The sequence below is a fragment of the Paenibacillus sp. JCM 18996 genome (assembly GCF_055392555.1).
Genome location: NZ_AP043884.1, coordinates 2,098,874 through 2,329,559, shown reverse-complemented (window position 1 = coordinate 2,329,559; position 230,686 = coordinate 2,098,874). Strand labels below are relative to the sequence as shown.

At 51.1% G+C, this 230,686-nt stretch carries 195 protein-coding genes, 2 tRNA genes, 6 pseudogenes and 2 riboswitches (2 of these 205 cut by a window edge); of the genes and pseudogenes, 146 read left to right on the top strand and 57 right to left on the bottom strand.

Features of this window, described 5'->3' with window-relative positions; genetic code table 11:
• The 4 genes in view from ACZ5N7_RS11425 to ACZ5N7_RS11410 are tightly spaced (at most 41 nt apart) and all read left to right on the top strand, a layout consistent with a single transcriptional unit that may run on beyond the window.
• Positions 1-1,241, top strand: partial view of a bifunctional aldolase/short-chain dehydrogenase gene (locus ACZ5N7_RS11425; protein ID WP_464654299.1) — the 3' portion only. It extends 829 nt beyond the left edge of the window; only the last 1,241 of its 2,070 coding nucleotides appear in the window; its start codon lies beyond the left edge, outside the window; the stop codon is at positions 1,239-1,241.
• Between the two features lie 41 nt (positions 1,242-1,282).
• A complete protein-coding gene (rhaI, locus tag ACZ5N7_RS11420) occupies positions 1,283-2,503 on the top strand; it encodes an L-rhamnose isomerase (protein WP_464654298.1) in 1,221 nt (406 codons plus the stop codon).
• Positions 2,500-3,966, top strand: coding sequence for a rhamnulokinase (rhaB, locus tag ACZ5N7_RS11415; RefSeq protein WP_464654297.1), 1,467 nt, complete (start codon positions 2,500-2,502; stop codon positions 3,964-3,966). Before rhaI ends, rhaB begins: the two co-directional genes overlap by 4 nt.
• A gap of 17 nt (positions 3,967-3,983) precedes the next feature.
• The gene (locus ACZ5N7_RS11410; protein ID WP_464654296.1) at positions 3,984-4,748 is read left to right on the top strand and encodes a DeoR/GlpR family DNA-binding transcription regulator; all 765 of its coding nucleotides are present in this window, start codon (positions 3,984-3,986) and stop codon (positions 4,746-4,748) included.
• Between the two features lie 163 nt (positions 4,749-4,911).
• Here the strand turns inward: ACZ5N7_RS11410 and ACZ5N7_RS11405 are convergent, their stop codons facing one another.
• The 3 genes from ACZ5N7_RS11405 to ACZ5N7_RS11395 are packed head-to-tail and all read right to left on the bottom strand — an operon-like array spanning position 4,912 to position 8,625.
• The gene (locus ACZ5N7_RS11405; protein WP_464654295.1) at positions 4,912-6,018 is read right to left on the bottom strand and encodes a Ger(x)C family spore germination protein; all 1,107 of its coding nucleotides are present in this window, start codon (positions 6,016-6,018) and stop codon (positions 4,912-4,914) included.
• Positions 6,015-7,136, bottom strand: coding sequence for a GerAB/ArcD/ProY family transporter (locus ACZ5N7_RS11400; RefSeq protein ID WP_464654294.1), 1,122 nt, complete (start codon positions 7,134-7,136; stop codon positions 6,015-6,017). Before ACZ5N7_RS11400 ends, ACZ5N7_RS11405 begins: the two co-directional genes overlap by 4 nt.
• A gap of 4 nt (positions 7,137-7,140) precedes the next feature.
• Positions 7,141-8,625, bottom strand: coding sequence for a spore germination protein (locus tag ACZ5N7_RS11395; protein ID WP_464654293.1), 1,485 nt, complete (start codon positions 8,623-8,625; stop codon positions 7,141-7,143).
• Positions 8,626-8,910: 285 nt separating this feature from the next.
• Between ACZ5N7_RS11395 and mgrA the strand changes: the two genes are divergently transcribed.
• Positions 8,911-9,900 (top strand): L-glyceraldehyde 3-phosphate reductase, encoded by a 990-nt coding sequence (mgrA, locus tag ACZ5N7_RS11390; RefSeq protein WP_464654292.1) that lies wholly within the window; start codon positions 8,911-8,913, stop codon positions 9,898-9,900.
• 177 nt (positions 9,901-10,077) lie between these two features.
• Here mgrA and ppsA read toward each other — a convergent pair whose 3' ends face one another.
• The gene (gene ppsA, locus ACZ5N7_RS11385; RefSeq protein WP_464654291.1) at positions 10,078-12,678 is read right to left on the bottom strand and encodes a phosphoenolpyruvate synthase; all 2,601 of its coding nucleotides are present in this window, start codon (positions 12,676-12,678) and stop codon (positions 10,078-10,080) included.
• 1,139 nt (positions 12,679-13,817) lie between these two features.
• Positions 13,818-15,698: a PAS domain S-box protein gene (locus ACZ5N7_RS11380; RefSeq protein WP_464654290.1), complete on the bottom strand. Its 1,881-nt coding sequence runs from the start codon at positions 15,696-15,698 to the stop codon at positions 13,818-13,820.
• 131 nt (positions 15,699-15,829) lie between these two features.
• Here ACZ5N7_RS11380 and ACZ5N7_RS11375 point away from each other — a divergent pair, with 131 nt between their 5' ends.
• Positions 15,830-18,469: a PAS domain S-box protein gene (locus ACZ5N7_RS11375; protein ID WP_464654289.1), complete on the top strand. Its 2,640-nt coding sequence runs from the start codon at positions 15,830-15,832 to the stop codon at positions 18,467-18,469.
• A gap of 84 nt (positions 18,470-18,553) precedes the next feature.
• On the opposite strand, the gene ACZ5N7_RS11370 is transcribed toward ACZ5N7_RS11375, so the two are convergent.
• Positions 18,554-21,154: a beta-propeller fold lactonase family protein gene (locus tag ACZ5N7_RS11370; protein WP_464654288.1), complete on the bottom strand. Its 2,601-nt coding sequence runs from the start codon at positions 21,152-21,154 to the stop codon at positions 18,554-18,556.
• Between the two features lie 309 nt (positions 21,155-21,463).
• Positions 21,464-21,793 carry a hypothetical protein gene (locus ACZ5N7_RS11365; RefSeq protein WP_464654287.1) on the bottom strand — a complete coding sequence of 110 codons (330 nt, stop codon included), beginning with the start codon at positions 21,791-21,793 and terminating at the stop codon, positions 21,464-21,466.
• Between the two features lie 299 nt (positions 21,794-22,092).
• On the opposite strand from ACZ5N7_RS11365, the gene ACZ5N7_RS11360 reads away from it, so the two are divergent.
• From ACZ5N7_RS11360 to ACZ5N7_RS11315, 10 genes are all read left to right on the top strand, one after another.
• The gene (locus ACZ5N7_RS11360; protein ID WP_464654286.1) at positions 22,093-23,394 is read left to right on the top strand and encodes a PASTA domain-containing protein; all 1,302 of its coding nucleotides are present in this window, start codon (positions 22,093-22,095) and stop codon (positions 23,392-23,394) included.
• Between the two features lie 585 nt (positions 23,395-23,979).
• On the top strand, positions 23,980-24,963 hold the full coding sequence (locus tag ACZ5N7_RS11355; protein WP_464654285.1) for an ArsR/SmtB family transcription factor: 984 nt from the start codon (positions 23,980-23,982) through the stop codon (positions 24,961-24,963).
• A gap of 5 nt (positions 24,964-24,968) precedes the next feature.
• Positions 24,969-26,240, top strand: a complete 1,272-nt coding sequence (locus ACZ5N7_RS11350; RefSeq protein ID WP_464654284.1) for an ABC transporter substrate-binding protein — start codon at positions 24,969-24,971, stop codon at positions 26,238-26,240.
• A gap of 81 nt (positions 26,241-26,321) precedes the next feature.
• Positions 26,322-27,215 carry a carbohydrate ABC transporter permease gene (locus tag ACZ5N7_RS11345; protein WP_464654283.1) on the top strand — a complete coding sequence of 298 codons (894 nt, stop codon included), beginning with the start codon at positions 26,322-26,324 and terminating at the stop codon, positions 27,213-27,215.
• A gap of 13 nt (positions 27,216-27,228) precedes the next feature.
• Positions 27,229-28,065 carry a carbohydrate ABC transporter permease gene (locus ACZ5N7_RS11340; protein WP_464654282.1) on the top strand — a complete coding sequence of 279 codons (837 nt, stop codon included), beginning with the start codon at positions 27,229-27,231 and terminating at the stop codon, positions 28,063-28,065.
• A 30-nt stretch (positions 28,066-28,095) separates the two neighbouring features.
• On the top strand, positions 28,096-29,916 hold the full coding sequence (locus tag ACZ5N7_RS11335) for a glycoside hydrolase family 2 protein (protein WP_464654281.1): 1,821 nt from the start codon (positions 28,096-28,098) through the stop codon (positions 29,914-29,916).
• A 10-nt stretch (positions 29,917-29,926) separates the two neighbouring features.
• Positions 29,927-30,865 (top strand): glycoside hydrolase family 43 protein, encoded by a 939-nt coding sequence (locus ACZ5N7_RS11330; protein ID WP_464654280.1) that lies wholly within the window; start codon positions 29,927-29,929, stop codon positions 30,863-30,865.
• A 332-nt stretch (positions 30,866-31,197) separates the two neighbouring features.
• Positions 31,198-32,622 carry an NAD-dependent malic enzyme gene (locus tag ACZ5N7_RS11325; RefSeq protein WP_464654279.1) on the top strand — a complete coding sequence of 475 codons (1,425 nt, stop codon included), beginning with the start codon at positions 31,198-31,200 and terminating at the stop codon, positions 32,620-32,622.
• A 220-nt stretch (positions 32,623-32,842) separates the two neighbouring features.
• Positions 32,843-33,631, top strand: a complete 789-nt coding sequence (locus ACZ5N7_RS11320; RefSeq protein ID WP_464654278.1) for an arylamine N-acetyltransferase family protein — start codon at positions 32,843-32,845, stop codon at positions 33,629-33,631.
• Positions 33,632-33,791: 160 nt separating this feature from the next.
• The gene (locus ACZ5N7_RS11315) at positions 33,792-34,190 is read left to right on the top strand and encodes a transposase (protein ID WP_464654277.1); all 399 of its coding nucleotides are present in this window, start codon (positions 33,792-33,794) and stop codon (positions 34,188-34,190) included.
• Positions 34,191-34,826: 636 nt separating this feature from the next.
• On the opposite strand, the gene ACZ5N7_RS11310 is transcribed toward ACZ5N7_RS11315, so the two are convergent.
• The 3 genes from ACZ5N7_RS11310 to ACZ5N7_RS11300 form a co-directional block, all read right to left on the bottom strand.
• The gene (locus ACZ5N7_RS11310; protein ID WP_464654276.1) at positions 34,827-36,059 is read right to left on the bottom strand and encodes an aminopeptidase; all 1,233 of its coding nucleotides are present in this window, start codon (positions 36,057-36,059) and stop codon (positions 34,827-34,829) included.
• Between the two features lie 73 nt (positions 36,060-36,132).
• Complete coding sequence (locus ACZ5N7_RS11305) at positions 36,133-37,203, bottom strand: AI-2E family transporter (RefSeq protein WP_464654275.1); 1,071 nt, start codon at positions 37,201-37,203, stop codon at positions 36,133-36,135.
• 219 nt (positions 37,204-37,422) lie between these two features.
• Positions 37,423-38,808 (bottom strand): stalk domain-containing protein, encoded by a 1,386-nt coding sequence (locus ACZ5N7_RS11300; protein ID WP_464654274.1) that lies wholly within the window; start codon positions 38,806-38,808, stop codon positions 37,423-37,425.
• A gap of 633 nt (positions 38,809-39,441) precedes the next feature.
• On the opposite strand from ACZ5N7_RS11300, the gene ACZ5N7_RS11295 reads away from it, so the two are divergent.
• From ACZ5N7_RS11295 to ACZ5N7_RS11285, 3 genes are all read left to right on the top strand, one after another.
• Positions 39,442-39,741: a CD3324 family protein gene (locus tag ACZ5N7_RS11295; protein ID WP_464654273.1), complete on the top strand. Its 300-nt coding sequence runs from the start codon at positions 39,442-39,444 to the stop codon at positions 39,739-39,741.
• A gap of 4 nt (positions 39,742-39,745) precedes the next feature.
• Positions 39,746-39,904 carry a hypothetical protein gene (locus tag ACZ5N7_RS11290; protein ID WP_464654272.1) on the top strand — a complete coding sequence of 53 codons (159 nt, stop codon included), beginning with the start codon at positions 39,746-39,748 and terminating at the stop codon, positions 39,902-39,904.
• A gap of 156 nt (positions 39,905-40,060) precedes the next feature.
• A complete protein-coding gene (locus tag ACZ5N7_RS11285; protein WP_464654271.1) occupies positions 40,061-40,264 on the top strand; it encodes an ArsR/SmtB family transcription factor in 204 nt (67 codons plus the stop codon).
• Positions 40,265-40,647: 383 nt separating this feature from the next.
• Here the strand turns inward: ACZ5N7_RS11285 and ACZ5N7_RS11280 are convergent.
• The 3 genes and pseudogenes from ACZ5N7_RS11280 to ACZ5N7_RS11270 all read right to left on the bottom strand — a co-directional run.
• Positions 40,648-40,773: pseudogene (locus ACZ5N7_RS11280) on the bottom strand (PhzF family phenazine biosynthesis protein); the annotation flags it as partial.
• A 12-nt stretch (positions 40,774-40,785) separates the two neighbouring features.
• Complete coding sequence (locus tag ACZ5N7_RS11275) at positions 40,786-41,823, bottom strand: ribonucleotide-diphosphate reductase subunit beta (protein WP_464654270.1); 1,038 nt, start codon at positions 41,821-41,823, stop codon at positions 40,786-40,788.
• Positions 41,824-41,946: 123 nt separating this feature from the next.
• Entirely contained in the window at positions 41,947-44,172 is a 2,226-nt protein-coding gene (locus tag ACZ5N7_RS11270) for a ribonucleoside-diphosphate reductase subunit alpha (RefSeq protein WP_464654269.1), read from the bottom strand.
• Positions 44,173-44,335: 163 nt separating this feature from the next.
• A riboswitch (cobalamin riboswitch) is annotated at positions 44,336-44,551 on the bottom strand.
• Positions 44,552-44,771: 220 nt separating this feature from the next.
• On the opposite strand from ACZ5N7_RS11270, the gene ACZ5N7_RS11265 reads away from it, so the two are divergent.
• On the top strand, positions 44,772-45,185 hold the full coding sequence (locus ACZ5N7_RS11265; protein WP_464654268.1) for a DUF2203 domain-containing protein: 414 nt from the start codon (positions 44,772-44,774) through the stop codon (positions 45,183-45,185).
• 61 nt (positions 45,186-45,246) lie between these two features.
• On the opposite strand, the gene ACZ5N7_RS11260 is transcribed toward ACZ5N7_RS11265, so the two are convergent.
• Positions 45,247-45,630 carry a winged helix-turn-helix transcriptional regulator gene (locus ACZ5N7_RS11260; protein WP_464654267.1) on the bottom strand — a complete coding sequence of 128 codons (384 nt, stop codon included), beginning with the start codon at positions 45,628-45,630 and terminating at the stop codon, positions 45,247-45,249.
• 180 nt (positions 45,631-45,810) lie between these two features.
• Here ACZ5N7_RS11260 and ACZ5N7_RS11255 point away from each other — a divergent pair, with 180 nt between their 5' ends.
• Positions 45,811-46,446, top strand: coding sequence for an FMN-dependent NADH-azoreductase (locus tag ACZ5N7_RS11255; RefSeq protein WP_464654266.1), 636 nt, complete (start codon positions 45,811-45,813; stop codon positions 46,444-46,446).
• A 134-nt stretch (positions 46,447-46,580) separates the two neighbouring features.
• Here the strand turns inward: ACZ5N7_RS11255 and ACZ5N7_RS11250 are convergent, their stop codons facing one another.
• Positions 46,581-47,516, bottom strand: a complete 936-nt coding sequence (locus ACZ5N7_RS11250) for an aldo/keto reductase (RefSeq protein WP_464654265.1) — start codon at positions 47,514-47,516, stop codon at positions 46,581-46,583.
• 184 nt (positions 47,517-47,700) lie between these two features.
• Here ACZ5N7_RS11250 and lepB point away from each other — a divergent pair, with 184 nt between their 5' ends.
• From lepB to ACZ5N7_RS11235, 3 genes are all read left to right on the top strand, one after another.
• Positions 47,701-48,234: a signal peptidase I gene (lepB, locus tag ACZ5N7_RS11245; RefSeq protein ID WP_464654264.1), complete on the top strand. Its 534-nt coding sequence runs from the start codon at positions 47,701-47,703 to the stop codon at positions 48,232-48,234.
• A 76-nt stretch (positions 48,235-48,310) separates the two neighbouring features.
• Positions 48,311-48,387, top strand: a tRNA-Pro gene (locus ACZ5N7_RS11240).
• A gap of 9 nt (positions 48,388-48,396) precedes the next feature.
• Positions 48,397-48,470 (top strand) — tRNA-Gly (locus ACZ5N7_RS11235).
• 1,129 nt (positions 48,471-49,599) lie between these two features.
• On the opposite strand, the gene ACZ5N7_RS11230 is transcribed toward ACZ5N7_RS11235, so the two are convergent.
• Entirely contained in the window at positions 49,600-49,860 is a 261-nt protein-coding gene (locus ACZ5N7_RS11230; protein WP_464654263.1) for a hypothetical protein, read from the bottom strand.
• A gap of 273 nt (positions 49,861-50,133) precedes the next feature.
• On the opposite strand from ACZ5N7_RS11230, the gene ACZ5N7_RS11225 reads away from it, so the two are divergent.
• Together ACZ5N7_RS11225 and ACZ5N7_RS11220 are read left to right on the top strand one after the other, a co-directional pair.
• Positions 50,134-51,270 (top strand): NADH-dependent flavin oxidoreductase, encoded by a 1,137-nt coding sequence (locus tag ACZ5N7_RS11225; protein ID WP_464654262.1) that lies wholly within the window; start codon positions 50,134-50,136, stop codon positions 51,268-51,270.
• Between the two features lie 606 nt (positions 51,271-51,876).
• Positions 51,877-52,401 carry a CBO0543 family protein gene (locus ACZ5N7_RS11220; RefSeq protein WP_464654261.1) on the top strand — a complete coding sequence of 175 codons (525 nt, stop codon included), beginning with the start codon at positions 51,877-51,879 and terminating at the stop codon, positions 52,399-52,401.
• A 64-nt stretch (positions 52,402-52,465) separates the two neighbouring features.
• Here ACZ5N7_RS11220 and ACZ5N7_RS11215 read toward each other — a convergent pair whose 3' ends face one another.
• On the bottom strand, positions 52,466-53,008 hold the full coding sequence (locus tag ACZ5N7_RS11215; RefSeq protein ID WP_464654260.1) for a DUF3231 family protein: 543 nt from the start codon (positions 53,006-53,008) through the stop codon (positions 52,466-52,468).
• Positions 53,009-53,158: 150 nt separating this feature from the next.
• Between ACZ5N7_RS11215 and ptsG the strand changes: the two are divergent.
• Positions 53,159-54,781, top strand: a pseudogene (gene ptsG / locus ACZ5N7_RS11210) (glucose-specific PTS transporter subunit IIBC); the annotation flags it as partial.
• A 188-nt stretch (positions 54,782-54,969) separates the two neighbouring features.
• Here the strand turns inward: ptsG and ACZ5N7_RS11205 are convergent.
• From ACZ5N7_RS11205 to ACZ5N7_RS11195, 3 genes are all read right to left on the bottom strand, one after another.
• On the bottom strand, positions 54,970-55,764 hold the full coding sequence (locus ACZ5N7_RS11205) for an ABC transporter ATP-binding protein (protein WP_464654259.1): 795 nt from the start codon (positions 55,762-55,764) through the stop codon (positions 54,970-54,972).
• Positions 55,764-56,675: an ABC transporter permease gene (locus ACZ5N7_RS11200; RefSeq protein ID WP_464654258.1), complete on the bottom strand. Its 912-nt coding sequence runs from the start codon at positions 56,673-56,675 to the stop codon at positions 55,764-55,766. The genes ACZ5N7_RS11205 and ACZ5N7_RS11200 overlap by 1 nt, the downstream gene beginning before the upstream one ends.
• A gap of 92 nt (positions 56,676-56,767) precedes the next feature.
• On the bottom strand, positions 56,768-57,814 hold the full coding sequence (locus ACZ5N7_RS11195) for an ABC transporter substrate-binding protein (RefSeq protein ID WP_464654257.1): 1,047 nt from the start codon (positions 57,812-57,814) through the stop codon (positions 56,768-56,770).
• Positions 57,815-58,452: 638 nt separating this feature from the next.
• Here ACZ5N7_RS11195 and pheS point away from each other — a divergent pair.
• The 4 genes from pheS to ACZ5N7_RS11175 all read left to right on the top strand — a co-directional run bounded on the left by pheS (position 58,453) and on the right by ACZ5N7_RS11175 (position 64,891).
• Positions 58,453-59,487, top strand: coding sequence for a phenylalanine--tRNA ligase subunit alpha (gene pheS, locus ACZ5N7_RS11190; RefSeq protein ID WP_464654256.1), 1,035 nt, complete (start codon positions 58,453-58,455; stop codon positions 59,485-59,487).
• A gap of 20 nt (positions 59,488-59,507) precedes the next feature.
• Positions 59,508-61,949 (top strand): phenylalanine--tRNA ligase subunit beta, encoded by a 2,442-nt coding sequence (pheT, locus tag ACZ5N7_RS11185; protein ID WP_464654255.1) that lies wholly within the window; start codon positions 59,508-59,510, stop codon positions 61,947-61,949.
• A 129-nt stretch (positions 61,950-62,078) separates the two neighbouring features.
• A complete protein-coding gene (gene zapA / locus ACZ5N7_RS11180) occupies positions 62,079-64,292 on the top strand; it encodes a cell division protein ZapA (protein WP_464654254.1) in 2,214 nt (737 codons plus the stop codon).
• The gene (locus ACZ5N7_RS11175) at positions 64,292-64,891 is read left to right on the top strand and encodes a CvpA family protein (protein WP_464654253.1); all 600 of its coding nucleotides are present in this window, start codon (positions 64,292-64,294) and stop codon (positions 64,889-64,891) included. The genes zapA and ACZ5N7_RS11175 overlap by 1 nt, the downstream gene beginning before the upstream one ends.
• Positions 64,892-65,386: 495 nt before the next feature.
• Here ACZ5N7_RS11175 and ACZ5N7_RS11170 read toward each other — a convergent pair whose 3' ends face one another.
• Together ACZ5N7_RS11170 and ACZ5N7_RS11165 are read right to left on the bottom strand one after the other, a co-directional pair.
• Positions 65,387-65,755, bottom strand: a complete 369-nt coding sequence (locus tag ACZ5N7_RS11170) for a cupredoxin domain-containing protein (protein ID WP_464654252.1) — start codon at positions 65,753-65,755, stop codon at positions 65,387-65,389.
• 251 nt (positions 65,756-66,006) lie between these two features.
• Entirely contained in the window at positions 66,007-66,360 is a 354-nt protein-coding gene (locus tag ACZ5N7_RS11165; RefSeq protein ID WP_464654251.1) for a phage holin family protein, read from the bottom strand.
• A 375-nt stretch (positions 66,361-66,735) separates the two neighbouring features.
• Here ACZ5N7_RS11165 and ACZ5N7_RS11160 point away from each other — a divergent pair, with 375 nt between their 5' ends.
• From ACZ5N7_RS11160 to ACZ5N7_RS11070, 19 genes are all read left to right on the top strand, one after another.
• Entirely contained in the window at positions 66,736-69,096 is a 2,361-nt protein-coding gene (locus tag ACZ5N7_RS11160) for an endonuclease MutS2 (protein ID WP_464654250.1), read from the top strand.
• 102 nt (positions 69,097-69,198) lie between these two features.
• Positions 69,199-69,876 (top strand): PspA/IM30 family protein, encoded by a 678-nt coding sequence (locus ACZ5N7_RS11155; protein ID WP_464654249.1) that lies wholly within the window; start codon positions 69,199-69,201, stop codon positions 69,874-69,876.
• Positions 69,877-69,991: 115 nt separating this feature from the next.
• The gene (locus ACZ5N7_RS11150; RefSeq protein ID WP_464654248.1) at positions 69,992-70,420 is read left to right on the top strand and encodes a DUF350 domain-containing protein; all 429 of its coding nucleotides are present in this window, start codon (positions 69,992-69,994) and stop codon (positions 70,418-70,420) included.
• A gap of 184 nt (positions 70,421-70,604) precedes the next feature.
• Complete coding sequence (locus ACZ5N7_RS11145) at positions 70,605-71,120, top strand: hypothetical protein (protein ID WP_464654247.1); 516 nt, start codon at positions 70,605-70,607, stop codon at positions 71,118-71,120.
• Positions 71,121-71,235: 115 nt separating this feature from the next.
• Positions 71,236-72,582, top strand: coding sequence for an MFS transporter (locus ACZ5N7_RS11140; RefSeq protein WP_464654246.1), 1,347 nt, complete (start codon positions 71,236-71,238; stop codon positions 72,580-72,582).
• A gap of 237 nt (positions 72,583-72,819) precedes the next feature.
• On the top strand, positions 72,820-73,728 hold the full coding sequence (gene cysK / locus ACZ5N7_RS11135) for a cysteine synthase A (RefSeq protein WP_464654245.1): 909 nt from the start codon (positions 72,820-72,822) through the stop codon (positions 73,726-73,728).
• A 164-nt stretch (positions 73,729-73,892) separates the two neighbouring features.
• Complete coding sequence (locus ACZ5N7_RS11130) at positions 73,893-74,183, top strand: hypothetical protein (RefSeq protein WP_464654244.1); 291 nt, start codon at positions 73,893-73,895, stop codon at positions 74,181-74,183.
• A gap of 238 nt (positions 74,184-74,421) precedes the next feature.
• On the top strand, positions 74,422-74,913 hold the full coding sequence (locus ACZ5N7_RS11125; RefSeq protein WP_464654243.1) for an Lrp/AsnC family transcriptional regulator: 492 nt from the start codon (positions 74,422-74,424) through the stop codon (positions 74,911-74,913).
• Positions 74,914-74,926: 13 nt separating this feature from the next.
• Positions 74,927-76,138, top strand: a complete 1,212-nt coding sequence (locus ACZ5N7_RS11120) for an aminotransferase class I/II-fold pyridoxal phosphate-dependent enzyme (RefSeq protein WP_464654242.1) — start codon at positions 74,927-74,929, stop codon at positions 76,136-76,138.
• 87 nt (positions 76,139-76,225) lie between these two features.
• Entirely contained in the window at positions 76,226-76,756 is a 531-nt protein-coding gene (locus tag ACZ5N7_RS11115) for a hypothetical protein (RefSeq protein WP_464654241.1), read from the top strand.
• Positions 76,757-76,784: 28 nt separating this feature from the next.
• Positions 76,785-77,360: a cob(I)yrinic acid a,c-diamide adenosyltransferase gene (locus ACZ5N7_RS11110; protein ID WP_464654240.1), complete on the top strand. Its 576-nt coding sequence runs from the start codon at positions 76,785-76,787 to the stop codon at positions 77,358-77,360.
• The gene (locus tag ACZ5N7_RS11105) at positions 77,347-78,279 is read left to right on the top strand and encodes an RluA family pseudouridine synthase (protein WP_464654239.1); all 933 of its coding nucleotides are present in this window, start codon (positions 77,347-77,349) and stop codon (positions 78,277-78,279) included. Before ACZ5N7_RS11110 ends, ACZ5N7_RS11105 begins: the two co-directional genes overlap by 14 nt.
• A 119-nt stretch (positions 78,280-78,398) precedes the next feature.
• A complete protein-coding gene (locus ACZ5N7_RS11100; protein ID WP_464654238.1) occupies positions 78,399-78,755 on the top strand; it encodes an arsenate reductase family protein in 357 nt (118 codons plus the stop codon).
• Positions 78,756-78,922: 167 nt separating this feature from the next.
• Positions 78,923-79,987, top strand: coding sequence for a site-2 protease family protein (locus ACZ5N7_RS11095; protein WP_464654237.1), 1,065 nt, complete (start codon positions 78,923-78,925; stop codon positions 79,985-79,987).
• Positions 79,988-80,025: 38 nt separating this feature from the next.
• Positions 80,026-81,207, top strand: a complete 1,182-nt coding sequence (locus tag ACZ5N7_RS11090) for an aminotransferase class I/II-fold pyridoxal phosphate-dependent enzyme (RefSeq protein ID WP_464654236.1) — start codon at positions 80,026-80,028, stop codon at positions 81,205-81,207.
• A gap of 316 nt (positions 81,208-81,523) precedes the next feature.
• The gene (locus tag ACZ5N7_RS11085) at positions 81,524-82,534 is read left to right on the top strand and encodes a Gfo/Idh/MocA family protein (RefSeq protein ID WP_464654235.1); all 1,011 of its coding nucleotides are present in this window, start codon (positions 81,524-81,526) and stop codon (positions 82,532-82,534) included.
• 34 nt (positions 82,535-82,568) lie between these two features.
• The gene (locus tag ACZ5N7_RS11080; protein WP_464654234.1) at positions 82,569-83,552 is read left to right on the top strand and encodes a helix-turn-helix domain-containing protein; all 984 of its coding nucleotides are present in this window, start codon (positions 82,569-82,571) and stop codon (positions 83,550-83,552) included.
• 243 nt (positions 83,553-83,795) lie between these two features.
• The gene (locus ACZ5N7_RS11075; protein ID WP_464659237.1) at positions 83,796-84,647 is read left to right on the top strand and encodes a 5'-3' exonuclease; all 852 of its coding nucleotides are present in this window, start codon (positions 83,796-83,798) and stop codon (positions 84,645-84,647) included.
• Between the two features lie 391 nt (positions 84,648-85,038).
• Positions 85,039-86,418: a PAS domain S-box protein gene (locus ACZ5N7_RS11070; RefSeq protein WP_464654233.1), complete on the top strand. Its 1,380-nt coding sequence runs from the start codon at positions 85,039-85,041 to the stop codon at positions 86,416-86,418.
• Between the two features lie 27 nt (positions 86,419-86,445).
• Here ACZ5N7_RS11070 and ACZ5N7_RS11065 read toward each other — a convergent pair whose 3' ends face one another.
• The 3 genes from ACZ5N7_RS11065 to ACZ5N7_RS11055 form a co-directional block, all read right to left on the bottom strand.
• On the bottom strand, positions 86,446-87,363 hold the full coding sequence (locus tag ACZ5N7_RS11065; protein WP_464654232.1) for an aminoglycoside phosphotransferase family protein: 918 nt from the start codon (positions 87,361-87,363) through the stop codon (positions 86,446-86,448).
• Between the two features lie 352 nt (positions 87,364-87,715).
• On the bottom strand, positions 87,716-88,147 hold the full coding sequence (locus tag ACZ5N7_RS11060) for an SRPBCC family protein (protein ID WP_464654231.1): 432 nt from the start codon (positions 88,145-88,147) through the stop codon (positions 87,716-87,718).
• A 69-nt stretch (positions 88,148-88,216) separates the two neighbouring features.
• Complete coding sequence (locus ACZ5N7_RS11055; RefSeq protein WP_464654230.1) at positions 88,217-89,185, bottom strand: sigma-70 family RNA polymerase sigma factor; 969 nt, start codon at positions 89,183-89,185, stop codon at positions 88,217-88,219.
• A 214-nt stretch (positions 89,186-89,399) separates the two neighbouring features.
• Here ACZ5N7_RS11055 and ACZ5N7_RS11050 point away from each other — a divergent pair, with 214 nt between their 5' ends.
• From ACZ5N7_RS11050 to ilvD, 4 genes and pseudogenes are all read left to right on the top strand, one after another.
• The gene (locus tag ACZ5N7_RS11050; RefSeq protein WP_464654229.1) at positions 89,400-89,807 is read left to right on the top strand and encodes a hypothetical protein; all 408 of its coding nucleotides are present in this window, start codon (positions 89,400-89,402) and stop codon (positions 89,805-89,807) included.
• Between the two features lie 221 nt (positions 89,808-90,028).
• Positions 90,029-90,109 (top strand): annotated as a pseudogene (locus tag ACZ5N7_RS11045) (hypothetical protein); the annotation flags it as partial.
• A 106-nt stretch (positions 90,110-90,215) separates the two neighbouring features.
• Positions 90,216-91,889, top strand: a complete 1,674-nt coding sequence (locus ACZ5N7_RS11040) for a glutamine--tRNA ligase/YqeY domain fusion protein (protein WP_464654228.1) — start codon at positions 90,216-90,218, stop codon at positions 91,887-91,889.
• Between the two features lie 214 nt (positions 91,890-92,103).
• Positions 92,104-93,789, top strand: a complete 1,686-nt coding sequence (gene ilvD / locus ACZ5N7_RS11035; protein ID WP_464654227.1) for a dihydroxy-acid dehydratase — start codon at positions 92,104-92,106, stop codon at positions 93,787-93,789.
• A gap of 398 nt (positions 93,790-94,187) precedes the next feature.
• Here ilvD and ACZ5N7_RS11030 read toward each other — a convergent pair whose 3' ends face one another.
• A complete protein-coding gene (locus ACZ5N7_RS11030) occupies positions 94,188-94,442 on the bottom strand; it encodes a hypothetical protein (RefSeq protein ID WP_464654226.1) in 255 nt (84 codons plus the stop codon).
• 52 nt (positions 94,443-94,494) lie between these two features.
• A complete protein-coding gene (locus tag ACZ5N7_RS11025) occupies positions 94,495-94,788 on the bottom strand; it encodes a DUF3055 domain-containing protein (RefSeq protein ID WP_464654225.1) in 294 nt (97 codons plus the stop codon).
• 224 nt (positions 94,789-95,012) lie between these two features.
• Here ACZ5N7_RS11025 and ACZ5N7_RS11020 point away from each other — a divergent pair, with 224 nt between their 5' ends.
• From ACZ5N7_RS11020 to ACZ5N7_RS11010, 3 genes are all read left to right on the top strand, one after another.
• Positions 95,013-96,023, top strand: a complete 1,011-nt coding sequence (locus tag ACZ5N7_RS11020; RefSeq protein ID WP_464654224.1) for an HRDC domain-containing protein — start codon at positions 95,013-95,015, stop codon at positions 96,021-96,023.
• Positions 96,024-96,386: 363 nt separating this feature from the next.
• A complete protein-coding gene (locus ACZ5N7_RS11015) occupies positions 96,387-98,108 on the top strand; it encodes an ABC transporter ATP-binding protein (protein ID WP_464654223.1) in 1,722 nt (573 codons plus the stop codon).
• Positions 98,105-99,895 carry an ABC transporter ATP-binding protein gene (locus ACZ5N7_RS11010; RefSeq protein WP_464654222.1) on the top strand — a complete coding sequence of 597 codons (1,791 nt, stop codon included), beginning with the start codon at positions 98,105-98,107 and terminating at the stop codon, positions 99,893-99,895. Before ACZ5N7_RS11015 ends, ACZ5N7_RS11010 begins: the two co-directional genes overlap by 4 nt.
• A gap of 71 nt (positions 99,896-99,966) precedes the next feature.
• Here ACZ5N7_RS11010 and corA read toward each other — a convergent pair whose 3' ends face one another.
• Complete coding sequence (gene corA / locus ACZ5N7_RS11005; protein WP_464659236.1) at positions 99,967-100,902, bottom strand: magnesium/cobalt transporter CorA; 936 nt, start codon at positions 100,900-100,902, stop codon at positions 99,967-99,969.
• 519 nt (positions 100,903-101,421) lie between these two features.
• Positions 101,422-101,527: riboswitch (SAM riboswitch) on the top strand.
• A gap of 164 nt (positions 101,528-101,691) precedes the next feature.
• Between corA and metA the strand changes: the two genes are divergently transcribed.
• The 22 genes from metA (at position 101,692) to serC (ending at position 127,160) form a co-directional block, all read left to right on the top strand.
• Positions 101,692-102,627, top strand: coding sequence for a homoserine O-acetyltransferase MetA (gene metA, locus ACZ5N7_RS11000; protein ID WP_464654221.1), 936 nt, complete (start codon positions 101,692-101,694; stop codon positions 102,625-102,627).
• 13 nt (positions 102,628-102,640) lie between these two features.
• Positions 102,641-103,813: a PLP-dependent transferase gene (locus ACZ5N7_RS10995; protein ID WP_464654220.1), complete on the top strand. Its 1,173-nt coding sequence runs from the start codon at positions 102,641-102,643 to the stop codon at positions 103,811-103,813.
• Positions 103,806-104,963, top strand: coding sequence for a trans-sulfuration enzyme family protein (locus ACZ5N7_RS10990; protein ID WP_464654219.1), 1,158 nt, complete (start codon positions 103,806-103,808; stop codon positions 104,961-104,963). Before ACZ5N7_RS10995 ends, ACZ5N7_RS10990 begins: the two co-directional genes overlap by 8 nt.
• A gap of 172 nt (positions 104,964-105,135) precedes the next feature.
• Positions 105,136-106,272 carry a cyclic dehypoxanthinyl futalosine synthase gene (gene mqnC / locus ACZ5N7_RS10985; RefSeq protein WP_464654218.1) on the top strand — a complete coding sequence of 379 codons (1,137 nt, stop codon included), beginning with the start codon at positions 105,136-105,138 and terminating at the stop codon, positions 106,270-106,272.
• A 272-nt stretch (positions 106,273-106,544) separates the two neighbouring features.
• The gene (locus ACZ5N7_RS10980; protein ID WP_464654217.1) at positions 106,545-107,063 is read left to right on the top strand and encodes a GNAT family N-acetyltransferase; all 519 of its coding nucleotides are present in this window, start codon (positions 106,545-106,547) and stop codon (positions 107,061-107,063) included.
• A 59-nt stretch (positions 107,064-107,122) separates the two neighbouring features.
• Complete coding sequence (locus tag ACZ5N7_RS10975; RefSeq protein WP_464654216.1) at positions 107,123-107,539, top strand: Rrf2 family transcriptional regulator; 417 nt, start codon at positions 107,123-107,125, stop codon at positions 107,537-107,539.
• 98 nt (positions 107,540-107,637) lie between these two features.
• Positions 107,638-108,501, top strand: a complete 864-nt coding sequence (locus tag ACZ5N7_RS10970) for an SDR family oxidoreductase (protein WP_464654215.1) — start codon at positions 107,638-107,640, stop codon at positions 108,499-108,501.
• 147 nt (positions 108,502-108,648) lie between these two features.
• Positions 108,649-109,578: a sporulation protein YtxC gene (gene ytxC / locus ACZ5N7_RS10965; protein ID WP_464654214.1), complete on the top strand. Its 930-nt coding sequence runs from the start codon at positions 108,649-108,651 to the stop codon at positions 109,576-109,578.
• 329 nt (positions 109,579-109,907) lie between these two features.
• The gene (thrS, locus tag ACZ5N7_RS10960; protein ID WP_464654213.1) at positions 109,908-111,842 is read left to right on the top strand and encodes a threonine--tRNA ligase; all 1,935 of its coding nucleotides are present in this window, start codon (positions 109,908-109,910) and stop codon (positions 111,840-111,842) included.
• A gap of 103 nt (positions 111,843-111,945) precedes the next feature.
• Entirely contained in the window at positions 111,946-112,560 is a 615-nt protein-coding gene (locus tag ACZ5N7_RS10955) for a 3D domain-containing protein (RefSeq protein WP_464654212.1), read from the top strand.
• A gap of 69 nt (positions 112,561-112,629) precedes the next feature.
• Positions 112,630-112,791 carry a hypothetical protein gene (locus ACZ5N7_RS10950; protein ID WP_464654211.1) on the top strand — a complete coding sequence of 54 codons (162 nt, stop codon included), beginning with the start codon at positions 112,630-112,632 and terminating at the stop codon, positions 112,789-112,791.
• Positions 112,792-112,973: 182 nt separating this feature from the next.
• On the top strand, positions 112,974-114,455 hold the full coding sequence (locus ACZ5N7_RS10945) for a S1C family serine protease (RefSeq protein ID WP_464654210.1): 1,482 nt from the start codon (positions 112,974-112,976) through the stop codon (positions 114,453-114,455).
• A 170-nt stretch (positions 114,456-114,625) separates the two neighbouring features.
• Positions 114,626-115,315 carry a response regulator transcription factor gene (locus tag ACZ5N7_RS10940; protein WP_464654209.1) on the top strand — a complete coding sequence of 230 codons (690 nt, stop codon included), beginning with the start codon at positions 114,626-114,628 and terminating at the stop codon, positions 115,313-115,315.
• A gap of 1 nt (position 115,316) precedes the next feature.
• Positions 115,317-116,774, top strand: a complete 1,458-nt coding sequence (locus ACZ5N7_RS10935) for a sensor histidine kinase (protein WP_464654208.1) — start codon at positions 115,317-115,319, stop codon at positions 116,772-116,774.
• A 42-nt stretch (positions 116,775-116,816) separates the two neighbouring features.
• Positions 116,817-117,773, top strand: a complete 957-nt coding sequence (locus ACZ5N7_RS10930; RefSeq protein WP_464654207.1) for a 4-hydroxy-3-methylbut-2-enyl diphosphate reductase — start codon at positions 116,817-116,819, stop codon at positions 117,771-117,773.
• A 67-nt stretch (positions 117,774-117,840) separates the two neighbouring features.
• Positions 117,841-118,398: a DUF2062 domain-containing protein gene (locus ACZ5N7_RS10925; RefSeq protein ID WP_464654206.1), complete on the top strand. Its 558-nt coding sequence runs from the start codon at positions 117,841-117,843 to the stop codon at positions 118,396-118,398.
• A gap of 494 nt (positions 118,399-118,892) precedes the next feature.
• A complete protein-coding gene (aroF, locus tag ACZ5N7_RS10920; protein WP_464654205.1) occupies positions 118,893-119,936 on the top strand; it encodes a 3-deoxy-7-phosphoheptulonate synthase in 1,044 nt (347 codons plus the stop codon).
• A gap of 288 nt (positions 119,937-120,224) precedes the next feature.
• The gene (gene glnA / locus ACZ5N7_RS10915) at positions 120,225-121,649 is read left to right on the top strand and encodes a type I glutamate--ammonia ligase (RefSeq protein ID WP_464654204.1); all 1,425 of its coding nucleotides are present in this window, start codon (positions 120,225-120,227) and stop codon (positions 121,647-121,649) included.
• A gap of 182 nt (positions 121,650-121,831) precedes the next feature.
• Positions 121,832-123,151 (top strand): DUF1800 domain-containing protein, encoded by a 1,320-nt coding sequence (locus tag ACZ5N7_RS10910; protein WP_464654203.1) that lies wholly within the window; start codon positions 121,832-121,834, stop codon positions 123,149-123,151.
• A gap of 31 nt (positions 123,152-123,182) precedes the next feature.
• Positions 123,183-124,415: a DUF1501 domain-containing protein gene (locus tag ACZ5N7_RS10905; protein ID WP_464654202.1), complete on the top strand. Its 1,233-nt coding sequence runs from the start codon at positions 123,183-123,185 to the stop codon at positions 124,413-124,415.
• Between the two features lie 102 nt (positions 124,416-124,517).
• Positions 124,518-125,924, top strand: a complete 1,407-nt coding sequence (locus ACZ5N7_RS10900; protein ID WP_464654201.1) for an MDR family MFS transporter — start codon at positions 124,518-124,520, stop codon at positions 125,922-125,924.
• Between the two features lie 147 nt (positions 125,925-126,071).
• Positions 126,072-127,160, top strand: a complete 1,089-nt coding sequence (gene serC / locus ACZ5N7_RS10895; protein WP_464654200.1) for a 3-phosphoserine/phosphohydroxythreonine transaminase — start codon at positions 126,072-126,074, stop codon at positions 127,158-127,160.
• A 251-nt stretch (positions 127,161-127,411) separates the two neighbouring features.
• Here the strand turns inward: serC and ACZ5N7_RS10890 are convergent, their stop codons facing one another.
• Positions 127,412-128,125: a response regulator gene (locus ACZ5N7_RS10890; RefSeq protein WP_464654199.1), complete on the bottom strand. Its 714-nt coding sequence runs from the start codon at positions 128,123-128,125 to the stop codon at positions 127,412-127,414.
• 155 nt (positions 128,126-128,280) lie between these two features.
• Here ACZ5N7_RS10890 and trmL point away from each other — a divergent pair, with 155 nt between their 5' ends.
• On the top strand, positions 128,281-128,745 hold the full coding sequence (trmL, locus tag ACZ5N7_RS10885) for a tRNA (uridine(34)/cytosine(34)/5-carboxymethylaminomethyluridine(34)-2'-O)-methyltransferase TrmL (RefSeq protein WP_464654198.1): 465 nt from the start codon (positions 128,281-128,283) through the stop codon (positions 128,743-128,745).
• A gap of 281 nt (positions 128,746-129,026) precedes the next feature.
• Here trmL and ACZ5N7_RS10880 read toward each other — a convergent pair whose 3' ends face one another.
• Both ACZ5N7_RS10880 and ACZ5N7_RS10875 read right to left on the bottom strand, forming a co-directional pair.
• On the bottom strand, positions 129,027-130,094 hold the full coding sequence (locus tag ACZ5N7_RS10880; protein WP_464654197.1) for a phosphodiester glycosidase family protein: 1,068 nt from the start codon (positions 130,092-130,094) through the stop codon (positions 129,027-129,029).
• Positions 130,091-130,528 (bottom strand): hypothetical protein, encoded by a 438-nt coding sequence (locus ACZ5N7_RS10875; protein ID WP_464654196.1) that lies wholly within the window; start codon positions 130,526-130,528, stop codon positions 130,091-130,093. The genes ACZ5N7_RS10880 and ACZ5N7_RS10875 overlap by 4 nt, the downstream gene beginning before the upstream one ends.
• Positions 130,529-130,680: 152 nt before the next feature.
• Here ACZ5N7_RS10875 and ACZ5N7_RS10870 point away from each other — a divergent pair, with 152 nt between their 5' ends.
• Together ACZ5N7_RS10870 and ACZ5N7_RS10865 are read left to right on the top strand one after the other, a co-directional pair.
• The gene (locus ACZ5N7_RS10870; protein ID WP_464654195.1) at positions 130,681-131,949 is read left to right on the top strand and encodes an MFS transporter; all 1,269 of its coding nucleotides are present in this window, start codon (positions 130,681-130,683) and stop codon (positions 131,947-131,949) included.
• A 42-nt stretch (positions 131,950-131,991) separates the two neighbouring features.
• Positions 131,992-132,903 (top strand): NAD(P)/FAD-dependent oxidoreductase, encoded by a 912-nt coding sequence (locus ACZ5N7_RS10865; RefSeq protein WP_464654194.1) that lies wholly within the window; start codon positions 131,992-131,994, stop codon positions 132,901-132,903.
• Positions 132,904-133,107: 204 nt separating this feature from the next.
• On the opposite strand, the gene ACZ5N7_RS10860 is transcribed toward ACZ5N7_RS10865, so the two are convergent.
• The 4 genes from ACZ5N7_RS10860 to ACZ5N7_RS10845 form a co-directional block, all read right to left on the bottom strand.
• Positions 133,108-135,297: a YhgE/Pip family protein gene (locus tag ACZ5N7_RS10860; RefSeq protein ID WP_464654193.1), complete on the bottom strand. Its 2,190-nt coding sequence runs from the start codon at positions 135,295-135,297 to the stop codon at positions 133,108-133,110.
• 189 nt (positions 135,298-135,486) lie between these two features.
• Positions 135,487-136,062, bottom strand: coding sequence for a TetR/AcrR family transcriptional regulator (locus ACZ5N7_RS10855; RefSeq protein ID WP_464654192.1), 576 nt, complete (start codon positions 136,060-136,062; stop codon positions 135,487-135,489).
• Between the two features lie 167 nt (positions 136,063-136,229).
• Entirely contained in the window at positions 136,230-136,943 is a 714-nt protein-coding gene (locus ACZ5N7_RS10850; protein ID WP_464654191.1) for a DUF2161 domain-containing phosphodiesterase, read from the bottom strand.
• Between the two features lie 12 nt (positions 136,944-136,955).
• Positions 136,956-137,534, bottom strand: coding sequence for a sugar O-acetyltransferase (locus tag ACZ5N7_RS10845; protein ID WP_464654190.1), 579 nt, complete (start codon positions 137,532-137,534; stop codon positions 136,956-136,958).
• 299 nt (positions 137,535-137,833) lie between these two features.
• On the opposite strand from ACZ5N7_RS10845, the gene ACZ5N7_RS10840 reads away from it, so the two are divergent.
• Together ACZ5N7_RS10840 and ACZ5N7_RS10835 are read left to right on the top strand one after the other, a co-directional pair.
• Positions 137,834-139,729 (top strand): PrkA family serine protein kinase, encoded by a 1,896-nt coding sequence (locus ACZ5N7_RS10840; RefSeq protein WP_464654189.1) that lies wholly within the window; start codon positions 137,834-137,836, stop codon positions 139,727-139,729.
• Positions 139,730-140,327: 598 nt separating this feature from the next.
• Positions 140,328-140,660 carry a hypothetical protein gene (locus ACZ5N7_RS10835; protein WP_464654188.1) on the top strand — a complete coding sequence of 111 codons (333 nt, stop codon included), beginning with the start codon at positions 140,328-140,330 and terminating at the stop codon, positions 140,658-140,660.
• A 103-nt stretch (positions 140,661-140,763) separates the two neighbouring features.
• On the opposite strand, the gene ACZ5N7_RS10830 is transcribed toward ACZ5N7_RS10835, so the two are convergent.
• Complete coding sequence (locus ACZ5N7_RS10830; protein ID WP_464654187.1) at positions 140,764-141,186, bottom strand: hypothetical protein; 423 nt, start codon at positions 141,184-141,186, stop codon at positions 140,764-140,766.
• Entirely contained in the window at positions 141,168-142,049 is an 882-nt protein-coding gene (locus ACZ5N7_RS10825) for an NAD(P)-dependent oxidoreductase (protein ID WP_464654186.1), read from the bottom strand. The genes ACZ5N7_RS10830 and ACZ5N7_RS10825 overlap by 19 nt, the downstream gene beginning before the upstream one ends.
• 192 nt (positions 142,050-142,241) lie before the next feature.
• On the opposite strand from ACZ5N7_RS10825, the gene ACZ5N7_RS10820 reads away from it, so the two are divergent.
• Positions 142,242-142,508 carry a hypothetical protein gene (locus ACZ5N7_RS10820; protein WP_464654185.1) on the top strand — a complete coding sequence of 89 codons (267 nt, stop codon included), beginning with the start codon at positions 142,242-142,244 and terminating at the stop codon, positions 142,506-142,508.
• Between the two features lie 934 nt (positions 142,509-143,442).
• Here ACZ5N7_RS10820 and ACZ5N7_RS10815 read toward each other — a convergent pair.
• A complete protein-coding gene (locus ACZ5N7_RS10815) occupies positions 143,443-144,468 on the bottom strand; it encodes a M15 family metallopeptidase (RefSeq protein WP_464654184.1) in 1,026 nt (341 codons plus the stop codon).
• A 182-nt stretch (positions 144,469-144,650) separates the two neighbouring features.
• Here ACZ5N7_RS10815 and ACZ5N7_RS10810 point away from each other — a divergent pair, with 182 nt between their 5' ends.
• Positions 144,651-146,570 carry a DUF2334 domain-containing protein gene (locus ACZ5N7_RS10810; RefSeq protein WP_464654183.1) on the top strand — a complete coding sequence of 640 codons (1,920 nt, stop codon included), beginning with the start codon at positions 144,651-144,653 and terminating at the stop codon, positions 146,568-146,570.
• Positions 146,571-146,655: 85 nt separating this feature from the next.
• Here ACZ5N7_RS10810 and ACZ5N7_RS10805 read toward each other — a convergent pair whose 3' ends face one another.
• On the bottom strand, positions 146,656-146,820 hold the full coding sequence (locus ACZ5N7_RS10805) for a DUF1328 domain-containing protein (RefSeq protein WP_464654182.1): 165 nt from the start codon (positions 146,818-146,820) through the stop codon (positions 146,656-146,658).
• A gap of 59 nt (positions 146,821-146,879) precedes the next feature.
• Positions 146,880-147,323 carry a YflT domain-containing protein gene (locus tag ACZ5N7_RS10800; RefSeq protein WP_464654181.1) on the bottom strand — a complete coding sequence of 148 codons (444 nt, stop codon included), beginning with the start codon at positions 147,321-147,323 and terminating at the stop codon, positions 146,880-146,882.
• Positions 147,324-147,616: 293 nt separating this feature from the next.
• Between ACZ5N7_RS10800 and ACZ5N7_RS10795 the strand changes: the two genes are divergently transcribed.
• From ACZ5N7_RS10795 to ACZ5N7_RS10760, 8 genes are all read left to right on the top strand, one after another.
• Positions 147,617-148,753, top strand: coding sequence for a PP2C family protein-serine/threonine phosphatase (locus ACZ5N7_RS10795; RefSeq protein ID WP_464654180.1), 1,137 nt, complete (start codon positions 147,617-147,619; stop codon positions 148,751-148,753).
• Between the two features lie 27 nt (positions 148,754-148,780).
• The gene (locus ACZ5N7_RS10790; protein ID WP_464654179.1) at positions 148,781-152,446 is read left to right on the top strand and encodes a response regulator; all 3,666 of its coding nucleotides are present in this window, start codon (positions 148,781-148,783) and stop codon (positions 152,444-152,446) included.
• An 82-nt stretch (positions 152,447-152,528) separates the two neighbouring features.
• Positions 152,529-153,383 (top strand): CheR family methyltransferase, encoded by an 855-nt coding sequence (locus ACZ5N7_RS10785; protein WP_464659235.1) that lies wholly within the window; start codon positions 152,529-152,531, stop codon positions 153,381-153,383.
• Between the two features lie 32 nt (positions 153,384-153,415).
• A complete protein-coding gene (locus ACZ5N7_RS10780; protein WP_464654178.1) occupies positions 153,416-154,600 on the top strand; it encodes a response regulator in 1,185 nt (394 codons plus the stop codon).
• 201 nt (positions 154,601-154,801) lie between these two features.
• Positions 154,802-156,820 carry a 1,4-alpha-glucan branching protein GlgB gene (gene glgB / locus ACZ5N7_RS10775; RefSeq protein WP_464654177.1) on the top strand — a complete coding sequence of 673 codons (2,019 nt, stop codon included), beginning with the start codon at positions 154,802-154,804 and terminating at the stop codon, positions 156,818-156,820.
• On the top strand, positions 156,762-157,901 hold the full coding sequence (locus ACZ5N7_RS10770; RefSeq protein ID WP_464654176.1) for a glucose-1-phosphate adenylyltransferase: 1,140 nt from the start codon (positions 156,762-156,764) through the stop codon (positions 157,899-157,901). The genes glgB and ACZ5N7_RS10770 overlap by 59 nt, the downstream gene beginning before the upstream one ends.
• A gap of 39 nt (positions 157,902-157,940) precedes the next feature.
• On the top strand, positions 157,941-158,336 hold the full coding sequence (locus ACZ5N7_RS10765; protein WP_464654175.1) for a general stress protein: 396 nt from the start codon (positions 157,941-157,943) through the stop codon (positions 158,334-158,336).
• A gap of 17 nt (positions 158,337-158,353) precedes the next feature.
• Positions 158,354-158,935 (top strand): hypothetical protein, encoded by a 582-nt coding sequence (locus tag ACZ5N7_RS10760; RefSeq protein WP_464654174.1) that lies wholly within the window; start codon positions 158,354-158,356, stop codon positions 158,933-158,935.
• A gap of 279 nt (positions 158,936-159,214) precedes the next feature.
• Here ACZ5N7_RS10760 and ACZ5N7_RS10755 read toward each other — a convergent pair whose 3' ends face one another.
• Both ACZ5N7_RS10755 and ACZ5N7_RS10750 read right to left on the bottom strand, forming a co-directional pair.
• Positions 159,215-159,373 (bottom strand): hypothetical protein, encoded by a 159-nt coding sequence (locus ACZ5N7_RS10755; protein ID WP_464654173.1) that lies wholly within the window; start codon positions 159,371-159,373, stop codon positions 159,215-159,217.
• Between the two features lie 194 nt (positions 159,374-159,567).
• Positions 159,568-160,026, bottom strand: a complete 459-nt coding sequence (locus ACZ5N7_RS10750) for a Dps family protein (protein ID WP_464654172.1) — start codon at positions 160,024-160,026, stop codon at positions 159,568-159,570.
• Between the two features lie 148 nt (positions 160,027-160,174).
• On the opposite strand from ACZ5N7_RS10750, the gene ACZ5N7_RS10745 reads away from it, so the two are divergent.
• From ACZ5N7_RS10745 to ACZ5N7_RS10700, 10 genes are all read left to right on the top strand, one after another.
• Complete coding sequence (locus ACZ5N7_RS10745; RefSeq protein WP_464654171.1) at positions 160,175-160,579, top strand: DUF948 domain-containing protein; 405 nt, start codon at positions 160,175-160,177, stop codon at positions 160,577-160,579.
• Positions 160,580-160,670: 91 nt separating this feature from the next.
• On the top strand, positions 160,671-161,006 hold the full coding sequence (locus ACZ5N7_RS10740; RefSeq protein WP_464654170.1) for an STAS domain-containing protein: 336 nt from the start codon (positions 160,671-160,673) through the stop codon (positions 161,004-161,006).
• 15 nt (positions 161,007-161,021) lie between these two features.
• Positions 161,022-161,471 (top strand): anti-sigma B factor RsbW, encoded by a 450-nt coding sequence (gene rsbW, locus ACZ5N7_RS10735; protein ID WP_464654169.1) that lies wholly within the window; start codon positions 161,022-161,024, stop codon positions 161,469-161,471.
• On the top strand, positions 161,468-162,244 hold the full coding sequence (locus tag ACZ5N7_RS10730; protein ID WP_464654168.1) for a sigma-70 family RNA polymerase sigma factor: 777 nt from the start codon (positions 161,468-161,470) through the stop codon (positions 162,242-162,244). Before rsbW ends, ACZ5N7_RS10730 begins: the two co-directional genes overlap by 4 nt.
• Positions 162,245-162,691: 447 nt before the next feature.
• On the top strand, positions 162,692-163,390 hold the full coding sequence (rluF, locus tag ACZ5N7_RS10725; RefSeq protein WP_464654167.1) for a 23S rRNA pseudouridine(2604) synthase RluF: 699 nt from the start codon (positions 162,692-162,694) through the stop codon (positions 163,388-163,390).
• Positions 163,391-163,487: 97 nt separating this feature from the next.
• Entirely contained in the window at positions 163,488-164,024 is a 537-nt protein-coding gene (locus ACZ5N7_RS10720; RefSeq protein WP_464654166.1) for a hypothetical protein, read from the top strand.
• 369 nt (positions 164,025-164,393) lie between these two features.
• The gene (locus ACZ5N7_RS10715; RefSeq protein WP_464654165.1) at positions 164,394-165,059 is read left to right on the top strand and encodes a DNA-binding response regulator; all 666 of its coding nucleotides are present in this window, start codon (positions 164,394-164,396) and stop codon (positions 165,057-165,059) included.
• Between the two features lie 739 nt (positions 165,060-165,798).
• Positions 165,799-167,232, top strand: coding sequence for a hypothetical protein (locus ACZ5N7_RS10710; protein ID WP_464654164.1), 1,434 nt, complete (start codon positions 165,799-165,801; stop codon positions 167,230-167,232).
• Between the two features lie 205 nt (positions 167,233-167,437).
• Positions 167,438-167,665 (top strand): 3-dehydroquinate dehydratase, encoded by a 228-nt coding sequence (locus ACZ5N7_RS10705; RefSeq protein WP_464659233.1) that lies wholly within the window; start codon positions 167,438-167,440, stop codon positions 167,663-167,665.
• Positions 167,666-168,248: 583 nt separating this feature from the next.
• Complete coding sequence (locus tag ACZ5N7_RS10700) at positions 168,249-170,171, top strand: LTA synthase family protein (RefSeq protein WP_464654163.1); 1,923 nt, start codon at positions 168,249-168,251, stop codon at positions 170,169-170,171.
• A 121-nt stretch (positions 170,172-170,292) separates the two neighbouring features.
• Here ACZ5N7_RS10700 and ACZ5N7_RS10695 read toward each other — a convergent pair whose 3' ends face one another.
• On the bottom strand, positions 170,293-170,511 hold the full coding sequence (locus ACZ5N7_RS10695) for a hypothetical protein (protein WP_464654162.1): 219 nt from the start codon (positions 170,509-170,511) through the stop codon (positions 170,293-170,295).
• Positions 170,512-170,694: 183 nt separating this feature from the next.
• Entirely contained in the window at positions 170,695-171,645 is a 951-nt protein-coding gene (locus tag ACZ5N7_RS10690) for an L-lactate dehydrogenase (RefSeq protein ID WP_464654161.1), read from the bottom strand.
• Positions 171,646-171,972: 327 nt separating this feature from the next.
• Between ACZ5N7_RS10690 and ACZ5N7_RS10685 the strand changes: the two genes are divergently transcribed.
• Entirely contained in the window at positions 171,973-173,007 is a 1,035-nt protein-coding gene (locus ACZ5N7_RS10685; protein ID WP_464654160.1) for a Leu/Phe/Val dehydrogenase, read from the top strand.
• 295 nt (positions 173,008-173,302) lie between these two features.
• Complete coding sequence (locus tag ACZ5N7_RS10680; RefSeq protein WP_464654159.1) at positions 173,303-173,746, top strand: hypothetical protein; 444 nt, start codon at positions 173,303-173,305, stop codon at positions 173,744-173,746.
• A 114-nt stretch (positions 173,747-173,860) separates the two neighbouring features.
• On the opposite strand, the gene ACZ5N7_RS10675 is transcribed toward ACZ5N7_RS10680, so the two are convergent.
• Positions 173,861-175,291, bottom strand: coding sequence for a SpoVR family protein (locus tag ACZ5N7_RS10675; protein WP_464654158.1), 1,431 nt, complete (start codon positions 175,289-175,291; stop codon positions 173,861-173,863).
• Positions 175,288-176,448: a sporulation protein YhbH gene (yhbH, locus tag ACZ5N7_RS10670; protein ID WP_464654157.1), complete on the bottom strand. Its 1,161-nt coding sequence runs from the start codon at positions 176,446-176,448 to the stop codon at positions 175,288-175,290. The genes ACZ5N7_RS10675 and yhbH overlap by 4 nt, the downstream gene beginning before the upstream one ends.
• 246 nt (positions 176,449-176,694) lie before the next feature.
• Here yhbH and ACZ5N7_RS10665 point away from each other — a divergent pair, with 246 nt between their 5' ends.
• A complete protein-coding gene (locus ACZ5N7_RS10665) occupies positions 176,695-177,324 on the top strand; it encodes a restriction endonuclease subunit S (RefSeq protein ID WP_464654156.1) in 630 nt (209 codons plus the stop codon).
• A 36-nt stretch (positions 177,325-177,360) separates the two neighbouring features.
• Here ACZ5N7_RS10665 and ACZ5N7_RS10660 read toward each other — a convergent pair whose 3' ends face one another.
• Both ACZ5N7_RS10660 and ACZ5N7_RS10655 read right to left on the bottom strand, forming a co-directional pair.
• On the bottom strand, positions 177,361-177,618 hold the full coding sequence (locus tag ACZ5N7_RS10660) for a hypothetical protein (RefSeq protein WP_464654155.1): 258 nt from the start codon (positions 177,616-177,618) through the stop codon (positions 177,361-177,363).
• A 26-nt stretch (positions 177,619-177,644) separates the two neighbouring features.
• Positions 177,645-178,418, bottom strand: a complete 774-nt coding sequence (locus ACZ5N7_RS10655) for an MBL fold metallo-hydrolase (protein WP_464654154.1) — start codon at positions 178,416-178,418, stop codon at positions 177,645-177,647.
• 255 nt (positions 178,419-178,673) lie between these two features.
• On the opposite strand from ACZ5N7_RS10655, the gene ACZ5N7_RS10650 reads away from it, so the two are divergent.
• The 6 genes from ACZ5N7_RS10650 (at position 178,674) to ACZ5N7_RS10625 (ending at position 184,720) form a co-directional block, all read left to right on the top strand.
• Positions 178,674-179,459: a class I SAM-dependent methyltransferase gene (locus tag ACZ5N7_RS10650; protein ID WP_464654153.1), complete on the top strand. Its 786-nt coding sequence runs from the start codon at positions 178,674-178,676 to the stop codon at positions 179,457-179,459.
• 106 nt (positions 179,460-179,565) lie between these two features.
• A complete protein-coding gene (locus ACZ5N7_RS10645; protein WP_464654152.1) occupies positions 179,566-180,774 on the top strand; it encodes a GTP-binding protein in 1,209 nt (402 codons plus the stop codon).
• A 199-nt stretch (positions 180,775-180,973) separates the two neighbouring features.
• The gene (locus tag ACZ5N7_RS10640) at positions 180,974-181,795 is read left to right on the top strand and encodes a methyl-accepting chemotaxis protein (protein WP_464654151.1); all 822 of its coding nucleotides are present in this window, start codon (positions 180,974-180,976) and stop codon (positions 181,793-181,795) included.
• A 93-nt stretch (positions 181,796-181,888) separates the two neighbouring features.
• The gene (locus ACZ5N7_RS10635; RefSeq protein ID WP_464654150.1) at positions 181,889-182,263 is read left to right on the top strand and encodes a hypothetical protein; all 375 of its coding nucleotides are present in this window, start codon (positions 181,889-181,891) and stop codon (positions 182,261-182,263) included.
• A gap of 196 nt (positions 182,264-182,459) precedes the next feature.
• Positions 182,460-184,520 (top strand): carbon starvation CstA family protein, encoded by a 2,061-nt coding sequence (locus ACZ5N7_RS10630; RefSeq protein WP_464654149.1) that lies wholly within the window; start codon positions 182,460-182,462, stop codon positions 184,518-184,520.
• Positions 184,521-184,525: 5 nt separating this feature from the next.
• Positions 184,526-184,720 (top strand): CstA-like transporter-associated (seleno)protein, encoded by a 195-nt coding sequence (locus ACZ5N7_RS10625; protein WP_464654148.1) that lies wholly within the window; start codon positions 184,526-184,528, stop codon positions 184,718-184,720.
• Between the two features lie 197 nt (positions 184,721-184,917).
• On the opposite strand, the gene ACZ5N7_RS10620 is transcribed toward ACZ5N7_RS10625, so the two are convergent.
• Positions 184,918-185,394, bottom strand: coding sequence for a MarR family winged helix-turn-helix transcriptional regulator (locus tag ACZ5N7_RS10620; protein WP_464654147.1), 477 nt, complete (start codon positions 185,392-185,394; stop codon positions 184,918-184,920).
• 166 nt (positions 185,395-185,560) lie between these two features.
• Here ACZ5N7_RS10620 and ACZ5N7_RS10615 point away from each other — a divergent pair, with 166 nt between their 5' ends.
• The 4 genes from ACZ5N7_RS10615 to ACZ5N7_RS10600 are packed head-to-tail and all read left to right on the top strand — an operon-like array spanning position 185,561 to position 189,248.
• Complete coding sequence (locus ACZ5N7_RS10615; protein WP_464654146.1) at positions 185,561-186,196, top strand: HlyD family secretion protein; 636 nt, start codon at positions 185,561-185,563, stop codon at positions 186,194-186,196.
• Between the two features lie 26 nt (positions 186,197-186,222).
• Positions 186,223-187,866, top strand: coding sequence for a DHA2 family efflux MFS transporter permease subunit (locus ACZ5N7_RS10610; RefSeq protein ID WP_464654145.1), 1,644 nt, complete (start codon positions 186,223-186,225; stop codon positions 187,864-187,866).
• Positions 187,867-187,898: 32 nt separating this feature from the next.
• The gene (locus ACZ5N7_RS10605) at positions 187,899-188,426 is read left to right on the top strand and encodes an NAD(P)H-dependent oxidoreductase (RefSeq protein WP_464654144.1); all 528 of its coding nucleotides are present in this window, start codon (positions 187,899-187,901) and stop codon (positions 188,424-188,426) included.
• A 36-nt stretch (positions 188,427-188,462) separates the two neighbouring features.
• Entirely contained in the window at positions 188,463-189,248 is a 786-nt protein-coding gene (locus ACZ5N7_RS10600; RefSeq protein ID WP_464654143.1) for a hypothetical protein, read from the top strand.
• Positions 189,249-189,468: 220 nt separating this feature from the next.
• Here ACZ5N7_RS10600 and ACZ5N7_RS10595 read toward each other — a convergent pair whose 3' ends face one another.
• Positions 189,469-190,608, bottom strand: coding sequence for a GNAT family N-acetyltransferase (locus ACZ5N7_RS10595; protein ID WP_464654142.1), 1,140 nt, complete (start codon positions 190,606-190,608; stop codon positions 189,469-189,471).
• A gap of 191 nt (positions 190,609-190,799) precedes the next feature.
• Between ACZ5N7_RS10595 and rbsK the strand changes: the two genes are divergently transcribed.
• Entirely contained in the window at positions 190,800-191,735 is a 936-nt protein-coding gene (gene rbsK, locus ACZ5N7_RS10590; protein ID WP_464654141.1) for a ribokinase, read from the top strand.
• A gap of 134 nt (positions 191,736-191,869) precedes the next feature.
• On the opposite strand, the gene clpP is transcribed toward rbsK, so the two are convergent.
• Genes clpP through ACZ5N7_RS10575 form a run of 3 tightly spaced genes read right to left on the bottom strand, consistent with a single transcriptional unit; the run spans position 191,870 to position 193,350 of the window.
• Positions 191,870-192,454: an ATP-dependent Clp endopeptidase proteolytic subunit ClpP gene (gene clpP, locus ACZ5N7_RS10585; protein WP_464654140.1), complete on the bottom strand. Its 585-nt coding sequence runs from the start codon at positions 192,452-192,454 to the stop codon at positions 191,870-191,872.
• A 34-nt stretch (positions 192,455-192,488) separates the two neighbouring features.
• Positions 192,489-192,743 carry a hypothetical protein gene (locus tag ACZ5N7_RS10580; RefSeq protein WP_464654139.1) on the bottom strand — a complete coding sequence of 85 codons (255 nt, stop codon included), beginning with the start codon at positions 192,741-192,743 and terminating at the stop codon, positions 192,489-192,491.
• Positions 192,736-193,350, bottom strand: a complete 615-nt coding sequence (locus ACZ5N7_RS10575; protein WP_464654138.1) for a winged helix-turn-helix domain-containing protein — start codon at positions 193,348-193,350, stop codon at positions 192,736-192,738. Before ACZ5N7_RS10575 ends, ACZ5N7_RS10580 begins: the two co-directional genes overlap by 8 nt.
• A 236-nt stretch (positions 193,351-193,586) precedes the next feature.
• On the opposite strand from ACZ5N7_RS10575, the gene ACZ5N7_RS10570 reads away from it, so the two are divergent.
• A complete protein-coding gene (locus ACZ5N7_RS10570) occupies positions 193,587-194,504 on the top strand; it encodes an NAD(P)-dependent alcohol dehydrogenase (protein ID WP_464654137.1) in 918 nt (305 codons plus the stop codon).
• A gap of 1,055 nt (positions 194,505-195,559) precedes the next feature.
• Here ACZ5N7_RS10570 and ACZ5N7_RS10565 read toward each other — a convergent pair.
• The 3 genes from ACZ5N7_RS10565 to ACZ5N7_RS10555 form a co-directional block, all read right to left on the bottom strand.
• Positions 195,560-195,748 carry a hypothetical protein gene (locus tag ACZ5N7_RS10565; protein WP_464654136.1) on the bottom strand — a complete coding sequence of 63 codons (189 nt, stop codon included), beginning with the start codon at positions 195,746-195,748 and terminating at the stop codon, positions 195,560-195,562.
• Between the two features lie 251 nt (positions 195,749-195,999).
• Positions 196,000-199,167, bottom strand: a complete 3,168-nt coding sequence (locus tag ACZ5N7_RS10560; protein ID WP_464654135.1) for an efflux RND transporter permease subunit — start codon at positions 199,165-199,167, stop codon at positions 196,000-196,002.
• Between the two features lie 103 nt (positions 199,168-199,270).
• Positions 199,271-202,090 (bottom strand): alkaline phosphatase family protein, encoded by a 2,820-nt coding sequence (locus ACZ5N7_RS10555; protein WP_464654134.1) that lies wholly within the window; start codon positions 202,088-202,090, stop codon positions 199,271-199,273.
• Positions 202,091-202,519: 429 nt separating this feature from the next.
• Between ACZ5N7_RS10555 and ACZ5N7_RS10550 the strand changes: the two are divergent.
• The 24 genes and pseudogenes from ACZ5N7_RS10550 to ACZ5N7_RS10435 form a co-directional block, all read left to right on the top strand.
• Positions 202,520-202,731, top strand: a pseudogene (locus tag ACZ5N7_RS10550) (DUF1259 domain-containing protein); the annotation flags it as partial.
• 234 nt (positions 202,732-202,965) lie between these two features.
• Positions 202,966-203,430: a hypothetical protein gene (locus ACZ5N7_RS10545; RefSeq protein WP_464654133.1), complete on the top strand. Its 465-nt coding sequence runs from the start codon at positions 202,966-202,968 to the stop codon at positions 203,428-203,430.
• A gap of 120 nt (positions 203,431-203,550) precedes the next feature.
• Positions 203,551-203,847, top strand: coding sequence for a hypothetical protein (locus ACZ5N7_RS10540; RefSeq protein WP_464654132.1), 297 nt, complete (start codon positions 203,551-203,553; stop codon positions 203,845-203,847).
• A 651-nt stretch (positions 203,848-204,498) separates the two neighbouring features.
• A complete protein-coding gene (locus tag ACZ5N7_RS10535; RefSeq protein ID WP_464654131.1) occupies positions 204,499-205,821 on the top strand; it encodes an ABC transporter substrate-binding protein in 1,323 nt (440 codons plus the stop codon).
• 132 nt (positions 205,822-205,953) lie between these two features.
• Positions 205,954-206,889 carry a carbohydrate ABC transporter permease gene (locus tag ACZ5N7_RS10530; RefSeq protein ID WP_464659231.1) on the top strand — a complete coding sequence of 312 codons (936 nt, stop codon included), beginning with the start codon at positions 205,954-205,956 and terminating at the stop codon, positions 206,887-206,889.
• Positions 206,886-207,788 (top strand): carbohydrate ABC transporter permease, encoded by a 903-nt coding sequence (locus ACZ5N7_RS10525; protein ID WP_464654130.1) that lies wholly within the window; start codon positions 206,886-206,888, stop codon positions 207,786-207,788. The genes ACZ5N7_RS10530 and ACZ5N7_RS10525 overlap by 4 nt, the downstream gene beginning before the upstream one ends.
• Positions 207,789-207,848: 60 nt before the next feature.
• On the top strand, positions 207,849-208,769 hold the full coding sequence (locus tag ACZ5N7_RS10520; protein WP_464654129.1) for a class II fructose-bisphosphate aldolase: 921 nt from the start codon (positions 207,849-207,851) through the stop codon (positions 208,767-208,769).
• Positions 208,770-208,823: 54 nt separating this feature from the next.
• Entirely contained in the window at positions 208,824-209,549 is a 726-nt protein-coding gene (locus ACZ5N7_RS10515) for an MBL fold metallo-hydrolase (RefSeq protein WP_464654128.1), read from the top strand.
• Between the two features lie 26 nt (positions 209,550-209,575).
• A complete protein-coding gene (locus tag ACZ5N7_RS10510; protein ID WP_464654127.1) occupies positions 209,576-212,014 on the top strand; it encodes an alpha-mannosidase in 2,439 nt (812 codons plus the stop codon).
• A gap of 91 nt (positions 212,015-212,105) precedes the next feature.
• Complete coding sequence (locus tag ACZ5N7_RS10505) at positions 212,106-214,706, top strand: glycoside hydrolase family 2 protein (RefSeq protein ID WP_464654126.1); 2,601 nt, start codon at positions 212,106-212,108, stop codon at positions 214,704-214,706.
• 77 nt (positions 214,707-214,783) lie between these two features.
• Positions 214,784-215,584 carry a DeoR/GlpR family DNA-binding transcription regulator gene (locus ACZ5N7_RS10500; protein WP_464654125.1) on the top strand — a complete coding sequence of 267 codons (801 nt, stop codon included), beginning with the start codon at positions 214,784-214,786 and terminating at the stop codon, positions 215,582-215,584.
• 64 nt (positions 215,585-215,648) lie between these two features.
• Positions 215,649-216,194: a D-lyxose/D-mannose family sugar isomerase gene (locus tag ACZ5N7_RS10495; RefSeq protein WP_464654124.1), complete on the top strand. Its 546-nt coding sequence runs from the start codon at positions 215,649-215,651 to the stop codon at positions 216,192-216,194.
• 246 nt (positions 216,195-216,440) lie between these two features.
• The gene (locus ACZ5N7_RS10490; protein ID WP_464659229.1) at positions 216,441-216,944 is read left to right on the top strand and encodes a substrate-binding domain-containing protein; all 504 of its coding nucleotides are present in this window, start codon (positions 216,441-216,443) and stop codon (positions 216,942-216,944) included.
• Positions 216,945-216,967: 23 nt separating this feature from the next.
• Positions 216,968-217,048: pseudogene (locus tag ACZ5N7_RS10485) on the top strand (hypothetical protein); the annotation flags it as partial.
• 10 nt (positions 217,049-217,058) lie between these two features.
• On the top strand, positions 217,059-217,280 hold the full coding sequence (locus tag ACZ5N7_RS10480; RefSeq protein WP_464659378.1) for a hypothetical protein: 222 nt from the start codon (positions 217,059-217,061) through the stop codon (positions 217,278-217,280).
• Positions 217,281-217,386: 106 nt separating this feature from the next.
• Positions 217,387-218,814 (top strand): sedoheptulokinase, encoded by a 1,428-nt coding sequence (locus ACZ5N7_RS10475; RefSeq protein WP_464654123.1) that lies wholly within the window; start codon positions 217,387-217,389, stop codon positions 218,812-218,814.
• A gap of 5 nt (positions 218,815-218,819) precedes the next feature.
• Positions 218,820-219,488, top strand: coding sequence for an aspartate/glutamate racemase family protein (locus ACZ5N7_RS10470; RefSeq protein WP_464654122.1), 669 nt, complete (start codon positions 218,820-218,822; stop codon positions 219,486-219,488).
• A 155-nt stretch (positions 219,489-219,643) separates the two neighbouring features.
• Positions 219,644-220,162, top strand: coding sequence for a glycoside hydrolase family 38 N-terminal domain-containing protein (locus tag ACZ5N7_RS10465; RefSeq protein WP_464654121.1), 519 nt, complete (start codon positions 219,644-219,646; stop codon positions 220,160-220,162).
• Positions 220,163-220,164: 2 nt separating this feature from the next.
• The gene (locus ACZ5N7_RS10460; RefSeq protein WP_464654120.1) at positions 220,165-220,830 is read left to right on the top strand and encodes a class II aldolase/adducin family protein; all 666 of its coding nucleotides are present in this window, start codon (positions 220,165-220,167) and stop codon (positions 220,828-220,830) included.
• Positions 220,827-222,227: a four-carbon acid sugar kinase family protein gene (locus ACZ5N7_RS10455; RefSeq protein ID WP_464654119.1), complete on the top strand. Its 1,401-nt coding sequence runs from the start codon at positions 220,827-220,829 to the stop codon at positions 222,225-222,227. The genes ACZ5N7_RS10460 and ACZ5N7_RS10455 overlap by 4 nt, the downstream gene beginning before the upstream one ends.
• Positions 222,224-222,856 carry a D-sedoheptulose-7-phosphate isomerase gene (locus ACZ5N7_RS10450; RefSeq protein WP_464654118.1) on the top strand — a complete coding sequence of 211 codons (633 nt, stop codon included), beginning with the start codon at positions 222,224-222,226 and terminating at the stop codon, positions 222,854-222,856. The genes ACZ5N7_RS10455 and ACZ5N7_RS10450 overlap by 4 nt, the downstream gene beginning before the upstream one ends.
• Positions 222,853-223,857, top strand: coding sequence for an ROK family protein (locus ACZ5N7_RS10445; RefSeq protein WP_464654117.1), 1,005 nt, complete (start codon positions 222,853-222,855; stop codon positions 223,855-223,857). Before ACZ5N7_RS10450 ends, ACZ5N7_RS10445 begins: the two co-directional genes overlap by 4 nt.
• Positions 223,850-225,997, top strand: a complete 2,148-nt coding sequence (locus ACZ5N7_RS10440) for a Sip1-related alpha-galactosidase (RefSeq protein WP_464654116.1) — start codon at positions 223,850-223,852, stop codon at positions 225,995-225,997. Before ACZ5N7_RS10445 ends, ACZ5N7_RS10440 begins: the two co-directional genes overlap by 8 nt.
• A 30-nt stretch (positions 225,998-226,027) precedes the next feature.
• On the top strand, positions 226,028-227,545 hold the full coding sequence (locus ACZ5N7_RS10435; protein WP_464654115.1) for an FGGY-family carbohydrate kinase: 1,518 nt from the start codon (positions 226,028-226,030) through the stop codon (positions 227,543-227,545).
• A gap of 33 nt (positions 227,546-227,578) precedes the next feature.
• On the opposite strand, the pseudogene ACZ5N7_RS10430 reads toward ACZ5N7_RS10435, so the two are convergent.
• Positions 227,579-227,845: pseudogene (locus ACZ5N7_RS10430) on the bottom strand (type II toxin-antitoxin system PemK/MazF family toxin); the annotation flags it as partial.
• A gap of 106 nt (positions 227,846-227,951) precedes the next feature.
• Here ACZ5N7_RS10430 and ACZ5N7_RS10425 point away from each other — a divergent pair.
• The 3 genes from ACZ5N7_RS10425 to ACZ5N7_RS10415 all read left to right on the top strand — a co-directional run.
• The gene (locus tag ACZ5N7_RS10425) at positions 227,952-229,037 is read left to right on the top strand and encodes a substrate-binding domain-containing protein (RefSeq protein ID WP_464654114.1); all 1,086 of its coding nucleotides are present in this window, start codon (positions 227,952-227,954) and stop codon (positions 229,035-229,037) included.
• Between the two features lie 127 nt (positions 229,038-229,164).
• A complete protein-coding gene (araD, locus tag ACZ5N7_RS10420; RefSeq protein ID WP_464654113.1) occupies positions 229,165-229,863 on the top strand; it encodes an L-ribulose-5-phosphate 4-epimerase in 699 nt (232 codons plus the stop codon).
• Positions 229,864-229,878: 15 nt separating this feature from the next.
• Positions 229,879-230,686: the 5' end (the start) of a ribulokinase gene (locus ACZ5N7_RS10415; protein ID WP_464654112.1), read on the top strand. The gene runs 863 nt beyond the window's last position; 808 of the gene's 1,671 nt are visible here — the first part of the coding sequence; its start codon is at positions 229,879-229,881; its stop codon lies off the right edge, out of view.

Here is a 230,686-nt window from a genome sequence, read left to right as displayed (position 1 = left end):
CAAACAGCTCTGACGCGGCCAGGCTCTCCCAGGTCGGAGCGGCCTGCCCGGACCACCTGGTGCACACAAAAATGACGCCGCTCTACGTCGAATGGGATCCGGCTTCCGGCGACATCGAAGGCTTGAAGCAAGCTTTGACTGAAGGCATTGCCCGGTTCAAGGAAGAGTACAGGGAGTACTTCGAGCGCAACAGCAATCCCGGCGATGTGATAGGCGACACGGCGCCGCGAGTCATTCTTATCCCGGGCGTCGGAATGATCAATACGGGCAAAAGCAAGTTCATGTCGTTAATCAGCGGGGCTTTGTACCACCGGGCGATTGCCGTAATGCGAGGTGCCGCCGCGCTGGGCCAATTCGTCTCCCTGAGCGAGAACGAGTCGTACAACGTGGAATATTGGCCGCTTGAGCTGTATAAGCTAACGCTCGCTCCCGCGGAGGCCGAGTTCTCGCGCAAGGTGGCTCTTGTAACCGGCGGAGCGGGCGGCATCGGCAGTGCTACGATTAAGAGGCTGGTTGCGGAAGGAGCGCATGCGGTCATAGCCGACCTAAACCTTGAGGGCGCGCAAAACCTGGCGGCCGAAATCAATGCTTCCTATGGCGAGGGCCGGGCGATTGCGGTACAAATGGACGTCACGAAGGAAGACGAAGTGATTGGCGCGTTCAAACAGGCGGCAATCGCCTATGGAGGCGTGGACATCGTGGTGAACAATGCGGGTTTGGCTACCTCGAGCCCTTTTGACCAAACTTCTTTGAACGAGTGGAACCTCAATATGAGCGTCCTGGCGACAGGGTATTTCCTCGTAGCCCGCGAAGCTTTCAAATTGATGAAAGTCCAAGGGACAGGAGGCAGCATGGTGTTCGTCGGCTCCAAAAATTCCGTCTACGCGGGCCGAAGCGCATCGGCTTACAGCACGGCCAAAGCGGCCGAAATCCACCTCGCCCGCTGTATCGCGGCGGAAGGCGGCGAGTACGGTATCCGCGTCAACTCCGTGCTGCCGGATGCGGTGCTTCAGGGCTCTGCAATCTGGAGTTCCAACTGGCGAAACGAGCGTGCGGCGGCTTACGGAATTGAGCCGGATCAGCTAGAAGAGTATTATCGCAAAAGAACGACGCTGCTCGTCAACATCTATCCTGCGGATATCGCGGAATCGATTGCCTTTTTCGCTTCATCCAAAGCGGATAAAACGACCGGGTGCATGATCACCGTAGACGGCGGCGTTCCAGCCGCATTCACAAGATAGCAAGAGGCAGACGAAAAAATCGAACAGAAGAGGTGCCCGTTATGAGCGATCGCGCATATTCGTTGTTTGAAGAGCAGCAAAAGAACCGCGGAGTGAACCTGGAGCAAGTAAAAGAACGGCTCAAAGCTTTGAAGATTGAAACTCCTTCCTGGGGCTACGGGGATTCGGGAACGAGATTCAAAGTGTTCAAAAAAGCAGGCGTACCGCGGGATCCCTACGAAAAATTCGAAGACGCCGCCGTGGTGCACAGGCTGACAGGGGCTTGTCCGTCCGTCGCCATCCATATCCCTTGGGATAAGGTGGACGATTACGCCAAGTTGAAAAGTCACGCCGAAGAGCTCGGAGTCGGCATCGGGGCGATTAACCCGAACCTTTTCCAGGAGGATGAGTATATGTTCGGCAGCGTCACCAATTCGGATGCGGATATCCGTCGGAAAGCCACGAATCATCTTCTGGAGTGCGTGGAAATCGCCAAAACCGTCGGCTCCCGCGATCTCAGCCTCTGGTTTGCCGACGGTACTAATTACCCGGGCCAGGCCAATATCCGCAAACGGATCCAGTGGATGTACGAAAGCCTGAGCGAAATGTATGGTGCCATGACTCCGGACATGCGGATGCTGATCGAGTACAAGTTTTTTGAACCGGCATTTTATCATACCGATCTGGCGGATTGGGGCATGGCTTTTAACATGGCTAATAAATTGGGGGATCAGGCGCAGGTACTGGTAGACACCGGCCACCATGCGCAGGGCGCCAACATTGAGCATATCGTCGCCTATCTCATCAACGAGGGCAAATTGGGCGGGTTCCACTTCAACTCCCGGAAATACGCGGACGACGACATGATTGTCGGTACCGCCAACCCTTATGAGCTGTTCCTTATTTTCTATCAGATTCTCGAAGCCGCCCAGGACAGCAGTGCCAATGTTCGCAGAACCGCCGAAGGGATCGCTTACATGATTGACCAAAGCCATAATATCGAGCCCAAAATCCCGGCCATGATCCGCTCCGTGCTCAATGTGCAGACTCAATATGCCAAAGCGCTGCTGATCAGCCATGACGAAGTGAGAGAAGTGCAGGAGAAGCAGGATGTAATGGCGGCTGAGGACGCAGTGCGAAAAGCTTTCGAATTCGATGTCACTCCTCTGCTGGCCGTGGTAAGGGAAGAGCTTGGCGTGCCGGCCGATCCGATGAAAGCCTTCCTTGAAAGCGGATACACCGAAAAAATCGCCTCCCGCGGCGTAGGCGGTGCTTCCTGGTGAGCGAAGCGGTTCTGGCCATCGATCTCGGCGCAAGCAGCGGCAGAGGCATCGTGGGACAGCTGCAGAACGGCGGACTGACACTGGATGAAATCCATCGTTTTGCCAATGACCCGGTGCAGGTGGGCGACCGTCTGCATTGGGATATCCTCAGGCTGTACCACGAAATCAAGCAGGCCATTCTCATCGCGAAGCAAAAAGGGTACACTATAGTAAGCATGGCCATCGATTCCTGGGCTGTGGATTTCGGCTTGATCGGCCCTTCCGGCGAGCTGCTCGGCAATCCGTACCATTACAGGGATCACCATACGGACGGCATTATGAGCGAAGTGTTCGCGAAGATTCCTCAGGAAGAGATTTTTTCCCGGACCGGTATCCAGTTTCTTCAGTTCAATACTTTATTTCAGCTCTATGCCTTGAAAAAAGCAGGCTCTCCGCTGCTTGGTCAGGCTGACGCTCTCTTGATGATTCCCGATTTGCTGAGATATTTTCTGACCGGCGAGAAAATCACGGAGTACACGAACGCGACAACGACCCAGCTGCTGAACGCAAGTACTAAGGACTGGGATACGGCGCTGTTAAACGGGCTTGGTCTGCCGACGCATCTGCTGCTGCCGCCCTCCCCTCCGGGCCAAATCTTCGGCACCCTTCAGCCGTCGGTCTGCGAGGAACTGAACGTCGAGCCTTTTCCGGTGATAGGCATCGGCGAACATGACACGGCTTCCGCTGTAGCGGCGGTTCCTGCAGACGGAGAGTCATTTGCCTACATCTGCTGCGGCACGTGGTCCTTGCTCGGCACCGAGCTGAGAGAGCCCGTGCTCACGAGGCAGGCTATGGAATGGAATTTTACGAACGAAGGCGGAGTGGAGGGGACTTACCGTCTGTTGAAGAATATTATGGGTCTGTGGCTCATACAAGAGTCCGCCAGGAACTGGATAAAGGAAGGCAGGCAGCGCACGTTTGCCGAGCTGGTCGGGCTGGCACTGGAAGCGCGGCCTTTCCGCAGCCTGGTCGACCCGGACGATGCTTCCTTCCTGAATCCGCCCCATATGCCGGAGGCGATAAGGCGGTACTGCGCAGCCTCAGGCCAGCCTGTGCCCGAGACCGAAGGCGAAATCATCCGCTGTGCGATGGAAAGCCTGGCTCTCAAGTACCGCTATACCCTTGAAAAAGCCGAATTGCTCGCCGGAGCTTCTTTCAACGCAGTGCACATGGTGGGCGGCGGAATCAACAACACGGCGTTATGCCAATTTACGGCGAACGCTACCGGCAAGAGGGTCATTGCGGGACCGGCGGAGGCGAGCGCGATCGGCAATCTGCTGATGCAGTACAGAACCCTTGGGAAGCTGCGGTCTCTGCAGGAAGCTCGGGCGCTGATCAGGCAGTCCTTCCCTGTCACAGTTTACGAGCCTCAGGAGCGGGAAATATGGAGCGGAGTGTATTCGGAGTTTGAGAAGCTTTTATAAATAGTGGGTGAGTCTTTATGCTGGTAGCAGAACGTCTTCAGAAGATCGTCGACACCGTCAACGAAAAAGGTAGCATACGCGTCACAGACCTCAGCGCATTGTGCAATGTGACCGAGGAAACGATCCGCAGGGATCTCGACAAGCTCGAAAAGGAGGGCAAGCTTCTCCGCAGCCACGGAGGGGCGGTCTCCATCAAGGAAACGTTGGCCGAGACTCCCTATACGATCAGGGAAGTCACCAACATGCGGGAAAAGCAGGCGATAGCTGTAGAAGCGGTGAAGCATATCCTTCCCATGGACACTATCGCGCTCGACGCCAGCTCCACGGCATGGTATATGGCTAAATTGCTGCCTGATATTCCGGTCACTGTGCTGACCAATTCCGTCAAAGTCGCTTTGGAGCTTAGCCCCAAAGAGAACATCAAGGTCATCTCCACCGGCGGCGTACTCAGTGCCAAATCGCTGTCTTACGTCGGCCCCTTGGCCGAGCGGGCGCTGGACAGCTACCATGTGCACAAAGCCTTCATCTCCGGCAAGGGCGCCCATCCGCAGCGCGGAATCAGCGAAACGAACGAGCTGCAGGCGGCTTTGAAGCGCAAAATGCTGTCCATTGCAGATGAAACCTACCTGCTGCTGGATTCAAGCAAATTCGGAATGCAGGCTTTGGCGCAGGCCGCTTCCTGGGAGGCCATCCACCATGTCATCACAGATGCCGGCACAGGGCCTGAATGGATCCGGCAGCTGCAGGAAAATAATGTGTCCGTCACAGTCGCCGGGGATTGAACGGCGCCGGCTCATACACGGTCTTCGCTCAAGCGGAGGCCGTGTTGGTTTCTTTTGCGCTAATTCAGCCCGGCCATGGACACAACGTTATGTGACCTGCAATGATAGACTTAACGACGAATGAGGTGTCTGAGAATGGAAGAGCAGCGCCGGCGATGATTTTTCATTCGCCTGGCAGCGGCTTAATGTTGGGAGTCGTCGCCAATGGCCTCAAATTCAGCTGATAGGCGACGTCGATCATCATCCCGCTCCATTTGCGCGACCATTCTTCTTTATCCGTCGGTTTGGAAAAAGCGGTCAATGACCGGTCCCCCAGCTTGAACGGATCCGCCCCCCAGCGCTGCAATTTTTGCAGCAGCTTCACCGTCTGCTCTTTCAGATAGGCCTGGATCTTGTTATCCATATCCGCGATTTCACTGGCATCCTCCAGATTTTTATCCCCCCGGTATTCCTCGATTCTCCCTTTCAACTCCACTCTAATGGCAAGCGACGAATTTTTTTTGTCCAAGGTAATATGGGGGTTCGCGTGGATATGGCCCAAACCGACGGATAATTCCGGTATAGGGAAATTTTTAAGATAGTGGAGGTTGTCGACGAGCTGGAATATTTGATCTTCCATACCGCGGAGAACTCCAACCAATTTGTCGCGCCTGAACACACCCGTCCCTTCGTACTTGAAACGGTCTTTGTCCACTCTGAACACTGGCATAACAGGGTCCGAAACCGGGGAGTACAGCCTTTTCACAAATTGATGCAAATTGACTACGGTGAGTTCCCCTTGATTTTTTTCCTCGTAATGTTTGAACATGCGGTAAAGAAAATAATCGACATTGGGCTGGCTGTCCAGCTCGTTGCGGATATACTCTTCGAAATTTCCTTTGAAGATCACAAGATAGAGACGCTGGGAAATATTAGGATCGGCCATAACCGTATTGATCAGCGTACTGACGCCTTTTCTCGCAAGCCCTTCGCTGATGAACAGCATGCGCAGCTGTCCGGTTTTCACTTCACGGTAATAGGATAAATTGAAAGCCTTGTGTGCCTCCCTCTGCAGATCGACCTTGTGGGTGAGCATTTGCTTATTTTCTTTAATCAAAGGAGGGATCAGGGTGCTCACTTTTAAGCGTCCGTCTCCGGCTTCTTCGATCGACCAGAAAATGACCGGAGCGATTTCTTCAATCCTGTTGTTTTCCACAAGCGGGCCGCATCCCGAAATAAGCATAACCCCGCATAAAATGATCGACAGCGCAGCTGCTTTGAACCGGTTCATTCCGCATCATGCCCCTTCCGTTTGATCGCCGCAAATAGGATTGCCGGTACGAGAGAATAGGTGAGCGCCCCAAGGATAACCTGCACGGACGGCCAGATATTTTGGTTCGGTGCTGCTTTCCAGAAGGTTTGATTGACGATTATGGTACACACAAGGATGATGGTGAAGCTTGCCGCAAAACCGGCCCGTGTGGCTGGTTTATCCCTTTTTTTAAACAGGATGCGGATCGCCCCGTAAAAGAACAGCAGGAACAGGCCAATGGCCCAGGCATAATAAAATAACTGGACTGAGATCATGATGATATCGATCCGGTCCAGAATCGGCGACTGCAGATAACGGACCATATTCACCACCGGATAGCTGCTTTGGTTCAAGTAATTGGAACCGAAGAACAGGATCGACGCTATGAACAAAAGCAAATATTCAAAAACAGACATCGCATTGGCAATCGTCAAATATTTCAGCAGCTTCTTCTGCGGGGCCAGCCAGCTGCCCAAAACGATCAAATATTCAGGTCCCGACAAGGATGCCCATACCAGGAGCATACCCTGCCAGGATGACCGCGCCCATTCTGTCGGTACGAGCGGGTATAAGTCATGCAGATGGGCGTCCGGCGGTAAGAAAAATCGAAAATAAAACGCAATGACCCAAAATCCGCCTAAAAACGCGATTACGACAAACCGCATTGTTTTTTCCATTCCTTTGGAAGCCATGTAGCCGCTGATCAGTAAAGTGTACAGAACCAACGAGTTTCTGTTCATCCAGGGAAAGATAAATTGATGGACAATTTCCACGTAACCGAGGGTAATCACGCTGATTTTAACAAGAATCAGAGCGATACCGGCCATGGCGGCAAAACGTACCGTCCGTTCACCGAAAAGCTTCACAAAGCCCTCATATCCCTGAGAGGCATATTCCGTGCTAAACCACTTGGACAGCATCCACAGATTGACCTGAGACAAGATCCCGAGCGCAATAATTCCCCAAACCATGTAAGAATGGACGAGGTATGCGGGCAGGACCAGAACAAAAAAAAGCAGCTGCAGCCGGTTTACCATCAGCATGGCGTATACGCCGCCAAAAGTAGCCGTTCTATCAAATAACGGGAATGCTTTCACGCTGTCATCTCCTTCGGCTGTATCTCCACTTCTTTAGAGGGCGCAAAAATTCCGGCCGGTTTTTCATGTTGGTCAAAGGGGCCCTTATGAAAAGGTCTTTCCAATCGTGGATGTGAAGCGGCGTCACGGGCACGAAGTAAGGCTGCTTCAGGGAAGAAAGGCCGTTCAAATGGATGAGGACCGCCACGAACCCCAGGAAGATTCCCAGCATTCCCAGAAGGGATGATAGTACCAGGAGAAAAAACTGGACCAACGTGTTCGCTCTCGTCATCATATAATTGGGCACCAGGAATGAGGCAATGGCGGCAATGCCGACAAGGACAATCAGCACTTTGCTCGCGAAACCGGCTGCGACCGCGGCCTGCCCTATAACGATACCGCCGATGACCCCGAGGGTTTGCCCGGATTTGGTCGGCATGCGAAGGCTTGCTTCTTTGATGATTTCCAGGGTGATCAGCATCAGCGCGGCTTCCCAGAACGGAGAAAAGGGCAGTCTGCTTCGGGACTCCAAAAGAACAAAAAGATGCTGCAGCGGGATCATTTGATAATGATGCGACGTGAGCGCCACATAAAGAGGGATGAGTGTCATCGAAATAAAAAAACCGAGATATCGGATAATCCGTAAGGCACTGGCGACGATCCATCGGTTAATGTAATCCTCCGGCGAAACGAAAAGGTCGAAAAAGGTGGTGGGAGCGACCAGCGCGAACGGCGTATTGTCCACCAGGATCGTAAGCTTGCCGATACCGAGGTAATAAGCGACGGCGTCAGGCCGATCGGTTTGTTGAAACTGAGGAAAGACGCTATGGGTATGCTCCTCTAAAAAAGCGGCAAGCTGGGAGGATTCGAGAATGAGGTCAAAGTCTACTTCGGCAATCTTGTTCCTAGCAATTTCCACGATATCCGGATTGGTCAATCCCTCGATGTACATTAAGACAACCGATGTTTTGGTAAGGGTACCCGCCGTAAACTTTTCGGTTTTGAGCGCAGCCAAAGGAAGCCGCCTGCGCAGCAGAGTGATGTTCTTGTCTATTTGCTCGCTGAAGCTGTCCTTCGGTCCGTACAGGATCGTCTCCGTTTCGGATGATTCGATGGCGCGGCCCAAGGGGTTCTCAAGAGGGATGGCCCACCACTGGCTGCGTGCCGTGTCGTTCAGGACTACGGATCCCTGCAGCAGCTCGGTGATGGCCTGCTCCAATGTCGTGATCTCCGATATTTTGGACGTGAGCAAGCTTTCATACACCGTGTCCCGGGACAGACGGCTCAGCGGTTCGATAATGAATTGGTCCAGGCGCTTCCGGTCGATCAGCGAGCTGATGTACAGCAGTGTAACCTTTTGCTCATTGTATGTGGGCCGTTCAATGATCTCCGCATCCTGCATGCCCGCTGTAAAATGTTTCAGGGCCTCCAGCGTGATAGGCGATTGCAGCGAATATTGAGACTCTTTGTGCTCACGGTCGATCCCGTTTCTGACCTTTTTCCACAGCATGGCATTCATCACCTGAAATGATTATTTGGATGTACAGGGAGTTATTATGAACCATTTGTGCCGATATCAACCAAATTTTTAGGGCTGATAATTGTAAAATGTCAGGAGTGGACGCTCCCATATTGTGGATGGGCTCTGACCACCCGCGGTGCAGCACCGCAACGGTGGAGGATCGCGGCTTGTACGACGTGTCTAACTTAACCCGAGGTAACTATCTTGCGGAGCAACTTGCTGTGTTGTAGGATTTATTTGTTCATACTTTTCTATAATACAAGGAGGTTCACCATGCCTTATCAAGCGGACAAGTCCCGTTACAGTACGATGAAGTACAATCGCTGCGGCCGTTCGGGCGTCAAGCTGCCGGCGATTTCATTGGGGTTGTGGCATAATTTCGGAGGTGTGGATACATACGAGAACGGCAGGGCGATGCTGCTCAAAGCTTTTGACCTGGGAATTACGCATTTTGACTTGGCCAATAACTACGGTCCGCCTGCGGGTTCCGCGGAAGAGATGTTCGGACGTATGATGAAGACGGATTTGGCCGCTTACCGGGACGAACTTATCATTTCCTCCAAAGCCGGCTACTACATGTGGCAAGGGCCTTACGGCGAATGGGGTTCCCGCAAAAATCTGATGGCGAGCTGCGACCAGAGCTTGAAGCGGATGGGGGTGGACTATGTCGATATTTTCTATTCGCACCGATTTGACCCGGAGACGCCTTTGGAAGAAACGATGGGGGCGCTGGATTCAATCGTGCGTCAAGGGAAAGCGCTTTATGTCGGCATCTCCAGCTATAACGCGGAGCAAACGGCTGAAGCCGTGCGGATTCTGAAGGAGCTTGGAACGCCGCTTTTGATTCATCAGCCTTCTTATTCCATGCTCAACCGTTGGGTGGAAGACGGCCTGCAGGATGTCCTGGCGGAAAATGGCGTGGGAAGCATCGCTTTCTGTCCGCTGGCTCAGGGGCTGCTCACGGGCAAATATCTGAAGGGCATCCCCGAGGATTCCAGAGCGGCAAGCTCGACCGGCTTCCTGAAAGAGAAGGATGTGACGGAAGAAAAGGTCGCGAAGGTTCGCCAGCTGAACGAAATCGCATCCGAACGCGGCCAAAGCCTGGCGCAAATGGCTCTGGCCTGGGTGCTGCGCGAGGGCCGCATCACTTCCGCCCTTATCGGCGCAAGCCGCGTCAGCCAGATCGAAGAGAATGTAGCGGCGCTTAGCAACCTCGATTTTAGCAGGGCAGAGCTGGATCGGATCGATGAGATTTTGAGATAGCGGTACGTCGGTACGTTAGTATTGGCGGCGCGAGATGATAGCGGAACGGGAGTACGCTATTCTTCTCCCCGCTGGAATTAGATGAGCTCTGTGAAGGGTAACTGTCCTTTTATCCATGACAGATTGCATTTAATGCCGTCCATTATGACAGCGGTTCTTACTTGACGTATTCAGCCATTACAATATTTCAATATACCCTTCTGTTCCATGCACGCGAATTCGTTGACCGTCTTTGATCAGATTGGTAGCATTTTCCACCCCGACAACTGCTGGTAAGCCATATTCACGCGCGATAACTGCTCCATGGGTCATCAGTCCACCAACTTCGGTGACTAGCCCTTTTATGGATACAAACAATGGTGTCCAGCTAGGGTCAGTAAAGGAGGTGACTAATATATCTCCATCTTCTAGATCAGCATCTTCCATGTTTAAGATGACACGTGCTCGTCCCTCTATAACCCCGGAAGACACAGGTAGACCAACAATAGCTTCGGCTGGGAGATTTTCTCGTTTGTACTCACCGGCAATGATTTCACCATCAGTGGTGATAACGCGTGGGGGAGTTAGTTTTTCATATAATTTGTACTTGTCTTTTCTGTTGCTAATGATCTGATAATCCAGTTTATTTGTACGTACGACTTCGCGAAGTTCTTCAAAAGTGAGATAGTATATATCTTCTGTTTCATGAATAACATTGGCTTGTACGAGTTGTTCGGCTTCTTTCAGTAAAGCCTGTTTATAAACGAAGTAGCGATTAACCATGCCATATTTTGGATATTCACGATAACCGATGAAATTCCGGATCAGGCTGATCATTCGTTTTGTCTCTTTGGCTTTTTGTTCACCATCCGGTAATTGCTTCAATCGATCTAATAACTCTTGTTCTTTTTTCAAAGCTTCCTGTCGCCCTTGCTCAAATTTCCGATTGCTAGCATTAGGCTCAAAGTTTTTGATGTTACTGAGAATTATGGGGACAAGTGTAGTTGGTTTTTCGCTCCAACGAGTTTTTGTAATATCGATTTCTCCGGCACATCGCATTCCGTATTTGTTGAGATAAGCATAGATAGCGTCTTGGGCTTTCTGTCCGCCATCAAACTTAACCAGTTCATCCAAAAAGTTATCATCTTTTACATGCTGTATATAATCAATTACTTCCCGATAAGGGCGAATCACATCTGCGACATCCAATAGCGCCAGACCCATCTCCGAAGTAATATTGTTAGGTACTGATTGAGAAAGCGTATCGGCTACGTTTTTTTCACCTAACCACATCTCCATTTTTTCATTGATCCACGCCGAAGCATTTATGGCAGCCATAAACACAGCCGAACTTTGTGGATCAAATAAAATCTTCTTTAATTGTTGGATATCTTCTAGAATAAAATCGAATAAATCCGATCCTGATTTCGTTTGGATGTTATGTTTTAACTGTTCTATCGATACTTGACTTCTCTTAATCAAATCGGAAACGATTGACGGATCGTTTTCAATTTGTGCCAGCATATCTGTATTGCTTCTGCTGGGACTCGGTGCTTTCTTATCAATTGGTAACGATTTTATAAAATCTCCTCGCTCTATTATGGTCGTAAGCGCATCTTTCATGAGCGGATCGTGTTGTCCCATGGCATTTAATAAAATTACTCTGCCGTCAGGCGAAACCAGACTATGGGTGACATCAACAAACAACCTTCCACCGGCTTTACGCATGGGTGCAGGAGTTATTAACAGGAAAAAAGACAATCCCAGCGGCTTCATGGCATCAGTCATCATTTGTTGATGACCAACAGATATATAGACGTGATTTTCTTGATCATTCGCTTCAGGGATGGGGTATAAAGTCGTGATTGGACGACTCTGGACAATGTAAAAAGTATTATCAACCAAACACCATTCGATATCTTGTGGGCAACCAAAATAAGCTTCGATCTGTCTTCCGATGCGTGCCAATTGTAAAATTTGTTGTTCAGTAAGTGTTTGAGTTTTTTGCCGATCGGGATCGATCTGCTGTGTTTCTGTTCCGCCTTCTTTTCGTCCATAGACAGCCAATTTTTTGGTTGCTATCCTCTTATCGACGATTTGCCCTTCTTGTACTTTATAACAATCGGCAGATACCAAGCCGGAGACCAGCGCTTCTCCAAGTCCAAAACCGGCATCGATGGATAGCAGCTTTCGGTTGGAGGTAATAGGATCGGCGGTGAATAAAATCCCTGAAGCCTGCGGGAAAACCATCCTTTGAACGATAACGGCTAAATAAACGTGACTGTGGTCAAATCCGTTTTGCATACGGTAGATGACCGCACGGTCCGTAAACAGGGAAGCCCAACATTTGCTCATATGCTGCAAGATTGCTTCTTTGCCGATGATATTTAAATAGGTGTCTTGTTGACCGGCGAAAGAAGCATGCGGCAAATCTTCAGCAGTCGCACTGGAACGCACTGCATAAGCATGTTCCTCGCCAAACTGGGAGAGATAGTGAGCAACTGCTTTCACAACATCGGAAGGAATTTCTACTTCCATAATGATTTGTCGAATCTTCCTGCTGATTTCACCAATTTGATCTCGATCTTCTACTTTCAGCATGGTTAGTCGATTCAACAAAGCATGATACGTTTCGTTTTGTTCGATGGCTTTTTGATATCCTACTGTTGTAACACAAAATCCTTCTGGTACTTGTATTCCTTGAATTTTTGATAATTCCCCTAAATTAAACCCTTTTCCGCCAACGAGCAAAAGCTGCGTTTTTTCCATTTCCTGAAAACCGAGAACCAGAGAACTCATTCAATATCTCTCCTAACCATTAAATTAAGAAAAAACATTTGACAAGAGTTTACCCGGCATGGTACAATTTAAGTGTAAGATGCAATAGTTATAACTGTAGAACTTGGTGTAGTCGTAATCTGATTATATCATCGTGTCTGTTTATGTGCAATATAAAATAAACCTGGTAAAACTGACCAGGTTCTTTTTTGATTTTCCACTGCCATTAGTCACATCGAAAAACCTAGTTCAGACCGACTCCGTCACTGCATAGTCACCTTGCGGTTCTATGCAGCCTAAGGAAATCCTGAAGTTGCGTTGGGTTCTTATTGAACTCCCTCGGTACGATTCATTTTTCTCACGCAATGCTCACTTATTCGCAGGATTTCACCCATGTTAAGTGGGAAGGAATATGTGAACAGAGACTCAGACATAGACCCTTGGCAACATGAAGGCGCACTGAAATAGAGGGGGATGTTAATGACCCATATATTTCCATATACTGCACGTATTCTCCACGTCACCCTTGGAGGTTTTCACTCCCATGTCTCAACGGGTCTTCGCCCTCTCATTCCTTCGTTACACCTTTCCAAGGGGTGGAGGCCGGTCTTGCTATCTTTACGGGTCGGTGCCCTTTAGTTCAATACACCCGGTACTCCGTGCTTTCTTTGAAATCCTGCGAAGAAAGCCAAGGAAAATGCTTACACCCACCACCCGATAATGCTTCCGTGGAACACTGCCAAAGCAGAAAAAGAGGAATTGTAAGAATCAGACAGAGAAATGGGCGAAAAGTTGATATATTACCAATCTTTGGGCTCTATCCAACCCCATTCAACCTTGAAAAATGACTATAATCTTTATTACACTAGTGATAGATAAGAAGACTTGAGTTTGCCGGGTGGAGCCATCAAAAGATGGTCAAGACCACGCTGCTGCCTGATTAGACTGAGAGGAGTGTGACTCGGAATATGAAAAGGAGAGCGTACAGCCGTAAGATTCGTCGTCTTATCCGTTCCGGAATCTATTTAAGGCCTGCCCTCAATTGGCGTCCGCGAGCTTCATGACTGGCGATAGACACGGCAATGATAGACACAATAGAAAAGAGGCTATCTTTCAAGCAGATTTGTTGTGCGGAAAGAGCAGCCTCTTTTTTTCAGATTTCACACAAATTTACTGATTATTTTCTGCAGCTGATCTCGTTTAATGGGCTTGCTGATGTAATCGTCCATGCCGGCGGACAGGTATTCTTCCCTGTCGCTTTCAAAAGCGTTTGCGGTGACGGCGATAATTTTGGGACGCGTATCTTCCGGTATCGTCTCGCGGATGATTCTGGTTGCTTCCATCCCGTCCATCACGGGCATTTGAATATCCATGAAGATCAGGTCATATGGCTTCCGTTTCAAACACTCTAAAACTTCGATCCCCGTGCCCGCGATATCGGCGGTATAACCGGATTTCTCCAGCATTTTCAGCAGCACCTTCTGGTTGATCTCGTTATCTTCCCCAATCAATATACGAACGGAACAAGCCCCTCTATCCTCCTGTACGGCGGTCGAATTCCCGGCATGACTGCTGTGGGCAAGGTCGGCCGTAACCATGATAGTGAAAGCGAAATCAGCCCCTTCCCGTCCGGAATTCTCAAGCCATATCTCTCCGCCCATGAGCTGAACGAGTTTTTTGCAGATGGCCAGCCCCAGTCCGGTCCCGCCGTATTTGCGTGTATTGGATGAATCCAGTTGGGAAAAAGGCTCGAACAGCTGACCCAGCTTCTCTTTGGGGATGCCGATTCCGGTGTCTCTGACATTAAATTTCAGCTTTAGCCCATCTTCCTTCTGATCCAGCAGCCCGATCGACACCCTTACGCTGCCTGAAGGAGTGAATTTGATCGCGTTTCCCACCAAATTCATCAGCACCTGCCTTAACCGCGTATGGTCGCCAACAACGACAGCAGGTATTTGCGGATCGACGGAGGAGCTTATGTCCAGCTTTTTTTTCTGGGCGGAAACCGAGTGGACATCGAAGGTTTCCTCTATGCATGCTTTTAAGTCAAAAGGCTCAGCTTCCAATTCGACTTTGCCCGACTCGATTTTGGAAAAATCCAGAATATCGTTGATGATGGAAAGCAGTGCATTCTCACTTTTCACGATATAATCGACATATTCTTTTTGCTCGGAAGTTAGATTGGTGTCTTTAAGCACATGGGTGAGACCGACAATGCCGTTCAGCGGCGTCCGGATTTCATGGCTCATCATGGCGAGAAAGTCGCTTTTCGCTCTGGTGGCGGCCTCCGCTTTTTCCTTGGCATCGATCAATTCCTGTTCGGCATTCTTACGTTCTGTTATATTTCTCACGAAAGCGCTGAATATATAGCCGTCGCCCCATTGAATGGGAGTTACAGTCAATTCAACCGGAAAAACATGGCCATCCCGATGAAGCGCTGACAGTTCAAGCCGTTTGTTCAGTATCTTTCCCTGCCCGGTCGCCATAAAACGCTGCAGTCCGAGTTTGTGCGGCCCGCGGTAGCTTGGCGGAATGATCAAATCGGCCAGATCTCTGCCGACCGCTTCACTTTTCGGCCAACCGAATTCGATTTCCGCCCGGGGATTCCATTCCGTCACTCTTCCTGTGGAGTCCATTACAATCACTGCGTCGAGCGCATGGTCCGTTACAGCCAGGTACCTCTTCTGCATGTCTCGCAGGGTCGTCTGCGATTGATTGCGTCCTTCGATATCCTGCAGCAGAAGCCAAAAGCCGACGACGCTGTTCCGGTTGTCGCGGATGGCTGATGCTGAGACGGATAACGGGACGGATTCCCCGTAACGGTTGATCAATTGAGTATCCGAGTAAGGTAAATAGTCGGCGCCGCGGGCGGTCAACGGCTCCAAATTGTAATTCGGCAAAATAAGTTGCAGCGGCTCGCCTATCAGCTCTTCCTCCGTGTATTGCAAAAAGTTGAAAATGGATTTATTGACATTGCGGATGACAAGCTCAGGCGAGAGGAAAATGGTGATATCTCCCAGGAAATTGATGCTGCCGCTCAATTTGCTCACTCTTTCTGTGATTGGACATTGTTTCTATTATACAGCTAATTTATCTTGGGAAAAAGGACTTCAATCATGTATACTTTATTTAACCTGAACTTGTCAATAAAAGTAGAGAGAGAGGATGTTCCATGCATTACAAACCAATAGATCATCACTCTTTATTTGAGCACGCGTACACATTTTCTCCTGCCGGTATAGCTTTAGTGTCAATGGACGGCAGCTGGCTTAAGGTCAATCCGGCGTTATGCAAAATATTAGGCTATTCGCAAGAGGAATTAACTGGGTTAAGATTTCAGGATGTGACTCATCCGGACGATTTGACGGCAAGCAATCAGAACCTTGAGAAATTGCTGGACGGACATTCTTCGACTTATGAAACGGAAAAGCGTTATATCCGCAAAAACGGCGACAACATTTGGGTGGCGCTTCATTGTTCTTTAGTCCGTGACGAGGCGAGCGGTGACCCGCTTTATTATATTTCCAATATAATCGATATTAGCGAAAAAAAAGCCGCCGAACAAAAATTGTTGGAAATTGAAAGTTTATATAAACTGATTTCGGAAAATGCCCAGGATATTATCTCTTACAGCTCGCCCGATGGAATCACTCTATTTTGCTCCCCGTCTGTGCGGAATTTGTTAGGCTATGAGCCGGAAGAGGTCATCGGAAAACCGTCCTATGAATATTACCATCCGGATGATTTGCGGGAGCTCCAATCCATGCACTTGTCGGATAATGATGTCGTTACCTATCGTGTCCGGCACAAAAACGGCAGCTACATCTGGGTTGAGACCACTTTCCAGGTGATCCGGGACGATGATGGCAATGTTGAATATATCATGGGCATCGGACGAGATATTACGGAAAGAAAGAGAAGCGAAGATATCCTTGAGGAAGCGCAAAAGATCGCCTTGCTGGGAAGCTGGGAATGGGACCTGGCCGAAGATGAGCTTTGGTTCTCACGGCAAGTGTACTCGCTCTGCAATGTCGACAACAATAAAGGCGAGGTACCGCCGCAAGAGCTTTTAAACGTAGTGCATCCAAGCGATAAACAGTGTGTATTGGAAGGTTTCGCCAGTGCGAAAAGGGGCCATGATATGAACCTGGAAATTCGCATACAAACAGACGATTCGATCAGGTTCCTCCATATTCGAGGCTTGGTGTCCCGTGACAAAAACGGATTACCCTTGAAAATCAACGGCACGGTCCAGGATATCACGGAAAGAAAAAATGTGGAACTGAAGCTGCAGGAAAGCGTACAAAGATACACTTCGTTAAAAAAGTACAACCATGACGCGGTTTTTTCGATAGACCCGGAAGGCAATATCATTAATACCAATGTTATGGGCGAGAAGCTGACCGGATATGATGTGAAAGATCTCATCGGCGTGAATTTCTCAAGATTTCTCGGAGCGGACAACCTGCAAAGGAAAATTTCAGAAAGCGCCATTGACACCCACTCCGATAACAGCATTGACAAAATCCGGCACAAGGAAGGCCATATCATTGAAGTGCTGACCACAATGGCCCCTATCATTATCAATAACGAAAACGTCGGATACTATATTATCGCCAAGGATATCACCGAGCAGCGCAGGCTTCTTATCGCGAAGGAAGCGGCAGAGAGCACCAATAAAGCAAAGAGCGAGTTCCTGACCATGATGAGCCATGAAATCCGCACTCCGATGAACGGGGTCATAGGCATGACCGATCTGCTGCTGGATACGACCGATCTGGATTCGCAGCAAAAAGAATACATTGAAATCATCCGTAAAAGCGGCGACACGCTGCTTAACATTATCAACGACATACTGGATTTTTCCAAAATAGAGTCGGGCAAGACCGAGCTGCTCGAAGAACCTTTTGATGTAAGGGAATGCATCGCGGAAACGCTTGACGTCTTGTCGCCCAAATCTTCTGAAAAGGTGCTGAATATGACGTTCTACGTTGCTCCTGATGTGCCCGATACGCTCATAGGCGATTCCGGCCGGCTCAGGCAGGTATTGATCAACCTGGTGGGCAACTCGATAAAATTCACCTATACCGGCGGTGTGTATGTGTCGGTGAGAAAGCTTTCGCAGCAATGCAATAAAGTTGAGCTTGAATTTGTCGTGAAAGACACCGGGATAGGCATTCCCGCCGATAAAATGGAAAAGCTGTTTGAACCGTTCTATCAACTGGACAACTTTATGACCCGTAAGTCAGGGACGGGCACCGGATTAGGCCTCGCGATCAGCAAGAAGCTTGTGGAGCTGATGGGCGGGGCAATCTATGCCCAACCGACGGAGGGACCTGGAGCAACCTTTGTGTTTACGGTAAGCCTGAAAACCGAAACCTATGCGGAGGTTCCGCGATTTGAACAGCTGCCGCCTGGTTCAGCCGACCAAAAGCCTCTGAAAATACTCATAGCCGAGGATAACGAGATCAATCAGCTGGTTTTAACGAAGATGCTTGAGAAGATAGGTCATAAAGCCACCGTAGTCGATAATGGACAGGAGGTTCTGAATGCCGTCGCAGGCGATGCGTACGACATGATTTTTATGGACATCCAGATGCCTGTCATGAACGGTTTGGAAGCTATGCAGATCATCAAACAGGTTACTCCTCCGGAGAATCGTCCGTTCATTGTTGCCGTAACAGCGAATGCGCTCAAAGGCGACCGGGAGAAATTTCTGGCGGCCGGAATGGACGAATACATCAGCAAACCGCTGAAAAGCGAGCACGTAGCGCTAATGATTGATAAAGCCTTTCATAGGCTGAATAGGTAAATTTGGGGTCCCCGGGAACTTCCGGGGACCCCAAGCTGTCAACGCTCAAGTCTTGTATGAGGAGATGTCACGATGCCGAGGGTCCTACCAATGTACTTGGTTCTGTTTGTTCGTTGCTTTGTCGTCGTTGTCTTCACCCATTACATGGTGTTTAGGTGCGGGCATCGGAACATTCGGCCCCTTGATTTCCTTCCATAGCTCTTCGTTCAGCTTCTGGGAGTCTGCCTGGTCAGGCCGGCCAGACATGTTCTCAGGCGTCATAACCGATTGTGTGTTTGACGCCGAAGCGGCTGACGGTGCAGCGGTGTTTGCCGTTGCCGGCGATTTCGCTGTTAATCCCGGCGTAATCGCCTGATAAGGCGAGAAGTTCGGCTTATCGGTAAAAGACCAGATCATTGGAAGCGCGGCAGCGTCATACTGGGACATAGGCTCGACACCCAGGAAGAGTTCCATCGTACGCAGCATCGACACCTGGCTGTAGAAATGCGAATCGACCTTTCCAATCTGCGTGTACGGGCTGATCACCTGTGCAATCGTACGGTGGGCATCTACGTGATCCGGCCCATTCTGGGCGTCGTCCTCTACCACAAAAATCGCTGTGTCCTTCCAATACTGCGAGTGCGATACCGCATCGACGATCCTGCCAAGGGCAAGGTCGTTGTCGGCAACCAATTCTTTAGCCGTCTGTGCTCCCGCTGTATGATCGCGCGGCAGGTCGATAAACTGCATCGCAGGCAGGTTGTTATTCGCTACGAATGACTGAAAGTCCTTGTACCAAATGTCAAATCGAGTCTGATCGGAAATAGCCATGTCAAACCATGGGTAGTCGTGGTTTGTATTGGCGTCCAGGATCGGGTCGTGGGCATAGTACTTTCCAGCCTCAGCTTTGATTGGCTCACCGGGCTTGATCCAGTCACTCGGCACTACAAATTGGCCGTAGTTGCGGAACGAGGTGCCGCGCAGTGCCAGCTTGTCCCACAAATAAGCATGGGCAGGATCAGCGCTGCCTGCAGCAACTTCAGGGTGATAGCCTTCGGAATCGTAATCTGATCCGTTGCCTGCGTAGCCTTGGGCAGTTGCGGTCTCGTTATAGAGGTTGGAGCTCGCCTGAGTCACCCACTGCCAGCCGTTTTGGCTTACTTCTCCGTTGACGTAGAAGTTGTCCAGGGTGACGAACTGCTGGGCCAGCTTATGCTGGTTCGGTGTTGTATCTTGACCGAAGAGCGTCAGCGACGGATCGCCGTTGCCGCGCTTGCTGCCGTCCGGGTTCTTCAGGTCGCCAAGAACCTGGTCGTAGGTGCGGTTCTCCTTGACGATATAGATGACGTGCTTGATCGGGGAAGCTCCACCTAGGCGGCGGGGTACGATCGTATTTTGCGTATCTTCATTGAAACCGCGCACATTGTTCTTCTGTTCAATTCCGTTGTTCTTGCGCACCTGCTCGGTGTACTTCTCGAGTTGGTCGTCATTCGGGGCAGGTACAACCGACAGGTAGCCCAGAAGCTGACTTTCAATATACTTGTAGCCGCTCAGGTTAGAAGGATCGGTTCCTTTGTTCGGTCCAGTGCCCAGGCCCTTGGCGCTCGTAATAAGAAGCCGCTTGCCATCAGGCGTTATCTGCACCCCGGTTGGATACCAGCCTGTGGGGATAAGTCCCTTGACACGGCCGAACTCTTCATTGTGTTCGCCTTTGCTGCCACCTTCACCGGATAAATCAACAACCGCAACGTCGTTATTACCGCCGTTAGTGACATAGAGCGTGCGCTGATCAGGCGAGATGGCGAGGTTGGTAGGCTGAGATCCGGCATGCGCACCGGCAAAAGGAGCCAGTGAAATAGTGCCCTTGACCGTGTTGCTTACGGTATCGACTATGGAAACCGTATCGCTGTCACCGTTGGCTACAAACATCCGTTGCTGCTTTGCGTCGATCAGCATGTTATTAGGATGGGTACCGACAGTAATCTTGCTTTTGGGAGCAATGGTAAGCCCGTCCACAGAGAACACAGAAAGCGTGTTTTCGCCCTGGTTGCTGACATAAGCGGTACGGCCGTCAGCTGACAGCACTACGCCGAACGGGTAGGCCCCGGCTGCAGCCTGCTTACTTTTGCCCGAGGCGATGTCGACTGCAATAAGAGTCCGGGCGTATTGACCTGTCACATAGATCGTTTTGTCGTCCGACGAAACGGCTACCCCCTGTGGATAGGATCCCTTCGGAAGCGCAAGTGTCTTTTGGATCGCCAATTTATGTGCAGCTCCGTCCCAGCCGAAGACGACAACTGTGTCCATGTTTGCCGTTGTCAAGTAAACATTGCTGCCGTCATGGCTAAACGCCAGACCGGCCGCTGTACCTTGGCCTGCATTTTTGTCGAGTTCCACCACCTGCATAACACGGCCGTCCTTGGCGTCCATCACCTGTAAGGTTTGTTTGGAATTTCCGTCCTTGATAATATTAGGAATGAGCACCGCCGCGCCGTCTGGAGAGAGAACAGCATTGGCGGGGAAGAAGCCGGCAGGCTTTTGTGCGCCCGCGGGCGTTACCCGCCATCCGGCAGGTGTATATGCTGTGCCGTCTCCTTGAGGCCCAGCCTTCAAAAAGGAGGAAGCAAGCGCCGAACCTGAACCAATGATCGCAGAAGCTACAACGATGCCGGTTATTAATTTTTTCATCTTTTTCTTCTTTTTCATAATCAGTTCACCTCTCAAAAATCATTATTTCAAGACTACTTTTCTACGTTCCAAAGATCGATAGATACATAGACAAAATACGATAACGTTTTGAGAATAGCTCCTCCTTCCTCCTCTTTTTTAGCTCCAAATGATTATCTTCGCTATTAAAAAATAAAACAAAACCGTTAAATGCATGTTAACTGGACGTGTAGTTTTTGTGATTTCGCCGATTTGAATTTGTTCGCGGCTAAGCGCGTATACAAATTCAAAAGGCATTCAGACCCCGGCTATACAGGGAAACGGAATGCCTTGTTTTGCTTTTGCAGCTTAATCTGCCTGAATCGTATAATGGCCTCTGTCTGTCGTTAGCTTGATCCCCGACGAAAGCTCTTCCACTTCCGTTATGCTGGCCAAAGGAATTTCATATACGTCTCCGGGAATAGCGGCCGGCTCTTGGTCCGTTATTATCATGCCTTCCCCGTGCAGGAGCAGCCTTTTTCCCGAAGTATAATCGTCCAGGCCGTCCACGTCCTTCATCTCTATTTCTGATACCTTAATTGCCACCTGATCGATATCTCCGTCCTCTTCTTTGCGGATCGCAAGGGAGCCCATAGCATGGGATTCGAACCAACGCGCCACTTGCTCGGTTTTATCCATAATTCTTCACCTCGTTTACAGTCTATGGGATAAATTACCCACAATGGGCGCATTCGATTCTTTGGAAGACAAATATTTAACAATTGCCCGTAAAATGGCTTTGTATCGCCTCCGCTGATGTTTAAAACGTTTCAATGGAGATTTTGTTCTCATTTATGGCAATACCTGATCTTGAAGCTTGCGGAGGCTGTGTTATGATAAGTAGTGGATAGGGAAAGCCCAAAATCGGAGCAGGTTTGCGAAATGATATATAAGGATAATAAAGCCGGTATAATTCCGATTGGCAAGGAGGCAATTTAATGGGGAGTATTGGAAAGCGGTATTTGCTTGATAAACCGATATCGCCGCTGCCTAATGGCATGATTTATGCGGGAGTGGATTTGATATTGAATCGGAGCGTCATCCTTTATGCGATCGACAGCCCGGACGAATCCTATGCCGAAAACTATATACAGTTACTCAGAAAGGCCTCCCATTATTCGGAGGAAAGGTTCATGCATATGCTGGATGTCGGTTTCGATTCGGCCTCCAACCGCTTGTATGCCGTTCTCAAAAGGTCCGGCGGCGCACCTTTGGCTCAGGAGATGAGCCGGCATGGCATGTCCTTAACGGGCTGCGTCAGGCTCGTGCACGAGCTGGGTGCGGCAATGCAAAAGGCTGAAGGTGAAGGGATCAGCGGATTTTCGGTTGCAGCCGACAATATCTGGCTGAACGATGAGAATCAGCCGGTCGTACTGAATTACTGGGAGAGGGCATCCGGCACGCGGCAGGGCGTGAAAGGGCTGTGCGGGCTGCTGTACCAGCTGGTGACGGGCGCTTCTTCGTTGCCGGAGGAGCGCCCGGAAAGGGAGGCGGCGCTTCAGGGCTCACTGCGGGGACTCACTCACCGGCAGACGGAAGCCGTGCTGGAGCTGATGAACAAGGCGGCATCGGAGGATATGCCTTTGCCGGAGCTTCTGGCTTCCCTGCAGAATCTGAAGGAGCTCGTGGACGGGGGAGACACTCTTTCGGCCATGACTCTGATACGTCGCCAGGAGGAACGCTTCAAAGCGGAGCTTCCCATGGAGGCGGATGAATTCCGAGAGCGACGTTTGATAGATCGCGTCGAGGAGATCCCCTCACGCGACGCGATGGGGGAGTCGGAGGAGGAGTCTGCCGGCGGCATCCGCAATTCCTTTGGCTGGATATTTAAGCGCTTGTTAATCGCGGGGGGAACCTTTGCTGTTGTCGCGATTCTGGCCGGGGCGATCCTGATCTGGCTTCTGGACAGCCACAAGCCCAACACGGTCGCTCAGGATCCGTTTGCGGGCCCGACGTCTGCATCGCAGCATATGCTTCAGCAGGATGCGCCGAAAGAGACGCTTACGTCCCAACCCCAGCCGGCGGGAGGCCAATCTTCCAAGGGAGCGCCGAACCTCGTCGGCCTGTCGCGGGAGGAAGCTGAGAAAGCCGCTTTGGCGGCCGGGCTTCATTATCAGTTTTTCCTCGAAGCCAATGAGCAGGCGTCGAATACGGTGTTCAGGCAGGAGCCCATGGCGGACACCACGGTTGCCCCGGGCGGCAGCATTAAATTTTGGGTGAGCAAGGGGAAGCAGCAGTGAACGGAGCGGGACCGGCGGACGAACGGGTCAGGTTGGAGCTGGATATGGGAAGGTGAGCGAGCAGAGGATCGGGGCAGAGAATAGTGATGCCCGCTAGGATGGATATCCGGGAGAAGCGAATGGAGCATGGGGCCGGCGGAGAATGAGGCTAGCGGCGAATGAGGTCAAGTCGTTCCGCTATTTCCATCGATGAAGTCAAAGATCGAAGAATAACGGAATAATATGCCTCTATTATCCCTTGGTTCGCATGTGGCGTCCGCATCAATAGCAAAGATACTTGGTACGTTTTTTTCACCACGCTTCCAACCAACAACCTACGGCGACTTTCTACACAATCTAACAGGTCTCTGACGAGATCTGATTTTTTTTGTCCGGATGCTGCTCCAGTTCTTCAATAGTTGGCCTTTGTTTACCGCAACTATTTTTGTTTGAAAAGGGATTTATTCAGGAAAAAAATTCATTATTGCAATTTTAATTGTTTTTAACTATAATAAAAGCGATTACAAACAACAAAATATATTTGAAACCGGTTAATCTGCAATAATTATTGAATGAATTAGCAGCCCAAGGAAAGGGGGGAACCATATGAGAATTGAACGAGATGATTCGAACCAGGAGAAGTTGAACCGGATATTGACGACCAATATCGATGATTTTATCCATATTGCGAAGGCGCTTTCAACCGATCTGCGTACCGAGATATTTAAAACGCTGCTGCACCGCTCGATGAACGTTGTCGAAATTTCGGAGAAGTTTGGCATTCCCGCATCGACCGCGGCCATCAACATTAAAAAGCTTGAGGATGCCGGCCTGATCCAAACCGAGATGATTCCCGGCACACGCGGCACCCAGAAGCTTTGCTCCGCCGTGTACAGCAGAATCGTGGTCGATTTCTCCCACTTTCGGCCGGCTCCGTCGGAAAGCTCAGCAGTGGTGGTTGTGCCGATCGGGCAGTTCGTCGATATGCAGGTCTCGGCTCCATGCGGGATTCTGAGCGAACATTCGATTATCGGCGAAATGGACGAGCCTCGTTCTTTCTTCGAACCGGAGCGTGTGGGCGCGCAGTTGATCTGGTTTCGCAGGGGTTACCTTGAATACCGGTTTCCCAATCGCGTTCCACGAGGTTCCTCCATTCGAAATTTGGAGCTTTCCATGGAACTTTGCTCGGAAGCGCCGCTCCATAACTTGGACTGGCCTTCAGATATAAGCTTATGGATTAACGGAAAGGAGCTCGGAACATGGACAAGTCCCGGTGATTTCGGAGGGGAGAGGGGTCTTCTTACTCCGCAGTGGTGGGGGAGCGAGAATACGCAGTACGGACTTCTGAAGACGTGGCGCATTAATTCTGAAGGATCTTTTATCGACGGAAGAAGAATTTCAAACGTCAAGCTGGACGAGCTGGAGCTGGATGACAAGCCTTACGTCACCGTGCGGATCGGAATCAAGCCTGACGCCAGGAACGACGGCGGATTGAACCTGTTTGGCAGCAAATTCGGCAATTATGAAACGGATATGAGGATGAAACTCGATTATGTAAGCCGAAACGACAAAACTGACGTGGAAGGATGATTGACATGAAAAATATGAAATGGTTAAGCGTTGCACTGGTATGTACCCTCGCATTGGTCGGCTGTTCGAAAGGCGGAGGCTCGGCCGCTCAAAGCAAAGACGGTAAAATTACGATTAATTTCATTAACGGCTTTACAGGCGGAGACGGCGGTTATATGAAGCAAATTACCGAAGGCTTCAACAAGTCCCAGGATAAATATGTGGTAAAAGAAATCCAGGACAAGGACCATTACACAAAGTTTAAATCCGGAAATTACGATCTGGTCGTCATTCATGCGAATAACCTTCAAACCTACAAGCAGGACGGATTGATTCAGGATATCTCGACGGTAATGGATAAAGCGGGGCTAAAAGAAAGCGATTTCCATCCGGCAGGCATCAACCTGACTAAGCTGGACGGTAAAATGTATGCGCTGCCGCTCGATATTCACCCGCTCACGATGTTCTACGACAAATCTTTGACACCTCAGGCACCTGCTACTTACGAGGATTTGGTCAAGCTGCAGGCGAACCTTCAGGCAAAGGACAAAAATTTGTATTCGCTCGGAGTTCCTTCCAGCGGATTGGTTGAGTTCTATACATTGACGATGGCCGCACAGAATGGAATCGATTTGAAGAAGGACAACTATCTGAACTTCAGCCAGCCGGAACTGGCGGATGCGCTGCTTACTTTTAACCAGATGATTTACAAGGATCACATTTCTCCTGCAGGCCTCGGATTGGACGGGGAGTTCCAGTCGTTCATGAAACAAGCTAAAGACGCGAATGCCTCGGTGAAAACCGCGGTTGCCATGACAGGCCCTTGGTTCTACAGCGCAGCCAAAGAGAAATACGGCGACCAGCTCGGAGTCGCTCCGGTGCCGAAGCTCGGCAACAAACAGGCGGTATACGGCAACGCGCACACGATCGCATTATCCTCCAAGGTAAAGGACGAGAAAGTGCTCGCCGGTGTTGAGGAGTACCTGAAATACATGTACACTCCAGAGAACTTGATCCATTGGGCGGAAGCCGGACAAGCCCCCGTTCATAAAGGGACGATGGACCTGATCGCGAAAAACAAAGACAAATATCCGCTGCCTTACACGAACGAACAGCAGTTTGACACTTACGTGAAAGCGCCCCAAGTTTACCAGTTCGGGGAGCAAATCCGCTACATGAACGAAACCGTGTTCGGCAAGATCGTGTCCACCCAGAATATCACGAAAGAGCAGATTATGAAGGAACTCGATACCGCTACGCAGAAAGCGAAGCAAATTTCCGCTACGCAAAAGAAATAACACAAGCTATCAGGCGGCACTGTGAAATTAATTGTCGGCCAATCACAGAGCCGCCTCCATTTCTTCGAGAAGGTGGTGCCTATGACAAGCAGTAAACAATCCGTAAAATGGGCTCTGATGCTTATCTCTCCTTTTGTTCTGGCTTTTGTTTTGTTCTGGCTGCTGCCCCTTGTATACGGAATCGTCGTCAGTTTATTCGACTGGAACGTGGCAAGCGGGGACCATGAATTCGTCGGATTCGGTAACTATAAAGCGCTGCTCACGCCCGGAACCCTGTATAACGACCTGTTCACCCACACATTGAAAAATACGCTGTGGTTCGTGCTAATCAGCGTTCCGCCGCTCGTGTTCATCAGCCTGGGGCTGGCACTCATGATCGATAAGCTGCCGCCAAGATTGAAAGCCGTCTACCGGACCGTTTTCTTTATTTCATATTCGATTTCAGTTACAGCTGTATCCGCGGTGTTCCGCTGGCTGTTCAACGAGAATGGCGGATATATCAACAACACTCTGTCCTCTCTCGGCCTGGGCGGGCCCATCCAATGGCTGAACTCGCAGCCTTATGCATGGATAACCATCCTAATCGCCACAGTCTGGTGGACCATCGGCTTTAATATGATATTATTTTTAAATGCGATTGACGAAGTGGACGGGACGGTGTACGAAGCGGCCGATTTGGATGGCGCAGGCGGGTTTGCCAAGTTCGTTCACATCACATTTCCGGAAATCCGCAATGTAGGGATTTTCATTATGATCACGACGGTGATCGCTTCCTTTAACCTGTTCGGCCAGGCCAGACTGATTACCTCCGGCGGTCCGCAGGAATCGACAAACACGCTGATCATGGGGATTCAAAGAAGCGTATTTGACATGAACCAGCTTGGGATGGGTTCGGCGATGGCTATCCTTATGGGCTTTATCATGATGATCGTGACCGGACTTCAGTACTGGATTTCGTATAAGGAACAAACGTAAAGGAGGGACACATATGCGAACGAAAACCCGAAGCCTGTCTTCCATCCTCAACATCGCCGCCGCAACGGTGCTGGGATTGCTTTTTCTGGTGCCGATCCTTTGGATGATCTTCACATCCTTCAAGACGCTGAGCGAAGCCATGTCCAGTTCCTCGCTGCTGCCGCAGAGCTGGACGTTGGAGAACTACTCGCAGCTGTTTACCGAAACCGGGGACGCGCCCATCGGGCAGTGGATTGTCAACACGGGCATCGTGACGGTTGTCGGCACTCTTTTGGTTGTATTTGTGGATGTGCTCGCCGCTTATTCGCTAGCCCGGTTGAATTTTCCCGGCAAAAAGCTTGTTTTGACTTTCATTGTGGCTGCTTTGACGATTCCGGGTATCGTAACTCTTTTTCCCGCTTTTTACTTGTTTAAATGGCTGGGCTTGACCGATACGTTCGTCCCGCTTATCCTTCCGTATTCCGCCGGCACAATGGGCGTGTTTCTCGTGTACAATTTCCTGCTGTCCTTTCCGAAGGAGCTGGAAGAAGCGGCTCACATCGACGGGGCGTCGCAGTGGAGAATTTTGGTTTCCGTCGTCTTTCCATCGGTTAGACCAGCAGTTCTGACGCTGACCGTCATTACCTTCTTGAATATATACAACGATTATTTGTGGCCTTTGCTGGTAGTCAATTCTCCGGAAATGAAAACCGTCACGACCGGGCTCGCCAGCTTGATTCAAGGCGCCAACTTCGTCAATCCCGCGAAAATGATGGCCTCCACAGTGATCGCCACGCTTCCCGCGTTAATTATTTTTCTGTTCTCCAACCGTTATTTTGTCAAAGGAGTAACGGGTTCGGGCATTAAGTAAACATTTTACAGACCAGACAGGAGTGTTGTTATGACATTGCGCGCAGAATACCCGAGACCGCAGTTCGAGAGAGAAGCATGGCAGAATTTAAACGGAAGCTGGCAGTTCGAGTTCGATGATGAGAATACGGGATTAGCGGAACAATGGTTTGATGCCGGCCGCAGTTTTTCCCGGACTATAGAGGTGCCTTTTGCTTACCAGACGCCGCTGAGCGGTATTCACGATACATCTTTTCACGATTGGGTTTGGTATAAAAGGAACTTCAGCGTTGACGGGGGCTGGAAAGGAAAAAGGGTGTTGCTCCATTTCGGGGCTGTGGACTATCGCGCCTGGGTATATGTGAACGGCAAATACGTGGGCATGCATGAAGGCGGGAATACGCCCTTTCATTTTGATGTGACGGAAACGTTGACCTGGCAGGAAGAACAGGTGGTCGTGCGGGTCGAGGACCCTTCCACGGATGAAACGATACCGAGAGGCAAGCAGTATTGGATTGAGCAGCCGGCTTCCATCTGGTACACGAGAACGACCGGCATATGGCAGACGGTATGGCTTGAGGCGGTCCATCCGACCCACTTGTCAAAAGTGAAGTTTGAGCCGGATCTGGACCGCGGAGATGTCATTGTGTCGTTCGAGACGGCGGGTGATTACAAGGGTTCGTCCCTGGAGGTCAATATCTCGTTCAAAGGGCAGAAGGTGGTCTCCGATAAGATTGATGTCCATGAACGGTATACCAAACGGTCTTATAATTTGCTGAATTTGAATATTTTCAGGACGCCGTTCCATCATGACGGCTGGACGTGGACGCCTGAGAACCCGAATTTGTTCGACGTTGTAATTACGCTGAAGCAGGGCGGAAAGGCGGCCGATGAGGTGCGGTCCTACTTCGGGCTGCGCAAAATCCATGCCGAGCAGGGAATGGTGTACTTAAACAACAAGCCGTACTACCAGAAGCTGGTGTTGGATCAGGGCTATTGGCCGGAAGGGCTGCTGACGGCTCCGAGCGACGAAGCTTTGCGCAAAGACATCGAGCTGGCCAAGGAAATGGGCTTTAACGGCTGCCGCAAGCATCAAAAGGTGGAGGATCCCCGGTTTCTATACTGGGCTGACCGGTTGGGCTTTCTTGTCTGGGGAGAGTGCGCAGCTTCCCCCTCCTATTCAGAGGATGCGGCGGCGCGCCTGACACGTGAGTGGGTGGAGATTATCGAGCGCGATTTCAACCATCCCTGCATTGCCGCGTGGGTGCCGCTCAATGAGAGCTGGGGAATTCCCGCGGTGCGCAGCTCAGGTCAGCAGCAGCACCACAGCCTGGCGATGTACCACCTGATCCATTCCCTGGATCCGACACGCCTTGTCATTTCCAATGACGGCTGGGAGCTGACGGTGTCCGATATTTGCGCTGTCCATAACTATAATCACGGCCAGCCGGACGAGACGGCCAAGTATGATTATTTCAAATTGTCTCTGTCCACAAAAGAGCACATTTTCCAATCGCAGCCCGCGCACCGCGCCATTTATGCCAACGGCTTTGCCCACAGGGGCGAGCCGATCCTGCTGACGGAATTCGGAGGCATCGCCTACCGCATCGGGGCGGGCTCGCAGCAAGGTTGGGGATACACGTCGGTCAATGGCGAAGAGGATTTCCTGCGGGAGTACCGGAGAGTGCTGGAGGCGGTATACAGCTCCACAGCGATCCACGGATTCTGCTACACACAGCTAACTGATGTGGAGCAGGAAGTGAACGGGTTATTGACGTACGACCGCAAGCCGAAATGCGATTTGAAAGAGATCAGAAACATCAATTCCATGTGGCATCTTTCTACGATTACAGACCCGGTACGGGGAGAGTGAGGGCGACAGGATGGAAAAAGGTTTTCGTACGATAAAAACGGTGGCTGGCAGCGACATCCATATGCGCGATCCCTTCGTGTTTCCTTATGAGAAAGAAGGGAAATATTATCTGTTCGGCACCACCTTCGCCGACGGGTGCGGAGATCAGGATCCGATCTTTGAAGTCTACGTGAGCGAAGATTTGGCAAGCTGGACCGGACCCTACGCGGCTTTCCAACCGCCGAAAGGATTCTGGGGGGTGCGGCATTACTGGGCTCCTGAAGTGTTCGAGGTGGACGGGAAGTTCTATATGTTTGCGTCGTTCAAAGGCGGAATCGGCGAAAACAGGGGAACGGGCATCCTGGCTGCCGATCATCCCGCAGGCCCTTATCGCGTTCACAGCGAAGGCCCGGTCACCTTGAAGGGCAGCGAATGCCTGGACGGCACGTTCTACGAGGATGAGGAGGGACAGCGTTGGATCGTGTTCTGCCATGAATGGACCGAGCTGTATGAAGGAAAGATCAAGGCGCTTCGGTTGACGAAGGACCTGAAAGCTTCCTGCGGTGAAGCCGTAACGATACTGAATGCGGCGGATATGCAGTGGATTCGGCTGTTCGGAGATCCGAGAATCGAAAAGCAGGGATACCTTACGGACGCACCGTTCTTGTATAGGGCCCGCAACGGGGAGCTTCTCCTGCTGTGGTCGAGCTACTCCATCCCCAATTATGGAGATGAGGGACTTGGCGGCTACACGGTTGCGATCGCCCGTTCCGCGGACGGCAGGATCAAGGGACCCTGGACGCACGACGAGAAGCTGTTTATGGACCGCAACGCGGGGCATTCGAGCTTGTTTCGCGATTTACACGGACAGCTCATGATCTGCACGCATTATCCCGATACGCCGCATGGAGAGGAGCGCCCTCTGTTCCTGAAGGTTGAGGAGACGGAGAATGGGCTCGCGCTCAAGTAAGTATGTACGATCGTTGCGTCGAATCGCGTAAAGAAGTTCGGGCAAAGGGCCCGCTGTCTGTGAGAAGGCAGCGGGCCTTTGCTTTTTTACAGCCGGAAAATGTAGAAAGATCAAAGTCGCTTCGCCAAATCGTTATATGGAGAGAGTTAGCCTGAAAAGCATGAGCGCCTGGTGATAAGTCCTTTTAACAGGTGCACTAAAATTATTCTATCATGGCGTCTATTGATTAATTGATCAAAATGAACAAAAATAACAATATGGACAAATCCTTCACAGCAGATGTTGAAAGCGATAACATGAAGCAAAGTAAGCATTCTAGGAGGTATATTCGTATGGCAATGCCGGCAGGCGCAGGAACGAGCGTAGTAATCCGTTTGGAGCTGGATAAGGAACTGGGGTCCTTTGGCCAGATTGCGACAGCCATTGGAGAATCGGGCGGAGATATCGTGGCCGTCGATATGACCAGACCGGGCAAGAAGACGACTGTACAGGACGTGACTGTGAACGTAGCCGATACGACACAGGGGGATTTGATTGTCACCGCTTTGAACAAGCTTTCCGGAGTCAATGTCCTGCAGGTATCGGACCAGACATTCCTGCTGCACTTAGGCGGCAAGATTGAAGTCACACCGAAGATGCCGATCAAAAACCGGGATGATCTTTCCCGTGTGTACACTCCTGGCGTAGCCAGGGTATGTATGGCGATCCATGAGAAGCCTTCCCGCGCCCATACTTTGACCATCAAAAGAAACACGGTAGCCGTCATCTCGGACGGAAGCGCGGTGCTGGGCCTGGGAAATATCGGGCCGCTTGGGGCGATGCCGGTGATGGAAGGAAAGGCCATGCTGTTCAAGCAGCTGGCGGGCGTCGATGCGTTTCCCGTCTGTCTCGACACACAGGATACGGAAGAAATTATCCGTACCATCAAAGCGATTGCCCCGACTTTTGGAGGGATTAATCTGGAGGACATTTCCTCTCCGCGCTGCTTTGAAATCGAGCGGAGGCTGGTGGAGGAGCTGGACATCCCGGTGTTCCACGACGACCAGCACGGCACGGCGGTTGTCCTGCTCGCCGGGTTGCTGAATGCGACCAAGCTCGTCGGCAAAAAACTGGAGAACTGCAAGGTCGTTCTTTGCGGTATTGGAGCGGCGGGCATCGCCTGCACCAAAATTCTGCTAGCTGCCGGAGTAAAGAATATAATCGGGGTTGACCGTGAGGGGGCGCTGGTCGGCGGACATGATTATCCGCACGAAGCTTGGCAGTGGTATGCCAACAATACGAACCCGAACAAGGAAGAGGGCATGCTGTCCGATGTGATCGAGGGCGCCGACATTTTTATCGGCGTATCGGGACCGGGAGTACTCAAGGTGGACGCGGTCAAGAAAATGGCCGAGGACGCCATAGTATTCGCGATGGCTAATCCCAATCCGGAGATCTCGCCGGAGGATGCGGAAGGCTATGTCCGCGTAATGGCAACAGGCCGGTCCGATTATCCGAACCAGATCAACAACGTGCTGTGCTTCCCTGGCTTGTTCCGCGGGGTTCTCGACTGCCGGGCGTCCCGCGTGACGGAATCGATGAAGCTTGCGGCGGCAAAAGCCATCGCGTCTGTTGTAACCGACGATGAGCTGAACGAGCAGTACATTATTCCGAGCGTATTCAACCAGACGGTGAGCGAGAAGGTAAGACGAGCGGTCATGAAAGCCGCCCATGCCGATGGAGTCGCAAGACGCCGCGAAGTGCCCGAGGAGAAGTAGTATACTGCAAGAGACTTGACCAATAGAAAAAGCACAACGGGAGAAAGGTTATCCTGTTGTGCTTTTTCTATTTAAGGAAAGATTAGCGGAACGTCATACCTCATGCTTGCCTCATATTACATTTAACGCCGATTGTTTCAAATCACGTTCTGTCTCTAACAAAAAAAGGGAATTGGAAAGCGCTTCACGAATACATTTACTTTATTGTAAAGGAGTGGGTATGATGAAGGATTCGCATAAAGATCTAAAACCCGAGGTATGCGCTTATCTGGAGCGTATAGGTTATGAAGGCCCGCTGGACGGCAGTGCCGAAGCGCTTGCCCGGCTGCAGGAACGACATCTTCACATCGTGCCCTATGAGAACCTGGATATTCTTCGCAGGGATCCGCTTTCGCTTGAGATTCCGCACCTCCACGAAAAAATCGTTGTCCGCCGCCGAGGAGGCTACTGCTTCGAACTGAACGCCCTGTTTGGCTGGCTGCTGCGGGAGCTTGGCTATCCCGTGACGGATTTGATGGCCCGCTTTTGGCGTGACGAGCCCAATCCTCCGCCCAAAAGGCGCCATCAGGTCTTAAAGGTCAAGGCCGGGGACGCTTATTACTTGGCGGATGTTGGTGTAGGCGGCATAGTCCCGCGCAGGCCGATCCGAATGGTCGAGGGGCTGGAGCATCAGCAGGGAGACGAGTGTTATCGTTTGGAGCGCGACCCTGACTTCGGCTGGATGCTGTGTGAGCTGAGGCATGGGGAGTGGAGCCGGCTTTACTCCTTTACCGAAGAGCCGCAGCTGCCAAAGGACTTTATTATGGCCACCTATTGGTGTGAGAACTCGCCGGACTCCATTTTTGCCAAAGCTGCCATGGCCGCCATCCGCACTCAAGACGGGCGCTGCTCTTTGGCAGGTAGGGAATTTCGCATTTTCACCCCCGATGGTGTACAAACCTTTGTCCCGCAGACGGAAGAGGAGTACCAGGAGGCGCTAAACAGTTATTTCGGTATAATAATCAATTAAACAGCTGTCTCCATAGAAACGTACTTTTGTACATTGTTCCGGGTAAGGTAAGTGCAAAATGCAGCTAGAATAAAAAGTGGACACAACGTTAAGTGACCCAGGATAATATACTTAACAACGAAAGAGGTGTCCATGATGGGAGAGCAGCGCCAGCGATACAATGAGGAATTATCTGCATGATCGGATGGCCACACCTCTAGTTCAAGACGACCTAGAAGCCGCCTACGATGGGAAGAAGCCGGGTAAGGGGCTGATCCATCACTCCGACCGCGGCTCACAGTATGCGTCCAAAGATTACCGGGATAAGTTAGAAGTTTACTGCATGAAGGCCAGTATGAGCCGTAAAGGGAACTGTTACGACAACGCATGCATTGAATCATGGCACAGCATCTTGAAGAAAGAGCTCATCTACTGCACGAAATTTAAGACCAAGCAACAGGCTTACAATGCCATCTATCGGTATATTGAATTTTTCTACAACCGCAAACGAATCCACAGTGCGATCGGCTATTTATCACCAGTTCATTTTGCTGCATGCTTTAAGAAGAAGACAGCTTAGCTTTTTTGTCCACTATCTTGACAGAGGTCCAAAACGATTCTAAATTTGAAAAACCTATCAGAGTAATAACGGATTTACAGGGTGCTATTTCCTCTTGCACTTAACACTTGGGAGCAATAGCGGATTTCCAAGTATCTATTCGGGTGTTTGGACTCCCTGGTAGGAGATCACTGAGCGAATAAGAACTCCAAACGGCGTTAACAGGTGAAATGGCACAGAAGGAAACAAAATAGCGCCGTAAAAATCCCTTATAGCAATCAATAGACCATATAGCGAGGGCGGGGGCAGCAGCAGGGAAGCAAAAACTAACAAACTACAGTATCAAACTGCTGTGCGTCAACGGACAAATAAACACCTTCCCGCAACGCAAGCAGCGACGCCGTGGAGGTGTTGCAGTTTCTGCAACGCAAGCAGCGACGCCGTGGAGGTGTTGCAGTTTCTGCAACGCAAACAGCGACGCCGTGGAGGTGTTGCTGTTTCTGCAACGCAAACAGCGACGCTGTGGAGGTGTTGTAGTTCCTGCAACGCAAGCAACGACGCTGTGGAGGTGTTGTAGTTCCTGCAACGCAAGCAGCGACGCCAAGAAGCTGTTGCACCTCCCAGCAACGCAAGCAGCGTACACGCGAGGCGTCCCGTTTAAAATGCCCAGTTCCCTTTGCGGAATACAGGCTCGCTTTGGCCGTCTTCGCGGATTCCATCGATGTCCATTTCCGCGGATCCGATCATAAAATCGACATGCGTCAGACTTTCGTTCAGTCCATGCTCGGACAGCTCCTCCCGGCTCATCGTTTTACCGCCTTCCAGGCAGAACGCGTAGGAGTTACCGATGGCAAGGTGGTTGGAGGCATTCTCATCGAACAGCGTATTGAAAAAAATAAGATTGGTGTCCGAGATGGGCGATTTGTGCGGCACGAGGGCAGCTTCGCCTAAATAATGCGAGCCTTCATCCGTTTCCACAAGGCTTTTCAGGTTTTCGTATCCCTTCTCGGCTTGAAAGTCAACGATGCGTCCGTCTTTAAAGGTGAAAGAGAAGTTCTCTATCAGATTTCCGCGGTAACTCAGCGGTTTAGTGCTGGCCACGGTACCGTTGACGCCTGTTTTCAGCGGAGTGGTGAACACTTCTTCCGTCGGCATATTCGCTACAAACGGCGCTCCCTGCGCATTGACGCTTCCTCCGCTCACCCAGATGTGGCCCTTGGGCAGCTCAACCTTCAAGTCCGTGCCCGGGGCGCGGTAGTGCAGAAGCTTGTACCTTCTTTCATTGAGGCGGTCGGCCTTGCTGTCCAGAGTATTCGTGTGCTCCTTCCAGGCCTCGACCGGATTCTCCAAATCTGCACGGATCGCGCGGAAAATCGCATCCCAAAGCGCGCCGACGCGCAGCTTTTCTTCCACTTCAGGGAACACTTTATCCGCCCATTCTTTCGAGGGCACCGCTACAATCGACCAGCTGACTTTGTCTGACATGGTATAGCTTCGAAACTGCTGCATCGCGGTGCTCGAAGCTTTGCTTGCGTCGGCTATGCGCTGCGGCTCAATTCCTTTCAGAAGGTCCGGATTGTCCGCGATAATCCATAAAAACGCCGCATTATTGGCCGCCATCTCCTCCCAGCCTTTTGCCCGCCACATCGGGTATTCCTTAAAAGCTTCGCTCGGAGCCAGTTCAAATTTGATGCGCGTGACCTCGTCGTCAAACCAATCCACAAGTACAGTCTTTGCGCCGGCTTCATACGCTTTCTTAACGGTCTTTCGCACAAAATCTGCCGCCAGAAGCGGGGCCGTCACGACTAAAGTCTGTCCAGGCTGGACATTTACGCCGACTTCAATGGCCAGAGCCGCGTATTTATCCATTTTTTCATTAAAATTATTCATAGGTTCCTCCTGAAATGGTTGATAACCTTATTTTACCGCTTTTTAACAATATAAGACCAGGGATTTATTGTTATCAATCATACCGAAAAATAAACAACCGGTTCACGTGCAGAATAATGATTTTTAAAACCATATAGACCGGGATTACAAGAATGATGCCCATAATACCGGCCACATCGCCGGCAGCCAGCAGCAGCAGAATGATCGTCAACGGATGGATATCCATTCGCTTTCCGTAAATGTGCGGGGACAGGAAATTTCCGTCAATTTGCTGGGCGGCGAGAATGACGATAAGCACCCACATCACCATCGAGGGAGACTGGGTAAAGGCCACGATAAGGCTGGGGATAGCGCCGATAATCGGACCGATAAACGGGATCAGGTTCAAGATCATGAGCACCACGGCGAGGAGCAGGGAATACGGGAGGTGGATCAGCATGAAGCCGACGTAAACCATAACCCCAAGCAAAAAACAAATCGCGATCCTGCTGATAATATAGGCGCTTAACGCATCATCGATCTCATCCAGCATCTCCTTCGCCACCTGCTTGTATTTCCCAGGGAACCACTTGAGGATCGAAGCGGCGAATTTATTGGAGTCCGTGAGCATGTAGTAGACGATAATCGGAACCGTAGTAACGATAATGACAATCCCGGTCACCACAGAAAAGAGGCGCGAGACATAATCCGTAGCCGCGTTGATGCCCTTGTTCAAGTAATCGGACATTTTGGAGGGGACGTCAAGCCCGTTCTTGGCGATATAAGCGGAAACAAACCGGTTCGTCTGCACGATTTCCAGCTGTGTGTTAAAGCCTTCTATCATTTGCGGAATATTTTTAATAAAAGCCTGGACTTGCGTCTGCAGCATGGGTCCGAACACGATAGAAAACACAGTCCAGATACCGCCCACCACAAAATAAATCAGCAGGATCGCGTACGACCTCTTCAGATTTTTCCCGGCAAGGTAGTTGACAAGCGGCCTCAGCAGATAAAAAAAGAACCCTGACAGCATGAGAGGAACGAGCAGTACTTTGATCATCATGACGAAGGGTTGCAGCAGAAAACTGATCTTGGTGGTCAAATAAACCATCAGCAGGAACAAAATAATGCCGTAGCTTATTCTGTAGTATTTGCCTTGGGGCATAAGCGATCAACTCCCTAGGGCTCAATAATATATATGTATGGATTGTTACTAACCTTTTTGTATTGTGGATGAAACACCTTACAAACATACATTTAACATTAATGCGGTCCGGAGCGCGGCAACAAAAAAACGGCACCCCATCAAAGGAGCGCCGCCAGTACGGTTTTTAACCTCTAATTCGCGGTCGCTCATCCTTGAATGGCTTCGATAGAGGTTTTCTTACAAATTAAAAAAGCGGACGGAATAATTTATTTTTACCGGATTGGTTTCAATATCGTAAATTCCGGTTAATGTTACTGTATAAGAGTCATTATCCTTGAGAGCGGGCAGATTCTGCGGACGAAAGATGATGCAGTACGGCACGCCGTACCCGTCGTTATTGACGTTAAAGTAGTTGCCGTTCTGGCTGACGGTGCTGTCCTGCGAGCTTAGGGACCAGACCCTTTTGTCGGAATCCCGTGTGATCTGCACCTGAACATTGGAGGCCACCGGCTTCTTGTATTTCTTCGGGTTAAGCGAGATCGACCAAGGATCCTCCGAGGCAAAATGCTGCAAAGGGAAGAATCCTTTATTCGGCCAAGCGATATAATCGAAATCAACCGTCTCGGCACGGCTCTTGTCAAAAACCTGCATAGCGGAATAATAGCTCGGATAATTGCTGTATGTTCCCGCGGAGAAGCCGAATCCAACGTTCTTCAACTGCGGATTCAGAATCCAGCGGCGGTGGCCGACGCGGTCGATATTGGACTGGTCTTCATCCTTCATATACATCTTGACGGTGTCCTCCGCTTTTGCTCCGCCAAAGGCGATGTTGCTGCTGGATGTGGACTTGTAGCCGATTTTATAGAAAGCGTCGTTCATTCCGGCTGGCTTCGAAGGAGTGTGCGACAGCCTGCCAAAAGCGGATAATAACACCGCGCCGTATTGGGCTTGTTCGTTCAGCGAGCTGTCCTGCTGAAGGTCAGCGGGCAATCCGGCCAGGTAACGCATATAGTTCGCCATCTTCACACCGTCGTTGACAAAGTCGGGATTGATCACTCCCGGAGAGGCCGATGAAACCGAAGGCTCGGTGATAAAGGTTCCTCCCGTGTTAGTGGGGGCGAACTCCATGCTCTTCTGCCTGATTTCTTCTTTCGTTCTGCCTTCCAGAATCTCATCTTTCGAAATATATACGGATCGGCTGTCGTTGTTCCAGCCTACATACATGCCTAAGGATTCGCTCACAAATCGCAGTGGGACCATCGTGCTGGAATTAATCAGCTGGGCTTCCTGCTCCAGACTGACATTGCCGCCGCCTACCATGGCCAGCTTGGAGCCGATCTGCAGTTTCACCTGCTTGCCGTTCCTGGTTCCGGTGACGGTGCGCGTTGAGTCGTTCCAGTCCACCTTGGCACCTAGCGCTTCGAATAAAGCGCGAAAGGGAACCATGGTAGATCCGTTCACAATAACAGGCTTCTGGTCAAAATACTGCTCTTCTCCGTTGAGAAACACGGTGATCGGTTTCAGGGCGGGGGCTGCAGAAGCTTTGTTCACGGGGAGCAAGGGGGGACAAGAGGCTGCGAAAATCAGCAGGGCCGCAACAGAGGATATTACTTTTTTATTCAACAACAACGCTCCTAAACTATTTTATTTTGTTATTCCATATTATGCTATTCCACACAAAGGATTCGTATCCTTCTTTCTTTTTGTGGGGGACGTGAGAAAATTTTTGGACAGAATGATTATAACGATTCTTTCACTTGAGGCGGTACCCCGCAATATGAGTTAATATAAGCAAGCCGGCCGGCCCAGTTCAAGGAAAGGAGCTGATCTGTAAAATGATTTCATACGTTGAGGTGGTGGCTGCTTAAAGGCAGCCTAAGTCGGGGGTCTTCGGATCCCCGATCTATAAATCATTGAATTGCCTCGTGAATGTGTAGTATACTGGAAAAGTAATGGAAAATAAATCCGGGTGAAAGGAGTGTTTTACAATGCAAATTGTTACCGCACAAAACTTCAATGAGGTGCTTAATCTTTAACTGAATAGCATTTGTAAAACCCACCGGAACCTGTTTATACATAGTAGAACGCGCAGGCACGATGTGGATTCGTGTTTTTTTTGCTGCTTTATGGCGGCTGCCGGGTCCGTGCGTGAACTGAGAGTGCTTTTACAAGTGGCTACGAGGTACTAAGATGAAAGCGCCCAAGGAATCGTTAGAACTAGAGAATGCCCAAACGAGCCTTAGGAGGTTTTCATCCATGAGTTATAAGAATGGGAAAGATATTCTCCCTCCGAATTTGCTGAAGCAGCTTCAGAACTACATCCAGGGAGAGATTATCTATGTACCCAAGAAAGAGCAGAAACGCGCAGGCTGGGGCGAGAATAACGGGACGCGCGTTTTGATCGAACGAAGAAATAAAGAGATTTATCGATTATACAGCAATGGGGCCAGTGTACGTGAGCTTATGCAGCATTTCCATCTGTCCGAGGACAGCATCCGCAAAATCATAGTGAAGACGAGAACCAGCGAGAAAGTGGCGCAGGAAATCGGGAGATAAAACAGTGACCATCGTCGCTGTTTTTTCTTTGATAAAAGCTATGTTAAACTTTGTTGTTGGTTCATTGAACGGGCAGAATAGCTATAATCGTTTATTAAAGTTTGAAATACATACGGTTACTCATCAAGTAACAGGAAAAGCTGACTCTAATCTGATTTCATAGATGTACATATCAGATTTAACTGGAATTTGTCCATATGATTCGGCACGTTGACCATGCAGGAGACATTTTCCGCAACATTAACTGGAGCTTTTTCCAGCAAAAGGATCCTAAAGAGCACATCCGGGCAAGATTAGCAGGATCTTTTCCTTTTCTTCATTGAGTCAGCCAGGCGTTTCTAAGCATCTTCGAATATTGCGCGAAGCTGGCTTAGTCAGGATTAGCAAGGAGTCACAGAAGCACATTTACCATCTGCATGCAGAGCCGCTAGCAGAAATTGATCATTGGCTAGAGTGGTCGTTCTATGGACTTTCCAAGAGGTGGAATGGCAAAGATGGCATGAGCAGTATGTTGAAGCAGTGAAACAGATACAAAACTAGTAACGGTGAAACAGGATCAGAAAAGTTTTTATCAGAAATTCTTAATAAAGACTTATTCCTGACCTATGCTCCTAATATGAAGATTACCACTGGGGTTATCAAAAGATAAGAATGGATCACGGGCATCCTGCAGTACCACCGAATGATGGTAAATAACTTGATGCCCGCATGCCCAGGTGCGGGGTGGAAGTACACCGGCCGCCTTTGATTATGCGATGTTATTTCACCGATCGTCTACAACAGGAAGCCTTCTGACACGGGAACGACTTTCCCTCCGACACGGACGTCAATGCCCTCCGCCGATTCCTCGGCTTGCAGCTCAAGCAGCGAGGGCCGGTTGATTTCGTACCCCTGCTCCACTTTCAGCCGGATATGATGCTGGCCGAGGAGGGTCGGATGGCTCGCAAATGGCAGCTCATTCTGCGGAGTGAATATACGGACGTCGTACCCGCCGTCCCGCTTTTTATCCGACAGAATAAAAGTCGTCTCCGAGCGCACGGCGAATTAAAGGTCGTCCCAGTCCAGGTTGGAGGATTTGCTGTAGTTGGTTACCTTTTGCTCGAAAAAATCGGTCTTGATCCCGTTCATGTTGCTGAAGCTTTCCACCCACCGCATCGGATGCTCCACCACCTCAGGATAGAGCACTTCAAGCCCGAGCTTGCGCAGACGTTCATTGGACAAATATTTGATGTACAGGTCGATGATTTCATTGCTTAGCCCATTGATCGCGTTGCGGGTAATATACTGCCCCCATTCGATTTCGTGCTCGACCGCGGTTTTCATCATCCCCCGCAAATCCTCGATCAGATCATCGGTGAACAGCTCGGGGTTCTCCTTGCGGATCTCCCGGAATATGTTTTGGAAGAGTGCCAGATGGGTAAGTTCGTCCCGCTGGATATACTTGATTTCTGACACGGTGCCGAGCATTTTGCCCTGACGGCCCAAGGCGTAGAAGAAGGAGAAGCCGCTGTAGAAATACACGCCTTCCAATATGTAGTTCGCCATGATCGTGCGGATCAGGTTGGAAACGGAAGAATCCTCAATGAACCGCTCGTACAGATCGGTGATGAAACGGTTGCGCTTCAACAGATGCCGGTCGTTGCGCCATTCGTTGTATATCCTGTCGCGCATCTCCGCAGAGCAGACACTGTCGAGAATGTAGGAGTAGCTTTGGCTGTGTACCGCCTCTTGGAACGTCTGCACCGTCAAGCACAAATTTACTTCCGGAGCGGTGATGAATTCGTTGATATTCGGCAGGTTCGCGGTCTGCAGGGAGTCCAGAAAGATGAGAAACGAGATGATTTTATCATAGCTTTGGCGTTCCTCCTCCGACAGCAGCCTGTAATCCTTGGCGTCCTGCGCCAGCGGGATTTCCTCTGGAATCCAGAAGTTGTTCATCATCGTGCGGTACATTTTGGTGGCCCATTCGTATTTCACATTGTTAAGCTCGATCAAATTCGTCGTATTCCCGCCGATCATCCGGCGTTTGCCCCAATCCCGGTCGCCGTCCTCATTAAAAAGCTTCTTTTTCTGCAGTTCCATGTATTGATCATTCCTTCCTTGTGTAAAATAGCAGGCTGTTATCCGATTAGCTGAGCGTAATTTTTAACACGTGAAGTCGCGGGAGCAACCGAGCGCAGCGCCGGCGGCCCGCCCTCAGTGTGGCTATGCCGAGCAGCTGACGCAGTCTTCGACTTCAAGACTTTTGTTCCGGCAGTAGTACACGGTCTTCAAGCCGTTTTCCCACGCCGACATGTACAGCTCCAGAAATTCCTTGGCGGTGATTTCCGGCGTAATGTACAGGTTGAACGACTGCGACTGGTCGATATGCTTCTGCCGCTTGCCGGCCGCAAGGATGCTCCACTGCTGGTCGATGCGGTGCGCCTCCTTGTAGTACCACGTGGTGTCTTCGTTCAAATTCGGCGCCGTCTGCGGAATGACCGCATTTTTCTTTTCTTCCACAAAGAATTTGTTGAAGATGGGGTCGATCCCCGCCGTGGAACCCGCAATCAGCGAAGTAGAGGCAGTAGGGGCGATGGCAAACATCCAGGCGTTGCGCACGCCGTGCCTTGCGACCTGTTCCTTCAGCTCCAGCCACTCGGGACTGTCGTAGCCTCTGCGCTCGAAGAACGCCCCCGTCTGCCATTCGCTGCCTTCGAACTCGGGATATGCGCCTTTTTCCCCGGCTATTTCCATAGAAGCTTGAATCGCGCAGTAGGCGATCCATTCGTATGTTTCATCCGCATGCTCCAGATGCTGCCCAGATTCCCACAGGATCCTGTGCGTAGCCAGCATTTGATGATAGCCGCTCGTTCCGAGGCCGACAGCCCGGTATTTTTTATTCGTAATTTCCGCCTGCGGGATCGGGTAATAATTGAGATCGATGACATTGTCCATCATCCGCATCTGAATGCGTACGACCCGCGCTATATCCTCTTTGGTCAAGGTCCGCCCGAGATTTGTCGAGGAGAGATTGCATACGACGTAATCGCCGCTTTTTATCTTGGTCGTAATGATTCCGTCCTCGTGCACGCTTTGGATCAACTCGGTGGGGCTCATGTTCTGGCAAATTTCCGTGCACAGGTTGGAGCAGTAGATCATGCCCGCGTGCTTGTTCGGATTGTCCCGGTTGACGGTGTCGCGGAAGAACAGGAACGGCGAACCCGTCTCAAAAGCCGAGGACATAATCTTCTTCATGATGTCGATGGCGGGAATTTCGTCTTTTGACAGGGAAGGGTCTTCCACGCATTCTTCGTACCGGCGTTCGAACTCGTCCCCCCAGCTGTCCTCGATGGAATAGCCTTTCACGCTGCGCGCCTCATGCGGGTCGAACAGGTGCCAAACGCCGCGCTCGCGCACTTTACGCATAAACAGATCCGGTATGCACACGCCGGGGAAAATATCGTGCGCTTTCATCCGGTCGTCGCCGTTGTTCGTTTTCAGATTCAGGAAATCCATAATGTCCTTGTGCCACACATCGAGGTAAACGGCAGCAGCGCCTGAACGAACCCCAAGCTGATCTACGGCCAGGGCCGTGTTGTTGTAGTTTTTGATCCACGGGACGACACCGCCGGCGACATTTTTGTAGCCCCGGATGCTGGAGCCTCTGCTGCGCACTTTGCCCACGTAAATGCCCATCCCGCCTCCATGCTTGGACACCTGCGCGAAGCTCTGGTCTACATGGTAGATGCCCCAGAGATTGTCCGGCACGGTATCGATAAAGCACGAAGACAGCTGGTGGTGCGGCTTGCGGGCGTTGGACAGCGTAGGTGTCGCCACGGTCATTTCCAGCCGGCTCATTACGTCATAGAACTGCTTGGCCCAGCGGACCGGCTCCCGTTCCATCATCGCCAAATGCATGGCCGCCCCCATGAACAGTTCCTGCGGAAGCTCCATAATCTCCTTGTTCGCTCCCTTGATCAAGTATCGGTCGCCGAGCGTCTTCACACCGATGTAATTGAACAGGCAATCCCGCTCCGGCCGGATGTAATCTCCAAGCTCCCGGATTTGCTCTTCGGTGTAATGCTTCAGAATATACGTCCCGTAAAGATTGGTCCCCGTGAGTCGGACGATCAGCTCATAAAAGTCACCATAGCCAAAATGCTCGTACCCCCTGTTCACCCCCGCTTCCTTGTACAGGTCGTAAACATATAGCTTCGCGGCCACAAACTGCCAGTCCGGCGTTTCCATGCTCGTCTTCTCCGCGGCGACCTGAATCAGCAGCCGTTGGATTTCCTTGGTCGTAATCCCGTTGCGGAATAAAGGCAAAAGCGCGGTTTCAAGCTCCAGCGGATCGCAGTCCGGATAGCCTTCACAGGCGAAATCAATCACCTTCTTCATCTTGGAAAAAATCAGTTCTTCCGCTTGCCCGTTGCGTTTTACGATTTCCACAGCCAACACTCCCTTATGTAAAATGAAAAATCCAGCGGCCCCCGGCTTTAGCGCGACTCACCCTGCCTTAACGCTAAAAAAGCGTCCCCCGGAAGGAACGCCAATAAGTTCAACGCGAGCATAACGCTTGCGATGAACACCTGCCTATTCTCCGTAGGTTTAATCGGTGCTGTCAGAAAAGGCAGGTCTCCTGGCTTCAGAGTACAGCGCCCAAGCAAGCCTTCCCGACGCAAACGATAGCGGTCAGTGGCATGTCTTACCCGGGCTTCTCTGTTACAGTGGCGGGACCGCACCGGCTTTCAACCGGTTTCCCTATTAAACCAACCATATTCTACCAATCCTCTAAAATATGGCAGGTACCTTTTCCCACAATATGTAGTTGGTTTATCCAAAGATACATCAATATATAGGAGGTTGTCAATCTTTTTGCCTGAGGTTTTTCACATTCGGTATCTTGTGGTAAGTTAATAGAGAAATCGATTTTCCTATGAAGGACACACTCATACATAGGGCTACACCAAGTGATACCAGCAGCACCCTGCGTTGGGAATACACTCCGGCATCTGATACTATAAAAAATAAAAGGGAGGAATAAATTCATGCCAAAAAAACTGTTCACTTTGGAAGAAGCCAATTCCTTACTGCCTTTACTGAACAAGGAATTGGAGTCGTTGCGGCAGTTAAAGCAGGAGTTTGAATCCAAGTACTATGAACTGCATAATATAAAGGATTTTCATAAACAAATGGGACCGACCGAGCAGGATCCCTATTTCCGAATGGAGTGCGAGCTGGAGTTTCTGCAGATTGAAGTGAAAATGCACAGCGAGTACATTTATGAGAAAGGCGCGGAGTTAAAAGATATCGAGCATGGCTTGGTGGATTTTCCGGCGATGCTGGACGGACGCGAGGTACTGCTTTGCTGGAAGCATGGGGAAGAAAGCATTTCGCATTATCACGAAAGATACGAGGGATTTCAATTCCGCAAGCCGCTGAAGCACGTCGACAAGGAATAGAAGAGAGCCCCTTTCTCTCGTAAATGGAGAGGGGCGATGTCGTTTCTAGGAGCTTGACTGCTTACTTGCTGCTAGCGCGGTCAGTAGCGGGCCGGTCCGTGAAAGCATTCTGTCTGCACTCTCCGTGCTTTGGTCCGGCCGGGTCCTCCCACTGCAACGACCATTTGCGGATTTCTTCAATGACAGGCTCTAGAGCGAGGCCTTTCTCAGTCAGCATATATTCCACTCGAACAGGTACTTCGGGATACATTTTGCGGTCAATGAACCCTAGAGCTTCAAGCTCTTTGAGCCGTTCGGACAGAATTTTGCCGCTGATCTGCAGCGAATTCTCAATTTCGGAAAAACGAAGCGGGCCCCGGAGCAATTTATGAATTACGATAATAACCCATCTCTTGCTGAGCAATTCCATGGCGTTAACGATTGGACAATATTCATTGCTGGTCATAACACTTCACCCCATAAAGGTAAATGCAGAATAGTTTTCTTCTTTTCTTCATTATACACGATGCACAAAAAAATTACTTGACAATTTTAAATGCATATTGTAAATTAACTTACATAAAGTAACCTAATATAATTTGATTATTATGTTTCAAAAAGGAACATCTCAGAGGAGCGTGTACGAGTGGCAACTGTATTAATGATTACTGCAAACCCGAAACCGGCAGGAGCGTCTTTTTCCCTCACCGTGGCGGAGGAGTTCAAGAAGACTTACAAGCAGCAGAACCCTGCGGACGAGATCGTTGAGTTGGATGTGTACCATATGGATCTTCCGCTCTATGACGAGGATGTGTTCAGCGGGTTCGGCAAATTGACGGCACAAACTCCGTTTGGCGAGCTGACTGCGGCGGAGCAGCAAAAAATCGGGCGTTTGAACGAAATCGTCGATCAGTTCGTGGCGGCGGATAAATATATATTCGTGACTCCATTCTGGAATTTCGGCCTGCCTCCGATGATGAAAGCGTACATCGATGCCGTCTCGGTTGTAGGCAAAACCTTCAAATACACTGAGAACGGCTCTGTCGGCCTGTTGGCGGGCAAACCTGCCGTCCATATCCAGGCGCGCGGGGGCTTTTACAGCGAAGGTCCCGCAGCAGCGGCAGAGCATGGCGATTCTTACCTGCAAACCGTGTTCGCGTTCTACGGCCTGGAAGCTCAGCCTTCCATTATCATTGAGGGCGTTGCCGTACTGAGAGACCAAGTGGATTCGTTAAAGGAAAGTGCCATCATGAAAGCAAGAGAAGCAGCGCTGGCGTTCTGATAGGAGCGTAAGAAATAAAGTGCGGAGCCCCGGCCTGTCGGGCTCTGCACTTTTTTGTGTCAGAACGTGATCTGCAGTTGTAGAGAGAGTTCTCCGGGTGGTCCCCTTAAAGCAGTCGGAATAACTGCGAAGCATCAATCGCTTAATGGGGCGTCTTTCCAAGCCTGTGGATGGTTGTCGCTCAAAAGCTCAGTCGCCGCGGCATTGGCTCTGACCTGCTGCGGATCCTTGCACCCCGGAATGACTGTGGTCACCGCGGGATGCTTCAAGCACCAGGCAAGCGCCCATTTGGCCATATCCATGCCTTCGGGCACCTCTGTGCGGCGAATGTCCTCGGCTTCCCGCAATCTCCGCTCGGTTTCTTCCCGCTGTCTGTTGCTGCGGACGTCATTATCCGGAAATATGGTGCCCGGCTTATATTTTCCGGTTAAATAACCGCTTGCCAGAGGGACTCTTGCCAGGACTCCCAGATCCTGCTCCATGCACGAAGGGAACACTTCCGCTTCCGGCTGGCGGTCCATACGGTTATACACGACCTGAATCGCTTTGGCGTTTACGGCATTCGCCCTTTGCGTTTGATATATGTTGTCATTTGCGCCGATGGAAATGCCCAGATGGCGGATTTTGCCCGCCTGCACCTGTTTATCCAGCGCTGTCCACAATTCGTCGTTGTCAAAAGCGTCATCCGGTCCAGAGTGGAACTGGTACAGATCGACTAAGTCCGTACGGAGCGCTTTCAGCGAAGCCTCCAGCTGGCCGATGACTTCCTCTGCCGACCAATGGCCTGTCCGGTCCTGGTAGCCGTGGAAACGGTGGCCGAACTTGGTGGCGACGACCCAATCCTCGCGTTTTCGGCGCTGCAAAAAATCACCGATGAAACCTTCGGAAATATGGTCCCCGTAGCACTCCGCCGTATCGATAAGATTGATTCCGAGCTCCTGCGCGGTATCCAGGATTTCATCCACTTCGGACTGCATATAGTCGCGGCCCCATTCGCCGCCGTACTGCCAGGTACCCACTCCTACGACCGACACCTTGATGCCTGTACTGCCGAGCCTGCGGTATTTCATGAACGCCACTCTCCCCATGATAGAATCCATCTCATCTATGTTACCGCCTTGGCAGACGGGTTGTCAAAAAATAGGAACAGGCGAAGGAGCTCACGAGAGTTTGTTTGACTTTTCACGTTGTTTTAATGTTCGTGCAGTATCCTTGCGTTATACTGTTTAAAAAATATCGGGGAGGAACCTCGGAATGAAGAAGTGGGCAAAGGAGTGGCTTCCCAGCATCGCCATAGCCATTATCGTCTCGTTTACGTTTAACACTTATGTGGCACAGGGAATGAAGGTGATGTCCGGCTCCATGGAGCCGACCATAGCGGTGAACGACCGCCTGTTTGTAGAGAAAGTGGAACCTGCGTCGCAGTACGCTTTTGGGGATATCGTAGTGTTCTATCCGCCGGTGCCGGGGCAAGAAACGGAGCATTACGTCAAGAGATTGATCGGACTGCCGGGCGATACCATTGAAGTGAAGAACGGTACCCTTTACCGCAACGGAGCCGCTGTTCAGGAGCCCTATATGAAGGATAAAATCAACTACAGCTACGGGCCAGTCACTGTGCCGGAGAATCAATATTTCTTCCTGGGCGACAACCGCAATGACAGCCTGGATTCGCATCTGTGGAAGGACAAGGACGGCAACCCGGTTCCTTTCGTCGACAAAAGCCGTGTAATCGGGAAAGTCATGTTCCGCTATTACCCGCTGCCCGCGTTGGGCGGACTGAAATAGGAATAAATTAGTCATTGCAAAATGGACCGACGCGTGTTATATTATTTTTTGTCTCTAAGAGACACTATCAGGATAACGGGACGTAGCTCAGCTTGGTAGAGCACCTGGTTTGGGACCAGGGGGTCGCATGTTCGAATCGTGTCGTCCCGACCATCCGTTATTGCGGGTGTAGTTCAATGGTAGAACTTCAGCCTTCCAAGCTGGTAGCGTGGGTTCGATTCCCATCACCCGCTCCATACATACGCAATAGCCGAAACTCTTGTGCAGCAAGGGTTTTTTTTGTTGTTTATAAAGCCTTGTGTTCGGCCTGATAAAAGCCTATCATCATCCGCTTTTGGGGACAGGTTGGGGGACGAAAGTTTTTGCATTTTTTCTCGAGCCAGATCAACCGGTGACGGCGCATAATTTGATCCATAAGGGGCACAAGTTAAACCACCGTTTCACAAAAGGAGTGCATCATGACCGTCTTCCGCATCCTGCATTATCTCTGTAGCAAATGGTCGATGGGACTGAATCAATTCTCACGATCAAGCAGCACCCCCTTCGTTGTTACTTTAAACGAAATGTTGTTTCTCTCGGTGGACTAAAAATGTAAAATCTCTCGCCTGGTTGAATAGTGAGTGTTGATTCAGTGTCCAGTCTACGATGGATATAGAATAAATCATTTCTGGCCATGGCTAATTTGAGAATCCATCTCGACAAACATAGAAACGATGTGTTAACTGACTTGGCTGGCCGTTCCGGCCGAAAGAAATAGAGCGTCATTTTGAAGAATTGATCATAAGACGGCGATCTTGATGCGGAAAAAGTTATGTACAGAAGGCTGGCCGCTCCCTTCTTTGCGAGGCAATGGTGAAAGGGTTGTGTGCTGGCCCGTGGCATGCTGGATTGCTTTGATTAACAGGAAAATATGCTGACATTTGCTCAGTTTGATTGCCTTCCTATCCATATCCATGGAAAATCTCCCGTTAATTCACCCCATTCCGGCCAAATATTAGAATAACCGCTGATTTTGATGGAACTTTTCCAGTTAAATGCATCTCTAACCAAATCAGAGTCAAATTAAATGGAGAATTCCCTTTAATTTTTCCCATCCCGCGATTCTCCCGGCGCGTTGCCACACTGCACGGCAAGTGCTCAGACCGTAAAGCAGGGGAAAATCCGCTGAAGCTGAATCGATCCAACACAACTATAACGCAGGGGGCGCAAAGGTGATCTTCTGGATTGGAATAGAGGGGATTTGCCAAAAACAAGATCTCCCAGCGGATGAGTTAAACCAACATTTATCCACAGCCACCGAAAATCGTAATTTCCAATACAAGAATAAAGGAGCAGTGTTTTCGCTGCCCCCTTACAAAGAAACTATTAATTTCTTTGTAACAACGTATATCCACTGACATTTGACGTTTTTTTCTGGAATACCACTTTAAAACCAATATCATGGTCTAATAAGCAGTTTAAGGCATTGATGAGCAATCCATTGGGTACCAACTTAGACCTGCAGGGTTTAGCACTGCCAATAACACGAGCAGCAATAATCCTGCGTGCAGAACCGGGAACCAGAGGGTTTCTTGTCCAACTGATCAATACTAAATCAGGCTGATGAACAGCTTTGACATGAGCCATTCCGATCACCTCTTTCTATTTAGATTCTCTATATAAAATGCAAAGCAGATTTATAGTGTGCTAAACAAAAGCGGAATAATGAAACCGGTACTACAATTGGGATCGGCTCAATCTCCGCTGTACCCACAAGTTGATAATATAAATTGATACTATTATAATAATACTTAGTTTCTTAAAGAAAGTTTTGTAAGAATGTGCTTTAACATTGTTACATATTTTCCCTGTCTTAGAACATACTACAGGGGCCATAACACATTTGGAGGGGATACAGGTATGAACGCGAAATACAAGCCATTATTTGAAGAGATTGCCCTAAGAAGCGGTATTCAACTGAAAAATAGAATTGTTATGGCGCCGATGACCAACTGGTCATCCCATGAGGACGGCACGGTATCGGATGCTGAGGTCAACTACTACGTTCGCCGCTCGAGCGGTGCAGGTATGGTAATAACCGCATGTACATACGTCACTCGCAACGGTAAAGGTTTTGCCGGCGAATTCGGCGCTGATACCGATGATATGATTACAAGCCTGCGGCGCCTTGCCTCCGCGATTAAGGGGCAAGGAGCGAAGGCTCTTCTGCAAATTTTCCACGGTGGACGCATGTGTCCGCCACAGCTGGTTCCCGGTGGCGATGTCGTCAGTGCAAGCGATGTTCCTTCGGATCAGAACGGAAACGTCGTACCGAGACCGTTGACGGACGCGGAGATTGAAGCGATCGTTCGCGATTTCGGCGAGACGACGCGGCGGGCTATTGAAGCGGGCTTCGACGGTGTTGAAATTCACGGTGCCAATGGCTACTTGCTCCAGCAATTTTTCTCCCCGCATACGAACCGCCGAAACGACCGCTGGGGTGGGGACCTGAATAAGCGCCTGACGTTCCCGCTCGCTGTTGTGGATGAAGTGAAACGAGTCGTGGCGGCTCATGCGAATAAGCCGTTTGTGGTCGGGTATCGCTTCTCACCGGAGGAACCGGAAGAGAAAGGCATCACGATGGACGATACACTAAAGCTGGTTGATGTGCTCGCAGACAAGCAGCTGGATTACCTCCATGTCTCGTTAATGGACTTCCAGTCCAAGCCTAGAGTCGGGGCGGACGACAGCAAGTCGAGACTGGAATGGATTGTCGACACAGTCGCCAATCGGACGCTTGTGATCGGCGTCGGTTCGATTCATACGCCCGACGAGGCTTTACAGGCGCTGCAGACCGGTTCCGCTTTAGTTGCGCTGGGCCGCGAGCTGATCATGGAACCGGATTGGGTCGCTAAGGTTGCGGAAGGCCAGGAAGCCGGCATCGTGACGACGCTGAGTAAGCAAGATCAGCAGCGTCTAGTGATCCCGGACCCTCTCTGGCACGCGATTATGCGTGCGCCAGGTTGGTTTCCGGTAGTGGAGGGGGCGCACAAGTGAACATCGGTTTTATTGGTCTAGGCACTATGGGCAAGCCGATGGCGGGCCGATCTTGGTGTTGCTGCAAGGCTTGAGGACTCGCTGCGCTTGCCGCTTCCGTCCACCGCTTCCCTCAAGCAGGTGTTTCAGACGGCGTGCAACACCGGACTTAGCGAAGAAGATATGAGCTCTGTCTCCAAATGTTATGAGCAATGGGCAAATTTGTAAGTCGTTTATATTGCAAGCAACGCAAAACGGGGCCGCGCAGCGATGCGGGTCCCGTTTTGCGTTGCTTGGCAGCGCATGGACTCACGGTGAGAATGCTGAGCATCCCTCGGAGGGGGCTCAGTATATAACTTTTTTTAAGTTATCTCTTTTGCTGAGATAGTTGGAGAAGAGGTAAATCGCTGCGTAGATTGGAAATCAATAAATGTAATGCCAATGCTCAGGAACGTACTGTATTAAAGGGCAAAATGGCGGGGGGAAGGAACAAATTTTGTAGGGATAATACCGGAGCCTTAGCTGTTTCCAATGAAACCGAGCCATGTAGAGGAAAGCAAACATGATTAAAATACCTATTTTATGTAAATTATAAAGGTTATCTAACATTTAAAGGATGAAGTTTAAATGCATATCATTCTCAATGTATTATTCATATTAGCTGCTTGGAGGTGGGGGGATTGGAGGAACTGGAGAAAGTATTATCCCACTATTCTTTATCTTTTAATCGGCGATCTATTATATAATTTTCTATGTTATAATTATCCGCTTTGGAAGTTCAATGCTGTATCATTTGACAAGTTTATTTATTCAAATCATACCTTAATAACACTAGGAATTGATTTTATTAATTTTCCGGCTATTGTTTTGATGTATCTTGGAAATTACCCCAACGGGAAAATAAAGCCATTATTATATATTTTTGCATGGGTCTTATTTAACACAACGATTGAATTCACGAGCTTAACCACCATAAAAGGTATAGCACATTATAATGGTTGGGATATATGGTGGTCCATTTTATTGAACATTATTTTTTTTGTGATGCTGCGGGTGCATTATCTTCGTCCATTACTGGCATGGGTTATTTCTTTTGGAATTATTATATTATTTTGGTTATACTTTGGTTTGCCAATCCAGAATATGAAATGAAAATAAAAAGAAAGCTAGCTCCCGGCTGACTGACAACCGGGAGCTAGCTTTTTGAATACATAGATTAATGGGTCTGGTCATTCGGTTTGTAGTAGGGAGGGACCATCAGCCAGCCTTTCTTTTTCATTAAGTCTTTAAATGTTAACCCAAACGTCATTTTTACGGCTTGATACTTTGCAAACATCGCAGCGACATCCGGACGGACGGATTCGGTCATCCCCCGAGCGGCTGACATCATACCCACAACAAGGTTATAGGAGATAAGATTAGCCACCTCTTTGTCAGTCAAACGAGCGCCATCAGGGATGCTGCGGTAATCGCCGACCGGTTTTTGAGGAGTGGAGTCCGGCAGCGGCACACCTTCCATCCGCAGGAAATCAGTTAACTCAAGCACCATCGGCTTGTGTACATTATTGATGATATCTTCCAATTTATCCCTGAGGTCCTCATCTTGCACAATATTATATGAAATTTGGTCAGCCCGCAAAGTCTGTTCAGTGCCCGTCAGATAAAACCAAAGATTCATCACTTCTCCCACGTGCAGGGGAGGTTTCTCGCCATCGATAAACGGGCGAAACGCATCCTTGATTATCTCAAAAAAATTCATCCTTGCTCACCATCCCGACATTTTATATGGATATAGCGTGGCTTGTTTTATCGATTTTATCCATTTAACTCAGCAATGTTTTTCTGTATACAATTCCTATTCTGGACATAATAAGCAAAAATGTAACCGGGAAAGGATGCAGATCCCTTGTTGAAAAATATATTCGGCGTATTGCAAAAAGTCGGCAAAGCGCTCATGCTGCCTGTAGCCATTCTGCCCGCGGCAGGAATTCTTCTGGCCATCGGCAACGCGCTGCAGAATCCGGCTCTGCTCGCCCATCTGCCCGTATTGGATAATACGATCGTACACATAGTCGCCAGAGTGATGGAGAAGGCCGGAGATATTATATTCTCTAACCTCTCGCTTTTATTTGCCGTGGGAGTGGCCGTGGGGTTGGCAGGCGGAGACGGTGTTGCAGGCATTGCGGCGATCATCGGGTATTTAATCATGAACGTGACCATGGGAGTCATTATGGGTGTGACTCCAGAGATGGTCGGCAAAAACTTCTCCTATGCGAATGTACTCGGGATCAGCACCCTGCAGACGGGGGTGTTCGGAGGGGTTATAATCGGGATTCTGGCGGCGTTTTTGTATAAAAGATATTTTACGATTCAACTGCCGGCTTACCTTGGTTTTTTTGCGGGGAAACGGTTTGTCCCTATTATTACGGCAGTAATGTCGCTGATTCTCGGAATGCTGATGACGGTCATCTGGCCGCCGATTCAGCATGGGTTGAACGCATTCTCCCATAGTATGATCGAATCGAACCGGACGGTGGCCGCGCCCGTGTTCGGTATAGTTGAAAGGTCGCTGATTCCGTTCGGTCTTCACCATATTTTCTATGCGCCGTTCTGGTTCGAGTTCGGTTCCTATGTGAATAAAGCCGGTGAGCTGGTGCGCGGCGACCAGAAAATTTTCTTCGCCCAGATCAAGGATGCCGCGCCTCTGACGGCGGGGACTTTCATGACGGGCAAATTCCCTTTTATGATGTTCGGCCTGCCCGCTGCCGCTCTGGCTATGTACCATGAGGCGCGTCCGGAGCACAAGAAGGTGGTCGCGGGCATTATGGGGTCGGCAGCGCTGACTTCCTTCCTGACCGGGATCACGGAGCCCATCGAGTTCTCGTTCCTGTTCGTGGCTCCGGTGCTGTTTGCCATCCATGCGCTGTTTGCAGGACTTTCCTTTATGATCATGGACATACTCAACGTCAAGATCGGGATGACTTTCTCCGGCGGAGTGATCGACTACCTGCTGTTCGGAGTGCTTCCCAACCGCACTGCTTGGTGGCTGGTCATTCCGGTAGGATTAGTGTTTGCCGTCGTTTATTACTTTGGCTTCCGTTTTGCCATTCGTCATTGGAACCTGGCTACGCCGGGACGCGAAGCGTTCCAGGGAGATGGAGCGAGCGCGGATGTGAATGCGGGCGCTGAGATTGCGGCGAAGGGAGCGGCAGGTGCGAAAGTCGGGGACAAAACCGGGGCGAAAACAGGTGCGAAAAGCGGCGAAAAAACCGGTGCAAAAGCCGGGGCCATGGCGGCGGGCAACCGGCACGATCTGCCGCAGCTGGTGCTTTCCGCCATGGGCGGGGAAGAAAACATCGCCTCTCTCGATGCCTGCATCACACGGCTTAGAGTGCAGGTGAAAGAAACGGGCAAGGTCGACAAGAACCGGCTAAAGGAGCTCGGCGCTGCCGGCGTGCTGCAGGTGGGCAACAACATCCAGGCAATTTTCGGCACGCTGTCGGATATTTTGAAAGGCCAAATCCAGGACATTATTTCAAAAAAAGCGCCGATCGTTTCCCAAAAAGCTATGGACCTGGACGTGAAACCCGCGGTAGATGATAAACCGGATGAGAACTGCTCGACAGATCAAGGGAGATAGAGGCTTGCGCATTACTCCGGCAGATATGAGCAAAACCTAAAAGAACCGTGAGGGAACAACTCCCTCACGGTTCTTTGCGATCAACCCAGCACAACCCGGTCATCGGACAGCTTATGGCCGCTGATCTGCTCGAATTCCCCAAGCAGCTGCTCCACGGTCAGGTTCTTTTTGCGCTGCTCGTTTATGTCAAGAATGATTCGTCCTTTATCCATCATGATCAAGCGGTTGCCGAGGCGAATGGCCTGCTCCATGTTATGGGTAACCATCAGTGTCGTGAGCTTCATTTCCCGAACGATGCTGTCAGTCAATCGTGTGATCAATTCCGCACGGGCAGGGTCCAAGGCTGCGGTATGCTCGTCGAGCAGCAGAATTTGCGGCTGGGTGAACGTAGCCATCAGCAGGCTGAGGGCCTGCCTTTCGCCACCCGACAGTAATCCTACTTTCGCCCGAAGACGATGCTCAAGACCGATGCCCAACCGCTTCAACTGCTCATGGAATATTTTGCGCTTTCTCGATGTCACTCCGAAACGGAGCCCGCGCGGTTTGCCCCTTAAGTAGGCCATGGCCAGATTCTCTTCTATAGTCATGCGGGGAGCCGTGCCGGCCATCGGATCCTGGAACACCCGTCCGATCCAGCGGCTGCGCATGTATTCAGCCAGTTGGTGAACTGCGTTTCCCTCGATCCGCACCTCGCCCGTATCCGGCGTCATGACACCCGATATGATGTTCATCAGCGTGGACTTACCGGCTCCGTTGCTGCCGATGACCGTGACGAAATCACCGGGGTTCAGCTTCAGATTGATTCCGATGAGCGCAATCTTTTCATCCGGGGTCCCGGGATTAAATAATTTGGAGACGTTGGAAAGCTCAAGCATCAGCGTTCACCTCCCGTTTGCTGTGCCGACAAACCCGCGAGCTGGGCGGAGCGTTTTTTGGCCAGGCTTTTTTGCTTCCAAGTACGCCGCAGCGAAGGGAAGACTAATGCGATAATGACGATAATGGCGGTGATCAGCTTGAGATCGGATGCGTTTAACCACTGCACGCGCAGCGCAAATGCAACGACGATACGATACACGATGGATCCGAGTACAGCGGCGACAGTCGCGCTAAAAACGCTGCGGGCACCGAAAATCGCTTCGCCGATAATAACGGAAGCCAGTCCGATGACAATCATTCCAACTCCCATCGTGATGTCCGCAAAGCCCGACTGTTGGGCGATGAGTGCGCCGGATACCGCCACTAACCCGTTCGACAAGCTGAGGCCCAGAATCGTAGTATTATCCGTGTGGGCTCCAAGGCTTCGGATCATCCGCGAGTTATCGCCGGTGGCTCTCAAGGCAAGTCCCAGGTCAGTGTGCAAAAACGCGTCAAGCAGCAGTTTCACAAAAACCACGACAAACACCATAAGGACCATCGGAGAAACCGAGGAAAAGATAGTGTCGGACCCGAGCAGGGAAATGTTAGGTTTTCCCATGATCCGCATATTAATCGAGTAAAGAGCGATCATCATCAGAATTCCGGATAGAAGTCCGTTTATTTTACCTTTTGTATGCAGAAGTCCTGTACATGCGCCCGCCGCGAGGCCCCCGGCAAAAGCGGCCAGGCAGGCCAGCCATGGGGAGAAACCTTTGGTGATCATGAGCGATGCAATGGCTCCTCCTGTAGCAAAGCTGCCGTCCACGGTCAAGTCGGGAAAATCAAGTATGCGGAACGTGATGTAAACGCCGAGTGCCATCAAGGCATACAGCAGACCGAGTTCCAGGGCTCCGAATAAGGAGTCTGCCATTGTTAAAACCCTCCTGTAATTAAATAATTCCATTAATAAGTTCCAATTAAAAAGGGATGAACGCCAGGGACGCTCACCCCTATGAGTATGGCTTACTGGATAATGTTTTTCTCTTTGTCTTTTACTGCATTCTTCATAGCGTCAGTCACCTGGATGTTTTGCTCCTTGGCGGCTTTCAAATTCAGGATCACATCCAGCTTGTCAGGCACGGTAACTTTCATATCGGCGGGTTTTTTGCCGTTTTTCAGGATATCCACAGCCATTTGGCCAACCTGGTAACCATGGTCGTAGTATTTGAAGCCTACCGTGGCAAAAGCTCCTTTTTCCACGGTGTCACGGTCGCTGGAGAAGAAAGGAAGGTGCTTGTCATTGGCAAGTTTAAGGATCGTATCGACGCCGCTGACAACCGTATTATCAAGAGTTATATAGAAAGCATCCACCCGGCCCGCGAGCGATTCCGCCGCTTGCTTTACTTCCGAAGTGTTCGTGACCGGCGCCTTAACCAGCTTGATTCCGTTTTTGCTCAGCGCTTCTTCAGCTTTCTTGGCCATAATCACTGCGTTGGGCTCCCCTTCATTGATCACAAGGCCGATCGTTTTAACCTTGGGAAAGTTGGAGGCGACGAAATCCATAAGCTTTGTAATAGCCTCAGGGTTCGTATCCGAAGCGCCGGAGACATTGGCACCGGGCTTATCCAGATTGTTTACGATTTTGGAGGCAACAGGGTCGGTCACTGCGGCAAACAGCACGGGTGCTTTCTTCACCTGCTGTACCACGGCTTGAGCCGAAGGTGTAGCAATAGCCAGAACCAGATCGTTATCTGCGGAAGCGAGTTTCCGGGCGATGGATAAATTGTTCGTTGGATCGCCCTGTGCGTTGTTGTAATCTACTTTCAGATTCTTGCCGTCTTCGATGCCGGCCTCTTTCAATGCCGCAAGGAAGCCCTGGCGGGTGGCATCGAGAGAAGGATGTTCCACAATTTGCGAAATGGCGATTTTATACGTTTTTTGGCTTTCTGCGCCTTTCGCCCCGCTGTCCGTCCCCGTATTTGTATTTCCGTTCCCCGGCTTTTGTCCGCAGCCTGCCGCAGCAAGTAATGCTGCCGATAGGACAAGCGGTAACCATACTCTCTTTTTCAAAATAATGTTCCCCTCCCGGTATAATCGCACTTGCCTGCACCCTGTGGTTCTGTAGCACTTTTAACAATAAAAGCATTAAAGCGTGTTAAAAATATGTAAAAGCCGATGCAAGCGTGGACATTTATTATCCATAGTTTAATTCGCAGCAGGGTTTCCGTCAATGATTAACAGAAAAGAGAGGAAGAAGATTGTCACTCCAAATAAAGCCATGTGCACATTTGCCTGCTTGCAACGCAGTGAGCTTTTGCATATAATGGTTAACAACAAAACATTGAAATGCATTGACGGAGAAAAGTAAGCAGTGCCTCTTTACAGGGAGGGAGCGCCGGAGATTGAGAGCGTTCCTACAGAAACAGGCTGCCGAAGTTCGCTCCAGAGCAGACCTTTGAACGAGCGTAATACGCCTTATTAGAGGGAATCCGGACAGACCGTCCGTTACGAATGAAAGTGAAGCCCTCAACTGATCCGTTGGTCGGTATGAAGGCTTAACAAGGGTGGTACCACGGCTTTTTCGTCCCTTACCGGACGGAAGAGCCTTTTTTGGTTTTTGCGCATTGTGTTGGAACGTAAGACTCTAGCGGAGTATATGTACTGGAAAGGAACAGAGCCAGCGGAGTAAAAAAGAGGAGGTTATCTCATTGAAAGAGCGTTTGGAAGCGTTAAAAGAAGAGGCCCTGCGCGAGCTGGATGCAGTCGGCAGCCAACAGGAGCTGAGTGAGCTGCGCATCAAGTATTTGGGCAAAAAAGGTCCCTTGACCGAGATTCTGCGCGGAATGGGTGGTTTGAGCGCCGAGGAGCGGCCGGTCATCGGCCAGGTGGCGAACGAAGTGCGCGGAGCCATCGAAGAAGTGATCGAGGCCAAACAGGCCGAGTACGAGCGGCTGCAAACGGAAGCGCGTCTGAGAGAAGAAACGATCGACGTTACGCTGCCGGGACGTCCCAACGAGCGCGGCGCGGTTCATCCGCTGAGCAAGGTGATCCAGGAAGTGGAAGATATTTTTGTGGGCATGGGCTACACGGTGGCCGAAGGCCCGGAGGTCGAGAAGGATTATTACAACTTCGAGGCGTTGAACTTCCCCAAGAACCATCCCGCTCGGGATATGCAGGACTCTTTTTACATTACGGAAGAGATTCTGATGAGGACCCACACCTCTCCGGTGCAGGTCCGAACGATGGAAAAGATGAAAGGCGAAGTGCCTGTGAAGATCATCTGTCCGGGCAAAGTGTACCGAAGTGACGATGACGACGCAACACACTCCCACATGTTCACGCAGATCGAAGGGCTGGTCATCGACCGCGGCATCCGTATGAGCGACCTGAAAGGCACGCTGCTGCTGTTCGTGCAGGAAATGTTCGGCAAGCAGACGAAAATCCGCATGCGTCCGAGCTTTTTCCCGTTCACCGAGCCGAGCACGGAGGTTGACGTTTCCTGCATCATCTGCGGCGGGGAAGGCTGCCGGGTGTGCAAGCACACAGGCTGGCTGGAAATTCTGGGGGCGGGCATGGTGCATCCGAATGTGCTGGAGATGGCCGGCTACGACCCGAATGTATACTGCGGCTTCGCGTTCGGCATGGGCGTGGAGCGGATCGCGATGCTGAAGTACGGCGTGGACGATATCCGACATTTTTATACCAATGACCTGCGGTTTTTGAAGCAGTTTGTGCATCTTTAGAAGGGAGGCCGTGAAAACAAATGAAAGTATCCTACCGTTGGTTATCCGATTATGTGGATTTGACCGGTTATACCGGTAAAGAGTTGGCCGAAAAATTCACCCGCGGCGGAATTGAAGTCGATGTGGTGGAAAGCCGCAATCAAGGCGTGGAGAAGGTCGTGGTCGGCTATGTTAAATCCCGTGAAAAGCATCCCGATGCCGATAAGTTGAACGTATGTATCGTGGACGCCGGACAGGGGGAAGACCTGCAGATCGTCTGCGGAGCGAAGAATGTAGAGGCCGGGCAAAAGGTTCCCGTAGCGCTGGCAGGCGCCAAGCTCCCCGGGGGTCTCGCTATTAAACGGGCGAAGCTGCGCGGAGTCGAGTCGCAGGGGATGATCTGCTCGGCCAAGGAGCTCGGCCTGAACGACAAGCTGCTGCCGAAGGAAATCCAGGAAGGCATTCTCGTGCTGCCTGGGGATACGCAGGTGGGGGAGAGCATTCTGGACGTGCTCGCTATAGACGACGAAGTGCTGGAGCTGGAGCTGACTCCGAACCGTTCGGACTGCTTGAGCATGATTGGAGCGGCCTATGAAGCGGGTGCTGTGCTCCATAGGGAAGTGAAGCTCCCCGACACTGAGGCCGGGTCTCAGTCCGGCGGCGTGCGAGCTTCCGACCGCATTTCCTTGAATATCAGTGCAGGCGGCCACTGCAGCCACTACAGCGCCCGTTTGATCGAAAATATCGTTGTCGGCCCATCCCCGCTATGGATGCAAAACCGGCTGATGGCGGCGGGAATCCGTCCGATCAGCAACATTGTGGATATCACAAACTATGTGATGCTCGAGTACGGTCAGCCGCTTCATGCTTTCGACGCCGATAAAGTCGCAGGAGGGCACATAGACGTGCGCCTTGCCCGCGAGGGTGAAGCCTTAGTGACGCTGGATGACATAGAAAGAAAGCTGGAGCCGCACATGCTGCTGATTGCCGACGGCGAGAAGCCGATAGGCCTGGCAGGTGTAATGGGCGGAGCCAACTCCGAAGTAACGGACGGCACCAAGCGAATTTTGCTCGAGTCGGCCAAGTTTGACGGAGGCACTGTACGCAGAACGTCCCGGCAGCTCGGCCTTCGTTCGGAAGCCAGCCTGCGGTTTGAAAAGGAAGTCAACCCGGACGCCGTGATTCCGGCACTGAACCGTGCAGCCCGGTTAATGGCCCAGTATGCGGGAGGAACGGTGGCGGATGGAATCGTGGAAGCGAAAACCGCCGAAACATCTCCTGTTGATATTTCCCTGAAGCTGGAAAAAGTCAACGGCTATTTGGGAACCCGGCTGACTTTGGATGAAGTGAAGCGGATTTTTGACCGCTTGAATTTTACTTATGAGAGCGGCGGCGGCGAGCTTCTGGTTCACGTGCCGAGCCGTCGCGGCGATATCACCCGCGATGTGGACCTGATCGAGGAAGTGGCGCGCCTGTACGGTTACGACAACATTCCTACTACTCTAATGTATGGTGTGACCACCGCCGGTTCGCTGACCAAGGAGCAGAAGCTCCGCCGCATCCTGCGCGAGCAGCTGACCGGAGCGGGGCTTCATGAAGCGGTCACTTACGCCTTTACCCATCCTCAACATATGGAGCAGTTCCCGGGGCTTTACCCGGACTCCAAGGCCGTCGCTTTAGCGATGCCGATGAGCGAGGACCGCAGCAGGCTGCGCACTTCGCTGATCCCGCATCTGCTTGAAGCCGCCGCTTATAACCGCAACCGTAACAATGCCGATTTGGCGCTTTTTGAAATCAGCAAAGTGTTCCTCGCGGACAGCGACGTGCTTGCAGATCTGCCTGCCGAGAAGCTGGTGCTTTCCATCGTGATGACCGGGAGCAGGGAACCCGCGCATTGGTCGGGCAAGCCGCGTAAAGCCGATTTTTACGATTTGAAAGGCATTTTCGAAGCGGCCGTAGATGCTCTGGGGATCAAAGGGTTGGAATACAGGGCCGCGCAGCCCGAAGGCTTCCATCCCGGACGCACGGCGGAAATCAGGCTGAGTGCGGAGGGCGACTCCACGGCGGTGGGCCGGATAGGCCAGCTGCATCCTGCGCTTCAGGCGGCAAAAGACCTGGAGGACACGTACATTCTTGAGGTGGAGCTCGCGCCTCTGATGGATGCCGCGAATTTTCACATTGAATATACAATGCTTCCGCGCTACCCCGCGATTACTCGCGACATTGCGGTTGTTGTGGACCGCGGCGCGGCTGTGGGCGAGCTGCTCGCCAAGGTCAGAGAGGCGGGCGGCGAGCTTCTGGAGGCTTCGCAGGTTTTTGACATCTACACAGGCGACCGGCTGGGAGCCGACAAAAAGAGCATCGCCATCGCACTAGCCTACCGTCATCCCGAACGGACATTAACGGATGAAGAAGCGGCGGAGCTGCACGCAAAAGTGGTTGACGCACTGGAACGGTCTTTTGGCGCGGAGCTGCGTAAATAGCATAAACTTCCTGTATTTACAGCAGGAAATCCGGCTGGTCGTATCGAAGTTAATAACTCGGTAGGACCAGTTTTTTTCAACAGACGATGGCATTTATATAAATACACGATGGGAAAGCGAGGAATCTCGATGAACTCGGACGAGAAGACGAGACTGACGGTAGACATATACGGCGTTCAATATAAAATGGCGGCAAACACCTCTCCAAGCTACATGAAACAGGTGGCCGAGCTGGTTGACGAACAAATGCGCAAAATCGCAAAGACAAACCCCCGTTTGGACGTGCCTCGGATAGCCGTGCTGGCTGCGGTACATATGGCGGACGAGAATTTTAAAAGTTATGACGAGAACGAGCAGTTAAAATATAAAATGCAGCAGCTGGAGCAGCAGGGTGTGGAGCTGGAAAGGCTGAAGCAGGCGCATGAGCGCTTGAAGGTTCTGCACCAGAGCGAACTGGCAAAAATGCAGCAGCTGGCCGAACGGCAGGACAAGCAGAAGCAGGAGCTTGTGAGGCTCAGTGCGGAGCTGGACACGGCCAATAAGGATAAGAGCTCGATAGCCATCGCGGCGGACCGTCTGAATAAGGATTTGGAAACGGCACGCGGCGAAAGAGCGAAGCTTGATCAGGAGACGAGACGTTTATCCGGTGAGCTGAAGGCTGTTCAGGAGCGGAAGGCCGCTTTGGAGCAGTCGCTGGGACAGACCAAGAAGGATTTGGAAGCTGCGGACGAAGAAAAAGTAAGGCTGCAGGATAGCGCGTCGAAGTTTAAAAAACAGCTTGATACCGTGCTCGAGGAAAAAAACCGTTTGGAGCAGGAAGCCGCAGCTTTGCGGGAGGAAACCGGCAAGCAAGCGGAGGAAGCTAAGGCGCTTGCGTCCGAGAAAGCGGTTTTGGAGGAACAGCTGGAGGAAGCGATTCAACTGCAGGCCGCCTTCCGCAAGGAACTGGACACACTGCGCGGCGAACGGGGCCGGCTGAAGAGCGACCTGGACTGTGCCGCCGCCGAGGGGGCCAGGCTCAAGCAGGAGTCGGAGGAACTGCGCGCGGAGAACGGCAAGCTCGCCTCGGATTTGGAGTCCGCGGTGACTGACCGCGATCAGTATAAGCTGGAAGCGGATGTATTAAGAGGCGAGAAAGGAAAGCTTGCAGCGGAGCTGGAGGAGTCTTTTGCCGAGCAGATGAAATATAAGCAGGAGGCCGACATTTTACGCGGCGAGAAAGGAAAGATCAACGCCGATTTACTGTCGATGAAAGGGAACTTCAGCAAGCTGCGGCAGGAGACAGAAGCGGCGCGCGCGGAAGCTGCGGAGCGACAACGGGAAGCGGAGCGGCTGCTGGGCGAGCTGGAAGAGGCGCGGGGAGCGCAGGGCGAAGCGGCCGGCGAGCTGGAAGAGGCGCGTGCGGAAGCTGCGGAGCGGCGGCTGGAAGCGGAGCGGCTGCTGGGCGAGCTGGAAGCGGCGCGGGGAGCGCAAGGCGAAGCGGCCGGCGAGCTGGAAGAGGCGCTTCGCGAGAAGAGCGAGCTGCAGCGGCAGCTGGACGCAGCGGCGCAGGCGGGCAGCGAGCTCGAGCGCAGGCTCGAGGCGGCGAAGAGCCAACGCGGCGACTCAGCGCGTGAGCTCGAGGCGTTGCGCAGCCAACAGGCTGAGCGCGTACGCCAGACGAAGCAGCTGCAGGCGGAGCTGATGGAAGCCCGCTTGGCGGAGAGTGCGCTGCGTGCGCGGGTCGATGTGGCGGAGCACTCGCTAAGCGAGTTGGAGCGCAAGTGGAAGCAAGCACAGTCGCAGCATAAAGAGTCTGCCGCAGAGCTGGAGCTGTTGCGCCAGCACAAAATGCAGCGAGACCATGAACTGGACCGGCTGACAAGCGAGCTGGAGGCGTTCCGAAGTGAGCAGGCGGAGACTGAAAAGCGGCTGCGCGAAGCCGAAGACGGCCACCACTTGGCCGCCGAGGAGCTGCGCGGTGAGCTGCAGACGGCGCTAAGGCAGCGCAACGAAATGGCGCGCACGATGGAAGCGGCTGCGGCAGAGCTAAGCCGGTTGGAACGCGAGGCTGAGCTTGCTAGACAAGAGCGCAATGAGATGGAAGAGGAGCTCGCCAGAGCCCGCGAGCACTGGCTAATGATGAAAAAAGAGCTGGAAGAAGCCCGTGAAAGCCGCAAGGATGAAGCTCCGGCCGCCAAGGAGCGGGAGGAAGCCAACCAGCAAGCGGCGGCGTCCAAAGAACAGCCGGGCGACGATCACTGGAGGCAGGAATATGCGATGCTGAAAGCGGAATACGAGAAGCTTCAATCCGAGTACAACGAATGGATTCAACTGCTGGAAGTGGACGGTCCGAGTAATTAATGGGCGGATTTTATATTCTGGATTGGATTATATTTATACTTGTCGCTGCGGGAGCGGTTTGGGGGTATCAGCGGGGGCTGGTCATTCAATTGATCTCGATAACCGGCCTTATCATCGCTTTGTGGGCGGCATACAGCTACTACGATCAGGCGGGAGCCTTGCTGCGGCGCGTATTTCATTTTCAAGGCAGCGGATCGCAGGAGAAGTACCGTTTTTTTACTGAAACCTTAAGCCTCGAAACCTACATATCCAATGCGATCGGCTTCGCACTTATCTTTTTTATCGTTAAATTCGGACTGTCCTTCATTGGCCGCATGCTTAACATTATCGTGAAAGTGCCGGGACTGAATTTTATCAACCGTTGGAGCGGAGCACTGTTGGGCGCTTTGGAATCGCTGCTTCTGGTGATCGTCGCACTGAATGTAATGGCTCTCATCGGTTCCCCACAGACGGAAAAGCTGCTATCCGAGTCCCGGACGGCTCCATATTTGCTTAAACAGCTTCCTGTTGTTTCCGAAAAATTGCAGCAGCTTTGGCAAACCGGTACCAACCCCCGACAAGAACAGAAGAAACCGCCGGAATCCGGCAACCGGATATGAGAAAAAGCCGATGCAAGGCTTATTGGCAGTCTTCCAGCCACCGATTGCGTACTTTTATCTTAAGAATTGGTGGAGCTGGCAGCGCACCAATGTTTTGTCGTCAAGCCAACGACCGGCATCCTTTAATCAAGAGACACTCTGCCCGCAGGGTGTCTTTTTTCGTCTCCGTTAGCCTTAGCATTTAAGTTGATTTATATTTAATTGAAAAAGCGTTTTTTGAATCCTCATTATGGTTAGAGAGCGAATCTCCACAGCGGGTGGTAAATCCGCCATGGTCTGTGCAGAAAATCGTCTTTACTATACTTGCTCCACTTGCTAGGCTACTTGTTATAAGGAGAATATAAAGACACCGAACAACGGAGCTCACTTTTCCAACTGCATTCATCTACTCGCCAAAGACCAAACTCGATCCCATAGCTGCGTGGCAGCGGGGAGAGACTCTACGCGCCAACGACCAACATCGCTCTTAATGCCGCGGGGCAATCGGCAGAAACGCTACGCCTCAACTACGATCTTCGATTTCATCGCAGCGTGGCCTGAGCCGCAGGGAATGCTGCATATGATGTCGTAAGAGCCTTCTTTGTCAGGTACGACGACTTGACTCTTTTTATTTCCGTCAAGCTGTACGTTCAATCCGCCTATGCTCGCCCCGTGGGCTCCCTGAGTGTTGTCCAGGCTGATTTTCACGGCTTCGCCTTTTTTGATATGGTATTCTTTCTGGTCGAATTCGAAATTTTTGGCGTGGATCACGAGTTCCTTGGAGGCGTTGACAGCGGCACCCGTATCGGATGAGGATCCCTTGCTCCCGCAGGCGGTCAGAAGTACGATCAGCAGACCGGATAAAATGGTTAATGCTTTGTTCATGAGGCAGCTTCCTTTCATTGGTAAATGAGCAATCCTCAAACATTATAACGCAGCCGAGGGGGAAAATCTGTTGACAAATGATGAAGTTTCGCAATAAAAAACAACCAATCCGCTGGAATGGTTGTTTTTTGCTGGAATAGTTGTTCTAGGTGGAAATGGTTGTTTTAACTGGAAAGCTTGTTTTTTATGCTCGAAAAGTTGTTATAGCGGAATGTTTGTTTTTAAGTTCCGCTGTTGTCCGGTCCGCTGCCCTACGCGCGTCTGCCCTTGGCGGCATCAAACGGAGTAGGTACGAAGAGATCGATGATCCCGATGACCAGAGCGGCCAGGATGGCCCCAAGAATGGAAGCCGCTGCGCCTCCGACAAAAAACTGGGACACGTAGATCACGATGGCGCTGATGATGAAGCCGACCAGCCCGCGTCCGAATGGACTGACTCTTTTGCCGAATATGTTCTCGACGATGTAACTGACCAAGGCGATAACCAAAGCCAGCAGCAGGGCGCTGCCGAAGCCTCCGACGGTGAAACCCGGAACGATCCAGCTGGTGACCATCAAGACGATGGCCGCCACGATAAAGCGGATGATATGGGCAATGATACGCATGTTGTTGTCCTCCTTGTTCTTTTGTGTGCCGTGCTATTCCCCCAAAAGTGAAGCTGCCTCTTAGCTTGTTCCGAATCCTTTTGGAGGAGCCCCCAAGAAAAGTCAGGGAATAGGTTTGCAGAAATAGCGTTGCCGAAAATGCAGAAAATTATTAGCGTTCTTTGCACAAGAAAGCGGGTGCCTCCGGAAGGCTAATCTCATAAGGAAACCGTGTCAAGCGAGCCAAGGAAAATAGCTTATTGCCGCGGCATTGTATATAATAAAAAAGTAACTGCAAGAGCGCCATGATCATGACTTTTATTGATAAAATAGTAAACACAAATACAGCCTTCGAATCAGCAGACATATCCACAGAGAGGATTGCAGGTCCAGGACATGAAAATTTTAAGGACGCTCGAATTTCACAAAATCCAACATAAATTAAGCGCGCACGCTTCCACTTCCCTCGGGAAAAAATTAGCGGAGGAAGCTGTACCGACAGGCGATTTTGAGCAGGTGAAGCAGCGGCTGCAGGAAACCGACGAGGCCTACGCGGTCGAACGGCTCAAAGGGGGCATTCCTTTCGGCGGCATCCGCAATATTACGGGTTCCCTGCACCGGGCGCGCGTAGGGGGAACGTTAAATCCGGGCGAGCTGCTGGATATTGCCACTACGATCTCGGGAGGCCGCAGGCTGAAGCGGTTTATCGAGGCGGTTTCGGATGAACATCCGCTGCCGCTGCTGAGGCGGAGATGCGAAGCGATAACAGAGCATAAGCCTCTTGAGGATGCGATCAAGGAGTGCATTGACGACAACGCGGCGGTGATGGACAGCGCGAGCCTCGAGCTTGCAAGAATCCGGCAGGAGCTCAAAACGAATGAGTCCCGCGTACGTGAACGGCTGGAGTCGATGATCCGCAGCGCCTCGGTGCAGAAGATGCTCCAGGACGTATTGGTCACCATCCGAAACGACAGATATGTGATTCCGGTGAAGCAGGAATACCGGTCGAATTTCGGCGGCCTCATCCACGATCAGTCCGCGTCGGGGGCCACTCTTTTCATCGAGCCGGAGTCCGTCGTACCGCTGAATAACAGGCTGAGAGAGCTCAAGTTCAAAGAACAAACCGAAATAGAAAAAATTCTGGCCAGGCTGACGGCGCTGGCGGCGGAGCATGTGGAAACGCTGCTGGCCAATGTGAATGCGCTTGCTGAGCTGGATCTGATCGCGGCGAAAGCGAGGCTCGCCCATGAGCAGAAAGCGGTGCTTCCCGAGCTGAACGACCAAGGCTATATGCGCATTATAAAAGGGCGCCATCCCTTGATCCCCCAAGAGGCTGTCGTTCCGCTGGACATAGAGCTCGGTAAAGGCTTCAACACGATTATCGTGACAGGCCCGAACACCGGAGGAAAGACGGTGTCGCTCAAAACGGTGGGGCTGCTCTCGCTTATGGCGATGACCGGTTTGTTCGTTCCCGCACAGGAAGGCACCCGGCTTTGTGTGTTCGACGGCATCTACGCCGACATCGGGGACGAGCAGAGCATTGAGCAGAATCTCAGTACATTTTCCAGCCATATGACGAATATTATTTCAATCCTTAAAGATATGACGCCGAGAAGCCTGATTCTGCTCGACGAGCTGGGCGCGGGCACCGATCCCACGGAAGGGTCCGCCCTGGCGATCTCGATCCTTGAGCACATCCACCGGATAGGCTGCCGGATGATCGCTACGACGCATTACAGCGAGCTGAAGGCCTACGCCTTCGAAAGGGAAGGCATCATCAACGCGAGCATGGAGTTTGACGTGCAGAGCCTGAGCCCAACCTACCGTTTGCTGGTAGGGGTGCCCGGGCGAAGCAACGCTTTTGCCATTGCCGAGCGGCTGGGGTTGTCCCGCCCGATCATCGAGCATGCCCGCGGCCAGGTGACCGAAGAGGATCAGCGTGTGGAGACGATGATCGCGACTCTCGAAGAGAACCGCCTGGCCGCGGAAGCCGAGCGACGCAGCGCGGAGGAGGCGCGCCGCGAGGCAGAAGCGCTCCGCCGGGATCTCGAGGCGGAGCAGCTCCGCTTTCGGGAACAGCGCGGCAAGCTGTTCGAGAAAGCGGAGCGGGAGGCCCGCGACGCCGTGGCCAAGGCCCGGCGCGAAGCCGACGAAGTCATCGCCGACCTGCGGCGGATGGCGCTGGAAGGAGCCGCCTCGATCAAGGAGCACCATCTGATCGACGCGAAGGGGCGGCTGACCAAGGCGGAGCCGCAGCTAAGGGGCAAGCAGCCGCCGGGCAAGGGCGGCAGGAAGAAAGCCGAGCAGCTGAGGCCCGGCGATGAAGTGAAGGTGGCGAGCCTGAACCAGAAAGGCACCATCGTCGATATTGCCGGCGACAACGAAGTGACCGTCCAGATCGGCATCATGAAGATGAAGGTGAACAAACAGGATGTGGAGCTGATTTCCTCCGGCGAGAAGCCGAAGCAGGCGGCGAAGTCCTCCTCTTCCCTGCAGCGCACCCGAGACGATAACGCCCGGATGGAGCTGGACCTGCGCGGCTACAACCTGGAAGACGCTTATATCGCAGTCGACCGTTTCCTCGACGAATCCTTCCTCGCAAACTTCGGCCAGGTTTATCTGATCCACGGGAAAGGCACCGGAGTGCTGAGAACCGGCCTTCAGGAATATCTGCGCCGCCACGGCCACGTCCAGAGCTACCGTACGGGGAATTACAACGAAGGCGGAACCGGCGTGACCGTGGTTGAGCTGAAATAAAATTTTTTGAAACTAATATTTTTCCTCTGCGTATGAAACTGTGTCGATGATGAGCAGAACGAAAAACAAGATTTCAATTCCATTGTGGGAGGAACTTAAAAAATGGGTATTTTTAAAAGATTGCGTGATTTGACGATGGCTTCGGTAAACGATCTCTTGGACAAAGCGGAAGATCCTGTGAAGATGCTGAGCCAATTCCTCCGGGATATGGAACAGGACATACAGGAAGCGGAAGTGGCTGTAGCCAAGCAGATTGCGATCGAGAAGAAGTTCAAGCAGCAGTTCGAAGAAGCCCAGGAATTGGTGGAAAAGCGCCAGCAGCAGGCTGTGCAGGCTCTGGAGCAGGGCAATGAGGATTTGGCCCGCCGTGCGCTGGAAGACAAGAAAGAGCACCAGATCAAATTCGACGAGTTCAAGAAGCAGTACGACTATGCCAAGACGAATGCCGATCAGCTGCGTTCTCAATTGGAAGAGATGAAAGACGAATATAACAAGATGAAGAACAAGAAAGACCTTCTGGTAGCGCGCGCCGAGTCTGCCAAAGCCCAGAAGCAGATTAACCAGGCGATGTCCGGCTTCGGTACCGATAACGCGGCCAAAGGCTTTGACCGGATGTCGGAGAAAGTGCTTCAGCTGGAAGCGGAAGCCGAAGCGAGCCGCGAGATGAACTCCAAGGGACGCAGCCTGGATGACGAGCTGGACGCCTTGAAGAAAGGCAGCGGAGTAGAGGACGAACTGGCAGCCCTGAAGGCCCAGGTTCAGCAAAAGAAACAGCAATAAGCTCGGAAACCGAACTTATCCGACGAATCGCAAGAGACTGGGGAACCATTGCTCCCCGGTCTATTGCCTCGTTAATCGAATCGCGTATTGCATGATTTTGCTGAAGAGGTGAACTATGCTAAATGAGGTCGAAGGGGTAGACGCCATAATGTCAAATCCATATTTGGAAACACTGGCTTTTTTCTCGATCGCGGTGCTGGCTTTGGTGATTTTTCTCGCCGTGTTTGAGATGGTTACGAAGTACAATGATTGGCAAGAAATAAAGAATGGGAATATGTCCGTGGCGATGGCGACCGGAGGCAAAATGTTCGGGATCTGCAACTTGTTCAGGTTTGCCATTCTCAACAACGATTCCATCCTGCATGCTCTCGTTTGGGCCAGTTACGGCTTTGTGCTCCTGCTTGCCGCATATTTTATCTTTGAATTTCTGACGCCTTATTTTAAAATAGACGAAGAAATCCAAAAGGATAACCGCGCGGTGGGATTTCTGTCGATGACGCTGTCGGTCTCCTTGTCCTATGTTGTGGGCGCTTGCGTCACCTGATGCAGCAGGCCGCAGGGTCCGGTAGTCTATGGAGGTTAACGGGATGAAATATTTGTGGGGTACTTTGTTCGCGCTTTCGGCTGTGTTTTTCGCTGTCGGCATTTACTATTTTATAAAGCATGCATCCTGAGAAACGGAGCCATGCAATCATACTTGAAGTGAACGGTTACGGAGGAAAAAGGAAATGGAAGCTGACAATAAGCAAGTCTGCCCTTGGTGCGATACGGAGATCACATGGGATCCGGAGATCGGCCCTGAGGAGACCTGCCCTCACTGCTATAACGAGCTGGGGGATTATCGCGTATTAAGTTTGGATCAGCTTGCCCCCGGGGAGCAGGAGGAACAGCCGAAGAGGGGCCGGACCGGACGCGCCTTGGATGACGAATTCATGGATTTGGACGGGGAAGAGGAGGTTCTCGAAACCGACCCTTACGATTCGGCGGCGCAGTCGTTGACGGACCTCCAGGAGGAAGCGCCGGAATGCCCCAACTGCAGGGAATTTATGCTTCACGCGGGAGAACTGTCGGCAGGCGAAGGCCAGTTTACGCCCGCCGTTCCCGCCCTGCTTGGCCAGCCGCTGCTTCCGTCCGCGTTTGGAGTGCAGGTGTATGTCTGTCCGAGCTGTTTTAGAGTGGATCATCTGCTGTCCGAAGGGGCACGGCTCGCTTTGATCGAGAAGCTGAGGAAATCGGCTTTGTAGAACCAAGGTCTGTTTTTCGGGCAAATACGCTGTTTGTCTGGAAAAACGGACTATTTTTATACCCATTCGGGAATGTTAAGTTAAATCATTCTACAGAAGGGTACAGGATAAACCAATGTCTCATAAATCATCCGATCGCCATTCCCCGCTCCTGCGGCTGACGAAGGGGAGAGAACCGGCCGGGCCTGAACATGTCTTTTCGACGGAAGAAGCAGCGGGTGAACACGCCAAGAAACAAAAACACACCGAGCGGCTCACTGTCCAATGCTGGCTGCTGCTTATTGTCAACGCTTTGTTCGTAACCGCCAATGCGCTGTCGGGCACGTTCGTAGGCGTGTTTTTATGGAAGCTGCGCAACGACTTGTCGATCATCGGCTGGTTCTCGCTCGCAACCCATATCACCATGGCGATCACGTTCTACATCGCGGGCAAGTGGGTAAAAGAGCACAACAAAATGAACAGCCTGAGGCTGGGGGTGGCGGTGTCTGCCGTGTTCTATACTCTGGTGCTGTGGCTTGGCAACAATGCTGTGAACTATGTGCTCCTGCTAGGCGGCATCCAGGGGATTGCTTCGGGTTTTTTTTGGGTCGCGTTCAACGTTGTTTATTTTGAAGTGACCACTCCTCATACGAGGGATCAATTTAACGGCTGGGCGGGACTCACCGGCTCGGCTGCGGGCATGATCGCGCCATGGATCTCGGGGTTTATCATTGTGAGCATGGAGGATGCACTGGGCTACCGGCTGATCTTCACCGCTTCCCTCATCATCTTTGTTATCGGGGTTATCGTAAGCTTTTTTTTGAAAAAACGCAAAGTAAACGGCCGATACAGCTGGACGGCGGCGTTCCGCAGCTTGAAGTCCAAGGACAGCCCCTGGCGCAGTATAGCCGCAGCCTTGTTTGCGCAGGGAATCCGTGAGGGTGTTTTTGGCTTCCTCATCGGGCTGCTGGTTTATATCCATACCGGAAACGAAATGTCGCTGGGCAATTTTTCGCTGATTACCTCGGCGGTCTCCTTGTTCAGCTTTATGCTGATCGGAAAATGGTACAAACCGGCCTATCGAAAAAAGGGGATGCTCGTCGGCGCCATTATGCTCGTGCTTGTCATCCTGCCGTTCTTTTGGCGCGTTAATTTTATAACCTTGCTGGTGTTCGGGGTGGGAGTCTCCTTGTTTATGCCGTTCTACGGCATTCCGATGACGTCCACTGTGTTCGATATCATTGGCAGGAATGAGCGCACGGCTGCAAGGCGGGAGGAATACATCGTGATGCGGGAGCTGTTCCTCAATGCGGGAAGAATCGTCGGCACGCTGGCATTTCTGGTGGTCGTGTGGTTCTCGGCCTCGCCCGCCGCGATGAATTGGATGATCCTTGCGATCGGCAGCACTCCTCTGCTTGTGTGGTTTTTTATGAGGAACCGGTTTAAGGCGACAAAAGATTTTCAAAGTTTGGAGAGAAGCTGATTCGTCTCATACCCTTGATTTAGGGACCCAACTCGGAGGAAGAAACAAAAGGCTTCTTGAGCAGGGCAATAGAGATGCAGCGTCAGCAGCCGCGCCTTGATTTCGAATTTGCATTAGTGCTCAAAGAACTCCTGCGGAAATCTTGAAGAATCCGACTATAACCGATAAAATAAGCAGGAATAAGATTTGGACATCAGGAAGCTTAAAAGGGGTGTATATCAGTTGGAGCAGCGCAGAATGGTTAACAGCATTACGGAGCTGATCGGCGAAACCCCGGCCGTGCGGATCAACCGCCTGACAGGGGTAGAGGATGCGGAGGTTTACGTCAAGCTGGAGTATTTCAATCCGAGCGGAAGTGTGAAGGACCGCGCCGCTTATAATTTGATAGCGCAGGCCGAGAAGGACGGGCATTTAAAGCCGGGAGCCACCATCATTGAGCCTACCAGCGGCAATACGGGGATCGGCCTGGCGATGAATGCGGCGGCTAAAGGATATAAAGCTATTCTGGTTATGCCGGATAATATGACCAAAGAGCGGATCAACCTGCTTAAAGCGTACGGAGCTGAGGTAGTGCTGACGCCGGCGGCGGAACGGATGCCCGGGGCGATAAGGAAAGCGATAGAGCTGAGGGATCAAATCCCGGACAGCTATATTCCGCAGCAGTTCGAGAATCCGGCCAATCCTGATATCCATCGGGTTACGACGGCGCTGGAAATCCTTCAGCAGACGGAAGGCCGTTTGGACGCGTTCGTCGCCACATCCGGCACCGGGGGAACTATTACAGGCACGGGCGAAGTGCTGAAAAAGCATTTGCCGGGGCTGGCCATTTATGTCGTTGAGCCTCAAGGCTCGCCGGTGCTGTCAGGAGGACAGCCGGGCCCGCACAAGCTGGTGGGAACCAGCCCGGGCTTCATTCCTGCCATTCTTAACACGGCAATCTACGATAAAATCGTGCAGGTGGCCGACGAGGACGCTTTGGCGACTACACGGGACCTGGCCGCCAGGGAGGGCATCCTTGTGGGCCCTTCAGCCGGTGCGGCCGTGTGGACCGCGCTGCAGGTTGCCCGCGAGCTCGGGAAAGGCAAACGTGTGCTGTGCATTGCTCCCGATACGGGAGAACGGTATTTAAGCATGGGTATATTTTAGGCGTTCAAGTTTCGCCGGTTCATCCTGGATTAAATGTTTCCAGGGTGAATTTTTTTGGAACGTATTGAATAAAAATACATATAGATGTATTATTATAGATATTAGATATTCATTTTCCATTCAACCATATTAAATTCAAATAAATCGAAAAGGGTGTGAACGGTATGCTGTCTTTTCAGCAAGATGTGCCTTCGGCAGCTCAGTATACAAAGCTTATGCAAAAAGGCGGACAATCGGCTTCCCGGAAAGAAGCGTTGGATTATGCGGATCTCTGCCAAAGCAGCCGTGTTATTTCCGTGTATGACAAGGATCAGCTGGTTGGGGTAGGCACTTTGAAAGCACCGTGCGGGCCGCAGACTGGAGGAATTTCGTTTCTTATTGCCGCTACGCATGAGGGAAGGCGTGTTGAGGAGCATCTGTGCAAGCTGCTTCAGCTTCAAGCGACTGCGGGATAGGTGCGGAGTGGCGGTTGTCCCTTAACCCTAGCGCACTCCACTGAAATTTTTTCAGGTCCTAAGGTAAGTGCGTAATCAGAAAGCCGTATACAAATCGTACAAATTACCCGGCGGAAGGCTTGAATGCGAAGATCTTCTTCCGGTTTTTTCTATTTTATCAACAATTAATATTCGTTCTTTGCAGGCGGGCTGTAAAGGTGTAATATGAAAATGGAAAGTCCATTCAGGAGGCTGCGCAATGAACGAATTCAAACTTAAAGTGTTGGAACTGCTCAAGGAAGATTCGCGTAGAAGCGCGGAATTGATCGCCACGATGCTTGCGGCTTCCACGGAACAGGTGGAGCAAGCGATCCGCGAGATGGAAGAAGAGAACATAATCGTTAAATATGCGACGGTTGTGAACTGGAGCAAAGTAGACAGTGAACGGGTGACCGCCCTGATTGAAGTGCAGATCACGCCCGAACGGGGAAGAGGGTTTGACTCGATAGCGGAGCGGATTTATGTATATCCGGAAGTGAAATCGGTTTACTTGATGTCAGGCTCGTACGATTTGCTGGTGGAAGTGGAGGAGCACAGTCTGAAGGAGGTCGCCTCGTTCGTTTCCAACAAGCTTTCTCCGCTCGACCGCGTGCTTTCGACAAAAACGAATTTTATATTGAAAAAATACAAGCAGGACGGAATCATCTTTGAAGATCGCGAGGATGACCACCGGCTGCTGATTTCCCCGTAAAGGAAGAGAAGCTATGATCAACCAGGAACAGACAGTAACCACACCCGGCACAAAAAATATGAAAGATTATTTGGCTCCTCTGGTCAGAGATATTCCGCCGTCCGGAATCCGCCGTTTTTTTGATTTGGTCAGCGCGAGCAAAGACATTATCTCTCTGGGCGTTGGAGAACCCGATTTTTCCACGCCCTGGAAGGTGCGGGAGGCTGCGGTCACCTCTCTGGAGCGGGGAATGACCAAATATACCGCTAATTCGGGTATTCCGGCACTGAGGGAAGCTATCGCTTCTTATCTTCATGACAGCTTTGCGATTTCATACGACCCGGGCGATGAGGTGCTCGTCACCGTAGGCGGCAGCGAGGCGATTGACCTGGCTTTGCGCGCTTTGATCACCGCAGGGGATGAAATTCTCATTCCGGAGCCATGCTACATCTCGTACTCTCCTATCACAACCATCGGCGGAGGCGTGGCGGTAGGGATTGAAACGTTCGCAGAGGATGATTTCAAACTGACGCCGGAAGCGCTGCGCAGTGTTCTGACACCGCGTTCGAAGGTGCTGATCTTGAGCTATCCGAGCAATCCGACCGGCGGAATCATGACATACGAGGATTGGCTGCCTATTGCCAAAATTGTGGAAGAGCAGGACCTGATCGTTATTTCCGATGAGATTTATGCCGAACTCACTTACGGCCAGAAGCACGTCAGCTTCGCCTCCATTCCCGGAATGAGGGATAGGACGATTGTCGTCAGCGGATTTTCCAAGGCTTTTGCTATGACAGGCTGGAGAATGGGCTACGCTTGCGGCCACCGCGATATTATCTCGGCCATGCTCAAAATCCATCAATACACGGTGATGTGCGCACCTGTTATGGGGCAGGTGGCCGCTCTGGAAGCTTTGAGGAACGGACAGGAAGATAAGGACCGGATGGTGGAGTCGTACAATCAGCGCAGAAGGCTGGTCGTCAAAGGATTTCGCGAAATCGGGCTGGAGTGCCACGAGCCGCAGGGGGCTTTCTACGCGTTCCCGTCGATCATGTCCACGGGACTCGGATCCGAGGAATTCGCCCAGCAGCTGCTGCAGGATGCAAAGGTTGCCGCGGTGCCCGGACACGTGTTCGGCATGGGCGGGGAAGGCTTTGTACGCTGCTCTTACGCGACCTCGGTGAGCCAGCTGAATGAAGCGATCGAGCGAATGGGCAGGTTTGTGGACAGGATCAAAAGTTCCTGACAATAAAGAGGGAGCCGGTGATCTTCACCGGCTTTTTTTTGAATAGTTGAAGGCGGAGTTGCGCTGGTTACATAAGGGAGGATACGGATGAGGAAATTATGGTTGCCCTTTCTGCTGCTGTTGGTACTGATGGGGTGCGGAGCGCCGAAAGCGGATGTGCCGATCTTTATGATGCCTGCGAACGGGTTGCCTGCAGGTGCGGCGGACAAGCTGAAAGCTTCGCTGCAAGCCAAAGTGGGAGATAAGCCGACAATTGAAATTAACGGTTCACCGATTTTTTCGTTGGAAAAATTGATTGTAGAGATCGCAGCGGGAGAGAACGGAATCATTGTGGTCTCTTATGACCAATTCAAAGCAATGGGAGAACAGAAGGGCTATGCAGCGCTGGATTCTGTTATCGAGGGCAGCAATTTGAAGCCCGAGGACGTGCAGCAAGGCTATCTGGAAACCACGGACAACGGTAAAACCGAGAAGCATCTGTACGGCCTCCCTCTGGAAAACACCAAATGGTTCAAGGAACAAAATTTAAACGGCAAAGATTTGATCGCTTTTATCCCGATGAATGTCAAAAACAAAGATAACGCGCTGAAAGTGATGAAGTCCATAGCTGAAAAATAAGCGGCTTCCGGCTAAGGGAGGGATCGCGGTGAAAATATATACTAGAACGGGAGACGCCGGGAAAACGGCAGTGATCGGAGGCAGAGTCGACAAAGACGATGTGCGTGTGGAAGCTTACGGCACGGTGGATGAGCTGAACAGCTTTGTGGGGCAGGCTGTGAGCCTCCTTGACAAAGAGAAATTCGGCGATATGTGCAGTGACCTGCTGCAAATTCAGCATGAGCTGTTTGACTGCGGATCGGATCTCGCCAGTGTGAAGCCAGACTCTCCGTTTGCAGTGACCGGGGAAATGGTGGACAACCTTGAGGCGTGGATTGACCGTTATGACGCCGAGACTCCGGACATTACCCGATTTATTCTGCCTGGAGGCAGCCCGGCTTCAGCAGCGCTGCACGTATGCAGGACGGTGTGCCGCAGAGCGGAGCGCCGTGTCGTGACATTGGCGAGGCAGCAGGAAATCAATGGGCATACCCGCAGGTACCTGAACCGGCTCTCGGACTTTCTCTTTACGGTGGCGAGAACCGCCAATTTCCGCGAAGGGGCTGCCGATGTCGAATATATCCGAAGCGCTGAGGTGTTCCGTCTAAATAATGAACTACTATGAGCCTCTAACTTACATCGTGCCTCCCGAAGAAGAGGGAATGGTGCTGAAGACGATTTTACAAAAAAGACTGCATATGTCGAGGAAGCTTTTGTCGAAGCTGAAGCTGACCGAGCGGGGAATTACTGTAAACGGGGAGCGGGTGTATATCAGCGTCCACGTCAAGGCGGGCGATGTTGTCGAAGCACGGATGGAGCAGGAGCGGTCCGACGATATTTTGCCGCAGCAGCTGCCGCTGGAGATTCTGTACGAGGATGACCAGCTGCTCATAGTGAACAAGGAAGCGGGACAAATTGTCCATCCGACACATGGGCATTATGTGAACACTGTGGCCAACGCGGTTGTCTGCCACTGGCAGGAGAAGGGAGTAGCGGCGCGTTTTCGCCCGATTCACCGATTGGACCAGGAAACTTCCGGCGTGCTCGCCATCGCCAAAACCCCTTATGCCCACCAGCAGGTGTCGGAACAAATGAAGCGGAACGAAGTGACCAAGGAGTATGTCGCTTTAGTGTATGGGGCTATGACGGAGGACGAAGGCACCGTGAACGAGCCCATCGACCGGAATAAGGAGAATCCTCACCTCCGGGCAGTGACGCCGGACGGGTACCCTTCCGTCACCCATTACCGGGTGGAACGGCGTTTCAGCAGCGCGACTCTTGTTCGCCTCAGGCTGGAAACCGGACGGACGCATCAAATCCGCGTGCACATGCAGCATCTGGGCCATCCGCTGATCGGCGACAAGCTTTATGTGCCGGATTCGCCTACAGGGTTGCCTTCCCAACCGGCAAGTTCCATGCAAAGGCAGGCGCTGCACCATATCCGCATGGGCTTCAGCCACCCTGTGGCCAAGATCTGGGTCGAATTCACCGCGCCTCTGCCGGAGGATATGCGTCTTTTTATCTCGAAACTAGAGAATGAGTGAGAAGCTTCCTTTTGGATAAAAGGGGCTTTCTTGCGTTCTTGACTTCCTTTTGCATTTGCCCGACAATTTGATGAATGTGCGTAAATATTAACGATGTATCATAAGGAGCAGACCTCAAAATGAAAGTGACTTTCTACCATTACCCCAAATGCGGGACATGCCGTGCGGCACTTAAGTGGCTTACAGCCAAAGGGTTCGAAACGGACGCGATAAATCTTTTCGAGCAGCCGCCTACTATCGAGGAGCTTAGAACTTATGTGGAAAAGCACGGCATTCCGGTTAAAAAGCTGTTCAACACCTCCGGCGAAGTGTACAAAGAGATGAACCTGAAGGACAGGCTTACCGGCATGAGCCAGGAGGAAATGCTCGAACTCCTCGCCTCGAACGGCAGGCTGATTAAACGGCCGATTGCTGCGGACGGCGAAAGAATAACAGTAGGCTTCAAGGAACCGGAGTACGAGAGCGTGTGGGGCTAACGCCGATTCGGGCCAAATCGTGCGGAAGGCAGCAGGATGGCGGCAGGAAGGCACAGCAAGCGAGCCGAAAGAAAGAGCTGCGAAAGCAGGGAAAGTGTGGAAACCAGGCTGCAAATGAAACGAACATCCCGCTCCAACCGTAAATAATTTAATTGGAGGGGATCATAGTGGACAAGAAAAAGAAACGAAACCCGCTGTGGATTATCGGAGCGGTCATCGCAGTGTTTTTCGGGAAGCTGAAAGCCCTTGTACCGCTGCTCAAGCTGGGCAAGGCCGGAGGAGCCCTCATATCCATGGCCGTTTCCATATGGGCTTATGCTTACTTTGCACCGTTGCCTTTTGCCGTCGGGTTCGTGCTGCTCCTGTTCGTCCATGAAATGGGCCACGTCATTGCCGCCAAGCGAAAGGGACTGCCAATGACGGCGCCGATTTTCATTCCTTTCCTGGGAGCGCTGATAAATATGAAAAAGCATCCCAGGGACGCGGCCACAGAAGCTTATATCGGTATTGGAGGCCCTGTTCTGGGCAGTATAGGAGCCGCGGTTTTGTTTTTTGCCGGATGGCTCTGGCATTACCCGCTTCTGTTGTCGATTGCTTATACCGGGTTTTTCCTGAACCTGATCAATCTGCTTCCCATCCATCCGCTGGACGGAGGCAGAATTTCGGTGGCGGTGACGCGTTGGCTCTGGCTGGTGGGACTTGTCGGCGGACTGGCGCTAATTATTTATATGAAAAGCATTCTTTTCTTTATCATTTGGATAAGCTTCGCCTGGGATTTATATAAAAAATACGTGAAACACCGCAAAAACGCTGAGCGGCATACCCTGCCGATGCAGGTGGATCTTCAGATTCAGGACTGGCTCGCACAATCGTCCTTTATGATTCCGGGGGAGAACCACCAGAGGGATCTGCCTTTTACCACGCATTCGAATATGGACGGTCTGCAGGTGGTGGAATTTTCCTGGGAGGGCCTCGGCCTTTACCACAAAATCGAGCTGAACCAGCAGGCGTTCATTCATAAAATCCGCGTTGTGCGGGTGGAGAGGAAAAGCACTCTCGAACAGCTGCATCTTATTGTGCACTGCCAAATGGACTACACCCCTTACGAGAGCGACAGCTACTACGAAGTGCCGGCGGGAACCCGGTGGGCTTTCGGCTCGGCTTACTTTTTGCTGGCAGCGGCGCTGATTGGCATGATGTACTGGACTCATCGGCTTGGCGTTTTATATTGACGCGCACCAACATTACGAAATTGACAGTGAGGTAAAATATGGAGATCAAAGGCTCGCAGCGGCTTGAGCAGATGGGCTCGGCAATTTTCGCTGAAGTGGCGCAGTGGAAGGCGGAGGCGGTCAGACAGGGCAGGGATGTAATTGATTTGGGAATTGGTAGTCCGGACCAGCCCCCGTCCGAACGGGTGATAAGGGCATTGGAGCAAGCGGTGCGCAACCCGCGGAATTACGGTTATCCGAGCTCCGAGGGCACACTTGCTTTTCGGCAGTCCGTAGCGGCCTGGTACCGACACCGTTTTGGAGTGGTACTGGATCCGGCGGACGAGATTACGACGTTAATGGGATCGCAGGATGGACTGGCCCATTTGGCGATGGCACTTCTGGACCCCGGTGATACGGCGATCGTGCCGGACCCGGGCTATCCGATTTATGCGGCGGGGCTTGTGATGGCGGGGGTGACTCCCTGCTATCTGCAGCTGAGGGCGGAGAATGATTTTCTGCCTCGATTCGAGGATATTCCAGCGGAAACGGCGGTTGCCGCCAAGCTAATGATACTGAATTACCCGAGCAATCCGTTGTCGGCGGTGGCGGATCGCGCCTTTTTTGAAAAGGCTGTCGCTTTTGCGAAGGCAAATCGCATACTTATTGCGCATGATTTGGCTTATTCCGAGATGGCGTTCGACGGCCTGAAACCGATCAGCATCCTTGAAGTCGAAGGAGCGAAGGAGGTTGCTGTCGAATTCCATTCTTTATCCAAAAGCTTTAACATGGCCGGATGCCGGATCGCATTTATGGTGGGGCATAAGGATGCGGTTCATGCGCTGCGCAGGTTAAAAGGTTCCATCGACTACGGTATCTTCCTGGCTGTGCAGGAAGCGGGAATTGCCGCGCTTAAGGAGGATTTGGAGAGGGAGGAAACGGTGGCGGGCTTCTACCAGAAGCGAAGAGATCTGTTCATTGCGGCGCTTCGACAAGCGGGGTGGGATTTGCCTCTTCCTAAAGCGACAATGTTCCTATGGGCTCCGGTGCCGAGGGGATGGACATCTCGACAAATTTCCCGGGAAATCTTGGCAAATGCGGGAGTTGTCGTTATACCGGGAGACGCTTTTGGCGCGCAGGGAGAAGGATATGTGCGTATTGCCCTGGTGCAGGAGGAGCCCGTTTTACTGGAGGCTGCCGCGCGGCTTGGCAGGTTTATGAAGCATTTGAAGAAAGCATGAGCGGCGATATTTCGGCTTCTCGCTAGCGGCGGTGCGGGGAGATGGAGGGCTGGAAGCAGGCCGGGAGACAGCTCAGCAGGAGTGTAGGCCGGCTGCAGCGAGATAGCGTACTGGAAGTACGCTATCTCCAGTACCGCGGGCAGATAAGGTACTGGAAGTACGCTATCGTCGATGCCGCAACACGCTAAAGTCAAGCCAACGGCCCGCTTCAATACGTCGCAATTTCACACATCTGCTTGTCGCCATATTACAATATGATAACGCATACGACTCATTGTACAATGGAGTAAAGTCATAATTTTGGAGGGTTTATTCCATGATTAAAGTAGCGATGTTAAGCTTTTGGCATGTTCACGCAAAGGATTACGCCAAGCAGGCGACAGAACACCCGGAGACGGAGATCGTTGCCGTATGGGACGAAATCAAGGAAAGAGGACAGAAGGAAGCATCAGAGCGGGGGGCGGAATTTTACGAAAATTTGGACGAGCTGCTCGCGAGGGAAGACATTGGCGGCGTGATTGTGGATACTCCTACCAATCTGCATCACAAGGTGATTATGGCTGCCGCGCGCGCGGGAAAGCACATCTTCACCGAGAAGGTTATCGCGCCGACGGTTCAGGAAGTAAACGATATCATTGCCGAGGTCGAGCGCGCCGGAATAAAGCTCACGGTTTCGCTGCCCCGCTTAAACGACTACTACACTCTTGCCGTACAGGATCTCATCGCCAAAGGCGTGTTCGGCCAGCTCACATTGGTGAGAACGAGACTGTCGCATAATGGAGCGCTGCCTAACGACACTAGCTCCGACGGCTGGCTTCCGGGGCATTTTTACAACCTGGAGCAGTGCGGCGGCGGAGCCATGATCGATCTGGGCTGTCATCCGATGTATCTGGCCCGTCTGTTCCTCGGCATGCCTCAAAGCGTAAGCTCCAGCTATGGCTATGTTACGGGCAGGGAAGTGGAAGACAACGCGGTAGCGGTTCTTAACTACGCTAATGGTGCTGTGGGCATCGCTGAAGCGGGATTTGTGAATCCGTCGTCCCCTTTTGTTATTGAAATTCACGGCACGAAGGGTTCGCTGCTATACTCCACGCATGATAACCGGCTGCTCGTTCGCAGCACAGAGCTGGAGAATAAAGAGTGGCACGCCTTGACAGACCTGCCTGACAGCAAAGAATCGGCCTTCAGCCAATGGGTTAACCACATTAAGAATGAAACCGTCGCTTCGGAGAACATCCAAATGGCTGTCGATTTGACGACGCTGATGCACGCATCCAATCTTTCCGCAAAAGCCGGCAAGGCGATTGCATTGGACCAATTGGCATAATACGCCGTTTAAAGCAGGAATGAGGTGAGAGACCATGGAGACTTGGAAGCTGTGCCCGGACAGACGATTCCCTTTTGAAATGATGAGAATGAACGCGCAAGCTTTGGATCGCCTTGAACTCCAATTCACCTGGGGGAATTACGGCATCCGTGTGCTCAAATTCCACTACACCACCTTCCCTCCCGGTAAAGTGGTCGATTACCATAAACATTCCGAATATGAATTTCACTATATCCCGCGCGGAAAAGGGACCGTCATATTGGAAGGGACCACGTACCCTCTTCAGGATGGAATGATGTATGTCACCGGACCAAACGTAGTGCATCGGCAGGAGGCTGACTCTGCTGAAGCTATGGAGGAATTCTGCCTGCATTTAGACATCCATCCGTTACAGGAACCTGCACAAGCCGAAGAAAGCCGGAACGAATGGGGCAGGAATTGGGAAAATTCCGAGGCCGAACAATTCTTCCGGGAGCTGGAAGGACTGCCGAAAATCCCGGTGCTTGACCAGCACGGAGCGATGGACGGCTTCGCCGAAGCCTATACCGCTTGGAGCGAGAAGAAGCTTGGTTTGTACACGCTGCTCAAGCAGTCCATTGTTCAAATTTTGCTGCGCACTCTGTCCGCCTACACTTCCGATCCCGGGAATACCCTGCCGGTTAGGGACATGAAGGAACACCGCTGCCTGATGGCCGTGCAATTTATCCGCGATAACTATATGCTGCCCATAACTTTGGAGAATGTCGCGGAAAAGGTACAGATCAGCCCCCGCCAGCTTCAACGCATTCTTCGCGGACAGACGGGGGGAACATTCACGGCGTATTTGGAAAATCTGCGCATTTCGCAAATCTGTTCCGAATTGACGGTCTCGGAGGATTCGATCGACCGGCTGGCGGTCCGCAACGGCTTTTCCAATGGGAATTATTTGCACCATGTTTTCAAAAAGAGGCTGGGCATGACTCCGCTGCAATACAGGGAACGCCATAGCCAGCCAGCTGCCGCAGCTGTTGAACGCTGAAATATGCTGTCCTTTGTCGCTGTAGGATTTGTAGGGTTCAGACCATTTTTAACGTCTCGGGCTATTGGGGGAAGATAAACGACTGGCTGGGTTCAATTAGCTGGTCGTTTTTCCTTATCATTGAAGTAACAGTCAGACCCGTATCTTAAACTCTCCCGAATATTCCAAAGAAGTGGTATAATAGATAGAATCATAGATCAGTGGGAGAGATTCAAATTGCAGGAAACAAAACCAAACAGCGTGATGCTGGTAGACGGAATGGCTCTATTGTTCAGGGCTTTTTACGCGTCTTCTTTCAGCGGATATATACAGAAAACAAGCTACGGCCTGCCGACCAATGCGGTGCATGGCTTCGTCAAATATTTTTGGGATGCGATCCGGACGTTTCAGCCGACCCATGTGGTATGCTGCTGGGATATGGGAAGCAAGACGTTCCGCACACAGCAGTTCGAAGCCTATAAAGCGAACCGGCTGGCGGCCCCGGAGGAGCTGATCCCCCAATTCGATCTGGTCAAGGAAGTCGTGGAAAGCTTCGGTGTCCCGAATGTGGGGCTTGAGGGCTATGAAGCGGACGACTGCATCGGAACGTTGGCGGCTTTGTACAGCGGCACCGGCACCGGCGTCATGATCCTCTCCGGAGACCACGATATGCTGCAGCTGCTGAGCGAACGGGTCAAGGTCATTATTATGAAGAAAGGGCTGTCCAATTACGCGGTCTACGACCCGGATGTGCTGCTTGTGGAGAAACAGCTGACCCCTATCCAGATAATCGATCTCAAAGGTCTCATGGGAGATACGGCCGACAATTATCCGGGTGTCAAAGGAATCGGCGAGAAGACGGCGGTCAAGCTGCTGCAGCAGTACGGATCGATTGACGGCATCATCGAGAACCTGAGCGAGCTGCCAAAAGGCGTCCGCGCCAAGATCGAAGCGGAGCTGGAGATGCTTCATTTATCCCGTGACCTTGCACGAATCCGGTGCGATGTGCCGGTCACTTTGGAGCTTGACCGCTGCTGCTGGGCGATGGAACGTGACCGGGTCATCCTGAAGTTCGAGGAACTGGAGTTCAAAGGTTTGATGAAGTTGATCGGCTAAACGGGTTTTGCCATACCATCATATCTCCTTTTTCACACTGTGAGGAGCTTATAACACTACTTGTTGAAAGCTGCCCGTTTGTCGAGCGCCAGCCTTCAGTTACTTTTCAATTCATTCAGTAACTCAATGATCTTGTCATTTTGGTCAATTTGTGCAGTCTACCCCCATAAGCAATACGATCCCATACAACTCCTCAAGGGTCTGCACTGTAGCATGACGCATTTGTGGGTGATTGGTCTATCGTGCAATTTCCATTACACTCTGATCATCAGCTTTACCTGACACAAATGTGTTAAGAGTGAAAAGCGTATTGTGCTGCGAATCGATGGAATTGTATACTGATAGGACGATGACTATCTCTTAAGTAAGCCTTGAGGAGGCTGTTCCAACGATGGTTCATAATGAGGGTAACAATCATATATTCGCGCAAGCTTACGACAGCGCTCCTTTCGGCATTGGTGTTTACGCACCCGACAAGAACCGGTGGATTAGAGCCAATCCGTTTTTTTGCAAAATACTCGGTTACACGCTTGAGGAACTGCAGGGCAGCATTGACAGCAGCTTTACTCATCCCGAGGACAAGGCGTTAAACAGCGATCCTGTAATCATCGGGGCTGCTTCGGATCAGACACTTTTTCCCTATAAAATGGAACGCCGATATCTCCATAAAGACGGACATATCGTCAGAGTATCGCTCAACATCTCGCCGCTGACTGGTCAGCGTACGGATGCTTCCCCGCTTCTGCTTGTCCATATCACTGACATCACAGACCAGCATCGGTACGTTGAGAGACTGCTGGACAGTGAGCGTAAACACCGGATGATAGCTGAAGTCTCGCTGGATTGGATTTCGCGGCAAAAAGCGGACGATGAGGCGACTGTGGTCTACTCGTCACCCATTTGTAAGTCGATTTTGGGATATGAACCGGAAGAAATGATCGCCATGAGCGGTGTATACTTCGTTCATCCTGACGACTTGGAACGGGTGAAGAACTTTTTGTCCGCCGCCCAACGTTCAGAGCGTGACAAAGTCATCTTCCGGTTCCGCCGCAAAGACGGCAGCTACATTTGGCTCGAATCATCCAGCCGTTTCACATTTGACGAGAACGGGAATATGGAAGAGATCATATCCATTTCCCGCGATATCACGGACCGCAGGAAGGCCGATCAACTACTCGAGGAGAGCGAGCAGCGCTACAAATCTCTTTTCGATAACAATCCGGCTGCCGTCTACTCCATGAATCTCGATGGGGACTATTTGACGGCGAATGCCAATCTGGAAAAGCTCACCGGCTACACTCTGGAGGAGTTAATTGGCATGTACTGGGGCCCTATAGTTGATCCAAAGGACCTCCCCAAAACGCTGCATCATTTTGGACTTGCCAAGCAGGGCTATCCTCAGAGCTATCCGGTGAACCGGCTCATTTTTACCTCAATATTAAAAAAAATGAGCTACGAAGCAGATGTGGTCGTGAATGGCGCCGAGGCCGTTCGTGCCGTCAAACACGGTCAATATGATTTCGTATTTATGGACCTGCAAATGCCTGTGATGGACGGCTTTGAAGCGGCCGCAGCTATCCTCGGCCACTTTGAAGAGGGAGACTCGGACGGACCTGCCATTATCGCCGTTACCGCCTTCGCCCAGAACACGGACCGTGACATGTGCCTGGCGGCCGGCATGAAGGATTTTATCAGTAAACCTGTGTTCGCGCCTGAAGTTGATCGGGTATTGCGGCACTGGTCCCCGGGTCTTTTATTGAATGGATCATAAAATAGTGGCACCTGCGTTTTCCTCAAATCAAGTATTCAAAATTGATTCTGCGAAAGCCACGTTTTTTATAAGACTCGGATAATCCTCAGGGGGCGATCCGTCTTCTACGTTCCAGCATGCTCCCATTGCAGTTTCCACATAAAGGCATTGTTTTAATATGTCGCTTGGAATATTAAGATTTTTTTCTAAAAAGCCTATTATACCGTTTATTTTCTTATATAATTCCGTAGTTATTTCATCACCAAATTCATTTAATATAAAACGTGGAATATCAAATACAGGATCGCCTATTACGCCTTTAGGGTCGATAATTACATAGTCTCCATTATTACTGAGTAAAATATTATCATGATGAAAGTCGCCATGCAGCAGCATCTGTTGTGAATACAGAGTAGAAACCGATAAGCATATATTCTTAGCTTTTTTCATATATGAATATAATTCTTTACAGTCGTGTCGTTTGCTCATATATTCTGTTATCCTGGCGACCCACTCTTTGTAAGTCGGATATATTTCTGCTCGAGGTGGAGTTAGATGCAAGCCCTTATATAGGGAACAGAACACGGATAGTCTTTTATCAAGAGAACTCTCATTCCTTAAAGGACTACCCGGTTGCACACATTCTTCAAGTATGATACCGTTTTCAATGTCTGCGTCAAAGACTCTGCAAAATCGTCTGCCGTTATATTGACACAAAGTATTAAACTCTGTAAATAGTTCTCCGAACGAAGGATTACCTATTTTCAGCACTACGTTTCCAAAGATTTCTGAATAGCATATAAAAACTAAGTTTGCAGAATAGGAAGGAATAAATTGGAAAGAAGTTAAAGTCCACTTATCGGCACATACTTCGATATCCCTCAAAACTTTTTCATAAAAATCTTTACCAAAACGGTTAGTTAAATTTTCGATTTCATTTTGACTGAAACAATAACTCTTGTTCATCCTTAGGATCTACCTCCACACCACTAAGAGTTCAAGGAATGCGTCGTACAACTTAAATCGCCCATCCTAATTCAATGGTTGCCTTTAGACGGGCCATCCTTATCATTTTTTTCAAATTGATTATAACTCATATATACCAGGAAAAATGGGTTCTTGCCAACGGAAAACGACGCAGAATCCCCCAATCTTTTCAGACTAGGGGATTGAACGTAGACATTGAACTTGGTCTGAATACCGTTGTAAGTGGTTCTCCTCAAATCCGAGTGCGAGAGTACCTTCTTTACATGCAAGTTCACAAAAATGTGTGAGGAGGTCAATGCCATTTCAATCACCTCAGAATTTAGATTGGTAATTAGAATTCTTCTGTATATCTTTTGAAATTGTCTATAATCGCTTGCCAGCCCGCCTGCTGCATTTCAATGGAATGGGTGCTTTCAGCATCAAAAATTTCAACGACCTTCGTTTCATTTCCTTGATTGACGAAGGTGATATCCACTTTTCTCCCATCTCCCAGTGTGTATGAAATTTGCTCATGCTGCTTCACTGCATCGTATACCCCGCCGAAATCAAAGCCCATGCTGCCGTCTTTCGCTTCCATCCTTGTAAGAAACTTGCCACCAACCCGCAAATCATTTTCCGATCTTGGCGAGTGCCATGTCTCTGAAGCCTGATTCCACTTCGTGATGTGTTCCGGTTCAGACCAATACCTCCATACTTTTTCTACTGGCGCTTGAATGACTGCCTGAACGGTTACTTTCGTTTTTTTATTATTACTTGTTTCCATTTTGAAGCACCTCACTCGATTATTGTTTTTTGGATTCTCTTTTATTTAGACGAAATCCGATTGCAATATTCATCGGTCTAATTGTTCAGGAAGTCCAAATCGCGAAAATAATTTTGTGTTGATGAAATTTTGGATGTGGAATATCTTCTTGTCTTTCATTACAATGACGTGAATTCCCCAGGGTACCAAGCAGGTTTTGTCACTGCTCGGCACATATTGCGCAAAAGCAGGGTAACCGCCATTCACCGTAGTCGGCAAAAACCGGGACCCGTCACAATGCCAGCGTGTAAGTGAAAAAAACTTGAACAAATCGTCCTTGCCGCGTACCCACATAGGGAAAGGCGGCATAGACATATGGCCTTCCTCATGAAACAAGGCTACCAGTGCATGGATATCAAATCGTTCAAAAGCTTCCACATACCGTGAAAGCAGTTCTTGATCAGGCTGGACATCCATCAAGCTGTATTCTTCAGAACGGAGTTTCGCCCGATCCATCGTTTCTCTGGCTCTTTGCAAGGCGCTGTTAACTGCTGCTGGCGACATTCCTAACGTTGCTGCAATCTGTTTGGAGGACCACTCAAATACGTCTTTCAAAATGAGAGCTGCACGTTGACGTGGAGGCAAAATTTGCAAGAGTGTAATAAAACAGAGTTGAAGGGTATCTTTGCGAATGAGTATATCTTCTGGATTTTCCGAAAATGCGGGGGCAGGCCAGATCCAGGATGAGTCAGGCAACGTTTCACTGGGGCCGATAATGGATGCCGCGGGGTCGGAAAAGTCAACGGGACGAGTTCGCCGTTTAGCTTGTCTTAGCTTGTCCAGGCATATATTTGAAGCAATCCGATAGACCCATGTTTTGTAAGAGGATTCCTGTCTGAATGAGTTCCAACTTTGCCAAACACGAATAAAGGCTTCTTGAACGGCATCGTCTGCGTCATCGATCGATCCTAGCATTCTATAACAGAACGATGTTAACTCCGGCTTCAAGCTGTCAAATAACTGAAGTTCTAGTGCATGCTCCAGTGCTGTTTCGTTCATTTGGGCCCCCTTCTGAGGTGCGAATCCCTTTTCACACATCAACAAACTGATCTTTTCAATACTAATCCTCGTAGAGATTCCACATTTTTCTGAAATATCCTTCATCATTTGCAATTATACTGCCCGTTTGCACGTCCGTGGTGATTGGTCCAGTCAATAACGGAGCGTCCGCATAAATTACAAGCATACAGTCCTCGATAGGAGGTGTTTCTTGTTGAGCGATATCAGAATTCACGGCTGCCCTGCCCCTGAGAATATCACGCTGGTTCAACGTCTGAAACCGATGATCGGCCGCATCGTAACGGTGTTTCAACCAGGATTTCCCCGATTAACCCGAACAACCGGAAAGCTTACTAACGTGAGTTCTACGTCCTTTATAGTTGGAGAAACGCAGGTGGTTATCAAAACGTCTTTCTTCATTGTGCTGAACTCGGCCGTAAAATCCGTAAAATCCTTTGATTTAACTGCAACCGCCGAAGAAATCGGAAGTCTGAAGGGGAAATTAATCCGCGTCGGTAAAGATTTTGTGGAATTCGTACAGGCGCCGGAGACAAAAGTACCCACCATCTTTCCTTTAAATCAATTTACGGAAGTAAACTGCGAACATAAGGATGGGGAATGAAGCAAAAGGGCACCTCACATCCCGCGGTGCTCTTCTTTTTACACCATTCCGCTGCGAAGTGCCGTGTAACTGCCAGTTAACAGAGCGATGCAGCCGATCGATCCGCCGGCAGCCTCGTCAAGTTGAATTATTGAGCATTTGTTTCCCGTTAGCCTTCCACGCAGCGCGGGAACCAGCGCTGCACCACAGAGAATGAAAATGGAAAGACAAGCATTGAGAAACAGTTTCCCAGCGCCGCTTATTTATGTTCTTGGGCAGCGTTAGTTCCTGGACATAATGAGAGTGCGGGCAAACGCAAAAGCGATCCATATGCAAAGCATAGGCTGGCATCTATATTTTGCAAGGAAAATTGGTTATAATTATATGTTATACAAGGTTATAGAATAATGCGTCGGAAAGGTTGATATTGTGGAGACGAAGACGATACCATCCAACTTTATAAAAAATATTATGATCGAAGACCTGGAGTCCGGGAAAGTGGATAAAATCGTAACCCGGTTTCCGCCGGAGCCGAACGGGTACCTGCACATCGGGCACGCGAAGTCGATCTGCATCAATTTTGAGCTGGCCGACGAGTTTAAAGGACGCACTCATCTGCGTTTTGACGATACGAACCCGACCAAGGAAGACACAGAGTATGTGAATTCCATCAAGGAGGACGTGAAGTGGCTGGGCTTTGAGTGGGACGGGCTGTTTTTCGCATCGGACTATTTTCAGGAGATGTATGACCGCGCAGTGCTTTTGATCAAAAAGCAAAAAGCGTACGTGGACGACCTTTCAGCGGATGAAATCCGCGAATCCCGCGGCACGCTGACGGAGGCAGGGAAAGAAAGCCCGTACCGCAGCCGTACGGTCGATGAGAATTTAAAGCTGTTTGAAGAGATGAAGAACGGGGAGTACAAGGACGGTCAGAAAGTGCTTCGCGCCAAGATCGACATGGCTTCGCCAAACATTACGCTGCGTGATCCGGTCATTTACCGTATCTCCCACGCTCACCATCATAACACCGGGGATAAGTGGTGCATTTACCCGATGTATGCTTACGCGCATCCTCTCGAAGACGCCATCGAGGGAATCACCCACTCCATCTGCACGCTGGAATTCGAAGAGCTCCGCCCTTTTTATGACTGGGTCATCGAAGAATGCGAAATGGAGAATGTCCCCCGCCAGTATGAGTTTAACCGCTTGAACCTGACGAACACGGTAATGAGCAAAAGAAAGCTCCGGCTCCTCGTGGAAGAGAATGTGGTGGACGGTTGGGACGATCCGCGTATGCCGACAATTTCAGGACTCCGCCGCAAAGGATATACGCCTGAAGCGATCCGCAATTTCGTGCGGGAAACCGGGGTTTCCAAAGGCTACGGCGTTATCGATGTGAAAATGCTGGAGCATTTTATCCGGGAAGATTTGAAGCTCAAGGCTCCCCGCACGATGGCGGTGCTGAACCCGCTGAAGGTGGTCATCACCAACTATCCGGAAGGCGAGTCGGAAATGCTGGATGCGGAAATCAATCCGGAAAATCCTGAAATGGGGAGCCGCCAGATTCCTTTTTCCAGGGAGATTTACATCGAGCAGGACGATTTTATGGAGAATCCGCCAAAAGGCTACCATCGCTTATTCCCGGGCAACGAAGTGCGGCTGAAGAACGCGTATTTCATCAAGTGCAACGAATTTGTCAAGGACGAGAACGGCAATGTGGTCGAAATCCAGTGCACATACGATCCTGAGACGAAGAGCGGCTCCGGCTTCACGGGACGTAAAGTGAAAGGAACGATCCACTGGGTGGACGCCAACAGTGCGGTTCCGGCGGAGTTCCGGCTGTACGAGTCCTTGATCCTGGACGAAGAGGATGAGGAAGAGGCAGAGGATTTTCTGAATCGCCTGAATCCTGCTTCGCTCGAAATCCTGCACGGCTTTGTGGAACCGACCATGAATGAAGCGCAGCCTCAGGACAAGTTCCAATTTTTCCGGCACGGCTATTTCAATGTGGATCCCAAGCACTCGAAGCCCGGCGCACCGGTATTTAACCGGGTGGTGTCGCTCAAGAGCTCGTTTGATGTCAATGCCGCTGCCAAGCAATAAATCGCGAGAAAGACACATGCCCTGGCGTGTGTTTTTCTATTTAGCCTATCTATGAACAATCCCTGCCGCCAGAAAGCTCGCCTTCAATTGACGCGAGCTTTCTGGCTTCCCGCCAAATTTATTTTCAAATAGTCTGAAACGTGATAAAATCTAATGAAGCGAAACTACAAAGCAATTAAAATATAGAGCGCATTGAGAGGAGCTCAACAAACATATGGGGAAATCCAAGATGAGAAGCGATATGATCAAAAAAGGATTCGATCGCGCTCCGCACCGTTCTTTGTTAAGAGCGGCCGGAGTGAAGGAAGAGGATTTCGATAAACCGTTTATCGCGGTGTGCAACTCCTATATTGACATTGTGCCGGGTCACGTGCATTTGCAGGAGTTCGGTAAATTGGTGAAAGAAGCGATCCGCGAAGCGGGCGGGGTACCGTTCGAGTTCAATACGATCGGCGTCGACGACGGGATTGCGATGGGACATATCGGAATGCGCTATTCGCTGCCAAGCCGCGAGATTATTGCGGATTCCTTCGAGACTGTCGTCTCGGCGCACTGGTTTGACGGAGCGGTATGTATCCCTAACTGCGATAAGATCACCCCGGGAATGATGATGGGTGCGCTGCGCGTGAACATTCCTACGATGTTTGTGAGCGGCGGACCTATGAAAGCCGGAAAAGACAGGAACGGCAGATCGATTTCCCTGACGTCCGTATTTGAAGGCGTCGGCGCTTATCAGGTCGGCAAAATCGACGAGCAGACGCTGACAGAGCTGGAGCAGTACGGCTGTCCTACCTGCGGTTCCTGTTCGGGCATGTTCACAGCGAATTCCATGAACTGTCTGGCGGAGGGCTTAGGTTTGGCGCTTCCGGGCAACGGTACGATTCTGGCTGTCGCACCTGAGCGCAGAGAATTTGTGAAACGTTCCGCGAAACAGCTGATGGAGCTGATCAAGCTGGACATCAAGCCTCGCGATATCGTAACGATGGAAGCCATCGACAACGCTTTTGCTTTGGACATGGCGATGGGCGGTTCCACAAATACCGTGCTGCATACGTTGGCTCTGGTCCATGAAGCCGGCCTTGACTATCCGATCGAGCGTATCAATGAAGTGGCCAAACGCGTTCCGCATCTGGCCAAACTTGCTCCTGCCTCCGATCATCATATTGAAGACCTGCATAACGCCGGCGGCGTAAGCGCCATTATCAACGAGCTCCTGAAAAAAGAAGGAGCCTTGAACGGGGAGTGCATTACCGTTACAGGCAAGACTCTTGCCGAGAATGTGGCAGGCCATGAAATTCTGGACAAGAACGTAATTCGTCCGCTGGACAATCCGCACAGCCCGGAGGGAGGTTTGTCGGTATTATTCGGCAACCTGGCTCCTAACGGAGGCATCATTAAAGTGGGCGCTGTCGACAAAGAAGTGGGAGACCGCCATGTCGGCCCGGCTATCTGCTTCAATTCCCAGGATGAAGCTTTGTATGGCATCGCCAACGGAAAAGTGAAGGAAGGCCATGTAGTCGTTATCCGTTACGAAGGACCCAAGGGCGGACCGGGTATGCCGGAAATGCTGGCGCCAACTTCTCAGATCGTCGGTATGGGCCTAGGGGCAAAAGTCGGTTTGATCACGGACGGACGTTTCTCCGGCGCATCCCGCGGAATTTCCGTAGGACATATCTCCCCTGAAGCCGCTGAAGGCGGCCCGATCGCTTTCATCGAAGACGGCGATATCATCGAGCTGGATTTGGCCAACCGCAAGATCGAGCTGCAAATCTCCGACGAGGAGATGGAACGCCGCAGAGCGAACTGGCAGGGCTTTGAGCCGAAGGTGAAGACCGGCTACCTTGCGCGTTATTCCAAGCTGGTCACATCGGCTAACACCGGGGCGGTTATGAAAATTTAATTGTAGGCAAAAAAACAGCGGGCCAACTCCTGGATGGCCGCTGTTTTTTTTGTGTGAAAATATTTCGTTGAACTAAGTTGCACAATTAAAATGCAGGCGGTTACGCATCGAGTAACTGTAAAAGGTCCCTCTAATCCGATTTGTTAGATGTACGTATCGAATTTAACGGGATTTTCTGCCTGTAATTTGGCACTTTGACCATGCAGGAGACATTTCCCGCAACATTAACGGGAGTTTTTCCCGCCAAATGATTCTACAAAGCGCATTAGTGTAAAATTAGCAGGAGCTTTTCCTGTTCGTCTTGTCCGGCTTTGTGTTGGAGTGGCGGCCGTCCCATGCCGCGCCGAGGGTTGCGGTTCCATTCCGCGCGAGGGCTGCCATTACATGCGTCGGACATCCTACTCGTCGTGAGTGTCATGGTCCGCGGGGAATTCACGCGATCTGCCTGCATGAAGCTCGCGGTTCTCGTAGCTGTACGTATTCGGCGGTCTTTGGTCCTCGCGCCATGGAGTGCTCTTTCCGAGTGACTCTGCCGGCAGGGATGACCGGTAAGGCCCCTCGGGAAACTCCTCCGCCGTCAGGTCGTTGCGCTGGGACTCCACCGTAGAGAGGTCTGTATATGGTCTGCAATCTTCTTCGAGAAAATCGTTCATGGCAAGAAGCCTCCTTAACGGATTTACAATCTTACCATAGCCACAAGCAGGATTAAATATCCGTAAAGTTAATGACGCCCACGATTTCAGCCAGAAATTGGCCCAATTCTTCCGCTTCCTCTTCTGTCAGCTTATATACATGTTCCAGGTAGCCTTCCTCTTGCAGGTCATCGGGGCCGATCAGTGCCGTTTTGTACGACTGTAGGTCCGTTACCAGCTTTTTTCCGTAAAATCGGTTGGTTGAAGTGACTGCCAGGTCAAACCGACGGAGCGATTCTCCGACAAAGCACACGTATCGGGTGGTGGTTTCTTCAGTAGTATCATATAAAAAATCGAAATCGGACATTTGATCACTCCATTACAGGGTTATTATCGATTGAAATCCGTTATTGTTTTAGTATACCACGGGACGGGGAGCCAGCCAAAGATTGGTGTTGCCTTGTTTAGAGGCTGTATGCTATAATATAAGTAATTTCAAAACTCGCAGAGGAAGCACCTCACTTACGCTTAAGCGTCGGAGAGGTGCTTTTTGTTTTGGAACATATCCATTATCACAAGGAGGAACATAAGGTGAATTTATTTTTTCTGAACACGCTGGAAAAGAAGGTGGATGAAGAGAGGGTGCAGACGGCACAAGTCAGCATAGGCGAGGATGAGGGCGACTGGTTTCTGCACTGGAACGACGCCGATGCAGAAGGCAGGACGGTTCAAGACAATTGGTATCGGGGCGGCAGGTGGGACGAGCTGCTCGCCGTGCTCAGGGAAAGGGTTGCCGAGAAAGTGGCGGAAGGCTATTTTCCTATGGTCGGAAGCCTCGTGGATAGAGCGGCTGCTCCTTCCGATAAAGCGCGGTTTACCCAAATGCTTCTTTGCTTCAGCGAGCTTCACAGCAATGAAGAGCTGTTTCAGCAGCTGCGGCTGTGGAGAAGAGACCAAGCGGTCAAGGAGAGCAAATCCGCGTTTATTTTGGCCACGAACAGCGTGTTAAGAATGATCAGCGCTTTTGTACCGCACAGCACGGACGAATTGATGCAAATTCCAGGATTCGGTCCTTTGAAAACGAAATTATACGGGGACGAGCTAATCCGGATTACAAGCGCTTATCCTCAAGCTGGGCCTTTCCCGCTGGATTGGGTGGCGAAACAGGTCGAGCCTTCGCAGCTGGAGAACTGGTTCAAGACGCAGCAGCAGCTCAAGTACAAGCAGGAATACGATAAGAAAACGACAAAGCGAACGATACTTGAAGGGCTGTCTCAAGGCAAATCAATCGACGGCTTGCTTGAGCTTGTATCGGTGACGCGGCGGGAACTGCTGCAATTGGTGGAAGAGTTGGACAAGGAGGGGTACGATCTCAGCAGCCTGGTGGAGGTTGAGCTTCAATCGGTGCCGGATGATGAGCAGCTGCGGGCGTGGAACGCTTTCGCGGAACAAGGAGACCGCTATCTGAAGCCAGTACTGGCTTGCGTCTACTCGGAGGAGCAGCTGGCTAACCAGTCTACCGAGAAAATGTACGAATGGCTGCGGCTTCTGCGTATCAAATTCCGCAAGTCCAACGGAGCTGCGGCCGTACAGGCCGGTTAGAAATTAATAATAAGTAAGGACATTATGACCAGGAAGACCGCCTCCTTTAATAAGAAATGAGAGACGGTATTTTTGGAAATATAAGAATAGTTGAGAAAATATCTGGGGAGAACCGCATTCATATGGTTTCCCCTTTTTCAGCATTAAAGGAAAGTTTAAAATTCGTTAGAGAAATAAAGGCGAGATGAAAATTTCTTGTTTGAATTTGAGAGAAAGGCATACTTTCTGCTCGCAAGCTAAGTTAGCGCACGAGAGCTTAATTATAATTTTTCTGTACATATCAACCATCCCGGTTTTAGTGTATGATGGGAAATAAATCCAATCTGTTGCAGAACAGCGACGAATAGGGGGCCTAAAATTATAATGTCATGGCTGCTTCAGTATCTGGTTCCTGTCAAAGGCCGAATGGTAATCCTGTTACTTCTTCTGTTGTGTACGACAGCGCTCCAGCTCATCAATCCGCGGATTGTCCAGCAATTCATTGACACCGCAGCCGCAAAAGGAGCTGTCGCGAGTCTATTGGGGCTCGCCGGACTGTATCTCGTCATTGCGGTTTGCAACCAACTTCTCTCAGTGCTGATGAGCTACCTTGGAAATGACGTGGCGTGGCGGGCCACCAATCAGCTTAGGTCTGATTTACTCAAACATTGCCTTGGGCTCGACATGCGCTTCCATAATCTCAAAACGCCCGGAGAAATGATTGAGCGTGTGGATGGCGACGTCACCAACTTGTCGAATTTCTTCGCGATGTTTCTTGTGCAAATCGTAGGAAGCTTTATTCTTCTTGCAGGGATTCTGGGCTTTATGTTTACATACAATTGGCCGATCGCCACCGTTATGACGGTGTTCACCTGCGTTTCCATCGGCGTTATGATGATTATCCGTGACCTGGGCGTGAACAGTTCACAGACGGAACGTCAAGCCAGCGCTACCTTATTCGGCCTAATTGAGGAACGTATCGCAGGCATAGAAGATGTGCAGGCCAATGGAAGTGTTCCGTATGTCATAAACCGCTTCCATAGAGCCATGCGCACTGTGTTCCTGAACGGCCGTAAAGCATGGATGCTGCGCGTAGTCCCTTGGAACGCCACCGTAGTGCTTTTTACCGTTGCCGTGACGGTGGTCTTGCTGATGGGTGTCCACTTTTATCTGACAGGCAAAGTCTCCCTCGGAACACTGTTTCTCTTTTTTCAATACACTCAAATGTTGAACGAACCGATTGAACAACTGGGCAACCAGATGCAGGAGTTCCAGAAGGCCAAGTCCGGCATGCGCCGCTCCCGCGAGCTTATGGGCCTTAGGAGTGAGATTGCGGACGGCGGGAACGAAACGCTTCCACAAGGAGCTCTCGGTGTCGAGTTCAAACATGTAAACTTCAGCTATAACAAGGATATTCCTGTATTGCACGATATTCATTTCTCGCTGCAGCCTGGCGAACGGCTTGGCATTGTAGGGCGTACCGGCAGCGGCAAGTCCAGTATCAGCCGTCTGCTGCTGCGTCTTTATAACATCGACAGCGGATCGATTCGTGTGGGCGGCGCAGATATTCAGACATTGCGGTTGGAAGCACTGTACCGTCGAGTGGGTATGGTCACGCAGGATGTCCAGCTGTTTGACGGTACGCTCAGAGATAATCTGACGCTGTTCAACAGCGCCGTGCCGGAACAAACGATTCTCGAGACCATAGGGAAGCTGGGGCTGCGGCAGTGGATTGACGGTCTGCCTCAAGGATTGGACACTGATTTGTCGGCGGGGGGAGCCTCCTTGTCTGCAGGCGAGGCGCAGCTGTTTGCGTTGACGCGTGTGTTTTTAACCCAACCCAGCCTTGTCATTCTGGATGAACCATCCTCGCGGCTCGATGCCGCTACCGAAGCGAGATTGCAAAACGCCGTGGACCAACTGATGGAAAACTGCACCGGGATTGTGATTGCGCACCGATTGTCCACGCTCGAAAGAGTAGACAAAATCATGGTTCTTGGTGATGGACGCATTCTGGAGTTCGATGATCGAGAGGCTTTGGCACAGGATCCGGCAACTCACTACGCTCAGCTGCTGAGAACCGGGAGACAGGAGGAGTTGGCATGACAGTTGGCAGGTTTATAGTGCGTCTGCTTCGATTTCGGCTGTCGCTGTTTTTGATAAATGGACTGTTATGGGGAGTGTTTCACTCCATGCCGGTGTTGATTGGCCTTGGCATGCAGTGGTTCTTCAATCGGGCGACCAGCCAATCTGACAACTATCTTTGGCTGGCGATACCGCTCATAGCCGTGGCCCTCGTCAGGTTTTCCAGAGTAGGTCTGTTCTTCATCGCATTTTACAAATGGGTGACGTATATCTACCACTTGCAAGCAATTTTACGCAGCAACATGCTGGCCGGCATTATGCGTTGGCCTGGCCGCAACCTGCCTGCATCTCCAGGCGAAGCCATGACGCGCTTCCGTGAAGATGTAGACGAAGTTGTGGAATATGTGGAATCATGGGTCGACTTTTGGGGACGGTTGGCCTATGCTATCGTTTCCGTCGTAGTTATGGCAAAAATTAACTGGCAAATAACCGCCGTTGCCATTCTCCCTCTTGTGGTCGTCACCCTGTTGAACAATTTATCCGGAAATCGGGCCAGAAGGTATAGTCGGTTAAACCGTGAAGCGACGGGCCGAATTACCGGATTTATCGCTGAAACGTTTAGTGCAGTGCAAGCGGTGAAGTTGGGACAAGCGGAGGACCATGTGCTGGCCCGATTTACTAGATTAAACGAAGAACGCAGGCAGGCGGCCCTCAAAGATAATATGTTCAAGCAGTGGATGCAGTCTCTAAACCACCATGTGCTCAGCATCTGCACCGGTGCCATTTTGTTGATGTGTGCATCCGAGATGCAGGCAGGACGCTTTACCGTTGGCGACTTTGCCCTGTTCACGTCGTACTTGTCCACGTTCGCTTTCAGTATTTCGCTGTTCGGCTATATGGTTTTCCAACATAAGAGGTTGAGAGTAGCGCTTGACAGGATGCGGATTCTGTTCCGTCCGGGCGAGGAGGATCGAATTGTGGAATCTCGTGACATACACCTTTATGGAGAACCGCCGGATGTACCGGAACGTAATACGAGCAGAGAGGAACCTTTTCGCAGGCTGGAAGTTAAGAACCTGACGTATTCATATCCGAATTCAGAGAACGGTATCAAGGATATCAGCTTCCGGGTGGACCGCGGTGAGTTCTTGGTTATCACCGGGCGGATCGGCTCGGGTAAATCGACCTTGGTGCGGACACTTCTGGGGCTCTTGCCCAAGACATGCGGAACCATTGATTGGAACGGTTCGGCGGTCGACAATCCTGCCGGATTTCTGGTGCCCCCAAGAACAGCATACACGCCGCAGGTGCCGCGTCTGTTTAGCGATCCGCTGAGGGAAAACATTACTTTGGGAACTCAAGAGAATCCGAATTCGCTCGGCCGCGCCATTCGATTGGCTGTAATGGAAAAAGACATTGAAGACCTCGAACAAGGGCTCGATACGTTTGTCGGTCCGCGGGGTGTAATGCTGTCCGGCGGCCAAATCCAACGCGCTGCCGCAGCAAGAATGATGCTCACACAATCGGATTTACTGATCTTTGATGATTTATCCAGCGCACTTGACGTGGAGACGGAGAAGCTGCTCTGGGACCGGCTGTTCGAGGAACGCGGCGTTACCTGCATCGCGGTATCTCATCGTAAAGAAGTGCTCGAACGAGCGGATCATATTATCGTGATGAAGGAAGGCCGCATTGAAGCGGAGGGCACTCTGTCCGAGCTGCTCACAACCAGCACGGAAATGCAGTTATTGTGGCAAGGGGAAGGGCCGCAGGTTAAGGAACAGGTTCAGCAGGCACTTGGATCATAGGCAAAAAAGCCAAAAATCCCTTTAAGACTTGGATTCTTGGCTATTAATTATTTTTGCCGAGGTAGGGCTGCTCACAGCCAATCCTTCTTCTTGAACAAAATATACATGCCGGCGCCCACCAGCAGCATAAAAGAAAGTACAATAATTCCGCCCAAAGGATGGTGCATCAAAGGAACATCCTCGACGTTCATTCCATAGACCCCTGTAATGAAGGTCAGCGGCATGAATATTGTCGTCAGCGCGGTAAATACTCTCATAATCTGGTTTGCCTGATTGTTCAGGCTAGACTGGTACGCCTCGCGCAGGTTGCCCATCAGATCGCGCAGCGTCTCGAACGTTTCGGCGATTTTTACGGCATTTTCCAGAGTGTCGCCGAAATATTTTTGCAGCTGGGGATTGATCAGGCGCAAGTCCCTTTTGTTGAGGGACGCGATAACTTCCTTTTGCGGCATGAGCACCTTGCGAAGCCACAGAATCTCGCCCCGGAGACCGATAATTTCGTTCAAGTGGGATTTTTTGGTGGACAGCAGAATATCTTCTTCGAGCTTTTCGATTTTATCTTCAATCCGATCGCCCACAATAACGTAGTTGTCTACAATCAAGTCGATCAAATGATACAGAAACCGGTCGGGACTATCAACCTCCTCCTCCCACAGAAGGGGCTTCAAGGAACGGATTTCGTTGATTTTCTGCTTGGTGACCGTAATAATGAAATGCCTTCCAAGAAAAATATTAAGAGACCGGAGGAAAATTTCCTCGTCATCAAAACGGATGCTGTTCATAACAATAAAATAATGGTTATCGTAAGTTTCAATCTTCGGTCGCTGCTCCTCGTCGCTGATGCAATCTTCCACTTCGAGTTCGTGTATATGGAACAGAGGCTGAAGAATCTCGAGGTCCTCTACGGAAGCATCGATCCAATAAAAGCCGGAATCCGGCGGCCGCACTGTATGTGTGACGTCTTCCACCAACGTGAAAACGCCGTTTTGTACCCAACGTGCCTTCATTTCCTTCCACACCCTTTCAATTCTGCGGTATTTCATTTCATGCATGGGAGGACAAGCGTCCGGCAGGCAGACGTAAATCGCCAAAGCCCGAGCAGGAAGCTTATCAATGTGGGGATCAGCCGGCACGTCTATATTATGGGTATAAACGTATGGAGACATACCGACTGCATCCGCGTTCTATTAAGCTGTACGATAGAAAAGTTGAACTGCAACTTTTCGGTCGGTCGCCTTCCATACGATAAACACCCCTTTTTGGTCAAATGAAACACCTGTCTAGTATAAACCTTCAATTTTGACACTTCAAGAGGAATTTAAGTTGCGACAAACGATAAAAATCGGCTCCTTGAGCTATTTTATGCTATATTGGCCGGTTCTGTTCATTCACACCCGGAGCGGCGCATTTTCTTTATGTTTCTAAGGCTTGCACACGGGGGGAAATCAGTTTTTAAACGCATCTTGACGAAACCCGCTTTATCCATTAACATGAGAGTAACCGTTAGAACAATTGAATAGTTACAGCTCTTATCAAGAGTAGGTGGAGGGACTAGCCCAATGACACCCGGCAACCGGCGTTTACGCACGGTGCTAATTCTTGCGGAAGCTTTACGCTTCTGGGAGATGAGAGAGGTTCACGACATCGACCGGATTTTCCTGTGGCCTTTCTCGTTTTTGAGAAAGGCTTTTTGCTGTTTCGGAGCTGAGCGCACATGACTTGATTTAAGTCCCGAAGCGGAGCCCGCCTTGATGGGTGGGTTGAATTTTTACTAAACCTCTGAAGGAGTGACCCTAATGCCGATAAAAATCCCGGACCACTTACCCGCCAAGGAAATACTGAACCAGGAAAATATATTTGTGATGGACGAAACCGTCGCTTTTCACCAGGATATCCGTCCGCTGCGAGTGGCGATCATGAACCTGATGCCGACAAAGGAAACGACGGAAACGCAAATCCTGCGCTTGCTGTCCAACACTCCGCTGCAGGTGGAGTTCGTTCTGCTTCATCCGAAGACCCATACTTCCAAGAATACGTCGGCCGAACATTTGGCTACTTTTTATAAAACGTTTGACGACATTAAAGACGAGAAGTTCGACGGCATGATCATTACGGGGGCTCCGGTCGAGCAGATGGAGTTTGAAGAGGTGAATTACTGGCAGGAGCTGCAGCACATTATGGATTGGAGCAAAGAGAATGTCACCTCCACTCTCCATATATGTTGGGGCGCCCAAGCAGGGCTGTACCACCATTACGGCGTTCCGAAATACCAGCTCGAATCCAAGATGTTCGGAGTCTTCCCCCATACGCTGGAGAAAAGGAATGTAAAGCTGACCCGCGGATTTGACGAAGTCTTTTATGTTCCCCAATCGCGGCACACGGAAGTGCGGAAAGAGGACATCGAAAAGCACCGGGAGCTCGAGATTTTGTCGGAATCGGAGGAAGCGGGCATTTATCTGGTCAGTTCCAAAGACGGCAGGCAAATTTTCGTGACAGGGCATTCGGAGTACGATCCGCTTACTCTAAAATGGGAATACGACCGGGATATCGATAAAGGACTGGACATCGCCGTACCGAAAAATTATTATCCGAAGGACGACCCGTCCTGTATGCCTTTGACCCAATGGAGAGCGCATGCCAACCTGCTTTTCTCGAATTGGCTGAACTATTATGTGTACCAGGAAACGCCTTACGATCTGCATACGGCCAAACAAATACAGCAGCAAAGATAGGAGAAACCAGTCTATGAAAATCGAAAGCCGTTTAGCTCAAATTGGTTCGACATCCGATCCGGAGACGGGTGCAGTAAGCTTTCCGGTCTATCAGGCGACCGCCTTCCGCCATCCCAAGCTGGGCCAAAGCACAGGGTTCGACTACGCAAGGACAAAAAGCCCGACCCGCACAGTATTGGAGCAAGCTATTGCCGGATTGGAGTCCGGTGACGCGGGATTTGCCTGCTCGTCCGGTATGGCGGCGATCCAGACTATTTTTACGCTGTTCAGCCAAGGCGACCATCTGCTCGTTTCTTTGGATTTGTACGGCGGTACATACCGTCTGCTGGAGCAAATTATGTCCCGCTTCGGCGTGACGGCGACCTATCTCGATACAAACAATCTGGGTGAACTCGAAAGTCACGTACAGCCGAACACGAAGGGAATCCTGATCGAAACGCCTACCAATCCCCTCATGATGGTCACCGACGTTGAGGCCGTATGCGGCTGGGCGAAGAAAAAGGGCATTATTACGATCGTGGACAATACGCTGCTGACCCCTTACTTCCAGCGCCCGATCGAACTGGGTGCGGATATTGTCATCCACAGTGCGACCAAATATCTCGGCGGCCACAACGACGTGCTTGCCGGGCTGATCGTGACCAAAGGCAAGGAGCTTTCGGAGCGGATAGCATTCCTGCACAACTCGATCGGAGCCGTGCTGGGGCCGCAGGACAGCTGGCTGTTGATGAGGGGGATGAAGACTCTGGCGCTGAGAATGGATCGTCATCAATATAACGCCACACGCTTGGCCGAGTTTCTTGCAGGGCACCCGATGGTGGCGGAAGTCTTTTATCCCGCGCTTGAACAGCACCCTGGACACCACACACAGAACAAGCAGTCGAGCGGCAACACCGGCATTTTTTCCTTCAAAATGAAAGACGCCCGCTCTATCGAGCCGATCCTTCGCCACATCCGCCTGATTGCTTTTGCGGAGAGCCTGGGCGGGGTAGAGTCGTTGATGACCTATCCTGCAGTGCAGACGCACGCGGATATTCCTCTTGAGATTCGCAGCCGGGTCGGCGTCGACGACCGTCTGTTGCGCTTTTCGGTGGGCATCGAGCATATCGACGACTTGATTACGGATCTTGCCAACGCTTTTGATCAAGCTCAAATGGAACTGAAAGGCGGAACGGCACATGAGTAAAGACAACAAAGAGCTTAAGTTCGGCACGAAGCTGCTTCATTTTGGCGGAGAAATTGACAAGACCACCGGAGCTTCCAGCGCACCGATCTATCAAGCGTCAACCTTTCATCACTTCTCGATGGACGAATCTCCCGAGTTCGACTACGCCCGGTCCGGCAATCCTACGCGCCAGGCGCTGGAAGATTATATCGCCTTATTGGAAGGCGGCGCCAAGGGCTTTGCTTTCGCCTCGGGAATGGCGGCCATCTCTTCCGCTTTTATGATATTCTCGGCGGGCGACCATATCATCTGCACCGAGGATGTGTATGGCGGCACATACCGGCTGTTAACGACAGTTTTGAACCGGATGAACATTGAGACGACGTTTGTGGATATGACGGATTTAGACAAAATAAAGGCGGCTTTGAAACCGAACACCAAAGCTGTGTTTATGGAATCGCCGTCCAATCCGACTTTGAAAATTACCGATATCTCCGCAGTGGTCGAGTGGGCCGAGTCGCATGAGCTGCTGACTTTGATCGACAACACGTTTATGACCCCGTACCATCAGCGTCCGCTGGAATTGGGAGTGGACATGGTGCTGCACAGTGCGACGAAGTTTCTTGGAGGCCACAGCGACGTGCTCGCCGGACTGGTTGTTGTTAATTCGGATTCGTTAGCCCGCAGGGTAAAGCAAATCCAGAACGGACTCGGCGCCGTGCTTGGAGTGCAGGATTCGTGGCTTTTGATGCGCGGCATGAAAACGTTGAAGGCCCGTATGGAATATTCCGAAGCGGCAGCGGGAAGGCTGGCCGAATGGCTGGCTGACCATCCTTTGGTGGAGAAAGTGTACTACCCCGGCCTGCCGAACCACCCGGGAAGGGCGATCCACGAAAAGCAGTCACTCGGTTACGGGGCTGTCGTTTCTTTTGACGTGGGTTCGGGAGAAAAGGCGCATCGCCTGCTGAACGCGGTGGACATTCCTCTGGTCGCGGTGAGCCTGGGCGCTGTGGAAAGCATTCTCTCTTATCCCGCGAAAATGTCCCACGCCTCTATGCCAAGGGAAGTACGGCACGAAAGAGGGATCACTGACGGCCTGCTGAGATATTCCGTAGGGCTGGAAGATGTTGAAGATATTATTGCCGATTTGGATGCGGCATTGCGCTCTTAGCGCTGTTTGGGACCCTTGGGTCCCTTTTTTGCCGGGCGCGCCGGGGTAATGGGGCAGGCGGCGTGACGGCGGCACCTCTTTTATGTTACGATAAAAAGGATACTATGAACCGGAAGAGCGGGCAACTACACCGCGTAGTAGAACGAAGATAGATAAAAGGAGCTGAATGAGCATGAACTCAGTCGACCGTATACTTAACCAGTCTCTGGCGGGCGAAAGGATCTCGCTCGAAGACTGTATTACTTTATTCGAATCGGACCAGATCGAGAAAATGGGGCACACCGCCAACCAGATTATGGAGAGGTTCCATCCAGAGCCGATTACCACTTTCGTAGTGGGCCGCAACATTAATTATACGAACGTGTGCGATGTGTACTGCAGATTCTGCGCTTTTTACCGCAAGCCAGGGTCTGCTGAAGGATATGTTCTTGATGACGAAACCATTTTTAGAAAAATTCAGGAAACGATCGACGTAGGCGGCACGGAAATCTTGATGCAGGGCGGGACGAACCCGGATCTGCCTTTTGAATATTATACGAACCTGCTGAAAGAGATCAAAAAGCGGTTCGCCATTACAATGCACTCGTTCTCTCCGGCGGAGATTATGAAAATGAAAGATGTCTCTAACGGACTTTCTTTGGAGGAAGTGGTACGCGCTTTGAAAGAAGCGGGTCTCGATTCGCTCCCGGGTGGAGGGGCAGAGATTCTGGACGACCGCACCCGCAGAAAGATCAGCCGCGCCAAGGGCTCTTGGAGAGATTGGATGGACGTGATGCAGACCGCACACCGTGCGGATATGCATACGACAGGTACGATGGTCATCGGCTTCGGGGAGTCGATGGAGGAGCGTGCGCTGCATCTGCTCAGAATACGCGATGCACAGGACGAGAACCTGGCTAACCGTTGGAACGAGCATGGATTCCTGGCTTTTATCCCTTGGACGTTCCAATCCGAGAACACGAACATGAAGGCGGATAAGGTGCCGCCGGAGGAGTATCTGAAGACGCTGGCCATCTCCCGGATTATGCTGGACAATGTGCGGAACTTCCAGGCTTCCTGGGTAACGATGGGACCGGAAGTCGGCAAGCTTACTCTGCAATACGGCTGCAACGATTTCGGCAGCACGATGATCGAAGAGAACGTCGTTTCCGCGGCTGGGACCACTCACAAAGTGAACATCGAGAGCATCCTTCGCCTCATCCGCGAAGCCGGCAAGATTCCTGCCCAGCGCAACACCAAGTACGAGATCCTTCGCGTCTACGACGACGAGGCGGCTTCGGTGGAGAAGGACTTTATTATGCAGAACTGATCGGGAATAACCGACATTAGTGAACAGTGAATAATCCATGCGCAAATTTGCTGGTGTACAAAACAGCAAACGGTATATACACTTCGTTGCAATCCGGCAGTAACTTGAACGCTTGTCTATCATTATATCCTTTGGAGGTATAAGTAGTAGATAAGCGTTCTTTGTTGTCTGGCACCGAAACCGCGGAAGAAGAGAGCAATTGTGTCGGAGGAAATAGCCGTTTAGCAGCTTCGTTCATAAAAGAACAATTTTATCCGAAGGAGAGATTTGGGATGGGATTATTGCTGGTTAAACCTTGTCCGGAATTGAAAGAGGATTATCTTTCATTTTATCGGGAGTGGTTGGAGAGCGGAGAAGACATGGTTCCTTGGGTAATAGGCAAAGACCCTTCCGACTTTCAAGCAATGATTCAATCTTTGATTGATTCCGAGCAGGGCGTAGGTCTGCCTGAGGGATGGGTTCCTGACAGCATGTTTTGGTTGATTACAGACGCTCAAAAAGTAGTAGATGCAGTAAACATAAGGCACAAATTAACGCAAAAGCTGCTTCACTGTGGCGGCCATATCGGATACGGAATCCGACCAGCGGAAAGGCGGAAAGGCTACGCCGCAAAATTATTGGAATTATCACTCGGAAGAGCGAAAGAGCTAGGGATACATAAAGTCCTTGTGGTTTGCGATGAAAGCAATACGGCTTCAGAAAGAACCTTTCTCAAGAACGGTGGAATAGCGGACGAAAATTATGTGGAGGAAGGAGGAAAAGTTATCAAGAGATACTGGATCGATGTGTGATACGGATATTGACAAAATGTTTGATAGTAACTATACTGGTTACAACGGTGGTGATTCACTTGAAGCAAATAAGCACGCGTTTCTCTATCGCTGTCCATATCCTTTCCCTGATTGCTGTCAGTGCGAACGAGTGTACCGGGGACTTCATTGCGGGCAGCGTAAATACAAATCCTGTGATTATCCGAAGAATTATGGGTATGTTAAAAAAGGCGGGGTTAGTGGAAGTACGTCCCGGGGTGGGAGGCTCTTCTCTGCTCAAAGCACCTGAGGAAATTACGCTTCTTGATGTTTATCGGGCTGTAAATGTGATTGAAGAAAACCAATTATTCCGTATGCACGAGGATCCGAATGAGAGATGCCCTGTCGGGCGGAACATTGAGCTCGTTCTCCAATCCGAATTTAATGAGGCTCAATCCGCTATGGAACACAGGTTGGCACAAACGACTTTGAGCCAGCTCACAGCAAGGTTCAAATAAACGAGAGCTCCTTTAAGAGCTTTTATTTTAACAAGTTGTTGTAACTGATAAAGTTATAACAATTCGAATTACAACAAAACATTTTGGAGGAATAGAAGATGAAAATTTTAGTCACAGGCGCAACAGGGAAATTGGGAACGAAAGTGGTTGAGACATTATTGAAATCTGTACCGGCGGGCCAGCTGGCTATCAGTGTCCGCAATCCGGAAAAAGCGGAAGGACTAAGAGCTCGTGGAGTTGAGATTCGCCAAGGAGATTTCGACCGTCCGGAAACACTGGAAACTGCTTTTGCAGGCATCGATCGCTTACTAATTATTTCTGCGGATGGAGACAACGAAACAAGAATTCGACAACACAGCAATGCGGTAGCTGCAGCAGAGCGTGCCGGAGTAAAATTTATTGCTTATACCAGCTTGGCCAACGCAAAGGAAAGCAAGATCTTCCTTGCTCCGACGCATCAGGCAACAGAGGAAGCTATTTTGAAAACAGGCATTGCATACTCCTTCTTACGCAACAACTGGTACCTGGAGAATGAAATTTCAAGCATTCAAGGCGTGATGGCAGGAGCTCCTTGGGTGACTTCCGCAGGAAACGGCAAGGTGGGTTGGGCACTGCAGCAAGATTACGCGGAGGCGGCTGCAGCAGTGCTGACGGGTGACGGATACGAGAATACGATCTATGAGCTTTCGGGCAAGCTGATGACTCAAGAAGAACTGGCGTCTGCTCTTGGCACGGTATTAGGCAAGGAAGTGCCCCTGCAGCAGGTCGATGATGCGACTTATGCCGACATCATGAAAGGCGCGGGTGTACCCGATTTCGTCATCCCTATTCTCGCAGCTATACAGCAAGGCATTCGGGAAGGCGCATTGGAGATCGAAAGCAACGATTTCGAAAAGCTGCTCGGTCGTCCAGCCACCCCAATCAAGGAGGCACTGGCCCAAATCGTGAACGGAATCTCTTAACATATCTCCCGCAACATTTTCAATCAGGAAGGTTTCTTTTTATGCGCGCTAACCGCTCCCAATCATTGTTTGTATATCTGTTTCCCAACGGCCATATACTTTAAGCAGAAAGTTTCATGGATCATTAGGAAGGGAAGGAGTGCGCCGATGAACTTGTTTACTTTAACTGCGTTAAAGCCTTCGGAAGAGTTCGTGAAACAGATCATTTCCACACTGAAAGAGCAGCTGGCGCTTTTACATATGGAGAAGGATGTCAGTTTTTCCTATGAGGCATACGATAAATACGTGACCTTAAAAGCCGATGGCAATATCCCTGCCTATGAGCGAAGGAAAAAGTGCGACAAGGTGTACCGGATCGTTGGGGAAGCGGTGGCCGGTTACATCATCCTGCATGAAGAAATGGGTTTAATAAAAGGCCTCATCAAGAAGGAATACGATTATTACGACGAAACGGAGATTGCAAAGATTATATCGTATTGCGGCCAGTTATTGGACGGGAACGAAGAAGATGCGGGATACAAAAATTTACAGTCCACCGTACACCGCAAACAGAAAATCGCCGATCAAGTCCAACAATTTTTGCATGAACATATCAATTTTCACCTTCAGGGCTTTATCCAATTCAGGCTGGGCGAGTACATGGAAGAGCTGCACGAGGTCATTGATTACGCTGTCGACGAGTTTCTGATGGAAAGACAGTACCAGGAATTCATTTCTTTGTTAAAATATTTTGTTTACATCCAGGAAGCGAAAACCCCGGCAGCGCATTTGATGCACAAGGGCGGAAGCGAATTTACCATTCTCAACGACCAGCTGCAGCCCATCGACGCCAACCAGTTTGACTCCTCTTTCAGCATCGAGCTTTTGGATAAAGATATCAATTTCGAAGACATGATCGTCTCTACATTGATTACCGTGTCCCCCGAACAAATTTACATTCACACCCGGGAGCCGGACGTACAGATCATTTCCACGATCAGCCAGATTTTTGAAGACCGTGTCACGATCTGTCCGTACTGCCGTACCTGTAAAATTCCATTGGGCGATCCCGTAAAACAGGACCAGATGTCCCCTTGACAACGGCGGCGACCCTGTATAAGATTATGGAAAGGCTAATATCAAAGACACGAATCCCCGAAAAGGCTGCACAGAGAGAGGAGCCCCGGCTGCAAGCTCCTTCCGTACCGTTTGGTGATTTACCCCTTTGTAGCTGCCATACCCAACTTCCGTGAAGCACGGAACAGTAAGTTTGGCCGGATCATTCCCGTTAACGGATCTAATGAGGATTTATCGCTTTTGTATGAATCGAACATAGGGTGGAACCACGAGCTGAGCGCACTCGTCCCTTCAGGGATGACACTGCGCTTTTTTCTATTTCTATAAAAAGGTTCAGGAGGTTTTTACAGATGGCTATTCAGCTAAAATTCCCCGATGGCGCAGTACGGGAGTACGCGGAAGGAACTACTTTGGAAGAGGTGGCGGCGTCGATTTCTTCCGGTTTGAAGAAGAACGCGGTCGCTGGAAAAATTGACGGAAAAACGGTCGATCTGGTCGCTCGGCTGGAGAAAGACGCCGCTATCGAGATCGTAACATTGGACGGGCCGGACGGACTGGAAGTGTACCGCCACAGTACAGCCCACTTGATGGCGCAGGCATTGAAACGCATCTACGGGAGCGAGAATGTCAAGCTGGGTATCGGGCCTGTGATCGAGGACGGTTTCTACTACGATATCGATATGGAGCATTCTCTGACTCCGGAGGATCTGACGAAGATCGAGAAAGAGATGGAACGAATCGCGGGCGAGAATTTGCCCATTACCCGGATGGAGGTGAGCAGGGCGCAAGCTAACCGGATTTTTGAAGAGATCAACGATCCCTACAAATTGGAGCTGATCCGGGACCTGCCGGAGGACGCGGTTCTCAGTATTTATGAGCAGGGTGAGTTTTTCGACCTGTGCCGCGGGCCGCACCTGCCGTCCACCGGGCGGATCAAAGCGTTCAAGCTGCTCAGTGTGGCTGGAGCCTACTGGCGCGGGGACGCGAAGAACAAGATGCTGCAAAGGATATACGGCACAGCCTTCCCTAAAAAAGCTGAGCTGGAAGAGCACCTGCATCTTTTGGAAGAGGCCAAGAAGCGCGACCACCGCAAGCTGGGCAAAGAGCTGAAGATGTTTACTTTTTCCAAGGAAGTGGGGCAGGGTCTTCCGATCTGGCTTCCAAACGGCGCTAAAGTGAGACGCATCATGGAGCGCTACATCGTTGACCTGGAGGAGAAATTAGGCTATCAGCATGTCTACACTCCGGTACTCGCCAATGTGGAATTGTATAAAACATCCGGCCACTGGGAGCACTACCACGAAGATATGTTCCCTAAAATGGTCATGGACAACGAGGAATTGGTCCTTCGCCCGATGAACTGCCCTCACCACATGATGGTTTTCAAAAGCGATATGCGCAGCTATCGGGAGCTTCCTATCCGCGTGGCCGAGCTTGGAACGATGCACCGCTATGAAATGTCCGGGGCGCTGACAGGCTTGCACCGCGTGCGTGCGATGACTTTGAATGACGCACATATTTTTTGCCGTCCGGACCAGATCAAAGACGAGTTCGCCCGCGTGGTCAACCTGATTCGCCAGGTGTATGAGGATTTTGGAATCACCGATTACCGGTTCCGCTTGTCCTACCGGGATCCGGCGGATAAGGAAAAATATTTCCAGAACGATCAAATGTGGGAAATGTCCCAGCGCATGCTTCGTGAAGTGGTCGAGGAACTGGGGCTGCCGTTCTATGAAGCCGAAGGGGAAGCCGCGTTCTACGGCCCTAAGCTGGATGTGCAGATCAGGACCGCTCTCAAGAAGGAAGAAACGCTGTCCACTGCGCAGCTCGACTTCCTGCTGCCGGAACGGTTCCAGCTGGAATATGTCGGCGAAGACGGCCAGAAGCACCGTCCGGTGGTAATCCACCGCGGCATTATCTCCACAATGGAACGGATGACAGCTTTCCTGCTGGAGAATTTTGCCGGGGCGCTTCCGGTGTGGCTTTCCCCGGTTCAGGCGAAAGTCATTCCCGTGTCCACCGCGTTCGAGGAATATGCCAACCAGGTAACTGAAAGGATGCAGCTCGCAGGAATCCGCGCGGAAGCGGATGTGCGCAACGAGAAGCTGGGATACAAAATCAGGGAGGCCCAACTTGAGAAAATCCCTTATATGCTCGTTGTGGGCGAGAACGAATTGAGCTCGGGAACTTTATCCGTGAGAAAGCGCGGAGAAGGAGACATCGGAGCGCGCAGCATCGAAGATGTCATCGGCATGATCGGCGAGGACATTCGGTTGAAAAAGTAATTTACAGCACTTGCAGACCATTTTTAGAACCTGCGTTCCCAGGCGCCGCCGTATAAATGCCGGCGGGCCTGGGAACCCTTTGTACCAGGGAGGGTTACTAAAAATGGTTTATTTTTCGGCCCGAACGGCCAAATGGGTGGGACTTGTGCTGCTTTTGGCCTTGCCCGCGGCTGGCCTCAGCCCGGAGCGGTACAGCAAGGGGCAGCTGAGCAAGCTGTACGCAGAGGAGGGGCGTCAGGCGGTAGCGGCGGCAGCAGTCCAGCCTGTCTCGACGAACGGATCCGCCAAACGGTCCTATAAGCACCTGCCCAACGCAGAAAAAGATTTGTCCCGTTACACCGTTGTGGAAGTTGTGGCTACCGGCTATTACGCAGGCAAGCAGTCTACCGGCAAAAATCCCGGCCATCCTGATTATGGCATTACGTTCTCCGGAGTAAAAGTGCGCAGGGACGAAGGTTCCATTTCTACGATCGCGGCGGACCCCAAGGTATTCCCGATCGGAACCGTGCTCTATATCCCGGGTTACGGGTATGGCGTCGTTGCGGACACCGGCGGAGCGATTAAAGGAAAGAAAATCGACCTTTATTTTGATACGATAGATCAAGTGTATAAAGAATGGGGCAAGAAAACCGTAAAGGTGTTCGTTGTGAAGCGGGGCGACGGCAAGGTGTCCGAAGAAACGTGGAGCCAGTTGCGGCAGGAGATAACAGGCTTGTGAATAGGGCAACAATTACCAACATATTCTCATCCCTTTTGCTCAAAATAAGAACAACGGGAGGTGAAGAACATGCCGAAGAACAATAAGGTAAACAACAACACTGCTGCCAGCAACGCTTCCAACCAAAATTTCAACGCTGAATTCGCCCAAGAAAACACAACAACCGCTGCAGCAAACAAATCGACAAAAAAGAGAACTCAACAATCCACTGAAGGCTCCAACAACGCATAAAACAAAATTAACAGGCAAAGAGGGACGAAAGTCCCTCTTTTTTTGTTTTTTTACCTGCATTTAAACGGTTTTTAAGGTAGTATTAAGGTTAGGGGTACATTATAGTGTTAACAATATTAATAACTGTTTAATATTAGTTACACGATACTATTATTCTCTACCTGAAACGGAGGTATCATACTATGGATGATAATAAGAAGAATGGCTATGACGAGAAACAATCCTACTACTACTCGTACGGTCCATATAAATCCGGCTCGGCACGCGATTCGGCGGGGGATGAACCCACCACATCCGTGACTCCGAGCGGAGACAGAGACCGTGTGGAAGTGGCGCCGCCGCGCCCTGTCCGTCCGTTCACCTTTGAGCAGGGGCCGAAGGGAGACTGGCAGCACGGGAAGAAGAAAACTTCCGGGTTCAAAAGCGCGTTTTCCGCGTTCCTCGCCGGTGCCGTGGTGGTCGGCGGATTGATGTTTGCGGCTGACAAAACGAATCTCTTTACAGGAGACGGTGGCGTGTTTGCAACCACTCCTTCCAGTACCGCGCAAGCTTCGCCGAGCAGCGCCGGAAGCGGCAATGGCGTAAAAACGGTGGCGGATATCGCCCGTCCCAACAACATCTCGGAAATCTTTCAGAACGCGAGCCCTGCAGTGGTGAAGATCGAGACGAAAGTCAACAGCTCCAAAAGCAGCGCCGGCGGAGGGAATTCCTTGTTTGACGATCCGTTCTTCCGCCAGTTTTTCGGGGATAACGGAGGCCGCCAGCAACAGCAGCCGCCGAAAAGCAACCAATTGATCCCATCCGGAATGGGAACCGGTTTTATCTTCGAAAAATCCGGCTATATCCTGACCAATGAACACGTAATTGACGGCGCTGATGAAATTCAAGTTACGATTCAAGGGTACGACAAGCCTTTTAAAGCCAAGCTGCTTGGCAACAGCTACGATCTCGACCTGGCCGCTTTGAAAATCGAAGGCGATAAAGATTTTCCGACACTGCCTATCGGCAACGCGGATAACACCAGACCCGGAGATTGGGTAGTCGCAATCGGCAACCCTTACGGATTCGATCATACGGTTACCGTTGGGGTTCTCAGTGCCAAGGATCGTCCGATTTCGATTCCCGACAATAAAGGTACACGGGAGTATAAGCACCTGCTCCAGACCGACGCCTCGATCAACCCGGGTAACTCCGGAGGACCGCTGCTGAACCTGAACGGCGAAGTGATCGGCATCAATACGGCCGTCAACGCCCAGGCGCAGGGAATAGGCTTCGCGATACCGACCAACACATTCTCAGCGGTTCTGGATAACCTGAAGAACAATGTGAAAATTCCTAAGGAGCCCTCTCCTTATATCGGTGTGGTGCTGGCCGAACTGACTCCGGATCTGGTTCCCGACCTGAAGCTGAACGGCACTGACGGTGCGCTGGTCCAGCAGGTGGAACGCAAGAGTCCCGCTTTCAAAGCCGGCCTGAAGACCTATGACGTCATTGTCGATATCAACGGAACGAATATCAAAACCTACACCGAATTAGTGACTAAAGTGAAAGCCATGAAAGTCGGCGACAAGGTTACTTTAGGCGTAATGCGGGACGGCAAACGGATAGAGATTCCTGTTGCCATCGAAGACAGAAACAATCAGCAGCAGACGCCGCAGCAGTAATCGTCAAACCTGCGGAGTCAGGGAGAGAACGAAAGCAGAGCGAAGCAGAGACCGGAACCCGAAAGGCCGAGTCTCTGCTTTTGCTTTTGCGTAAGCGCGTGTCAAGAACCATGGATTTCCGGTATCACGTTGATTACAATAGAAGTAGACTAGTAGTGGAGGAAAAGAAGATGCGTGATAAAATTGCTGTCATTGATGATGATGAGAAGATTACGTCCATGCTGCGCAGATCCCTCGCTTTCGAGGGCTATTCCGTAGTTACGGCCAATCACGGCGCGGAAGGATTGAAGGTGATTCTTCAGGAGAACCCGAGCCTGGTCATTCTGGATGTGATGATGCCGCATATCGACGGCTGGGAAGTGTGCAGAAGGATCAGGGAAAGCGGATCCGATGTGCCTGTCCTGATGCTTACGGCCAAGGACGAAATCTCCGACCGTGTGAAAGGGCTCGATCTTGGGGCGGACGATTATTTGGTCAAGCCTTTTGCTTTGGAGGAACTGATGGCGAGGGTTCGCGTACTGCTCCGCAGAAGGCCGGAACGTGAGGAAACCGCCCGGAACCGCATCTCTTACGATGATTTGCTGATGGATTTGGATACCCGCGAAGTTTTCCGCGGAGAGCAGAGGATTGAACTGACTACGAAGGAGTTCGACCTGCTTCATTTGTTTTTGCTGAATCCGAAGAGAGTGCTGTCCCGTGACCTGATTATGGAAAAAATCTGGGGCTACGACTACAGCGGGGAATCGAATGTGCTCGAAGTGTATATTGCGCTGCTGCGGCAGAAAACGGAGGAATACGGTCATAAGCGTATGATCCAGACGGTGCGCGGCGCGGGTTATGTGCTGAGGGGAGATTCCTGACATGTCGCTGAGGCTTCGGCTCACCCTGTGGTACTCGGGCATTCTCGCCGTAACTCTGCTTGCATTCGGCATCGGAGTCTATTTCTTCCAGTATATCAGCACTTACAAAAACATACAGGATAATTTGCGGCTTCAATCGCAGAAAGTGGAATCCAGAATTCAACTCCAACGGTTAGGGCCTGCAGGTCTCGGCTTGATCCTAAACCAGAGAGACGCCCTCGGGGCTACTAACATGTTCCTGCAGGTGGTAAATTTCACGAATGGCACTATCAGCCGCTCGGCCAATATGGAGGCCTACGACCTGAAGCTTCCTTTTGATGAAAAAAAAATCCAGGATAAGCTCGCTTATTACGAAGCGTTTACTATACAAGGCGTCCATATGCTGCAATACAGCAAGCTGCTGACTCTGCCGCAGGGCGAGACCGTAGGCGTCCTGATCGTGGCCACGATTGTGGATCAGCAGGTGCAAACCCTGCAGGAGCTGCGCTTGACCTTGGCGCTTACTTCGCTGCTTGCCGTGGTCGTCGCCGCTTCGATCGGCTGGTTTTTGGCAAGAAAGGCATTGAAACCGATAGACCAGGTCATAGACGCAGCCAGCCAGATCGAACGGGGAACGGACTTGGCCAAGCGGATCGAATATAACGGCAACGATGAGGAAATATTGAATTTGACACGCACAATTAATGGAATGTTGGAAAGAATCGAGATCATATACAAAGAGCTGGAAACGGCTTACGGCGCTCAAAGGCGTTTTGTCTCCGACGCGTCCCACGAGCTGCGCACGCCGCTGACGACGATTCGCGGGAATGTTGACCTGCTCGAGAAAATGTGGAAGCAGACTCCCGGCCATACCCAACTCTCCGAGCTGGAGACAAGGGAGATCTCGCTGGAGGCCATGCAGGATATAGCTTCCGAATCAGAGCGGATGACCCGGCTGATCAACGATATGCTTTCTTTGGCTCGAGCCGATTCGGGTTTTCAAATCCATAGGGAGCCTGTCGAGCTGAAGCCTCTGGTGGAAGAAGTCGCCCGGAGAGCGCAGTTTTTACCCAGAACCGCTGAGTGGCATACAGGCGATTTTGAACTATTGGAAGGCATCAGGATTAACGGCAACAGAGATTATCTTCAGCAGCTGTTATTCATTTTCATAGAGAACGCGTTCAAATACACTGCGGAAGGAAGCGTCACGTTGGAAGCCGTCCTTACTGCCGACCAGGTGGGGCTTGTCATCAAGGACACGGGTATCGGCATGGACAAGGAGGAGGTTCCGAGAATATTCGATCGCTTCTACAGGGCGGATGTGTCCCGGGGGCAAACATCGGGCACGGGACTGGGCTTGTCCATCGCCAAATGGATTATCGACGAGCATGGAGGCTCCATCGAAGTGGTCACGCGAAAAGGAGAGGGGAGCAAGTTTGTCATCTGGCTTCCGTTAGGCTTCCCACCCTCATTGCAATAAGCTATAATATAGTCAAGACGAACTGACGAGTAGGTGCTTTCAATGGATGTTATAAAAATATCTCCCAGGGGATATTGCTACGGAGTAGTCGACGCTTTAGCCCTTGCGCTACAAACCGCCAAAAATTTGAACGTGCCGAGGCCGATCTATATTCTTGGCATGATTGTCCATAATTCGCATGTCACCGAGTTTTTCAATGAAGAAGGAATTATTACTCTAGACGGGCCGAACCGGCTGGAAATCCTGGAGCAGATCGAGAGCGGGACGGTCATCTTCACGGCTCACGGAGTATCGCCTGAAGTTCGCCGCAGAGCGCGGGACAAAGGGCTGACGGTGGTCGACGCCACATGCCCCGACGTGACCAAAACTCACGACCTGATCAGGGAGAAAGCAGCCGACGGGTACGAAGTCATCTATATCGGCAAGAAGGGCCATCCTGAGCCGGAAGGGGCTGTCGGCGTGGCGCCGGATCACGTGCATCTGATCGAGAAGCCGGACGAGGTCGAAAAGTTGAAGCTGGAATCTGCGAGAATCATCATTACGAACCAGACGACGATGAGCCAATGGGACGTGAAGCAGATCATGAACGGTCTTCTCACCCGTTTTCCACGAGCCGAAATTCATAACGAAATTTGCCTCGCCACCCAAATCCGCCAAGAGGCCGTTGCGGAGCAGGCCAAAGACGCCGACCTGGTGATTGTGGTGGGAGACCCCAAGAGCAACAACTCCAACCGGCTGGCCCAGGTATCCGAGGAGATCGCCGGAGTCAAGGCGTACCGCATCGCGGATATCATGGAACTTGAGACGGATTGGTTACGTAATATAAGGAATGTAGGGGTTACTTCCGGAGCTTCCACACCGACTCCGATCACCAAGGAAGTGATTGCTTTCCTGGAACAATATGACCCGAACGATTCCGCCACATGGGAAAAAAAACGTACAGTAAATATGAAGAAGCTCATCCCGCCGGTGAAAGTGAAAGCCGGCAGCGAGGCTTAACGCTTTACTATATCATTCTCCCAGGCGCAAGGCGCGACCAATACACCAATAGATAGGGGGGAGAAGAATGCCGCAGCTGCAAAAGTACGTTAACCGGTTCAGAAATATGTCGTTTCGCAGCATAAAAAGATGGTTCAAATACAAATATTTGCTTTTATTCCGCGCCAAAGGCGGACCTTCCAAAGTAGCGCTGGGTTTCTCGATCGGACTAGCCATTGAAATGTTTACTCTTCCCACAGCAGGTCTCGCATTTTTTCTCATCTTTCCTCTTGTATATTGTATGCGCGCCTCTTTTTCCGGAGCCTTGGTAGGATTTGTTTTTGGCAAAATCATCTACATTCCGATGGCCCTTCTCAACGAGAGAGTGGGCAAATGGGTTCTGCCGAACCATGTGTTCCGGCATCTCAAGTTTCTCCCCCATTGGCTGTTCCAATTTTTGCACGGGAGCTTGAAGCTGATTGTAGGAGGCATGATTGACGGGGTTATCTTGGGGCTGCTGTTCTATTTCCCGGTCCGTTACCTGCTTAAAATCTACGAGGCAAAGCGGAAGGAGAAACGCAGGGTTCGCAAAGCGCAGCTGTTGATGCAGCAGACACAGACACAGCAGACGCTTAATCAAGAATAACGGTGAAAGCCTTCCTTAGGGAAGGCTTTTTATGAACGGTAGAGAAAGTTTAAGTTGTCTAAAGCATTAAAGCGAAATGAAACTTTCTTTACCAAGAAAGCCTGCCTATAAATCGCGGTCGCTCATCCTTGAAATGGCCTCGACAGAGGCTTTCTTATTGCCCAACGCGCGCCTCTCCCAGGGTGCTTTGTGTCGTTGCACGGCGGGTGGCTCAGACGCCATGCACTTCAACAGAGTTGGATTCCGAGAATCATTCCCTCCCCGCGCAGAAACGTATGGATCAGCGCCAAAAAGGACATTCAGCATGGGTGGTTCCTAACGGTGTTTCTTACAGAGATATCGACCGCAACTTGAACTGTTTCTCATCCTGCAATTAGGTAAATTATTCTTGACGGCGCACTGGATCCAATGTATATTTACTTTAGCGATTAAAAGCTTAAAAGCGTATAAGCGTTGAAGTAAAAAAGTGAATGTTACGGGGGAGAGTGAATATTATGATAGCAGTAACTTCCAACAATATCTCTGAAGAAAGACTGGCCGAGATCGTCAGCCATATTGAAAAAACAGGGGTCAAGGCGCATGTGTCCAGAGGCGAAGACCGTACGGTTATCGGAATCATCGGCCATGCGGAGCCCATGCTTGCAGAGCAGCTGCGGCAAATGTCTGGCGTGGAACAAGTCGTAAAAATTTCCAAATCCTATAAATTGGCAAGCCGCGATTTCCATCCTTCGAATTCGGTCATCAAGATCAAAGATGTGGAAATTGGCGGAGACCAGCTGGTCATTATGGGCGGACCGTGCGCTGTTGAGTCCCCGGCGCAGATCGACGAGATCGCAAGGCTTGTGAAAGCGGCCGGCGGCCAGGTGCTGCGCGGCGGAGCGTTCAAGCCGAGAACCGGCCCTTACAGTTTCCAGGGTATAGGCGTGGAAGGCCTGATCATGATGGCGGAAGCCGGCAAGAAGCACGGCCTGCTTACCATTACTGAGGTCATGACCCCTGAATACGTCGACGTTTGCGCCCAATATGCGGACATTCTGCAGGTAGGTACGCGCAACATGCAGAACTTCGATCTGCTGCGCAAGCTGGGAACGATCCAGACTCCCGTTCTTCTGAAACGCGGTTTCAGCGCTACTTACGATGAATTCCTTAATGCCGCGGAATACATTCTTGCAGGCGGAAACCCGAACGTTATGCTGTGTGAGAGAGGAATTCGTACGTTTGAGACATACACCCGCAATACTTTGGATTTGGCCGCAATTCCGGTGCTGCAATCGCTGAGCCATCTGCCTGTCATTTCCGATCCAAGCCACGGGACAGGTCGCCGCGAGCTTGTCGAGCCGATGTGCAAAGCGTCGGTGGCCGCGGGGGCAAACGGCTTGATCGTAGAGATGCATACCGATCCCGATAACTCCATGACGGGAGACGGTGTTCAATCGCTGTTCCCGGATCAGTTCGCAAAGCTTCTCTTGGATTTGGAAAAGCTCGCTCCGCTGGTCGGCAAAAGATTCGACACAAAGAAAGAAAAGATCACAGTATAACACACTTGATCGCGAATAAGGATGACGGAGGGCTTGTTACCCGAAAGGGAGCAGGCTCTTTTCCATGTTTATCCTGTACTCAAGGAGCCGCATAATTGAAAGGCTCCATCCATTTTATGGATATAAATCGAAAAATGTGAGAATACCTTACATATGAGTAAAAAATACCTCACATAAGTATTGACGATGGGCAGCAGGAGTTTTATAATATGACCATATGTAAAAGAAGAAAGTTGAACAATCACTAGCGAAAGTTCCGATATTGTACGGAAATAGGAGGGTTATTGAATGTCAGTCCAGAACGTTATGAACTTGATTCAAGAAAAGAACATCGAGTGGGTGGACTTCCGTTTCGTGGATCTGTCCGGCAGAGCTCATCACATCTCTCTTCCAGCTTCTGAAGTAAGCGATGAAACTTTTGAGATCGGGGTAGCTTTTGACGGATCTTCCATTCCTGGTTTTAGAGGAATCGAAGAGTCAGACATGGTTATGATGCCGGATCCTGCATCCGTATACGTGGATCCTTTCACAGCGCATGCGACTTTGGTTGTTATGTGTAACATCTTCACTCCGGACGGCCAGCGCTATGACCGCGATCCGCGCAGCATCGCGCAAAAGGCTGAAGAGTATTTGCAGACGACCGGAGTCGGAACATCCGCATTCTTCGCTCCTGAGTCCGAATTCTTTATTTTTGATGATGTTCGGTTCGAAAGTGGAATGAACACCTCTTTCTATTCCGTAGATTCCGAAGAAGCGGTATGGAACAGTGGCCGTAAAGAAGAAGGCGGCAACCTGGGCTTCAAAGTGCCAAAAAAAGGCGGATACGTGCCTGTAGCTCCGACGGATTCCCAGCAGGACATCCGCAGTGAAATGTGCCGATTGTTGATCGAATCCGGCCTTCGCATCGAGCGCCATCACCATGAAGTGGCGACTGCGGGACAAGGCGAGATCAACTTCCGTTTCGACACGTTGACTACAACTGCCGACAATCTGATGAAATATAAGTACATCGTGCAGAATACAGCAAGACAATACGGTAAAGTGGCAACCTTCATGCCGAAGCCTCTGTTCGGAGACAACGGAAGCGGAATGCACGTCCACCAAAGTATTTTCAACGGAGATTCTCCGCTGTTCTACGAAAAAGGCGCATATGGCAACCTTAGCGAAATGGCCTTGAACTATATCGGCGGTATCTTGTACCACGCTCCGGCGCTGATCGCATTGACCAACCCAAGCACCAACTCCTTCAAACGTCTGGTTCCAGGCTATGAAGCACCTGTAAACCTTGTGTTCTCCAAAGGCAACCGTTCGGCTGCGGTCCGTATTCCGGTCGCTTCCGTAACTCCTAAGGGCTGCCGTATCGAGTTCCGTACTCCGGACTCCACCGCTAACCCATACCTCGCTTTCTCAGCTATGCTGCTGGCCGGTCTGGACGGAATCAAGAAGAAGATCGATCCGCGCAAGTTGGGCTATGGACCAGTAGATAAAAACATCTACGAACTGTCCGATGAAGAAAAAGCTGAAATCCGAAGCGTTCCAGCCGGCTTGGATGAAGCTTTGGACGCGTTGGAAGCTGACCACGAGTTCTTGTTGGAAGGCGGCGTATTCTCCAAAGACTTTATCGACAACTACATCGGATTCAAGCGCGAAGAGGCGAAGCAGGTTTCCATCCGTATTCATCCTCATGAGTACTCCTTGTATTTCGATCTGTAAAACAAACGCTATTATGTGATATACTCCTGAACCACAAAGGCTTTCGGATTTTTTATTCCGGAGGCCTCTTTTTTTGAAAATAAGATCTTAATACACGGCATATTATGAAGCCGGATGAAATTTCCGATATAGGAAGTAGCTTGATTATTCTCCAGACTATATAGTTACGGGTGGTGCTGTGCATGGCAAATGCATGGACGGAAAAAGAGGCCGGACATTTATTAAGAAGAGCCGCTTTCTCGGCGACCAGGCGCGAGGTGGAAGCTGCCGTGGCGTTAGGACGCGAGGAGACGGTGTCAAGGCTCGTCGGAGGCCAATCTCTAACCGGCGAGAAGGAAAATCTGGCGTCTTTTACAGAATTGAAGGCGGACGGGAAGGCGCTGGCAGAGGACCAGATCGGGGATCATCAGACCTACTGGTTGTACCGCATGGCCTACACGCAGGCTCCGCTGATTGAGAAAATGACGCTGTTTTGGCACGGGCATTTTGCCACATCTTATCAGAAAGTCCGGGAAATCCCGTTGATGATCCGCCAGAATGAGCTGCTTCGCAAGAACGCCTTGGGAAGCTTCAAGGAGCTTGTCCGTCAAATCGGCAAAGACCCGGCGATGATGCTTTGGCTGGACTCGGGCAGCAACCGGAAAGGAAAACCGAACGAAAATTATGCCCGCGAAGTGATGGAGCTGTTCACACTGGGCATCGGCAGTTACTCGGAGCAGGATGTGAAGGAAGCCGCGAGAGCTTTTACGGGATGGAACTACGACAAAAAGGAGGATAAGGTTTCCTTCCTGGATAAACAGCACGATATGGGAAAGAAAACGCTGCTCGGTGAAACCGGAAGCTGGAACGAAAGCGATGCAGTGGATATCCTGTTTAAACAGGAGGCCCTTTCCCGGTTTATGGCGGGCAAGCTGCTGCAATATTTTGGCTCCTATGCCCCTTCCGGCGAGTGGCTGGCCAAGGTGGCGAATGATTTCAGGACGGAACAGACGGTCGGCGAAGTGCTGCGCGGCATTTTTACTTCGGATGAATTCTATGACGATACGGTACAGCTGGCTCTGGTTAAGACTCCGTCAGAGTATGCCGCCGGAATCATCCGGATACTCCGTCTGCCCATGTCCAGAGGCTATGCTTCCGCCCTTCGCAAAATGGGACAGGAGCTGTATCTTCCTCCGAATGTGTCGGGTTGGAAGGAAGGCCAAGGCTGGCTTGTGTCCTCATGGCTGTTGGCGCGGTACCAATTTGCTGAGTCCATAGCTCAAAAATCAAACAGCAGCCTGCTGTCCACCAAAGATTTTCTGCCGTCTGCTGCCGGTGCCAACGGCGGAGATTGGGTCGACCAATGGACTAAGGAATTCGGCTTTGCGCCTGTCGGAGGGACAACCAGAGAAGTTCTGGCTAAGTACGCTGAGGATTCATTCGTCTATTCGCCGCAAAAAAACGCCGGCAAGCGAGGGCTGCTGCAGCTGCTGTTGATCAGTCCGGAAGCGCAGATGAAGTAATTCGTTAAGAATCATGGGAGGAGGAGCGGCTATGAAGCTGTCCAGAAGGGATTTTCTTATCAAGGGCACCGCGCTGCTCGCTGCATTTGGGCTCGGAGGCACGGCGATATGGGCGAGGGACGGGGAGTCGATCCTTTCGCTCGGCGGAAAGGATGTCGACTCCCCTGTGCTGGTTGTCGTACAGCTCTCAGGCGGCAATGACGGCTTGAATACGGTTATTCCTTATGGAATGGGCGGTTATTTCGATGCACGTCCCACGTTGAAAATCACGGAAAAAGAGGTCTTGGCGTTAAATACGGAGGTGGGACTGCATCCAAGCTTAAGCGGGCTCCATAAGCTGTACGAGAGCGGCAAGGTGGCCATCGTTCAAGGAGTCGGCTACCCCAATCCCGACCACTCCCACTTTCGTTCGATGGATATCTGGCACACGGCCGAACCGGAAAAGCAGCTGTACACCGGATGGCTTGGGCGGTATGTGGAGTCATCGCTGGAGGGAGTGAACAATCCCCTTAAAGCGCTGCAGATCAGCGGTACCATGAATAAAGCTTTCAGCTCGGACAGAGCGGCAGTTCCCGTCATACAATCTCTGGATACGTACACTATTTTTGACCAGAAAACCCCTGTACAGGAGAAGAACAGGCTGGCGAAAGCTTTTCTCGAGATGTATAACCCCTCTATTCAGTTGACACCGGTCAAAGTGATCGCTCAGAAGGGAAAAGAGGCTTCAGACAGTGTGGACGCCGTCCATTCGTTAACTTCAAGCTACCAAAACAAAGTGGAGTATCCGAAGACCGCTTTTGCCAAAGATTTGCAGCTGGTTTCCAAACTGCTTGCCGGCGGTTCTGGAACGAGGGTATTCTATGTGCAGCTTGGAGGCTTTGATGACCACGCCCAGGAGAAGGCTGTGCATGCGAAGCTGCTGAAGGACCTGGATATGGCTTTAGTGTCGTTCTATGAGGATCTCATGGCGCAGGGGCTGCATGATAGGGTCGTAACGATGGCCTTTTCGGAGTTCGGGCGAAGGGTGAAAGAGAACGGAAGCGGAGGCACGGACCATGGCACCGCGGCGCCGGTTCTGGTGCTTGGAGGACGGGTGAAAGGCGGTTTGTATGGAATGCATCCCAGCTTGACGGACCTCTCAAACGGCGATTTGAACCATCAGGTGGATTTCCGTTCCGTGTACTACACGATGATAGAGGATTGGCTTCATGGCGACGCCAAGGCGGTATTGGGAAAAACGTACGAAAAGATTAAATTTGTGTAAGCTTGGGCCAGACAACTCCTCCACTTCGCAAGCGGGGAGTTTTTTTTCTGTTGAAACCATCCGGATTTAGGGAGATAATACCATGGGAAAGGGGAGACGTGTATGTCAATATCGATGACGAAGCCAAAAACGACAAACCGGTCGATGGTTACTTTGGGCCTGCTGGCAGCCTTGTTCGTCGGTGCTCTGGACGCGACCGTCGTCAGCACGGCGATGCCGCATATTATGACGGAATTAAACGGATTAAGCCTGATCAGCTGGATTTTTTCCATTTATACTTTAACCACATGCGTTACTACGCCTATTTTCGGGAAGCTGGCGGATTTATTCGGAAGAAGACTGGTTTTTACCGTAGGGCTTGCCTTGTTTGTTGCAGGCTCGGTGCTGTGCGGTGCTGCACAAACGATGCCTGAGCTGATCTGGTTTCGCGCGCTGCAGGGAATCGGCGCCGGCGCTTTGACTCCGGTGACCTTCACGATCATCGGCGATTTGTACCCGGGAGAACAACGGGCCAAGGTGCAGGGCGTGTTCGCTTCGGTGTGGTCCGTCGCCGGACTGCTGGGGCCCCTTGTTGGAGGCTATTTTGTAGACCGTGTCTCCTGGAGATGGATTTTCTATGTCAACGTGCCGGTCGGCATCATCGCGTTTATTCTCGTATTCGGTTTTTTGCATGAAAGATTCGAGCAAAAATCCAAGAGTATAGACTATCTCGGCGCGTTAACTTTCACGGTGGGCGTGTCATCTTTGCTGTACGCTTTGCTGAGCGGCGGGGTTTCCTACCCTTGGAGCTCCTCCCTCATAGTCTCGCTGTTTGTCATAGCCGGGCTTTTTATACTGCTGTTTGTTTGGGTTGAAACCAGGGCGAAGGAACCGATGCTTCCCCTTTCCCTGTTCAAAAACCGCAGGATGGCCATACCGTATACGATGAGCTTCCTGGCCTTCTGTGTCACTGCAGGGGTGTCCATCTATACGCCGATGTGGATTCAAACGCTGCTCGGCGGCAGTGCTACCAGCTCCGGACTCACACTGATGCCGATGTCGATCGCATGGCCTATCGCGGCCAACCTGTCCGGCAGATTCATGTACCGTCTGGGCGCGAAAGCGTTTATGGTAACAGGAGCGATAATCGTCACTGCGGGCAGCTTGTGGCTGTCTACAATCCAGCTCGGTTCGCCCTATTGGGTCCTGGTGCTTATTCTTATTCTGATCGGCTTCGGCATGGGCTGCATGACGACCCCGTCGATGGTGCTGATCCAGACGGCGGTGGACTGGCAGCTGCGTGGAGTGGCCACTTCGACAAATTCCTTGATGAACGCGTTCGGCCAAACTCTGGGCGTGGCTGTATTCGGGACTGTGTTCAACAGCGCGGTTACGCAGAAGTCTCCGGATCAACTGGCCCACGGGATGCACTTGATTTTCATCGTGATTTTCGCGATTGCGGCGGCGAATTTGCTTGCCATGAGCTTCCTGCCGTCACACAAGAAGCTGATGGAGCAGAAGACAGGCTGACGGTCTTGCTGCATAGTTTCGGCTGGTTTGGATTCGTTTAACGTTAAAACGAAGAGAATTTTCAAAAGCAGCCGATTCTTGCACTTGATGGTGCAGGCGAATATTGCTATCATTAGTTCAACCCATTAAAGATAAGGTGTGAAAGCAATGAGCAACAGAGCGTATAATTTTAACGCGGGACCGGCCGCGCTGCCTTTGGAAGTGCTGCAGCAGGCCCAGCGGGAGTTGGTCGACTATAAGGGGATCGGCATGTCGGTCATGGAAATTTCCCACCGCAGCAAGGAATTCGAACAGCTGAACGACGAAGCACAAAGCCTCCTCAAACAATTGTTTGCCATCCCGCAAGGCTACCAGGTGCTTTTCCTGCAGGGCGGCGCCAGCACGCAGTTTACAATGATACCGATGAACTTTTTTAAGCAGGGCAAAGCTGCAAGCTATGTAATGACCGGCTCCTGGGCGAATAAAGCGGTGAAAGAAGCGAAGCTGTTCGGAGAAGTCGCCATTGCGGCAAGCTCCAAAGAGCAAAATTACACACGCATCCCCGACCTTGACGAAATACAAATAAATCCCGATTCATCTTATTTACATATTACTTCCAACGAAACGATCGAAGGCGCGCAGTACCCGGAGTATCCGGCAACCGGCGGCGTTCCGCTGATCGCAGATATGTCGAGCGACATTCTCAGCCGTCCCGTGGACGTCTCGAAATTCGCCGCGATCTATGCGGGAGCCCAAAAGAACCTGGGTCCATCAGGCGTCACGGTTGTGATTATCCGGGAGGATCTGCTGAACGATGTCAACCCGAACCTGCCGACGATGTTCAATTATCGGACCCACAGCGAGGCCAATTCTTTGTATAACACTCCACCGGTTTATTCAGTGTACATTATGAGTCTGGTCCTTGAGTGGATTAAAGCTAACGGCGGATTAGAGGCTATGCATAAGAAAAATGTGGAAAAAACCGCTTTAATCTACAATACCATCGATGAAAGCGGCGGATTCTATAAAGGCGTGATTGAAAAAGGCAGCCGCTCCATTATGAATATCACCTTCCGATTGGGAAGCGACGAGCTGGAGAAGCAGTTCGTAAAGGAATCCCAGCAGAACGGCTTCGTAGGCCTGAAGGGACACCGCAGCGTCGGGGGGCTGAGGGCTTCCACTTACAACGCGGTGCCGTATGAGGCATGTAAAGCTTTGGCCGAATTCATGACCGACTTCCGGAAACGCAATGGCTAAGCAAGAATAGAGGAAAGTCCGGTTTCCCGAAAGGGGACCGGACTTTTTTTGTTAACGTTAAAGAAAGTTTAAGATCAATAAAGGATTAAAGCGAAATGAAACTTTCTTTACCAAGAAAACCTACCTTTAAATCGCGGTCGCTCTTCCTTGAATGGCCTCGATAGAGGTTTTCTTATTTGCACGGGTGATTGCTTGAAACGGAACGAAAATTTGTTCCTTTATCTCCGCGAGTGCAATAGGCTTGGAGGATGTCAGGCCAGAATTTCCTTCATCACCGGCTCTGTCAGCTTATAACCGACATTGCGGATTGTGACGATATACTCGGGATTCCGGGCATTCGTTTCGATTTTATCGCGCAGATGGCTGATATGCACATCGACGATACGCGTGTCGCCGAGGAAATGGTAATCCCAGACCCCGTGAAGCAGCTGCTGGCGGCTAAGCACCTTGCCGCGGTGCTTGCAAAGGAAGAGAAGAAGCTCGAATTCCTTGGGAGTGAGCTCAATCGGATTCCCATTCAGGGTGACTTCCCGCTGGTCGGGCTGCACCGTAATTTGCCCGATCATGATCGGGCTGTCTTCACTCGTGGAAGGCAGCGTCTGAAGACGCCGGAGGATTGCTTGAATGCGGGAGATGAGCTCCTGCGGGGAGAACGGTTTGGTCATGTAATCGTCGGCGCCGTTGTCCAAACCGGCGATTTTGTCAGACAGGTCCTGCATAGCCGTGAGCATAATAATCGGCACTAAATTATTTTGATCCCTCAGCCTGCGGCAGATTTCAATTCCGTCAACTTTGGGAAGCATTAGATCAAGGACAATCAGATCGGGACGGAAGGTTTGAATTGCGTCAAAGACGGCTTCTCCGTCATATACGCATTGAACTTCAAAACCGACAAGCTTCAGGTTGAATTCAATTAACATGGAGATGGACGGCTCATCGTCTACTACCAATATTTTTTTCTTCATCGCTCGAATCTCCTTTACGCTCTGGTCTCCTATCATTCTCGCACGGCTGTATCAACCTTATATTAAGATAAAGTTAACCGAGTGTTAAAATTCGCCTTGCGATTTGGTGTATAATAGAGCGGGCAGGAATGAAGAAGAGGTGAAAGAGGACAACGATGGCATTTCATATTGTTTTGGTAGAACCTGAAATACCGGCTAACACCGGCAACATTGCCCGTACATGCGCCGCTACGGGAACGGTGCTGCACCTGGTGCGGCCGCTCGGTTTTGACACCGATGACAGGACTTTAAAGCGTGCGGGGCTGGATTATTGGCATTCCGTACGGGTCGTTTACCACGATTCCTTCAAGGAAGTGAAAAGGGAGAACCCGGACGGCCGATTCTATTTGGCGACAACGAAGGCGGACCGGTATTATACGGAGTTTTCGTTCCAGGACGGAGATTTCCTGGTGTTCGGAAAAGAAACGAAAGGGCTGTCGCCCGAAATCCTTGCCGCCCATCCCGGCCAGCTGATGAAGATGCCGATGACGGAAGCGGTGCGTTCCCTGAACCTGTCCAACTCGGCCGCCATTATATTGTATGAGGCACTGAGGCAGACCGGGTTTGCCGGAATGAAATGATTTTCTGAAAACAACAAAAAGCATCACACCCTCGCGGGTATGATGCTTTTTTACTTGTGCACAGCACTTACAGGCCGTTGGTCTGATCTTCGTTGTATGAAGAGGTCAGAATAGCGACCACGAACATGGCCATAACGAGCATAGTAATCCAGAATGCGGGAGACATCGCCTGCACCTCCTAATGAAGTTCACGGAATTTTCACGGCTTGATATAACTTTTATTATAAACAACCCTTCCTGAAAAAGAAACTTGCCGAATTGTGAACTTTTGGAGAAAAATGTTATTTGAAAAACAGGAAGTTGGCGGCTACCGGATGCAGCTTTCCGTCGGGCGGAGCGTTGATGACCTGTCCATCGTAGATGAGCGAGGAAGAACCGCTCCCATCAAGATTATAGCCGTCTCTGATACCCAGGCTGAGCAGCTTGTCCTGAAGCTCCGGCAGAGCAGCCCCTGAGTTGCCCCTTTCGTCATAGCCGTCGGTTACGATGAACAGCAGCTGATCGTGCCTGTAGCTGCCGACGACGGTACGGGGGGCTCTGGCCGGTGACGTTAACCATTTGCCGGGAATGGTCATCTTCCTGCCGTTTTGCAGAAGGACCGGGGCGAACATCGCGCCAAACACAGGCTGCAGCTTGTCCAAATCCTCCTGTTTGCCGAACCTGCCGCCAATAAGCTTGCGGTTTGCGCCCAAGCCGACGAAAGCCTGACTGTCCAAGCCCGGCATGAAGCCCTGCAAATATTTGCCGCGCACGACGGTTGTGCCTGCAGCCCTCAGCCTGCCGGTGCCCGAGTCCTGCTCGAAACCTCCCGCGTTGATCCCCGCGGCAGCGCCATACCTGCCCGCAGCTTCCAAGGTGGTTTCACTTCCGCCGATTTTATCCTGGCCCAATACCATTGTCATTGCTTTATCGGACTTCAGGTTCACTTTCAGGGCATAAGCTTTATAGGTAGGCTCCACGAATGAATACAGCTTCAAGTCGATGTTCGCCGTCGAAGTCTCCCGTATCGGCTCGCCGAGCTTGGCGGTTACACGCCGGTCGTAGATGGCAGCCGGGATCCCCGCCTGGTCAGCCGCGGATTGGCTGATGGCCGCCAGCTGCGCCTTGGTGTTGGCATAGCTTTCATAGTACTGCCCAATCACTGTGCGGGCTGCCGCCGCAGCGGTCCGCGCCTGGTCCAGCTTTCCGTCCGGCGAAAGTCCGGCGAGCGGAGAGTCAGGTTCTGACAGGCCTGAGCTTATAGATGGCAGCGAGACGGAAAAATGCAAACAGAACAGGCAGATAAGCATGCCCAGAAAAGGCGCGGTTGCCAGCAGAAAGAAACGGTTGATCTTTTGTACGGGGTTCATTGCTGCAGCACATCCAGATTCTTTTTCAATTCATCGAGCTTCTTCTTGATCTCATCCAGCTGGGCATAAAGCTGGCCGCCGTTATCCGTCTTCGGACCCGCGGTGTCATTGGCAAAGGCGAGCAGATCGTTTAGCGAATCCACCTTCGTCTGCATTTTCCTCATGTCGGAGGCCACCGAATCCTTCAGCTCGCTGACCTGTTTATGGTAATCCTCGCGAACGGCCTGGAGCTGCTGCTCCATCTGTCTGGCCATTTCCCGCTCCATCTGTTTTTTTAAATAATCGGTATAAGCATAGGCCGTTCCCGCCCCGATCCCGATCAGCACCACCCAGGATATGAACAGGTTTCTTAATCCGCGCTTTTTCATCGCCGCTCCCTTCTTCCCCGCGCCGGCCGCGCCATGGGAAAAGCGGTTGTCCTGCTCCTCATTCATTTCCTTACCACCTCAAAAAAATCAAAATAAAAGGTTACTAGAAAAGTATAACACCATATTCAAAGCAATATTGTAGAAATTTTCCCTCTTAACAGGTTTATCCAACGTTGTTACAATGATAGGAACGAGGAAAAAGAAGGGGAATCCATCAGATGAAGCTGAACCTGAACACAAACTTAGCCTACGCCCTTCGGTCGCGCTGGGCTGCCGTGCCGATCCCCCCCGAGAAAAAGCTTTCAAAGGAAGCGGCCGTCACCTTGGCTATCCAGTTTTTTTTCACATTCGGTGCGGCCATGTCGGGGCTGTTCCTGAACCTGTACTTGTGGAGACTGACCCACAGCCTTTCGATTAACGCGATGTACCAGATCATTTCCTTTGCGGTGGCTCCGCTGGGCTTTGCTTTGGGAGGCTGGATCAACAAGAAAAAGGACCGTATGGTCACCTACCGTGCGGGGATAGCGCTTACCGCTCTATTTTATCTGGTGGTCATTGTGGCGAAAAGCTCGGTGGTGACTTACTATCCCTTGTTTGCCGTATGCGGCGGATTGGCCAGCGCTTTCTACTGGGCAGGATATTTAACTCTGATGTACGATGTTTCAACGGTGCAGAACCGGATCCGGTTCTTGGCGTTCAACATGATCTCTTTTACGGCGGCCAGCTTGGCCGGACCTGCGCTCGCGGGGCTGATGATCCGGTTTCAGGAAGGGCTGCGGGGCTACTCTATCGTTTTTGGCATTGCTTTCGTCATGTTTGTAATCGCGGCTGTCGTCAGTATGAAAATCAGGGCCAAGGAAACCCGCCGCAGGAGGTACTTCCTTAAATTTACGGGTCTGGTAATGAGCAAGCACCGGAACTGGAGCCGCGCTCTTGTCGCTTTTCTCGTATTCGGGATGCTCCAGGGGATTATGCTGTTTCTGCCCAACATTCTGTTGTTTCAAGTGATGCCTAGGGAGGATATCGTCGGGTATTTGGGTGTGCTTTATTCCAGCGTCACGATTGTGACCGGAATGGCTATATCCAGGTATGCGCGTGAAAAATATGTAAAGGTTTACATGGCTGTGGCTGCGGCCGGGTTCATATCGGGAAGCCTGATTCTGATGATTCAAATTTCTTTGGGAACGGTAATTGCTTTTATGGTGTTGTACTCGATATTTAGCCCGCTGCAGGGAAACACGCTGACCAGCAACTATTTCGGGTTAATGGACTCGCTGCCTTTAAAAGGAGAACTGCGGGTCGAGAGCGTGGTCGTCCGGGAGACCTTTGTGAACATTGGCCGCATTCTGGCTATTATGGTTCTGATGCTTGTATCCGACGGTGTCAACAGTCCTTCTCTGCCTTGGGTAATCTTGTGTGCATCCGTTGTCCAGGCCGCTCTTGTTTTTTTATTGAAACGCAAGGATACAGACATGGAAAGGAAATAAGCGGGGGACAATAACGGAACCGGTTTGGAAAGGGGTGGCCTCATGAGTTACGACTGCATTATTATCGGAGGGGGCATAGCGGGGCTGCAGGGAGCGATTCAACTGGGACGCTATGAGCATAAGGTGCTTGTCATCGATTCAAACTACGGGCGGTCTACGCTGTGTAAAACGTACCACAATATTTTGGGCTGGCCTGATGGGGTTTCCGGTCCGGAGTTGAGACGCATAGGCAGGCAGCAAGCGGAAAGCACGGGTGTGGAATTTCTTGAGGATGAAGCGGTGAGCGTGCGTAAAGAGAATGGGCTTTTTATAGCTGGCTGCAGGGAAAAAGGAGATTTTACTACAAAAACATTGCTGTTCGCCACAGGATTGCTCGACAACTTCCCCCCGCTGCCGGGCTTAATTGCCTGTCTCGGTATGACGGTCTACGTATGTCCGGACTGCGACGGGTATGAGATCAAGAACAAGAAGACGCTGATCTTGGGAAACGGCAACGTGGGGGCCAGAATGGCGCTTCTTCTGAGGCCATGGACGCCTCATATGACCTTCATTAACCATGGACAAGGCGAAGTGGACGACGGTGTAATGGATGAGATGAAGCAAAAGGGGATCGGTTATGTTCAGGAGGAGATTGTCGAGGTGCTGAGAAAGGATCCGGGCGTTATGCGCGGCGTAAAGCTGCAGGACGGCCGGGAGCTGGAGGGCGAGCGCGGCTTTATTGCGTTCGGCGGCAATGTAATCCGCTCCGAGCTCGCGTCGCAGCTGGGTGTCGAGCGGATGGAGAACCGCCACATCGTCACGGACCCGCGCAGCAAAATGACCAGCGTACCGGGCGTCTGGTCCGCCGGTGATGTCAACGTCCACTCCGAGCAGGCGGTGATCGCGATGGGCGAAGGGCTGCAGTGCGCAATCTGGATCCATAAGACGCTGGTGAAAATGGACAAAGACTTGTGAGCAAGGGAGAGTCAGGGCGGATATGTTTGCGGTGTAAGTCGGAGTTGGGATCGTTTCATTGCATTTTATACAGTGGATGAAGGGAAACGGGTCACACGTACCCACAAATTTATCAACATTTTACCCAAAGCCGCCCAAAATTATAATTTCCTATATACAGCAAAATAGGCGGTGTTTCCACCGCCCTTCTTCAACCGGCCCAGGTCAAGCCGCAGCGGAATCGAGCTGCGGCTGTTTTGCTTTTTCGCGATTGAACTGGATGAGCAATAGAGCAAAGGTAGCTGCAGCCATAACCGCCAGAAAACTTCCGAGCACCGCCGCGCTGCTCCACATGAAACCGTATTGGCCGCTAGAGATGACGGCTCTGAATCCGGTGACGGAGTAGCCCATTGGCAGGAAGTGGTTCAGCGTTTGCAGCGGAGAGGGGATCAGTTCCAGCGGGAACGTTCCGGCCGAGCTCGTCAACTGCAGGATCAGCACAATGACGGCGATGAACCGCCCTGCGTCGGACAGCGCCGAGACCAGGAAAAGAATGATGGACATGAACGCCCAGCTCGTTAGCAGCGTAAAGAAAATGAATAAAGGAACGCTGCGCACCTCAATTTTCACCACGTCCAGCAAAATGATATCCACCAGCAGCGCCTGCAGCGTAGCTATCGCCATTACAATCACGAACTTGCTCAGAAACCAGCCGAATGCCGACTGAGGTGGTGCCGCGGGGGTTTTGAAAGCAAATACGACCGACAGCATCAAGGCGCCCACGAACAAGCCTAAAGACATGAAGTAAGGTGCGATACCGGTACCGTAGTTCGGAACCGAGGTTTTTTTCTGTTCATCGACCTTGACCGGATTGGAGAACTGCTCCAGATTGCTGTCGGTCGCGTTGATGCCGCTCGTCTTGCCCACCGCTTCCGACAGCTTGCCGGTAAGCTCGCTCGAGCCGCTGACCACGGAGCCCATGCCCTCGGCCAGCTTATGCGTGCCGTCGTTCAGCTGCGCTGTGCTGTCGGCCAGCTTGGCGGCGCCTTGGCCCAGCTGGCCGAGGCCGCTGTGCAGCCGGTCCGCGCCCTGCGCCGCGCCGGCTGCTCCGGCGTCGACCGCTTGCGCGGCCAGCGCCGCTTCGTTCAGCTTGCCGCCGAACGCCGTCAAGCTTTGGCCGAGCTGCGCTTGCGACGCCGACAGCTTTGCACTGCCGGCCGCAAGCTGCGCCGAGCCGCCTTCCAGCTGCGCGGCTCCGGCCTCCAGCTGCGCCGAACTGCCGGCGAGCTTGGACGCGCCGCCTGCCAGCTGCTGCTGGCCCTGCGCCGACGCTGCCGCACCGCCAGCCACTTGCTTGCCTGCCGCAAGCAGCTTCTGGAACTCCGGCGACTTCGCCAGCTCAGGCTGCGAGTCTGCCAGCTGCTGCAGGCCGGCACTCAAGCCGGCTGCGCCCTGCGACAGCTTCGCCATGCTGTCGACGGAGCTGCCCAGGCCCACTTGCAGCTCTGCTGCGCCCTGCTGCAGCTGCGTGAGGCCGCCGTGCAGCTGCTCTGCGCCCTGCTGCTGCTTCGCCGTCCCCTGCTCCAGCTGCTTTGCGCCCTGCTGCAGCTGGCTCTGGCCGTCCTCGAGCTGCTTCCCGGCGCCGGCCAGCTGGCCCAGTCCGCCAGCGAGCTTGGACGTGCCCTGTCGGAGCTGCTCCGCTCCGCCCGCGAGCTTGGACGCGCCGTCCTCCAGGCTTTGGATACCGCTCTGCAGCGGCATGGTTCCCTCGGCGATCAATCGGCTCAGATTCCGGTCCACCTCGGCCAGGCCATTCTCCACCTTTTTCGAACCGTCCGACAGCTGCGAAGCGCCGTCTGCCGCTTTAGCCAAGCCATCGGACAGCGTATGGATGTTATCGAACACCGACTGGGCGTAAGCTTTAGTCAGGTTGCGGGAGATTTCCGCTTTCATCTTCTCCATGGCATTGCGCCCGATCTGGTTGGAAGCGAAGTTGGTGCTTTCATTCGACACGAATTTGATCATCGAAGGCACCGGATTGGCCTCCAGCACTTTAGTGGCGTTTTGCGAGAAATCGTCCGGTATTTCCACGGCCATGTAATATTTGTGCTGCTCCAACCCCCGGTCGGCCTCTTCCTTTGTCACAAACTGCCAGTTGAAGTCCTTCGTTTCCTTGATTTTATCCGTAAAATCTTTCCCGACATCCACCTGTTTGCCGTTGAATACCGCCCCCTTGTCTTCGTTCACAACGGCAACGGGCATATCGTGCAGCTTGCCGTAAGGATCCCAGAAAGCCCACAGGAACGCCGAAATGTACATTAAAGGAATAAGCGCTACGGCCAGGACGGAAACCAGAAGCATTTTGGCGGTGAAGATGGCTTTCAGTTCCTGTTTCAGCGCTGACAGGATTTTCATTGGTTCTCTCTCCTTTGTTTACTTTATAAGTACTGAATGACTATCTTTCTCAATCGGTCATTTCAGGCCGAAAAAAGCGGCGCCAAGCTAACCTTATTTTACTGAAAATTGAAGCCTTACCGAAAAGTTGATCGCCTTACCAGAAAATTGAGCGCCTTGCCGAATTGAGCGTCATTTTGACCATAAAAGTTATCTCACCGCCAAGCCGTCCACCAGATAAAGCTGAAACAAACGGGCTATTTCCGCTTTGTCGAGCGGGGGGTGGCTTTTCTCCCAGTCGTAGACGAACGCGGCGTACAGCTTCAGCATCGTAAAAGCGGTAATCTCCGGATCGCACGGCTTCAACTCGCCTTTTTCAACCGCTTTCTGCACGTACTTGCTGATGAACGCCAGGATCGACTTCTCGATTTTGTCCATGCCGTCCTTGGCCGCCTGGGTTCCCATGTCCCTGATTTCGTGCGAAAGCCGGATCGTCAGCTCGTGCTGCTTGCGGAACTCCAAGATATGATAGAGCACCTGGTTCAGGTTTTCGAAAAAAGACCGGTCCGGATCGATCTCCGCTTCCGCCGCGCTGCGCACCTCGAGGATCAGAGATTTGAGTATCTCGTCGAACAGCTCTTCCTTTGTGGAAAAAAAGGTATAGATCGTGCCCTTGCCCACATTGGCCAATTTGGCTACCTGATCCATCGTCGTCGCTTTGTACCCGAAAAGGGCGAACGATTTGCCTGCGGCCTCAATGATTAATTTTTTTCTGTCAGTGGACATGGTCCGCCTCCTGCTCAGGTATGAATCTGAACTTATGACCAGATGGTTAAAGTGGTCAATCAGTATGATAGCATTTTTCGCGCGGTTTGGAAAGGTGCAAAATTCCCCCAACCATGGGCAGCAAACTCTATTACTCTATCTTATACCGGCGCTTCTGTGAATATGCGTTAAATTTGCGGTTTCTCGCAAAGCTTTTCTACCACATGACCGTAAGTTGCCAAAGCTTCTATTCCGAGAGGAGTAATCTCGTAAATGCCTCTTTGCTTCCTTCGAAACCACCGGTAATAATTTTTCTGCAGCATGCCCGCCACGTTCATGTTTCCGGTCCTTATCTTTAACTCGCGAGGCGAGAGAGGGCCATGGACTTGCAGCAGATGCGCGCAGTGGAGTGCTTTCTCCCTGTAGGCCGTGACGAGCTTCGTCCGTGTCGTTCCCCCGATATTGTAGTCTCCGCTTCGTTCCTTGAATTCGCTCAGCATCCGCTCCCTGCCGCGCTTGTTCGCTCTTGGCACATAGGGGACCGGATGGCAGACGACTTCGACGGACGGCTTGTTCCGTTTATAGAACTGAACCGTCAGCAGTCCCAGCCCCAGCATGCGGCACAAACGCTCCACTTCTCTCCAGGAAAGCTTGTGAGGGGCTTTTCCTTTGAAGGGGAGCTCGAAGGCGACGTATACTTTATCCGTCAAGGCCAGCCGGTCGATTCCCTGGACGAGCAGGGGGATGCTGAACGACCGTTTCAGCTCGACGATGACGGGCACTTCCTCGCCGCGCACGGCTACGAGGTCGCAGTGGTTGACTTCTCCCCGGACTTCGTAGCCTTGGGACTCAAGATACATTTTGACGGGAAGGTATAGTTCAGTTTCGTTTTTGACAGCCATAGATGCGCCTCCTTACGTCAAATCCCTGATTATTCGGCAAGGGTTGCCCGCCGCGACCACATTTGCCGGTACAGGTTTGGTCACGACGCTGCCCGAGCCGATCACCGTGTTGTCTCCGATGGTCACGCCGGGGTTAATCACCGCCGATCCGCCGATCCACACGTTATTGCCTATAGACACTCGCGACCCTCGCTCCAGCGCGGTACCACGCGACTGCAGGTCGAGGGGACGGAAGGCGGTGTAGATGTGCACTCCCGGAGACAGGGACACGTTGTTCCCGATGAGGACGGGGGCCTGGTCCAATATAACGCAGCCGAAATGGGCATAGAAATTATCCCCAACGCGGATGTTGTAGCCGTAATCGCAGCGGAAGGGCGGCTCGATGTCAAAGCCGGAACCTGCCGAGCCGAACAGCAGCAGTATCAGGTCTTTGCGCCGTTCGAACTCCGTCTCCTCCGTGTCGTTGTATAATCTGGTCAGCCTTCTCGCGTTCCGGCGATCCGCGTCCAATTCGGGATCCGACGGCTGATAGGGCAGGCCGGCCAGCATTTTTCCCTTTTCCGTGAGCTCCTCCCCAATCTCTTTCTCCATTCTCCGCGTTCCACTCCAGTCCTTTTTTGCTATTAATATTACCCTTTCTCCAAGCCTAAGTACAAGCAGCGGAAAACTTGTTTTCACGCCTTTCTTTCACAAAAATTCGGGAAACTTTCTTGTCTGGGCGCATAGGTATATAATACACACTTCGTCGATGCCAGTGTTCCTGACATGAAGGTGCCGGGAGACGAACGGGCATACGATTGCAGACAGAAGCAATACCCGAGACAAGGGCGAATAACCTTCCTCAAGACGCTGCTTTTAACTCATTTGGTGACAGGTGAAAGGAGGTTACTATGGATATTTTTCAAAGGATTATGGAACACCGCGCAGAAAAGGAAAAAGTCAACTGGACAGGAACTTTCGGGGAATATCTGGACATTGTCAGGAAAAATCCAAGTGTAGCCAGAACCGCGCATACCCGGGTCTATGATATGATTGCATGGCATGGGGTGGTTGAGGAGAACGGAAGGAAGAAATATAAATTTTTTCAATCGGAAATTTTTGGGCTGGATTCGGCGATCGAGAAGCTGGTGGAGGAGTACTTCCACTCGGCGGCCAAACGGCTTGAGGTCAAGAAGCGGATTCTGCTGCTGATGGGTCCGGTCAGCGGCGGAAAGTCCACCATTGTCACGCTGCTCAAGAGGGGACTGGAACGGTACTCGCGTTCGGAGGAAGGCGCCATCTATGCCATAAAAGGATCCCCGATGCATGAAGAGCCGCTGCTGCTGATCCCGCATGAGCTTCGCCCGGAGATCGAGCGTGAGCTGGATGTGAAGATCGAAGGCAATCTGTCCCCCTACAGCCAAATGATGCTCAAAACCCAGTATGACGGGCGGATTGAAGATGTGCTGGTGGAGCGGATTTTTCTGTCGGAGGAGAACCGGATCGGGATCGGAACCTTTTCCCCCTCAGATCCGAAGTCCCAGGACATTGCCGACCTTACGGGCAGCATCGACTTTTCCACTATTACCGAGTACGGTTCGGAGTCGGATCCCCGAGCGTACCGTTTTGACGGGGAGCTGAACAAGGCCAACCGGGGGATGATGGAATTCCAGGAAATGCTGAAGTGCGACGAAAAGTTTCTGTGGAACCTGCTTTCCCTGACTCAGGAGGGCAATTTCAAAGCGGGCCGGTTCGCCCTGATCTCCGCGGATGAGCTCATCATCGCCCATACGAACGAATCCGAGTATAAATCTTTTATCTCCAACAAAAAGAACGAAGCGCTCCAATCGAGAATGATCGTCATGCCTATTCCTTACAATTTACGGGTGAGCGACGAAGAAAAAATTTACACCAAGCTGATCCGGCAGAGCGATATGTCCCAAATGCATATTGCGCCTCATGCGCTTAGGGCCGGGGCCATCTTCTCCATCTTGACCAGATTGAAGGAATCCAAGAAGCAGGGGATGGATCTCATCAAGAAGATGCGCATGTATGACGGTGAATCCGTCGAAGGCTACAAGGAAGCCGACCTGAAGGAAATGCAGAACGAATACTTGGAAGAAGGAATGACCGGTATCGACCCGCGGTATGTCATCAACCGGATTTCCACCGCTTTGATCCGCCAGGATCTTCAGTGCATTAACGCGCTGGATGTCCTGCGGGCGATGAAAGACGGGCTCGATCAGCATCCTTCCATTACGAAAGAGGAACGGGACCGTTATCTCAACTTTATTTCGGTGGCGCGAAAAGAGTATGACGAGCTGGCCAAAAAAGAAGTGCAGAAGGCGTTTGTCTATTCCTATGAGGAGTCGGCGAAAACGCTTTTTAACAACTACCTGGACAATATTGAGGCTTACTGCAACTGGGGCAAAATCAAGGATCCGCTGACCGGTGAAGAGGTCGATCCGGATGAAAGGCTTATGCGCTCCATCGAGGAACAGATCGGCATTTCCGAGAATGCGAAAAAAGCGTTTCGCGAAGAGATCCTGATCCGCATGTCTTCTTATTCGAGAAAGAGCAAAAAATTCAGCTACAGTTCCCATGAAAGGCTGCGGGAGGCGATCGAGAAGAAACTGTTCGTCGATTTGAAGGACGTCGTGAAAATCACGACCTCCACCAAGACGCCGGACGAAAGCCAACTGAAGAAGATCAACGAAGTGACACGCAGGCTGATTGACGAGCACGGATACTGCCCGGTCTGCTCCAACGAGCTGCTTCGGTATGTGGGAAGTTTGTTGAACCGGTAGGCGTGCACGGGCAGTGCGCGTCTGCAGCCGGGCTGCAGCGGTATAACCTTGCACAACTTGACTGATACCTTAGATGCGGGAATTTTATGAAGAGGCGTGGAAAGCCGCTGTGCATTTATGCGCAGCGGCTTTGTGCTTGTACGGGAAATTATGATTTTCGGCGGCTCTTAATAAAATGTTGCTTAATTCGATGAATTCGATAAACTTGTGGATAAGTGTGGGTTTAGCTACCATTCATTCGCCGGGAGAGCCGCTCGTTGGAATACATTAAATGGAAATCCTGAATCTAATTGGACTTTCGATATGGCCAGAACCCTCCAGTCAATTTTGCTGTTATAAATTTTGTATCCTGTATTGCTGAATCAGGCTGTTTCACTTGTCCAAATACCCATACACATTGCGTTTCCTGGAATAAATTAATAGGAAATCCATGGATGGGAAGGATTGGTGTCAATTTATGGGGTGCAGTTGCCGTAAGCAATGCAGATGTAAAAGACCAGGTCGACGCGGTTTTGTTTGTTCATGCAGCGCTTCGAACATTCGAAGGATTACACAAACGTTAGCCGGGGTGAGCGCTGTATATCGGGCGGATGCCGATTTGGAGTGCCAAGGTGCGTTATGCAGAGGAATTGACAGCGATATTATTTATGATTGGACGGCTGTGCCGCTGTCCGGTAATCTTCAGGTAGTGGGGGATACCCGAAAAATAGGGAATAACACTCTGGTCGTCAGAGGAACTGGAACATTGGATTTAAGCGTGACAGTTACCTTCCGTTGCAGGGTATTTGGCGGCGGATTTGAGGATTGCAGAAGAACGGCGAGCATGCGATTTACTCAAAATCCAACAGGAGCATTCAGAGCACGTGGAAATTATGCCGCACCTCTGCTCGCTCGTAAGACCACGCAGAAGACAATTCAGAAGCAGAAATAACTAAGGTTCGTAAAAAAGCCCTCTCTTCTCTTCATTGGGAGGGCTTTTCCTTTAACATATGCCATTATGGCACTTTTCTTGGTGGCAGCTTTTGAGCAATTTGCTATGCGCTTTCGCCGCCATAGGACTGTGAGAGCATCATTTCAGTCTCAGCTGCAGCCTTGCGAAACAATTCGTCTGCCAAAATGATTCGCTCAGCTATATCTTGTACGATTTTTACACCATATAGATTCTCCAGGGTTAATACAACTTCGACGGGAAAATCCCGAGACGCATGAACCAGAAAGCAGTCAGCTTGGAATGGAGTATAGATAATCCGGAGCACATCAACAAATGGGTTCAAAACATACTTTTGATAGTAAATCAACGACTCTAGAAAAAGCCCGCGTTTAGTATATTTGACCGCCCGAGCAAACTGAAGGGGGAAATCGGCCAATAATGATGCCGCACCGCGGGCGGTCCGTCCACGGAACATGGCGCTGTGAGTCGGGGTTCGGCCGCTGCTGCTTATTCCAGCTTCGCCCACTGCTCATAGCATTTGATCACGGCGCTCATGTCTTCATCGCCATATCCGACGTTGTTTGCGGTTTGAAACAGCTCTTTGACGGCTGCCAGCACAGGGGTGGGAATGTCGAGAGTATCCGCCAATCCCTTGGCCAGCTTCAAATCCTTCAGCATAAGGCGGGTCATGAACTGCGGCGAAAAGTCCCGGCTGAGCATTTTGGGTCCTTTGATTTCAGCCATTCCGCTCCGGGCGCCGCCTGCGGCCACAACTTCGAGAAACAGCGCAGGATCCAGACCGGATTTTCGGACCAGTGACAGGCTTTCGGAAAGCGCCATCAAATTGATTGCTGTCAGTGTATTATTTGCGAGCTTGGTCTTCGATCCGGATCCCTGGGCACCCATGTAGACCGCTTTTTTTCCCATCGCCTGAAATACGGGCTTGCAGCTTTCGAAAAGTGTTTGGTCCCCTCCCACAATAAAGGTCAGCTGAGCTTCCCTGGCTTGCGGTTCGCTGCCGGTCACCGGCGCATCCAGCATGAGCACGCCGATGTCTGCCAGGCACGCGGCCATTTCCACGCTGGTATCGGGAGAGATCGTGCTGCAGTCGACAAGGACGCGGGCTCCGGACTGCTGGCGAAGTGCTTGGGCGATTCCCTCGTTCCCGAGAATGACCTCTTTCACAGCACGGTCGTCGGAAAGCATGGTAATGACCAGCTCCGCCTTTTGGGCCGCTTCTCCGGGGGTATCGGCAATGATGACGGAAGGGCCCAAACCTTCGGTTTTCCGTCGGTCTCTGTTGAATACGGTCAGCTTGTAACCCGCTTTTAACAAATTCACAGCCATATGACGCCCCATCGTGCCTAAACCGATAAATGCGATTTCCATCTTCATGCCTCCGATCCAGAATTTTACACTCCACTTCATTATAACTTTACAAATCCGTGCCTTCAACGAATTTTGGTCAAGCCAGGCCGCGTTTATGCAAACAAGCCCAAATCCGGGCATTCGCCTCACTCTTTGGGCGCTGATATCATATACATAATATATAACAACTAGAGAAAGCGAGTGAGTTGAGAGATGACACAACAGCTTGAGCAGCATGCAGAAACACAACAGCAGGAAAGGCCTGTTTTCGGCCACGGCTTCGGGCACCACGGCTTCGGGCACGGATTTGGCCACGGATTTGGCCATGGCTTCGGCTCCTTGCTGCCGTTTTTCTTCCTGTCCCCCTGGTTGTACTCTTATCCATACTACAGCTACCCTTACTACGGTTATCCTTACTACGGTTATCCTTATTACGGCTATCCATATGGGTATCCATACTACGGCTACCCTTACTATTAAAAGCCAAAACGGAGCTGTCCCACAAATGGTTATGTCCTCTTGGGGACAGCTCCGTTTTGGGGGACAGCTCTTTTTTGCAAGCACGCGAACTTTACTAGCACGAGCCTCTCCCCATCCGCGTTGCGGCTGTGGATAAAATGTTGATAAGTTCGATAAATTTGTGGATAAGTGTTATTTAGAGATTTAGATACATTTATCCGGTGGAAGATGTTGTTTTATGAAAAACACTTCGTTTCCAATCTAGGGTCACCTTTGCGCGCACAGCGTTATATCGTGTAGGATGCCATTCTGTTACAGCGGGTCGTTGCCATCCAGTTTTCACCGGATGCCCCCCTGCTTTATTAAATGGAAATCGTGTATCTAATTTGACTTGGATATGGTGAGTGATGCATCTAAATGGAAAACATCCATCAAATTCAGTGGTTATTCTAATAATTGACCGGGATAGATGCAATTAACGGGCGATTTTCCATTTATATTGCTCGGAAAGCAATCAAACAGAGCAAATAGCAGCATATTTTCCCGTTAATCAAAGCAATGCAGCTTGCTCACCGCGCCATGCCCCACTTGAGCTGCCCCGATGCCCCTCTAAAATCGGTCTCGGTGCTCCTCTCCAGGCAGCCTCGATGCTTCCCGCCCTGCTTTCGAGATGATAACGGATGAATGTGTCGGGCGTCAAAAATAGAAAACGTCCCGCCTCCACTCGTAAGAATGGAAGGGGGACGTTCTTCGTCGCATGCTTTTCTAAGGTAAATGTATGAACGTGACCAGTCCCTATTATGAGAAACAGGTCTCTGTCTTTATTGACACATATGGTGATTGTGTTCCACGTTAGGATGGTTCCTTCCTGTGTGCGGCTTTCTTGCCCGTTAGGATGTTCCGTTTAAATTGGCTCAGCTGCCTGCCCTCAGGCTGCCTTTCTCTTTATACTGCTTTATTGTTTATTCGCCTGAACGGAGCCCTGGAAATATTCTTCCAAAGTGACTCCTTTGGCTGCTATCTCTTTGGCCGTGTCGATGCCGACATAACGAACGTGCCAAGGCTCATAGTTATAACCAGTGACAGATTCTTTCCCTTTAGGATAGCGGATGATGAATCCGTAGGCAGGCGCGTGCTCCGCGAGCCAATTGGCCTCCGGGGTTTGTCCGAAGGACTCCTCAAGACCGAAATTGACGCTTGGGCTGGAGACGTCGATCGCGAGGCCGGTCTGATGTTCGCTGGTGCCGGGTTGGGCGCTGTACTGCAGCGCGTGCTGCTGTCCCTGAGTGCGTACATAGTTGTTGAACAGAGCCTTCTGCGTGGCATAGGACCGGTAAGCCGACACTCCGTACAGCTTCACTCCGTCCTTTTGGGCCGCGGCAAAAAGCTTTTCCAACGCTTTGGCGGCTTCTGCGCGCATGAGCCGTTTCTCGCTTTTTTCATTGAAGGAAAAAGGAATGCCCGGCTCCACCAGATCGGCAGGGCTATATCCTTCGGGCAGGGCCCGCTTCTTGTTGACCACCACAAGCCGGTCGTCCGCGTTGGTCACTATATCGACCCCGTTAGATCCGGCGGTTACCGTATCTTTAAGAGAGGGCAGCACGGTGACCGGCACCTCTTTGGCGGCCCCCGCGTATTTTACCGTCACGACGGCCGAGCTGCCGGTTTTGGCCTCTGCCGGTACCTTAACGGTCCCGTCCGTTGAAACCTCCACAGCCGCCGGATTGCTCGAGCTGATCTGCGCTTCCGCGGCCTGCAGCTCCCGCCGGTGATTGGCCGCATCGACGGAATACACTTTGAGCGCCGATTTGGCTCCCGGAGCCAGGATCAGGGAGGAAGGCTCGGCCGCGATCGAAGCGGTGCCGCTGACGGTTGACGAAGGGGGGGACACTGGAGAGCCTCCCCCTGCGCCTGTATTGCAGCCTGTAAGTGACAGGCAGATAAAGGACGACAAAAATAGGGCGGAATACTTTTTAATCACAATGAAACCTCCGAATGTTTGTTTGCATGATGGAATCTCTTCATTATAACAAAACGTCAGGGAATAATAAATTTTTCGAACCAGGAAGTATTCCCTTTTAATCGAAATTTGATACAATTATATACATATGGCCATTATGAAAACGCTTTAAAGTCCTGCGTGACCGAAAAGGAGCATTAAACTTGAAAGGCATTTTGCAAAGGCATCGTTGGCTTCGCTTTGCTGTAACCGTTGTGCTGATTATAATCATGCTTCCTCTATCCCAGATCATTACCGTCCAAGGTGAAGCAGGCAACCCGAAATTCGTGATGCTCCGGCTGGAGGATATCGGGCCGGGGGGACAATACGACTCTTTGGAGAATGTGGGAAAACTGCGTACGGTATTGGAATATCTGAGCGAGCATGGCGTAGTTTACCACCTGGCGGTCGTTCCCAAATGGATCCACTTCACCGAACAAGGACAGCGGATGGAGCGCTCTCTGGATCAGCTGTCGGATCCTTATATCCGGTCCTTTAATAAGCTGCTGGCGCAAGCCGTACAATCCGGCGCTTCGCTCGGCCTGCACGGTGATACGCATCAGGCGGGCGACACGGTGAGGCAGGACGGGCACCATGAAACGGGGATAGGGAACGAGTTCTACGTCCCCGATCTGGCTGAGACCTCCACTCCGGAATTTGCCGACCGAAGGATCAAGGAAGGGCTGGGCATTATGGCCTCCGCCGGTTTGCAGCCGCGTTTTTGGGAAGCGCCGCATTACCGTACGACAGCCGCCCAGGATAAAGTTTTCCGCAGCTATTTCGGAATGAATTACCAGGCCGATATGCAGGCAGGCCCGCAGCCCGAAGTGCGGTATATAACCCAGCAAAACAAAGGATTCGGCGCCCCCTCCTCCGGTGCGGTTTATGTGCCCACCCCTTTTTCGTATATTGCTTACAACAAGGACGAGAAGGCGATTTTCAAGCTGATTGATAATAAAAAGAATAAAAATTTGCCATCCTTCTTCTTTCATCCTTTTCTGGAATTCAAGCACCTGGTTCCCGTGCTTGACGGTCAAGGGGAACCAGTGATGCGGGACGGCCTGCCGGAATACAGATATGAGGGATCTAACCACAGCGTCCTGCAGAAGCTGATTTCCGGGCTGAAAGAAAGGGAATACAAATTCTATACGATACACGACTATGTGCCTTTCACGCCGGCCCATACGGTTCAAGTAGCGGCGGACAAAGACTTCAAGCTGCTGGCCGGCGACGTGACCGGAAACGGGCAGGCGGATCTTGTTGTTTGGGATGCCGCGTCGGGCAGCATTCGCGTCACGGAAGGCCATTTTAAAGGGCCTCGCAACGAAACCCAGCCCGCGCCGTCAGTGTGGGCATCGGTACCCTACAAGCAGGGCTGCGCATTCGCATTGGCGGATTTGAACGGGGACGGCCGCGCGGATCTGTTGATCGGCACTGCCGAAGGGGCGATTAACATTTATTTGTCCGATAAGGGGAAGTTTGTTTTCTATCGCTCCGTGAAAGTAAGCCAGTCCGGTTGGTCGGACCTCTTCGCGGTCCGAAAGCCTGGAGGAACATGGCTGATAGCCGGGCAATCCCTGGACCAGACCCAACTGCAGGGAGCCCTTATCGGCATGGAGCAGGCGTCTGCTGTGCGGCCTTATCGTTTTAAATCCGCCGGGACGAGAAGCATCCAGCCCCGCCAAACGGACGATCCGGAGCGGCAGACTTTGTTTGTTTCACAAAAAGGCCGCTCCAGCGGGATCGAGATGGACTATGAGGACAGCAGCCAGAAGTGGACGGTGAAGAAGGTTTCGCTGCCTATTCCAATTGAGGACGGCGACTTGATACTGGGCGATTTCAATGGAGACGGAAGAGAAGACGCATTCCGCTGGGATCCGGTCGAACTCAAAGGTAAGATATACTGCCGCAACGAATATGGAGAGTATAATCTGCTTTCCCGCTTCGGGCCGTGGGACTCGCCCGGCGGCGCATTGATTACAGCGGATTTTGACGGAAACGGAGAAATGGACATCGCCGCAGTCCATGTCCAGGAGAAAACGGTCAATATCGCTCTGTCGTTCCAAAGCAGAAAACAGCCTTAGGAAACGTCAAGCCGCAGGAGCCGAAACAGCCGTACAAGCCAAAAAACCGCCGAAAGCACGGCGGTTTTTTGAGCCGGTCCCTAGGTCAGACCGAAGATTTTCTGCCCATAAGAAGCATGACTACGAACAGGATCAGGAATAAGAAGAACAGTACCTTGGCGATTCCTGCGGCTGCTGTGGCAACCCCGAAGAATCCGAAGAATCCGGCGATAATAGCGACAATCAGGAATAAAAATGCCCATCTTAACATGTGAATTCCTCCTTTTTCATTTTCATCTCTAGATATATGGTGTGAAATGTTGTAAACGATTATAATGTGTTTCCGTCCTTGCCAGACATATACAGTCCGGCCGGCGGTACGACGACTTCGTCGCGCTCAGCGGTACGCTGGAGGCTCGGGCCTTCTCCGTCCGTGTAACGGTCAGACCAGGCGGTAATCAGGATTCTTCCCTTGTCCAATTCGCGTTCATATCTTTCCGCTTCCTCCTTGGACAAACCGAGCGACTCCAATTTGGCCCTCAATTTATCGCCTTGGGAGCGGAACAAGTTGGCAAGAGCGGTCATAACGCCTTCTTGATTAATGCCGATCTCGCTGGCTTGCGTCAGCTTCACCAAACCTTCGGTTTGTTCATTGTCATGGGCCAGAACATAAATCTCGTCATTGGCGTAGCCCTGCGTCTGGAAATAACGTATTTGCTTCAACGCTTCCTCTTCGGTTTTGGCCAATTTGATCCTTGCGTCCGTGTGTTCCATTGTTTATCCCTCCTTCATTGCATTGTTGACTTTCAAGTTGACTGGCTTGCCTATTCTTAACCTGCCCCTGGCGGCGGTGAAACAGCCGTGAAAAAACGTTTCATAAAGCTGTAAAACGGGTAATGTCATTTATTAATGGTTGCAAAAAGGTTATAATTAATAAAATGAGTTCAGTATCGATTGAACCGGCTTTTTGCGGTGGGAGGAGGGTATCCGAAACTATCGCCGAAAGCTCTATATAAACCTTGCAACAAGCGTTTCTACTGCCAGTAGACAAAAGGAGCAAGCTTGCTATGAATATCTTTATTGTGGATGACAATCCGGTCAATTTAATTGTGATAGAGAAAATATTGAAAAACGCGGGGTATAAAAACCTGATGAAGGCATCGTCCGCGGTGGAAATGCTGCAGACGCTCGAAAGCGGGACTCCGTCCGGTCTCTCCGTCGATTTGATCCTGATGGATATGATGATGCCCGAAATCGACGGGATTGAAGCGACGAAGCGCATTCAACTGATGGACCAATTCAAGGACATTCCGATTATCATCATTACGGCCATGGGCGACTCCATCAAGCTTGCGGAAGCGCTGGAAGCCGGTGCGATCGACTACGTAATGAAGCCGGTCAACAAAATCGAACTGATCGCCCGCATTCGCGTAGCCCTCCGGCTGAAATACGAGAAGGATTGGCACAAAGAGAACGAGCAAAGAATCCGCACTGAGCTTGAATTGGCAAAAAAGGTGCAGAGCAGCGTGCTAAGCCTACCCATGCACACGGAGGCCATCGACATATCCGCCTCTTACAATCCTTCCTACGAGCTCGCCGGGGATTTGTACACCTGGTATAAGATAGATGACCACCGATACGGGATCCTCCTGCTCGATATAATGGGACACGGTATTTCTTCGTCCCTCGTCTGTATGTTTATTTCTTCGGTGCTTCAGGATGTGATTACCCGCTATGTTTCTCCTGAACTTGTCATTGCCGAATTAAACCGATACATGAATCAGCTGAATAAGAACGGCACAAGCTTGAAGTATTATTTTACCGCAATCTATCTGGTGATTGACACAGAGTCCAAAACCATCGATTATGTGAACGCAGGGCATCCTCCGGGCTTGCTTCTGGAAGAGGGCAAGCCTCCGGTCCGGCTTAATCTGGGATCCTGCGCGGTCGGATTCTTCGACCAAATGGAAATACATCAGGGAACCCTTGATTACAACAAGGATTTTCGCCTGTTTCTGTACACGGACGGGCTGCTTGAGGCCATCGAGGTAGAGGGGGAAGAAAGCGAAGAGACTCTGCTGCGTTTTCTGCAGAGCATCGGCCCGGAACCGGACGTAGAGAAGATAATGGACGAGCTGCTCCCCATCGAGATCCGACAGCAGCAGCAGGATGATATTTGCATGGTGCTCATAGGGGCAAAGTAATCCGAGACAAAGGAGGGGAACTGCGGCATGAAGATGTCAACAAAACTGTTTGTAGGTTTTGGACTGCTTCTGGTATTGATGCTGATTATGGCCAGCCTGGGCATAAATCAGCTCAGCAAGACAAAAAAAGAGATGGAGCAGGATTACGTTATCCATTATCAGAAAGTCCGCGAAGCCGAACATGTGCAGAGCGACGTTATGAATATAGCAAAATATTTAGCGAATTTACTGCTCGCGGATTCCCCCGACTCTGCGAATTCCGCGAAATCCGCGGACTTGATCAAGCAATCGCTTCAATCCCTGATTAATGGTATTAATGTGCTTGGCGAAAGCGGAACGGATAATACCGAAAGCCAGCTTATCCATATGATCAAGGCAAACGGGGACAAGTATTCGTCCTATGTGAATGATGCGGTCAATCTCTCTCTGGCAGGCAAGAAGGAAGAAGCAGGCCAGCTTCGCAGCCAGGAGGGCTTAAAGCTTCAGGATGAGCTGCTCGTCTCACTCGACCGTCTTAACAAATTCGAAGACAAGTCCATGACTAACGGAATAGAGAGCTTTAAAGTCAATAACAAGACGACTTTGATGATGACCGCCAGCTTGATGCTCATTTCCCTGTTGTTAGGTATAGCGGTCATGTTCTGGATCATGATGAGTCAAAGCAGAGGCCTTAACACTCTTTCCAGCATGATCACCAGCTTTGAGAAAAACGGATTCGACCGGAACATCCGGATCCATACGAACTTGAAGGACGAGTACGGCGAGATCGCCCAGGTATTCAACCGGCTGGCCGACAGTCTGGAAGAATCGCTCAACAAAGAACGCACCGCCAGCAAAATCAACGAAGAGCAGGCATGGATCAAAACCAACTTGAGCAATATTTATTTCCAGATCCAAGGGAAATATGATTTGACGGAGATTGCCAGGCTGTTTGTCGCGGAGACGGCATCCATGATCGGAGCCCACCATGGCGCATTCTACCTCGCGGAACAAGAAGGCAGAGAAAGGTATCTCGCCTTGGGCGCTTCATATGCCTTGGAGTCCGGTCGGGAGAACGAGGCTGCCCGGCGTTTCTCGTTCGGCGAGGGCTTGATCGGACAAGCCGCGGAGGACGGCCGGCGGATAATGATTGACGATGTGCCGGGCAATTATATTAAAGTCCGCTCATCGTTTGGCGAAATCGAGCCTGCCAGCCTGTACATCCAGCCGATCCATTCCGAGGACCGGGTAGTCGGCGTGTTCGAATTCGCGTCTTTCAGGAAATTCACGGCAGTGGAGATCGACCTTCTTGAGCAGTTGTCCGAAGTCATGGCCGTCATTATCAGTTCCGCCAAGTCCAGAACGAAAATTGAAGAGCTTTTGAAATCTTCCCAGGCTCTGACCGAAGAGCTGCAGACGAATTCCGAGGAGCTGCTTGCCCAACAGGAGGAGCTCCGCGCGTCCAACGAAAAACTGGAAGAACAGACCGAGGCGCTAAGGGCTTCGGAGGAGCTGCTGCAGCGGCAGCAGGAGGAGCTCGAGCACAGCAACGGAGAGCTGCTGGAAAAAACCAGGCTGCTGGAGCACCAGGTTAAGGAAACGGAAGCAATCAACGAACAGATGCTTCAGGCCAAAACTTCTTTGGAAAAGCAGGCAGTCGATCTCGCTTTGTCTTCCAAATACAAGTCGGAGTTCCTTGCCAATATGTCGCATGAATTAAGGACGCCTCTGAACAGTATGCTCATTCTCTCCCAAATGCTCCACGAGAACAAGGAAGGCAATTTAACGGAGAAGCAGGTTGAGTATGCCCAAACCATTCATGCCTCGGGCAACGACTTATTAAGGTTGATTGACGATGTGCTGGATTTGTCGAAAGTGGAAGCCGGCCGGATGGCTGTGAATAAGGAGTTTGTCCTCGTTAAAGATATAACCGATGTGATGAAGAGGGCTTTTGCCCCGGTGGCGAAGCAGAATAAGGTTGATTTCGAAGTTATCGTCGATGAAAATCTGCCGGAAACGGTGTACACGGACAATATGAGAATTCAGCAGATTCTCAAAAATCTTCTGTCCAACGCCTTTAAGTTCACACATTCCGGAAGCGTCAGATTACACGTTTATCACATAAAAGTGCCGGACAAAGGAATCGCTTTTGCCGTGAAAGATACAGGAATCGGCGTGCCGGCGTCCAAACAAAGGATGATCTTCGAGGCGTTTCAGCAGGCGGACGGCACCACGAGCCGGATCTATGGAGGAACCGGCTTGGGATTGTCCATATCCAAGGAGCTGGCGGAGCTGCTTGGTGGAACCATAGTGCTGAAAAGCGAAGAAGGCAAAGGAAGCACCTTCACCTTGATCCTGCCGGAGAGCCATGTGGATATGATGTCCATAGTGCAGGATGAAGTCGCGGCCGCGGAAGAATCGACGCTTTCCATGCGCAGCCCCGAGCCGGGCCTCAAGCTTTCGATTCTTCCAAAGCAGGAACATGCACAGCAGCCGGCAGCCCCGCAAATCGAAGACGACAGAGATAAGCTTGAGGCCAATGACAAGGTCGTTCTTATTATCGAAGACGATGTCCACTTCGCCAAGGTCGTGTTGGATATGGCCCGAACCAAAGGCTTCAAGGGAGTCGTAGCGCTGGAAGGCGGCACCGGAATGCAGATGGTAAGGGAATACAAGCCGGACGCGATTATTCTGGACATTCAATTGCCAGTCGTTGACGGCTGGTCCATTCTCGTTCATCTGAAGAACGATGCTTCCACACGCCACATTCCTGTGCATGTCATATCTGTCATGGATGAGATTCAGCAGGGCTTGTCGCTGGGAGCGATCGCTTACCTGCAGAAGCCGCTGAGCCGGGACAGCCTGGAGCAGGTGTTCTCCCAATTGGAATCTTTCATGAACAAGAAGCTGAAAAAGCTGCTCATCCTGCAGGACGACCCGAATCAGATGAGCGCTTTGGTGGAGCTGATCAGCCACGACGATGTGAAGATTATCACGGTGTCGGAAAAGGAACAAGCCCTGTCCGAACTGGAGAAGCAGCAATATGATTGCATGGTGATCGATTACAGCCTCGGCAATTCCTCGACGTTCGAACTGCTTGACGCGATCCACTCTCATAGGCGGTTACACCGGTTGCCGGTCATTATTTACACTGGAAAAGACCTGCATCAGAGGGAGAGGCTCCGTCTAAAGAAATATGCCGAGTCCATCATTATTAAAGATGTGAAATCGCCGGAACGGCTGCTTGACGAGACCGTATTGTTCCTCCACCGAGTGGAAGAAGCGCTGCCTGACGAGAAAAAGCAAATTCTCGAACAGCTGCGGAACAAGGAAACGATTTTTGCCGGGAAGAAAGCGTTGATTGTTGACGACGATATCCGTAACGTGTTCGCTCTTTCTCATCTGCTCGAAGGCTACGATATGGAAGTTCGGTTTGCTGAAACCGGACGCCAGGCGTTGGACGCTTTAAACGAGGAGCCTCGTGTCGATATTATTTTAATGGACATGATGATGCCTGAGATGGATGGCTATGAGGCGATGCGCGAGATCAGGGACAAGCCTCAATTGGAAAAAGTGCCGATTATCGCGCTGACAGCCAAAGCGATGAAGGACGACCGTGATAAATGCATTTCCGCAGGCGCCTCCGACTATATCACGAAGCCTATCAATAACGAGCAGCTGCTTTCTCTGATGAGGGTATGGCTGTTTAAATAAATTCGCTTAAGCTGTTTGTGGATCAGGAAATTCGGGTCATAATCAGTGAGCAGGAAGGAGGATGGGGGTGAAGCAAAGCGTGATGTCGATCCTGGACCGGAATTTTAGCGATCAGGTTTTTAACGAGAAGGAACGGATAGAGATCTGGCTTCTGCTTGAAGGAGTCTACCGTGTGTACGGGTATGATTTTCGGAATTACGCCTATCCATCCATTCGCCGAAGAATTCTTCACCGGGTCCAAGCGGAGAAACTGCCGACCGTCTCGGCGCTGCAAGCCAAGGTGCTGCATGACAGGAACTGTCTGGACCGCCTGATGTCGGATCTCGTCATTCATGTGACCGATTTATTCCGCGATCCGAGTTTTTTTCAAGCCTTCCGCCTGTTGGTCGTGCCCTTGCTGCGAGATTATACGAACATCAGGATATGGCATGCCGGCTGTTCGACGGGGGAAGAGGCATACTCCATGGCCATACTTCTTCATGAGGAAGGTTTATACGACAAGACGACGATATATGCGACAGATATCAATGAGGAAGTACTTCATATCGCCGAACTCGGCACCTACCCGCTGAAGAATATGAAGAACTACACACGAAATTACTTGCTAGCCGGAGGGAACGACTCTTTTTCCAAGTATTACAGCGCATCCTACGAATCGGCTTCCTTTCACCCGTTCCTGAAGAAGAATATCGTGTTCGCCCAGCACAACCTGGTGACGGACCGGTCTTTTAACGAATTCCATGCGATTCTCTGCCGCAATGTTATGATCTACTTCGATTTGGAGCTTCAGAACCGCGTGCATGAGCTGTTCTATGACAGCTTGTCCGACTCGGGGATTCTGGCGCTCGGCAGCAAAGAGTCGATTAACTTTTCCAGCAGGGCCTCATGTTATGAGATCCTTGACAACAAGGAGAAGATATATCGTAAAATGAAGTAAGAGGTAAGTCAGAGAGAGAATAGGAGAAATATATGACTTGGGACGATCCGATAAATATTTTACTCGTAGACGACCAGATGGAAAACTTGCTTGCTCTTGAAGCGGTTCTGTCGGACCAGGACTATCGGCTGGTCAAAGCTCAATCCGGGGAAGAAGCGCTTCGCTGCCTGCTCAAGGATGATTTTGCGGTGATCGTACTGGATATACAGATGCCCGGCATGGATGGCTTTGAGACGGCCAAATGGATCAAGTCGAGAGAAAAATCGAGATCAATCCCCATCATCTTCATTACCGCGGCGGCGCACGAGAAGGAGCATTCATTCACGGCTTACTCCGTCGGCGCGATAGATTATATGGTGAAGCCTTTCGTGCCGGAAATACTAAGGTCCAAAATCGAAGGCTTCGTCAGTATGTACCTGGTGCAGAAAAAGCTGCAGCTCCAGACGCACCTGCTTAATCAGCGCAGTCTCGAGCTTATGCAGGCCAAAGAGGCCGCTGAGACGGCTTCAAGGGTGAAGTCTGAATTTCTCGCGGTGATCAGCCATGAAATCCGCACGCCCCTGAACGGGGTGATGGCTATGGCCGACCTGCTGCTGGAAACCGAGCTGAACGAGGAACAAAAGGATTACGCGGAGACGATACACAAGAGCGGCGCGGCTTTGCTGTTTATTCTTAATAATATCCTGGACCTGACCAAAATCGAATCGGGCAAAATGGAGCTGGCCAAAGAACCGTTCGACCTGCGCTCCTGTTTGGAGGAGACGGTGCATATGTTTCAGGTGGAGAGCCGCAAAAGGTCCGTTGAGATTGAATATGATCTCGATCCCTCTCTGCCTGCCGTACTTCTGGGCGATGAAGCGAGGCTTCGTCAGATTTTCATCAATCTGATCGGCAACGCGCTTAAATTCACGGAGAGCGGCGGCGTGTATATCACTTCAACCAAGCTGGGGGAAGCCGACGGGAGCGTATCCATCGAGTTTAAAGTGAGGGACACGGGGATCGGAATACCCAAGGATAAGCAGGCTCAGCTGTTCAAGCCTTTTACGCAGGTGGATTCGTCCATGACCCGCAAATACGGCGGTACGGGGCTTGGGCTGGCGATATGCAAAAATCTGGTTGAGCTGATGAATGGTTCGATTTCCGTCGATTCTTTGGAACAGCAAGGCACGACATTTACTTTTAAGGTGGAAGTGTCCTGCTTGAATGAGGATTGCTGACTTAAACGTTTAACTTTTACAGTCTGGAAAGTAAAGCGCACTGGTTTGGATTTGACCAAAGAAAACCGTAAGGATGATTATTCCTGCGGTTTTTTTGTGTGCTTTTTTTGGGAAATTCTATGAAAGCTCTATATTTTTGTTTGAACTGAAAGCAGGACGTTTAAAGATATAGTATGACGCTTTGAAAGGGGATATTTGGGAATGACCAACCTTGTTGCCGGCACTAAGGATCTTCACTTGTTCCACGAAGGCACCTTATATCAAGGCTATCAATTTTTCGGAGCTCACTTGGTGGATGGGCCGGAGGCAGGCGTCCAGTTTACCGTGTGGGCTCCTAATGCTCAATCGGTGGAAATCGTGGGAGACTTCAACGAGTGGAACGGAGAGAACCACTCAATGGACCTTTTAGGAGATTCAGGTGTATGGCAGCTTCATATTCCGGGGTTGGATGCAGGGACGATTTACAAGTACTCCATTGTGACGCCCGAGGGGAATGCCGTGTTAAAGGCGGACCCATACGCTTTCTATTCCCAAGTAAGGCCCGACACAGCTTCTGTTGTTGCGAATTTGGATAGTTTCGAGTGGAACGATTCCGAATGGCGGGAGAATAAGAAAGACGAATACATTTATCACGCTCCCGTCAATATATATGAGGTTCACTTAGGGAGTTGGAAGAGGGATGAGAACGGCGAATTCCTCACTTACCGCGAACTCGCGGACGAATTGATCGATTACGTGCTCGAACTGGGATATACGCATATTGAGCCGCTTCCGTTAACAGAGCATCCGTTCGACGGATCCTGGGGCTACCAGGTTACCGGGTATTACTCGATTACAAGCCGTTACGGGGCGCCGGAAGATTTCATGTATTTTGTGGACAGGTGCCATCAAAGAGGAATAGGAGTCATTCTGGACTGGGTCCCGGGACATTTTGTCAAGGACGAACACGGTTTGGCCATGTTTGACGGGACCCCGTGCTATGAATATGCGGATCCCAGGAAGGCGGACCGGTCCAATTGGGGCACCTACGTATTCGATTATGCCAAACCCGAGGTGTTAAGCTTCCTCATCGGCAGCGCCGTATTCTGGATGGACAAGTACCATGTAGACGGTCTGCGGATCGACGCGGTAACGTCCATGCTGTTTCTGAACTTTGAGAAAGACGAATCTCTCTGGGTGAAGAATGAATTGGGCGGCGAAGAGAATCTCGAAGCTATCGAATTCATGAAGAAGCTGAACAGCGTTGTGTTTGGTTACTTTCCAAAAGCGATTATGGCTGCAGAAGACTGCTCGGAGTGGACGAATGTCACTACCCCAGTGTGCGACGGAGGGCTGGGCTTTAACTTCAAGTGGAACATGAGCTGGATGGGACAGGTTCTCAACTACATGAGAATGAATGCCATCGAACGAAAAGACCGCTTGGAGCTCGTTACCTCGCCTTTTTTCCAAGCTTTCACTGAAAATTATATTATGGCTTTCTCTCATGATGAAGTCTCCCACGGGTATTCCCTTCTGGCCACCATGTCAGGCGACGACTGGCAGAAACGGGCCAACCTGAGGCTGCTATACGGCTACACGATGGGCCATCCAGGCAAGAAGCTGTTCTTTATGGGCTGCGAATTCGGCCAAAAGCAGGATTGGGATGTAGACAGCTCGCTGCATTGGGACCTGCTGGATGTGGAGGAGCATTCCCGGTTGCACAAGTATATGAGAGACCTTAATCATCTTTACCGCTCGGAAAAGGCGCTGTGGCAAATGGATACCGATCCCGCCGGCCTTTTCTGGATACACTCGGAGGATGACCATGACGGAGTCGTTATTTTCAAAAGGCAGGCTTCGGATCCGAGCAACACAATTATCGTCGTTTGCAACTTTAGCAGTGACGTTTATGACGATTATAAGGTAGGAGTTCCCGACCCGGGATATTATAGCGAAATTTTCAACAGCGATGCGGAAGTCTACGGAGGCACTGGGAGAGTGCAAGGCAATGAAATTGCGACAGAAGAATACGGCTGCCACAACCAGCCTTACTGCATTCAGATCCAGATCCCTCCGCTTGCCGCTATGATGTTTAAACTACAAAGAGAGAGAAAGGATTGGAAAATTCATGAGACAAAAAGATTGCGTCGCTATGCTGTTAGCCGGAGGAGAAGGTCGCAGATTGAATCCGCTGACCGCAAAAATGGCCAAGCCCGCCGTATACTTCGGCGGCCAATATAGAATGATCGATTATGCGCTGAGCAACTGCAGGAATTCACAGATAGATGTAATCGGAGTAGTCACCCAATATGAGCCGGAAACTCTGCACGAGCATATCGGCTGCGGAACACCTTGGCTGGAGGGGACGGAAGGGCACGTAGAGGTACTGCCTTCCACTCAGCCGCATGTCGGCAAGGACGGTTATACCGGGACTGCGAATGCAATATATCAAAACCGGCGTTTTATTGAGCAGTTCGACGCCAATTATGTTATCGTCCTGTCCGGGGACCATGTTTACCAAATGGATTATGAAGCCATGCTCGCCTATCATAAATCTGTGGGAGCCAAAGCAACCATAGCCGTTACCCCGGTTCCTTGGGAGGATGCAAGCCGGTTCGGCTTGATGTCTGTGGACAAGCGGGGGCGCGTAACCGAGTTTAATGAAAAACCTGCGGTACCGGAGAGTAATCTGGCTTCCATGGGAATTTACATTTTCGACACGGATTACTTGATGGATTGCCTTGAGGCGGATGATAGAAATCCCAAATCCTCTCATGATTTCGGTAAAGACGTTATTCCTATGATGCTGGAGCAGGACGAAGACCTCTATGCTTATTCTTTTAAAGGATATTGGAAGGATGTAGGTACGATCGGCAGCTTGTGGGGCGCCCAAATGGATCTGCTGAGCCCTGAGGTACAAGCTCCATGGAAGAACATGGAATGGCCGCTCTACACCAGAGAAGCAAATTCCAATCCGATGCATATCGATGAAAGAGCCTCCGTCCATAATTCCATTTTAAGCCCGGGCTGCTCCGTCTATGGCGCCGTCAACAATTCTGTCATTTCCTGCGGCGTTCATATCGGCAAGGGCAGCGTGCTGAAAGACTGTGTCATTATGCCTAATGCCAGAATCGGAAATCAAGTCAAGCTGGAAAAGGTCATTATCGGCGAAGGAAGCATCATCCATGACGGCGTGAGCTTGGGCAGCACACGAGATGACGTCACTGTGGTAGGCAATGGAGAAGTTATCCTCAAGAAAAACGAAAAACAGCAGAAGTCTTACATTTCCGATACGTCCGTCATTTTGGAGAGGATCGGATAAGCTTTCACAGATGAATCGGGAAGAAAGGGGGGGCGCTTTATGCCGTATTCCATTGTTTTGGCCGACCGCGAAGCGCAAGTCAGGGAAACGATCAGGCAGTATCTTGCCGCGGGATTCGAAGCCAGTGAAATCCACCTCATTACCGATGACAGCGAAAGGACGGAGCATCTGCTGGCACCTCATTTTTCAAGCCGAATCGGATTTAGCATAGAGCAGATGTTCTACTCGATTATTCATTTATACAGAGGCAGAGGAAAAATGCTGCAGGACAAGCTAGTATCTCTGGGACTATCGGGCGAAGCAGCCGATTATTACGAGTCCGAAATTAACAATGGCCGCATGGCCGTTATCGCCTACCCTGATCAGGAGGTTGTCAAGGCGGCACCGTTCCCCATCACCGGTACTGTTTCTTACGCGGAATCTACTGTGGAATGATAAAGGAGGGAAGCGTCATGAGCAAGATTTACTTATATAGTTTGATTATTGGAAGTATGCTGATGCTGGGAGTTTCTACAACATTCGGTTCTGAAAAGCAGCATAACCATATATCGGCTGCCAGTAAATCTGTCCCGTCTTATGAGCTTGCCCAACCTAAGTCCGAGGAGAACCCGATAGGAGAAGGGGAGATGCGGCACAGCCAAGTGACCAAGCCGAAGCTCATGCTTGATACGGTGTGTGGCGTATCCTTGTACGATGATCAGCAGACAGTGCTGAAGAACAAAGGAAAGCCGAAAGAAATAAGGAAAGACAAGTCTATGGACGGCGTAAATATATATGTCTACGATGATTGCACGGTTGGAATCAGTGATGACGCCGTGAGTTATGTTTCTGTCACTGCCGCTATGGGCATGATTGATATAGATGGAATTCCGCTCCCATTGAGCAAGGCGAAGCTTATGGACGCTCTGGGAACCCCGTATTGGAATGCGGAGGATGGAATTGTGTATAAGAAGCAGAACTCCGTCCTTAAGCTGTATTTAAACGGCAAGGATGAAGTTTCGACTATTCATTATTTTCATGAATCCAGCGTTTGATGACAGACGCTAATTCTTTCAAGGTGCCAATGAGACAATTCTCACTGGCACTCTTTTAATTCGTAATGGGGTTGTGATGAAAATGCTGATCGTTCCGTTATCCCAATCCGTAGACCCGCTCATCTATGGAGGTAAAGCTGCATCTCTTTGTAAAGTTGAACCGGTTGTCCCTCTAAAGCTCGCCCCGGAGCTCTAAAGAGACCGGCTTTTCGTAGATCGCCGCAGACGCAAAAAGGGCAGCGGGCTCGCTGCCGGCTGCCTTTTTAGCGATACAAGCTGTTAAAACTTAGGGAATACATAGTGGACGAGGAAGTAAAGGAAACCGAAGAAAATTAACAAATATGCCGTATACTTAATAAAATTCGACGCCACCAGGCTGGAATCGTTTCTTTCCTCGACCGTTCTTTTTTCTACGTTGACATCTTTGTCCATATCCATACTGTTCACTCCTTCACTATAGTTTTCAAGTTCTTGCTTGGTTCTCTTTACCCTGTGGCAAACACATTGAAACTAAGGGCGATCATTCGGTTGAAAGCATCTCAACGCACGCCGGGAGAACCGTGCACGGGGAAAAAGAAAACCCGCTATTCAAGGCCTTATGACCTTAAATAGCGGGTTTCTTACGGTTGATCTTATTCGCTCAAAAAAGCTTCCAGCATCCAGATATGCTTCTCATAGCTCGAGCAAATTTCCATCAGCATATCCGAAGTACCCTTGTCGCCCTGTTCCTCGGCAGCCTCCGCGCTCTTCTTCAATTCTCCGGCCAACGTGCGGAAATCCGCCAACACTTGGTCGATCATCTGACCTGAATTTTCGCCTTTCTTGGCTTCGTCGATAGAAGCGGTTTCGAGGTAGTCCTTCATGGTAGATAAAGGCTTTCCGCCCAGAGCCAGAACTCTTTCAGCGACAGTGTCCATATATGTCGTCGCTTCTTCATACAGTTCCTGGAACTTGGCGTGCAGCTCATAGAAAGAGCTTCCTTGAACATACCAGTGGTAATGGTGAATTTTTACGTACAGCACATTCAAGTTGGCCACTTGCTTATTCAGCATCGTAATGATTTCAGCGGATTTGGTTGATGTTTTAGGCATGGAATTCCCTCCACTTCAAATAAAATTCAGATTTAATTTACCCTTGTCCGAGGCCTGTGAAACATAACAACTTTTTCTTGTTTCAACCTAAAAGCACTCGGGTAATTTCAACTAACTGTTCATAAATCTACTATTTGGAGGGAACCGTATGATTATTCAGATCAGTGTCGCCGTGATTGCAGTCGCTTTTGTAGCGCTTGTTTTATTCCTGATCAAGACTCTTCGTTCGATTACCGATTTGATCGCAAAGACCAATGACAGCATTGGACAGCTTCAACTGCAGGTCAACGAAATGAGGCAGGAAACAACCGCGCTGATCCGCCACGCCGATGAAGTAACTGTAGATGTCCGCAACAAGCTGCACTCAATGGATCCTCTTTTTTATTCGGTTAAAATGGTCGGCGATGTGGTCAGTGAAATTACACATTCCGTAAAGAAGGTTTCCGACTCGGTCAGCCGTTCTGTAGAGAGAAGAAACTATCCAGGCCGGTATGTTGTCAGCACCGTACTGCCCGCAGTTGTCACTCTTTTCAAACGAGCCAAAGCCAAATAAAATAAAAATTAAGCCCATATGTTTCAACTCCGCCCAAGCGGGGTAAATTATCTTGTTGACACGCAGGCGTAAATTTTAAGGGGGAGCAAGAATGAATCTCGATCAAACATTTCAACTAGACAAACACACCACCGCAGAGACCAACATACTTTACCTGAAAGGCGAATTGGGCTTGGCTAAAGCCTCTGAGTTCACCTCCACCATAGATCCTTTTGTGGCTGATACTAATAGAAAGCTCATTTTGGATTTGAAAGAGTTACAATATTTGGATAGCACTGGAATTGGAATTATCCTCACTGTGCTAAAAACGCGCCATGCGTTGAAAGCGTCGTTTGCCGTAGAACACATTCCGTCCAAAATTCAAAAGTTGTTCGATATCACCGGAATGACACCTTTCTTGGCGGCCCATTCTCATACTGAAAATTAGAAAGGAAATTAACACATGATATTGCTAAACCGTACCGTTACTCTCACATTGCCTGCAGAAGCTGAATATATCGACCTGGTTAGGCTCACTTTATATGGCATCAGTTCCCGCATGGGATTTTCCTATGAAGAAATCGAAGATATGAAGGTTGCCGTTTCGGAGGCTTGCAACAATGTGGTCGTACACGCTTATGAGCCCGGACAAGGCGGGTTGATGCAAATTGACTTCGAAGAGATCAGCGGGGGCATGTCCATCCATATTAAAGACGAAGGCAAACGGTTTAATTTTGAACAAAAAGTATCCGAGGCGTCATCCTTGCACAATAAAGAACTCGATGAGGTTAGCAGCGGAGGTTTAGGGTTGTATTTGATGCAAGCACTTATGGACGATGTGCAAGTCAGGGGGGATGATGGCACGGAGGTCATTCTAACCAAGATGGTGTCAAAAAGCGGGGAGATGGTATGAAGGTAAATTCCGAGAGACAAGAGTTCGAGCAGCTGCAGCTCATAATGGAATACCAGAAAACCTCCTGCAATGACATCGCCACTTCTTTACTCTTACAATATGAACCCGCGGTAAGAATGGCGGCCGGCAAAATGTCGCGCAACCGCCCGGACTTATATGAAGATTTATATCAGGTCGGACAAATGTCCCTCCTTAAATTATTTAAACAGTTTGACGTGTCTTTAGGAGTTCAATTCGAACCATACATGATGAAGAGCATCATCGGCCACATGAAGAATTACTTGAGGGACAAGTCGTGGTACATTCAGGTTCCCCGGCGGATCAAGGAAAAAGGCTTCCATATTCAACAGGTCATCGATACGTTAACCGTAAAGCTGGAGCGTTCACCCAACGTTGATGAAATTGCCGCGGAAGTAGGGCTTTCGGTGGAGGAAACGATCGAGATCCTGGCGGGCCGGGAATGCTACCATTACGTTTCGCTCAACATGCCGCTCGCGGCGGAGGAAGATGGAGCAACCATCGGAGACGTGCTGGGAACATTGGAGGACGAGTACCGTCAAGTCGATAACCGTATCGACCTGAAACAGGCGATGTCCCATTTGAATGCGGTCGAGCAGAAGGTGCTTCAGCTCGCTTATGTGGAGGGCCAGTCACAAAGGACCATCGCACAGGAGCTGAACGTGTCGCAGATGAGCGTATCCAGAATCCAAAGGAGAGCCTTGGATAAACTGCGAACGTTTTTTGAAGAGAATGGGGAGAAAAGTGATGAATGAAAAGCTCACGTCTTGAGGACGTGAGCTTTTTTGGCGACTGCGGATTCTATTGCTTGGCCAGCCATTGCAGCAGCTTCTTGTCACGGCTCCATAAGTGGGTATGAGTAATGTAATATTCCACGGCTTCATTTTGATCACCATGGCCAATGTACTCGGGTTTGGGGTCAGGTCCTCGTCATCCAGGAAACCATCCATATTTTCTTCCGCATAATCTAAAATTTGCTGAGAACGCTGGGAAATGGAAGAGGAAGAGACGCCGTATCTTACAGCAAGCTCCGCTTGAGTCACTTCAAAATAAATCACATCCGCCCTATATATGTTCTTCTGCTATTATTACCGCTTCTTTGACACGTTTCTACATGGATTATGTGGGAGCGGTATCCTTTTGATATACTGGGAGTAACAAACACAAAGCTTATGCAGGATGGAAGGGGCAGACGGGATTTTATGAGAATCAACAAATACATCAGCGAAACCGGCATATGCTCCAGAAGAAAAGCGGATGAATGGATTCAAAGTAAGCGGGTGACGATCAATGGCAAGGCCGCGGATCTTGGCAGCCAGGTGGAAGAAGGCGACGAGGTTCGAATTGACGGCAAGCCGATCGGAGAGAGCAAGGAGCATGTGTACATCGCTTTGAATAAGCCGGTTGGAATCACTTCCACCACGGAGCGGCATATTAAAGGCAATATTATCGATTTTGTTAATCATCCTGAACGGATATTTCCCATCGGGCGGCTCGATAAAGATTCGGACGGACTGATATTATTGACCAACGATGGAGACATCGTCAATAAGGTGCTCCGGGCGGAGAATAACCACGAGAAGGAATATATCGTGACGGTGGACAAGCCGGTAACCACTGAGTTTGTGGCAAAAATGTCCGGAGGCGTCCCCATCTTGGGAACTTATACCAAGCCTTGCACGGTGACGAGGGTCGGAACCAATACGTTCAGGATTATACTTACGCAAGGGTTGAACCGGCAGATCCGCCGCATGTGCGCAGTGTTCGATTATAAAGTGCGCCGTCTGCAGCGGGTACGGATTATGAATATCCATTTGGGGAATCTGCGGATCGGGGCTTGGAGGGATCTCAGCAAGCAAGAGCTGGAGGTTTTGCTTAAGTCGATTGGGCTTGAAACATAGAAAGAAAGTCTGCTGATGGCGGGAGATGCTCACCTTTGGGTTCCTTGAGCCGGGGCAGTGAACTTGATGCAAGACAAAACGGTTAGGGGGACAGGTTATGCCTCGCTCGGTCAGCTATGTGCCTTTTGGGTATGAGCCTCCCAAGGAGGAGGAAAAAGGGACAATCCTCATGTTCGGGGAATTCGATCCTCCGGATGAAGATGAGCTTCTTGAGTTGATCCGCTGGGCCGATAAACACAGCTTCAAAGGCTTCGTGTTCTACCCCCAGCATGAGCAAACTTTGAGGAGAATGGGGCTTTCGTGTGAGCAGCCTTACCACTCGAGGTTAAAGGAACTGCAGCGGTTTGTGGAGGAGCAGCCTTCAAGGGGCTTGAAAATTCAGGTGGACGCGTGGGAAGGGAAGCGAAAGAAGTATACGCCGCTGGAAACCTCTCTCGATTTTTTGACGGAAAAATACGAAGCGCCTTTCTTCGTCTGTATGTCCGGGGAATACGCCAACCGGTTCGCTTCCTATCCTTCTTTCCAGGAGTGGATCCGCAAGGTGCGCCTGCTCGTTGATAGCCGGGATCCATTCGTGCCCCATCCGCAGCTGGAGCGGTACTCCAGCCGTTGGGGGCTGCTTGGGCAGGAGTAACAACTCGGCGGCAGCTAGCGGAAACCCAATTTCATACTATGAGGAAACCCATATACAGGCTGTTGGCCGGATGAGGTTGATGTACAGGCAGTTTAGGAGTTGAGAGGCGTACACAGGCTCATTGCCAGACAGGATCAACTCTTTTTAAGACGAGGTTCATTCACAGGCGGTTTGCCAGACAAGGTTCAACCGTAGGCCCTTTGCCAGATGAGATTCATGCACTGGGTCTTTGCCGGGCAAGCTTCAAGATCAACTCTTTTGCAGTCGAGGTTTTTATGGTAGAGTAAGGAAAAGGTCGTAAAGCATACGCCGCTGTCCTGTTGATATTTCAACGGGAGGCGGCTATTTTTTTTGAAGGGAGTTTGAGGAATGGGATTTAAGGAGGCGTATGACGATTTTCTGAAGTGTCATGTACAAAAACGAAAGGGGGAACGTTTACGGAGGTTGCAAGAGGGACACGGGCATGCGGAAAAGCTTTTTATTGAGGGAGTGTGGTGGCCTTCTTTTGGACATTTCAACCATTTGCATCCTGAATATGAAGTATTTGATTTTAAAGACGGGTTCAGATACTTGGATTTTGCTTATATTCGGCCGTCATTTCGTGTGGCTATGGAGATTGACGGGTTTGGCCCGCATATGCGGAATTCGAACCGTTGGCAATTTTCCGATCAGTGGCAAAGACAGAATCACCTGGTGATCGACGGGTGGCACATACTCCGCTTCTCCCATGATGATGTGAAAGAAAAACCCAGGTACTGCCAGCAGGTTATCCAACAGCTTATGGGAAGGTGGCTTGGGGAAGAAAATCCGGTTGAGAAAGCCTCTTGTATGGAAAAGGAAGTGTTGAGGCTGGCTCTTCGTTTGTGCCGTCCTGTTAAACCAAGTGATGTTTGTGAACATCTGGCGGTGGAAAGCAAGTACGCGAGAAGGCTTCTGGCTAATCTTGTTGAGAAAAGAAGGCTGCTTCCTGCAAGCGGGAGTGTTCGTGTCCGTTCCTACAAGTTAAACATCCAGGGGAAAAACATCGAGTTGTGATTTAGGCATAGAAAAGGTGGAACGGGTGCCTAGGGCAAGGGGCAGGTAGAGATGGAACGAGAGCTCGGGGCTTAGGGGGGGGAAATGCAAAGGAAGTTCAGGGCCTGGGACAGCGAGGAGAAGGAACGGAGCTCAGGCCCTGAGGCAGGGAGGAGACATCGAACCTTAGCGAAATAGCGGACTCCCGAGGTGTTATAGCTTCTAGATCTGGGTTATTTTGTGATGTAGCGGATTTTGAAGGCCTTATTTGGGCGGATCAGGCGTTAACACCAAGAAATTCCACTGAATAGCGCTCTAAAAAGTCCTTATAGTAAATTTTCATCCGATCTGAAAGAAATAACTCCCTGAAAATCCTTTATTTCTCGCAGCTTGACAGCAAAGTTGAAAGTAAAGAACCTGTGATGTTAATGCTTTCAACGAACGGAGGTGCGGCGGGGAAGAATGATGCCGCCGACCTCAGTGCCGGCCCCAATGCTGGTTCCAATGTCGGTGCCAAGGTGGGCTGCTCCGGTGCTGCTCCGGTGTCTCACCCGCCGCTCCGCGCTGCTCCGGTGCTGCGCCGGTGCTGCTCCGGTGCCTCTCTCGCCACTCCCATGCTGGCCTCAGTGCCCGGCACAGTCTCCACCCCCTGCAGAGTGTTTTTTTGTTCCCTATGCCCCCGATTCTCGCGTCTATGTTTAAAAATCTGAAATCTGTCTTTAATAAAAGTAAACAGAATGTTCAGAAAGTTGGCGCCAGGATGGAAACGATACAGCTGCAGGAAAAAATAGTGAAAACCGCCTTGTGCCAATTCATTTTTCCTTTTTCCTTCAAGGGCGAATGCTATGCAAAATTGAAAGAGACGCTGCTGGCCGACGGCTTTACCCCGTTTTATCTGGATAAGCTGGAGCTGCAGGACGCGTACTACGGTGAGGGATACCACGTGTCCCATCCGAATATGGAACGGTACTATCTCCCCTATACAGGCAGCGTACTGTTTCCTTACAAGGAAAACCCCGAAGCTTTCCAGCGTTATTCCAAAGCGTTGAACCTGTCTGCGGCGCTCAAAACCAATGCATCGAAGATCCCTTTTGTCATACATTCGGTGGACGTTACAATATGCCCTTTCGATCTGGGCTTTATCACGATTAGGACCCAAATCGCGCAAGAGCGGCTAACCTTCTCCGGAGCGCTCGAATTTGCCGACAGGTTCCGGGTGCTTCAGGATATCAGCAAGCGTGATAACCTCACTTTTATCCACTGTGACGGCGAAAAATTTAAAGAGGTGGAGAGCTTTATCTTCAACAAACTGGTGAAAAGCGTTCTGCCCTACCTGGATAAAAGCGGGATGGAGGGAGCTTACTTCGAGACGCTGCCTTTTTTCGTGGATGAGCGGATGTATGTGCAGGCGGTGTACGCCTTTGAAGAGGGAACGGAACTGGACGAAACCGATTTTTACCGCGCAGTACATCTGGACGGTGTCAACATGTCGGGCCGGCCAATCATCTCATCAAGCAACATGGAGTATGTAAGAAATTATATCGACGTCCACGGCTACAACCGCTGGCTTCCCCACACGTTGTTTATGGTGAACGAGCATTCCTTCTGCTGCCTGACGAGTAGTGCGGAAACTCACGCCCGCAAGCTGGGAAACCAGATGTACGGGGAGTATTACTACGGTCTGCTGCTGAATCTTTTTCATAAAATCGTGCTGCTTAAGCTGTCGAACCGCTATTCCCAGGTGGACCTAAGACGGAGCAATGAGGAAGTTTCCAGGTTGATCCGCCAGATTACTACGTTTTCGTCGAAATATTTTTTCATTGAGCTGGTGTCCCAGTCACAGGGAAGGGAAATCTTCATTCAGCTGCGCAAAATTTTCCGAAACAATGAGCTGTACATCGACGTCAAGCAAACCTTGGCCGATCTGTTCAAGTACCAGGATGCGTTCAGCAATAAAAGGCAGAGCTATTTGCTCGCTATTCTGACGATTTACACGGTCGTAAGCGGGATCTTTGGAATGAACCAGGTGATCGAGGACCTGAAAGGGCCAATGGATTTCAGCAAAATCAAGGACTACTCCGTATTCGAGTATATCGCAATGTTCACTACGTTCTCCGGACTGTTTATAGCCTTCTTGCTGGGCTTTGGTTTCTTGCTGAAGTGGATCAAGGATAAAAAGAACGATCCAGTCTGATTAGCCTTGTCCCCTTGGCGGTTAATTAGTTGTTAGGCAAAAAGTAAAGATTAGGGGTAAAGGGGGGTGGGGGACCAAAAAAAGGACGATTTTAGCATTTTTGTCACACAAGTGTAATAGTTTCTTAAGTATCTTTTAATATTCGTAAATTATACTATTTTCATAGAATCTTTAGATGGAGGGACCGCAGATGAAAAAGACAAAAATGAAAACGATTATTCATTTCTGTAACGAGCAAATTCCGGTGTACTTCGATAGTCCGAGCAAAAAAGTGCTGGCGCTTTTGACCAGCATTCTCGAACAGAAGATGAAGAGCGGCAAGAAAACGGTGCAAAAATTTATCCGGTCCCTGGACAGCGTGGAAATAGAGGGTTCCGAAGCGATTCTTTATTCCAAGAGGGAATGGGATACGCTGGCGCTGTCTTTATATTAATAAAAAAGAGCCTGACGAGCATCCCGGAAGGGGAAGTTCGCCAGGCTCTTTTTTGCGGAGAAAGCACAACTTGCTGCCATATGCAGGCTAAGAAAAATTCATTTCAAACTTTAGTTAAAGTCCCCCGGACCTTGAAACATCAGGCCCGGGGGATTTCTTTTACCCTTTCAACGAAAGCAGCCAATTGGCATAACAAGGATTGCAGAGCAGTTCCCAATGGTCTCCCTTACCGCTGCGTTCATACACGGGTATGGTGCGGGCGGATAGGGTCGCTTTCTCGCAAAAGCGGCAAATATACGGCATCAGGTTCCCTTCTTTCCTTGCTGAGTTGTGGGCAGAAACTATTTTTCCTCTCGGTAGCGAAATTTATTCATCACTGATTCAACCTTGACGGGCGAGGGTAGTTATCATTCACCCAGTTTTTCCCTGTCCATATTCAGGTTTATTTAATGTATCTCCTTTACAATAGGTTAACAAGGTCATGAGCCGGAAAATATAAAACGCTGCGGGAAGGTGTGGTAACTCTATGTCATTGGTCAAATCAACGGGCCTCCGAAAGGTTCCCATGAAAAGAAGGGCAAATTTGCGTGATTACCCTGTTGTTGCCGCTGTTCTTGCTTTAGTTTCGGGTATTTTCGTCTTGGGTGTGGAATGGATTCAGCGGGGCTCGATATATGGTACTTTGTCCTGGGGCATACATAACGGAAAACTTTTTGCCATGAACGCACTTATCGATTTTTTTGTTCTTCTGGTTCTGTACTGCCTGATAGGCTCTTTGATTCCTTCGATCGGGGCAGGAGCTTTGCTGCTTTTTGCCTTCGCGCTCATCAATTATTTTAAAACCAAACTGATCGGAGAACCGTTCTTTCCGTGGGATATTCTGCTTAACAAAGAAGGCGGAAATATCATTCCGCTCGTTACGGGTTCGGCTGCCCTGGTGCGGCTTGCTGTCGGCTTGGCTCTGATTTCGGCGATATTCCTGCTGCGCTTTCGGGTGCCCCGCTTATCGCTCCCATGGATGAGCCGTCTGGCTTTGGGACTGCTGTCCGCTTTTGCGTTATATTCGTTCGGGCTGGGGACGGCTTGGGCGGGAGAGGTGTTTGACCGTGCGGGGGCCAGCGAGATCGTGTGGGACCAACAGCAGAATTATGCCAGCAACGGGAGCACCCTTGCATTTACTATGAATGTGAAAAATGCGATTGTGGCCAAACCGGCAGGTTACGGAGAAAATACCATCTCTACGCTGGCGCAAACCATTGGCGATCAAAAGGCTGCCGCTGCAGATCCGTTTCACGGAAAAAAGCCGAATGTCATCTTTATTATGAACGAGGCTTTCTGGGATCCGACGCTGCTCACTAACGTGACCTACAGCGAGGATCCGGTGCCAACCGTACACAAGCTTCAGCAGGATTCGACCTCGGGCTACCTGCTGTCTCCCCAATTCGGCGGTGGAACGAGCAATGTGGAGTTTGAGGTGCTGACGGGGAACTCCATGAGCGCCCTTCCAAGCGGCTCTGTTCCTTATCAGCAGTATATCAATAAACCTTTGCCCAGTTTGGCAAGCTATTTTGAAGACAACGGGTATAAGAGTCTAGGGATTCATTCCTATGAAGGATGGTTCTGGAACCGGGAAAGTGTGTACAAGCAGCTCGGATTCGAAGGATTTATGAGCAAACAGTATTTTCAGAATCCGGAGTATAAAGGCATCTTCATTTCTGATGACGAGGTGTCCCGCAATATTATCAAGGAAGTGGACGGCATGGAGCGCCCGATGTTCATTTATGCGGTTACGATGCAGAACCACGGGCCATACGACACGCCGAGATACGACAGCAATCCGATCCAGGCAACCGGCAATCTGACGGCGTCGGCGCAGAGCACGCTGGAAACGTACACCCATGGCGCTCATGACGCGGATCAAAGCCTGAAGATGCTGATCGATCATTTCAAGGATTCGGAGGAGCCTACGGTCATTGTTTTCTACGGCGACCATCTGCCTATGCTGGGCCTCAGCTACGACGTGTACAAACAAGCCGGCTTTATCCATACGGACAATGAAGCGGAGTGGACCCTGGAGGAAACGAAAAAAATGCACAGCGTCCCGTTTGTGGTATGGTCCAACGTTTCGCTCCCCAAGCAGAACATTCCTACGCTGAGCGACTCGTTCCTTGGGTCGTTTATGCTTAATTTAATGAATATGGATAAACCGGCGTCGTTCGCCTTTAACTACGAACTGTCCCAGAAAATTCCCGGATTGCTGAGAAATCTGGTAGTCGACAGCGACCAAGGCCTATACCAAAAGGTGCCGGATGCTGTGAAGCAGGATGTAGAGAAGTATAAAGAGCTGCAGTACGACAGCATGTTCGGGCAGAAGTATTTGGCCAACTATGTGGACCATGACTATCTGACCAAGGCAGCGCTGCCGAATTATAATGAGGAATTTGTCGATGATCTTCAGGCTGGGGCCGCAGGAACACCGAACGCCGAACCGGTGCAGAAGCAGTAGCTATAAAGGCCAAAGCGCCGGCAGAAGAATCAGGCGCGGCCTGGACTGCAGAGTTGAGCGGTACTGCAGGTACAGAAAAAAGAACTCACAACCCTTTACGGAGGGAGTTCTTTGTCGTTAATCAAATACATAACTTTTTCAACATTAGGACCGTCGTCTTATGATCGATCTCAAAATGACGCTCTACATCCTTCGGCCGGATTTGCCCACCGAATTGAATCGCAAGACGTATGATTTCTTTCTCGGCAAGCAGTGCGTGATGCCCCCTCTCCAGCCGGCCCCGGCGCTCTCCCGTCCTGCTTTCGAGGTGATGCCGGATAAATGTGCCGTGCGCCTTCAAAAGTCACTCTCTCATACCCCTCCTTAAAAACAGAAAAACGTCCCGCTTCCATCAGAATGGAACGGTATGTTCTTCTTCGTCACTTATCCCTGATTATAATGTATGAACAAGACAGTCCCTGTCCTTAGAAACAGGTTCTGTCTTTATTCACCCGAAGGGTGATTTGTTCTTTAAGCAGGAAGGCTACAAGGAAAGCCTGATTATCTCTCTGCGAATAATGGAGCAGGAGCTCTCAAATTGTTCTTTTTCAAGGGAAGAGAGGTTAAGCTCCAGAATTTCTTTTACACCTTGACGGTTGATAATGGCCGGTACCCCGGCACAAACCCCGATTTGGCCATATTCATTGTCCAGGATGGCCGACACTGCGATAATTTTATGTTCATCGCCCAGGATCGAACGGGCAATGTAAGCGAGGGCGTTGCCGATGCCATAATGGGTGGAGCCTTTACGGCTGTGGATTTCCCAACCTGCATTTTTCGTTTTGTCTGCAATCTCCTGCAAATTTAAGTGGCCGAAACGACCGGGGTGCTGCAAAAGGATTTCATGGATCGGTTTGCCTCCAATAGAGACATGGGACCACGCGGGAAACTGGGATTCTCCATGCTCCCCAAGGACATAACCTTGGACACTTCGCGGATCCACGGGGAGATATTCGGAAAGCAGCGTTTTTAAACGGGAAGAATCAATGGAGGTGCCTGTTCCGACAACCCGGCCGCGGGGAAGGCCTGACATTTTCCATACCAGGTAGGTGACGAGATCCACCGGGTTGGACGCGGCAAGAAAAATGCCATGAAATCCGCTGTCCATTATGCGCCAGATCATGTCCTTATGGATTTCATAAGCCGTATCCAGAGCGTCCAGCCTGTTTTTGCTATGCTTTGGCGTAGTCCCTGCACACAGGATGACGATGTCCATATCCGTGCACTGTTCGTAAGTGCCTGTGTAAATTTTGGTCCTGGAATTGACGAAATCCATGCAGTGGGACAGATCCAGCGCTTGCGCATACGCACGGTCAGGGGTACGGCCGATCAGCATGATTTCATCGCAAACCGACTGATTGACCAAGGAATAAGCGCAGCTTGCCCCGACATGACCGACACCGACAATAGCCAATTTTCGCGCTTTATTTCCCATATTACAGCACTCCCTTAAAAGTCTGATTCTTAACGTTAAAGAAAGTTTAAGATCGCTAAAAAATTAAAGTGAAATGAAACTTTCTTTACAAGAAAATCTACCTATAATTCGCGTCGCTCATCCTTGAATAGCCTCGATAGAGTTTTCTTATTTATATGACAAAAACGGAATATAATGTGACTGTTATGTAACTTATAATAACACATAATTAACATTTGAAGGCTGTATCATTAAATATTTCTTCAAAAGGGAGGAGAGAGGCATACTTTGCTGTTCCTTGTCATAAAATGTAACCCGCAAGAGGCATCAGTAAAGGGGAATCGGCAAATGGATGTATTAAACGAAATGAAACGTTTGTCCTTTGAACAGCTTGTATTCTGTCAGGATCAAGACAGCGGACTGCAGGCGGTCATTGCCATCCATAATACCAAACCGGGGCCGTCGTTAGGCGGCTGCCGCATGTGGGCCTACGCTTCAGAGGAAGAAGCGGTATCGGACGCGCTGCGGTTGGCCCGTGGGATGACCTACAAGGCGGCGGTCTACGGGTTAGGTTACGGCGGAGGGAAATGCGTCATTATCGGCAATCCCGCCGCCGACAAGAGCGAAGCGCTTTTCCGGGCAATGGGCCGCTTTATAGAAGGATTACAAGGCCGGTATATTACGGGCATCGATCTGGGAACAACCGTTCAGGATATGGACATCATTCGGCTCGAAACGCAATATGTGACGGACACAACAGGCTCGATCATGGCCTCCGGCGACTTTACGGCGGACATGACGGCCTACGGAGTTTTTCTGGGGATAAAGGCTTCCGTTAAATATAAGCTTGGCTTGGACGATATTTCGGCTGTAAAGGTCTGCGTACAAGGCTTGGGAAAAGTTGGCCGGTTTTTGTGCAAATATCTGCATGATGCAGGGGTGGAGCTGATCGTCACGGATATTATCCCCAGCCGAATGGAGCAGGCGGTAAAGATGTTTAACGCCCGTACGGTTTCGCCTGACGCGATTTACACACAGGCCTGTGATGTGTTTGCTCCCTGTGCTTTTGGCGGAATATTGCACGACCGGACGATTTCGCGGCTTACATGCCAAATCGTTGCCGGCGCCGCGAATAATCAGCTTGTAGAGGAAAGGCATGCGGATCTGCTGCGCGATTTAGGCATTCTGTATGCGCCGGATTATGTGATCAACGCGGGAGGGCTCATTATTACAGCCTGCGAAATGAACGGCCTCGGAGCAGGCGATTTGAAGCAAAGTGTGGAACGGGTTTTCTCCACGCTGCTTGATGTTTACCGGGCGGCGGACTCGGCGGCTGTTTCTACTTTGTCTGCGGCAAATCGTATAGCGGAGAAAAGCCTGTAAGAAACCTCTACCAAGGCCATTCATTAAAGTTAAAAAACTTTTATTTTCTCTCAACTGGAAAAAGTTCTTATGAAGGATTTGGCCGCATTTTCGAGAATAGTTATTAAAATGGCATCCCGGTCCAAAAGGTTAAGGATAGCGCTTTCATTTATGCAATGTCACGTTTTCATTTGCCGCTCTCCCGGAATTGGAATTTGCTGGTATTGTAGCACAAACCCCTGGAGAGCGGAATGAGAAGGGAACCCGTTCGATCGACCGTCAAAACTTCAAATATTTTTGTAAGGAGAGAGAAGCGATGAAGCATCCCGTTCAAATCATTTCCAAATGGAACCAAGAGGTATTTCCGGCAGGAGCTGCGCTAAAGGCAGAGCTGCTGATCGAGATCCAGGAAGGCTCCGGGCAAGATGCAGCGGCAGACTTTGATCACAGTGTCGGCATCACACTGCAGCCGTCCGATTATGTGAGCAGCATACAAATTCCGGACTGCCGCTCGCGCCAAATATTTGGTGAATGGCATGTGGCCGTGGGGAACACAGGCGGCGGGCTGAATAAAACCATGCGGGTCGAGATTGAACTGCTTCCTCATACCTCCGGCGTGCATCCGGTTTTGCTGTTGGAATGTTCCTATGAGAAGAAGAATGCCGGGGCTGACAGCCGGGGGTTTACATACGAAGTTCATGCCCGTTTTATGGACACCAGTGAGCCTCTCTCCGCTGCGGCAATAGTGGATGCGGTTTGAATATGGCCGGAGGCCGCAAGTTTTAATAAGGCTTCTTACAAAAACAAGAGGAACCAGCCGCTTCAGGCCGGTTCCTCTTTCACTGCGCTAAGTCCGCTTGCATCCACCACAAGGCTATAAAAACTTCCTCTGATGCTTTTTGCCGTCGTAGGAGAACTGCACTTTTTTATCCTCTACGATGGTCTCCAAATGTACGGTCTTGCCCCACAGCTGCTGGATGTAAGGAATGGTCTTCTCCACATACTTGAGATCGAGCTCCACACCCTCGTACTCGTGGAACAGGTACAGCTCGCCGTTATGCTGGTAATCGCCGTCCCGCACTACGATGTAAGGAAAGCCGCCGTTGACGCGGGAGTAGACGAGCTGGTCGCGGATGTTTTCCCAGGATTTGTCGGTGATTTTCCACTCGGGCCCTTTTTTCTCGAATACGTACAGATCCAGCTCTTCCACCAGCGGTTTGTTCAAATAATTGCGGATGAAGGAGGTATCCGAGTCGAACTCCCTCACTTCAAAAATTTTCTGCCTGCCCTCACCGCCCATACGGCCGAAGCGTTCCCGTTCCTCGGGAGTCGGGTTATCCCAACGCTTCTCGATATCCTCGAATATTTTGAGTCCCAGATAATAAGGGTTCAAATGATGCTGGGAGGGCACCACGACCGCGGAGTTCAGCTTGGCGTACTCGATAGTTTCTTCCTCGGTGAGGTCGAGCTCGCGCATGATGCGCTGATGCCAATACGAAGCCCAGCCTTCGTTCATAATCTTCGTCTCCATCTGCGGCCAGAAGTACAGCATCTCGTCGCGCAGCATGGTTAGGATATCCCTCTGCCAAGGCTCCAGGTAAGCGGCATACTCCTCGATGAACAGCAGCAGATCCTTCTCCGGCTCTGGCGGGAACCGCTTGGGCGCGTGTTCCTTGGCCGCTGCCGTCACTTTTTTCTCCGACTCATCGAGTCCCCATAAATCCTCATAGCCTGTGCTTTTTGCGGGTTTTTTCTTGACGTTGTCCGAAGCGGACTTTTCGTTTCCGCGCGGCCGGTTCATCCGGTTCAAGCTGGGATCGACGTGCTCCTGGATTGCCAGCACGGCGTCGATGAATTCCTCCACCCGCTCGGTGCCGTATTCCAGCTCATACTGCCGGATCCGCTCCGCAGTAGCGGACATGCTCTCGACCATGTCGCGGTTCGTTTTGGAAAAACGGACATTGTTCTTGAAAAAGTCGCAGTGAGCCAGCACGTGGGCGACGATCAGCTTGTTCTGGATCAGCGAGTTGCCGTCCAGCAGGAAGGCGTAGCAGGGATCGGAGTTGATGACAAGCTCATAAATTTTGCTGAGGCCAAAATCGTACTGTGTTTTCATTTTGTGAAACGTCTTGCCGAAGCTCCAGTGGCTGAAGCGTGACGGCATGCCGTAGGCGCCGAAGGTATAGATGATGTCCGAAGGGCAGATTTCATAACGCATCGGAAAATAATCCAGCCCAAAGCCGTCGGCTATTTCCGTGATCTCCGCTATCGCATATTCGAGTTCTTTGATTTCGGAAGCGTTCATTGGAGCGCGGCTCCTTTCACCGGATTGGAGAAGAAGGTGCGAAGCGCCTTGTATACTTCCCCTTTTTCACGAATGACATAGTACACAAACTTCGGATCGGAAATATTCTTATAGGCTGACATTAAAGTGGAGCTGCGGTTGTATTGGTTCACTTCGCCGTAGCCGAACAAGTTGGATCGTGCCATCAGCTGTCCGATTAGCTTGACGCAGCGTTCGTTATCCGAGGTCAGATTGTCGCCGTCCGAGAAGTGAAAAGGATAAATATTGAAGCGGGAAGGATGGTACTGCAGGTCGATCAGCTCCAGGGCCTTCTGGTAAGCAGAGGAGCAGATGGTCCCGCCGCTTTCGCCTTTGGTGAAAAATTCCTCTTCCGTCACGACTCTGGCTTCGGTATGGTGGGCGATAAACACGATTTCCACCTTCTCGTATTTCGTTCTGAGGAATCGGGTCATCCAGAAGAAGAAGCTGCGCGCGACATATTTTTCAAAGGTTCCCATACTGCCCGAAGTATCCATCATTGCTAGGATCAGCGCGTTGGAGTGGGGCTTCACGACCTCTTCCCACGTCTTGAACCTCAGATCGTCCGGTGTGATCCCGTGGATGCCAGGGTTGCCTGAGGTGGAATTTCTCTTCAGGTTCTCGAGGATAGTGCGTTTCTTGTCTATGTTGGACATAATGCCTTTTTTACGGATGTCGTTAAAAATAATTTCTTTGGTGGAAAGGTCATGGTTCTCCTTCTGCTTCAGATTGGGCAGCTCCAGCTCTTCAAATAGCAGTGTCTGCAGTTCCTCCAAATTTACTTCCGCCTCATAGTAATCCTTCCCGGCTTGGTCACCGGCACCCTGGCCTTTGCCCGGACCCTGGGCAGGCGCGGGATCGACGCCGAGCACATCGCCTACCTTGCTGTTGCCGTCGCCCTGTCCGACATGCTTGCCTTTGTTGTGGTTATATCGGAAACGGTATTCGTCCAAGCTGCGGATGGGAACCTTGATAATTTGCTTGCCATCTGACAGAATGATGTTCTCCTCTGTGACCAGATCGGGCAAATTTTGCTTGATCGCGTCTCGTACCTTTTGTTGGTGCCGGGTTTGATCCTGGTAGCCTTTGCGGTGCAGCGACCAATCCTCGCGGGAAACGGTGAACAACGGTTCTGTCATGCGGGACACCTCCTGAGTTTTTGCGATAAGTGCCATTTTGGTTTTGCCGAACTGGCCTTAAGGCCTTTACAAGAAAAAAATAGCTTGTTATCAAATATATTCAAGAGACAGGGGGATATGTGAGCAGGATAGGTGCCTATTTTTTTACAGTTACTTTTTAAAGCCAATAAGGAGGGGAGTTATGGGTGAAAAAATTTACGGTAGTTTGCAAGGGGAAAGCTGTATAAGGAGCAGCGACGCTGTCAATTGAGGCGGTTTGGTGAAAATGTAGGGGCTCTGGCGAGGGTTCCTAACGATGTTATTATGAATATCGTTGGACCACCACTAAAGAAAATAGCTATTATTCCAGAAGATTATCCCGAATCGGAATATGAATCAAGCTATCGTAAGATTCCGACCAATAAAGTATGTACTTACCAAGTTTATATATTATTCTTGCAGTATGACGAAACTTTAAGGGATGTGATTAATGAAACCCGAGGTGTCGTCGGTCAGAGTAACATTTCAGTTAATCAAAGTCGTAATTTAATCATGCCAATCCCGTCATTACAAGAGCAACAAGAAATTATCAATACTTTGAATAGGTTGATTGAAAAGGAAAACTCTGCAGTAGAGATGTTGGAAGTAAAAGAAACTGACCTAGAAATGACTATCCTATCCATTTTATCGAAGGCGTTTCAAGGGGAATTAGGTACTAATAATCCTGATGAGGAGAAGCAACTTTCTTCTCCGCCGATGGCAAAAGCACTGACCATCTCGTCTCCAGGTTCAAAAGAGACAGCAATATCAGCTACTGCATCGGCGGATAACAACGTATGTGAAGCTCCAGTATCAATGACCAACTTGTCTATGGTAGAGCTTGTCCCTTGTAATTAATCGTAATCGAGGTCTGCAGGAGTCCATCTTACAAGTTCAAATTTCATACCGGACAACTCCCCTTAAGCCTCTAAGTGTACGGAGCTCGATCTTTAGCTCTTCATTCGAGGTGTGGGACACAATGATACCGTCCTTCGAACGAAGCAGTTCTTGAGTTGCCTCCTTAGGATCCTGGATCGATTTAATTAAGGCAACTTCATCAACGTACTTGGTATTTCCTTCGGTATGGGATGCTAAAATTTGCAGCTTAATGTATTGGTCAGGATAAATCTTGCGCACTTCTTCCCATTGCATGGCTGGCACCTCCATTTGGTTAGTCCTCATTCAAGATCGACAATCATGCCCGTTTCCGCCATGGTTACACCCTCGGGCAGGTCATAAGCTTGCCGCAAATCTATGCCGTGAGACATATGGGTGAAGACGCATTGTTTCGGTGCAAGCTCGCCAAGCAGCTCCAGTGCTTCGACGACATCGTACACAGAGCGGGTTTCCATGGGGGCCTCTTCTTTGTAAAAGCTTGTACCTAATACAAGCAGATCAAGGCCGAAGAAAGGCTTTCTCTCGTCCTCGCTAAGATTGATCGCATCCGAACAGTAAGCCCAGCGGTAGCTACCACGGGAAAAAACATACGCGTAGGAGGTACCGTTTTTGCCATGGCACACCAGATGGGGCACCGCAAGCCAGTCTCCAAGCCGCACCCCGCCGTCTGCCGAAATATATTCCAACTGGCTGCCGAGCCAAGGAAATTGGGAGCGCAGCGTTTGAATTACAGCGAAGGGAGCGTACACCTGTCCCTTCTGTTTAGTCCATCGGCAGCAGTCGGCCCATTCGGGCAGCCCTCCAATATGGTCGAAATGCGCATGGGTGATCAGCATATGTTTCATCTCATGCCTGCCGGACTTCTCCATTTGAGCTTTCCAGTCGGGGCCGCAGTCGATGAGGATAGAATCATTATTCATCGTCAGCAATGCGGAAGACCGCTGCCTTGCGTTCCTGCCGCTGCTTCTTGCTTCTTCGCATACTTCACATTTGCAATATACCCGCGGCACCCCCATCGAATCCCCGGTACCCCAGAACAGCAGCCTGTCTGTCATTTCCAGCCCTTCTTTCTTGTAGATCATACTAGAATGATAACAAAGTCCAGCGGCCTGTTCAAAGTGGATTTTAAACAAGACAAATGGTCTTGCACATGGATATATGCGACTACGGTGTAAGAGTATATTGTTTTCATTCGATGTAGATGAAAATTGTAATTGCTCCTGTTTACAAATCGTAATTATTACTATATGATGGAATGGGTATTCGAAGTGAGGACATTCGGACTCCGAACAATAAAGGATGAGATCGGAATGAAGAGGCATAGCCTGACATGGTATGAACAGAGCTTCAGCCAAGATTATCTGGCCGTCTATAAACATCGGGATAGGCAAGATCCAGTGGCTGATGTGCAAAATATGCTCCGATGGCTGAGGCTGCCTGAGGGGGCTCGGGTTTTCGATCTATGCTGCGGGATGGGCCGCCACGCCATGGCTCTTGCAGAATGCGGGTTCCAGGTCACGGGAATGGATATGTCGAAAACGATGTTGACCGAAGCTAAGCGTGAGGATCGCGAAGGACTGGTAACGTGGCTTAAGGGCGATGTGCGCCGTATTCCTGTCCGACGTAAATTTGACGCTGTAATAAACTTATTTACTTCGTTCGGGTATTTTTCGGAAGATACGGAGAATATGAAGGTGCTGCAGCAAATTTCACGTATTTTGCATGAGAACGGCCAATTTGTTATCGATTTCCTGAATCCGGATTATTTGGCTAGAAATCTTGTTCCGGAATCGGAAAGGACAGAAGGGGAAGTGCGAATTTGCGAAAAGCGCTCCATCCAGTACGGATTTGTGGTCAAGCAAGTCGTAATATGTGAGCCGGAGCGGCCGGAGCGCACTTATACCGATAGGATAAAGCTGTACAAACTCCAGGATTTCAAGCGAATGCTTTCAGAAGCCTGTCTGGTGATCAAACAAGAGTATGGCAGCTACGGCGGAGATCCGTACGATGAGGGGGAATCGCCTCGTCTGATTATCGTGGGAGGGAAACAGCCAAGACCCGTTAATATGACTGGTAGTGGCAGGAGTCCCTATTGAAACAGGGCAATGTGAGAATTACATCGACCATCACTGCTGAACGTTCAAGTTCCGTATTTAAATCATAATGATAAATCGTAATTATTACATTTTAAGGAGGAAGAAAATGAATTCGACAAAGATTCCGGTCACCGTGTTAAGCGGTTATTTGGGGGCGGGTAAAACAACCGTCTTGAACCATGTGCTGAACAACAGGGATGGATTAAAGGTGGCCGTGATCGTGAACGATTTGAGCGAAGTGAATATCGATGCGTCGCTTGTGAAAGAGGGAGGCGGGCTGTCGCGGACCGATGAGAAGCTGGTGGAAATGTCCAACGGCTGCATCTGCTGCACGCTGAGGGAGGACTTGCTTCAAGAGGTTGAAAAGCTCGCCAAGGAACATCGTTTCGACTATATCGTTATTGAATCCACAGGAGTCGGGGAGCCGATCCCGATTGCACAGACATTCACATACATTGACGCAGAGCACGGCATCGATCTGTCGCAGTACTGCCGTCTCGACTCTATGGTCACTGTCGTGGACGCTTACCGTTTTTGGCACGATTACGCATCGGGCGAGACGCTTCTGGACCGCAGCCAGGCGGTGGGGGAAGACGATACACGCGAAGTGGTGGATCTGCTCATCGACCAAATAGAATTTTGCGATGTGCTCCTGTTGAATAAATGCGACAAAGTGGAGGAAGCGGAATTGGAGGAGCTTGAAGGCATACTGCGGAAGCTTCAGCCTCGAGCGAAAATAATCCGCACCTCGTACGGGAAAGTGGATCCGGCTGAGATATTGAATACCGGGTTGTTTGATTTCGATGAAGCGAGCCGGTCGGCAGGCTGGATTAAAGAGATGGAAGCGTCTGTTCATACGCCGGAAACCGAAGAATATGGCATTTCTTCTTTTGTATACGAAAGGGGCAGACCGTTCCATCCCGGCAGATTGCTGCAGTGGATGGAGGAATGGCCGGCGGAGGTTGTCCGGGCAAAGGGAATGATGTGGCTCGCCACCAGGAATGATTTTGCGCAAAGCTTCAGCCAGGCCGGGCCATCCATCTCGTTCGGGCCTGCAGGCTATTGGGCCGCTGCCTTGCCGGAAACGGAGCGGCAGGCGGCGATGGATGAAGACCATGTACTTGCAAAGCATTGGGATGAGGCGTATGGCGACCGTGTTAATAAAGTGGTGTTCATTGGCATCGATATGGATCGGGAACAGATCGTTTCCACGCTGGACGCCTGCCTGCTGACAGATGAGGAGATGGGTCAGGACTGGAGCGGGTTTCCAGATGATTTGCCGAATGTTCTGCCGGAAGCATTGGCCGCTCTGTAAATTTAAATAATGCAGGAGATGAAGCATGCGAGTAATCGTAAACGGCCGGACTTCGGAAGTCCGGTCTTTTTTTAACAGGACGGGCTTGAAACAGAGTTTTAATATCCCTATAATTTAGTAGGATTGTTTTTTATTTTAAAGGCGAACTTTCTTTCATAACAACTTCATTATAATTAAAGAAACGGAGATCCTCACTTCTATGAGCAGCCAAATCGAATCATTGGAAAACCTTCTTGAGGTAATACCCGTCCTTAAAGCTTCTATCCCCGCTGATTTGTCCATCGCCGTTTGCGACCTTGAGAAATTTATTGCCTATTTCCCTGGCGAAACCGTAAATTTAAATATTGGTGTAGGCCAGGCTTTGAACCCTGACGAACCTCTTTCTATTGCATTGACGCAGAATAAATCGCTTGTTGTGGAGGTGCCGGCTGATTTCTATGGTTTTGATTTCACCGGAACCGCTGTGCCTGTCCATGACCAAAGCGGTAAAGTCATCGGCGGAATTGCCGTTCAGCTGCGCAGGCAAACTGAATTAAGGGTCATCGCGGATCAAATCTCAGTGTCATTAGCACAGGCCAATGAACGGATCATGCAGGTCGCAAGCGGCTCTGACGCTCTGGCTGACTTCACCCAAAGACTGCTTGTCCAGTCTCAACAGGCGGAGGAAGATGTCAAGAATACGGAAGAAGTGTTGTCGATAATCAAAAGAGTGGCGGACCAAACCAATTTGCTCGGGCTGAATGCGGCGATAGAAGCGGCAAATGCCGGCGAGAAAGGCAGAGGCTTCGAAGTCGTGGCGAGAGAAATCCGGAAGTTTTCCAAAGAAACAGTGTCGTCCACTCAGCAGATCCGCCAAACGCTGGTTCAGATCCAGGAAATTACTAAACAAATCGGAACATCGATAGAACAAATCGCTTCAATCGGCCAGGAGCAGGCGGCTTCCACTCAAGAAATCTCGACGTTCATAGAAGAAATTCAAGGTATGTCCGACAAGCTGAATCAGTTTGCAAAAAAATTATAAGTAAACCTCTATCCGGGGGCAAGATTTTTGTTTACTTTTGGCATACTGCTAACCATGCATTTTTGCTGACTATTTGCTGAAGAGAGGTTTGTTATGAGTTTTCAAAAAATGGTGCGTTCGATCGATTCTGCCGCGCTTTCAGAGCCGGAAATTTTAGTGCGCCAGCTGCGCGGCAAGCTGCCCGCCGTTTTTACAGAGAGAAGTGTCGAGGCGTTTTGCGACGCCTTTCTTCTTGTGCTGCAAATAGGTATTAAACTTGGGTTTACTCCGATGATCCTGTATCTTCCCTCCCGCCCGAAAGTATCGGAAAGTTTGGTGGTCCAATTTCAACTGATCAATACGACGATTGCCAGACGTGAAAGCGAGAAGGATTGGTTCCATGAGTTGTTTTCCCTATTTCAAGGCATGGCGAGTCTGCTGTCCTTATCGTGGGATGAGATCGAAAATCGGATTGCCGCGTTGAGCTAGCAGAGTTGAAAGCAGGCGGGTGAGGGATGGAGTCCTGTTGATGTGGCAGGCTCCATAGCTGTCATGGAATATAATTGAGCGTCTATACATAATTTATCGTGAGCGAAATGTTTCACCTTTGTGAAAACCGGTTAAGTAAGTTAATGTGATATCTTTGTTCTACCAAAAAAAGAAAACGCTTACGGGGAGTGTTCGCATGAGCAACAAATTGGTTTCGTATGTAGTATGGGGAGCGGTTGCCGTGCTTGGGGCACTTGGTTTTGCCATGCTTTCTCTGGCGAACGGAGAAAAAATTTCGGCAGCGTGGTTAATTGTAGCCGCAATTTGTACGTATGCGTTTTGCTACCGTTTCTACTGCCGGTTTATTGCAACCAGAATTTACGAATTAAACGACAAACGGGCGACCCCGGCGCAGGTACATAACGATTCAAAGGATTATGTGCCTACGAACAAATTTGTTCTCTTCGGCCACCATTTTGCCGCCATTGCCGGGGCAGGGCCGTTGGTAGGCCCGATTCTGGCCGCGCAGATGGGATATTTGCCAAGTATTCTGTGGATCATCATTGGGGCCGTTCTTGCGGGGTGCGTGCAGGATTTTATTACTCTTGTCGGTTCGATGCGCCGGGACGGGAAGTCTTTGGGCCAGATGGCAAAAGAAGAGGTGGGACGGTTCGGCGGGACTTTGGCTTCGATTGCCACGCTTGCGATCCTGATTATTATTGTCGCCGTTCTCGGCCTGGTCGTTGTGAAAGCGCTGGCAGAGTCCCCATGGGGCATGTTCGCGATTGCCATGACGATGCCGATCGCCGTTTTCATGGGCTTCTACATGCGCTTCATACGGCCGGGTAAAGTCATCGAGGGCTCGATTATCGGGTTCGTCCTGCTGATGATCACGCTGTGGGCGGGGCAGTTCGTAGCGGAAAATCCCGCGCTGTCCAAAATGTTCACCTTTACCGCTCCCCAGATTGCGCTGCTCATGATCGTGTACGGCTTGATCGCTTCGATTTTGCCGGTTTGGGTGCTGCTGGCGCCCCGCGATTACTTGAGCTCCTTCCTGAAAATCGGGGTCATTATTTTACTGGCCGGCGGCATTATGGTGGTTTTGCCCAATTTGCGGATGCCGGGGGTGACCAGGTTTATTGACGGCACTGGACCTGTGTTCTCCGGTAATTTGTTCCCGTTCCTGTTTATAACCATCGCCTGCGGCGCCGTTTCAGGGTTCCATTCGCTAATTTCTTCCGGTACGACGCCGAAAATGATCGAAAGAGAAAGCCATGCCCCGTTCATCGGATATGCCGGCATGGCGGCGGAATCGTTCGTCGCGGTAATGGCGCTGATCGCAGCGTGTTCCATGGAACCGGGCATTTATTTCGCCATGAACTCTTCCCCGGCTATCATTGGGGCGGATGCGGCGGCGGCAGCCTCCAAAATTTCATCCTGGGGCTTCACTTTGACGGCGGATCAAATTACGGGCACGGCGAAAGAAATCGGGGAGAAGACGATCCTTTCCCGGACCGGCGGCGCGCCGACTCTCGCGGTTGGGATGGCCGAAATTTTCACGTCGTTTCTGGCCGGAGCCAAGGCGTTCTGGTACCATTTCGCGATTTTGTTCGAGGCCGTTTTTATCCTTACGGCTGTGGATGCAGGTACCCGGGTAGGCCGGTTTATGCTGCAGGATCTGGTCGGCAACTTTTACAAGCCGTTCGCCCAAACTGGCAGGTTCAGATATAATTTTATCGCGTCGGTCATCGTCTGCGCCGCTTGGGGATATTTCCTTTATCAAGGGGCAATCGATCCTTTCGGCGGCATCAATTCCTTATGGTCTTTGTTCGGAATCGCCAACCAGATGCTGGCTGCCATCGCCCTCGCCGTTGGAGCCACGATTATGATAAAAATGGGCAAGGCCCGATATTCCTGGGTAGGCATCATCCCGTTCGCGTTCCTTTCGGTCACGACGTTGACAGCCGGGTACCAGAAAGCGTTCTCCGACCAGGCGAGCATAGGTTTTCTGGCTGCAGCCAAGAAATATCAGGCGGGAATCGAAAGCGGGAAGGTCCTAGCCCCGGCGAAAAATATGGATGTCATGCATCAAATTGTGACGAACAACTATATCGATGCTGTCCTGACCATCTTTTTCGGTATCGTCGTCATTCTGATGATCTTCGAGTCTTTGCGGGTATGGTACAGCATTATCATCCGGAAGCGGCGTCTTGAGCTCAAGGAAGCGCCGTTCACCCAATCCACATTTGGAGCCTGATACCGATGAAAACTATAGCGGGTTTCGCAAGCAGGACAAAGGCGGTAATCAAAAGCATTTTCAGCATACCGGACTATGAGAAATATTTGAAACACCAGCGGGACCGCCATCCCGGCCAAACACCTCTGACGGAAAAAGAGTTCTATATGCTGTCCTTAAAGGAGCGGTATGAAAGCGGCAAAATCAACCGCTGCTGTTGACAGAGAGAAAATAAGAAAACCTCTATAGACGCTATTCAAGAATGAGTGAAATTTAACGTTAAAAAAGACGGGGTTGTCTCAACCGGCGCATGATAGCTGGAAGACAACCCGTCTTTTTTTACATAAAAGGAAGTGTGAATTTGGGGTGCTTAAACATGCTCCCTGGAAAATTGTCGGATTTTACCGCTCCATCCCATTCAAATTTCATCCGCTTCCATTTTTTCGTTAAGCCGCTTGGATATCTTGCCCATTAAAGTAAACAGCTGCTCGCGTTCGTCATCCGTGAGAGTCTCGAGCATATCGGCCTGGAATTGGTTTCTGGTTTCGATAATCTGCTGGATTAATATCCGGCCTTTGCCGGAGAGGGTGATCCATACGATGCGGCGGTCTTCTTCGCTTCGCACCCGCACGATTAATTGCTCCTCTTCCAGCTGGTTCAAAGCGATCGTGGTCGCCCCGGAGGACATTCGCAGCTTGCGCGCGATATCTACGACCATACAGCATTGTTTCATGAAAATCAACCGTAGGATGAGATATTTGGTGTTGGTCATCTTAAATTGGCGTTCTTGATATTTTTTCTCGATAAGCTTGTTTTTGTACATGGCAAAAGATTCCGTCAATATATCCAATTTTTCCAGCTGACGGGCCAGATCATCGTTCTTTTCCTCGGCCATGGCAGCATCCTCCTGTTATTTTTAAGTGGACTAGTTGGTTTATACTGTAGCATATTTCGCAATCTGTTGCTTTCAAAAATGTTTTGTGTTAAATTCACTATATGCCAAAATTACTTTGCTGTAAAGCAATTGTAAAAAACTAATACATTTTCGAGAGGGGATTTATATGAAAGGGCGTTTAATTTTAGCCAATTTTATCGGTATAGTCGTCATTCTGGCGTTGGTTTTGGGTGGTTTTTATTACTATGACCAAAATTCGAAATTTATCAAAACGGACGATGCCAAAGTAGCAGGGGACATGATGACCGTATCTGCGCCTGCCGCAGGGACTTTGACCACATGGGCCGGTAAAGAGGGAACTGCTATTTCCAAAAGCAACGCGGTAGGCCAAATTTCCGACGGAACCAAGTCCGTTAACGTAGCCACTCCGCTGGACGGAACAATTATCAAGAACCAGGCCAAACCCGGACAGATGGTTCAGCCCGGCCAAACGTTGGCACAGGTGGTGGATATGAAGAACCTGTACGTCACAGCGAACATCAATGAAACTGACGTTAAAGACCTGCAGGTCGGTGCCAGCGTGGATGTTACTGTGGACGGAGATACCAGCACTCTTCTGAAAGGAAAAATCGACGATATCGGCCATGCCACAAATTCGGTGTTTTCCCTGCTGCCTTCGAACAATACCAGCGGAAACTACACTAAAGTTACACAAAAGGTGCCTGTAAAAATAGTCATCGCCAACTACCCTGAAAGTGTGCTTCCAGGGATGAACGCAGCAGTGAAAATCACGAAGAAATAATTTAGTATATAGAAAGGAGCTGCGTCATGACTTCTCAAACCATACCGGAAACCCGCAGCGGTAGCGGCATCTCTCAGCATCTTCCTCTAATGGTCGTGTTAATGCTGGGGTTATTCCTGGCGATCTTGAACCAGACGCTGCTCAATGTCGCCCTTCCCCACCTGATTAACGAGTTCGGGGTAGCCACCACTACGGGCCAATGGCTGCTGACCGGTTATATGCTGGTGAACGGTGTGCTGATTCCACTGTCCGCTTTCTTGATCGAGCGGTTTGGAGTGCGCCGGCTGTTTCTGATCGCCATGGTCTGTTTCACCGTCGGGGCGCTGATCTGCAGCATAGCTCCCAACTTTTCCGTTATGCTGACGGGGCGGCTGATCCAGGCCATCGGCGGAGGTGTGCTTCAACCTCTTGTGATGAGCGTGATCATGTTTATTTTTCCGCCGGAAATGCGCGGGAGAGGGATGGGCATTTTTGGCTTGGCGATGATGTTCGGGCCGGCGATCGGACCTACCTTATCCGGTTGGGTCGTCCAGAACTACGACTGGCATCTGCTCTTCTGGGGCATGGTGCCGCTCGGCCTTATCGTTGTGGTCATCGCTTTCTTCAAGCTGCAAAATATAGAAGAGCCGAGGAATATCAAGCTGGATTATTTCGGTACTTTTACTTCTCTGGCAGGGGTCGGTCTGCTGCTCTACGGCTTATCCGAGGCTGGCTCCAAGGGCTGGAAAGACGCGGCTGTGCTGTCCTATATGGTAATCGGTCTGGTATTAATGGTCGTGTTTGTCGTTCAGCAGTCGAAATCGGACCGCCCGATGCTGGATATGCGCGTGTTCAAATACGACGTTTTTTCGTTATCCACTATCATCAACCTGGTCGTTACGGCCAGCATGTTCGGGGGAATGATCCTGCTTCCCGTGTACCTGCAGAACCTGAGGGGCTTTTCACCCCTTGACTCCGGGCTTCTTATGCTGCCGGGAGCGATCGTCATGATGATCATGTCGCCGATTTCCGGGATTCTGTTCGATAAAGTGGGACCCAGACCGCTGGCCGTGATCGGATTGATCATTACGACGGTGACCACCTATGAGTTTGCCGTGCTGACAATGGAAACATCGTTTTCTTACATTATGATTCTGTATATGGTACGATTTGGAGGAATGGCCCTCCTCATGATGCCGATTATGACAGCGGGAATTAACCAGCTCCCCAGAGAGCTGGCCAAGCACGGAACCGCGATGTCCAATACACTGCGGCAGATCGCCGGTTCGATCGGTACCAGCCTGATCGTAACTATTTTTACCAGCCGAAGCAATTTCCATTATGAGAATTACGCTCAGCAGATGGATACCACCAACCCGGGCTTCATGGCGTCTTTTAATGAATTGGTGAACAACATCGCCGCGGCCGGAAACCTTCCTGCAGCCCAAGCGAAGACGCAAGCCGTTGCCGCTTTGGCGGGGCAGGCCAAGCTTCATGCCGCCGTGGCGGGGATTGATGACGCATTCTACATTACAACGGTTATTACTATAGCAGGCGTGATTTTGAGCTTCTTCCTTCGTGATGTGAGAAAAGATAAAGCGGTCAAAGCGGAAAAAGCGCCGGTTGAGGTCATTATGCTTCCGCCGGCGGGCCGCACGCAGGCAGTGCAGCAGCCGGAGCTTAAGCTTTAATTAAAGCAGGAGCGACTAAAGGAGGAGCGACGTTGAAAATCTACATTGTATATGACAGCGAAGGCGGGCATACAGAGGCGCTTGCGCAGTCTATCGCAGAAGGCGCAGGCTCGGTAGATGGGGCGGAGGTTTATATCCATCCTGTCGCAGAGGCAAATGTCCATGATCTTGTCGATATGGACGCGATCATCTGGGGATGCCCGGGCCATTTCGGAACGATCAGCGCGGGCCTTAAGATCTGGATCGACAAGCTGGGATACCTGTGGGCCCAAGGCAAGCTGGTAGACAAGATAGGCGCGGTGTTCTGCACAACGGCAACCGAGCACGGCGGGCTCGAGGCAACGCTGCTCAATCTGATCACTCCCATGCTGCACCAGGGCATGATCATTGCCGGGCTGCCGGGCAACATATCGCAGAATGCGATGTACGGATCTTACTACGGTGTCGGGGTGACCTGCCCTGTGGACAGCACCGAAATTCTGAGCGAGAACGGCAGACAGCTGGGCATCGGGCTTGGAGAGCGCGTGGCCGAGGTTACCGGCAAGTTTACAAGAGCTTGACCCAAGCAAAAAGGATACGCGGCAGGAGGGGAATAGATGCTTATAGGGATCTTGTGTATAGTAATCGCTGTTATCCTCGTGGTGGTTCTCATTGTTGTGAACGCCCGCACGCTTTCGTCTTCCGAGAGGAATAACGGGAAGTCTCAGCCCCTGGGTCAGGAGTGGGCTTCGAGCGCTAATTCTACGGAGGCTTCCGGGATCCGCAAGGAGCAAGAGGAGCGGCAGAGCTTGGCGGAACGGGAGCTTCAGCAGCCGGGAACAGCGGAGGCTTCCGCCGCCGGTGAACGCGGGTTGACGGAGCCGGGCGAGCACGCTGCACAGGCTGCGCTGCATGCGCCGGGCGAGCAACAGGCGGCAGTGCCGGCGCAGGCTGCGGAGCGTACGCCTGGCGAGGAGCCGGGCACTGAGCATGCGCAGGCTCCGCTGGCGGTAAGTGAGCCAAGCGATCAGCAAGGCGAGGTGGCGCAGGGAGCGGTGCACACAGGTGCTGTGCCGGCCTTGCAGGCTGAGCGTGCACCTGTCGAGGTACCGGACTCCGACAGCCTCTCACACGCGGGGCCGGTCAGTGAGCCAGCCGTTTCAGAGCATGAACCTGCCGCGCGCCCATCACAGGCTGAAACAGCGGAAGCTTCCCGCGTTTCAATAGCGAAGTCCGGCGATATTATGCCGGATCAAGACTTTCGCAGAGCGCTGCAGCAGTTAAAGCAGCCTCAGCAGCCTGCTGCAAAAGAAAAAGATGCTGCACCGATGAACGATGACGCTTATCGCGCGGCGCTTCGCTCCTTTAAAGAGAAGAAAAGCAATAAACCGCACACTCCTTGATTGAGAGGCACGATCACGCTTGCCGCGGTTTACAGTGCCGTGTGAAAGCCTTCACTTTGGAGCTGACTTGGTTTTTGAAATGGTAAGTGAACAAGCGAACAAAAGCAGCTCATCCTCACTGTGAGGCGGGCTGCTTTTGTTTGATAGGCTGAGTGATAGTTTTCCGTTTATGCTTAATCCCCTGTCAGCATTTTGGCTGCCAGAGGACTTTCAACAATGATCAAACGTAGTTTAATCCGCTTGTGTAAGGCAGAGGCACCGGAAACAGGGCGGAAAGCTGACTCTTCAGCAGCTCGTCTGCCTCGTAATTCGGCGTGATGTCAAAAAGCAGGGAGACGAGCTGCCTGGCAGTCAACTCCGCGGATGGTCCGTTCAAAGCAATTCTGCACCTATCCTCATCAAGGCGGGTAATCTGCAGCATACTGCTTAAGGTTTCGTTCTTAACGAGCAAATAAGGCGTTAACTGCTGAATGATGAGTCCGGGATCGATCACGTGCACGGTGCCGTCATTTGCCTCTTCGCAATATTCTACCGGCTCCATAGTCTTCTGAAGCTCATTCTCAAACCACGAAACGGTCACATCAAGCTTATCCAGCCCATAATTTTCCACGGCATATGCTGCCAGAGCCGCATTCAAGCTGTCGTCGCCAAAGCGCTCAACCACAAAAGGCGTCTTGTCCGACGCATATTGCGAAGGGACGCTGATGACCGCGCAGGCGAGAAGCTCGCCGTCTCGCTCCGCAGCAAGCGCCACATGCCGGTGCTTCACGCAGCTGGCGTAGGCTTCCGACTCAATCATAACGGCGAGCTCCGTTATGCTCTGCTCATAGGCGACTCCCCTGGATGCCGCCAGCTGGTGCAGTTGGAACCAGTCGCGGGGCTCAAGTTCCCGGATGATTAGCGCTTCCGGCAGACGGCCGCTCCGTACAGCTGCCGCCTGCTCTGCCGTTATCGTATAACGGCGGACGGAGCCAAAAGGATAACAGCGGGCTCTGCTATAAAGCGGACGGTCTCCCGATACGAAGAGAAGAGAAGCGCCTGTGCGCCCCACATGTTCTTGCACCGCCTTAAGAATCGCTCCCGCGTGGCCTTTCCCACGGAAATCCGGGTGGGTACAGACTGAACCTAAAGAGTAGATTTTCACTTTGGCATCCCCAATTCTCATGACGGCGGGAACAATGCCGATAAAAGACACCAGTCTGTCTTCCTCGAAAGCGCCGAAGGATTGACCCAGGCTTGTGGAGAAAACGAGCGGAAACGCGGTGCCCATCGACGCTTGTTCGGAATCGCGAAACACAAGGTCAGACAGCCGTACAGCTTGATTCATTTCCTCGGGACGAACGGGACGTATGATTGCCATAGAAACCTCCAATGGGACAGAATGGTTATGTAAGCGCTTTTTAATAAAAGTATAAAGGATTCCAGGCACGATGTAAAAGAGAAGTTCATGCGCCGGAAGGCTGGTTCTTCTGTGCATCGGGCCCTTCAGTATTGTACAATAATTTTAACTTGAATTTTAACTTGGAACGTGGAGAGTGAGGAGGGATGCAGTTGAACAAAAAAGCGAGGATAGCCGTCGTAGGCAGCATCAATATGGATCTGGTAGTGAAAACGGAAAGATCCCCGGTTCCCGGTGAAACGATCGCCGGACAGGAGTTTGCTATGATTCCAGGCGGAAAAGGCGCAAATCAGGCGGTCGCGGCAGCCAGGCTGGGGTCCGAGGTCAGCATGATCGGATGTGTCGGCGGCGATATTTTCGGTATTCAGCTTATCGAGCAGATGCGGAAGGAAGGGATTGACACAAGCCGAATCCTGACTGTGCAGGAGGCTTCCACCGGTGTAGCGTTGATTCAGGTTCAGCAGGATGGAGACAACAGCATTGTAGTGGTTGCGGGGGCCAACGGCTGCGTGACTCCGGCAATTGTCATGCAGGCGGAGGAAGCCATCCGGAGCGCCGATGTGCTGCTTGTCCAACTGGAAATTCCGCTCGAAGCGGTGGAACAAGCCATAGAGCTGGCCCACCGGCACGGGGTTCGAACCATCCTCAATCCTGCTCCGGCAAGCGAGCTGCCTCAGCCGCTGCTTCACCAGGTGGACATCGTTACACCGAATGAAACGGAGGCCTCCATCCTTGCGGCAGGGACAGTCGAATCTTCCGTTACGATGGGAGAAAGAATCGAGCGGTTGAAGATATTGACCGGACAAGGGAACGTGATTGTGACTCAAGGAGACAAGGGCGTTCTGTTCGATTTGGACGGCAGGAGAGGTTCTTTTCCCGCCTACGAAGTGGTGGTTGTCGACACAACGGCCGCAGGGGATTCTTTTAACGCAGGGGTAGCCGTTCGATGGGCCGAAGGGGCAGAGCTCAAAGAGGCGATTCGATTTGCCTCGGCTGTGGGTGCGCTGACCGTATCCCGTTTTGGTGCGCAAACCTCGCTGCCGCATCGTGCCGAGGTGGAAAAGTTCCTCATAGACAACGAGCGATGAGAGCAAGCGAGTGACAGCGTGTGATAAATGTAAGCTAAATCAGCGGCGCTGCAGCGGCTTTGCACGGGGCCCGACCGGCCTCCGTTGCGGTAAACAGAAAAGCAGGCTGCTTTACCGGGGCAGCCTGCCAGCCTCTATAATTTGTCGATCACCTTATCGATAATCCCATAATCCATCGCTTCCTGAGCGGACATGTAATGGTCGCGGTCCGTATCCTTTTCCACTTTGTCGTAAGGCTGTCCCGAGCGCTCTGCAAGGATATGGTTGAACATTTCGCGAACCTTCAATATGCGCTTGGCGTGAATATGTATATCCGTTGCCTGGCCCTGAGCGCCGCCGCTTGGCTGGTGGATCATCACTTCGGAATTGGGCAGCGCGGTCCGTTTGCCGGCAGCTCCGGCGGCCAGTAGGACTGCACCCATGGAAGCGGCCATGCCTACACAAAGTGTAGCCACATCCGGTTTAATAAACTGCATCGTGTCATAGATTGCCATTCCCGCTGTAGTGGATCCTCCTGGAGAGTTAATATACAGATGAATGTCTTTATCCGCGTCGTTCGCGGCCAGGAACAGCAGCTGGGCAACGACGGAGCCCGCCACATGATCGTCGATGGCGCTGCCGATGAATACGATACGGTCGAGCAAAAGCCGCGAATAAATATCATACGATCTTTCCCCGCGATTCGTCTGCTCTATCACCATAGGAATTAAACTGCTCATGGGATCCCCTCCGGTTTATTTTATTGAAAAATGTTCATGCCGCCATGCAAAGATCAGCTTTCGGTGTTCCCGCCGACGCGGATGGAGCCGCAAAGCCGGAGGAAACCATTGTAAATGTAACCCCCTGTTGAGATCCGGAAACGAGCCCTATTTCTTCAAAAGTTGCTTCTGACGCTGCTGCGGCTTGATTTCTTTTTTTATCGAGAGAAACGACCTTTTCTACAGAACGCTGCCCTTTTAGGGACTTATCGGATGTCTTCCAAATCACGAGCGGTGTCCTATTATTCATTCCCGGTTCCTCCCGATCGGACGGCTGGGTACAGTGCCAACAGCATTTGATAAGCATCGGCGGTATCATCCCGTTTGGCGTCCGTTATTTGATATTTTTCCACTAACTGCTTGACCAGACCCATATATTCGTCCAAAAAAGTTTTTCTGGAGCCCGCGTCTTTGAACTGCACCTGCGCATGCAGCGAGGCGCTTGGAATTTCCGTCTGGCTGTCTGACAATTCCATGAGCTGAAGCGCATCACGCTTCATCCGTTCCGCCGCATGCATGAGATGGGAGAGCGAGCTTTGATCCTTCATCCGCTGCACGGCTTCCGGGCTTAGGCCCAACGCGTCGGAAAGAATGAAAGTCTTCGCGATGGACTGAAACAGGACTTCCACGAGGTTTCGAACCTGGCGCGTGCCGATTTTGCGGACCAGGCCGGCTTTTTCCAGCGCTTTTAAATGATAATTGATTCTTTGCGGCGTTTCGTTTAGACCGCGTGCCACTTCGGCTGCTGAAGCGGGTTCCGCAAGCTGATTCAAAATTTCCGCCCTCAGCGGATTGAGCAGCGCAATCGCCTGCTCCGGCAATGTTACAACGTGGGTGGATTGCTCTTGCTCCAACAAGCCCTGATCACCTCCTGTAACAATTATACTTCACGTAAAAACATTTTATTACGTAATTTATTTTTTGTCAAATTTTGCATCGAGAAGCAAAAATGAGAACAACACATGACCAATACAAATGACTTTATGGTAAAATAAACCATGTAAGCCGACTCAGGAGCACACATCCGGGGGAAATAAATCATCTTTTACAGGGCTTTATCATTAAATGCAAAAGTAAAGTATGGAGGAACCCCATGAAAGCGATGGTATGCACAAAATATGGATCACCGGATGTTCTGCAGCTGGCAGAGGTAGAAAAACCCGCTCCCAAGGACAATGAAATACTGATAAAAATTCATGCGACAACCGTGGCATCAGGGGATTTGAGAGTTCGGGGCTTCAATAGTCCTCTCCTGTTATGGCTTCCCATGCGGCTCGTTCTGGGTATCAGCAGACCAAGAAAACCGGTACTGGGGGTTGAGTTGGCAGGGGAAATCGAAGAAACAGGGAAAAGTGTGAAGCAATTCAAGAAAGGTGACAAGGTTTTTGCTTTAACGGGGATGCGTTTTGGGGCTCATGCCGAGTATGCCTGTCTGCCTGAAAATGCGGTGGTGTCCATAAAACCTGCAACGATGACGTATGAGGAAGCCGCCGCCGTCCCTATGGGAGGAACTACGGCACTTTATTTTCTTAGAAAAGGAAACATCCGGAATGGGCACAAAGTTCTTATCTATGGGGCCTCCGGAGCGGTTGGAACTTCCGCGGTACAGCTTGCCAAGCACTTTGGGGCATTCGTTATCGGAGTTTGCAGTGCCGCGAATGTGGAATTGGTGAAATCCCTGGGGGCCGACCACGTCATAGATTACACTAAAGAGGATTTTTCAAAAACAGGAGAGCGTTATGACGTGATCTTTGATGCCGTCGGCAAAATGCCGAAATCGAATTGCAAGAATGCATTGGCTCCGAATGGAAAATACGTCACGGTCGATGGGCAGGGGATCACAAAGGTGAGAAGTGAAGATTTAAATTATCTCAAAGATCTGATTGAAACGGGAAAAATAAAATCGGTTATCGATCGGCGCTATCCGTTGGAACAAATCCCCGAGGCTCACAGGTATGCCGAACAAGGGCACAAAAAGGGAAATGTCGTCATCACGGTAGCACAGGATTAGAATTTCTAACAAAGTACGCGCAATGCTCTTCAGTCACCTGATTGACTTATAAACCGAAAGGGCTGCCGCCTGGCAGCCTTTCGCTGCGCCAACGGGAAGGATCACGTAATAACAAGGAACCGGCGCTATATAAGCATCGGCTCATCTGCTAACTTTTTTACCTTAAGCAGCCTCTTCCAGCTTCCTTACCGCTCTCAGCTTATTACTGGATTTCACTTGTTTCTTTTCATCGCGATAATAAAAAGAAGAAGTACATTTTATGCGGTATTCATCGAAAATGTGCAAGCCTTTGTCTGCGGGTAAGATGGATACCAAATCTCCAAGTGGAGGAACTTCGAGAAGGAGGAACCATCAAATTTGATATGAAGGATGGGAGCGGAAAATTTTTGATATTGGGATCACAGATTTTAAATTTCGTGATATGATTTGGATCGAACAATCAGGCATACCATCTGTTTTTGCGAGATAGGTCCCCAATATTATCAGTGATATGCATGATGGTCAACAACAGTACGCAAATTAGTCCAACCACTAGTGGTCGGACCAGATGCTTATCCAGAGCATATAAACTTTTACTTTTCCCAAGATCATTAATAAAATTCCTGTGATAATTAAAGTGATACCGCCCGATTTTGGAACTTGTTGATCTTGTGAATGAGCCCAAAGACAAATCTTAACTGGCTTCCGGTTTTTGCGGACTTTCCCAATATCGGAAGTATAAACGCAGGACCGATACCTATAATGGCTGCAAGCACATGCAAAACAACTAAAATCCCATACAAAGTATTCAATGTTTATCCTCCTCAAAAGTTATGTATCCCTCGTGGTGAAATAACCACAACCCCGTCTTGTTGCCCGGGGTCTCTTTGGATGACCATAAGTGCTTTAAAACGCTATTGCCTATTGCATTTACTTGCTCATATCATGCCCGCTCATACCGCCTGCAGGCATGATTTTGTTTTGTTCTTCGCGAGAAATAAAGTACATGTGCATATCATAATGCGGCACTTCGTAGCCTTCATGTCCCTGAGGATTCCAGTCAATGTCAAAGTGGTCTATTTTACTCCGTAATATTTCGCAAATGTATCGACAGTGACATAAGCGCTGCTGTTGCCGGCTATGTATGCCTGAGGATCATTCACGATACTGCCGTTAAAATTCAGTTTCACGGATGGATCGGCAAAAACAGTTGTTCCAGCAAATAACATACCGACAATAGCCAAAGATGCAATCTTCTTTTTCATTTTCTAACACCTCCAAGTATTGTTATGGGCAGATTCATTATAGACCCTTCTTATTGTCTAAACGTCTCATCTTCTATCTCATTTTTTTCTTATGACAAGCATTTATCTCACAGGCGGGAGAACGGCCCCTCAAAAAGGGGTATTGGCACTTGGCGCCAATACGCATCGCAAATCCCTCAAAAAAGCTGACGCCCGTTAAGACGGACGCCAGCTTGAAATGCAAAATTCATGTAGTCTTCTGAAAGTTTCACTCATTTAGGCCTGCGCAGACTGATGTTTTTAAGTCCGTCCCATAAGGAAGGAGTCATGCCGGTTTTTACTTCTGCCGATGCATGCCGCGCGGCTTTATGGCTGTGCAGCAATTCGTACAGGATCGGAATCGCCAGCAAACTGATGAGCGTAGAGCTGATCATGCCGCACACCACGACAATCCCCAAGGATCGGGAAACGACGGTGTCCGTGCTCGCGGAGAAACACAAGGGAAGCAGAGTAAGAATGGTTGTGACCGCCGTCATCAGAACCGGACGCACGCGGGTTGACGTTCCCTGCAGTATCGCTTCCTTCGGACTTATTCCGGCGGACAGGTTGCGTTCGATTTTATCCACAAGAACGATGCCATTGGTAACCACGATCCCGGAGAGCATTAATAAACCTACCAGTGAGGCGAGATTCCACTCTCCTCCGCTGACCAGCATGCCGAGGACAGATCCGATAAACGCCAATGGGATGCACAGCAGCACGCTGAGCGGGGCCCTCCAGCCGCGGAAAAGGATGCTTAGAATAAACAAAACAAGCAGCGCGGACACGGACAAAGCGATACTCATATCATAGATCATTTGATCCGCTTGGGCGGGAATGCCGTTAATCGAATACTGGATACCGGAGGACAAGACCAGGTGGTCGACCAAATCCTTTACCTGAGCGGATACCTGTTCCAAATCTCTTGAAGTGATGTTCGCAGTCACTACGGAGAAGGGGCGTCCTTCGCGTTCCCGTATGACGGACGGACCGTTTGCAGGGCTGAGGGACGCGAATTGATCCAACCGGATGTCCCTGCCGTCATTCCCCTTGAATGTTTCCTTGCCCAGCATCGTAAGGATTTCCGTTTGCGGATCCGTCGCTGCGGAGGTGGTTCCGACTTTCGCCAGAATATCGGTATGGATTGCAAAAGGTATCGTTCCCTGATTTCCGGCCTTCACTTCGACCCTTGTCCGTTCCGACAAATATTCCCGGATCCGCTGGTAAACCTGCTCCGGGTTCACTCCTGTTTGTTCAATCGTATTTCGGTTTAACGTAATCTGGAACCTGGGGGGAGCTTCCTTGTCACCCGCGGCCCCAACAATGCTCAGTCCTTGAACAAGCTGCAGCTTGCTTCTGATGAGTGCAGCTGCTTTGTCGAGCATTGCCGCGTCCGCTCCGGTAAGGCTAATTTTCATCTGCGAATCATCGCCGGAGATATTTTGGTTCGTCACCGTACATATAGCGCTGCCCGACATGCCGGCCAGCCGCTTTTGCAGCAAGTCTTTTACGGCATTGGGATCGGCGTCCTTTTTCACCGAAACCGCGATATTTGCGACATTGTCGCTTTGAATCCAACCGCCGCCGGTATCGAAGACGTCGTCAAATTGAGGGGTAAAGGAGGAACCCAGAACCGAAGAGAATGTCGTGATGTTTGTATCCGACTTCAAGCTTTGTTCCATTCGTTTAACGGTGGAATCCACCTGCGTCAACGAAGTCCCTTCGGGAAACTCCAATTGAACGTTAATTTGCCCGGAGCGGCTCGCAGGCAGAAAGTTCACCGGCAGGAAAAACGCTCCCGTACCCGAAATGACGAACATCAGACAGAATGCGGCGAGGATCCTTCTTTTTCTTTGAAAAGCCCAATTTAACGTTCTTTGCGAGACGGGTTCGATGGAAATCGCCGAATCGCTCGTCCGTCCTTTGTGCCATAGATGATAGAGTGCCGGTACCACAAACATTGCAACCAAAAGCGAGGTCAGAAGCGCAATCACAACGGACCAGGCAAAGCCGGAAAAAGCGGAGCTGATCATGCCGCCGATCAGGGCAATAGGAATGTACACGGCCACGGTTGTCGCTGTGGAGGAGATGATGGCAGGTGCCATCTCCATGACGGCCTCCGATAGAAGAACTGCATTCGGTTTGGCCCGGGATTCATGAGCTTTGCGATAGATGTTGTCAAGAATCACGATCGTATCGTCGATAACCCTTCCCATAGCCACGATCAGGCCGGATACAGTAAGAATGTTCAGGCTGATGCCCATGGTTTTGAGCAAGCCTGTCGTTGCCATAAGGCAGATGGGAAGCGATAGGGCGACGAGTGCGGTGGACCGCAAGTTCCGGAAAAAGAGAGAAACGCAAACCATCGAAAGCAGGCATCCTAACAAACCTTCCTTTAACAGACCTTGTAATGCTGAATTCACCTGCTCGCCTTGATCAAAAAGCACAGACAGCCTGATATCGCCTTGTTGAACGCCTGGAATTGACTGGATCCGGTTACGCACCTTTTTCGATACATCGGTAATATTGGACGTTGGCGTTTTCAGCACATCAAAAACGACGCTGGCCGCTCCATCCGTCCTGGATATCGTTTGCACATCTATCATCGATTTTGAAAGATCCGCTACGGCTGAGAGAGGAGCGGTATGTCCGTCCTTACCATGGATGGGGAGCTGCTTCATATCTTGCTCGTTTTGGTACCAACCGGCAGCGTGGATGGGGATGGACACCTGATTGTTGGTTATTTTCCCCTGCACCCATGTCGATTGAATACCGGAGAGCGATTGCTTTACATCGTCTATTGTCAATCCGTTCCTTCTCAGGTCCGCCATCCGGATCGACAATACATAGCCATTGGTTCCAGCGCCCGTTACTCGTACGTCGCTTACTCCCGGCAGGCTTTTCAACTCTTTTGCAACCTGGTCTTGAATCGTTGTGCGAAGCACAGCTTCATCCGTTTTGCCCGATGGGCTTGTCAGACTCAGTCTCATGATCGGAAAGGAACTCGTACTGACCCGGGTTACAGACGGCTTGTCCACACCCTCCGGTAAAGACAGATGTTCCAATGCATTGACCACATCGCTCTCCGCGCCGCCCATATTGTAATTGGCAGGGAAGTACATGCTTATCAAAAGCCCGCCGTCAAAACTGTTGGTTTCCATGGTTTCAAGTCCGTTCACCTTTCGGACCGATTCTTCAATAGGCCGCAAAACGGCAGTTTTTATTTGATTCGCTTGAAAATCCTGTGCACGTACCGCTACCATCAGGGTAGGGTTATTGATCGGCGGCAGGTAGTCCCGCTGCATCTGGTATGCGGAGATTCCTCCCCAGACCAGGATCATGACGACAGAGGTGACGATCAAGATTGTGCGGCTCATTGTCGCTTCTATGAGTTTTTTCATCAACGGGTTTCACTCCTTGCGCGTATATACAGGGAAACCCCATGCCCCCGGGCGGAAGGCCCGGAGCATGGGGAATGCCTCTTCACCAGCTGCGTTTTTGTGCTCAGTTCTGCTCGTTGGACGAGCCTTTGCTTTGCTGCTGCTGTCCGGCTTCATCAGGTGTAAGAACCTTGTCATCTCCGGGATATGGCTTGTCAAATCCCTTGGTGGCGTACCAAATGACATGATTGAGCATGTTTGCATTCACTTTGTCCGGAGATGCGTTGTCACCGCTAAAGTGTTCCTTGTTCTTATCGGACCATTCCGCCCACTTCTGCTCAAGCTCCTTCTGCTCTTGTGTTGCCGGTTTCGCAGGTTCTGCAGGTTCTGCAGGTTCTGCAGGTTCTGCAGGTGAGGATGGCGCCAGCTTCGCTGGCGGAGCCGCCGGGGCATCGGATCCCGGCTGTCCGTTCATCGCATCGAGCGCGATGCGGTTAGGCTCGAAGGTATACGGCGTGAAGTCAGGCTCGTTGGTGAACAGCTCGCTCATCGGCGCAGCTGCGGCATCGTTCTGGTTCATCGGAGGAAGCCCCAGAATCTGCTCGATGCTTCTGACCATGTTGATGACGGTCCAGTAGTGGCTGTCTGTCGTAAGTCCGCGCTTGATCCACGGACTGATCAGGAAGGCGGGAGCGCGATGGCCGTCCACGTGATCCAGGCCGTTCTGGGCGTCATCTTCCGTAATGACGATCAGAGAGTCTTTCCAGTACGGGCTGTGAGAGATGAGATCGACGATTTTACCGACAGCCAGATCATTGTCCGCTACTTGTGCCTGAGGCGTCGGGAAATTTTTGGCAGTTCCGGCGGTATGGTCGTTCATCACCCACATCTGTGTGAGCTGCGGCAAATTGTTGTTTTTCACGTACTCTTCGAACTTCTGTTTGAAAATTTCATAACGGTACATATCCGGAATCGACGAATCGAATGTAGGGAACGGCTTGTAGGTGATCGGATTGAGGGACGGAATATCGCTTGTCGCCTGGTAGTGTCCGACTGGTACATGGAGATTGCCTTGTTTTTGTCCCGAAAGGATCAAGTAGTCATTGTACCAATCCGCCCAGCTGCCGGGCTTTTCCGGACCGGTGAACTTGTTGGTGTCTTCTCCGAAGTTGACCACCGACACGTTGTGTTTGAGCGCGTTATCCCAAATATGGCCGGTCGGTGCGTAGGCCAGGGAGTCGCCCGCGCCGCCCGGATAGCTGCGAACGTTGGCTGTGTCCGTTTCCTTGTCTTCATAATCGTTATTCGTCGCCTGCATCACCCATTGATGGCCGCTCGCCGACTGAATGCCGGAAATGTAGAAATTGTCCAGAAGCGGGAACGTGTTGGCCAATTTGTGAAAGTTGGGAGTGACATTCTCGCCGAACTGGGTCAAAGCTGGCTCCGAATTTCCCCTGCCGATGTCGCCGAACACCTGGTCGTAGGTGCGGTTCTCTTTGACGATATAGAAGATATGTTTGATAGGGGACGGCTCTCCGATCCGCTCGGGCATTGCTGCTGGCTCAGCTTCCTTGCGGGGCTTGGCGTTTCGGCTCGATACATTGAACCAGTTGTTGTTGGCGTATACTTCTTCTGTCCCATGGGCCAGGTCTTTGCTTGAAGGGAACGGGATCATCGACAACGAGCCCTGCTGCGCGTAAGACGAGTGGCCCTTGACCGTCATGCCTTGTATGGTCAATGTCCGTTCGGGACCGAGCGAACCGACTCCGTCCGCGTTGGCGACAAGCAGCCGGTTATTGGAATCGGTTGCTATATCGACCGGGAACCAGGCTGTCGGCAGCAGTCCCGCGAGGCGAGGGGCGGCTTTGGGACCCTTCCAATCGTACACGGCCAGAGCGTTGTTGCGGCCAAGGCTGACGACCAATTGGCGGTCGCCCACCATCTTCACTGCGTTTGGAGCAGATCCGCGAGGCGCATTCGGGTAAGGTGCGATATTGATGGTCTGCACGACTTCATTGGAGCTTGTGTCGATAACCGATACTGTGTCGCTGTTGGTGTTGGCGACGAAGACGTATTGGCCGGATACGGTCATCCGCGACGGCTGGAGACCGACAGGCAGTGTCTTCGTAACCGTATTGTTGGAAAGGTCAATTGCAGAAACGGTGCCTGACGCTGAACTTCCCGTAGGCTCGGCCACAATGGGCGTACCCGACGAATCGACCGTCAACTCTCCCGGCTCGGCCTTCCTGCCGCCTACATTCGATACGTATGCCATGTTCCCGTTTATGACGACGCTGGTCGGAGAGTTCCCGACAGGGATGCGGGCAGTCAGCTGATTCGTCTGAAGATCGACAACGCCAAGGCTGTTATCGCGGTTAAGCGCGACAAGCAGGTTCTTGCCATTAGGAGTTACTGTAATGTCTTGGGGATTGATATTTCCGCCTACAGCGGCTAAAGGAAGATCGATCGTTTTTTGCACGGTGGGAGTCCCGTCCTGAGCGACTGACATAACTACAATCTTCCCTGTATTACCTGACGAGCCCGTTGCATAGAGTTGATTTCCATCGGGAGAGTATGCCAATCCCCACATATGGCTGAGTTTCAAGGACAGATTGGTAGTAGTCAGAGCTCCTGTCTTCAAGTCCACGATGTTGATTCCATCACCGCCATAATCCTTCCGGCCGATGAGGGCCGCAGCGGTCTTTCCATCCGGACGAACTTTAACGGAAATCGGATTTCCGCCAAACTCTACCTGCTGACCGGCCGGTGTTACGAACTGGTTGACAGGCGTCAAGACCGAATCATTGGACTGACGTCCGACCAAGCTGGATCCAAATGGAGTCCACACCTTGGCGTAAACACTTCCTGAACCTAGAAGGACAGTTCCCAATGAAATTAAGGCACACAGTTTCTTCTTGCTCATTTGTTTCCAGTGCTTTTTCATTTCATTCTTCCTTTCCGATCTGGTTTTGAAAATATCTAACTCTCTCAACTGTATGCAAGATATATAAGGTCACTGTTAGATAGATATGTAGATAATGTAAATGGTGATTTTCCTACGATATACCCGGTCCTTTTGGAGCATGGTTCTGGTCAAAAGACCCTTAAATTGGAAATTATTCGGTCATTTGAATTACAAAAATAGGTACTTTTACTAGAAAAAAGGAATAAAATGCGATTTAATCAGGACCATCCGGGAGAATAACAGGGATCCATATTTTTGGCATAACCGACAGCGCGTTTACAATTGACCTATTACAATTTACAATTCTCTCGAATTCATTTAACAATCTATTATAAACGCCTCATCTTACCGTAAAGAATACACGAGCAATTTCGAGTTCATTCTGCAAAAGTGGGATCGCATTAGAGCACCGGCAGAGCGTTATGTTTGGGCAGAGCGGCACTGCTGGAAGGTGAAACCAGGCGTTTATTACAGAAATCCGCAAGCAGGGGATAAAAATTTCGTCGCTGCACAACGACTGGCTGTTCGAACGTCCGCGTCTGATCTACATCAATCTCGAAGCTGTGGAAAAACCTCTGGCTTTTGCGAACAAAGTAAGGAAAGCGCTGAATGCCATTTAAAGCCAGGCGGAATATGATAGTTATATGCACAGCCGAACTGGCGGGAGCACAATTTTAAAATGACGCAGTTAAATTCGGCCCTATTAGAGGGTCTTCTTCCATTTTTCGACAAAACATCTTAAAATTTTCCCCCATCGTTTGACAAACTTTTTATCATTTTTACTATAAAATCTTCTATGTTGTTAAAAATTAGAAAATACCACTTTATTTTCAAAGGAGAAATCAGCTACCCAAATGGAAAACAAACTACTTCAATCAGAGGCAGTTTTTCACGCAAACATTTCGCACTTGATTGTCGCTGAAACCAAAAAGCAAGCTTTGGAAAAGGCAGCTTCTGGGTTGAACAAAAACAGCATTCGTCTTCCACAGATTACTCTGCAGAATAATATAGGAACATCCAAGATTTTTGCCGTCTCCGAAGTGGAGGAAATGGATTGGTATGACGTGGAATATGCGGTATACAGCAACCAGTTCCGGGTGTTCGGACGCATCCAATTGTCCATTTGCCTGCCGCAGAGAGACAACTCCACGAATGAAATCGAACAAGCTGTCTATAATCTTCCAGGCACACTTGTCTACGAGAACCCTGTTCTGGTTATATCAGAAGGCTTCAAGCACGTGTTCCTGACCGTTCTGCATCAAATGATGGAATGGAAAACCATGTTTAAAGAAACGATGCCGTTAGGCAAGCTTGCATAATATATAACTGTAGATTGGTCGTGTATGTTACCGCCATTCATATATAGCTGTTTTATTTCTTTATAGCTAGCGTATTTTCCTTTTGCTGTGTATACAATGAAAGAAAAAAGGTGATGGACGATGCTAATCAAAAAGAAAAACGACATTGACATGATTTTGGACAACTTTTCCTCCATTGCTCAATGGGACGCTTCAGGAGAAAAAAGTTACCTGGTATTTGCTGACCGTAAGCGTGGGGGACAGTGGACCTTGATGAATTACTCCGACAATCGTTTCAGCGTACATGGCGCAGGAGAAGACTATGCGGACGAGGAAGAATCGTTTTTCGAGGAACGTGACAGTGTAGTTTCATTTTTATGGGAGAATCGTTCCGCTTTCAACGCGGTTGTAAAACAAACTATTCAGCAGTTGGTTTGAATGAGACACGCAGCACGCAAGAGGAAAATTGTTATGGTAAAGAAGGCCGGCCTGGAGTCGGTCTTTTTTGCATTTTGCGCATTCTCTCGTTATCAGATATGACGAGAATATATGTTCGGAGGGGGATGATTTTGAAATTAGGAAATGAGCAAGACATTATTCAACTTGTTAAGGATGACGAGCGGATGATGGATATATTACAGCCAAATCTACAATCTCTTTCGAAAAAGGCAACCTTGATGAAAAAGTAGAGAAGGGATTGGAAAAATTGCCTGGCGAATGCCATAGGCCGCAGCAGTATTAGCGGATCCGAAGGGCGTAATTCCGTATATCGTTCACTCGCAGGCTGGAATAACGGACAAGAGAATAGATAGAATCAAAGATCATGGTGAAGCTATCACTTATGTGGTTTTATGCACAATGTTACCATTGATCTGTGGATTAACCCACTTCCAAACAAAAAAATAAATAAAAAACCCCTATGAAAACGTTGACAAAAGCGCTTTCATAGGTTTTAATGGTAATAAACACTCAATAAACCACAAAAAGCTTCGAAATCGTTTATTGTATGGGAGAGATAGTAACTGGTATGTGGGAAGATCGTTAATGAAACGTGAAAGATAACATATTTTTATGGGAGGTCACCTGTTTATGAAGAAAGGTAAAAAAACTGCGCTGGCACTGCTGACTCTCGCACTGGGCTCCGGAATGGCCCTTTCGGCGTGCGCAAAGAAGGAAGAGGCTGCTGCACCAGCGGTCGACAGCGTTAAACCGAAGGAAAAAGTCACCCTGGACTTCTGGACATTCTGGGGTTCGGAAACACGCCGTCCGATTATTGAGAAGATCATCGACGACTTCAACAAGTCCCAGGACCGCATTACCGTCAAGCATACTTATTATCCGTTCGGCGATATTTGGACGAAGGAACTGGCAGCCGTAGCCGCAGGCAACCCGCCCGATGTCATTGTCAACGACATTAATGCGACCGCACAGCGCGCAAGCAAAAACCAGAATATGAACTTATCCAAATTTATGGCCAAGGATAACATTAAAGACCGTTTCTTCCCTGAATTGTGGAGCACAGTGCTTTATAAGAACGAAGCTTACGCGCTTCCTTTCAACACCGACACCCGTGTGATGTTCTACAACAAAAAGCAGTTTAAAGAGGCCGGCCTTGATCCGGAGAAATTCCCTAACACATGGGCTGAACTCGACGAAGCCGCAAAGAAGCTGGATAAGAAAAACGGCGACAAATACGAACGGATCGGTTACGCTCCGCAGTTTGCGGGATTCGACTGGGGCAGCATCGCAATGAACTTCAATAAAGGCACCAGCTGGTTTGACAAAGACGGCAAGCCGGTCATCAACGACCAGGCGCATGTGGATGCCATGAACTATATTCTCGGATATGCCAATCGGATCGGCCAAAAGAACCTGGACGCGTTCAAAGCAGACTTCGGAAGCAAACAGGCCAATCCTTTTATTTCCGGCAAAGTATCCATCTGGCCTGATGTAGGCACCTTCTTCACCCAGATCCGCGACTATGGCCAGGGAATGGAATTCGGCATCGCCCCGATCCCGGAAAAGGAAGCCGGCTCCGGCCATTACAGCGTAGGCGGCGGATTCGTGGTTGAAATTCCGAAAGGAGCGAAGCATCCCGAGGAATCCTGGGAATTTATGAAATACCTCACCGACAAGCAGGCGCAAATGTACTGGGCCCAAAAGAACTTCGACAACGTCGCCAACAAAGAGGCTTCCAATGATCCCGAATTGTCCAAGGATCCGGTTTACAAAGCATTGGTAGACAATATGAAGGTAACGAAAGTTTTCCCTACACCGCTTAATGCGCCCGACTTCCTCAAACTGGTCGACCCGCAGCGCGATGCCGCTTTATTAGGTAAGGTTGCGCCAAAAGAAGCGTTTGACAAAGCTCAAAAAGATGTAGAAAACCTGATCCAGCAAAATACGAAATAACATCAAACAAAGCGAGGTGGAGCGGTCGATGGCAGCCGCTCCACCTTTTCCAAATCGTTCAAGGCTCCCCGCCTCAACGATTTTTGGGTATTTTGCGGGGATATTTTATTAAGAAGGAAGAAGGTGAAATCCATGGCCCAGGCTGCGAAGAAAACACGCAAGCTTTCGCTGGAACGGCGGGAGTCAATGCAGGGGTTCGTTTTTGTGTCTCCGTGGGTAATCGGCTTTCTGGTTTTTACTGCGGGCCCATTGCTTTTCTCGCTTTACGCCAGCTTTACGAACTATGACATTACCTCTCAAATGGACTGGATCGGCGCAAGAAATTACCGCAATATGTTCACTCATGACCCGCTGTTCTGGAAATCGCTATACAATACGCTTTTTTATGTGGCTTTCAGCGTACCTTTGACCACCATTGGCTCTTTACTTTTGGCGGTGGCGCTAAATCAGAAAATCCCCGGCATGAAATATTTCCGGACGGTCTTTTATCTGCCAGCCGTACTGTCCGGGGTCGCCGTTTACATTTTGTGGTCGATGCTGCTTACTCCCGGAACCGGGCTTGTAAATGTGGCTTTAAGCTGGATCGGGATCGAAGGACCGGCCTGGCTCACCGACCCCGCCTGGACGAAACCTGCTATCATTCTGATGAAGCTGTGGGCAGTCGGCGGCGGAATGCTTCTCTACCTCGCGAGCCTGCAGGGAGTGCCCGAGCAGCTGTACGAGGCGGCAGAAATCGACGGAGCCAGCGTGCTGCGCAGGTTCTGGCATATTACCGTCCCGATGATCACACCTGTCCTGTTCTTCGAGCTGGTCACCCACATCATCGGAGGCTTCCAGATTTTCCAGGAAGGCTATGTCATGTCGCAGGACATGAACGCGCCGGGTTCCCCGATGAATTCTCTCTTGTTCTTTAACCTGCACATGTACCTTAAAGCGTTTAAAGCGTTCGATATGGGATACGCCATGGCCATGGCCTGGTTCCTTTTTGTCATCGTCATTATTTTGACCTTGATCAATATGCTTCTGTCCAAGCTGTGGGTGCACTATGAAGGAGGGGACAACCGATGAGCACAACGACTACCGCTCAAATGGAATCCAAGGACCTTCCGGGCGCCAAACAGTACTTTCAAAGCCGCCGGAGAAAGCAGGCAATTAACAAAGCCATCCTGCTTCTCATCCTCACCGGGTTCGGTGTCATTATATTGATGCCTTTATGGTGGATGATCTCGACCTCGCTGAAGTCGCTGTCGGAAATCATGCTGTACCCGCCGACTTTCTTTCCGAAGCAATTCCACTGGGAAAACTACAAGCTCGCGTGGTCCAAAGGGCATTTCACCCGTTATACGCTGAACACTCTGTTTCTTGCCGGAGCCGGCATGGTTTCCCATGTGCTGTCCAATTCCTTCATCGCCTACGGATTTGCCAAAATCAAGTTTCCCGGCCGCAAATTTCTGTTTGCCGTCATGCTTGGGACGATGATGATACCGGGCTTCGTTACGCTTATTCCCCAGTATATTTTGTTTGCCAAAATGCACTGGGTCGGAACCTACCTGCCGCTCATCATCCCTGGCTTCTTTGGGTCGGCTTACCAGATTTTCCTTATCCGTCAGTTTTACATGTCGATCCCGAACGATTTGATTGAAGCGGCCAAAATCGACGGCGCCAGCCATTTTTACATTTGGTGGAAAATCATGATCCCTCTCGCAAAACCGGCTATGATCGTTATCGCCATAACCACGTTTCAGGGGGCTTGGAACGACTTCCTGGGGCCGCTCATTTACGTCAGCAACGAATCGATGTTCAACCTGCAGATCGGTCTCCAGGCCTTCAAAGGCCAGGAAACGACCCAATGGCATTATCTGATGGCGGGATCGCTTATGGTTCTGCTGCCCGTGATTGCGCTGTTCTTCCTGTTCCAACGCTATTTTATCGAAGGCATGAACATTTCGTCAGGCACCAAAGGATAATATAAAAATCCGGCTGCACTTTTGCCATATCACATAAATAGAAAACAAGGAGTGTTCCCGATGCAACTGCAAAACAAACCGCGCAATGTCATTACCCTGAAGAAAGGATTGGAACAAGCGGAGAGCGCGGGCTATGCCCTCGGTTCTTTTTCCCCGCGTTATACACCGATGATCGCAGCTGTCCTCCGGGCCGGCCACAAAACGCAATCGCCGCTCATCGTGCAGATTTCCAGCAAGGAGCTTGTGCGCTACGGGATTACCCCGAAGGAATTCGCCGATGAATTTTACTCGTGTATAAAGTCCGAACGCATTACCGTACCCGTTGTGCTTCACCTTGACCACACCAAAGAGATGGCCGTCATCCGGGACGCGATTGCGGCAGGTTTTACCTCCGTCATGATAGACGCCTCCGAAAGGGAATTTGCGGAGAACGTCGCCATTTCCAAAGAAGCGGCCGAGTACGCCCATGCCCAAGGGGTATCGGTGGAAGCCGAGCTGGGGATGATCGGAACGACCGATTTTGTGGAGACTGACAAGGATGAGGAGCTCTACACCAATCCGGCGGAAGCCGAGAGGTTTGTGGTTGAAACGAAAGTGGACGCTTTGGCGGTTTCCTGCGGGACGGCTCACGGGGTGTACATGGTGAAGCAGCCGAAAATCGATTACGGCCGTTTAAGCGCTATCCGCTCTTTGACACCGGTGCATCTGGTATTGCACGGAGGTTCCGGGGTGCCGGCGGAAATGATGGCCAAAGCGATCACGCTCCCCGGAGGCGGAGTCAGCAAAGTGAATATCGCAACTGACCTGGAGCTCGCTTTCCTGGGGGCGCTGGGCAGAGAAGAGCGGATGACGAATGAGGAGTGCAAAAACCTACCTTCAGATCTGCTCGAAAAAGGCAGGTCGGCCGTCGAGAATTTAGTGGTTGACAAGATTACGAACTTCCTTGGAAGCAAAGGAAAGGCTTTGGGTTTTGGCGACTGAATGGGCACAACGTAAGCGAGACTATACGACGAATCCTTTCTGGAGGAACGGACAATGGGGAAACCGGTGAAATTGCTGGATCGTTTTTATGTAATCTCCGGGGACAAGCTGACCCATCCTTGGGATGCGAGCGCCTATTTCATAGCGGGTGACGACCCGACACTGATCGACTGCGGGAGTACCAGCGGTTACGAGGCGCTGAAGCAAAATCTCGCGGAGCTAGGCTATGCGCCCAAAGATATCCGCCGAGTGCTGGCTACGCATTCCCATTGGGACCACGTCTCGGCGATAGCGCAGCTGAAGCGGGAAAGCAGCGCCAAGCTGTACATCCACAAAAATGCCGCTGAAGCGGTGGAGGCGGGAGACAGGACGCTGACGGCGGCCTTTTTGTACGATGAAGCGTTTCCCGCGGTGAAAGCGGATGTGCTGATAGAAGACGGGGACGTGTTAGAAGCTGGCGGGTATCGAATTCACGTTTACCATACTCCGGGCCACACACCGGGCTGCGTTTCATACTGGATGGAGATCGGCGGGACCAAGCTTCTGGTGGCCGGCGACACGCTGTGGGGCGGTTATCACCCGAGAATCAGGTCAAACCTGGAAGATTGGGGGCATTCGCTGGACCGGCTGCTGCAGCTGGATTTTGACGTTATGACGGCAGGCCACATTCCTCCGACGCTGGTGTTCGACGCCAAAACGAAAGTGGAAGAAGCCCGGCAGCAGCTCGGCGTTTATTTTAACCCCTGGTTCAAACCGTTCCATATGAAGTTCAGATATTAAATCCGGATTAATCGAAAGGAGCATGAATGATGCCGCAAAAAAACAACGGTAAAAAGCTGCACATGATCGGAAACGCCCATCTGGATCCCGTATGGCTGTGGCCTTGGCAGGAGGGCTTCCAGGAGACGAAAGCGACCTTCCGTTCCGCGCTCGACCGAATGAAGGAATCGGACGACTTCCTGTTTACCTCCAGCTCCGCCGCCATCTACGAATGGGTGGAGAACAACGATCCCGCCATGTTCAGTGAAATCAGGGAGCGTGTGGCCGAAGGCCGGTGGCAGATCGTCGGAGGCTGGTGGATCCAGCCGGACTGCAATATCCCGAGCGGCGAGTCGTTCGTGCGCCAAGGCCTGTACGGCCAGCGCTACTTTAAGGAAAAATTCGGCGTCACCGCCAAGGTCGGCTACAACGTGGACAGCTTCGGGCACTTCGGCATGATGCCGCAAATCCTGAAGAAAAGCGGCATGGACTATTATGTGATGATGCGCCCGATGCCAAACGAGAAAGGCCTGCCCGGCCGTCTGTTCCAGTGGGAATCCGATGACGGCTCTCGTGTGCTGGCGTTCCGCATTTTGTTCGAATACTGCACCTGGGGAAAAGATCTGGAAAAACATATCCGCCGCTGCGCCACGGAGCTGAAAGCGCCTTTTGACGAGCTGATGTGCTTCTACGGAGTAGGCAACCATGGCGGCGGCCCGACCAAAGAAAATATCGAAAGCATCCGCCGTATGCAGGAAGATCCGGAACTGCCCGAGCTCGTGTTCAGCCAGCCTAACCAGTTCTTCGCGGAAGTGGAAAAGAAGGACCTGCAGTTCCCTGTTGTCCATGACGACCTTCAGCACCACGCCAGCGGCTGCTACGCCGCCCACTCAGGGGTGAAGATGTGGAACCGCAGGTCCGAGAACCTGATCATTGCTGCTGAAAAATTCGCCTCCGTAGCCCAGTGGGTGACGGGACAGCCGTATCCTGCCGATTACGGGCGCGCATGGAAAAATATTTTGTTCAACCAGTTCCATGACATTCTGGCGGGTACCAGCATCGAGTCCGCTTATGAAGACGCGCGCAACGACTACGGCGAAGCGATGGCTATAGCCGGACGCGGGCTCAACTACGCTGTCCAGTCCTTGTCTTGGAACATCGGCATCGAGCAGGAAGAGGGGATGAAGCCGGTCGTCATTTTTAACCCGCATTCCTGGAACAGCCGCGTGGGTGTGGAAGTTGAAGTCGGGGGCCTCAAAGACGAACATGTGCTGGTGGATGACGAAGGGCGCGCGGTGCCGTTCCAAAAGGTGCAGCCGGCAGCAACAGCGAACGGCCGTTCACGGCTCAGCTTCGTCGCCGATTTGCCTGCTCTCGGATACCGCGTGTATAAGGTTACGATGAACCCGTCGGCTCCGAAAGCGGAGGCCATGCCGATCAAAGCAGACGACTATTCCATGGAAAACGGCCGTTTTCGGATTGAATTCGACCCTGCAACGGGTTACATACGCTCTCTTTTCGATAAAAAGGCGAATAACGAAGTACTGAGGGCTGGCGGCGCAAAGCCGGTCGTGATCGAAGACAGAACCGATACATGGAGCCATAATGTGTTGCACTTCAATCAAGAGACAGGAGCCTTCACGGCAAAAAGCGTCAAGCTGGTCGAGCACGGGCCGGTTAAATCCGTAATCCGTGTAACGAGCGAATACGGCAGCTCCAGGCTGGTTCAGGATTTTACAATGTACAGCGAGCTGGACCAGATCGAGGTCAAAGCCGTGGTCGATTGGCGTGACCATTTTAAAATGCTGAAGCTTGTCTTCCCCGTCAATCTGGTGTTTACCCGCCAGTCATACGAGACTCCTTACGGGTATATCGAACGGGAGCACAACGGGGAAGAAGAACCGGGCCAAAGCTGGATCGATTATTCGGGCATCACCCGGGAAGGAGGAACCGTTTACGGCCTCAGCCTGCTCAACGACTCCAAATACAGCTACAGCATCCACAACAAGGAAATGGCGCTGACAGTGCTGCGCAGCCCGATCTATGCCCACCACGACCCGCTCGTTCCGGACCCGGACGGCCATTATTCGTTCATCGACCAAGGCATCCAGCATTTGAACTACACGCTGCTTCCGCATGAAGGGAATTGGGAGACAGCCGGAACCGTCAAACGAGCAGCTGAGCTGAATCAACGTCCGACCGTGATCATTGAAACCTATCATGACGGCGGGCTTCCGCAAAAGGATTCCTATCTTTCCGTGGACAGGGACAATATTATTGTCAGCGCATTGAAGAAGGCCGAAGATAACGGCGATCTTATCCTCCGCTGCTACGAGACGAATAAAGAAGCGACCAGCGCGGTTATTCGTCTCCCCAAGTGGAACCGGACGATTGAGGCCGAATTCGGCCCCTGCGAAATCAAAACCTTCCGCATCCCGAAGGATGCCGGACAGCCAGTCACGGAAACGAATCTGCTCGAATGGTAGAACTTGTCCCCCAAAAGTGAAGCAAAGCTTCGATGATTATTCCGGCTGCTTTTGGGGGAGCCCCCACTACACAATAACGGAGGAGCGGGCAATGGCAAAAGTAATATCGCTGAACGGCAGTGACTGGCTGTTTAAGGAATTCATCGGTGAAGACTGGATTTGGCGGAATTCCGAAAAGCCGAGCACGCGCGATACACGTTGGTGGAACAAAGGCACGATACCCGGCACCGTATTGCATGATCTTTGGACGGGCGGCCATGTCCCGGATCCTTATCGGGATTTGAACAGCAAGCTGGTCGAGTGGGTGCCTCAGCGGACTTGGGTATACCGGAAGACATTTAATGTCGATAAAAAAGAGCGCGGGACACGAATTCGTCTGCATTTCAAGGGCCTGGATTATGAGGCGCAGTTCTTTTTGAACGGAAAACCTGTCGGCCGGCATAAGGGAATGTATACCCCCGCTTTGTTTGAGGTAAGCGAAGATTTGCTGTACGGGGAGGAAAACCTGCTTGCCGTGGTGATCGGGAAGGCGCCGGACGAGCAGCCCCAGGTCAGCAAAACGGAATACGTGAAAACGCACAAAAGCCGGATGACCTACTGGTGGGATTTTTGCCCGCGCATGATCCACCAGGGGATTTGGGATGATGTGTTCCTGGAGATCACCGGACCGGTCCGTTTGGAAGATGTTTTTGTCCGTCCGCTGTGGAAGCCGGGGCAGGAAGAGGCGCCGATTTGCGTTACGTCTGCCCTGACAGGCTTCTCGGGCACTGAGGTCGAGGTGGAAACGAGGATTACATTGAACGGCAACACTGTGGCATCCGGAAAAAGCAGGCGGCGGCTCGAGGAAGGCAGGACCGAGCTTGTACAAAATGTCACCGTCCCGAATCCCGAGCTTTGGTGGCCGAACGGATACGGGGAGCAGCCGCTGTACAAGGCGGAAATTAGCGTGACCCCTGCAGGCTTGAGCACCGGATCGGATGCTGCTGCCGGGCTGCCTTCGGATGAAAGAACAATTTATTTCGGCATCCGTTCGGTGGAACGGGTTTCCAATGAGACGGAAGATCAGACTGCCCTGCCTTACACGTTTGTGGTCAACGGCAGAAGAGTCTACATCAAGGGCTGGAACTGGGTTCCGATCGACGTCATGTATGGGGTGGAGCGTCCGGAAAAGCTTGAACGGCTGCTCACTTTGGCCAAACGGGCGAACGTCAACATGCTTCGGGTGTGGGGCGGCGGCCTGATTGAAAAAGACGCGTTCTATGATAGGTGCAGCCGCTACGGTATCATGGTGTGGCAGGAATTTATCCAGTCGAGCTCGGGGATCGCGAACAAGCCGTCTGCGGATCCGGAATTCCTGGCCATGATGGTGGACGAGGCGGAGCAAATCATCCCCTGCAAAAGGAACCATGCCTCGCTCGTGCTCTGGTGCGGCGGCAATGAACTGCAGGGTCCCGGGGGCGTCCCGCTGGACGACAGGGAGCCTGTGCTCGGGGCCCTGAGCGAGGTGGTCAAGCGGCTCGATCCGGACCGCCACTGGCTTCCTACCTCCCCGACCGGAAGATTGTTCTCGAATACTCTTGACAATATAGCGAAAGATCCGGCAGGGCTGCATGACGTGCACGGCCCATGGGAACACCAGGGACTGACCGGCCAATATACGCTTTACAACAGGGGGACTTCCCTTCTGCACAGCGAATTCGGGGTGGAAGGGATGACTAACCGCAAAACGCTCGACCGGAGCATATCCGCGAGCAGACAATGGCCGCCGAGCAAAGACAATCCGGTCTATTTTCACCGGGGTGCTTGGTGGATCAATGAGCAGCTCGTCCAGGAGGCTTTCGACGGGATTGACGATCTCGGGCATATGATCCGAGCGAGCCAGATGCTGCAGGCGGACGGGCTGCGCTATGCGATCGAATCCAACCGCCGGCGCAAGTACCAAAACAGCGGTACGCTGCCGTGGCAGTTCAACGAGCCTTATCCGAACGGCTACTGCACCTCGGCGCTGGACTACTATGCCCGACCGAAATCGGCTTACTATGCCGCTGCCGAGGCTTATCGGCCGGTGCACGTGACGGCGAGCTTCCCCACGCAAGCCTGGGCAGGAAGGGCAGCGTTCGAGGCGGAGCTGTGGGCGGTCAATTGCCTTCTGCAGCCGTTGGAGGATGCCGTCTTGGAAGCTGCCCTGGCAGGCTCCGGCGGCGGGAGGTACCTGGAAAGGTCTTACTCGGTGACCGTTGAAGCCGACCGCCCGACCCGGCTGACAGGCATTAACGCCGACTTGAATGAATGGATGGACGAAATCTTTTTCCTGGACCTTGTGCTCAGAGACCGGGAGGGAGAAGTGGTCTCGGACAATCGGTACCTTTTTTCAAGGACGAAAGATTTGGCTCCCCTTGGGAGAATCCCGGAAACCGCGATCCAGGCAGTATGCGAACAGGTCGATGACCGATTATGGAACATCAAGCTCATTAACACCGGAACTCATGCGGCGGTACAACTGCGGCTGGATGACGCACGCCAGCCCGACGCCCCGGGGTACGTATATTTTTCGCGGAACGACCTCAACCTGTTTCCCGGCGAAAGCCGGACGGTAGAGGCCGACTGGTCGGGAGTCCCGTCCGAAGAACGGTGCATCGAGCTGACCTGTTGGAATTCGCGGGAAACCCGGATTTTATCATGCAGGCAGTGAGCATTTTATGCAGAATTCAGGTAAGATACGAATATGTGCCGAATTAATCATTTAAAAATATCCAGGGGGGAGAATTCATGATCGTCGTTCAAAGGCGCAACAAGATTAAAGAGATCCTTTTTCAGGAACGCAGTGTCAAGGTTTCCGATTTGGTTCGTGAATTCAACGTTTCCGAAGAAACCATCCGCCGGGACTTGAATCAGCTGGAGCAAGAAGGGTTGATTGTAAAAAACTACGGAGGCGCGATTCTGGCTGACGATCTCCAGCTGGCGATGAGCCATATCCCCCCTCTCCAACAGCGTAAATTCGAGCACTATGAGGAAAAGGACGCCATAGGCAAAAGGGCCGCGGAACTGGTGGTTGAAGAACAAATTGTCATCCTGGATTCCGGTTCCACAACGTGGTGCGTCGCCAAGCATTTGAAGCCTACTCCCAGACTGATCATCGTAACGAACGGGATCAACATTGCGGACGAATGCAGCAGCTCGGAGGACGCATCCATCTTTCTGATCGGCGGACAACTTATCAAAAAATCGATGAGCCTTGTCGGACCGCAGGCCGAAGCCGAAATGCAGAAATACAATGCGCACTATGTGTTTTTGGGAACCTCCGGAATCTCCTTGAAAAATGGATTCACCAGCTCCGACCTGTACGAGGCGGAAATAAAAAGGGTAATGATCTCATCCGGACAGAAGGTCGTCATCGTTGCGGACCACAGCAAATTTTACCGCCAGGCGCTGCTATCCTTTAGCAGCTTTGCGGATGTCGATATTTTGATCACCAGCGATTTGGCCGACCCGGATATTCTGGGCGAAATCGAAAAACAAGGCGTGGAAGTAATAGCGGTATCCGTGAAAAATGGCCAGAACCATGCTTAGCGGAAGGAAAGAGACGGTTATGGCCCAAATTAAGCCGAACTAGAAATGACGGAGGCGACCTTTTATGAAAAGAAGTGAAGGGCGGCAAGCACAGGCGAGGACGGCGGAAATGTTTGAGAAAGCCGGAATCGTGCTGACTGCGGAGGAGAAAGCGGGCATTGAAGTCGCGTGCTTCGGACTGGACAGCTTGGAACGCCAAGGACTGGAGCTGCTCACGTATATCAATACGGATCGTTACTGCGCCAAGGAGCTGGCGCTTTTTCCGCGTCAGACTTGTCCCGAGCATCTTCATCCTCCGGTCGGCGCGGATCCCGGCAAAATGGAAACTTTCCGCTGCCGCTGGGGGAAAGTGTTTCTGTATGTCGAGGGTGAGCCGACGGCCGTTATCCAGGCGGTTGTTCCGGCCGAAAGTATGCCATATTACACGGTGTTCAGGGAAGTTGAATTGAATCCGGGAGAACAGTACACGATTTTACCAGGCACAAAGCACTGGTTCCAGGCCGGTGAGGAAGGCGCTATCGTTGCAGAGTTCTCCAGCACAAGCCGCGACGAATTCGACATTTTCACAGACCCGAACGTGAAGCGTCTGCCGGTGGTTGAGGAAGGCTAGAACTAGCCTTTCTTTGGGTCTGACCCGCTCACCGTGTTGGGCCGCAACGCACGCCGGGAGAGTCGCATGTTAGAATGTGCCGGGTTTGTTGTACCGGTTTTCTTATACCGGGAAGTATACGGCGATTACGCATCAACTAACAGGAAAAGTTCCCTCTAATCTGCTTTCTTGGGTGTACGTGCCTTTATTAACAGGATTTCCTCCCTGTAATTCGGCACAGTGACCATGTAGGAGACATTTTCCACCATATTAACTGGAGCTTTTCCCGCAAAAGGATCCTACAGAGTTCATACGGTTCTGGATAAAACAAATACTATCGGTGTCATTGTCGACGACATCTCGAACATCTTTTACTCGGGAATTATTAGAGGAATTGAAAGCGTTGCCAAAAGTAAAGGCTACAATTGTGTGTTCTTAAGCCGGACTTCCAACTTAAACAAAGAGACTTCTTTCCTCGATCTTCTTTATGAAGGGCAGGCGGACGGCATTATCCTGGTCAGCTTCCAACAGCGGGAGCGCAAGGAACTGCAGCGGATCAAGGAGGAGGGCGCACCCGTCGTCCTGATTGGAGACCATGGGGAAATGGAAGGCCTGTGCTCGGTGGATGTAGACAATTCGGCGGGGATTGCCGAGGTCGTAGCTTATCTGCACAGTATCGGCCACCGGAATATCGGTTTTATTGCAGGGCCGGACACGGCATCCGCGAGCAGGTACAGGTTCAAAGGGTACAGCAGTCTTTGGAACAGCTGAGCTTGACCTACAATGCAGAATGGGTGGTCAGATCCGATTGGTCAAATGAATCCGGTTACAATGCGATGAAGAAGCTCATCGGCTGTCCCGACATCACCGCTGTGATCGCATCCAATGACGAAACGGCTATCGGTGTATTGCGGGCTGTCCAGGAGAACGGCAATCGCAGAACACCAGAAGCTGGCCAGAAAAATCATCGCGGACGTGCTTACGGAGAAGGTGGAAGAAGGCATGCTGGATGAAAAAGAGGCTTGTGAGTTCGCCGACAGGATTCTGCGTAAAAATCTTATCGATCTCTACGGGCTGGAGCTGGATGGAACGATCACTTGCCGGTAGTTCTGGACTGCATTATGTGTGAAAAGTGTTTTACTTATTCCGATCGGAACTCCATCACGACTTGTCGGCATTCTGGACCTGCGCCATGGGTGAATGGGGGATTTCAATGTATTTGGGAGGTATCGATATAGGCACCACTTCACTGTGCTGTGTTGTGGTCGAAGCGGATGGCGGGAGGCTCGTGAGAACGGTGGCCAGGGCCAACGATTCCGGCATAGTGTCACCACGCTCTTGGGAAAAGCTGCAGGATCCTGCCCGTATTGTTGAGCTGGCTCAGCAGCTGCTTCGGGATTGCGGCGAGGTGTGGGAAGGCGTTAAGGCGGTAGGGATTTCCTGCCAAATGCACGGGATTGTATATATTGACCGTGAGGGAGAGGCGGTTAGCCCGCTTTTTACCTGGCAGGACGGCCGGGGGGGTCTGAAGCATGATTCCGGCCTCACTTATGCGGCCTATCTGAAAGAAGCTACGGGCTACACGCTCGCTGCAGGGTACGGGATGGTCACTCATTTTTATAATATTCAAAATAACGCGGTCCCGCCGGAGGCCGTTTGCTTCTGCACTATCGGCGATTATATCGCTATGAAGCTGTGCGGAGAAACTGTACCTTTGGTGGATGCTTCCAATGCGGCCGGGCTTGGCCTCTTCTCTCTAGAGGGGTTAACTTTCTCTCTTGATGCCATGGAAAAAGTGGGGATGGATCCCGGGATGGCACCCCGTCTCGCGGAAGGCATTATCGGAATAACCAAGGATGGCAAGACTGTTGCCTGTGCTATAGGGGACAACCAGGCCAGCTTCCTGGGGGCTGTGCCGGGTCTTCGAGGGACGCTGCTTTTCAACGTGGGAACCGGGGCCCAGGTTTCTGTCTTTTCGGAGACGCTCCGTCAGGGGTGCTCAGTCCGATCCAGCGACAAGATTATTGAATCCCGTCCTTTTCCCGGAGGAGGGTATCTGCTGGTCGGTTCTTCGCTGGGCGGGGGTAAATCTTACGCGCTGCTGGAGCGGTTTTTTCGGGAGGTATGCCGAACTTTTGGTGCATTTGAGGAACATAGCTTGTTCGATCAAATGAACCGGATGGCGGAAGAGGCGATCAGAGAAGACGCGATTACAGAAGAGACGATGACAGAAAAGACGATGACTGAAGATGTGGAGTTTCTTCAGGTGGGGACTCAGTTTTACGGTGCGAGACAGCGCCCTGAATTAACCGGCTCGATTGCCGGCATAACGGAGCGGACGTTTACTCCGAAGCATTTGGCAGCCGGCTTTTTAGACGGGATCGTCCAGGAGCTGCTGGATTTTACTCGGGAATTTCCGGCAGACTTGCGCAGAAGCTTGACAGCCGCCGCAGGTTCGGGTAATGGAATCCGCCGGAACCCGGCGATGCGGCTGCTTTTGCGCAAGCGGCTGAATCTTCCCGTATACTTATCCGCTGCCCATGAGGAAGCCGCCTTCGGAGCAGCCCTTCATGCCGGAGTGTGCTGCGGAAGTTTTGCGGGTTATGAGGAAGCGATCCAGTACACCTTCAAGGAGGAATAATGACCATGTTTAAATTGGCTATCATACATACGACACCGGCGACCGTTGATTCGCTGAAGGGATTGGCGGCAGAAATGATTCCGGGCGTACATGTCGTCAACCTGATGGACGATTCGATTCTCCCTGAACTCGGTGCAAACGGAGGACGGATCGAGGAAGTGGAGCAGCGCTGGCGCCAGTATGCGCAGATCGCTGAGAAGCTGGGGGCGGACTGCATTTTAAACGCCTGCTCGTCTATCGGAGGGCTGGTAGATCTTGTTCAGCCTGAAATTGGAATTCCCATCGTACGGATCGATGAAGCGATGGCGGAGTTCGCGATTGGCTCAGCGTCTGAAATCGGCGTTGCCGCCACGCTGGCTACGACGCTGCAGCCTACGCTGCGCCTGCTTGAAGACAAAGCGGAGCAGGCCGGCAGGGCGGTGCGGCTGCATCCGCTGATCATCTCAGCGGCCTACCGGAAACTTATGGCCGGAGACAAAGAAGGCCACGATCAGGAGTTGTCCGTATCTCTGCGGGAGATGGCCAAAAATGCGGACATCGTCGTGCTGGCGCAGGCTTCGATGGCCCGTGTGCTTTCCCGTTTTTCTGACGAAGAGCAAAAGAAGTTTATTACGAGCCCAAGGCTGGGAATGGAGAAAGTGAAAAGGATACTGGAGCTTTCGAAGTTAAGCTGAAGGCAACGGGGCACTGTTGTACTTTTTGCAACGGGTTCGTCTATTAACTGTCCTGTTTACCTCTTCTGTTGCACAAAATGCAATGGACTAACGAATCAAGCTGTTACCTAAGGTTACGCGCCTCAGAAGTTACATGATACGGGAGAGTGGATCGCGTGAAAGATAAAAAGCTGTATATGATTGGCAATGCTCATTTGGACCCTGTATGGCTGTGGCAGTGGCAGGAAGGATTCCAGGAAACGAAAGCCACCTTCCGCTCGGCACTGGACCGTATGAAGGAATCGGAGGATTTTATATTCACCTCAAGTTCAGCAGCGTCATATGAGTGGGTCGAAAATAACGATCCTGTGATGTTTGAGGAAATCAGGCAGCGAGTCGCCGAAGGCCGCTGGAATATCGTCGGGGGCTGGTGGATTCAACCGGACTGCAATGTCCCCGGAGGGGAATCCTTCGTAAGGCAGGGATTGTACGGCCAGCGTTATTTCAAGGGAAAGTTCGGTGTGACGGCCAAAGTGGGATACAACGTGGACAGCTTTGGACACAACGGCATGCTGCCGCAAATTCGGGTGATCCGCGCAGATTTCAAGCCTGCCGAAATCAAAACGTTCCGTGTGTTTAGAAATTCCGAGCTGGCCGTGACGGAAACCAATTTGCTGGAATGGGATGAGATGTAAAAATGAATCAGGATACAGTCATTCGCAAGCAGCTGCAGGATACGGGAAAATACATGATGGATTATGGTTTGGCCTGGGGAAACGCGGGAAATATCAGCGCAAGATTGGATGGAGACCGCTATATCATAACTGCCAGCGGCACTTATATGGGCGAACTGGGCGATGAAGACTTCGCCGAATGCTCCATTGCAGGCGCTTCCCGAAAGGCTGCGGGAACACAGAAGCCTTCGAAGGAAGTGCCGATGCACCAGGCGGTATATGAAACCCGCCCGGACGTGAACGCAATCCTGCACGCTTCCCCTTTTTACAGCACGATGATTGCCTGCAGCGGAGAACCGGTCCCTTCCGAATGGTTCGTCGAAACGATGTACTATTTGGAGCGGGTGGATCGGGTAGAGTATTGCCATCCGGGATCACGGGAGCTGGGGGAGGCCGTTCGGGAAAAGGCCGGCAAAGCCAATATTCTGCTGCTTGAAAATCACGGGGTCCTTGTATACGACACGAGCGTGAAGGAAGCGAGAATGGCGCTGCAAACGCTGGAGATGGCGTGCCGGATGCTTGTCCAGGCCAAAAGCTCGGGCATCTCCCTTCGGCCTCTTCCGGAAGAAACAGTTCAGGATTTCCTCAATCACTCCGGATACAGACCGAGAAGGAAGTGGAATTCATGATCGGAATCGCTGCAGACGACATTACGGGAGCTAACGATATTGGAATCATGTTTGCCAAGTCGGGGCTGGAAACCTACGTTTATCCGATGGAATCGTGGATGGCCGGCGGTACGCCGGGTAAGCGCCTTCCCGATGTGCTTATCATCGATACGAACTCCCGGCTGGACGGGCGGGAAGACGCCTACGGGAAGGTTTACCGGACGACGAAACGATTGAAAGCGTTAGGCTGCGGGACCTTTATCAACAAAACTTGCTCGGTGTTCAGAGGCAATATCGGTGCGGAATTCGACGCTATGCTGGATGCGCTGGATAAGGAGTTCGCGGTCGTTGTTCTCGGTTTTCCCAAAAACGGCCGAACCACTATCGGTGCGATCCATTATGTGCACGGCAGGAAGCTGGAGGATTCGGAATTCCGCAGCGATCCGGTCCATCCGATGGCGGAATCCAATCTGGTGCACATCCTTCAAAGCCAGACGGGCCGAAAGGTTGACTTCCTCGATATCGGTGTAGTGGAACAGGGAAGCGATGCGCTCAGACAAGAGATTACGGAAAAAAAAGAAACGTGCAATTATCTCCTCCTTGACGTTCGTGACCAGCAGTCGCTGAAGATCATTGCCGAGGCCGTCAAGGACGAAGCGATCCTTTGCGGTAGCTCGGCATTGGCGGAAGAGCTGGTGCTGCTTAATGCGAACGCCCTGACTGCCGGCAAATCCCCGGAGTCCGCAGATTTCGCATTCGATGGGCCGGAAGAGTTTGGTGAGAACGGCAGCAGAAGCGGCGGCTGCGATGCTGCCCTGCATACTCCGGCAGAAGCCCGGAACAATGTGCTGTGTGCGGCAGGCAGCCTCATGCCACAGACCGCCGCCCAAATCGCATACGCTAAACGTCAGGGAATCGTCTCTTTGGAAGTGGATTCCTTGCAGCTGCTGGAACCTGAGCAGAGCAAGCAGCATCGGATGCATGTGGCACATGCGGCAATCAGCGAATTGGCGGCAGGACATGATGTGCTTGTCTACAGCTCTCATTCCCTTGATAAAGTGGCCGAGACCAAAACGCGCGGTGCAGAACTCGGCTTTGGCAAGACGGAAGTGTCCAGGCTCGTATCGAACGCACTGTCGGATATTGTGAAAGCGGTGACCGACGCGACAGGCCAAAGGAGGCTGCTGATTGCAGGGGGAGAAACCTCGGCGGCTGTCTGCAGGGGACTGGGTGTGGACGGAGTGAAAATATTGCAGGAGATTGAACCCGGGCTTCCTTCCTGCTTATCGCTGGGCGAGCCCGGCCTGCTGCTTGTGCTCAAATCCGGCAGCTTCGGGAGCGAAGATTTTTTTGTCAGGGCGATGGAGCATTTAAAGGGCTTGGAAGCGAACAGTAATAAGGAGGAGGAACGCGGATGAACACTATTTTGCAGGAGTTAACGGAGAAATATCCCGATTTGAACGGATGCCGGGAAGACATCGGCAAAGCGTTCGAAGCGATGAAGCGGTCGTTCGAAAACAAAGGGAAGCTGCTGCTTGCAGGCAACGGAGGCAGCGCCTCGGACTGTGAGCATGTCATGGGGGAGCTGATGAAGGGCTTCGTCTCAAAGCGGCCGGTTCCCTCTTCCATGAGGGAGAAGCTGATGAAGCAAGAAGATGAAGAAGGGAACTATCTGGCGGACCATCTGCAGGGGGCCCTTCCGGCAATTTCCCTTGTAAGCCAAACATCGCTGATGACTGCTTTCGCCAATGACGTCGCAGCGGATATGATCTTTGCGCAGCAGGTTTACGGCTATGGTCAGCCTGGAGATGTACTGGCGGTGTTCAGCACCTCGGGCAACTCGGTGAACGTGGTGCGTGCCGTGCAGGTGGCGAAGACTCTGGGCCTGGTCACCATTGGATTTAGCGGACGGGACGGAGGCAGGCTGAAAGAGCTGTGCGACATTGCCATCCTTGTCCCTTATGACCGCACGCACGATATCCAGGAACGCCATCTTCCCGTTTATCACGCGATATGCCTCATGCTTGAGGAGACTTTTTTCTCATGAAAACTGTACTTGGCGGAATAGACATCGGCGGAACGAAATGCGCGGCGGTTCTCGGTTTTGAAAATGACGGCCGGCTGGAGATCGCGGCAAAGATCAGCTTTCCAACACGGCAAGGGGCCGGGGAAACTTTGTTGGAGCTGGAAAATGCCTTGGAAACGCTTATGCGAAAAGAAAGCATCGATTCCCTGCATGCGGTCGGTATCAGCTGCGGCGGTCCGCTCGACAGCACGAACGGATTGGTGCTGTCGCCGCCCAATCTGCCGGGATGGGACCGGATTGACGTGGTTGCACCATTCCGGAACAGGTTCGGCGTCCCGGTCGCCCTGCAGAATGACGCCAATGCCTGCGCGATGGCGGAGTGGAAATGGGGAGCGGGCCGGGGGACGCAGAACATGATTTTCCTGACCTTCGGAACCGGGATGGGGGCCGGCCTGATCCTGAACGGCAGGCTGTACTCGGGAACGAACGATATGGCTGGCGAAGTCGGCCACATGCGGCTGCAGGAGGAAGGACCGGCCGGCTACGGCAAGATCGGCTCTTTTGAAGGCTTCTGCAGCGGCGGCGGAATCGCCAGGCTTGCCCGTACCATGGCCGGGGAATGGTCACGGGCCGGCCTTTCAACGACGCTGGCCGATCTGCAATCGGCGGATCCGTATGGGCTTACCGCCAAGCAGGTCGCCGAAGCGGCGCAGGCCGGAGACGAACTGGCGCTCAATGTCATAAGAACCGTAGGGAAGCAGCTGGGCAGGGGGCTGGCGATTCTGGTCGACGTACTGAATCCGGAGCGGATTGTCATTGGCAGCATCTATGCGCGTCAGCAGGCGCTGTTGGAGCCTCTTGTGATGGAGGAGCTGAGGCGGGAGGCATTGCCGTTGTCCCTTGAAACTTGCCGGATCGTGCCGGCGGGACTTCAGGAAAATGTCGGCGACGCCGCCAGCCTCTCTGTAGCCCTGCACGCTTTCGATGAAATGCATCGTAAAGGAGACAGCTGCCATGTTTAATTATATTTTTTCCGGTCCCCGAGGGACCTTATCGGATGGAAGCCGCATCGTGATGGACGGGCTTCACGTTTCCGTGAGGCTTGATTCGAACACGGTGGAAGAGCTTAAGTTCACAAGCTGCGTGCCGTCTGTAGACACGGGCCGTTTTGGACATTACACGGATTATACTTGTCTTTACGGCAGCGAAGACGACTCTATTAGCGTCCGGCTCGTATTCCGCTGCTGCGGAAATTTTGTGCTCGTTTATGTCCATGGAGAGATCAGGAATGCGAACGATTTCGGCAGCCAGCGGAATTTTTCTGCTGAAGCGGGGATCAACGTCCGGGTAGAAGGCCTGCCGGAGCTCAAGGGACTTATGGCCAATTACCAGCATAAAGATTGGTGGACCCGTCCCCACTTCGATCAGGACCTGTCCCGCCTGCCCGAGAGAACCTTGTCGCTGCTCTGGAAGACAGAGAATACCTACTACCATCTTCTGCCTGTTTGCGGACCCGTATTCCGCACGGATCTCGGCGGAGAGGACGGCGGCTTTTCCGTCCGCATTTCCTCCCGGCAGGCAGGGCTGAGCCGATGCGACGCTTTTGCTTTTATTCTTGGAGCCGGAGACAAGCCGTTTCAGCTTATGCGGGATCAAGTCGGTGCAGCGCTTAAGGAATTGGACTATTCTACATTGCCCCGCGAGCGCAAAGCGTATCCGGAAATACTGGATTACCTTGGCTGGTGCAGTTGGGACGCTTTTTACCATCAGGTTGGCGAGGAAGGCCTTCTTGCCAAAGCGCAGGAATTCAAGGAACAGGAACTGCCTGTGCGCTGGTTCATGATCGACGACGGCTGGTCCCAAACCTCGGAGCATAAGCTGATCGATTTCGAAGCGGACTGCGTAAAATTTCCCAAGGGTTTGGCGGGGACAGTATCGGAGCTGAAAGAAAGTTTTGGAGTCCGGTGGGTCGGAGTCTGGCATACCATTATGGGCTATTGGGGAGGCATTCATCCCGGCAGTCCTTTGGCCCGGCAGTATGGCGATTATTTATGGACCACTTCAAAAGGAAACCTCATTCCCTTTCCCGACGCGGGCAGAGGGTTCGGCTTCTGGAACGCCTGGCATGCGTTTTTAAGGCTGCAGGGGGTTGATTTTGTGAAGGTGGACAGCCAAAGCGCGGTCGGCAATTATTTGAAGCATCACCGTTCCGCTGGGGAAGCCGCCGCTGCCGCACATCAGGCGTTGGAAGCGTCCGTCGCCCTCCATTTTGATAAAACCGTCATTAACTGCATGGGCATGGCCTCGGAAAATATTTGGCACCGCCCGCAATCCGCCGTCTCCCGCAGCAGCGACGATTTCGTTCCGCAGGAGCCGCACGGTTTTCAGGAGCACGCTCTGCAAAACGGCTACAATTCCTTCTTCCACGGGCCCCTCTATTGGGGTGATTGGGATATGTTCTGGACCATCAATCACGATGACGTCCAAAACGCGTTGCTGCGCTCCATCAGCGGCGGGCCTGTTTATATAAGCGATGCCGTGGGACGCACCGATCCCCGCAAGCTTTGGCCGCTCATTTACAAGGATGGCAGGGTCATCCGCTGCGAGGAAACGGCGAACCCGACGGAGGACATCTTGACTCTGGATCCGACGAGGGAAGCCGTACCCTTAAAGCTTTGGAATACCGCCGGCGGAGGAGCGGGTGCAGTCGCCGCCTTCCACATTCACCGGACGGAACCGTCTGTCACCGGGTCACTTCAGGTTCGCGACGTTCCCGCATTGGAGGGTACTGCCTGCCTGGTGTACGAGCATTTTTCCAAGCGCTGCTTTGTCCTTCTTCCGGAAGAACGGCAGGAGTTCAGCTTAAAAGCCGGACAATGCGCTCTCTATCTGCTGATTCCCTTGACGGGTTCCGTTACACCCATCGGCCTGATCAATAAATACATCTCCATCGATACGGTCCTTGCACTCCGAGATACCGGCCGATCTACGCTCGTTTCCTTGAAAGAAGGAGGGACTTTCGCGTTCTATGCAAAGAACAAGCCGCAGCAAGTTATCCTGGCCGGCACGCAAAAAGAGCTGCAGTCTGCGGGCGGAAATGTTTACATCGTGGAATGCGGAGACTGTGCCGGTGAAGTAGCGATAGAGATCGTTCATTTTTAAACAAAAATGCACTGAAAAGGATGGAAACGCATGCTGCTGGCCATAGACGCGGGAACAACGAATATAAAAGCCGGAATTTTTGACGAATACGGCAATGCCTTAGCTGGCGCTGTAAAGGCGAATCATCAGTTTCAGCATCCTGATGGTTTCACCTTTTACGATCCGCATCAGTTCCGGGAGACGGCTGTGGAGCTGATCCGGGAAGTGACGGGCGGCGCAGGGAACGCGAAGATACAAGCCGTCGGGATTACGAGCATGGCGGAAACCGGCCTTCTGGTGGACAGGTCGACCGGTCAGCCGCAATCTTTTCTTATCCCCTGGTTTGAGCCTTCTTGCCTTCCTCAAGCGGAATGGATAAAGAACCGGATCGATGAACAACAACACTTTTATAAAACAGGCCTGCGTCCCTCCTACAAGCAGGGGATTGCCAAGATCATTTGGCTCAGGGCAAGGGATCCGCAGGCGCTTAAGGGTAGCGTGTGGCTTTCGGCCTCCGCTTATCTCGCCTTCTGCTTGACTGGCCGGTTTCAGGAAGAGTATACGCTTGCCGCCCGCACCTTTGCATTCCGAATAGATGAGAAGAAGTGGGATCTGCCGTTTGTGCAGGACTTGGGGCTGAGTGCCGATGTGTTTCCTGAGGCCGCTTCTTCCGGCACAGCCGTCGGTAACGTTAAGCAGCCGCTCGCGCAAGAGCTAAGCCTGCGGGATGGCGCCAAAGTGTTTATAGCCGGGCATGACCATGTTTGCGCCTCTCTCGCCGTCGGTGCCATAAGAGCAGGAGATGCTTATAATTCTATGGGCACGGCGGAAACTCTTGTAGGAACCATCTTGGCCCGGCCGTTAAACGAAGTGGATTATCAAGCGGGGCTCTCCTTCGGCCTGCATCCGGTCGATGGCCAAATGTTCTGGATGGGAGGGCACTCCTCTTCGGGAGGGTCGGTCGAGTGGCTGCGGCACTTGCTGGGTGACAAGCAACTAAGCTATGGGCAAATTTTGGAGCTGTCACAGCAAACGGATTCTTCTCCAGGCGGCATTCTCTTTTATCCTTATTTGTCCGGAGGAGGGCTGTCTTTGCGCAATCCCAGGTCCAAAGCGGCTTTTGTCGGACTCACCGGAAAGCACGGAAAAGCGGACATGCTGAAGGCGGTTTTTGAAGGCAGCGCTTATCAGATGGAGACCATCCGAAGGCGGGCGGAGCAGGTGAGCGGGCAATCCCTTCGGCAGATGACGACGGTAGGCGGAGGAGTGCATAACCCTTGTTGGCTGCAAATCAAAGCGAACGTATCCGGAGTGGAAATCCAGGTTCCCCAATTGGCGGAAGCCGCCCTGTTCGGTGCCGCTCTTACGGCAGGTGTTGGAGCCGGATTGTATTCCTCATTTGCGGAAGCGTCCTCCGCGGTTTCTAAGTCAATGGCCGCCAGCTATCTGCCCGATACGGGGTATCATGGTATTTATCAGCGTATATATGAACAGGGATTTGTAAAGCTGCAGGAGTCTCTTGAATTTTTCGACGAGTGGATATCAGGCGCTTTGCATGGAGAAAAATAAATCAAGAAGCGCTGGAGTTCCTTCATCACAGCTCTATAAAAACGAATGAATTTTATCGAGCACTTCATCAATGATTTTTTGAGGAGCTCTGTCCTTAATTTCAATGTTTCTCGCTCGCCAATCCGGGCTTTTCACTTGATCTGGCAGAATAACACCTTTTATTTCGAGACCTGCTGATAGTTCAACTTCAAAGGGATACCCTTTTTTTTGGTTCGTAATCGGGCAAACTGCAGCAAATCCGGTCACAAGATTGAACGCCTGGGGTGATAACACAATCCCTGGCCTTCTTCCTGCTTGTTCAAATGTTCACACATACAGTTTAAATCGAGGGCTTGAATCAAATAATGTACATACAAGTTGAATATGCTATACTGGTTGTACAAGCGAAGAAAGCCCGAGGTGTACAATGGAAGACAAGCGCGTGCCGAAGTATCAGCAGTTGAAGCAGGAAATTATGGCCTGGTTTGAAACGGGAAGATTGAAGCGGGATGAACAAATGCCGTCGGAGAACGAAATTGCGGGCCAGTTTCAGATGAGCCGGCAAACGGTGCGGCAGACGCTCGGCGAGCTGGAGCAGGAAGGGTGGCTGTACCGCGTCCAGGGGAAGGGCACGTTCGTTTCCGCACCCCCAAACAGACCCTTTCAGCAAGCGCAAAAAATGATCGGAATGGTCACAACGCATATATCCGATTATATCTTTCCGCATATCGTCCGCGGGGCGGAATCGGCGCTTCGCAGCCGGGGGTACGGGCTGCTTTTGTCCAGCACGGATAACGATAAAGGAAAGGAATCGGACAGTTTGAAAATGATGCTCGGGCAGCCATTGAGCGGGTTGATCGTAGAGCCGACGAAGAGCGCGCAGGGAAACCCGAATTTGCAGCATTATCTAACGATGCAGTATCGTAACATGCCTTTTGTAATGATAAATGAGAGGTATTCCGAAATGAACTGTCCATGTATAAAGGTCGATGACGAGGAGGGCGGATTCAAGGCCGCGCAGCATGTGATCCAACTCGGGCACCGAAACATCGCCGGATTTTTCAAAACGGATGATCTGCAGGGCGTCAATCGTTTAAAAGGCTTCATACGGGCCCACCAACAGGTTCAACTGCCTTTGCTCCCTGAATCTGTCGTTCATTATACCACCGAAGAAAAGACGGTCAAGCCCCGCGAGTCGGCTCTGGCTATGCTGCAGCGGACGGAGAGGCCGACGGCGTTCGTTTGCTATAACGATGAATTGGCGGTTTCACTCTTGGATGCCGCACGGCAGGCCGGATTGAGCGTGCCGGAGGATCTGTCCATAGTTGGCTTTGACGATTCCGCTTTGGCAACGGCCACGAACCTGACCACTCTGACGCATCCGAAAATGGAAATGGGCGTACAAGCGGTAGAGCTGCTGCTCTCCATTATCGAAAATAAAGCTTTTGACACCGGGAAGGACATCGTCTTTAAGCCGGAACTGGTTGTAAGGGAGTCTACAAGAAAAATATAAACCGAAACAGCGGAACCTGTATACTTGTGTGTACAGGTTTTTCTTTTTATAAAAAAGAATAGCCAACTCGTACGTACAAATGTATAATGGAGATGAAGATACATCGAAACGGAGGGGGAGGTTCCTTTTGCTGGAAGAGCTGAAGCAGGAGGTGCTTGAGGCCAATCTGGACTTGCCCAGGCATCGGATGGTAACGTTTACATGGGGGAATGTGAGCGGCATCGACCGTGAGAATGGCCTTGTGGTCATTAAACCGAGCGGTGTCGCTTATGAAGAAATGAAACGCGATGATATGGTTGTGGTTGATCTGGATGGAGCTAATGTGGAAGGAAAGCTGAAGCCCTCGTCGGATACGCCTACGCACCTTGTTTTGTATAAAGCTTTTTCCAAAATCGGCGGCATTGTGCATACGCATTCTCCGTGGGCAACAAGCTGGGCGCAGGCGGGAAGAGGCATTCCGGCGCTTGGGACGACTCATGCGGATTATTTTTACGGCGAAATCCCATGCACCAGATTGATGACGGAAGCCGAGATCCAGGGCGCTTATGAGAAAGAGACCGGGAACGTTATCGTGGAAGCTTTCAACGGGCTTGATCCGATGCAGGTTCCCGGTGTGCTGGTCAATTGCCACGCTCCTTTTACTTGGGGCAAGGATGCGCATAACGCGGTCCATAACGCGGTTGTCCTGGAGCAAGTCGCCAAGATGGCCTCGCGCACTTATGCGTTAAACGCAGCCGTTCCGCCGATGGACCGGAATTTGCTGGACCGGCATTTTTTGCGCAAGCACGGAGCTAACGCGTATTACGGCCAAACAATTCAATCATAAAAAGGAGATGCGAACATGAGGGGCAAATATGCGATTGGAGTCGATTACGGTACTCAATCCGGGCGGGCCGTATTGGTTGACCTTGCTGACGGAACGGAGCTCGCGGATCATGTTACGCCATATCCGCACGGAGTAATTGACGAAGTGCTTCCGGAGGGAGGCGTTAAGCTGGAACATGATTGGGCTCTTCAGCATCCAGCAGATTATATCGAGGTATTGAAGCGGTCTGTTCCGGAAGTAATGAAAATGACAGGAGTAAGTCCGGAAGATGTGATGGGGCTGGGCATCGATTTTACGGCATGCACGATACTTCCGATCAATGATCAGGGAGAACCGTTGTGTTTGCTTCCGCAATTCAAGGGCAACCCGCACAGCTGGGTGAAGCTTTGGAAGCACCATTCGGCTCAGGACGAGGCCAATCTGATCAATGAAATTGCGGAGAAGCGCGGCGAGAAGTTTCTGCCCAGATACGGCGGCAAAATATCTTCCGAGTGGATGATCGCCAAAGTATGGCAGGTTCTGAACGAGGCTCCGGAAATTTACGACCGGACGGACCGTTTCCTCGAGGCCACGGATTGGGTCATTTCCCAAATGACGGGCAATATCGTTCGCAACAGCTGTACCGCAGGGTATAAGGCAATCTGGCATAAACGGGACGGTTATCCGGACAGGGAGTTTTTCAAGTCGCTCGACCCGCGGTTGGAGAATTTGACGGAAACGAAGCTGCGCGGCGAAATTGTTCCTCTTGGAACTAAAGCAGGCGAGCTGACGGAGGAGATGGCTTCTCTCATGGGACTTGCTCCCGGCACAGCCGTGGCGGTCG

Coding starts and splice junctions, on each gene's coding strand:
- rhaI (WP_464654298.1), top strand. CDS start 1,283: ATGAGCGATCGCGCATATTCGTTGTTTGAAGAGCAGCAAAAGAACCGC.
- ACZ5N7_RS11410 (WP_464654296.1), top strand. CDS start 3,984: ATGCTGGTAGCAGAACGTCTTCAGAAGATCGTCGACACCGTCAACGAA.
- ACZ5N7_RS11405 (WP_464654295.1), bottom strand. CDS start 6,018: ATGAACCGGTTCAAAGCAGCTGCGCTGTCGATCATTTTATGCGGGGTT.
- ACZ5N7_RS11395 (WP_464654293.1), bottom strand. CDS start 8,625: ATGCTGTGGAAAAAGGTCAGAAACGGGATCGACCGTGAGCACAAAGAG.
- mgrA (WP_464654292.1), top strand. CDS start 8,911: ATGCCTTATCAAGCGGACAAGTCCCGTTACAGTACGATGAAGTACAAT.
- ppsA (WP_464654291.1), bottom strand. CDS start 12,678: ATGAGTTCTCTGGTTCTCGGTTTTCAGGAAATGGAAAAAACGCAGCTT.
- ACZ5N7_RS11375 (WP_464654289.1), top strand. CDS start 15,830: ATGCATTACAAACCAATAGATCATCACTCTTTATTTGAGCACGCGTAC.
- ACZ5N7_RS11370 (WP_464654288.1), bottom strand. CDS start 21,154: ATGAAAAAGAAGAAAAAGATGAAAAAATTAATAACCGGCATCGTTGTA.
- ACZ5N7_RS11365 (WP_464654287.1), bottom strand. CDS start 21,793: ATGGATAAAACCGAGCAAGTGGCGCGTTGGTTCGAATCCCATGCTATG.
- ACZ5N7_RS11360 (WP_464654286.1), top strand. CDS start 22,093: ATGGGGAGTATTGGAAAGCGGTATTTGCTTGATAAACCGATATCGCCG.
- ACZ5N7_RS11355 (WP_464654285.1), top strand. CDS start 23,980: ATGAGAATTGAACGAGATGATTCGAACCAGGAGAAGTTGAACCGGATA.
- ACZ5N7_RS11350 (WP_464654284.1), top strand. CDS start 24,969: ATGAAAAATATGAAATGGTTAAGCGTTGCACTGGTATGTACCCTCGCA.
- ACZ5N7_RS11345 (WP_464654283.1), top strand. CDS start 26,322: ATGACAAGCAGTAAACAATCCGTAAAATGGGCTCTGATGCTTATCTCT.
- ACZ5N7_RS11340 (WP_464654282.1), top strand. CDS start 27,229: ATGCGAACGAAAACCCGAAGCCTGTCTTCCATCCTCAACATCGCCGCC.
- ACZ5N7_RS11335 (WP_464654281.1), top strand. CDS start 28,096: ATGACATTGCGCGCAGAATACCCGAGACCGCAGTTCGAGAGAGAAGCA.
- ACZ5N7_RS11330 (WP_464654280.1), top strand. CDS start 29,927: ATGGAAAAAGGTTTTCGTACGATAAAAACGGTGGCTGGCAGCGACATC.
- ACZ5N7_RS11325 (WP_464654279.1), top strand. CDS start 31,198: ATGGCAATGCCGGCAGGCGCAGGAACGAGCGTAGTAATCCGTTTGGAG.
- ACZ5N7_RS11320 (WP_464654278.1), top strand. CDS start 32,843: ATGATGAAGGATTCGCATAAAGATCTAAAACCCGAGGTATGCGCTTAT.
- ACZ5N7_RS11315 (WP_464654277.1), top strand. CDS start 33,792: ATGAGGAATTATCTGCATGATCGGATGGCCACACCTCTAGTTCAAGAC.
- ACZ5N7_RS11310 (WP_464654276.1), bottom strand. CDS start 36,059: ATGAATAATTTTAATGAAAAAATGGATAAATACGCGGCTCTGGCCATT.
- ACZ5N7_RS11305 (WP_464654275.1), bottom strand. CDS start 37,203: ATGCCCCAAGGCAAATACTACAGAATAAGCTACGGCATTATTTTGTTC.
- ACZ5N7_RS11295 (WP_464654273.1), top strand. CDS start 39,442: ATGAGTTATAAGAATGGGAAAGATATTCTCCCTCCGAATTTGCTGAAG.
- ACZ5N7_RS11275 (WP_464654270.1), bottom strand. CDS start 41,823: ATGGAACTGCAGAAAAAGAAGCTTTTTAATGAGGACGGCGACCGGGAT.
- ACZ5N7_RS11265 (WP_464654268.1), top strand. CDS start 44,772: ATGCCAAAAAAACTGTTCACTTTGGAAGAAGCCAATTCCTTACTGCCT.
- ACZ5N7_RS11260 (WP_464654267.1), bottom strand. CDS start 45,630: ATGACCAGCAATGAATATTGTCCAATCGTTAACGCCATGGAATTGCTC.
- ACZ5N7_RS11250 (WP_464654265.1), bottom strand. CDS start 47,516: ATGAAATACCGCAGGCTCGGCAGTACAGGCATCAAGGTGTCGGTCGTA.
- lepB (WP_464654264.1), top strand. CDS start 47,701: ATGAAGAAGTGGGCAAAGGAGTGGCTTCCCAGCATCGCCATAGCCATT.
- ACZ5N7_RS11230 (WP_464654263.1), bottom strand. CDS start 49,860: ATGGCTCATGTCAAAGCTGTTCATCAGCCTGATTTAGTATTGATCAGT.
- ACZ5N7_RS11225 (WP_464654262.1), top strand. CDS start 50,134: ATGAACGCGAAATACAAGCCATTATTTGAAGAGATTGCCCTAAGAAGC.
- ACZ5N7_RS11220 (WP_464654261.1), top strand. CDS start 51,877: ATGCATATCATTCTCAATGTATTATTCATATTAGCTGCTTGGAGGTGG.
- ACZ5N7_RS11215 (WP_464654260.1), bottom strand. CDS start 53,008: ATGAATTTTTTTGAGATAATCAAGGATGCGTTTCGCCCGTTTATCGAT.
- ACZ5N7_RS11205 (WP_464654259.1), bottom strand. CDS start 55,764: ATGCTTGAGCTTTCCAACGTCTCCAAATTATTTAATCCCGGGACCCCG.
- ACZ5N7_RS11200 (WP_464654258.1), bottom strand. CDS start 56,675: ATGGCAGACTCCTTATTCGGAGCCCTGGAACTCGGTCTGCTGTATGCC.
- pheT (WP_464654255.1), top strand. CDS start 59,508: ATGAAAGTATCCTACCGTTGGTTATCCGATTATGTGGATTTGACCGGT.
- zapA (WP_464654254.1), top strand. CDS start 62,079: ATGAACTCGGACGAGAAGACGAGACTGACGGTAGACATATACGGCGTT.
- ACZ5N7_RS11175 (WP_464654253.1), top strand. CDS start 64,292: ATGGGCGGATTTTATATTCTGGATTGGATTATATTTATACTTGTCGCT.
- ACZ5N7_RS11170 (WP_464654252.1), bottom strand. CDS start 65,755: ATGAACAAAGCATTAACCATTTTATCCGGTCTGCTGATCGTACTTCTG.
- ACZ5N7_RS11165 (WP_464654251.1), bottom strand. CDS start 66,360: ATGCGTATCATTGCCCATATCATCCGCTTTATCGTGGCGGCCATCGTC.
- ACZ5N7_RS11160 (WP_464654250.1), top strand. CDS start 66,736: ATGAAAATTTTAAGGACGCTCGAATTTCACAAAATCCAACATAAATTA.
- ACZ5N7_RS11155 (WP_464654249.1), top strand. CDS start 69,199: ATGGGTATTTTTAAAAGATTGCGTGATTTGACGATGGCTTCGGTAAAC.
- ACZ5N7_RS11150 (WP_464654248.1), top strand. CDS start 69,992: ATGCTAAATGAGGTCGAAGGGGTAGACGCCATAATGTCAAATCCATAT.
- ACZ5N7_RS11145 (WP_464654247.1), top strand. CDS start 70,605: ATGGAAGCTGACAATAAGCAAGTCTGCCCTTGGTGCGATACGGAGATC.
- ACZ5N7_RS11140 (WP_464654246.1), top strand. CDS start 71,236: ATGTCTCATAAATCATCCGATCGCCATTCCCCGCTCCTGCGGCTGACG.
- cysK (WP_464654245.1), top strand. CDS start 72,820: ATGGTTAACAGCATTACGGAGCTGATCGGCGAAACCCCGGCCGTGCGG.
- ACZ5N7_RS11130 (WP_464654244.1), top strand. CDS start 73,893: ATGCTGTCTTTTCAGCAAGATGTGCCTTCGGCAGCTCAGTATACAAAG.
- ACZ5N7_RS11125 (WP_464654243.1), top strand. CDS start 74,422: ATGAACGAATTCAAACTTAAAGTGTTGGAACTGCTCAAGGAAGATTCG.
- ACZ5N7_RS11120 (WP_464654242.1), top strand. CDS start 74,927: ATGATCAACCAGGAACAGACAGTAACCACACCCGGCACAAAAAATATG.
- ACZ5N7_RS11115 (WP_464654241.1), top strand. CDS start 76,226: ATGAGGAAATTATGGTTGCCCTTTCTGCTGCTGTTGGTACTGATGGGG.
- ACZ5N7_RS11105 (WP_464654239.1), top strand. CDS start 77,347: ATGAACTACTATGAGCCTCTAACTTACATCGTGCCTCCCGAAGAAGAG.
- ACZ5N7_RS11100 (WP_464654238.1), top strand. CDS start 78,399: ATGAAAGTGACTTTCTACCATTACCCCAAATGCGGGACATGCCGTGCG.
- ACZ5N7_RS11090 (WP_464654236.1), top strand. CDS start 80,026: ATGGAGATCAAAGGCTCGCAGCGGCTTGAGCAGATGGGCTCGGCAATT.
- ACZ5N7_RS11085 (WP_464654235.1), top strand. CDS start 81,524: ATGATTAAAGTAGCGATGTTAAGCTTTTGGCATGTTCACGCAAAGGAT.
- ACZ5N7_RS11080 (WP_464654234.1), top strand. CDS start 82,569: ATGGAGACTTGGAAGCTGTGCCCGGACAGACGATTCCCTTTTGAAATG.
- ACZ5N7_RS11075 (WP_464659237.1), top strand. CDS start 83,796: ATGCTGGTAGACGGAATGGCTCTATTGTTCAGGGCTTTTTACGCGTCT.
- ACZ5N7_RS11070 (WP_464654233.1), top strand. CDS start 85,039: ATGGTTCATAATGAGGGTAACAATCATATATTCGCGCAAGCTTACGAC.
- ACZ5N7_RS11065 (WP_464654232.1), bottom strand. CDS start 87,363: ATGAACAAGAGTTATTGTTTCAGTCAAAATGAAATCGAAAATTTAACT.
- ACZ5N7_RS11060 (WP_464654231.1), bottom strand. CDS start 88,147: ATGGAAACAAGTAATAATAAAAAAACGAAAGTAACCGTTCAGGCAGTC.
- ACZ5N7_RS11055 (WP_464654230.1), bottom strand. CDS start 89,185: ATGAACGAAACAGCACTGGAGCATGCACTAGAACTTCAGTTATTTGAC.
- ilvD (WP_464654227.1), top strand. CDS start 92,104: ATGGGGAAATCCAAGATGAGAAGCGATATGATCAAAAAAGGATTCGAT.
- ACZ5N7_RS11030 (WP_464654226.1), bottom strand. CDS start 94,442: ATGAACGATTTTCTCGAAGAAGATTGCAGACCATATACAGACCTCTCT.
- ACZ5N7_RS11025 (WP_464654225.1), bottom strand. CDS start 94,788: ATGTCCGATTTCGATTTTTTATATGATACTACTGAAGAAACCACCACC.
- ACZ5N7_RS11015 (WP_464654223.1), top strand. CDS start 96,387: ATGTCATGGCTGCTTCAGTATCTGGTTCCTGTCAAAGGCCGAATGGTA.
- ACZ5N7_RS11010 (WP_464654222.1), top strand. CDS start 98,105: ATGACAGTTGGCAGGTTTATAGTGCGTCTGCTTCGATTTCGGCTGTCG.
- corA (WP_464659236.1), bottom strand. CDS start 100,902: ATGAAGGCACGTTGGGTACAAAACGGCGTTTTCACGTTGGTGGAAGAC.
- metA (WP_464654221.1), top strand. CDS start 101,692: ATGCCGATAAAAATCCCGGACCACTTACCCGCCAAGGAAATACTGAAC.
- ACZ5N7_RS10995 (WP_464654220.1), top strand. CDS start 102,641: ATGAAAATCGAAAGCCGTTTAGCTCAAATTGGTTCGACATCCGATCCG.
- ACZ5N7_RS10990 (WP_464654219.1), top strand. CDS start 103,806: ATGAGTAAAGACAACAAAGAGCTTAAGTTCGGCACGAAGCTGCTTCAT.
- mqnC (WP_464654218.1), top strand. CDS start 105,136: ATGAACTCAGTCGACCGTATACTTAACCAGTCTCTGGCGGGCGAAAGG.
- ACZ5N7_RS10980 (WP_464654217.1), top strand. CDS start 106,545: ATGGGATTATTGCTGGTTAAACCTTGTCCGGAATTGAAAGAGGATTAT.
- ACZ5N7_RS10970 (WP_464654215.1), top strand. CDS start 107,638: ATGAAAATTTTAGTCACAGGCGCAACAGGGAAATTGGGAACGAAAGTG.
- ytxC (WP_464654214.1), top strand. CDS start 108,649: ATGAACTTGTTTACTTTAACTGCGTTAAAGCCTTCGGAAGAGTTCGTG.
- thrS (WP_464654213.1), top strand. CDS start 109,908: ATGGCTATTCAGCTAAAATTCCCCGATGGCGCAGTACGGGAGTACGCG.
- ACZ5N7_RS10955 (WP_464654212.1), top strand. CDS start 111,946: ATGGTTTATTTTTCGGCCCGAACGGCCAAATGGGTGGGACTTGTGCTG.
- ACZ5N7_RS10950 (WP_464654211.1), top strand. CDS start 112,630: ATGCCGAAGAACAATAAGGTAAACAACAACACTGCTGCCAGCAACGCT.
- ACZ5N7_RS10945 (WP_464654210.1), top strand. CDS start 112,974: ATGGATGATAATAAGAAGAATGGCTATGACGAGAAACAATCCTACTAC.
- ACZ5N7_RS10940 (WP_464654209.1), top strand. CDS start 114,626: ATGCGTGATAAAATTGCTGTCATTGATGATGATGAGAAGATTACGTCC.
- ACZ5N7_RS10935 (WP_464654208.1), top strand. CDS start 115,317: ATGTCGCTGAGGCTTCGGCTCACCCTGTGGTACTCGGGCATTCTCGCC.
- ACZ5N7_RS10930 (WP_464654207.1), top strand. CDS start 116,817: ATGGATGTTATAAAAATATCTCCCAGGGGATATTGCTACGGAGTAGTC.
- ACZ5N7_RS10925 (WP_464654206.1), top strand. CDS start 117,841: ATGCCGCAGCTGCAAAAGTACGTTAACCGGTTCAGAAATATGTCGTTT.
- aroF (WP_464654205.1), top strand. CDS start 118,893: ATGATAGCAGTAACTTCCAACAATATCTCTGAAGAAAGACTGGCCGAG.
- glnA (WP_464654204.1), top strand. CDS start 120,225: ATGTCAGTCCAGAACGTTATGAACTTGATTCAAGAAAAGAACATCGAG.
- ACZ5N7_RS10910 (WP_464654203.1), top strand. CDS start 121,832: ATGGCAAATGCATGGACGGAAAAAGAGGCCGGACATTTATTAAGAAGA.
- ACZ5N7_RS10905 (WP_464654202.1), top strand. CDS start 123,183: ATGAAGCTGTCCAGAAGGGATTTTCTTATCAAGGGCACCGCGCTGCTC.
- ACZ5N7_RS10900 (WP_464654201.1), top strand. CDS start 124,518: ATGTCAATATCGATGACGAAGCCAAAAACGACAAACCGGTCGATGGTT.
- serC (WP_464654200.1), top strand. CDS start 126,072: ATGAGCAACAGAGCGTATAATTTTAACGCGGGACCGGCCGCGCTGCCT.
- ACZ5N7_RS10890 (WP_464654199.1), bottom strand. CDS start 128,125: ATGAAGAAAAAAATATTGGTAGTAGACGATGAGCCGTCCATCTCCATG.
- trmL (WP_464654198.1), top strand. CDS start 128,281: ATGGCATTTCATATTGTTTTGGTAGAACCTGAAATACCGGCTAACACC.
- ACZ5N7_RS10880 (WP_464654197.1), bottom strand. CDS start 130,094: ATGAACCCCGTACAAAAGATCAACCGTTTCTTTCTGCTGGCAACCGCG.
- ACZ5N7_RS10875 (WP_464654196.1), bottom strand. CDS start 130,528: ATGAATGAGGAGCAGGACAACCGCTTTTCCCATGGCGCGGCCGGCGCG.
- ACZ5N7_RS10870 (WP_464654195.1), top strand. CDS start 130,681: ATGAAGCTGAACCTGAACACAAACTTAGCCTACGCCCTTCGGTCGCGC.
- ACZ5N7_RS10865 (WP_464654194.1), top strand. CDS start 131,992: ATGAGTTACGACTGCATTATTATCGGAGGGGGCATAGCGGGGCTGCAG.
- ACZ5N7_RS10860 (WP_464654193.1), bottom strand. CDS start 135,297: ATGAAAATCCTGTCAGCGCTGAAACAGGAACTGAAAGCCATCTTCACC.
- ACZ5N7_RS10855 (WP_464654192.1), bottom strand. CDS start 136,062: ATGTCCACTGACAGAAAAAAATTAATCATTGAGGCCGCAGGCAAATCG.
- ACZ5N7_RS10850 (WP_464654191.1), bottom strand. CDS start 136,943: ATGGCTGTCAAAAACGAAACTGAACTATACCTTCCCGTCAAAATGTAT.
- ACZ5N7_RS10845 (WP_464654190.1), bottom strand. CDS start 137,534: ATGGAGAAAGAGATTGGGGAGGAGCTCACGGAAAAGGGAAAAATGCTG.
- ACZ5N7_RS10840 (WP_464654189.1), top strand. CDS start 137,834: ATGGATATTTTTCAAAGGATTATGGAACACCGCGCAGAAAAGGAAAAA.
- ACZ5N7_RS10825 (WP_464654186.1), bottom strand. CDS start 142,049: ATGGAAATCGCATTTATCGGTTTAGGCACGATGGGGCGTCATATGGCT.
- ACZ5N7_RS10820 (WP_464654185.1), top strand. CDS start 142,242: ATGACACAACAGCTTGAGCAGCATGCAGAAACACAACAGCAGGAAAGG.
- ACZ5N7_RS10805 (WP_464654182.1), bottom strand. CDS start 146,820: ATGTTAAGATGGGCATTTTTATTCCTGATTGTCGCTATTATCGCCGGA.
- ACZ5N7_RS10800 (WP_464654181.1), bottom strand. CDS start 147,323: ATGGAACACACGGACGCAAGGATCAAATTGGCCAAAACCGAAGAGGAA.
- ACZ5N7_RS10795 (WP_464654180.1), top strand. CDS start 147,617: ATGAATATCTTTATTGTGGATGACAATCCGGTCAATTTAATTGTGATA.
- ACZ5N7_RS10790 (WP_464654179.1), top strand. CDS start 148,781: ATGAAGATGTCAACAAAACTGTTTGTAGGTTTTGGACTGCTTCTGGTA.
- ACZ5N7_RS10785 (WP_464659235.1), top strand. CDS start 152,529: ATGTCGATCCTGGACCGGAATTTTAGCGATCAGGTTTTTAACGAGAAG.
- ACZ5N7_RS10780 (WP_464654178.1), top strand. CDS start 153,416: ATGACTTGGGACGATCCGATAAATATTTTACTCGTAGACGACCAGATG.
- glgB (WP_464654177.1), top strand. CDS start 154,802: ATGACCAACCTTGTTGCCGGCACTAAGGATCTTCACTTGTTCCACGAA.
- ACZ5N7_RS10765 (WP_464654175.1), top strand. CDS start 157,941: ATGCCGTATTCCATTGTTTTGGCCGACCGCGAAGCGCAAGTCAGGGAA.
- ACZ5N7_RS10760 (WP_464654174.1), top strand. CDS start 158,354: ATGAGCAAGATTTACTTATATAGTTTGATTATTGGAAGTATGCTGATG.
- ACZ5N7_RS10755 (WP_464654173.1), bottom strand. CDS start 159,373: ATGGATATGGACAAAGATGTCAACGTAGAAAAAAGAACGGTCGAGGAA.
- ACZ5N7_RS10750 (WP_464654172.1), bottom strand. CDS start 160,026: ATGCCTAAAACATCAACCAAATCCGCTGAAATCATTACGATGCTGAAT.
- ACZ5N7_RS10745 (WP_464654171.1), top strand. CDS start 160,175: ATGATTATTCAGATCAGTGTCGCCGTGATTGCAGTCGCTTTTGTAGCG.
- ACZ5N7_RS10740 (WP_464654170.1), top strand. CDS start 160,671: ATGAATCTCGATCAAACATTTCAACTAGACAAACACACCACCGCAGAG.
- rsbW (WP_464654169.1), top strand. CDS start 161,022: ATGATATTGCTAAACCGTACCGTTACTCTCACATTGCCTGCAGAAGCT.
- ACZ5N7_RS10730 (WP_464654168.1), top strand. CDS start 161,468: ATGAAGGTAAATTCCGAGAGACAAGAGTTCGAGCAGCTGCAGCTCATA.
- rluF (WP_464654167.1), top strand. CDS start 162,692: ATGAGAATCAACAAATACATCAGCGAAACCGGCATATGCTCCAGAAGA.
- ACZ5N7_RS10720 (WP_464654166.1), top strand. CDS start 163,488: ATGCCTCGCTCGGTCAGCTATGTGCCTTTTGGGTATGAGCCTCCCAAG.
- ACZ5N7_RS10715 (WP_464654165.1), top strand. CDS start 164,394: ATGGGATTTAAGGAGGCGTATGACGATTTTCTGAAGTGTCATGTACAA.
- ACZ5N7_RS10710 (WP_464654164.1), top strand. CDS start 165,799: ATGGAAACGATACAGCTGCAGGAAAAAATAGTGAAAACCGCCTTGTGC.
- ACZ5N7_RS10705 (WP_464659233.1), top strand. CDS start 167,438: ATGAAAACGATTATTCATTTCTGTAACGAGCAAATTCCGGTGTACTTC.
- ACZ5N7_RS10690 (WP_464654161.1), bottom strand. CDS start 171,645: ATGGGAAATAAAGCGCGAAAATTGGCTATTGTCGGTGTCGGTCATGTC.
- ACZ5N7_RS10685 (WP_464654160.1), top strand. CDS start 171,973: ATGGATGTATTAAACGAAATGAAACGTTTGTCCTTTGAACAGCTTGTA.
- ACZ5N7_RS10680 (WP_464654159.1), top strand. CDS start 173,303: ATGAAGCATCCCGTTCAAATCATTTCCAAATGGAACCAAGAGGTATTT.
- ACZ5N7_RS10675 (WP_464654158.1), bottom strand. CDS start 175,291: ATGAACGCTTCCGAAATCAAAGAACTCGAATATGCGATAGCGGAGATC.
- yhbH (WP_464654157.1), bottom strand. CDS start 176,448: ATGACAGAACCGTTGTTCACCGTTTCCCGCGAGGATTGGTCGCTGCAC.
- ACZ5N7_RS10660 (WP_464654155.1), bottom strand. CDS start 177,618: ATGCAATGGGAAGAAGTGCGCAAGATTTATCCTGACCAATACATTAAG.
- ACZ5N7_RS10655 (WP_464654154.1), bottom strand. CDS start 178,418: ATGACAGACAGGCTGCTGTTCTGGGGTACCGGGGATTCGATGGGGGTG.
- ACZ5N7_RS10650 (WP_464654153.1), top strand. CDS start 178,674: ATGAAGAGGCATAGCCTGACATGGTATGAACAGAGCTTCAGCCAAGAT.
- ACZ5N7_RS10645 (WP_464654152.1), top strand. CDS start 179,566: ATGAATTCGACAAAGATTCCGGTCACCGTGTTAAGCGGTTATTTGGGG.
- ACZ5N7_RS10640 (WP_464654151.1), top strand. CDS start 180,974: ATGAGCAGCCAAATCGAATCATTGGAAAACCTTCTTGAGGTAATACCC.
- ACZ5N7_RS10635 (WP_464654150.1), top strand. CDS start 181,889: ATGAGTTTTCAAAAAATGGTGCGTTCGATCGATTCTGCCGCGCTTTCA.
- ACZ5N7_RS10630 (WP_464654149.1), top strand. CDS start 182,460: ATGAGCAACAAATTGGTTTCGTATGTAGTATGGGGAGCGGTTGCCGTG.
- ACZ5N7_RS10625 (WP_464654148.1), top strand. CDS start 184,526: ATGAAAACTATAGCGGGTTTCGCAAGCAGGACAAAGGCGGTAATCAAA.
- ACZ5N7_RS10620 (WP_464654147.1), bottom strand. CDS start 185,394: ATGGCCGAGGAAAAGAACGATGATCTGGCCCGTCAGCTGGAAAAATTG.
- ACZ5N7_RS10615 (WP_464654146.1), top strand. CDS start 185,561: ATGAAAGGGCGTTTAATTTTAGCCAATTTTATCGGTATAGTCGTCATT.
- ACZ5N7_RS10610 (WP_464654145.1), top strand. CDS start 186,223: ATGACTTCTCAAACCATACCGGAAACCCGCAGCGGTAGCGGCATCTCT.
- ACZ5N7_RS10600 (WP_464654143.1), top strand. CDS start 188,463: ATGCTTATAGGGATCTTGTGTATAGTAATCGCTGTTATCCTCGTGGTG.
- ACZ5N7_RS10595 (WP_464654142.1), bottom strand. CDS start 190,608: ATGGCAATCATACGTCCCGTTCGTCCCGAGGAAATGAATCAAGCTGTA.
- clpP (WP_464654140.1), bottom strand. CDS start 192,454: ATGAGCAGTTTAATTCCTATGGTGATAGAGCAGACGAATCGCGGGGAA.
- ACZ5N7_RS10580 (WP_464654139.1), bottom strand. CDS start 192,743: ATGAATAATAGGACACCGCTCGTGATTTGGAAGACATCCGATAAGTCC.
- ACZ5N7_RS10570 (WP_464654137.1), top strand. CDS start 193,587: ATGAAAGCGATGGTATGCACAAAATATGGATCACCGGATGTTCTGCAG.
- ACZ5N7_RS10565 (WP_464654136.1), bottom strand. CDS start 195,748: ATGAAAAAGAAGATTGCATCTTTGGCTATTGTCGGTATGTTATTTGCT.
- ACZ5N7_RS10560 (WP_464654135.1), bottom strand. CDS start 199,167: ATGAAAAAACTCATAGAAGCGACAATGAGCCGCACAATCTTGATCGTC.
- ACZ5N7_RS10555 (WP_464654134.1), bottom strand. CDS start 202,090: ATGAAAAAGCACTGGAAACAAATGAGCAAGAAGAAACTGTGTGCCTTA.
- ACZ5N7_RS10545 (WP_464654133.1), top strand. CDS start 202,966: ATGGAAAACAAACTACTTCAATCAGAGGCAGTTTTTCACGCAAACATT.
- ACZ5N7_RS10540 (WP_464654132.1), top strand. CDS start 203,551: ATGCTAATCAAAAAGAAAAACGACATTGACATGATTTTGGACAACTTT.
- ACZ5N7_RS10535 (WP_464654131.1), top strand. CDS start 204,499: ATGAAGAAAGGTAAAAAAACTGCGCTGGCACTGCTGACTCTCGCACTG.
- ACZ5N7_RS10530 (WP_464659231.1), top strand. CDS start 205,954: ATGGCCCAGGCTGCGAAGAAAACACGCAAGCTTTCGCTGGAACGGCGG.
- ACZ5N7_RS10525 (WP_464654130.1), top strand. CDS start 206,886: ATGAGCACAACGACTACCGCTCAAATGGAATCCAAGGACCTTCCGGGC.
- ACZ5N7_RS10520 (WP_464654129.1), top strand. CDS start 207,849: ATGCAACTGCAAAACAAACCGCGCAATGTCATTACCCTGAAGAAAGGA.
- ACZ5N7_RS10515 (WP_464654128.1), top strand. CDS start 208,824: ATGGGGAAACCGGTGAAATTGCTGGATCGTTTTTATGTAATCTCCGGG.
- ACZ5N7_RS10510 (WP_464654127.1), top strand. CDS start 209,576: ATGATGCCGCAAAAAAACAACGGTAAAAAGCTGCACATGATCGGAAAC.
- ACZ5N7_RS10505 (WP_464654126.1), top strand. CDS start 212,106: ATGGCAAAAGTAATATCGCTGAACGGCAGTGACTGGCTGTTTAAGGAA.
- ACZ5N7_RS10500 (WP_464654125.1), top strand. CDS start 214,784: ATGATCGTCGTTCAAAGGCGCAACAAGATTAAAGAGATCCTTTTTCAG.
- ACZ5N7_RS10495 (WP_464654124.1), top strand. CDS start 215,649: ATGAAAAGAAGTGAAGGGCGGCAAGCACAGGCGAGGACGGCGGAAATG.
- ACZ5N7_RS10480 (WP_464659378.1), top strand. CDS start 217,059: ATGACGAAACGGCTATCGGTGTATTGCGGGCTGTCCAGGAGAACGGCA.
- ACZ5N7_RS10475 (WP_464654123.1), top strand. CDS start 217,387: ATGTATTTGGGAGGTATCGATATAGGCACCACTTCACTGTGCTGTGTT.
- ACZ5N7_RS10470 (WP_464654122.1), top strand. CDS start 218,820: ATGTTTAAATTGGCTATCATACATACGACACCGGCGACCGTTGATTCG.
- ACZ5N7_RS10460 (WP_464654120.1), top strand. CDS start 220,165: ATGAATCAGGATACAGTCATTCGCAAGCAGCTGCAGGATACGGGAAAA.
- ACZ5N7_RS10455 (WP_464654119.1), top strand. CDS start 220,827: ATGATCGGAATCGCTGCAGACGACATTACGGGAGCTAACGATATTGGA.
- ACZ5N7_RS10450 (WP_464654118.1), top strand. CDS start 222,224: ATGAACACTATTTTGCAGGAGTTAACGGAGAAATATCCCGATTTGAAC.
- ACZ5N7_RS10445 (WP_464654117.1), top strand. CDS start 222,853: ATGAAAACTGTACTTGGCGGAATAGACATCGGCGGAACGAAATGCGCG.
- ACZ5N7_RS10440 (WP_464654116.1), top strand. CDS start 223,850: ATGTTTAATTATATTTTTTCCGGTCCCCGAGGGACCTTATCGGATGGA.
- ACZ5N7_RS10435 (WP_464654115.1), top strand. CDS start 226,028: ATGCTGCTGGCCATAGACGCGGGAACAACGAATATAAAAGCCGGAATT.
- ACZ5N7_RS10425 (WP_464654114.1), top strand. CDS start 227,952: ATGGAAGACAAGCGCGTGCCGAAGTATCAGCAGTTGAAGCAGGAAATT.